189 protein-coding genes, 1 tRNA gene, 5 pseudogenes and 1 riboswitch (2 of these 196 only partly in view) are annotated in these 230,686 nt (G+C 71.6%); of the genes and pseudogenes, 101 read left to right on the top strand and 94 right to left on the bottom strand.

The window, feature by feature from the left end:
* The 3 genes from OG959_RS16980 to OG959_RS16970 form a co-directional block, all read left to right on the top strand.
* Nucleotides 1–344 carry the 3' portion of a helix-turn-helix domain-containing protein gene (locus OG959_RS16980; RefSeq protein WP_326659330.1) on the top strand. It extends 121 nt beyond the left edge of the window, so only the last 344 of its 465 coding nucleotides appear in the window; its start codon lies beyond the left edge, outside the window; it ends in the stop codon at nt 342–344.
* Nucleotides 345–387: 43 nt separating this feature from the next.
* Nucleotides 388–1,029 (top strand): hypothetical protein, encoded by a 642-nt coding sequence (locus OG959_RS16975; protein WP_326659329.1) that lies wholly within the window; start codon nt 388–390, stop codon nt 1,027–1,029.
* 117 nt (nt 1,030–1,146) lie between these two features.
* Nucleotides 1,147–1,482, top strand: coding sequence for a DUF2516 family protein (locus tag OG959_RS16970; RefSeq protein WP_148019441.1), 336 nt, complete (start codon nt 1,147–1,149; stop codon nt 1,480–1,482).
* Here the strand turns inward: OG959_RS16970 and OG959_RS16965 are convergent.
* The 3 genes from OG959_RS16965 to OG959_RS16955 form a co-directional block, all read right to left on the bottom strand.
* A complete protein-coding gene (locus OG959_RS16965; RefSeq protein WP_326659328.1) occupies nt 1,464–2,804 on the bottom strand; it encodes a PP2C family protein-serine/threonine phosphatase in 1,341 nt (446 codons plus the stop codon). The two genes, OG959_RS16970 and OG959_RS16965, sit on opposite strands and share 19 nt — an antisense overlap.
* A gap of 320 nt (nt 2,805–3,124) precedes the next feature.
* The gene (locus tag OG959_RS16960; protein WP_326659327.1) at nt 3,125–4,183 is read right to left on the bottom strand and encodes a C40 family peptidase; all 1,059 of its coding nucleotides are present in this window, start codon (nt 4,181–4,183) and stop codon (nt 3,125–3,127) included.
* Between the two features lie 261 nt (nt 4,184–4,444).
* Nucleotides 4,445–5,221: a class I SAM-dependent methyltransferase gene (locus OG959_RS16955; RefSeq protein WP_326659326.1), complete on the bottom strand. Its 777-nt coding sequence runs from the start codon at nt 5,219–5,221 to the stop codon at nt 4,445–4,447.
* Between the two features lie 221 nt (nt 5,222–5,442).
* Here OG959_RS16955 and mshA point away from each other — a divergent pair, with 221 nt between their 5' ends.
* From mshA to OG959_RS16940, 3 genes are all read left to right on the top strand, one after another.
* Nucleotides 5,443–6,807: a D-inositol-3-phosphate glycosyltransferase gene (gene mshA, locus OG959_RS16950; protein ID WP_326659325.1), complete on the top strand. Its 1,365-nt coding sequence runs from the start codon at nt 5,443–5,445 to the stop codon at nt 6,805–6,807.
* A 53-nt stretch (nt 6,808–6,860) separates the two neighbouring features.
* A complete protein-coding gene (locus OG959_RS16945) occupies nt 6,861–7,388 on the top strand; it encodes a YbjN domain-containing protein (RefSeq protein ID WP_326659324.1) in 528 nt (175 codons plus the stop codon).
* A 155-nt stretch (nt 7,389–7,543) separates the two neighbouring features.
* A complete protein-coding gene (locus OG959_RS16940) occupies nt 7,544–9,265 on the top strand; it encodes a glycosyl hydrolase family 28-related protein (RefSeq protein WP_326659322.1) in 1,722 nt (573 codons plus the stop codon).
* 28 nt (nt 9,266–9,293) lie between these two features.
* Here the strand turns inward: OG959_RS16940 and OG959_RS16935 are convergent, their stop codons facing one another.
* Nucleotides 9,294–10,301, bottom strand: a complete 1,008-nt coding sequence (locus OG959_RS16935) for a phosphotransferase family protein (RefSeq protein WP_326659320.1) — start codon at nt 10,299–10,301, stop codon at nt 9,294–9,296.
* 245 nt (nt 10,302–10,546) lie between these two features.
* Between OG959_RS16935 and OG959_RS16930 the strand changes: the two genes are divergently transcribed.
* The gene (locus tag OG959_RS16930) at nt 10,547–11,344 is read left to right on the top strand and encodes a hypothetical protein (RefSeq protein WP_326659319.1); all 798 of its coding nucleotides are present in this window, start codon (nt 10,547–10,549) and stop codon (nt 11,342–11,344) included.
* Between the two features lie 50 nt (nt 11,345–11,394).
* On the opposite strand, the gene OG959_RS16925 is transcribed toward OG959_RS16930, so the two are convergent.
* The 3 genes from OG959_RS16925 to OG959_RS16915 all read right to left on the bottom strand — a co-directional run bounded on the left by OG959_RS16925 (nt 11,395) and on the right by OG959_RS16915 (nt 12,789).
* Nucleotides 11,395–11,637, bottom strand: a complete 243-nt coding sequence (locus OG959_RS16925) for a hypothetical protein (protein ID WP_219570650.1) — start codon at nt 11,635–11,637, stop codon at nt 11,395–11,397.
* Nucleotides 11,634–11,882, bottom strand: coding sequence for a hypothetical protein (locus OG959_RS16920; RefSeq protein WP_148019431.1), 249 nt, complete (start codon nt 11,880–11,882; stop codon nt 11,634–11,636). The genes OG959_RS16925 and OG959_RS16920 overlap by 4 nt, the downstream gene beginning before the upstream one ends.
* Nucleotides 11,883–12,030: 148 nt before the next feature.
* The gene (locus OG959_RS16915) at nt 12,031–12,789 is read right to left on the bottom strand and encodes a phosphoglyceromutase (RefSeq protein ID WP_326659314.1); all 759 of its coding nucleotides are present in this window, start codon (nt 12,787–12,789) and stop codon (nt 12,031–12,033) included.
* A gap of 183 nt (nt 12,790–12,972) precedes the next feature.
* Here OG959_RS16915 and OG959_RS16910 point away from each other — a divergent pair, with 183 nt between their 5' ends.
* Nucleotides 12,973–14,307 carry an MDR family MFS transporter gene (locus OG959_RS16910; protein WP_326659312.1) on the top strand — a complete coding sequence of 445 codons (1,335 nt, stop codon included), beginning with the start codon at nt 12,973–12,975 and terminating at the stop codon, nt 14,305–14,307.
* 74 nt (nt 14,308–14,381) lie between these two features.
* Here OG959_RS16910 and OG959_RS16905 read toward each other — a convergent pair whose 3' ends face one another.
* Together OG959_RS16905 and phoU are read right to left on the bottom strand one after the other, a co-directional pair.
* Complete coding sequence (locus OG959_RS16905; protein ID WP_187285195.1) at nt 14,382–14,531, bottom strand: hypothetical protein; 150 nt, start codon at nt 14,529–14,531, stop codon at nt 14,382–14,384.
* 197 nt (nt 14,532–14,728) lie between these two features.
* Nucleotides 14,729–15,406, bottom strand: a complete 678-nt coding sequence (gene phoU / locus OG959_RS16900) for a phosphate signaling complex protein PhoU (RefSeq protein WP_148019406.1) — start codon at nt 15,404–15,406, stop codon at nt 14,729–14,731.
* A gap of 198 nt (nt 15,407–15,604) precedes the next feature.
* On the opposite strand from phoU, the gene OG959_RS16895 reads away from it, so the two are divergent.
* Together OG959_RS16895 and OG959_RS16890 are read left to right on the top strand one after the other, a co-directional pair.
* Nucleotides 15,605–16,879 (top strand): sensor histidine kinase, encoded by a 1,275-nt coding sequence (locus OG959_RS16895; RefSeq protein ID WP_326659309.1) that lies wholly within the window; start codon nt 15,605–15,607, stop codon nt 16,877–16,879.
* Nucleotides 16,876–17,556 (top strand): response regulator transcription factor, encoded by a 681-nt coding sequence (locus OG959_RS16890; RefSeq protein WP_073733027.1) that lies wholly within the window; start codon nt 16,876–16,878, stop codon nt 17,554–17,556. The genes OG959_RS16895 and OG959_RS16890 overlap by 4 nt, the downstream gene beginning before the upstream one ends.
* A gap of 108 nt (nt 17,557–17,664) precedes the next feature.
* On the opposite strand, the gene OG959_RS16885 is transcribed toward OG959_RS16890, so the two are convergent.
* Nucleotides 17,665–18,342, bottom strand: coding sequence for a DUF461 domain-containing protein (locus tag OG959_RS16885; RefSeq protein WP_326659307.1), 678 nt, complete (start codon nt 18,340–18,342; stop codon nt 17,665–17,667).
* A gap of 680 nt (nt 18,343–19,022) precedes the next feature.
* Between OG959_RS16885 and OG959_RS16880 the strand changes: the two genes are divergently transcribed.
* The 11 genes from OG959_RS16880 to OG959_RS16830 all read left to right on the top strand — a co-directional run bounded on the left by OG959_RS16880 (nt 19,023) and on the right by OG959_RS16830 (nt 31,289).
* On the top strand, nt 19,023–19,505 hold the full coding sequence (locus tag OG959_RS16880; RefSeq protein WP_006380568.1) for a CarD family transcriptional regulator: 483 nt from the start codon (nt 19,023–19,025) through the stop codon (nt 19,503–19,505).
* A 477-nt stretch (nt 19,506–19,982) separates the two neighbouring features.
* Entirely contained in the window at nt 19,983–20,729 is a 747-nt protein-coding gene (gene ispD / locus OG959_RS16875; RefSeq protein WP_326659305.1) for a 2-C-methyl-D-erythritol 4-phosphate cytidylyltransferase, read from the top strand.
* Complete coding sequence (gene ispF, locus OG959_RS16870) at nt 20,719–21,231, top strand: 2-C-methyl-D-erythritol 2,4-cyclodiphosphate synthase (protein ID WP_326659303.1); 513 nt, start codon at nt 20,719–20,721, stop codon at nt 21,229–21,231. Before ispD ends, ispF begins: the two co-directional genes overlap by 11 nt.
* A 125-nt stretch (nt 21,232–21,356) precedes the next feature.
* Nucleotides 21,357–21,950: a GNAT family N-acetyltransferase gene (locus OG959_RS16865; RefSeq protein ID WP_326659301.1), complete on the top strand. Its 594-nt coding sequence runs from the start codon at nt 21,357–21,359 to the stop codon at nt 21,948–21,950.
* Between the two features lie 27 nt (nt 21,951–21,977).
* The gene (locus OG959_RS16860) at nt 21,978–23,498 is read left to right on the top strand and encodes an ABC transporter substrate-binding protein (protein ID WP_326659299.1); all 1,521 of its coding nucleotides are present in this window, start codon (nt 21,978–21,980) and stop codon (nt 23,496–23,498) included.
* A gap of 4 nt (nt 23,499–23,502) precedes the next feature.
* Complete coding sequence (locus tag OG959_RS16855; RefSeq protein ID WP_326659297.1) at nt 23,503–25,227, top strand: ABC transporter permease subunit; 1,725 nt, start codon at nt 23,503–23,505, stop codon at nt 25,225–25,227.
* The gene (locus OG959_RS16850; RefSeq protein ID WP_326659295.1) at nt 25,224–26,489 is read left to right on the top strand and encodes an MFS transporter; all 1,266 of its coding nucleotides are present in this window, start codon (nt 25,224–25,226) and stop codon (nt 26,487–26,489) included. Before OG959_RS16855 ends, OG959_RS16850 begins: the two co-directional genes overlap by 4 nt.
* Nucleotides 26,486–26,890 (top strand): PPOX class F420-dependent oxidoreductase, encoded by a 405-nt coding sequence (locus tag OG959_RS16845; RefSeq protein ID WP_326659293.1) that lies wholly within the window; start codon nt 26,486–26,488, stop codon nt 26,888–26,890. Before OG959_RS16850 ends, OG959_RS16845 begins: the two co-directional genes overlap by 4 nt.
* A 114-nt stretch (nt 26,891–27,004) precedes the next feature.
* A complete protein-coding gene (gene cysS / locus OG959_RS16840) occupies nt 27,005–28,408 on the top strand; it encodes a cysteine--tRNA ligase (protein WP_326659291.1) in 1,404 nt (467 codons plus the stop codon).
* 82 nt (nt 28,409–28,490) lie between these two features.
* A complete protein-coding gene (gene rlmB, locus OG959_RS16835) occupies nt 28,491–29,447 on the top strand; it encodes a 23S rRNA (guanosine(2251)-2'-O)-methyltransferase RlmB (protein WP_326659289.1) in 957 nt (318 codons plus the stop codon).
* Between the two features lie 198 nt (nt 29,448–29,645).
* Nucleotides 29,646–31,289, top strand: coding sequence for a DoxX family membrane protein (locus OG959_RS16830; protein WP_326659287.1), 1,644 nt, complete (start codon nt 29,646–29,648; stop codon nt 31,287–31,289).
* Between the two features lie 93 nt (nt 31,290–31,382).
* On the opposite strand, the gene OG959_RS16825 is transcribed toward OG959_RS16830, so the two are convergent.
* The 4 genes from OG959_RS16825 to OG959_RS16810 form a co-directional block, all read right to left on the bottom strand.
* On the bottom strand, nt 31,383–32,093 hold the full coding sequence (locus OG959_RS16825) for a nucleotidyltransferase family protein (RefSeq protein ID WP_326659285.1): 711 nt from the start codon (nt 32,091–32,093) through the stop codon (nt 31,383–31,385).
* 34 nt (nt 32,094–32,127) lie between these two features.
* Nucleotides 32,128–32,541: a hypothetical protein gene (locus tag OG959_RS16820; RefSeq protein ID WP_326659283.1), complete on the bottom strand. Its 414-nt coding sequence runs from the start codon at nt 32,539–32,541 to the stop codon at nt 32,128–32,130.
* A gap of 207 nt (nt 32,542–32,748) precedes the next feature.
* The gene (locus OG959_RS16815; protein ID WP_219574298.1) at nt 32,749–33,885 is read right to left on the bottom strand and encodes an ABC transporter ATP-binding protein; all 1,137 of its coding nucleotides are present in this window, start codon (nt 33,883–33,885) and stop codon (nt 32,749–32,751) included.
* A 378-nt stretch (nt 33,886–34,263) separates the two neighbouring features.
* A complete protein-coding gene (locus OG959_RS16810; RefSeq protein ID WP_326659281.1) occupies nt 34,264–35,664 on the bottom strand; it encodes an RNA-guided endonuclease InsQ/TnpB family protein in 1,401 nt (466 codons plus the stop codon).
* Nucleotides 35,665–35,824: 160 nt separating this feature from the next.
* Between OG959_RS16810 and OG959_RS16805 the strand changes: the two genes are divergently transcribed.
* Nucleotides 35,825–35,898 (top strand) — tRNA-Thr (locus OG959_RS16805).
* A gap of 52 nt (nt 35,899–35,950) precedes the next feature.
* Here the strand turns inward: OG959_RS16805 and OG959_RS16800 are convergent.
* On the bottom strand, nt 35,951–36,958 hold the full coding sequence (locus OG959_RS16800) for a LysR family transcriptional regulator (protein WP_326659279.1): 1,008 nt from the start codon (nt 36,956–36,958) through the stop codon (nt 35,951–35,953).
* Between the two features lie 126 nt (nt 36,959–37,084).
* On the opposite strand from OG959_RS16800, the gene OG959_RS16795 reads away from it, so the two are divergent.
* The 3 genes from OG959_RS16795 to OG959_RS16785 all read left to right on the top strand — a co-directional run bounded on the left by OG959_RS16795 (nt 37,085) and on the right by OG959_RS16785 (nt 39,395).
* Entirely contained in the window at nt 37,085–37,480 is a 396-nt protein-coding gene (locus OG959_RS16795; protein ID WP_326659277.1) for a VOC family protein, read from the top strand.
* 119 nt (nt 37,481–37,599) lie between these two features.
* Complete coding sequence (locus tag OG959_RS16790; protein ID WP_442805583.1) at nt 37,600–38,607, top strand: ATP-binding cassette domain-containing protein; 1,008 nt, start codon at nt 37,600–37,602, stop codon at nt 38,605–38,607.
* On the top strand, nt 38,604–39,395 hold the full coding sequence (locus OG959_RS16785; RefSeq protein ID WP_326659274.1) for an ABC transporter permease: 792 nt from the start codon (nt 38,604–38,606) through the stop codon (nt 39,393–39,395). The genes OG959_RS16790 and OG959_RS16785 overlap by 4 nt, the downstream gene beginning before the upstream one ends.
* A gap of 42 nt (nt 39,396–39,437) precedes the next feature.
* On the opposite strand, the gene OG959_RS16780 is transcribed toward OG959_RS16785, so the two are convergent.
* Together OG959_RS16780 and OG959_RS16775 are read right to left on the bottom strand one after the other, a co-directional pair.
* Nucleotides 39,438–40,829 (bottom strand): NAD(P)/FAD-dependent oxidoreductase, encoded by a 1,392-nt coding sequence (locus OG959_RS16780; RefSeq protein ID WP_326659272.1) that lies wholly within the window; start codon nt 40,827–40,829, stop codon nt 39,438–39,440.
* Nucleotides 40,830–40,868: 39 nt separating this feature from the next.
* Complete coding sequence (locus OG959_RS16775; protein WP_326666430.1) at nt 40,869–41,543, bottom strand: rhomboid-like protein; 675 nt, start codon at nt 41,541–41,543, stop codon at nt 40,869–40,871.
* A gap of 33 nt (nt 41,544–41,576) precedes the next feature.
* Here OG959_RS16775 and OG959_RS16770 point away from each other — a divergent pair, with 33 nt between their 5' ends.
* Together OG959_RS16770 and OG959_RS16765 are read left to right on the top strand one after the other, a co-directional pair.
* The gene (locus OG959_RS16770) at nt 41,577–42,479 is read left to right on the top strand and encodes an aminoglycoside phosphotransferase family protein (protein WP_326659270.1); all 903 of its coding nucleotides are present in this window, start codon (nt 41,577–41,579) and stop codon (nt 42,477–42,479) included.
* Between the two features lie 31 nt (nt 42,480–42,510).
* On the top strand, nt 42,511–42,984 hold the full coding sequence (locus OG959_RS16765; RefSeq protein ID WP_326659268.1) for a GNAT family N-acetyltransferase: 474 nt from the start codon (nt 42,511–42,513) through the stop codon (nt 42,982–42,984).
* A gap of 12 nt (nt 42,985–42,996) precedes the next feature.
* Here OG959_RS16765 and OG959_RS16760 read toward each other — a convergent pair whose 3' ends face one another.
* On the bottom strand, nt 42,997–43,998 hold the full coding sequence (locus OG959_RS16760) for a zinc-binding dehydrogenase (RefSeq protein ID WP_326659265.1): 1,002 nt from the start codon (nt 43,996–43,998) through the stop codon (nt 42,997–42,999).
* Between the two features lie 140 nt (nt 43,999–44,138).
* On the opposite strand from OG959_RS16760, the gene OG959_RS16755 reads away from it, so the two are divergent.
* Entirely contained in the window at nt 44,139–44,849 is a 711-nt protein-coding gene (locus OG959_RS16755) for a pentapeptide repeat-containing protein (protein WP_326659264.1), read from the top strand.
* A gap of 21 nt (nt 44,850–44,870) precedes the next feature.
* On the opposite strand, the gene OG959_RS16750 is transcribed toward OG959_RS16755, so the two are convergent.
* The 3 genes from OG959_RS16750 to OG959_RS16740 all read right to left on the bottom strand — a co-directional run bounded on the left by OG959_RS16750 (nt 44,871) and on the right by OG959_RS16740 (nt 47,369).
* A complete protein-coding gene (locus tag OG959_RS16750; RefSeq protein WP_326659261.1) occupies nt 44,871–45,368 on the bottom strand; it encodes a hypothetical protein in 498 nt (165 codons plus the stop codon).
* Nucleotides 45,369–45,429: 61 nt separating this feature from the next.
* On the bottom strand, nt 45,430–46,068 hold the full coding sequence (locus tag OG959_RS16745) for a response regulator transcription factor (protein ID WP_326659259.1): 639 nt from the start codon (nt 46,066–46,068) through the stop codon (nt 45,430–45,432).
* Entirely contained in the window at nt 46,065–47,369 is a 1,305-nt protein-coding gene (locus OG959_RS16740; protein WP_326659257.1) for a sensor histidine kinase, read from the bottom strand. The genes OG959_RS16745 and OG959_RS16740 overlap by 4 nt, the downstream gene beginning before the upstream one ends.
* 165 nt (nt 47,370–47,534) lie before the next feature.
* Here OG959_RS16740 and OG959_RS16735 point away from each other — a divergent pair, with 165 nt between their 5' ends.
* The 4 genes from OG959_RS16735 to OG959_RS16720 all read left to right on the top strand — a co-directional run bounded on the left by OG959_RS16735 (nt 47,535) and on the right by OG959_RS16720 (nt 51,376).
* The gene (locus tag OG959_RS16735) at nt 47,535–48,092 is read left to right on the top strand and encodes a GlcG/HbpS family heme-binding protein (protein ID WP_326659255.1); all 558 of its coding nucleotides are present in this window, start codon (nt 47,535–47,537) and stop codon (nt 48,090–48,092) included.
* Between the two features lie 56 nt (nt 48,093–48,148).
* The gene (locus tag OG959_RS16730) at nt 48,149–48,763 is read left to right on the top strand and encodes an ankyrin repeat domain-containing protein (protein WP_326659252.1); all 615 of its coding nucleotides are present in this window, start codon (nt 48,149–48,151) and stop codon (nt 48,761–48,763) included.
* Between the two features lie 23 nt (nt 48,764–48,786).
* A complete protein-coding gene (locus OG959_RS16725; protein ID WP_326666427.1) occupies nt 48,787–49,866 on the top strand; it encodes a YncE family protein in 1,080 nt (359 codons plus the stop codon).
* A gap of 67 nt (nt 49,867–49,933) precedes the next feature.
* Nucleotides 49,934–51,376, top strand: a complete 1,443-nt coding sequence (locus tag OG959_RS16720) for a M1 family metallopeptidase (RefSeq protein WP_326659251.1) — start codon at nt 49,934–49,936, stop codon at nt 51,374–51,376.
* Nucleotides 51,377–51,447: 71 nt separating this feature from the next.
* On the opposite strand, the gene OG959_RS16715 is transcribed toward OG959_RS16720, so the two are convergent.
* On the bottom strand, nt 51,448–53,031 hold the full coding sequence (locus OG959_RS16715) for a M4 family metallopeptidase (RefSeq protein WP_326659250.1): 1,584 nt from the start codon (nt 53,029–53,031) through the stop codon (nt 51,448–51,450).
* Between the two features lie 277 nt (nt 53,032–53,308).
* Nucleotides 53,309–53,884: a TerD family protein gene (locus OG959_RS16710; RefSeq protein WP_148019381.1), complete on the bottom strand. Its 576-nt coding sequence runs from the start codon at nt 53,882–53,884 to the stop codon at nt 53,309–53,311.
* Nucleotides 53,885–54,086: 202 nt separating this feature from the next.
* On the opposite strand from OG959_RS16710, the gene arfB reads away from it, so the two are divergent.
* Nucleotides 54,087–54,512: an alternative ribosome rescue aminoacyl-tRNA hydrolase ArfB gene (arfB, locus tag OG959_RS16705; RefSeq protein ID WP_219571839.1), complete on the top strand. Its 426-nt coding sequence runs from the start codon at nt 54,087–54,089 to the stop codon at nt 54,510–54,512.
* Nucleotides 54,513–54,528: 16 nt separating this feature from the next.
* Here arfB and OG959_RS16700 read toward each other — a convergent pair whose 3' ends face one another.
* Complete coding sequence (locus OG959_RS16700; protein WP_219571841.1) at nt 54,529–55,035, bottom strand: flavin reductase family protein; 507 nt, start codon at nt 55,033–55,035, stop codon at nt 54,529–54,531.
* Nucleotides 55,036–55,408: 373 nt separating this feature from the next.
* On the opposite strand from OG959_RS16700, the gene cdgB reads away from it, so the two are divergent.
* Together cdgB and OG959_RS16690 are read left to right on the top strand one after the other, a co-directional pair.
* Nucleotides 55,409–57,058, top strand: coding sequence for a diguanylate cyclase CdgB (gene cdgB, locus OG959_RS16695; RefSeq protein WP_219571844.1), 1,650 nt, complete (start codon nt 55,409–55,411; stop codon nt 57,056–57,058).
* A 164-nt stretch (nt 57,059–57,222) separates the two neighbouring features.
* Complete coding sequence (locus tag OG959_RS16690) at nt 57,223–58,209, top strand: CBM35 domain-containing protein (protein ID WP_326659244.1); 987 nt, start codon at nt 57,223–57,225, stop codon at nt 58,207–58,209.
* Nucleotides 58,210–58,320: 111 nt separating this feature from the next.
* Here the strand turns inward: OG959_RS16690 and OG959_RS16685 are convergent, their stop codons facing one another.
* From OG959_RS16685 to OG959_RS16665, 5 genes are all read right to left on the bottom strand, one after another.
* Complete coding sequence (locus OG959_RS16685) at nt 58,321–59,184, bottom strand: class II fructose-bisphosphate aldolase (RefSeq protein WP_326659242.1); 864 nt, start codon at nt 59,182–59,184, stop codon at nt 58,321–58,323.
* 56 nt (nt 59,185–59,240) lie between these two features.
* Nucleotides 59,241–60,182, bottom strand: a complete 942-nt coding sequence (locus tag OG959_RS16680; protein WP_326666426.1) for a 1-phosphofructokinase family hexose kinase — start codon at nt 60,180–60,182, stop codon at nt 59,241–59,243.
* A 149-nt stretch (nt 60,183–60,331) separates the two neighbouring features.
* The gene (nagA, locus tag OG959_RS16675) at nt 60,332–61,495 is read right to left on the bottom strand and encodes an N-acetylglucosamine-6-phosphate deacetylase (RefSeq protein ID WP_326659240.1); all 1,164 of its coding nucleotides are present in this window, start codon (nt 61,493–61,495) and stop codon (nt 60,332–60,334) included.
* Nucleotides 61,495–62,427 carry an ROK family protein gene (locus OG959_RS16670; RefSeq protein WP_326659238.1) on the bottom strand — a complete coding sequence of 311 codons (933 nt, stop codon included), beginning with the start codon at nt 62,425–62,427 and terminating at the stop codon, nt 61,495–61,497. The genes nagA and OG959_RS16670 overlap by 1 nt, the downstream gene beginning before the upstream one ends.
* A 163-nt stretch (nt 62,428–62,590) precedes the next feature.
* On the bottom strand, nt 62,591–63,499 hold the full coding sequence (locus OG959_RS16665; protein WP_326659236.1) for an SIS domain-containing protein: 909 nt from the start codon (nt 63,497–63,499) through the stop codon (nt 62,591–62,593).
* A gap of 222 nt (nt 63,500–63,721) precedes the next feature.
* Between OG959_RS16665 and OG959_RS16660 the strand changes: the two genes are divergently transcribed.
* The 4 genes from OG959_RS16660 (at nt 63,722) to otsB (ending at nt 66,931) form a co-directional block, all read left to right on the top strand.
* Nucleotides 63,722–64,987 (top strand): extracellular solute-binding protein, encoded by a 1,266-nt coding sequence (locus OG959_RS16660; RefSeq protein ID WP_442805582.1) that lies wholly within the window; start codon nt 63,722–63,724, stop codon nt 64,985–64,987.
* A gap of 32 nt (nt 64,988–65,019) precedes the next feature.
* A complete protein-coding gene (locus tag OG959_RS16655) occupies nt 65,020–65,289 on the top strand; it encodes a DUF3263 domain-containing protein (RefSeq protein WP_326659234.1) in 270 nt (89 codons plus the stop codon).
* 83 nt (nt 65,290–65,372) lie between these two features.
* Nucleotides 65,373–66,026, top strand: coding sequence for a hypothetical protein (locus OG959_RS16650; protein ID WP_326659232.1), 654 nt, complete (start codon nt 65,373–65,375; stop codon nt 66,024–66,026).
* Nucleotides 66,027–66,073: 47 nt separating this feature from the next.
* Nucleotides 66,074–66,931, top strand: coding sequence for a trehalose-phosphatase (gene otsB / locus OG959_RS16645; protein ID WP_148019368.1), 858 nt, complete (start codon nt 66,074–66,076; stop codon nt 66,929–66,931).
* A gap of 49 nt (nt 66,932–66,980) precedes the next feature.
* Here the strand turns inward: otsB and OG959_RS16640 are convergent, their stop codons facing one another.
* Together OG959_RS16640 and OG959_RS16635 are read right to left on the bottom strand one after the other, a co-directional pair.
* The gene (locus OG959_RS16640) at nt 66,981–68,372 is read right to left on the bottom strand and encodes an alpha,alpha-trehalose-phosphate synthase (UDP-forming) (protein WP_326659229.1); all 1,392 of its coding nucleotides are present in this window, start codon (nt 68,370–68,372) and stop codon (nt 66,981–66,983) included.
* Between the two features lie 53 nt (nt 68,373–68,425).
* On the bottom strand, nt 68,426–69,373 hold the full coding sequence (locus tag OG959_RS16635) for a glucosyl-3-phosphoglycerate synthase (protein WP_326659227.1): 948 nt from the start codon (nt 69,371–69,373) through the stop codon (nt 68,426–68,428).
* A 153-nt stretch (nt 69,374–69,526) separates the two neighbouring features.
* Nucleotides 69,527–69,653, top strand: a riboswitch (SAM riboswitch).
* Between the two features lie 17 nt (nt 69,654–69,670).
* Between OG959_RS16635 and thrC the strand changes: the two genes are divergently transcribed.
* From thrC to groL, 4 genes are all read left to right on the top strand, one after another.
* Complete coding sequence (gene thrC, locus OG959_RS16630) at nt 69,671–70,966, top strand: threonine synthase (protein ID WP_326659225.1); 1,296 nt, start codon at nt 69,671–69,673, stop codon at nt 70,964–70,966.
* Nucleotides 70,967–71,007: 41 nt separating this feature from the next.
* A complete protein-coding gene (locus OG959_RS16625) occupies nt 71,008–71,286 on the top strand; it encodes a MoaD/ThiS family protein (protein WP_148019364.1) in 279 nt (92 codons plus the stop codon).
* Nucleotides 71,287–71,731: 445 nt separating this feature from the next.
* The gene (locus OG959_RS16620) at nt 71,732–71,938 is read left to right on the top strand and encodes a cold-shock protein (protein WP_003967346.1); all 207 of its coding nucleotides are present in this window, start codon (nt 71,732–71,734) and stop codon (nt 71,936–71,938) included.
* A 366-nt stretch (nt 71,939–72,304) separates the two neighbouring features.
* Entirely contained in the window at nt 72,305–73,930 is a 1,626-nt protein-coding gene (groL, locus tag OG959_RS16615; protein WP_123524516.1) for a chaperonin GroEL, read from the top strand.
* A gap of 153 nt (nt 73,931–74,083) precedes the next feature.
* Here groL and OG959_RS16610 read toward each other — a convergent pair whose 3' ends face one another.
* Complete coding sequence (locus OG959_RS16610; RefSeq protein WP_326659219.1) at nt 74,084–75,394, bottom strand: alpha/beta hydrolase family protein; 1,311 nt, start codon at nt 75,392–75,394, stop codon at nt 74,084–74,086.
* A 134-nt stretch (nt 75,395–75,528) separates the two neighbouring features.
* Nucleotides 75,529–76,251 (bottom strand): TetR/AcrR family transcriptional regulator, encoded by a 723-nt coding sequence (locus OG959_RS16605; protein WP_326659217.1) that lies wholly within the window; start codon nt 76,249–76,251, stop codon nt 75,529–75,531.
* Nucleotides 76,252–76,356: 105 nt separating this feature from the next.
* Between OG959_RS16605 and OG959_RS16600 the strand changes: the two genes are divergently transcribed.
* Entirely contained in the window at nt 76,357–78,039 is a 1,683-nt protein-coding gene (locus OG959_RS16600; RefSeq protein WP_326659215.1) for a CocE/NonD family hydrolase, read from the top strand.
* Between the two features lie 91 nt (nt 78,040–78,130).
* Here OG959_RS16600 and OG959_RS16595 read toward each other — a convergent pair whose 3' ends face one another.
* From OG959_RS16595 to OG959_RS16575, 5 genes and pseudogenes are all read right to left on the bottom strand, one after another.
* Nucleotides 78,131–78,862 carry a DUF4232 domain-containing protein gene (locus OG959_RS16595; RefSeq protein ID WP_326659213.1) on the bottom strand — a complete coding sequence of 244 codons (732 nt, stop codon included), beginning with the start codon at nt 78,860–78,862 and terminating at the stop codon, nt 78,131–78,133.
* Nucleotides 78,863–79,044: 182 nt separating this feature from the next.
* Nucleotides 79,045–79,482, bottom strand: coding sequence for a VOC family protein (locus OG959_RS16590; RefSeq protein ID WP_326659211.1), 438 nt, complete (start codon nt 79,480–79,482; stop codon nt 79,045–79,047).
* A gap of 121 nt (nt 79,483–79,603) precedes the next feature.
* Nucleotides 79,604–79,788 (bottom strand): annotated as a pseudogene (locus OG959_RS16585) (site-specific integrase); the annotation flags it as partial.
* Nucleotides 79,776–80,033: a Txe/YoeB family addiction module toxin gene (locus OG959_RS16580; RefSeq protein WP_326659209.1), complete on the bottom strand. Its 258-nt coding sequence runs from the start codon at nt 80,031–80,033 to the stop codon at nt 79,776–79,778. The gene OG959_RS16580 and the pseudogene OG959_RS16585, both read right to left, overlap by 13 nt.
* Complete coding sequence (locus tag OG959_RS16575; protein ID WP_032763654.1) at nt 80,030–80,287, bottom strand: type II toxin-antitoxin system Phd/YefM family antitoxin; 258 nt, start codon at nt 80,285–80,287, stop codon at nt 80,030–80,032. The genes OG959_RS16580 and OG959_RS16575 overlap by 4 nt, the downstream gene beginning before the upstream one ends.
* Before the next feature lie 620 nt (nt 80,288–80,907).
* Between OG959_RS16575 and OG959_RS16570 the strand changes: the two genes are divergently transcribed.
* Together OG959_RS16570 and OG959_RS16565 are read left to right on the top strand one after the other, a co-directional pair.
* Nucleotides 80,908–81,075, top strand: coding sequence for a hypothetical protein (locus tag OG959_RS16570; protein ID WP_326659206.1), 168 nt, complete (start codon nt 80,908–80,910; stop codon nt 81,073–81,075).
* A gap of 90 nt (nt 81,076–81,165) precedes the next feature.
* Complete coding sequence (locus OG959_RS16565; protein WP_326659204.1) at nt 81,166–81,627, top strand: hypothetical protein; 462 nt, start codon at nt 81,166–81,168, stop codon at nt 81,625–81,627.
* Nucleotides 81,628–81,644: 17 nt separating this feature from the next.
* On the opposite strand, the gene OG959_RS16560 is transcribed toward OG959_RS16565, so the two are convergent.
* Together OG959_RS16560 and OG959_RS16555 are read right to left on the bottom strand one after the other, a co-directional pair.
* Nucleotides 81,645–82,577 carry an alpha/beta fold hydrolase gene (locus tag OG959_RS16560; protein WP_326659202.1) on the bottom strand — a complete coding sequence of 311 codons (933 nt, stop codon included), beginning with the start codon at nt 82,575–82,577 and terminating at the stop codon, nt 81,645–81,647.
* Between the two features lie 208 nt (nt 82,578–82,785).
* Nucleotides 82,786–83,481 (bottom strand): alpha/beta fold hydrolase, encoded by a 696-nt coding sequence (locus OG959_RS16555; RefSeq protein ID WP_326659201.1) that lies wholly within the window; start codon nt 83,479–83,481, stop codon nt 82,786–82,788.
* Nucleotides 83,482–83,634: 153 nt separating this feature from the next.
* Here OG959_RS16555 and OG959_RS16550 point away from each other — a divergent pair, with 153 nt between their 5' ends.
* Both OG959_RS16550 and OG959_RS16545 read left to right on the top strand, forming a co-directional pair.
* The gene (locus OG959_RS16550; protein ID WP_442805581.1) at nt 83,635–84,450 is read left to right on the top strand and encodes an AraC family transcriptional regulator; all 816 of its coding nucleotides are present in this window, start codon (nt 83,635–83,637) and stop codon (nt 84,448–84,450) included.
* 203 nt (nt 84,451–84,653) lie between these two features.
* A complete protein-coding gene (locus OG959_RS16545) occupies nt 84,654–85,637 on the top strand; it encodes a helix-turn-helix domain-containing protein (RefSeq protein ID WP_326659198.1) in 984 nt (327 codons plus the stop codon).
* 37 nt (nt 85,638–85,674) lie between these two features.
* On the opposite strand, the gene OG959_RS16540 is transcribed toward OG959_RS16545, so the two are convergent.
* The 7 genes from OG959_RS16540 to OG959_RS16510 form a co-directional block, all read right to left on the bottom strand.
* Entirely contained in the window at nt 85,675–89,361 is a 3,687-nt protein-coding gene (locus OG959_RS16540; RefSeq protein ID WP_326659195.1) for a S8 family serine peptidase, read from the bottom strand.
* A 197-nt stretch (nt 89,362–89,558) separates the two neighbouring features.
* A complete protein-coding gene (locus tag OG959_RS16535; RefSeq protein ID WP_326659194.1) occupies nt 89,559–93,842 on the bottom strand; it encodes a S8 family serine peptidase in 4,284 nt (1,427 codons plus the stop codon).
* A 155-nt stretch (nt 93,843–93,997) separates the two neighbouring features.
* A complete protein-coding gene (locus OG959_RS16530; protein WP_326659192.1) occupies nt 93,998–94,813 on the bottom strand; it encodes a hypothetical protein in 816 nt (271 codons plus the stop codon).
* A gap of 1,303 nt (nt 94,814–96,116) precedes the next feature.
* Nucleotides 96,117–97,172 carry a CU044_5270 family protein gene (locus OG959_RS16525; protein ID WP_326659190.1) on the bottom strand — a complete coding sequence of 352 codons (1,056 nt, stop codon included), beginning with the start codon at nt 97,170–97,172 and terminating at the stop codon, nt 96,117–96,119.
* Complete coding sequence (locus OG959_RS16520; protein WP_326659188.1) at nt 97,169–97,744, bottom strand: RNA polymerase sigma factor; 576 nt, start codon at nt 97,742–97,744, stop codon at nt 97,169–97,171. Before OG959_RS16520 ends, OG959_RS16525 begins: the two co-directional genes overlap by 4 nt.
* Before the next feature lie 77 nt (nt 97,745–97,821).
* A complete protein-coding gene (locus OG959_RS16515; protein ID WP_326659186.1) occupies nt 97,822–98,079 on the bottom strand; it encodes a DUF397 domain-containing protein in 258 nt (85 codons plus the stop codon).
* Complete coding sequence (locus OG959_RS16510; protein ID WP_326659183.1) at nt 98,060–98,902, bottom strand: helix-turn-helix domain-containing protein; 843 nt, start codon at nt 98,900–98,902, stop codon at nt 98,060–98,062. The genes OG959_RS16515 and OG959_RS16510 overlap by 20 nt, the downstream gene beginning before the upstream one ends.
* 113 nt (nt 98,903–99,015) lie before the next feature.
* Here OG959_RS16510 and OG959_RS16505 point away from each other — a divergent pair, with 113 nt between their 5' ends.
* The 3 genes from OG959_RS16505 to OG959_RS16495 all read left to right on the top strand — a co-directional run bounded on the left by OG959_RS16505 (nt 99,016) and on the right by OG959_RS16495 (nt 101,725).
* Nucleotides 99,016–99,258 carry a hypothetical protein gene (locus OG959_RS16505; RefSeq protein ID WP_326659181.1) on the top strand — a complete coding sequence of 81 codons (243 nt, stop codon included), beginning with the start codon at nt 99,016–99,018 and terminating at the stop codon, nt 99,256–99,258.
* Nucleotides 99,248–99,490 (top strand): hypothetical protein, encoded by a 243-nt coding sequence (locus tag OG959_RS16500; protein ID WP_326659179.1) that lies wholly within the window; start codon nt 99,248–99,250, stop codon nt 99,488–99,490. The genes OG959_RS16505 and OG959_RS16500 overlap by 11 nt, the downstream gene beginning before the upstream one ends.
* 180 nt (nt 99,491–99,670) lie before the next feature.
* The gene (locus OG959_RS16495) at nt 99,671–101,725 is read left to right on the top strand and encodes a glycosyl hydrolase family 28-related protein (RefSeq protein ID WP_326659177.1); all 2,055 of its coding nucleotides are present in this window, start codon (nt 99,671–99,673) and stop codon (nt 101,723–101,725) included.
* Between the two features lie 71 nt (nt 101,726–101,796).
* On the opposite strand, the gene OG959_RS16490 is transcribed toward OG959_RS16495, so the two are convergent.
* Together OG959_RS16490 and OG959_RS16485 are read right to left on the bottom strand one after the other, a co-directional pair.
* Nucleotides 101,797–102,216, bottom strand: coding sequence for a PIN domain nuclease (locus OG959_RS16490; protein ID WP_326659175.1), 420 nt, complete (start codon nt 102,214–102,216; stop codon nt 101,797–101,799).
* The gene (locus tag OG959_RS16485) at nt 102,216–102,458 is read right to left on the bottom strand and encodes a type II toxin-antitoxin system VapB family antitoxin (RefSeq protein ID WP_326659173.1); all 243 of its coding nucleotides are present in this window, start codon (nt 102,456–102,458) and stop codon (nt 102,216–102,218) included. The genes OG959_RS16490 and OG959_RS16485 overlap by 1 nt, the downstream gene beginning before the upstream one ends.
* A 177-nt stretch (nt 102,459–102,635) precedes the next feature.
* Here OG959_RS16485 and OG959_RS16480 point away from each other — a divergent pair, with 177 nt between their 5' ends.
* The 4 genes from OG959_RS16480 (at nt 102,636) to OG959_RS16465 (ending at nt 106,750) form a co-directional block, all read left to right on the top strand.
* On the top strand, nt 102,636–103,097 hold the full coding sequence (locus OG959_RS16480) for a helix-turn-helix transcriptional regulator (protein WP_326659171.1): 462 nt from the start codon (nt 102,636–102,638) through the stop codon (nt 103,095–103,097).
* Between the two features lie 10 nt (nt 103,098–103,107).
* Nucleotides 103,108–103,518 (top strand): VOC family protein, encoded by a 411-nt coding sequence (locus OG959_RS16475; RefSeq protein WP_326659169.1) that lies wholly within the window; start codon nt 103,108–103,110, stop codon nt 103,516–103,518.
* Nucleotides 103,519–103,605: 87 nt separating this feature from the next.
* Nucleotides 103,606–105,999: an excinuclease ABC subunit UvrA gene (locus OG959_RS16470; protein WP_326659167.1), complete on the top strand. Its 2,394-nt coding sequence runs from the start codon at nt 103,606–103,608 to the stop codon at nt 105,997–105,999.
* Between the two features lie 277 nt (nt 106,000–106,276).
* Nucleotides 106,277–106,750: a hypothetical protein gene (locus OG959_RS16465; protein ID WP_326659165.1), complete on the top strand. Its 474-nt coding sequence runs from the start codon at nt 106,277–106,279 to the stop codon at nt 106,748–106,750.
* A 154-nt stretch (nt 106,751–106,904) separates the two neighbouring features.
* Here OG959_RS16465 and OG959_RS16460 read toward each other — a convergent pair whose 3' ends face one another.
* Nucleotides 106,905–107,261 carry a hypothetical protein gene (locus OG959_RS16460; protein ID WP_326659163.1) on the bottom strand — a complete coding sequence of 119 codons (357 nt, stop codon included), beginning with the start codon at nt 107,259–107,261 and terminating at the stop codon, nt 106,905–106,907.
* 327 nt (nt 107,262–107,588) lie between these two features.
* On the opposite strand from OG959_RS16460, the gene OG959_RS16455 reads away from it, so the two are divergent.
* The 3 genes from OG959_RS16455 (at nt 107,589) to OG959_RS16445 (ending at nt 109,675) form a co-directional block, all read left to right on the top strand.
* Nucleotides 107,589–107,834, top strand: coding sequence for a hypothetical protein (locus OG959_RS16455; protein ID WP_326659161.1), 246 nt, complete (start codon nt 107,589–107,591; stop codon nt 107,832–107,834).
* 104 nt (nt 107,835–107,938) lie between these two features.
* Nucleotides 107,939–108,754 (top strand): inositol monophosphatase family protein, encoded by an 816-nt coding sequence (locus OG959_RS16450; RefSeq protein WP_326659159.1) that lies wholly within the window; start codon nt 107,939–107,941, stop codon nt 108,752–108,754.
* A 36-nt stretch (nt 108,755–108,790) separates the two neighbouring features.
* Entirely contained in the window at nt 108,791–109,675 is an 885-nt protein-coding gene (locus OG959_RS16445) for an EamA family transporter (RefSeq protein WP_326659157.1), read from the top strand.
* A gap of 53 nt (nt 109,676–109,728) precedes the next feature.
* On the opposite strand, the gene OG959_RS16440 is transcribed toward OG959_RS16445, so the two are convergent.
* A complete protein-coding gene (locus OG959_RS16440) occupies nt 109,729–110,241 on the bottom strand; it encodes a BP74-related protein (RefSeq protein ID WP_326659155.1) in 513 nt (170 codons plus the stop codon).
* 178 nt (nt 110,242–110,419) lie between these two features.
* On the opposite strand from OG959_RS16440, the gene OG959_RS16435 reads away from it, so the two are divergent.
* Nucleotides 110,420–111,025 (top strand): Uma2 family endonuclease, encoded by a 606-nt coding sequence (locus OG959_RS16435; RefSeq protein ID WP_326659153.1) that lies wholly within the window; start codon nt 110,420–110,422, stop codon nt 111,023–111,025.
* Nucleotides 111,026–111,088: 63 nt separating this feature from the next.
* Here OG959_RS16435 and OG959_RS16430 read toward each other — a convergent pair whose 3' ends face one another.
* From OG959_RS16430 to OG959_RS16420, 3 genes are all read right to left on the bottom strand, one after another.
* Nucleotides 111,089–112,618: a PTS transporter subunit EIIC gene (locus OG959_RS16430; RefSeq protein WP_326659151.1), complete on the bottom strand. Its 1,530-nt coding sequence runs from the start codon at nt 112,616–112,618 to the stop codon at nt 111,089–111,091.
* 47 nt (nt 112,619–112,665) lie between these two features.
* Nucleotides 112,666–113,631: an N-acetylmuramic acid 6-phosphate etherase gene (gene murQ / locus OG959_RS16425; RefSeq protein WP_326659149.1), complete on the bottom strand. Its 966-nt coding sequence runs from the start codon at nt 113,629–113,631 to the stop codon at nt 112,666–112,668.
* 67 nt (nt 113,632–113,698) lie between these two features.
* Nucleotides 113,699–114,616 (bottom strand): MurR/RpiR family transcriptional regulator, encoded by a 918-nt coding sequence (locus OG959_RS16420; protein WP_148016620.1) that lies wholly within the window; start codon nt 114,614–114,616, stop codon nt 113,699–113,701.
* Between the two features lie 93 nt (nt 114,617–114,709).
* Between OG959_RS16420 and OG959_RS16415 the strand changes: the two genes are divergently transcribed.
* Both OG959_RS16415 and OG959_RS16410 read left to right on the top strand, forming a co-directional pair.
* Nucleotides 114,710–115,078 (top strand): hypothetical protein, encoded by a 369-nt coding sequence (locus tag OG959_RS16415; protein ID WP_326659145.1) that lies wholly within the window; start codon nt 114,710–114,712, stop codon nt 115,076–115,078.
* Nucleotides 115,075–115,347, top strand: coding sequence for a DUF4031 domain-containing protein (locus OG959_RS16410; protein ID WP_326659143.1), 273 nt, complete (start codon nt 115,075–115,077; stop codon nt 115,345–115,347). The genes OG959_RS16415 and OG959_RS16410 overlap by 4 nt, the downstream gene beginning before the upstream one ends.
* A 14-nt stretch (nt 115,348–115,361) precedes the next feature.
* Here OG959_RS16410 and OG959_RS16405 read toward each other — a convergent pair whose 3' ends face one another.
* Both OG959_RS16405 and OG959_RS16400 read right to left on the bottom strand, forming a co-directional pair.
* On the bottom strand, nt 115,362–116,603 hold the full coding sequence (locus OG959_RS16405; protein WP_326666424.1) for a Cmx/CmrA family chloramphenicol efflux MFS transporter: 1,242 nt from the start codon (nt 116,601–116,603) through the stop codon (nt 115,362–115,364).
* A 160-nt stretch (nt 116,604–116,763) separates the two neighbouring features.
* The gene (locus tag OG959_RS16400; RefSeq protein ID WP_326659140.1) at nt 116,764–117,435 is read right to left on the bottom strand and encodes an HD domain-containing protein; all 672 of its coding nucleotides are present in this window, start codon (nt 117,433–117,435) and stop codon (nt 116,764–116,766) included.
* Between the two features lie 93 nt (nt 117,436–117,528).
* Here OG959_RS16400 and OG959_RS16395 point away from each other — a divergent pair, with 93 nt between their 5' ends.
* From OG959_RS16395 to OG959_RS16380, 4 genes are all read left to right on the top strand, one after another.
* Nucleotides 117,529–118,185, top strand: a complete 657-nt coding sequence (locus OG959_RS16395; protein ID WP_326659138.1) for a maleylpyruvate isomerase family mycothiol-dependent enzyme — start codon at nt 117,529–117,531, stop codon at nt 118,183–118,185.
* A 130-nt stretch (nt 118,186–118,315) separates the two neighbouring features.
* The gene (locus OG959_RS16390; RefSeq protein ID WP_326666423.1) at nt 118,316–119,065 is read left to right on the top strand and encodes a LamB/YcsF family protein; all 750 of its coding nucleotides are present in this window, start codon (nt 118,316–118,318) and stop codon (nt 119,063–119,065) included.
* Nucleotides 119,062–119,718 carry a 5-oxoprolinase subunit B family protein gene (locus OG959_RS16385; RefSeq protein WP_326659137.1) on the top strand — a complete coding sequence of 219 codons (657 nt, stop codon included), beginning with the start codon at nt 119,062–119,064 and terminating at the stop codon, nt 119,716–119,718. The genes OG959_RS16390 and OG959_RS16385 overlap by 4 nt, the downstream gene beginning before the upstream one ends.
* Nucleotides 119,715–120,596, top strand: a complete 882-nt coding sequence (locus tag OG959_RS16380) for a biotin-dependent carboxyltransferase family protein (RefSeq protein ID WP_326659135.1) — start codon at nt 119,715–119,717, stop codon at nt 120,594–120,596. The genes OG959_RS16385 and OG959_RS16380 overlap by 4 nt, the downstream gene beginning before the upstream one ends.
* 10 nt (nt 120,597–120,606) lie before the next feature.
* Here OG959_RS16380 and OG959_RS16375 read toward each other — a convergent pair whose 3' ends face one another.
* On the bottom strand, nt 120,607–121,152 hold the full coding sequence (locus tag OG959_RS16375) for a hypothetical protein (RefSeq protein WP_326659133.1): 546 nt from the start codon (nt 121,150–121,152) through the stop codon (nt 120,607–120,609).
* Entirely contained in the window at nt 121,149–121,697 is a 549-nt protein-coding gene (locus tag OG959_RS16370) for a hypothetical protein (protein ID WP_326659131.1), read from the bottom strand. Before OG959_RS16370 ends, OG959_RS16375 begins: the two co-directional genes overlap by 4 nt.
* A 161-nt stretch (nt 121,698–121,858) precedes the next feature.
* Between OG959_RS16370 and OG959_RS16365 the strand changes: the two genes are divergently transcribed.
* Nucleotides 121,859–122,485, top strand: coding sequence for a GNAT family N-acetyltransferase (locus OG959_RS16365; RefSeq protein WP_326659129.1), 627 nt, complete (start codon nt 121,859–121,861; stop codon nt 122,483–122,485).
* Nucleotides 122,486–122,531: 46 nt separating this feature from the next.
* On the opposite strand, the gene OG959_RS16360 is transcribed toward OG959_RS16365, so the two are convergent.
* Nucleotides 122,532–124,832 (bottom strand): heavy metal translocating P-type ATPase, encoded by a 2,301-nt coding sequence (locus OG959_RS16360; protein ID WP_442805580.1) that lies wholly within the window; start codon nt 124,830–124,832, stop codon nt 122,532–122,534.
* 250 nt (nt 124,833–125,082) lie between these two features.
* On the opposite strand from OG959_RS16360, the gene OG959_RS16355 reads away from it, so the two are divergent.
* Nucleotides 125,083–125,772: a copper homeostasis protein CutC gene (locus OG959_RS16355; RefSeq protein WP_326659127.1), complete on the top strand. Its 690-nt coding sequence runs from the start codon at nt 125,083–125,085 to the stop codon at nt 125,770–125,772.
* Between the two features lie 256 nt (nt 125,773–126,028).
* Entirely contained in the window at nt 126,029–128,683 is a 2,655-nt protein-coding gene (locus OG959_RS16350; RefSeq protein ID WP_442805579.1) for a glycoside hydrolase family 9 protein, read from the top strand.
* A 49-nt stretch (nt 128,684–128,732) separates the two neighbouring features.
* Here OG959_RS16350 and OG959_RS16345 read toward each other — a convergent pair whose 3' ends face one another.
* Nucleotides 128,733–130,823 carry a HelD family protein gene (locus OG959_RS16345; protein WP_326659125.1) on the bottom strand — a complete coding sequence of 697 codons (2,091 nt, stop codon included), beginning with the start codon at nt 130,821–130,823 and terminating at the stop codon, nt 128,733–128,735.
* A gap of 346 nt (nt 130,824–131,169) precedes the next feature.
* On the opposite strand from OG959_RS16345, the gene OG959_RS16340 reads away from it, so the two are divergent.
* Nucleotides 131,170–131,358: a hypothetical protein gene (locus OG959_RS16340; RefSeq protein ID WP_326659123.1), complete on the top strand. Its 189-nt coding sequence runs from the start codon at nt 131,170–131,172 to the stop codon at nt 131,356–131,358.
* Nucleotides 131,359–131,392: 34 nt separating this feature from the next.
* Here the strand turns inward: OG959_RS16340 and OG959_RS16335 are convergent, their stop codons facing one another.
* Both OG959_RS16335 and OG959_RS16330 read right to left on the bottom strand, forming a co-directional pair.
* Nucleotides 131,393–133,036, bottom strand: a complete 1,644-nt coding sequence (locus tag OG959_RS16335; protein ID WP_326659121.1) for a DNA repair helicase XPB — start codon at nt 133,034–133,036, stop codon at nt 131,393–131,395.
* 279 nt (nt 133,037–133,315) lie between these two features.
* Entirely contained in the window at nt 133,316–135,769 is a 2,454-nt protein-coding gene (locus OG959_RS16330; protein WP_326659119.1) for a helicase C-terminal domain-containing protein, read from the bottom strand.
* A gap of 76 nt (nt 135,770–135,845) precedes the next feature.
* Here OG959_RS16330 and OG959_RS16325 point away from each other — a divergent pair, with 76 nt between their 5' ends.
* Nucleotides 135,846–136,922 carry a hypothetical protein gene (locus OG959_RS16325; RefSeq protein ID WP_326659117.1) on the top strand — a complete coding sequence of 359 codons (1,077 nt, stop codon included), beginning with the start codon at nt 135,846–135,848 and terminating at the stop codon, nt 136,920–136,922.
* A gap of 531 nt (nt 136,923–137,453) precedes the next feature.
* Here the strand turns inward: OG959_RS16325 and OG959_RS16320 are convergent.
* Genes OG959_RS16320 through OG959_RS16305 form a run of 4 tightly spaced genes read right to left on the bottom strand, consistent with a single transcriptional unit; the run spans nt 137,454 to nt 141,379 of the window.
* Nucleotides 137,454–138,431, bottom strand: a complete 978-nt coding sequence (locus OG959_RS16320) for an ABC transporter substrate-binding protein (protein WP_326659115.1) — start codon at nt 138,429–138,431, stop codon at nt 137,454–137,456.
* Between the two features lie 28 nt (nt 138,432–138,459).
* The gene (locus OG959_RS16315; protein ID WP_326659112.1) at nt 138,460–139,305 is read right to left on the bottom strand and encodes an ABC transporter ATP-binding protein; all 846 of its coding nucleotides are present in this window, start codon (nt 139,303–139,305) and stop codon (nt 138,460–138,462) included.
* Nucleotides 139,302–140,372, bottom strand: a complete 1,071-nt coding sequence (locus tag OG959_RS16310; RefSeq protein WP_326659111.1) for a FecCD family ABC transporter permease — start codon at nt 140,370–140,372, stop codon at nt 139,302–139,304. The genes OG959_RS16315 and OG959_RS16310 overlap by 4 nt, the downstream gene beginning before the upstream one ends.
* On the bottom strand, nt 140,369–141,379 hold the full coding sequence (locus OG959_RS16305) for a FecCD family ABC transporter permease (protein ID WP_326659109.1): 1,011 nt from the start codon (nt 141,377–141,379) through the stop codon (nt 140,369–140,371). The genes OG959_RS16310 and OG959_RS16305 overlap by 4 nt, the downstream gene beginning before the upstream one ends.
* A gap of 186 nt (nt 141,380–141,565) precedes the next feature.
* Here OG959_RS16305 and OG959_RS16300 point away from each other — a divergent pair, with 186 nt between their 5' ends.
* A complete protein-coding gene (locus OG959_RS16300; RefSeq protein WP_442805578.1) occupies nt 141,566–142,189 on the top strand; it encodes an HAD family hydrolase in 624 nt (207 codons plus the stop codon).
* A gap of 31 nt (nt 142,190–142,220) precedes the next feature.
* On the opposite strand, the gene OG959_RS16295 is transcribed toward OG959_RS16300, so the two are convergent.
* Nucleotides 142,221–142,658 (bottom strand): MerR family transcriptional regulator, encoded by a 438-nt coding sequence (locus OG959_RS16295; RefSeq protein ID WP_326659105.1) that lies wholly within the window; start codon nt 142,656–142,658, stop codon nt 142,221–142,223.
* A 47-nt stretch (nt 142,659–142,705) separates the two neighbouring features.
* On the opposite strand from OG959_RS16295, the gene OG959_RS16290 reads away from it, so the two are divergent.
* On the top strand, nt 142,706–143,530 hold the full coding sequence (locus tag OG959_RS16290) for an MBL fold metallo-hydrolase (protein ID WP_326659103.1): 825 nt from the start codon (nt 142,706–142,708) through the stop codon (nt 143,528–143,530).
* Nucleotides 143,531–143,541: 11 nt separating this feature from the next.
* Here OG959_RS16290 and OG959_RS16285 read toward each other — a convergent pair whose 3' ends face one another.
* Nucleotides 143,542–143,766, bottom strand: coding sequence for a hypothetical protein (locus OG959_RS16285; RefSeq protein WP_326659101.1), 225 nt, complete (start codon nt 143,764–143,766; stop codon nt 143,542–143,544).
* 200 nt (nt 143,767–143,966) lie between these two features.
* On the opposite strand from OG959_RS16285, the gene OG959_RS16280 reads away from it, so the two are divergent.
* Nucleotides 143,967–144,350 carry a cold-shock protein gene (locus OG959_RS16280; RefSeq protein ID WP_136328972.1) on the top strand — a complete coding sequence of 128 codons (384 nt, stop codon included), beginning with the start codon at nt 143,967–143,969 and terminating at the stop codon, nt 144,348–144,350.
* 16 nt (nt 144,351–144,366) lie between these two features.
* Here the strand turns inward: OG959_RS16280 and OG959_RS16275 are convergent, their stop codons facing one another.
* From OG959_RS16275 to OG959_RS16260, 4 genes are read right to left on the bottom strand one after another with little or no spacing between them, the layout of a single operon-like run.
* The gene (locus tag OG959_RS16275) at nt 144,367–145,224 is read right to left on the bottom strand and encodes a 1,4-dihydroxy-6-naphthoate synthase (protein ID WP_326659100.1); all 858 of its coding nucleotides are present in this window, start codon (nt 145,222–145,224) and stop codon (nt 144,367–144,369) included.
* The gene (locus OG959_RS16270) at nt 145,205–145,909 is read right to left on the bottom strand and encodes a futalosine hydrolase (RefSeq protein WP_326659099.1); all 705 of its coding nucleotides are present in this window, start codon (nt 145,907–145,909) and stop codon (nt 145,205–145,207) included. The genes OG959_RS16275 and OG959_RS16270 overlap by 20 nt, the downstream gene beginning before the upstream one ends.
* Before the next feature lie 29 nt (nt 145,910–145,938).
* Nucleotides 145,939–146,418: a DUF2771 domain-containing protein gene (locus tag OG959_RS16265; RefSeq protein ID WP_148019345.1), complete on the bottom strand. Its 480-nt coding sequence runs from the start codon at nt 146,416–146,418 to the stop codon at nt 145,939–145,941.
* 27 nt (nt 146,419–146,445) lie between these two features.
* Nucleotides 146,446–147,882, bottom strand: a complete 1,437-nt coding sequence (locus OG959_RS16260; protein WP_326659095.1) for an MFS transporter — start codon at nt 147,880–147,882, stop codon at nt 146,446–146,448.
* Between the two features lie 420 nt (nt 147,883–148,302).
* Here OG959_RS16260 and OG959_RS16255 point away from each other — a divergent pair, with 420 nt between their 5' ends.
* Together OG959_RS16255 and OG959_RS16250 are read left to right on the top strand one after the other, a co-directional pair.
* Nucleotides 148,303–149,229, top strand: coding sequence for a DUF3027 domain-containing protein (locus OG959_RS16255; RefSeq protein ID WP_326659092.1), 927 nt, complete (start codon nt 148,303–148,305; stop codon nt 149,227–149,229).
* A 380-nt stretch (nt 149,230–149,609) separates the two neighbouring features.
* Nucleotides 149,610–152,816, top strand: a complete 3,207-nt coding sequence (locus OG959_RS16250) for a sacsin N-terminal ATP-binding-like domain-containing protein (RefSeq protein WP_326666418.1) — start codon at nt 149,610–149,612, stop codon at nt 152,814–152,816.
* Nucleotides 152,817–152,840: 24 nt separating this feature from the next.
* On the opposite strand, the gene OG959_RS16245 is transcribed toward OG959_RS16250, so the two are convergent.
* Together OG959_RS16245 and OG959_RS16240 are read right to left on the bottom strand one after the other, a co-directional pair.
* A complete protein-coding gene (locus OG959_RS16245) occupies nt 152,841–155,327 on the bottom strand; it encodes an HAD-IC family P-type ATPase (protein ID WP_326659090.1) in 2,487 nt (828 codons plus the stop codon).
* A gap of 116 nt (nt 155,328–155,443) precedes the next feature.
* The gene (locus OG959_RS16240; RefSeq protein WP_326659088.1) at nt 155,444–155,737 is read right to left on the bottom strand and encodes a DUF2530 domain-containing protein; all 294 of its coding nucleotides are present in this window, start codon (nt 155,735–155,737) and stop codon (nt 155,444–155,446) included.
* Between the two features lie 187 nt (nt 155,738–155,924).
* Here OG959_RS16240 and OG959_RS16235 point away from each other — a divergent pair, with 187 nt between their 5' ends.
* A complete protein-coding gene (locus OG959_RS16235) occupies nt 155,925–157,379 on the top strand; it encodes an NCS2 family permease (protein ID WP_326659086.1) in 1,455 nt (484 codons plus the stop codon).
* A gap of 39 nt (nt 157,380–157,418) precedes the next feature.
* Here OG959_RS16235 and OG959_RS16230 read toward each other — a convergent pair whose 3' ends face one another.
* The gene (locus OG959_RS16230; RefSeq protein WP_326659084.1) at nt 157,419–157,625 is read right to left on the bottom strand and encodes a ribbon-helix-helix protein, CopG family; all 207 of its coding nucleotides are present in this window, start codon (nt 157,623–157,625) and stop codon (nt 157,419–157,421) included.
* Between the two features lie 145 nt (nt 157,626–157,770).
* Here OG959_RS16230 and OG959_RS16225 point away from each other — a divergent pair, with 145 nt between their 5' ends.
* From OG959_RS16225 to thpR, 3 genes are all read left to right on the top strand, one after another.
* Nucleotides 157,771–158,211, top strand: coding sequence for a MarR family winged helix-turn-helix transcriptional regulator (locus tag OG959_RS16225; RefSeq protein WP_219573152.1), 441 nt, complete (start codon nt 157,771–157,773; stop codon nt 158,209–158,211).
* Nucleotides 158,212–158,305: 94 nt separating this feature from the next.
* Nucleotides 158,306–159,640 (top strand): MFS transporter, encoded by a 1,335-nt coding sequence (locus OG959_RS16220; protein ID WP_326659080.1) that lies wholly within the window; start codon nt 158,306–158,308, stop codon nt 159,638–159,640.
* Between the two features lie 93 nt (nt 159,641–159,733).
* Entirely contained in the window at nt 159,734–160,297 is a 564-nt protein-coding gene (gene thpR, locus OG959_RS16215) for an RNA 2',3'-cyclic phosphodiesterase (RefSeq protein ID WP_326659078.1), read from the top strand.
* A 121-nt stretch (nt 160,298–160,418) separates the two neighbouring features.
* On the opposite strand, the gene OG959_RS16210 is transcribed toward thpR, so the two are convergent.
* Nucleotides 160,419–161,195 (bottom strand): alpha/beta fold hydrolase, encoded by a 777-nt coding sequence (locus tag OG959_RS16210; protein WP_326659076.1) that lies wholly within the window; start codon nt 161,193–161,195, stop codon nt 160,419–160,421.
* A gap of 98 nt (nt 161,196–161,293) precedes the next feature.
* Here OG959_RS16210 and OG959_RS16205 point away from each other — a divergent pair, with 98 nt between their 5' ends.
* Nucleotides 161,294–161,818: a PadR family transcriptional regulator gene (locus OG959_RS16205; RefSeq protein WP_326666417.1), complete on the top strand. Its 525-nt coding sequence runs from the start codon at nt 161,294–161,296 to the stop codon at nt 161,816–161,818.
* Between the two features lie 65 nt (nt 161,819–161,883).
* Nucleotides 161,884–162,879 (top strand): aldo/keto reductase, encoded by a 996-nt coding sequence (locus OG959_RS16200; RefSeq protein ID WP_326659074.1) that lies wholly within the window; start codon nt 161,884–161,886, stop codon nt 162,877–162,879.
* Between the two features lie 311 nt (nt 162,880–163,190).
* Here the strand turns inward: OG959_RS16200 and OG959_RS16195 are convergent, their stop codons facing one another.
* Both OG959_RS16195 and pip read right to left on the bottom strand, forming a co-directional pair.
* Nucleotides 163,191–164,582, bottom strand: coding sequence for a serine/threonine-protein kinase (locus tag OG959_RS16195; RefSeq protein WP_326659072.1), 1,392 nt, complete (start codon nt 164,580–164,582; stop codon nt 163,191–163,193).
* A 117-nt stretch (nt 164,583–164,699) separates the two neighbouring features.
* On the bottom strand, nt 164,700–165,674 hold the full coding sequence (pip, locus tag OG959_RS16190) for a prolyl aminopeptidase (protein ID WP_326659070.1): 975 nt from the start codon (nt 165,672–165,674) through the stop codon (nt 164,700–164,702).
* Nucleotides 165,675–165,774: 100 nt separating this feature from the next.
* Between pip and OG959_RS16185 the strand changes: the two genes are divergently transcribed.
* A complete protein-coding gene (locus tag OG959_RS16185) occupies nt 165,775–166,275 on the top strand; it encodes a hypothetical protein (RefSeq protein ID WP_326659068.1) in 501 nt (166 codons plus the stop codon).
* A gap of 15 nt (nt 166,276–166,290) precedes the next feature.
* Here the strand turns inward: OG959_RS16185 and OG959_RS16180 are convergent, their stop codons facing one another.
* Together OG959_RS16180 and OG959_RS16175 are read right to left on the bottom strand one after the other, a co-directional pair.
* On the bottom strand, nt 166,291–167,703 hold the full coding sequence (locus tag OG959_RS16180; RefSeq protein ID WP_326659066.1) for a choice-of-anchor A family protein: 1,413 nt from the start codon (nt 167,701–167,703) through the stop codon (nt 166,291–166,293).
* Nucleotides 167,704–167,833: 130 nt separating this feature from the next.
* Nucleotides 167,834–169,708 (bottom strand): serine/threonine-protein kinase, encoded by a 1,875-nt coding sequence (locus OG959_RS16175; RefSeq protein WP_326659064.1) that lies wholly within the window; start codon nt 169,706–169,708, stop codon nt 167,834–167,836.
* Between the two features lie 180 nt (nt 169,709–169,888).
* Here OG959_RS16175 and OG959_RS16170 point away from each other — a divergent pair.
* A pseudogene (locus tag OG959_RS16170) lies at nt 169,889–170,041 on the top strand (TetR family transcriptional regulator); the annotation flags it as partial.
* A 199-nt stretch (nt 170,042–170,240) separates the two neighbouring features.
* Nucleotides 170,241–171,293: an endonuclease/exonuclease/phosphatase family protein gene (locus OG959_RS16165; protein ID WP_442805576.1), complete on the top strand. Its 1,053-nt coding sequence runs from the start codon at nt 170,241–170,243 to the stop codon at nt 171,291–171,293.
* 138 nt (nt 171,294–171,431) lie between these two features.
* Here the strand turns inward: OG959_RS16165 and OG959_RS16160 are convergent, their stop codons facing one another.
* On the bottom strand, nt 171,432–172,091 hold the full coding sequence (locus OG959_RS16160; protein ID WP_326659060.1) for a GNAT family N-acetyltransferase: 660 nt from the start codon (nt 172,089–172,091) through the stop codon (nt 171,432–171,434).
* 106 nt (nt 172,092–172,197) lie between these two features.
* A pseudogene (locus tag OG959_RS16155) lies at nt 172,198–172,290 on the bottom strand (3-ketoacyl-ACP reductase); the annotation flags it as partial.
* Here OG959_RS16155 and OG959_RS16150 point away from each other — a divergent pair.
* The 4 genes from OG959_RS16150 (at nt 172,280) to OG959_RS16135 (ending at nt 174,398) form a co-directional block, all read left to right on the top strand.
* Nucleotides 172,280–172,513 carry a TetR-like C-terminal domain-containing protein gene (locus OG959_RS16150; protein ID WP_326666415.1) on the top strand — a complete coding sequence of 78 codons (234 nt, stop codon included), beginning with the start codon at nt 172,280–172,282 and terminating at the stop codon, nt 172,511–172,513. The pseudogene OG959_RS16155 and the gene OG959_RS16150 sit on opposite strands and share 11 nt — an antisense overlap.
* Nucleotides 172,514–172,609: 96 nt before the next feature.
* Entirely contained in the window at nt 172,610–173,188 is a 579-nt protein-coding gene (locus tag OG959_RS16145) for a dihydrofolate reductase family protein (protein WP_326659058.1), read from the top strand.
* A 50-nt stretch (nt 173,189–173,238) separates the two neighbouring features.
* Nucleotides 173,239–173,829, top strand: a complete 591-nt coding sequence (locus OG959_RS16140) for a hypothetical protein (RefSeq protein ID WP_326659056.1) — start codon at nt 173,239–173,241, stop codon at nt 173,827–173,829.
* A gap of 71 nt (nt 173,830–173,900) precedes the next feature.
* Nucleotides 173,901–174,398, top strand: coding sequence for a hypothetical protein (locus tag OG959_RS16135; protein WP_326659054.1), 498 nt, complete (start codon nt 173,901–173,903; stop codon nt 174,396–174,398).
* A 182-nt stretch (nt 174,399–174,580) separates the two neighbouring features.
* Here the strand turns inward: OG959_RS16135 and sigJ are convergent, their stop codons facing one another.
* Nucleotides 174,581–175,513 carry an RNA polymerase sigma factor SigJ gene (sigJ, locus tag OG959_RS16130; RefSeq protein ID WP_326659052.1) on the bottom strand — a complete coding sequence of 311 codons (933 nt, stop codon included), beginning with the start codon at nt 175,511–175,513 and terminating at the stop codon, nt 174,581–174,583.
* A 102-nt stretch (nt 175,514–175,615) separates the two neighbouring features.
* Between sigJ and OG959_RS16125 the strand changes: the two genes are divergently transcribed.
* Nucleotides 175,616–175,999: a hypothetical protein gene (locus OG959_RS16125; RefSeq protein WP_326659050.1), complete on the top strand. Its 384-nt coding sequence runs from the start codon at nt 175,616–175,618 to the stop codon at nt 175,997–175,999.
* A 74-nt stretch (nt 176,000–176,073) separates the two neighbouring features.
* On the opposite strand, the gene OG959_RS16120 is transcribed toward OG959_RS16125, so the two are convergent.
* A complete protein-coding gene (locus tag OG959_RS16120) occupies nt 176,074–176,622 on the bottom strand; it encodes a DUF1062 domain-containing protein (protein ID WP_326659048.1) in 549 nt (182 codons plus the stop codon).
* A gap of 211 nt (nt 176,623–176,833) precedes the next feature.
* Nucleotides 176,834–177,409, bottom strand: a complete 576-nt coding sequence (locus OG959_RS16115) for a hypothetical protein (RefSeq protein WP_326659046.1) — start codon at nt 177,407–177,409, stop codon at nt 176,834–176,836.
* A 238-nt stretch (nt 177,410–177,647) separates the two neighbouring features.
* Here OG959_RS16115 and OG959_RS38705 point away from each other — a divergent pair, with 238 nt between their 5' ends.
* Nucleotides 177,648–177,920, top strand: a complete 273-nt coding sequence (locus OG959_RS38705; RefSeq protein WP_442805747.1) for a transposase — start codon at nt 177,648–177,650, stop codon at nt 177,918–177,920.
* A 321-nt stretch (nt 177,921–178,241) separates the two neighbouring features.
* Here OG959_RS38705 and OG959_RS16105 read toward each other — a convergent pair whose 3' ends face one another.
* Nucleotides 178,242–179,096 carry an AfsR/SARP family transcriptional regulator gene (locus tag OG959_RS16105; RefSeq protein ID WP_326659044.1) on the bottom strand — a complete coding sequence of 285 codons (855 nt, stop codon included), beginning with the start codon at nt 179,094–179,096 and terminating at the stop codon, nt 178,242–178,244.
* Nucleotides 179,097–179,387: 291 nt separating this feature from the next.
* Between OG959_RS16105 and OG959_RS16100 the strand changes: the two genes are divergently transcribed.
* Both OG959_RS16100 and OG959_RS16095 read left to right on the top strand, forming a co-directional pair.
* The gene (locus tag OG959_RS16100) at nt 179,388–179,690 is read left to right on the top strand and encodes a hypothetical protein (RefSeq protein WP_326659042.1); all 303 of its coding nucleotides are present in this window, start codon (nt 179,388–179,390) and stop codon (nt 179,688–179,690) included.
* Nucleotides 179,691–179,702: 12 nt separating this feature from the next.
* The gene (locus OG959_RS16095) at nt 179,703–180,062 is read left to right on the top strand and encodes a hypothetical protein (protein ID WP_326659039.1); all 360 of its coding nucleotides are present in this window, start codon (nt 179,703–179,705) and stop codon (nt 180,060–180,062) included.
* A 1,239-nt stretch (nt 180,063–181,301) separates the two neighbouring features.
* Here the strand turns inward: OG959_RS16095 and OG959_RS16090 are convergent.
* From OG959_RS16090 to OG959_RS16065, 6 genes are all read right to left on the bottom strand, one after another.
* Nucleotides 181,302–181,928 (bottom strand): ScbR family autoregulator-binding transcription factor, encoded by a 627-nt coding sequence (locus OG959_RS16090; protein WP_326659037.1) that lies wholly within the window; start codon nt 181,926–181,928, stop codon nt 181,302–181,304.
* Nucleotides 181,929–182,473: 545 nt separating this feature from the next.
* Nucleotides 182,474–183,301 carry an ABC transporter gene (locus tag OG959_RS16085; RefSeq protein ID WP_326659035.1) on the bottom strand — a complete coding sequence of 276 codons (828 nt, stop codon included), beginning with the start codon at nt 183,299–183,301 and terminating at the stop codon, nt 182,474–182,476.
* Nucleotides 183,302–183,304: 3 nt separating this feature from the next.
* A complete protein-coding gene (locus OG959_RS16080; protein WP_326659033.1) occupies nt 183,305–184,270 on the bottom strand; it encodes an ABC transporter ATP-binding protein in 966 nt (321 codons plus the stop codon).
* A gap of 115 nt (nt 184,271–184,385) precedes the next feature.
* Nucleotides 184,386–206,336 (bottom strand): non-ribosomal peptide synthetase, encoded by a 21,951-nt coding sequence (locus OG959_RS16075; RefSeq protein WP_326659031.1) that lies wholly within the window; start codon nt 206,334–206,336, stop codon nt 184,386–184,388.
* A 142-nt stretch (nt 206,337–206,478) separates the two neighbouring features.
* On the bottom strand, nt 206,479–206,778 hold the full coding sequence (locus tag OG959_RS16070) for an acyl carrier protein (RefSeq protein ID WP_326659029.1): 300 nt from the start codon (nt 206,776–206,778) through the stop codon (nt 206,479–206,481).
* Between the two features lie 35 nt (nt 206,779–206,813).
* The gene (locus OG959_RS16065) at nt 206,814–208,553 is read right to left on the bottom strand and encodes a fatty acyl-AMP ligase (protein ID WP_326659027.1); all 1,740 of its coding nucleotides are present in this window, start codon (nt 208,551–208,553) and stop codon (nt 206,814–206,816) included.
* A gap of 358 nt (nt 208,554–208,911) precedes the next feature.
* On the opposite strand from OG959_RS16065, the gene OG959_RS16060 reads away from it, so the two are divergent.
* The 6 genes from OG959_RS16060 to OG959_RS16035 all read left to right on the top strand — a co-directional run bounded on the left by OG959_RS16060 (nt 208,912) and on the right by OG959_RS16035 (nt 221,978).
* On the top strand, nt 208,912–210,171 hold the full coding sequence (locus tag OG959_RS16060) for a cytochrome P450 (RefSeq protein WP_326659025.1): 1,260 nt from the start codon (nt 208,912–208,914) through the stop codon (nt 210,169–210,171).
* Between the two features lie 184 nt (nt 210,172–210,355).
* Nucleotides 210,356–210,583: an MbtH family protein gene (locus OG959_RS16055; RefSeq protein WP_326659023.1), complete on the top strand. Its 228-nt coding sequence runs from the start codon at nt 210,356–210,358 to the stop codon at nt 210,581–210,583.
* A complete protein-coding gene (locus tag OG959_RS16050; protein WP_326659021.1) occupies nt 210,580–211,545 on the top strand; it encodes an ATP-binding cassette domain-containing protein in 966 nt (321 codons plus the stop codon). The genes OG959_RS16055 and OG959_RS16050 overlap by 4 nt, the downstream gene beginning before the upstream one ends.
* Nucleotides 211,546–211,559: 14 nt before the next feature.
* On the top strand, nt 211,560–212,408 hold the full coding sequence (locus OG959_RS16045; RefSeq protein WP_326659018.1) for an ABC transporter permease: 849 nt from the start codon (nt 211,560–211,562) through the stop codon (nt 212,406–212,408).
* An 832-nt stretch (nt 212,409–213,240) separates the two neighbouring features.
* The gene (locus OG959_RS16040) at nt 213,241–214,170 is read left to right on the top strand and encodes an ArsR/SmtB family transcription factor (RefSeq protein ID WP_326659016.1); all 930 of its coding nucleotides are present in this window, start codon (nt 213,241–213,243) and stop codon (nt 214,168–214,170) included.
* Between the two features lie 575 nt (nt 214,171–214,745).
* Nucleotides 214,746–221,978 carry a non-ribosomal peptide synthetase gene (locus OG959_RS16035; protein WP_326659014.1) on the top strand — a complete coding sequence of 2,411 codons (7,233 nt, stop codon included), beginning with the start codon at nt 214,746–214,748 and terminating at the stop codon, nt 221,976–221,978.
* A 163-nt stretch (nt 221,979–222,141) separates the two neighbouring features.
* Here the strand turns inward: OG959_RS16035 and OG959_RS16030 are convergent, their stop codons facing one another.
* Nucleotides 222,142–222,807, bottom strand: coding sequence for a response regulator transcription factor (locus tag OG959_RS16030; protein ID WP_326659013.1), 666 nt, complete (start codon nt 222,805–222,807; stop codon nt 222,142–222,144).
* Between the two features lie 62 nt (nt 222,808–222,869).
* Between OG959_RS16030 and OG959_RS16025 the strand changes: the two genes are divergently transcribed.
* Nucleotides 222,870–224,483 carry a sensor histidine kinase gene (locus OG959_RS16025; protein ID WP_326659011.1) on the top strand — a complete coding sequence of 538 codons (1,614 nt, stop codon included), beginning with the start codon at nt 222,870–222,872 and terminating at the stop codon, nt 224,481–224,483.
* 86 nt (nt 224,484–224,569) lie between these two features.
* On the opposite strand, the gene gntA is transcribed toward OG959_RS16025, so the two are convergent.
* Complete coding sequence (gene gntA, locus OG959_RS16020) at nt 224,570–225,247, bottom strand: guanitoxin biosynthesis heme-dependent pre-guanitoxin N-hydroxylase GntA (protein WP_326659009.1); 678 nt, start codon at nt 225,245–225,247, stop codon at nt 224,570–224,572.
* A 261-nt stretch (nt 225,248–225,508) separates the two neighbouring features.
* Here gntA and OG959_RS38700 point away from each other — a divergent pair.
* A pseudogene (locus OG959_RS38700) lies at nt 225,509–226,858 on the top strand (condensation domain-containing protein); the annotation flags it as partial.
* A 9-nt stretch (nt 226,859–226,867) separates the two neighbouring features.
* Nucleotides 226,868–230,686: pseudogene (locus OG959_RS16015) on the top strand (amino acid adenylation domain-containing protein); its annotated part runs 10,179 nt beyond the window's last position; the annotation flags it as partial.

The raw sequence follows: 230,686 nt of genomic DNA, 5'->3' as shown, positions 1-230,686 counted from the left end.
TCGAGCGCGGGCTGCGCAAGCCCAGTGCCGAGGTCCTCCAGCAGGTCGCCAAGGCGCTGCGGATCTCTGCCGAGACCCTGTACGTACGGGCCGGGATCCTGGATGAGCGGGAGCGGGACGAGCTGGAGACGCGGGCGGTGATTCTCGCCGATCCGTCGATCAACGAGCGGCAGAAGAGCGTGCTGCTGCAGATCTACGCCTCCTTCCGCAAGGAGAACGGGTTCGAGGACGAGCCCGTGGACCCCGCGGACGGCGAGGGGCACCCATCCGGTGCGGATGAGCCCTTCAGTGCCGACGGCAGTGCTGCCGATACAGATTCAAAGCCTTCGAAACCCTCACAGTGAGTCACTGAGTCACTGAGTCTGATGATCCGGGAGGACCACAGTCATGGCCATCACCGATGACCTGCGCAAGACCCTCACCGACCCGACCCCCCTCTACTTCGCCGCCGGCACGGCGGACCTCGCCGTGCGGCAGGCCCGCAAGGTTCCGGCCCTGATCGAGCAGCTGCGCGCCGAGGCGCCGGAGCGCATCGAGGCGGTGCGCAACACCGACCCCAAGGCCGTGCAGGAGAAGGTGGCCGGGCAGGCCAAGGAGGCGCAGGCCACTTTCCAGGCCAAGGTCACCGAGGTGATCGGGGCGTTCGACACCGACCTGAAGAAGCTGGGCGAGAGCGCCCAGGACCTGGCGCTGCGCGGTGTCGGCGTGGCCGCGGAGTACGCGGTCAGGGCGCGGGAGACGTACGAGAAGGTCGCCGAGCGCGGCGAGCAGAGCGTGCGCACGTGGCGTGGTGAGACCGCCGAGGAGATCGTCGAGATCGCCGTCGTCGTCGAGCCGCGCAAGGAGTCGAAGCCGGAGGCGGCCAAGCCCGGGCCGAAGCCCGCCGCCAAGCCCGCGCCTGCCGCCAAGCCCGCGCCGAAGACCGTCAAGGCCGAGGCGGCCAAGCCGTCGCCCGCAGCCGCGCCCGCCAAGAAGGCGCCCGCGCGCAAGCCCGCCGCCAAGAAGACCACGCCGCCCACCACCAAGTAGCGCGGCGTTGCCCGGCAGGTGTGCCGGGGCGGCGGGCGGGCACTTTTTCACATGCCCCGGTCGTTGTCCCGGTACCTTGGCCGCGAGCGCTCATCCACTCACTAGGCGGTGCACCTCATGTTGCTCGAAGGCTTCAATTCAATCCTCGGGCTGATCTTCACGGTCATGACCGTTCTCGCCGTGGCGGCCTTCATCATGGCCGCGATCGCCCGCGAGGACGCCTACCGCGCCGCGGACAAGCAGAAGAAGTCGTTCTGGCTGATCATTCTCGGCATCGCGGTGGTGGTGAACCTCTGGGTGCCGATGCTCTTCCTGCAGATCGCCGGGCTGATCGCGTCCATCGTGTTCTTCGTGGACGTACGGCCCGCCATCAAGGCCGTGTCCGGCGGGGGCCGCCGGAACGGCGGCTCCAGCAGCGACGGGCCGTACGGGCCCTACAACGGCGGGCGTTGAACGCCTGCGGGTGACACCTGGCCGGGGCGGGGGCGCGGGATGCTCCGGCCCCGGCCGCCGTTCTGTGCCCGGTGGCGGGCGGTGTCGCGCGCGGTGTCCTGGTCACGGTCGAGCAGGAGGACCGCGACGTCGTCGGTCAGTTCGCCGCCGTTCAGCTCACGGACGTGCGTGACCGCCGCATCCAGCAGGTCCTCGCCGGCCAGGCCCTCGGCCAGCTGGCTGTTGATCATCGCGACCATGCCGTCCTGGCCGAGACGCTGTGTGCCGTTGCCGACGCGGCCCTCGATCAGCCCGTCCGTGTACATCATCAGGCTCCAGGAGCCGCCCAGTTCCACCTGCCGGCGCGGCCAGCGGGCGCGCGGCAGCAGACCGAGTGCCGGGCCGCCGTCCTCGTACGGAAGCAGGTGCGCGGCCCGTCCCTGCCGGGCGATCAGCGGTGCGGGATGGCCCGCCAGGCACAGGCCCGCGCGGCGGCCGTCGGGGGCGATGTCGACGGTGCAGAGCGTCGCGAAGATCTCCTCGCTCTCCCGTTCGTGCTCCAGGACCTGCTGGAGCGTGGAGAGCAGTTCGTCGCCGCAGAGTCCTGCCAGGGTCAAGGCCCTCCAGGCGATGCGCAGTTCGACGCCGAGTGCCGCCTCGTCCGGGCCGTGGCCGCAGACGTCGCCGATCATCGCGTGGACCGTGCCGTCAGGGGTGCGGACCGTGTCGTAGAAGTCGCCGCCCAGCAGGGCGCGGCTGCGGCCGGGGCGGTAGCGGGCCGCGAAGCGCAGATCGGAGCCGTCGAGCAGCGGGGTGGGCAGCAGGCCGCGCTCCAGCCGGGCGTTCTCCTGGGCGCGCAGCCGGGACTCGGTGAGTTTGTGCTGGGTGACGTCGGCGCGTTTGCGCTCGACGGCGTAACGGATGGCGCGGCTGAGCAGCCGGCCGTCGAGTTCGCCGCGGAAGAGGTAGTCCTGCGCCCCCACCCGTACGGCCTCGGCGGCCAGCTCCGCGTCGTCCTCGGCCGTGAGGGCGAGCACGGCGTGCCGGGGCGCGATCCGCAGCACGTGCTGGAGGGTCGCGAGCCCGTCGGCCTCCGCGCTCCGGTCGCCGGACGGCAGTGCCAGGTCCAGCAGGATGCAGTCCACGTCGTCGGTGAGGAGCCGGCCCGCCTCGGTCAGGTTGCGGGCGGCGCGGATCCGGACCCGGGCACCGGTCGCGGCGGAGAGTTCCGGGACGCTGAAGGTGCCCGCCGGGTCGTCCTCGATCACCAGGAGGGTGAGGTCGGTGCCGTTGCTGGCCTCCGCAGCGGGAACGGCACGCTGCTGCGGTACGGGTACGGGCATCGGTTCGGGTTTCCTTCCCTCCCCCCGAGGGCGCGGCGGAACGACGATCGACGATCCGCCAGACGGGGACGATAGCGGTACGGGATGCGGGAACGGAATGGTGCACAGCACTCGGCCTCCGGCATATGCACCGGCATAAGCCGCTTCAGGTCACGGATCCGGCGCGTTGTGCCGTTCCGAGGCGCCCGGAGCGGCATGACAAAGGTCACGCCGCCCTCCCGGGCCCAAGTGGCGCCGCTCACGCCGCTCCCCGCGCGGTGCGAACGCGGCGGGCCTCTCGCGCGGATCGGTCTGATCCGGCCTGATCGGGGCGGGCGGTCCTAGCGGTCCGGGCGGACGACGCCGAGGATCTCCATCGAGCCCGCTCCGGCGAGCGTGACGTCGCGGCCCGGGCGCGGGGCGTGGACGATCGCGCCGTCGCCGATGTACATGCCGACGTGGCTGGCGTCGCTGTGGTAGATGATCAGGTCGCCGGGGCGCATGTCCTCGATCGCGATGTGCGGCAGCTGCCGCCACTGCTCCTGCGAGGTGCGCGGGATCGGCCGGCCGGCCGACGCCCAGGCCTGCGAGGTCAGCCCGGAGCAGTCGTACGACCTGGGTCCCTCGGCCCCCCACACGTACGGCAGGCCGATCTTGGAGGTCGCGAAGGCCACCGCCTTCTTCCCGCTCGCGCTCGCCCCGCGGTTGATCTCCTTCAGCGCGCCGGAGCTCAGCCAGGCGGTCTGCGACTTGTACTCCGCCTCCTGTTCCAGCTGGAGGAGACGGGCGCGCTCCTTCTTCTCCAGCTGGGACTCCAGCTTCTTCGCCGCCGCGATCTGCTCGTTGATCTTCTTCTTGGCCTTGGCCTGCTTGACGCGGTTGGCTTCGAGCTTGGTCCAGTTGGTGCTCGCGTCCTGCGTGTACGTCTTCAAGTCCTCCTGGGTCCTGTTCAGTTCTCCCAGGAGTCCCTTGGCGGCCTTCTGGCCCTGCTGGGCCCGGCCGATCCCGTCCAGGAAGAGCTGCGGGTCCCCGCTGAGCATGAGCCGGGCGCCCGGGGGGAGTCCGGCGTTGCGGTACTCCTCGCGGGCCTGGGCGCCCGCTCTGCTCTTGAGCTCGGCGATCTTCGCCTGGCCCTCGACTATGGCCTGGGCCAGCTTGACGATCTCGCCGGACTGCTTCTTGGTCTTCTCCTCCGCGAGGTTGTACGCGTCCGTGGCCGATCCGGCGGCCCGGTAGAGGCCGTCGATCTCCTGGCGCACCTCCTCGAGGCTCTTCTTCACCGGCCGGTCCGCGGCGGGCGAGGGGGGCGCGGGTGCGGCGAAGGCCTGGACCGGCGAGGCCAGGACGGCCATCGCGCAGACCAGAGTGATCGCGGCAGCGGCACAGTGGCGTCGGTACACGAAGCTCCCCCTCCGAGCGGATCCCTGCGGATGCGGTACGGATCTGATTTACCGTCAGTAACTTATGGCGCCGACGAGATCGTGCCATGCCCTACCGAAAAGCAACAGAGGCAGACACATCTCCGCAGCTCGCGAACCCCTCGGCACTCCCCGGCCCCTGGTGTCCGCCCGTGTGGATCAGGCCTCCCTGTTCTGGGACGAACGATGCCGTGCCGACGTTCCCGGCGCCGGGAGAGTTCACCCTGTTCTCTGTGTGTTGGGCTACCGCTCGGGTTGGAGTGCCGCCCATTTCACCGTCACTTCGCCCTGGCGCCACCGCCGTACACCGTCCGTCAGCGGCCACGTGCCGGACAGCGCCCGCACGGCCGTGATCCAGCGCTGCCGGGCGCCCAGCGAGGCGTACGGTGCCGCCGCCGCCCAGGCCCGGTCGAAGTCGCGGAGGAAGGCGTGGACGGGCTCGCCCGGCACATTGCGGTGGATCAGCGCCTTGGGCAGCCGCTCCGCGAGGTCGGACGGGCGGCCGAGGGAGCCGAGCCGGGTCGCGAACGTGACCGTGCGGGGGCCCTCGGGTCCCAGCGCCACCCAGACGTGGCGGCGCCCGATCTCGTCGCAGGTGCCCTCCACCAGCAGGCCGCCCGGCGCGAGCCGGTCGCACAGCCGCTGCCAGACGGCGGTGACCTCGGCCTCGTCGTACTGGCGCAGCACGTTCGCCGCCCGGATCAGCGCGGGCCGCTCCGGCAGCGGGATCTCGAAGCCGCCGTGCCGGAAGGTCAGACCCTCGCGCTCGTACGGCCGCGCGGCCTCGACGCGTTCCGGGGAGATCTCGATGCCGACCACGCGGGTACGGGGCTCGGCGGTGCGCAGGCGCTCCAGCAGCTCGACGGCGGTCCAGGGCGCGGCGCCGTACCCGAGGTCGACCGCCACGGGGGCGTCGGCGCGGCGCAGGGCGGGGCCGTGCGTGGCGGCGATCCAGCGGTCCATGCGGCGCAGCCGGTTCGGGTTGGTGGTCCCGCGGGTGGCGGTGCCGATCGGGCGCATGACACAGAGCGTAACCACTCGCCCGGGTTCGGCGGCCGTGCACCGCGACGCGCCGGAGCCGTACCGTAATGATTTGGCAAAGCGGAAATGAAAGGAGGAGTTCCGCTGTTCCAGCCTTCCGAAAGGGTCCGTGCGCCTCCCGAGAGCGACCGTGTGCCCTTTCCGTGCCATGCCGTGAACGAAGTCGGTACCAGTGCCCTGAGCGAGGAGGACCGGACGACGTGAGTCAGTACGTCTCCCGGCTCGGCAGCAGCCGTGTCGCGCCGCGTCTCAGGTTCCCCGCAGGCCTCACCGGTTCCTTCCCCGGCGGCCATCGCAGGCCGCGCCGGATCGCGATGCTCTCCGTGCACACCTCGCCGCTGCACCAGCCGGGTACGGGTGACGCGGGCGGCATGAACGTGTACATCGTGGAGCTCGCCAAGCGCCTGGCCGCGATCAACATCGAGGTCGAGATCTTCACCCGCTCCACCACCGGGGCGCTGCCGCCGGCCGTCGAGATGGCGCCGGGCGTCCTGGTCCGGCACGTCGACGCGGGCCCGTACGAGGGTCTGGCCAAGGAGGAGCTGCCCGCCCAGCTCTGCGCCTTCACGCACGGCGTGATGCAGGCGTGGGCCGGTCAGCGCCCCGGCTACTACGACCTGGTGCACTCCCACTACTGGCTCTCCGGCCAGGTCGGCTGGCTCGCCGCGCAGCGCTGGGGCGTCCCGCTCGTCCACGCCATGCACACCATGGCCAAGGTCAAGAACGCCGCGCTCGCCGAGGGGGACACCCCCGAGCCCGCCGCCCGCGTCATCGGCGAGACCCAGATCGTGCACGCCTCCGACCGGCTGATCGCGAACACCGCCGAGGAGGCGGACGAGCTCGTCCGCTTCTACGACGCCGATCCCGGCGCCGTCGCCGTCGTCCACCCCGGCGTCAACCTGGACCGCTTCCGCCCCGCCGACGGCCGCGCCGCGGCCCGTGCGCGCCTCGGTCTGCCGCAGGACGCCCTGATCCCGCTGTTCGCGGGCCGCATCCAGCCGCTGAAGGCCCCGGACGTGCTGCTGCGCGCGGTCGCCGCGCTGCTGGACCGGGACCCGTCGCTGCGTTCGCGCATCGTCGTGCCGGTCGTCGGCGGCCCCAGCGGCAGCGGGCTCGCGAAGCCGGAGGGCCTGCAGAAGCTGGCCGCCCGCCTCGGTATCGCGGACGTCGTGCGGTTCCACCCGCCGGTCGGTCAGGACCAGCTCGCCGACTGGTTCCGGGCCGCGTCCGTGCTGGTCATGCCCTCGTACAGCGAGTCCTTCGGCCTGGTCGCCATCGAGGCCCAGGCGGCCGGCACCCCGGTCGTCGCGGCGGCCGTGGGCGGACTGCCGGTGGCGGTACGGGACGGGGTCAGCGGCTTCCTGATCCCCGGGCACGACCCGGAGGCGTACGCGGCGGTGCTTCAGCGCTTCGCGGCCGCGCCCGGGCTCGTCGACCGGATGGGCGGCGAGGCCGCCGCGCACGCGCAGCGCTTCGGCTGGGACACGGCGGCGGCGGCGACCGCGGACGTGTACGCCGGCGCGGTGCAGGACCACCGGCGCAGGGTCCGCGCGCACCACGGGTGAGGCCGGCGGGTTCCCGCCGGACGGGCGCCCGGCGCCTGACGTACGCTCGCCCCATGGCTGACGTACCCGAGGAAGCGGCGGCGCCGCAGGTCACACAGGTCGCCCAGGTCATCGAGGCGACGCTGAAGGATGCCGGGCTCGATTACGAGAACCCCGCGCCCGGCCATTACGTCGTCCAGCTGCCCGGCACCCGCAAGCTCGCCACCACCTGCTCGCTCATCGTCGGCACGCACGCGCTGTCCCTCAACGCCTTCGTCATCCGGCACCCCGACGAGAACGACGCGGCGGTGCACCGCTGGCTGCTGGAGCGCAACCTCCGCCTGTTCGGCGTGAGTTACGCGGTCGACTCGCTCGGGGACATCTACCTCGTCGGCAAGCTGCCGCTGTCCGTGGTGACGCCGGGGGAACTGGACCGGCTGCTCGGCGTGGTCCTGGAGGCTGCCGACGGCGCCTTCAACCCCCTGCTCGAACTCGGTTTCGCGACCGCGATCCGCAAGGAGTACGCGTGGCGGGTATCGCGCGGCGAGTCCACGCGGAACCTCGAAGCGTTCACACACCTGACCCAGCGCCCCACTGACTGACGGCTGCTGGCCGGTCGTTCTCTGCCGTTCCCTCGCCTGTCGTATTCCCCCGTGCGCGACTCTTTCGCTGCGCCCGGGGATCGTGGCATGCTCACCGCCGACGCAGATATGAACAGCGTTCACATCCGTGAAAATCATGGAAGGCGGACCGGCTCATGGCGCCCCAGGCGACGCAGAGGGAATTCAGCAGGCGCGGACTGCTCGGCAGCGCGGTGGCCGTCGCCGCGGCCGCGGCGGCAGGAACGCTCGGCGGCGGGACGGCCTTCGCCGTGAGCGGCGGCCCAAGCGCCCCGGCGGGCGGGCGGACACAGCCGGCCCCGCTCTGGCGGGAGTTCACCGCAGCGCCCTTCACCCACCCGCAGATCCCGTTCATCGGCCGGGCCGGCTACCGCGCCGGCTCCGCCCTGCCCCGCCCCCGTACCGGCCACGGCTTCACCGCCGACGTGCTGCACTACGGCGCCCGGCCGGACAACTCCGCCGACGCCGCCCCCGCGATCAACCGTGCCATCGCCGCCGCCGGAGAGCGCGGCGGCGGCACGGTGATCGTCCCCGAGGGTACGTACCGCATCGACGACATCATCCGCATCGGCCACAGCAACGTCGTGGTGCGCGGCGCGGGCAGCGGTCGCACCACGCTCATCGCCACGAAGAACCTCACCGAGCTCATCGGCGCGTACGGCAGCCGCTACGGCGGCGACAAGTCCAGCTGGTCCTGGGCCGGCGGCCTCATCTGGCTCTGCCCCGAAGCGCGTTGGGCCTCGCTCACCGACGCCATCAAGGCGCAGGCCTGGCCCTTCGAGGGCTGGACCGGCAACAAGCGGGACGAGTGGCGGACCCTGACCACCGTCGCCCCCGCCCGCCTCGGCGACCGCACGATCACCGTCGACGACACCCGGAAACTGAAGCGCGGAGCACTCGTCCTGCTCCGCCTCGCCGACGACTCCGCCCACACCCTCCTGGAGCACATGGCGGGCGGCGGCGCCGGACCGGAGGCGTACTACTGGGACGACAAGACCAAGCTGACCTCGTACGTCCCCTACGAGTGGCCGGTCCGCATCACCGCCGTCCACGGACGCCGGGTCACCCTGGAGCGGCCGCTCCCGCTCGACGTCCGCCCCGAATGGGACCCGCGCCTCACCACCCTCGCCGCCCCGCTCACCGGCTCCGGTGTCGAAGGCCTCACCCTCGAAGCGGTCGAGACCCCGCAGTCGCCGCACCTGCTCGACAAGGGCTACAACGGCGTCGCGTTCCAGTGCGCTTACGACTGCTGGGCCGACGACGTCACCGTCCGCCACGTCGACAACGGCTTCGGCCTCATCGGGGCCTCCGCCTGCACCCTGCGCCGTACGAAGGTCGCGGGGCGCGGCTCGCACCACCCGTACTACTGCCGTGAAGGCAGCCACGACAACCTGATCGAGGACTTCACCATCGAGCAGCGCACCGTCCCGGCACCCTCCGGGACCCAGCTGCACGGCATCAACGTCGAGGGCCTGTCCAGCCACAACGTCTGGTCGCGCGGCGTGATGGAGATGGGCACCTTCGACTCGCACCGGGGCATGCCGTTCGCCAACGTCCGCACCGACATCACCGTGAACAACAACGGGCGCCACGGCGGCGACGCGAGCGCCGGACCGCTGTTCGGCGCCCGCTTCACGCACTGGAACATCCGCGTCACCAACGGCCGGGCCGGCCTGATGCGGATCGACGGCCTCGCCCCGTACAGCGCGACGGTGGGGGTGAGCGAGGTGACGGAGTTCGACCAGATCGACGTCCCCGACTTCACCGGCGACCTGCACACCCGCCTGGAGGCGTACGGAGCCCCGGAGAGCGTCCGGCCGGCCAACCTCCACGACGCCCAACGGGCGCTGGGGCGCTGAGGGACACCTGCCGGCGCTGCGGCCGCCCTCAGGCCCGCAGCGCCGGCCCCACGTCGTCGAGCGCCGCTTCGAGCCGAGGCGCCACCTCGTTCCACGTCCACTCCAACTGCTCCCCGGACGCCTTCCGGGGCACGGTCTCCACCAGCATGATCAGGTAGAGGTACGCGCGGTACAGGGCGATCCGCGCCCGCAGCGAACCGTCGAACTCCACCGGCCCGCCCGGCGCCGACTCCCCGTACCCGGTCAGGAAGTCCTCGTCCTCCTCGATGTCCCCGAACAGGGCGAGCGACACGAAGTCGGCGGCCGGGTCGCCCCAGAACATCCGCTCCCCGTCGATGATCCCGCCGATCCGCCGCGCACCCGGCTCCCCGGCGACCAGGATGTTGCCCTGCCACAGGTCGAAGTGGACCAGGGCCGGCCGGGCGACGTCGTCCAGGACGGACGAAGCGGCGTCGAGCCGGCGGCGGATGACCGAAGGCGTACGCGGCAGCCGCGCCCCGTACCTCTCCGCGTCCGCCAGCACGGCGCCGGTCATCGCCGTGAAGGCGCCGCGCCAGGTGGGGGCCAACGGGCCCAGCGCCGCGGACGGGTAGCCGAAACCGCCCGGCCCCGGCACGGAGTGCAGCCGGCCGACGATCCGCCCGAGCTCCACGCGCAGCCGCCGCCCCTCGGCGTCGGCCAGAGCGCCGCCGACCTCGTGCCAGGGCTGCCCCGGACGCTCCGTCATGATCACGTACGCGCCTCCGGGCGCGGCCGGGTCGATGCCGCTGCGCACGACGCCGGGGACGGCGGTCTCCTCGGCGAGGCCGGCCGCCGCGGTGTAGAACGTCACCTCGTTGACCAGCAGATCGCGCTCGTACGCGAGATGACTCCCGCCCGGCGGAGGCGTCTTCACCACCCACCGCCGGCCGTCGGTGAGACCGACGCGGGTGACCGCGTTGTACGTACCTCCGGTCAGCGCATCGCACGAGGCGACCAGTTCCGCCGGCACGCCCACGGAACCCAGCACGGTGGACAGAGCGGAATCGAGCAACATCAGCGGACCCCCTTCGAACGGTCACCCCGCGACGTGTTGCTGCCATCTGTGGCAAATGCCCAGTTCAGAGCCTTCACGAGGTGATCACGACGTCGTCACGATCACGGGCGATGCCCGCATTGACGCATTGCCAAACCACAGCGTGCTCATAGAGTTGGCAAACCCCACGATTCCTCACTACCGCGCCGAACCCGGCGACGGCCGCTCTCGTGCGGGCGAAACACCTTGAGACAGAAGGACGGGCCATGCGACCCACTGCCATACGCCGTACCGCCGTTGCCGCCACCGTGATGTCCCTGGCCCTGCTCACCGCGGCCTGTGGTTCGGACGGGGACTCGGCCAAGGACAACGGCAAGGCGGCCGACTCCGCTTCCGCCAAGCCGGCGGACAAGGGCGCGGACTCCACCGCCAAGGCGCTGACCGCGGCCGAGCTGGAGAAGGTCTCGCTGGTCCAGGGCGACGTCAAGGACCACAAGATCTCCAAGGGCACTCCCGCCGACGCCATCGAGGGCGACGCCGTCACGGTCGACAAGGCGGCCTGCGACGCGTTCGCCGATGCCCTGATGGGCGCCAAGGCCGGAAAGCCCGCCGCGTCCACGCAGCGGAAGGTGGCCCGTCTGCCGAAGAAGAGCGACGACCCGAAGGCGAGCGAGGACCCGGCGAAGATGCTCGAGGCGATGATGAACGTCACGACGACGCTCACCACGCTCGCCGCGTACGACGGCAAGGGGGCCGACGAGGCGCTGGCCGGTCTGCGCAGCGCCGCGACCGAGTGCGCCTCCGGGTTCACTCTCACCGCCGCCGGATCGAAGCAGAAGGTCACCAAGATCACGGAGGTGCCGGTCAAGGGCGGCGAGGAAGCGGTCGCCTGGACGGTGACGGTCGAGGGGGAGGGCGAGAAGTACGCGATGAAGCTCATCCAGCTCCGCCAGGGCACCACGCTCGCCTCGTTGACCTCGCTCAACCTGGGTGCGGCTGCCGAGGGCGGCGACTTCGAGCTGCCGACCGCGGTCATCGACGCCCAGGCCGCCAAGCTCGCCTGAGCCGGGGTCAGGGAAGGGCAGGGGCAGCGCGGCCTGCGGGGCGCGGTGGCCTACGGAAGCGGGACGAGCCGCACCACGGTGACGGTCAGGACCGATCCGGAGACGTAGTAGAGCACGATCGCCCCGGCGACCGTCGCCTCCCGGCGATCGTGCTCACCCTTGACGGCGGACGAGCCGTGCCCGTACGGGTCGTGCCCCAGCGTGCGCGCCATCTCGTCCCGGAAGGTGTCGCCGTCCCGCATCTTGGCCAGGGTGTCGTCGGCGGGAGGCGCGTAGGAGATCCTGAGGCTCAAGCGACGCTCCGCCTCTCGGCCTCGTCCCGCGCCAGCCGGTCCAGGATCCGCTCCGCCTCCGGGTCGGGTACGGCCTCCAGCATCCAGTGCCGCATCACGGCCTGGATCTCGTGCACCCCGGCCTCGTTGATGGCGCGGTCGAACTCCTCGCGTCTCGCCTCGGGCAGGGCGTCGCGGATGGCCGGGATGCTGTTGGGCACCTCGACCTCGGCGCCGCCGACAAAGGTCTTCAGGGGTTCACTCATGGCTGCTCTCCCCGCTCTCCCCGCATGCGCCACAGGGTACGACGCCGAGTGAGCGCCGTCACAGGCGGCACGGCAGCGAAGAGCCCCCCGCTCGCGGATGATCCGCGTGCGGGGGGCTCTTCGCGTGGGCTGCTGGTGCTTCTCGCGCCTACTTCTTGCCCTGGTTCTTCACGGCCTCGATGGCGGCCTTCGCCGCGTCCGGGTCCAGGTACGTCCCGCCCGGCTTCAACGGGCGGAAGTTCTCGTCCAGTTCGTACGCGAGCGGGATGCCCGTCGGGATGTTCAGGCCCGCGATGGCCTCGTCCGAGACGCCGTCGAGGTGCTTGACCAGGGCCCGGAGGCTGTTTCCGTGCGCGGCGACCAGGACGGTCTTGCCGTCGAGCAGGTCCGGGACGATGCCGTCGTACCAGTACGGCAGCATGCGGACGACGACGTCCTTGAGGCACTCCGTGCGCGGGCGCAGCTCCGGCGGGATCGTCGCGTAGCGCGCGTCGTCGCTCTGGGAGAACTCGGTGCCGTCCTCGAGGGCGGGCGGCGGGGTGTCGTACGAGCGGCGCCAGAGCATGAACTGCTCCTCGCCGAACTCGGCGAGGGTCTGGGCCTTGTCCTTGCCCTGGAGGGCGCCGTAGTGGCGCTCGTTCAGGCGCCAGGAGCGGTGGACGGGGATCCAGTGGCGGTCCGCGGACTCCAGCGCGAGCTGGGCGGTGCGGATGGCGCGCTTCTGGAGCGAGGTGTGCAGTACATCGGGGAGCAGGCCGGCGTCCTTGAGCAGCTCACCGCCGCGGACCGCCTCCTTCTCGCCCTTCTCGGTGAGGTTGACGTCCACCCATCCGGTGAACAGGTTCTTCGCGTTCCATTCGCTCTCGCCGTGGCGGAGGAGGATCAGCTTGTACGGTGCGTCGGCCATGGGTCCGAGCGTAATCGAACCCGTACGGGCCGCGCGCGCCCGGCCACAGGGCGGACAGGGCTGCGCGGATTGACGCCGGCCGTCAATTGGGTGGCAGCGCCGAATCCAGAATTTGTAATGTTCGGACCGTCGGCGGACCGCTTACCGCCCGCATCCACATCCGTACGTCCTGGGGGAACCCGTATGTCTGTCGCCGGTCTCAGACGGGCCACCCGTGAATCCGTCTCCGGTCTCCCCAGGGAGTTCTGGTGGCTGTGGACCAGCACCCTGGTCAACCGCCTCGGGGCGTTCGTCGCCACCTTCATGGCCCTGTACCTGACCCTGGACCGGGGTTACTCCGCCTCGTACGCCGGTCTGGTCGCCGCGCTGCACGGGCTCGGCGGGGTCGTTTCCTCACTCGTGGCCGGTGTGATGACGGACCGTTTCGGGCGGCGGCCCACGATGCTCGTCGCGCAGCTGTCGACCGCCGTCTCGGTGGCCGTGCTCGGCTTCATGGCCCATCCGGTGGCGATCGCCGCCGTCGCCTTCTGTGTCGGCATGGCCAGCAGCGCCTCTCGCCCCGCGGTCCAGGCGATGATCGCCGACATCGTCCCGGCGAAGGACCGGGTGCGGGCCTTCTCGCTCAACTACTGGGCGATCAACCTGGGGTTCGCGGTCTCGTCCGCCGGGGCCGGGTTCGTCGCCGAGTACAGCTACCTCGCCGGTTTCGTCGGCGAGGCGGTGATGACGCTGTGCTGCGCGGTCGTCGTCTTCATGAAGGTGCCGGAGTCCCGGCCGCAGAAGACCCCGGCCGCGGCGACGGACGCGCGTGCCGCCGGCGACGGCATCCGGCTCGGCACGGTGCTGCGGGACGGACGGTTCATGGGCGTCGTCGGGCTGTCGTTCGTGATCGCCCTGATCTTCCAGCAGGGGTACGTGGGGCTGCCGGTGGCCATGGGGGCCGACGGGTTCAGCAGCTCCGACTTCGGCTCGGCGGTCGCCGTCAACGGCGTGCTGATCGTGGTGCTCCAGATCCCGGTCACCCGGTTCATCCAGAGCCGTGACCCGCGCCAACTGCTCATCGTGTCGTCGCTGCTCGCCGGGTACGGGTTCGGGCTGACGGCCTTCGCCGGTTCGGTGGCGGTCTACGCGCTGACCATCTGCGTCTGGACGGTAGCCGAGATCGTCAACGCGCCCGTGCAGAACGGTCTGGTCGTCCAGCTCTCACCTGCTCACGGCCGGGGCCGCTACCAGGGCATGTACGCCCTGTCCTGGTCGGCCGCGGCGCTCGTGGCCCCGCTGATGTCCGGTGTGGTGATCGACCACTTCGGGGCCGGGTGGCTGTGGGGGACGTGCGCGGTGCTGGGTACCGCGGCGGCGTTCGGCTACTGGCTGCTGATGCGGAACCTGCCGCAGGGCGGCGCGGTACCGGCGCCGGCACCCGCGGTCGTGAGCGGACCGGTCGGAGCGGCAGGACCGGTCGGAGCGGGTGCGGTCCAGGGCGCCGGTGCCGAGCCCGCTGTGGAGCGGACGGCCTGATCAGAGCACGGGGGCGGCCCCGCGCGGACGATGCGCGTCCGTGCGGGGGCGCCCTCCGTCGTTGCGCGCGCCCGTCAGCCGGAGCAGCCGCCGCACTGGCACGGCGCGCCGGACTGGCAGCCGCACCCGCAGCCCGATCCGCAGCCGCAGGCGCCGACGACGCCCCGGTGCGCCACGTCGGCGGGTGTCTCCTGCTGGGGTTCGGTCGTGGGGGAATCGGCCATGGTTCCTCCTCAAGGTGTACGACAGGGCCGTACGCCCGTCCGGGGCCCACGACCGGGGCGTACGGAAAGGTCGTGCCGCCCCATCCCATTGCATGCCCAGCCGGGCGGGCGCATCAACGGCGCACACGCGCAGGAACGCATGTGCGAGTCCCTGGCGCCGGCTGCGTCCGCGTGGCCGGCCGTGCGTGTCCGGCCGGCTACGCGCCCTCGACCGGCGTCGGCTGCTGGATCTCGTCCGCGTGCTCGCCCGTCACCAGGTAGACGACGCGCTTGGCCACCGACACCGCGTGGTCGGCGAACCGCTCGTAGTAGCGGCCGAGCAGTGTCACGTCGACGGCCGTCTCGATGCCGTGCTTCCAGCGGTCGTCCATCAGGTGCTGGAACAGCGTGCGGTGCAGCAGGTCCATCTCGTCGTCGTCCTGTTCCAGCTGGAGCGCCAGGTCGACGTCCTTGGTGATGATCACCTCGGCGGCCTTGGCCATCAGGCGCTGCGCGAGCTGGCCCATCTCCAGGATGGTGGCGTGCAGGTCGTCCGGGACCGCCTTCTGCGGGAAGCGCAGCCGGGCCAGCTTGGCGACGTGCTGGGCGAGGTCGCCCGAGCGCTCCAGGTCGGCGCTCATCCGCAGCGAGGTGACCACGATCCGCAGATCGGTCGCCACCGGCTGCTGGCGGGCCAGCAGCGCGATGGCCCGGGCCTCCAGGTCGTGCTGGAGGTCGTCGACCTTCTGGTCCGCGGCGATCACGGTCTCCGCGAGCTTGAGGTCGGCGTCGAGCATGGACGTCGTCGCCCGGCCGATCGCCGATCCGACGAGCCGGGCCATCTCGACCAGCCCCTCGCCGATCGAGTCGAGTTCCTCGTGGTACGCGTCACGCATGGGAAGTCCCTCTCCAGTCCTAAACCGAGGCCGGGGCCAGCTCTGAACCCCACGGTGCCACCGTGACGGCCGTACGCGTCGGGTTCCGACCGGCCAAGTGAACCGGTGCTTGCCCCTCGGTGAACTCTGGGCGACGAGTGTTCGGATAGGCACTCGGACGGCTGGGAGAGTGTCGGTGGAGCCGCATAACCTGGAGCCATGGACGTGAACGCGGCGGTCGCCGCAGCTGCAGCGATCGCCGGGGTGTGTACCGGCGTGATCGCGATGCTGGCGTTCCGCTGGAGCGAGCGCGACCAGAAGAAACCCACGCGTACGTCCCTGCGGCCCGACAGCGGTGCCCCCCTGCCCCCCGGCGTCGACACGGTCCTGTCCGTGCTCAGCTCCTCCGCGGTCGTGCTCGACGAGAGCGACAGCGTCGTCAAGGCCAGCTCCGCCGCGTACGCGCTGGGACTGGTCAGGGGAGGGCGTCTGGCCGTCGAGCCGATGCTGAACATGGCCAGGGACACCCGCCGTGACGGGGAGATACGACAGGTCGAGCTGGACCTGCCCCGGCGCGGTACGGGCCGGGGCGAGGCCCTCGCGGTCTCCGCCCGGGTCGCCCCGCTGGGCTCCCGCCTGGTGCTGCTGCTGGTCGAGGACCTCACCGAGGCCCGCCGCATCGAAGCGGTCCGGCGCGACTTCGTCGCCAACGTCAGCCATGAGCTCAAGACCCCGACCGGTGCACTGTCCCTGCTCTCGGAGGCCGTCATGGACGCCTCCGACGATCCGGAGGCGGTGGAGCGGTTCGCCGGCCGGATGCAGATAGAAGCGACCCGGCTCACCAACCTCGTCCAGGAGCTCATCGACCTCTCCCGGGTGCAGAACGACGACCCGCTGGAGGACGCCGAGCCGGTCCGGGTCGACGAACTGGTCGCCGAGGCCATCGACCGCTGCCGGCAGCAGGCCGGTTCCAAGCAGATCACCATGGCCTCGGGCGGCACCGCCGAGCTCCGCATATGGGGCAACCGCGGTCAGCTCGCCGCCGCGCTCGGCAACCTCGTCGAGAACGCCGTCAACTACAGCCCCGCCCGCACCCGCGTCGGCATCGCCGTCCGCCGGGTGGTCGTACCCGGCGGGGACGAGATCGAGATCGCCGTGACCGACCAGGGTTTCGGCATCTCGGAGAAGGACCGGGAACGGGTCTTCGAACGCTTCTACCGCGTCGACCCGGCCCGCTCGCGCGCCACCGGTGGCACCGGCCTCGGCCTCGCCATCGTCAAGCACGTGGCCGCCTCGCACGGCGGGGAGGTCACCGTCTGGAGCTCGGAGGGACAGGGCTCCACCTTCACCCTGCGGCTGCCCGAAGCGGGCTCCGTACGGGCCCGGGACCGCACATCGGGCGGTCCTCTCATCGTCAACGGCGACGAGGCGTCCCACCGGGGCGCCGCACCCGACACTTTTGATTCGTTCCCTGCCCCGGAGGCTCTTCCGTGACCCGAGTGCTTGTCGTCGAGGATGAGGAATCCTTCAGCGACGTCCTGTCCTACATGCTCCGCAAGGAAGGCTTCGAGGTCGCCATCGCGGCCACCGGCCCCGACGGCCTGGACGAGTTCGAGCGCAACGGCGCCGACCTCGTGCTCCTCGACCTGATGCTGCCCGGCCTGCCCGGCACGGAGGTCTGCCGGCAGCTGCGCAGCAAGTCCAACGTCCCCGTGATCATGGTCACCGCCAAGGACAGCGAGATCGACAAGGTCGTCGGCCTGGAAATAGGGGCCGACGACTATGTGACCAAGCCCTTCTCCTCGCGCGAGCTCGTCGCCCGCATCCGCGCGGTGCTGCGCCGCCGCGGTGAGCCGGAGGAGGTCACTCCGGCCGCGCTGGAGGCCGGCCCGGTGCGGATGGACGTGGACCGGCACGTCGTCACGGTCTCGGGCGGCAAGGTCGACCTGCCGCTGAAGGAGTTCGACCTGCTGGAGATGCTGCTGCGCAACGCCGGCCGGGTGCTGACCCGGATGCAGCTGATCGACCGGGTCTGGGGCGCGGACTACGTGGGTGACACCAAGACCCTCGACGTCCACGTGAAGCGGCTGCGCGCCAAGATCGAGCCGGATCCGGGCGCCCCGCGGTTCCTCGTGACGGTGCGGGGTCTCGGGTACAAGTTCGAGCCGTAAACCGGCCCGACGCCCCGGCCCCGGGGCGATACGACAAGCAGGTGTGGCTGAGGCGCCTCCCGGCCCGGGAGGCGCCTCAGCCACACCTGCTTGTCGTGCGGGATGCGGTCAGCCCGGCTGCTGGGAGTCGGACGCCGCGTCGCTCGGGGTGGTGGTGTCGCCTTCCGAGGCCGGGGCCGAGGGGCTCCCGGTCGAGGCGCCCGGCGTCTCGGACGCGGAACCGGTCGGCGTCGCCTCGGGCGAGTTCTCCGGCTTCTTAGGGGTCTCCGGCAGTGCGCTGGGGCCGAAGCCCTTGAAGTAGCCGGTGGCGGGCACGACGGAGGCGCCGAGCGGGATGTCGCCGGTCCGGCTGAACTTGAAGACCAGCGGCTGCACGTTGCCGTTCTGCGTGGCCTCGTGGCCGTTCTCGATCACGGCGGAGGCGTTGCCCTTGCCGCCGAGGACCACCCGGCCGCCGGCCGGTACGACGACCGGTCCCGAACCCTTGGCGGCGTGCAGCTCCACGGAGCCGCTGCCACCCGTCAGGGTGATGGCGTCGAGCGTCTCCGGCTCGGTGCCGTTGTTGAACAGCGTGGCGGTGACCGCGGCCGGGCCTTCGGCACCGTGCTCCGGCTGGGTGACCACGTTGGCGTTCTGGATCTTGATGTCGCCGGACGACGTGGCGGCGTTGTCAGGCCTGACTTCGAGCGTCTGCGCGTTCTTGCCGGCTCCGCATGCGGAGAGCGCGGCGATCGAGAACACGATGGCAGTGGCGGCGAGGGCGCCGTGTCGAAGGCTGCGGCTCACGGCGGCGGCAACTCCTTGAACGAGCGGACTTACGGACGGGGTCGGGCGAGCGGTGTAAAGCCGCCCTAAGGGTGTGTCAGCGGCCAGGTTACCGAGCCGCCGTCCCGGCCCCGCACCCGACCCGCCCCTGACGGCCCGGGGGATCCTGGCCCGACGGCCCCGCATGATCGCGGGCCGGCGTGCGCGAGATCATTCGCACGCCGTTCACATAACGCGCTTGATCAATTCCGCCACCTGTTCCGCCGCACGTTCCGCCGGGTGTTCCCCCTGCGCTTCGTGTCCCTGTTCAGCCGCTGTTCAAGGGGCTGTGGCGCATTCATTGCACATAATCCTCACGGCGTCCGGCGTTGATCAATTTCATTGCCCACCGGTACTGCCGTCGCCACTAACCGCCGTACGGGTGATCGATCTCCGAACGGAGTACGGAATGTTCATCATCCGGAACCCGGCAAAACGGGACGTCTCGTCACTTCCGAGCGGGTTCCGGTAGGTGTAACGTCCGCGTTTCTCCTCGCCCGCACAGCGGCTCCGACCTGCGAATACCGTCCTCCGCGAGCCTTCCGCAGCACGTCCGTGTTGCAGTTGTCAAGCCCCGAGATATGCCCTGACCTGCGAAAACGCCATTCAGGAGAAGCTGTTCTCGTGTTACTCTTGATAGCCACGGAAGGGGTACCTGTCACATGACGTTCAAGGTTGGCGACACCGTGGTCTATCCCCATCACGGGGCCGCGCTGATCGAGGCTATCGAAACTCGCCAGATCAAAGGCGTGGACAAGACCTACTTGGTGCTCAAGGTCGCTCAGGGCGACTTGACGGTGCGTGTACCGGCGGACAATGCGGAGTTCGTAGGTGTGCGCGACGTAGTCGGGCAGGAAGGGCTGGACCGGGTCTTCGAGGTGCTGCGCGCGCCGTATGCCGAGGAGCCGACGAACTGGTCCCGACGCTACAAGGCAAATCTCGAGAAGCTCGCATCCGGTGATGTCATCAAGGTCGCGGAAGTTGTTCGTGACCTGTGGCGTCGCGAGCGCGAGCGCGGACTCTCCGCAGGTGAGAAGCGCATGCTCGCCAAGGCTCGCCAGATCCTGGTGAGTGAGCTCGCTCTCGCGGAGAACACGAACGAGGACAAGGCCGAGGCTCTTCTTGACGAGGTCCTCGCGTCCTGAACCGGATCGCACCGGTCGTAAATAATGTGCCGCGGTGCCCGCTGACCAGCCGTTTTCACGGTGTGTCGTCGGGCGCTGCGGCATGTCCGGCTGTGTTCATGTCCGGGTCCCGCCCGGCGGCGTTGTTTCCAGCTGCGTCGTTTCCAGCTGTCACGTCCGGCCGCGGCACGGTGACGTCGTCCGGGCGGTGCATCCGGTCCGGCGGACGCCTGCGGATGGCGTGGCCGTGGCCTGATGAAACCGGATGTTCTCCCCGATGCGCCGATGCGTTGGCCTCATCGACGATCCCCCGGTACTTTGCTCGCGATCTTGTGAAGTCGACGTGTGAGGCCGATCCCGAGCGGCCGGGGTGGTACCCGTCTCGCCCGGGGTCACGGAAAGGGTCCCGGTCGAGTCATGGCGTAGCGCCCGGCTCGCTTGTGGCCATACCCACGTCGGCCGTGGAGACAAACATGCCGATGCTTCGGAGTGCAACCGATGTCTGATCAATCGCGTCCTTACCGCACCGCCGCCGTGATTCCCGCGGCCGGCCGCGGCGTACGGCTCGGCCCGGGCGCCCCCAAGGCGCTCCGCGCCCTGGGCGGGACGCCCATGCTCATCCACGCCGTACGGGCCATGGCGGCCTCCCGCCATGTGTCCCTGGTCGTGGTCGTCGCGCCGCCGGAGGGCGCGCCGGAGGTGCGGCATCTGCTCGACGAGCACGCCCTGCCCGAGCGCACCGACTTCCTGGTGGTGCCCGGCGGCGGGACCCGGCAGGAGTCGGTGAAGCTCGGACTCGACGCGCTGCCCGAGGACGTCGCCGTCGTCCTCGTCCACGACGCGGCCCGCCCGCTCGTGCCCGTCGACACGGTCGACGCGGTGATCGAGGCGGTACGGGACGGAGCGCCCGCCGTCGTCCCCGCGCTGCCGCTCGCCGACACCGTCAAGGAGGTCGAGCCCGGTGCGCCGGGGGAGTCCGAACCGGTGCTGTCCACCCCGGTACGGGCCCGGCTCCGCGCGGTGCAGACCCCGCAGGGTTTCGACCGCGACACGCTGATGCGGGCCCACGAGGAGGTCGCCGTCAGCGGCGAGGGCGCGACCGACGACGCGGGCATGGTCGAGCGGCTCGGGGCGCCCGTCGTGGTCGTTCCCGGCCACGAGGAGGCGTTCAAGGTGACCCGGCCGCTGGATCTGGTCCTGGCCGAGGCGGTTCTCGCACGCAGGAGGGCGAACGATGGCTTCTGAGGTTTCCGACGGGCGCACCGCACCCGTGATCCCGCTCGTGGGGATCGGCACCGACATCCACGCCTTCGAGGAGGGCCGCGAACTGTGGTGCGCGGGCCTGCTGTGGGAGGGCGAGGGCCCCGGCCTGGCCGGCCACTCCGACGCCGACGTCGTCGCGCACGCCGCCTGCAACGCGCTGTTCTCGGCCGCCGGTCTCGGTGACCTCGGGCAGCACTTCGGCACCGGGCGCCCCGAGTGGTCCGGCGCCGCGGGTGTCACGCTGCTGACCGAGGCGGCCAGGATCGTCCGGTCCGAGGGCTTCGAGATCGGCAACGTGGCCGTCCAGGTCGTCGGCGTACGCCCGAAGATCGGCAAGCGGCGCGACGAGGCGCAGAAGGTCCTGTCCGCCGCCGTGGGCGCACCGGTCTCGCTCTCCGCCGCCACCTCCGACGGGCTCGGCTTCACCGGCCGGGGCGAGGGCATCGCCGGTATCGCGACGGCCCTGGTCTACCGCATCGGCTGACCCGCCCGAGGTTGCTCCGGGGGCCTGACCTGGGCGTCCCCGGAGCCCGCAGCCTTGTTGCACATCACTTGCACGTACGCTGGTGCGGCAATGGTGTGGCGCGCAAGGGACGGTGAAGCTCCGGGATGAGTACGACGACGATCGCTCCGGTACGGGCCGAGGCCGGCGGGTACGTCGTGCGCACCGCCGGGCCGCCGGACATCGGCGGCGCGCGCGCCGTCATGCTCGACACCGTCTACCGCGACCTGCGCTCCGGCTACGTACCGCGCTGGCACGCCGACATCATCGACCCCGAGGCCGCCTATCTGCGCCCCGTGCGCTGCACGTTGCTGGTGGCCGAGCGCGACGGCGAGATCGTCGCGACGGGTGCCGTGCGGGACCGGGGTCCGCAGGCGCCGCCCAATCCGCGCTGGGTCGCCGACCGTTTCCCGTCCGGCACCACCGCCCAGCTCTGCCGCATCTACGTCGCGCCGGAGCATCGCAGGCACGGTCTCGCGCGCCGGATGGTGCGCGAGCTCTGCGACTTCGTCGCGCGGGCCGGCGGGTACGAGGCGATCTACCTGCACACCGATCCCGCCGTGCCGGGTGCCGAGCCGTTCTGGCGGTCGCTGGCGCGGGAGGTGTGCGACGAGCGCGCGCTGCCGGGCGGCGGCCAGGGCATCGTCCACTTCGAGCTGCCGCTGCCTCCGGAAGCGCCGAAGCCCGCCGCTTCCAAATGACAATCATTTTCATATAAGGTCGTTGCCATGCCCACGCCCCGACGCCGTCGCTCCGCGCTGCCGCTGACCCTGTCCGCGACCGCCCTCCTCGTCCCGTTCGCCACCGCCTGCTCCGGCGGCGCGTCCGACGGTGCCGCGGCCGGCGGACAACGCCTCCGGGTCGTCATGGCCTTCCCGCCCGCCCAGGCCATGTCCCCCTACGGCGACGACGCCGTCACCCTCAGCCGCCTCGCGGTCATCGAGGGCCTCACCACCCTCGGCCGCGACGGCACGGCGAAGCCCGCACTCGCCGCCTCCTGGAAGCGCGACAGCGCGAAGGAGTGGACCTTCACCCTGCGCGAGGCCACCTTCCACGACGGCACGAAGGTCGACCCGGCCGCCGTCGTCCGCTCACTGACCGCGGCGGGGAAGGCGTCGCCGAAGCCCCGCGTCCTGTCCGACACCGGCCTCACCGCCACGGCCCGGGGCGCCGACACCGTACGGATCGTCACCGACCAGGCCGACCCGCTGCTGCCCCAGCGCCTCGCCAACCCCTCCCTCACGATCCTGTCCGCCGCCGCCTACACCGGCGGCAAGGCCGACCCGGCCGGACACGCCACCGGGCCCTTCGCCCTCGCCACCGTCAAGGGCGCCGTCAGCGCCACCCTGGAACGCAACGACACCTACTGGGGCGCCAAGGCCGAGGCCCCCGGCGTCGACGTCACCTTCGTCGCCGACGGCACCGCCCGCGCCAACGCCCTGCGCACCAAGGCCGTCGACGTCGCCGAGTACGTACCGATCTCCCAGGCCTCCCTCCTCGGCGACGGGCTCGTCCACGAGTTCCCCTCCGCCCGCACCAACGGCCTCTCCCTCAACACCGAGCACGGCGTCTTCGCCGACCCCGCGATGCGCGCCGCGGCCCGCGAGGCCATCGACTCCGAAGCCCTCGTCAAGGCCGTCTACGAAGGCCGCGCCGACGCCGCACAGGGCCTCCTCGGCCCCGGCGTCCCCTGGGCCGCCGACGCCCGCACCACCCCCGTCGGCCGGACGAAGGCCGCCGGCGAGGCACAGGTCGCGCAGACGAAGGAGATCGTCCTCGCTACCTACACCAACCGGCCCGAACTCCCCGAGGTCGCCACCGTCGTCCAGCAGCAGCTCAGCAAGCGCGGCTTCACCGTCAAGCAGGTCGTCCGCGACTACGCCCAGCTGGAGGCGGACGCCCTCGCCGGGAAGTACGACGCCTTCATCCAGGCCCGCAACACCCTCCTGGACACCGCCGACCCGGTCTCCTACCTCGCCTCCGACTTCACCTGCGACGGCACCTTCAACATCTCCCAGCTCTGCGACGAGCACGTCGACGCCGACGTGGACAAGGCCGCCGCCACCACCGGGACCGATGCCCGCCACGCCGCCGCCGCGCGTGCCGAGGCCGACATCCTCGGCACCGACGCCCTCGTACCGCTGCTCCACGAACGCTTCGTCCAGGGCTACGACGACAGCCGCGTCCAGGGCGTCTCCCTCGACCCGCTGGAACGCACCCTCATCACCGCGGACACCCGCCTCGGATGACCCGGTGAAACACCTGGCCGGCCGGTTCGCCGCACTTCTAGCGGTCGTCGCCGTCATCGGGATGCTGCCCCGCCTGACCCGCACCGACCCCGCCCTCACGATCCTGCACGCCCGTTACGCCGACCGGCCGCCCACCCCCGAGACCCTCGCCGCCATCCGAGCCGAGACCGGCCTGGACGGCGGCCCCCTTCACCTCCTCGGCGACTGGTCGGCCGGACTGCTGCGGGGCGACCTCGGCACCTCCTGGGTCTCCGGGCAGCCCGTCGCCCCGGACGCGATACCCGCCCTCGGGGTCTCCCTCACCCTCATGGGCGCCTCGCTCCTGGTCGCCCTCCTGACCGCCGCGGCCCTCGCCGCGCGCACCCTGGGCCGCGGGGCACGCCACCGGAACGTCACCGCGGGGGCCGGCACCGGCGCCGCCGTCCTCGCCGCCCTCCCCGAGTTCCTCATCGCCGCCGTCCTCGCCGCGGTCGTCGCCGTCCGGCTGGACTGGCTCCCCGCTCTCGGCTGGGGCACCCCCGAACAGACCGTGCTGCCCGCCCTCGCCATGGGCATCCCCGCCGGCGCCCTCCTCGGCCGCCTCCTGGACGACGCACTGCCCGCCGCCTTCGCCGAACCCTGGGCCCGCGCCGCCACCGCGGCGGGCCTGCCCGGACACCGCACCGCCCGCCACGCCCTGCGCCGCACCCTGCCCGGCCTGCTGCCCCAGCTCGGCCTGGTCGTCGTCGGACTCACCGGCGGAGCCGTCGCCGTCGAGACCCTGTACGCCATCCCCGGCCTCGGGGGCACCGCCCTGGCCGCCGCACTCGCCCAGGACCTGCCCGTCCTCCAGGCCTGCGTCCTGCTCCTGCTGCTCCTCGGCACCGCCGCCGGACTCGCCACCCGCCTCACCGCACGCGCCCTCCTCGGCCCCGCCCTCGACGACGGCGCCCTGCCCGCCCTCGTCCCGCCGGCCGCCCGCGCACGCCGGTCCCTGATCACCGGCGCACTCCTTCTCGCCGCACTCTTCGCCGCCGTGACCCTCGCCGGCCTCCTGCGCGACCCGCTCCACATCGACGCCGCCGCCCGTCTCGCCGGACCCTCCGCCGCCCATCCCTTCGGCACGGACTCCCTCGGCCGCGACATCCTCGCCCGCCTCGGCCACGGAGCCGCCCGCACCGCCCTGACCGCCCTCGCCGTCTCCGCCGCCACCCTGCTCCTGGGCCTCGCGCTCGGCGCGGCGGGCGCCGGAGCACTCACCGAGACCGCCAACGCACTGCCCGCGATCCTCACCGGCCTCGTCGTCGCAGGCATCGCCGGCCCCGGCCCCTGGAGCGCCGCAGCCGCCGTCACCGCCGTCGCCTGGGCGCCCCTCGCCGCCCACACCGCCGCCCTGTACACCCAGGAACGCGCCGCCCCGCACCTCGCCGCCGCCCGGGTACTCGGTGCCGGACGGCTTCATCTGCTGCGCCGCCACCTCCTGCCCGGCGTCCTGCCCCCCGTCGCCCGCCACGCCGCCCTGCGTATCCCCGCCATCGCCCTGGCCCTCGCCTCGCTCGGCTTCCTCGGCCTCGGCACCGAGCCGCCCTCACCCGAATGGGGGCGCATGCTCTCCGAAAACCTTCCCTACGCCGAACGCGCCCCCTGGTCCGTCCTCGCCCCCGCCGCCGCCCTCGCCGTCCTCGGCGCGCTGGCCGCGCTCACCACAGCGGCGGTGCGGGGCCGTGGAACCCGGAAACATCCCGCATGAGCTCCACCCCCACCCCCTACCTCCGCCTCCTCACCACCACCCAGTTCGCCTTCAACACCGGCTTCTACGCCGTCCTGCCCTACCTCGCCACCCACCTCGGCACCGGCCTCGGCATGACCGGCTGGCTCATCGGCCTCGTCCTCGGTCTCCGCACCTTCAGCCAGCAAGGCCTCTTCGTCATCGGCGGCGCCCTCACCGACCGCTACGGCCCCAGGCCCGTCGTCCTCACCGGCTGCGCCCTGCGCATCGCCGGATTCGGCTGGCTCGCCTTCGCCGCGTCCACCGCCACCGTCATCGGCGCCGTCCTGCTCACCGGATTCGCCGCCGCGCTCTTCTCACCCGCCGTCGAATCCGAGACCGCCCGCGAAGCCGTCCGGCACGAACAGCGCACCGGCACCCCGCGCGCCCACGTACTCGCCCGGTTCTCCGCCGCCGGACAGGCCGGCGCCTTCCTCGGCCCCCTCCTCGGCTCGCTGCTCCTCCTCCTGGACGGCGGCTTCCGCGCCGCCTGCCTCACCGGCGTCCTCGTCTTCGTCGCCGTCCTCGCCGGACACGCCCGGTTCATGCCGCACCGCGACCCCGTCACCCGAACGGCCGCACACCGCGGCGCGGTGCGACAGGTCTTCACCAGCCGCCCGTTCCTGCTGCTCTGCCTCGCGTACAGCAGCTACCTCGTCGCGTACAACCAGCTCTACCTCTCGCTGCCCGCCGAGGTGCAGCGCACCACCGGATCGCAGGCCGCCCTCGGCTGGTTCTTCGCCCTCTCCTCCCTCCTCGTCGTTCTCGCCCAGCTGCCCCTGACCCGCTGGTCCGCCCGCCGGCTCGCCCCGCGCACCGCCCTCGTCACCGGGCTCGTCACCGTCGCCGCCGGATTCGCCGCCGTGCCCCTGACCCCGGCCGGCCCCTCCGGACTGCTGCCCCCGGCGGCCCTCGTCGTCCTCCTCACCCTCGGTCAGATGCTCCTCGTGCCCGCCGCCCGCGGCCTCGTACCCGATCTCGTCGACGACCGGCACCTGGGCCTCGCCACCGGAGCGCTCTCCTCCGTCTCCGGCCTCGCCGTCCTCGGCGGCAGCGCCGCCACCGGCGCCCTCCTCGACGCCCCCGCACCCGTCCGCTGGGCCGTCCTCGCCGCCGTCCCGCTGGCCGGCGCCGCCCTGGCACTGACCCTTCCGGTGGGCGCGGACGGGAAACAGGGACGGGCAAGCGGAGGCGGGGTAGGCGTAGAGACATCACCGACCCGCTCAGGAGGACGTACGCCATGACCGCCGCACTCTCCGAAGACCTCAAGGCGCTGCTCGACACCCCGGTCTTCGTCACCGTCGCCACCATCCAGCCCGACGGCAGCCCCCAGGTGTCCCCGGTCTGGGTGAAGCGGGACGGCGACGACGTCCTCATCTCCACCACCACCGGCCGCCGCAAGGAACAGAACCTCGCCCGCGACCCCCGCGTCTCCGTCGTCGTCCAGCCCTTCGACGCCCCGTACACCTACGCCGAGATCCGAGGCACCGCCACCCTCACCACCGAAGGCGGCCAGGCACTCATCGACGAGCTGTCACAGAAGTACACCGGCAAGAAGTACGCCGACTTCAACCCCGCCTCCGGCGACGACGACCCCCGTGTCGTCGTCCGGATCACGCCCCGCAAGGTCGTCGGACGCATCTGAGCCGTACCGGACGATCACCCCTTACGGCTCCGGCCCGCCCGGAGCCGTAACAACTGTCCACGCAATCCTCCAAGGGGTCGCAGGGCACTGGTGCGCGCCCACTACCCTTGAGGCGTGACTATTCGCCTGTACGACACCAGCGCCCGGCAGATCCGTGACTTCGTCCCGCTCACAGCGGGCTGTGTCTCGATCTACCTCTGTGGCGCGACTGTCCAGGCCGCCCCGCACATCGGGCACATCAGGTCCGGACTGAACTTCGACATCATGCGCCGCTGGTTCGCCTACCGCGGCTACGACGTGACGTTCGTCCGGAACGTCACCGACATCGACGACAAGATCATCAAGAAGTCGGCCGAACAGGGCCGCCCCTGGTGGGCCATCGGCTACGAGAACGAGCGCGCCTTCAACGACGGCTACGACGCGCTGGGCTGCCTGCCGCCCACCTACGAGCCCCGCGCCACCGGCCACATCACCGAGATGATCGAGATGATGCGCGGCCTCATCGAGCGCGGGCACGCCTACGCGGCCGACGGCAACGTCTACTTCGACGTCCGCTCGTTCCCCGGCTACCTGGAGCTCTCCAACCAGGACCTCGACGACCTGCGCCAGCCCTCCGGCGACGGCGAGACCGGCAAGCGCGACCAGCGAGACTTCGCCATGTGGAAGGCGTCCAGGCCCGGCGAGCCCAGCTGGGACACCCCGTGGGGCCGCGGCCGCCCCGGCTGGCACCTCGAGTGCTCCGCCATGGCGCACAAGTACCTCGGCACCGCCTTCGACATCCACGGCGGCGGCATCGACCTGATCTTCCCGCACCACGAGAACGAGATCGCCCAGGCCAAGGCCTACGGCGACGACTTCGCGAAGTACTGGGTGCACAACGGCTGGGTCACCATGTCCGGCGAGAAGATGTCCAAGTCGCTCGGCAACTCCGTCCTCGTCAGCGAGATGGTCAAGGCCTGGCGCCCCATCGTGCTGCGCTACTACCTCGGCACCCCGCACTACCGGTCGATGATCGAGTACAGCGAGGAGGCCCTGCGCGAGGCCGAGTCCGCGTTCGCCCGCATCGAGGGCTTCGTCCAGCGCGTCACCGAGAAGGCCGGCGAGACCGTCGCCCCCGCTGCCGAGGTGCCGCCGGCCTTCGCCGAGGCCATGGACGACGACCTGGGCGTCCCGCAGGCCCTCGCGATCATCCACACCACCGTCCGCCAGGGAAACTCCGCCCTCGCCGCCGACGACAAGGAAGCCGCGGTCGCACGCCTCGCCGAGGTCCGTGCCATGCTCGGTGTCCTCGGCCTCGACCCGCTCGACGAGCACTGGGCCGGCGAGAGCGACCGCGGAGACGACCTCCACGGCGTCGTCGACACCCTCGTACGCCTCGTCCTCGACCAGCGCCAGTCCGCACGGGCCCGCAAGGACTGGGCTTCGGCCGACGCCATTCGCGACCAGCTCAACCAGTCCGGGCTCGTCATCGAGGACAGCCCCACCGGACCACGGTGGACACTCGGCCCGCGCCAGTAGTCCTCCATGTGCCGCCCGGCCCGCCGGGCGGCACACTTTCACTTATACGTACGCACGTCTGAAGCAACGAAACAGGTAGGTCATGGCCGGGAACAGCCAGCGCAGGAACCGCCGCACGTCCAACAAGAAGGGCGCTACGGCCGGCAGCGGTGGCCAGCGACGCCGTGGCCTCGAAGGCAAGGGACCGACGCCGCCCGCCGAGGACCGCAAGAAGCACAAGAAGAACCGCATCGCCACCGCCAGGGCCAAGCAGGCAGCCAACCGCCGCCCCGCCCCCCGGCGCGGCGGCGTCAAGGGCACCTCCGAAATGGTCGTCGGCCGCAACCCCGTCTTCGAGGCCCTGCGCGACGGCGTGCCCGCCACCACGCTGTACGTCCAGCAGTACATCGACAACGACGAGCGCGTCCGCGAGGCCCTCCAGCTCGCCGGCGCACGCGGCAACATCAACCTGATGGAAGCCCCGCGCCCCGAGCTCGACCGCATGACGAACGGCCTCAACCACCAGGGCCTCGTCCTCCAGGTCCCGCCGTACCAGTACGCGGAGCCGCAGGACCTCACCGCCGCCGCGTACGACAACGGCGAGGACCCGCTGATCGTCGCCCTCGACGGCGTCACCGACCCGCGCAACCTCGGCGCGATCGTCCGCTCCGTCTCCGCCTTCGGCGGCCACGGCGTGGTCGTGCCCGAGCGCCGCGCCGCCGGCATGACCGCCGGAGCCTGGAAGTCCTCCGCCGGCACCGCCGCGCGTACGCCCGTCTCCCGCGTCACCAACCTGACCCGGGCACTGGAGGCGTACAAGAAGGAAGGCATCGCGATCGTCGGCCTCGCCGCCGACGGCGAGCACACCGTCGAGGACCTCGAAGCCCTCGGCGGCCCCGTCGTCATCGTCATCGGCAGCGAGGGCAAGGGCCTCGGCCGCCTCGTCGGCGAGACCTGCGACTACCGGGTCCGCATCTCCATGCCGGGCGGCGCCGAGTCCCTCAACGCCGGTGTCGCCGCCGGCATCGTGATGTACGAGGTCGCGCGCCGCCGCGCCTGATCAGCCGCCGGGACGGGCCGCACGGCCCGTCCCGCAGGACCACCCGCACAGGCGGCGGCCGACCGGGTCCGCGGGGGCCGCACCGGGGGCGCATCCGGGCACGCGCGCGCCCCGACGCACCCCACCACCCCCTGTTGACGGGCCTCGGACACTTCGACACCGTCAAGGCAGTGTCCTAAACACACATCACTCGGTTAGATGAGTGTGGACACCAGAACGCCTCGGTTCGACGAACAACCCGCCCTGAGCATGGCCAAGGTGGACTGCGACCCCGCGCAGGTCATCGTCAACCACGCCAGCTTCCGGGTGCAGCTCGCCCCCGGCCAGCGCGCACGGCTGCGCGGTGTGGCACCCGCCGGAGCACCCAGGATCCCCGCCATGAGCGGCACCGGAACCGGACGCGGCCGACGCGCCCCGGTCGTGTGGAGCGGCAGGTCCGCCCCCGGCGACCCCGGCGCCAGCGGACTCCTCCAGGCCGTACGGAACTCCACCGCGGGCCGGCCCGACACCGCCTACGACCCGTACGAGCCCTACGCCTCCTACGAGTTCGACAGCGGACACGGCGGCCCCGGCACCCAGGTCATCCCGCGCCTCGAAGAGACCCAGCCCAACCCCGTCATCACCGCACCGCACCAGCCACGCCGCCCCGGCGGCCCGCTGCTGCCCCCCATGCGCCAGGCCGTCGGCGCCTACGACCCCGTCGAGCCCGGCCCGTACGACACCGACGGACACGGCCGCGACGCCTTCGACGGCGACGACGTCACCGACACCCGCGACCGCCGCCACGGCAGCGACACCGTCCGGCACGCGTACTACCCCGGCCGCCGCATGAACCTCGGCGTCGTCCTGCTGCCGATGCGCGTGTTCCTCGGCTTCATCTCCATCTACGCCGGCATGGGCAAGCTCTGCGACCCCGTGTACTTCGACGGCGGCGACCGCGGCTCCATGGTCAAGTGGCTGACCTCGCTCCACCCCTGGGCCCTCGCCGAACCGCTGCGCGACTTCGCCCTCTCCCACCCCGTCGGCGCCGGCCTCACCATCGCCTTCCTCCAGGTCGTCGTCGGCGTCCTCACCGTCCTCGGCCTCTGGCAGCGCGTCGCCGCCTCCATCGGCGCCCTCCTGTCCGCCGCCCTCCTGGTCACCGTCAGCTGGCGCACCGTCGCCGTCTACGACGCACCCGACATCATCTACCTCGCCGCCTGGAGCCCCCTGGTCATCGCGGGCGCCCCCGTCTACTCCGTCGACGGACGCCTCGCCGGAGAAGCCTGGCGCAAGCTCGGCCCCCGCTCCGAGATCTGGGACCTCCGCCGCCGCGTCCTGCGCCGCGGCGCCGTCGTCGCCACCGTCGTCGTCGGCCTCACCCTCCTCATCGGCTCCATGCTCGGTGGCGCCGTGCGCTCCACCGAGGTCGTCACCGTCCCCGGCCCGAACGGCGTCCCCACCAACCAGCTCCCCGGCACCCCGCTCCCCGACAAGTCCCGCAGCGGCAAGGCCTCCCACACCCCCACCGGACAGCGCCCCACCCCCTCCCGCACCACCGCACCCCGCACCCCGTCCGCCAAGGCCTCCACACCCGCCACGGACAGCGTCCGCGAGTCCGGTCAGGCCGCCGGCGCCGGATCCGGCCGGCCCAGCCAGACCCAGGGCACCGGACAGACCACCCCGCAGCAGACCACCCCCCAACAGCAGCCCCCCTCCAGCAGCTCAGGGCCCAGCTCCTCCGGCCCCACCGGCGGCTCCGCCACCGGTGGCGGCACGGACCCCGGCACCGGCTCCACCGGCGGCGCCAGCGGCGGCGGTGGCGGCGGGGGCCGCAACCCCATCGGCGGCCTCCTCGGCTGAGGCCCACCACGCCACACAGAAGGGGCGGGCACCGGAATCGCTTCCGGTGCCCGCCCCTTCTGTGTGGCGACGCGATGCGGCCTGAGAGAGGACCTACTGCCCGTCCAGCTCCTTCGCCGCCTCCGTCAGATCCTTCGCCGTGTCGATGGCCCGCCAGTACGCCCCGTGCGGCAACGGATAACCGGCCAGCCTGCGCTCCCGCGCCAGCCTCGGGAACGTCGTCCGCTCGTGGTCGCCCCGGTCCGGCAGCATCCCCGTGAACGCGGGAGAGAACACGTACACACCCGCGTTGATCAGATACGGCGACGGCGGAGACTCGATGAAGTCCGTGATGTGCCCGAACGCATCCGTCTCCACCGCACCCCACGGAATGCGCGGACGGGCCAGCGCCAGCGTCGCGGTCGCATCACGCTCCGCATGGAACGCGGCCATCTCACGCAACGAGAAACGGGTCCAGATATCACCGTTGGTCGCGTACCAGGGCTGCTCCGGCTCGGGCAGCCGGGCCGCCGCGTACTTCAGTCCGCCACCGCGGCCCAGCGGCTCGGACTCCACCACGGTCGTCACCCGCAACGGCAGCACCGCCGCGTCCAGCCACTCCTGCAGCACCTCGGCGAGATGCCCGCACGACACCACGGCGTCGGTCACGCCCTCGGCGGCCAGCCAGGCAAGCTGATGGCCGATGATCGGCGTCCCGGTGCCCGGGATCTCGACCATCGGCTTGGGGCGGTCATCGGTGTACGGGCGCAGCCGTGACCCGTAGCCACCCGCCAGGATCACGGCCTGCGTCGGAAACGTATGCATGCCAGGCACGATATGCCGTGCCCGGCCGGGACGGTCAGTTGAACTGCGCGACACCCGAGGCGAACGACGTGTCACAGACGGGACGGGAGAAGCGGTGCGCGCGCGTCGGACCGTACTGCTCGACCGCGGCCTTGCCCAGCGCCTTCGCGATCGACATGCAGTGCCGCGCGAGCGACGGACGCCCCTCCACGGCCCGCTGGAGATCCGTCAACGCGACACCCGGGTCCTTCTCCTGGAGCTCCAGGAGAAGCTTGTCGCGCAGAATGTCCTGCGGCGCACGCGCCTTGGCGCGCTTGGAGACGGTCTGGGCCGACGCGGTGAGCAACGTCGACTCGGAGTTGTGAGCTGCCCACGGCACGGCGGTGACCGCGAGGGTCCCGGACAGGACCATGACGACAGGCAGTACGAAAGCGAGAGTTCGGCCGATACGGCGCGCGGTGTGGGTCACGCAGCGAGCGTAGCGGGCAGTGATGATTTGGCGACATTACGTCACTCGCGCGAGGGACGGTTCGAGTGTGCTTTTCGAATCCCGTGTTGACGGCCAGGAGTGAAATGACCGTTGTGCCGGGGAATTTGCCCCTGTCGCCCCAAACCCCCGAACGCGCGGTGGCCCCGCACGCGGAACGTGCGGGGCCACCGTACAGCGGGTGCGGGATCAGTCGGTGAGACGCTCACCGGTCGACGTCGCGAAGACGTGCAGCTCGTCCGGGCGCGGGACGACGTGGAGCTTGGTGCCCTTCTCCGGGACGGCACGGCCGCCGACACGGACGACCAGGTCCTTGTGCTCGCCACCGACCTCGGCGGCGCCGTAGACGAAGCCGTCGGCGCCGAGCTCCTCGACGACGTTGACCGAGACGGCCAGGCCGGCCGGGGCGTCGGAGGACGCCTTGGACAGGCCGGTCGCGGCGGCGCCGCCGTGCTCGACGATGTCGAAGTGCTCGGGGCGGATGCCGACCGTGACGGTGCGGTCACCGCGGTCCGCGGCGGCGGTGAGCGCCTCGCGGGAGACCGGGACGACGCTGTTGCCGAACTTCACGCCACCGTCGGTGATCGGGACCTCGACCAGGTTCATGGCGGGGGAGCCGATGAAGCCGGCCACGAAGAGGTTCGCCGGGCGGTCGTACATGTTGCGCGGCGAGTCGACCTGCTGCAGCAGACCGTCCTTGAGGACCGCGACACGGTCGCCCATGGTGAGGGCCTCGACCTGGTCGTGGGTGACGTACACGGTCGTGATGCCCAGACGGCGCTGGAGCGACGCGATCTGCGTACGGGTGGAGACGCGGAGCTTGGCGTCGAGGTTCGACAGCGGCTCGTCCATGAGGAAGACCTGCGGCTCACGCACGATCGCGCGGCCCATCGCCACACGCTGGCGCTGACCACCGGAGAGCGCCTTCGGCTTGCGGTCCAGGTAGTCGGTGAGGTCCAGCATCTTGGCGGCCTCTTCGACCTTCGCACGGATCTCGGTCTTGTTGATACCGGCGATCTTCAGCGCGAAGCCCATGTTGTCCGCGACGGACATGTGCGGGTAGAGCGCGTAGTTCTGGAACACCATGGCGATGTCCCGGTCCTTCGGCGGCAGGTGCGTGACGTCGCGGTCACCGATGCGGATGGCGCCACCGTTGACGTCCTCGAGACCCGCGAGCATGCGCAGGGAGGTCGACTTGCCACAACCGGAGGGGCCGACGAGGACGAGGAACTCGCCGTCCTCGATGTCGATCTCGAGCTGGTCCACGGCCGGCTTGGTGGAGCCGGGGTAGACGCGGGACGCCTTGTCGAACGTGACACTGGCCATGCTGAATCTTCTCCTCAACCGGCAGGAACGTGCCGGACGATCCGTTGTAAAGGGAGTGGTCTGGTCCAACTGGGTGAACCTTCAGCGACGCTACCTGGCGATTTCGGATCTGTCAGTAGTTCTCTGGGGAGGAATATCTCCCAGCTGAGCGGGAGGTGGACAACCCTTGAGCTCTGGGGCAGAGCGACGCACTTTTGACCCCGTGCGTGGGGTGGCAGAGCACCGGATTTTTGGCGTCATGCCACCTTCAGCGCTTCCTGCTTCAACACCCCTGCCGGTTGAACACGCCCCTGAAGAGCGTCCTCGACGGGTCTTACACGGGCTCCACAGGCATGACGGCCGACGGCCCGCCGGTCCGTACCGCAGTCCTTCACTTCTTCATGCAGCCAGCAGTACGTCCGCCAGCTCCGATGCCTTGATCACTGACGGCGGTGTCCGCCCCGGCGGGAGCGCGGAGGCCACCAGCCAGTACAGCCGCATGCCCTCCTCCCGGAGGTTCCGTGCCGCGTTTACATCTCGGTCGTGCTTCGCGCCGCACTCCGCGCATGTCCACTCCCGCACGGACACATCGAGTGACGGCCCCTCGGCGTGGCAGCCGGAACAACGACGCGTCGACGGGAAGAAGCGGTCCACGATCACCAGCGTCCGCCCGTACCAGGCGCACTTGTAGCGCAGCTGCCGGAGCAGCTCGCCCCAGGCCGCGTCGATGATGGAGCGGCTCAGCCGGGCCTTCCGCCTACGCCCCTTTCCGGCCTTCGGACGCAGCAGATTCACGATGGCCAGATCTTCCACCACGAGCACTTGGTTCTCGCGCACGAGGCGGGTGGTCAGCTGGTCCAGCATGTCTCTGCGCACGTCGCCGATCAGCGCGTACAGCCGGGCGATGCGCGCTCGGGCCTTCTCCCGGTTCTTGGATCCCTTCGTCTTGCGATGCAGCCCCCGCTGCAGCCGAGCCAGCTCCCTTTCGTACTTCTTCAGCAGTCGGGGGTGATCCACCTTCGTGCCGTCATCGAGAGTCACCAGCGCAGCCAGTCCCAGATCGATCCCCGCGGCTTTCGGTGCGCGCCCGCCCGGCACGAAGGCCGCGGGCAGGGGATTGATCCGCTCCTCGACCAGCAAGGCCACGAAATACCGGCCCGCCCGGTCCCGCGTCACTGACAACTTCACCGGCGTCACCCCGGCCGACAACGGCCGGGACCACCGGACGTCCAACGGCACTGTCTGCTTCGCCAGGGTCACCAGCCCGGTACCGGGCCGATCCGGATCCTCCACCCAACGGAAACCCGTTCGTACGTACGTCGCCGAGTCCCGCGACAGGTGCTTCCGTTTGCGCTGCGGGCACTTCGCCGACTGCTTGAAGAACCGCGTGAACGCACTGTCCAGGTGTCGCAACGACTGCTGCAACACCGTCGAGGACACCTCACGCAGCCACGACGTCTCCGACGCCTGCCGCCACCCCGTCAACGCCCGGCAGGTCTCGGCGAACCCCACCGAGACCCGGTGCTGTTCCCAGGCGCCCACCCGGAGCGCCAGCCCTTCGTTGTAGACCCAGCGGCATGCCCCGAAGGTCTTCTCCAACTGCTCGGCCTGCGACGTAGTCGGATAGAAGCGGTACCGGTAGACCCGCTGCTGCGTACCCGGCTCCTTGGCCCGGTTCTTCATGGCGGTCGCCGTCCGACCGTGGTGCTTCTTGCGGTCGGCGATGCCCAAGGCTTCCCGCTTGATGCGCTTGGCCTCGTCGCCCGTTACCCGTGCCGGCTGGTCTGCGGTGTCCGTCATGCCGCCCTCCCCGACTGTCCGATATCCGGATCAGTACGTCAGTGTTCTTAACGCACGGGTACTCGGACGGTCACGGGGCGGGAGGGACTTCCTGGATCGGCGGGTGGAGCGCTGTGTAGAGTGAGGGCTCGCGCGCATGCTTGCTTCAGCCGTGCGCGATGCCGCCTTAGCTCAGTTGGCTAGAGCAATTGATTTGTAATCAATAGGTCGTCGGTTCGAATCCGACAGGCGGCTCAAACCCCAGGTCAGCCTTGCTGGCCTGGAGTTTTTTTGTTTCCGACCCCACTCAGCCGCGCCCCGACAGCCGCGCCTGGGGTTCGAGCCCCCTATCCGATTCGAACCGATGACCTACGCTTCTGTTTTCCGGAGGCAGCTGGTGCCTCTCGCGGTGTCCCTCGGGCCGCGACTGTTCCAGGGCGGCCGTTTCCAGGACCGTTTCGACGAACGCGCGCACCCGCGGGGTGTTCCCGGTGGCCGGCCACAGGAGGCCGTAGTCCACCGGCGGCGCGTCGCTGAAGGGGACGTAGGCGATGTCGGGGCGGGAGTAGTACCGCGCCGCGCGGGCGCAGGTGGGCGAGACTCCTTTGCCCGCGCCGACCAGGGCGAGTACCTCCTGCCAGGCGGAGGTCGACGGGCCACGCGGGATGGGGAGGCCGCTCGGTGTGCGGTGGGGGTAGTGGTGGTCGAGGAAGTACTGGGGCTGTCCGGTGATGGTGATGAGCGGGGCCCGCGCGAGGTCCTCCATGGAGACGGTCTCCTGCCGGGCGAACGGGTGGCCGGCGGGGACGACGAGTGCGCGGGGTTCGGAGAAGAGCACCGGACCGTGGGCGATGTCGGGCTCGTCGATCGGCAGCTCGATCAGCGCGAGGTCGCATCTGCCCCGGCGCAGTGGTTCCAGGACGTCGCTCAGCTGGGAGTCCTGGATGTTGATCACGCAGTCGGGGTGGCGGGTACGGAAGGTGTCGGCGGCTGCCAGGACGAGGTGACCGCACCAGGCGGCGGAGTAGCTGATGTTGAGCTCACCGGTGATGCCGCGGCCGGCCGCGGCCGCGGCGGTCAGTGCGTCCTGGATCTGCTGATAGCCGATGCTGAGGCCGTCCCTCAGCTGTGCGCCGATGGGGGTCAGCTGCACGTTGCGGCTGGTGCGCTTGAACAGTTCGGCGCCGATGGCGCGTTCCTGTTTCTTGATGGCCTGACTGACGCGGGCTCTGGTGACATGCAGCCGGTCCGCGGTCCGGCCGAAGTGTAGCTCCTCCGCCAGCGTCAGGAAGATCTCTATCTCACGCAGTTCCACGCTTCCCGCCCCTGAATCGGTAATCCCTGGGTTAACCGCAGGTGCAAGATACGTCGTTGATCCGACTTTCCGCAGTGCCGATGCTTGGTCGTGACGGCAGTCCGCTGCGCGGAAGGAGCTCAGTGCATGAACATCATCGCGTCGGCGGTGTTGTTGACCGTCGGTGATCCGGCGGCGTCGAGCCGTTTCTTCACCGGGCATCTGGGATTTCGAGAGGTCTTGGTGACCGACGGGAGCGTCCACCTGTCGCGCGACGACGCGGCCGCCGATCTCGTCGTCCTGAAAGGCCGGCCCGGGGAACCTGCGGAGCGGGAGAGGTCCGCCCCTGCGGACGGTGCGGTGTCCTTCACGGTCACCGGTCTTGCCGCCGAACACGAGAGGCTGCGCCGGGAAGGTGCGCGGATCACGATGCCGCTGCGTCAGGAGCCGTGGGGTGAGTGGCTCATGCAGCTCACCGATCCCAACGGCGTGGTGGTCCAGCTCGTGGAGTGGATGCCTCCGGGCGGTGCCGGGGGTCTCTGAACCCCTGCGGACTCCGTCGTCGTGAGGTCCGTGTACGCCGCCGCGCCCTGATCGCCCCGCCTCGCCCCCTCCGATCCCTTCGCACCCCTCGCTCTTCACCCTTCACACAGGAGGACACCATGGCCATGTCTGTCATGCCCACATCCAAAACTGCGACGGTCGACGGCCGGTCGCCGGCCGCCGCCGTCTCGGCCGTCGGTCTGCGCAAGTCGTACGGCGACAAGACCGTTCTCGACGGCATCGATCTGCTGATTCCGGCCGGCTCGGTGTTCGCGCTCCTCGGGCCGAACGGCGCAGGCAAGACCACCACCGTGCAGATCCTGTCCACGCTCGTCCCCGCCGACGGCGGACAGGCACAGGTCGCGGGCTGCGACCTCGCCACGTCACCGCAGGCGGTACGCGCGGCGATCGGCGTCACCGGGCAGTTCTCCGCCGTCGACGGCCTGATCACGGGCGAGGAGAACATGTACCTCATGGCGGACCTGCACCACCTCCCCAAGCAGGAGGGACGACGGGTCGCCGCCGAACTGCTGGAACGCTTCGACCTGACCGACGCCGCGAGGAAGCCCGCCTCCACCTACTCCGGCGGCATGAAACGCCGCCTCGACATCGCGATGACGCTGGTCGGCAGCCCCCGGATCATCTTCCTCGACGAACCGACGACCGGGCTCGACCCCCGCTCCCGCCACACCATGTGGCGCATCATCCGCGAGCTGGTCACGGGCGGCGTCACCGTCTTCCTCACCACCCAGTACCTGGAGGAGGCCGACGAACTCGCCGACCGGATCGCCGTACTCAACGACGGGAAGATCGCCGCCGAGGGCACCGCCGACGAGCTGAAGCGCCTCGTCCCGGGCGGGCATGTCCGGCTCCGCTTCACCGACCCGGCCGCCTACCGCTCCGCCGCTCTGGCCCTCGGTGAGGCCACCGGGGACGACGAGGCGCTGGCGTTGCAGATCCCGAGCGACGGCAGCCAGCGCGAACTGCGCTCCATCCTCGACTGGCTGGACTCGGCGGGCATCGAGGCGGACGAACTCACCGTCCACACCCCCGACCTCGACGACGTGTTCTTCGCCCTCACCGCCGGCACCGGCACCCCCGATCAGCCCAAGGAGGCTGTCCGATGAGCTCTCTCTCCCTCGCGGCACGCGATTCGAGCACCATGCTGCGCCGTAACCTCCTGCATGCCCGCCGTTACCCGTCCCTCACGCTGAACCTGCTCCTCACCCCGGTGATGCTCCTGCTGCTCTTCGTGTACATCTTCGGCGACACGATGAGCGCGGGCATCGGTGACGGGGGTGGCGGCCGTTCCGCGTACATCGCCTACGTCGTTCCCGGCATCCTCCTGATGACGATCGGCAGCACCGTGGTCGGCACCGCGGTCTCCGTGTCCAACGACATGACGGAGGGCATCATCGCCCGCTTCCGCACCATGGCCATCCACCGCGGCTCGGTGCTCGTCGGGCACGTCGTCGGAAGCGTGCTCCAGTCGGTCGCCAGTGTGGTCCTCGTCGGTGCCGTCGGCGTGGCCGTCGGATTCCGGTCCGTCGACGCGACCGCCCTGGAGTGGCTGGCGGCGTTCGGACTGCTGGTGCTGTTCGCCCTCGCCCTCACCTGGATCGCGGTCGGGATGGGTCTGGTCAGCCCGAACGCCGAGGCGGCCGGCAACAACGCGATGCCGCTGATCCTTCTGCCGCTCCTGTCCAGCGCGTTCACCCCTCTCGACTCGATGCCCGCCTGGTTCCGGCCGGTCGCCGAGTACCAGCCCTTCACCCCGGCGATCGAAACCCTGCGCGGGCTCCTCCTCGGCACGGGCATCGGCCACAACGGCTGGATCGCCGTCGGCTGGTGCCTCGGGCTGACCGTGCTCGGCTACCTCTGGTCGACGGCGAGGTTCAACGGCGGCACGAAGTAGCCCCCGTGACCACGCGGTCCGTCCCGCCGGGCCCGGACCCGCTCACCCCCGCCCCGACAGCCGGTCCGCGATCTTCGCGATCGGGTCCGTGCCGGGGCGCGGGGACGTGAGTTCCCTGCGGTCGGCCGCGCGGTAGGCGGCGTACATGCCGTGGACGCCGAGCCAGCGCAGGGGTTCCGGTTCCCAGCGGCGGACACGGTGGTTGACCCAGGGGAGGGTGGTCAGTTCGGTGGGGCCGGACTGGCCGGAGTCCTGCTGGATGAGGTCGCGCAGGGTGCGGGCGGCGAGGTTGGTGGTGGCGACGCCCGAGCCGACGTAGCCGCCGGCCCAGCCGAGGCCGGTGGAGCGGTCGAGGGTGGCGGTGGCGCACCAGTCGCGGGGGACGCCGAGGACGCCGGACCAGGCGTGGGCGATCGGGGTGCCGGCGGTGGTGGGGAAGAGGCGGATCAGGAGTTCGCGCAGGGCCTCGATGGTGGCGGGTTGAGTACGTCCGTCGTTGTCGGTGGCCGAGCCGTAGCGGTAGGGGACGCCGCGGCCGCCCAGCGCGATGCGGTCGTCGGCGGTGCGCTGGGCGTACAGGTAGGCGTGGGCCATGTCGCCGAGGGTTTCGCGGCCGTCCCAGCCGATGGTGTCCCAGACGGAGGCGGGGAGGGGGTCGGTGACGATCATGGAGGAGTTCATCGGGAGCCAGGTGCGCTTCTGGCCCTTGATGCCTGCGGTGAAGCCTTCGGTGCAGCGCAGGACGTACGGGGCGCGGACGGTGCCGTAGGGGGTGACGGCGTGTTTGGGCCTGATCTCGGTGACGGGGGTCGACTCGTGGATCGTGACGCCGAGTGCCTCCACGGTGTCGGCGAGGCCGGTGACCAGTTTCGCGGGGTGCAGGCGGGCGCCGTGCGGGGTCCAGGTGGAGCCGACGGCGCCGTTGACGCGGATGCGTTCCGCGGTTTCGCGGGCGCCGTGCAGGGTGCGGTCGGTTTCGCCGAAGGCGAGCTCGACGCTGTGGAAGTCCTTGAGGCGGGCGAGTTGGGCGGGTGTGTACGCGACTTCGAGGACGCCGCCCCGGTGGATGTCGGCGTCGATCTTCTCTTCGGCAGCGACGCGGATGACTTCGTCGACGGTGTCGTTCATCGCCTGCTGGAGGCGGACGGCTGCGTCGTGGCCGTGGAGTTTCGCGTAGCGGTCACGGCCGGCGATGCCGTTGTAGAGCCAGCCGCCGTTGCGTCCGGAGGCGCCGTAGCCGCAGAACTTGGCTTCCAGGACGGTGATGTTGAGGAAGGGGACGGCCTTCTTGAGGTAGTACGCCGTCCAGAGTCCGGTGTATCCGCCGCCGACGATGCAGACGTCGGCGGTGCTGTCGCCGGGCAGGGGTTCGCGGGGGGTCGGGATGCCCTGGTCCGCGTACCAGAAGGATATGCCGCCGTTGACGGTGCTCATGTTTTCCCTGCTTGTCCGTGTGGCTGTTGTGGCGGGACGTTACTGGGCGGGGGTGGGTTTCGTCTCGGGGCGGGCGCGGGTCAGTGGGTAGCAGGCGAGGCCGATGAGAGCGGCGGTGAAGTGGCCGACGTCGGTGAAGGTGGCGCCGGTGACGAGGGGGACGCCGTAGATGACGAGGACGGCGAAGAGGTAGACGTACCGCCAGGGGCGTGCCACGTAGTAGGTGAGGACGGCGACGATCCCGGCGAGCGCGTAACTCACGCCGACGTCGAGGGTGTTGACGGCGGTCTCGGGGGCGTGGCCGTGCTGGATGGCCCAGGCGAGGACGCCTTCGCTGACGAGGGTGGCGAGGACGTGGGCGGTGGCGGCGACGGTGAGCCAGCGCAGGGTGCCGAGGCGGCGTTCGGCGGGGGCGTGGAAGACGGTGTAGAGGATGGCGTACGGGAGCCAGGTGCCGCCGTCGATCCAGAAGGCGCTGCTGATCAGGACGCGGACGGGGTTGCGGGAGAGTTCGTGGATGTTGGTGGACCGCTGGCGGAGGAAGTCCTCCTCGAAGGCGGGTGACATCTGGTGGACGATGACGGTGGTGACGAAGAGGACGGTCAGCCAGATGTACGTGCCGGGCGCGCTGCGGACCCATGAGCCGGCGCTGCGGATCCACGCGGCGGGTGCGGGGCGATGCCGTGTGGGTGGGGCGGGGCGGCTCGGGGTCATAGCCGATTGACGCACGCTCCTAGGATCGGTGGCGTGATTGACATTCCGGATGAGCTGATCGCCACTCAGACCAAGTACAACGGTGAGGTGGGGCGGGCGTTCGTGGCCGCGCTGCCGGGGATGGCGGCGGACTTCCTGGAGCGGTGGGGGCTGCGGCCGGACGGTGCGGCCATGTACGGGGTGTGTGCGCTGGTTCTTCCGGTGGTGCGGGTGGCGGACGGGCGGCGGGCGGCGTTGAAGTTGCAGCCGGTGGACGAGGAGACGGTGGGGGAGCCGGTCGCGCTGCGGTGGTGGGGTGAGGCGGGCGCGGGTGCGGTGGAGTTGCTGGAGCACGACGCGGTGACGGGGGCGATGCTGCTGGAGCGGTTGGACGGGCGGCGTGCGTTGTCGGGGGTGGCGGATGCGCGGGAGGCGGTGCGGGTCGTCGCGGGGCTGCTGGCGGGGCTGACGTCGGTACGCGTCGGGGAGGGGGCGGGGCTGCGGGGTCTGGGGGAGGCGGCGGCGCGGCTGGTGGAGGCGGCGCCGGTGGTGGCGGGGCGGTTGGCGGACGAGGAGGAGCGGCGGCTGGTGGCGGACTGCGCGGCGGCGGTGCGGGAGGTGGCGGGGGAGCCGGGGGACCGGTTGCTGCACTGGGATCTGCATTTCGGGAACGTGCTGGCGGGCCGGGGCGGGCGGTGGGTGGCGATCGATCCGAAGCCGTTGGTGGGTGATGCGGGGTTCGAGCTGTTTCCGGCGTTGGTGGACCGGTTCGACGCGGCGGACGCGGTGTGGCGGTTCGATCTGCTGACGGAGGCGCTGGGGCTGGAGCGGGGGCGGGCGCGGGCGTGGACGCTGGGGAGGGTGCTGCAGAACGCGTGCTGGGACACGGAGGAGGGCGGGCGTCGGCTGGTGCCGGAGCATGCCGAGGTGGCGCGGCGGTTGCTGGGGCGGGGGTAGGCGGAGCGCCGGGGGTGTTTACGCTGCCTCCATGATTCGTACCGCTACCGCTGCCGATGTCCCCGTGATTCACGCGATGGTCCGTGAGCTGGCCGACTACGAGAAGGCGCTGCACGAGGCGAACGCCACCGAGGAGCAGTTGCACGAGGCGTTGTTCGGTGAGCGGCCCGCCGCGTACGCGCACATCGCGGAGTCGGACGAGGACGGCGAGGTCGTCGGCTTCGCCCTGTGGTTCCTGAACTTCTCGACGTGGCGCGGGGTGCACGGCATCTACCTGGAGGACCTGTACGTGCGTCCCGAGCGGCGCGGCGGCGGGCACGGGAAGGCGCTGCTGACGGAGCTGGCGCGGATCTGCGTGGAGCGTGGTTACGAGCGGCTGGAGTGGTCGGTGCTGAACTGGAACGCCCCGTCCATCGCCTTCTACGAGTCCCTGGGTGCGCGGCCGCAGGACGAGTGGACGGTGTACCGGCTGACGGACGGGGCGCTGGCGGAGCTCGGGGGCTGAGGTTCGCCCGGTTCAGGGGATGAGGACGACCTTGCCGGTCGTGCCGCGGGTTTCGAGGTCGCGGTGGGCGGCGGCCGCTTCGGCGAGCGGGTAGCGCTGGACCGCGGGGCGCAGCCGGCCGGCCGCGGCCTCGGCGAGGGCGCGGGTTTCGAGGGCGCGCAGTCCGCCGCCGCGTTGGAGCATGGCGGGGCCGAGGACGGTCTCGGACGTGATGGCGCGGGCGGCGAGTTCGTCCTCGGTGAAGGTGAGCGGGCGCCCGTCGTGGAGTCCGCTGCCGGACCAGCCGTAGACGATGTGCTGTCCGCCCTTGCCGAGGAGGTCGACGGCGGCGCGGGCGGTGGTGGAGCCGACGGAGTCGTACACGACGGTGGCGGGGCGGCCGAGGGCGTCGAGGTGGGTGCGGACGTGGCGGGGCCAGTCGGGGAGCGTGTAGTCGACGGCGAGGTCGGCGCCGTTGGCGTGGGCGAGGGCGACCTTGGCGGGGCCGCCGGCGAGGGCGACGACGGTGGCTCCGGCGTTCTTGGCGTACTGGACGAGCAGGGTGCCGATGCCGCCCGCGGCCGCGGTGACGAGGGCGACGGAGTCAGGGCCGAGTGGGGTGAATCCGAGGATGCCGAGGGTGGTGCGGCCGGTGCCGATCATGGCGACGGCCGCGGCGTCGTCGAGTCCCTCGGGGACGGTGTGGAGCTTTCCCGTGCCGGTGACGGCGAGTTCGGCGTAGCCGCCGGGGACGGTGCCGAGGTGGGCGACGACGCGGCGGCCGAGCCAGTCGGGGTCGGTGCCTTCGCCGAGTGATTCGACGGTTCCGGCGACTTCCCGGCCGGGGACGGTGGGCAGTTCGGCGCGGGTGGGGAAGGGGCCGGTCATGCCCTGGCGCAGGGCGGTGTCGAGGAGGTGGACGCCGGCGGCGCGGACGGCGATGCGGACCTGGCCGGGGCCGGGGACGGGGTCGTCGGTGTGCTCGTAGACGAGGTTCTCGGCGGGGCCGAAGGTGTGGAGGCGGACGGCGTGCATGGTGGGCTCCCCGGTGTGTGGGTCTCGGTGCGCCCACCCTCCGACCTCAAGTGCCCTTGAGGTCAAGTGGTGCGCGGGTGCGGTGGTCTTCCCGGCCGGACCGGCGGGGCGTTGTCAGTGCGGTGCGTCACGATGGGGGGATGGTGCGCAGCAGCGGTAGTGGTGGCGGTACGGGCAGGGCCGGCCGGGGAGCGAAGGGCGGGATCGCCGAGGCCCGGCGCCCGGAGGTGCGGCTGCCTGTGCTGGTGGCGTACGAGGGCGGCGGGCTGGAGCCGGACGGGGATTACGACGGCGTGCGGTTCGACGCGGTGGATCTGGCGGACGAGTCGGGTCCGGGGGCCCGTTTCATGGACTGCGCGCTGGACGGCTGCGCCCTGGACCGTACGGAACTGGTCAGGGCCCGGTTCATCGACTCGGTGCTGACGTCGGTGCGGGGGGTGGGCACCGATCTCGCGGGGGTGGCGCTGCGGGATGTGGAGATTGTGGACGCGCGTCTGGGCGGGGTGCAGATGCACGGTGCGGTGCTGGAGCGGGTCCTGATCAGGGGCGGGAAGATCGATTACCTGAATCTGCGGAAGGCCCGGCTGAAGGACGTGGTGTTCGAGGGGTGTGTGCTGTCCGAGCCGGATTTCGGGGATGCGCAGCTGACCCGGGTGGAGTTCCGGGACTGTGTGCTGAAGCGGGCCGATTTCAGTGCGGCGCGGATGGAGTCGGTGGATCTGCGGACGGTCGCGGAGCTGGACATCGCGCGGGGTGTGGAGCGGCTGGCCGGTGCGGTGATCAGTCCGTCGCAGTTGCTGGAGCTGGCTCCGGCGTTCGCGGCGCAGATCGGGGTGCGGGTGGAGGCGTGACGGGGCCGCCCCGCTCCGCGGTCAGAGGCGGGGGAAGCGGGCCTGGAGGTCCCAGACGGTGGGGTTGTCGGCGAGGCCTTCGTGCATGTCGGCGAGGTCGGCGATCAGGTCGTGCAGGAAGTCGCGGGCCTCGCGGCGCAGCAGGGAGTGGCTGAAGGTGAGGGGGGCTTCCTCGGCGGGCATCCAGTCGGCCTCGACGTCGACCCAGCCGAAGCGGCGCTCGAAGAGCATGCGGTCGGAGGACTCGGTGAAGTCGAGTTCGGCGAACTGGCGGCGGTGCGAGCGGTTGCCGCGGGGGTCCTGGTCGATCTTCTCGACGATGTCGCACAGCGCCCAGGCGAAGTCGAGCACCGGTACCCATCCCCAGGCTGTGGATACTTCGCGGTCCTCTTTGGTGTCCGCGAGGTAGACGTCCCCGGAGAACAGATCGTGGCGCAGGGCGTGGACGTCCGCTCGGCGGTAGTCGGTCTGCGGGGGATCGGGGAAGCGTCGGGAGAGGGAGTAGCCGATGTCGAGCACGGTTCGATGGTGTCATGCCCGGCGGGCCGCTCCCGCATCAGTGGAGGCGGGACGGGATCGCTCAGGGCAGCAGCCGCTGTTCCTTGGCGACGGAGACCGCGCCGGCCCGGGTGTCGACGCCGAGTTTGTCGTAGATCCGGCCCAGGTGGGTTTTGACGGTGGCCTCGCTGATGAACAGGGCCCGCGCGATGTCGCGGTTGCCGAGGCCCTGGGAGAGCTGGCCCAGGATGTCGCGTTCGCGGTCGGTGAGGGTGGGCAGGGGGGCGCGCATCCGGGCCATGACGCGGCTGGCGACGGGCGGGGACAGGGTGGTGCGGCCCTGGGCGGCGGAGCGGATCGCGGCGAAGAGCTCCTCGGGCCGCTCGGCCTTCAGCAGGTAACCGGTGGCGCCCGCCTCGATGGCGCGGGTGATGTCGGCGTCGGTGTCGTACGTGGTCAGGACGAGGACGTGGGCGCCCGCGGTGCCGGCCACGATGCGGCGGGTCGTCTCGACGCCGTCGATGCCCTCGCCCAGCTGGAGGTCCATCAGGACGACGTCGGGGGTGAGCTTGGCGGTCAGGGCGACGGCCTCCTCGCCGCTGCCGGCCTCGCCGACGACCTCGATGTCGGGCTCGCTGCCGAGGAGGGCGAGGAGTCCGGCGCGTACGACGGCGTGGTCGTCGCAGAGCAGGATCCGGACGGGCGGGTGTGCGGCGGTCATGCGGGGTCCTGTGGGGTGAGGGGGCCGGCGGGTGCGTCGGTGAGGGGTACGGCGGCGGTCACCACGGTGCCTTCGCCGGGTGCGGACTCGATGGCCAGGGTGCCGCCGAGCTGCTGGAGCCGGGCGCGCATCGCGGGCAGCCCGTGTCCGCGCACCCCGTCCGGGGTTCCGGTGCGCGGGCCGGGCGTGAAGCCGTGGCCGTTGTCGGCGATGTCGAGGACGGTCCGGTCGTCGAGGTGGGTGAGGGTCAGGGCGGCCTCGGTGGCGCCCGCGTGTTCGGTGACGTTGGCCAGGGCGCCCTGGGCGATCCGCAGCAGGGCGGACTGCACGCGGTCGGGCAGAGGGGCGTGGGGTGTGCCCTCGACGTGGCAGCGGACGGTGAGCCGGCCCTGCGACTGCGCGGTCTCGCGGGTGGCGAGCGCGTGCAGCGCCGCCTCCAGGCCGCCGCCCTCGGCGAGGTCGGCGGGGGCCAGGTCGTGGACGAAGCGGCGGGCCTCGGCGAGGTTGCGTTCCGCGATGCCGGTGGCCGTACGGACGTGGCGGCGGGCGGTCGCCGGGTCGGCGTCCCAGGTGCGGTCGGCGGCCTGGAGCAGCATCTGCTGGCTGGACAGCCCCTGGGCCAGGGTGTCGTGGATCTCCATGGAGAGCCGCTGGCGTTCGGCGAGGGTGCCTTCGCGCCGTTCGGTGGCGGCCAGTTCGCGACGGGTGCGGAGCAGGTCGTCGATGAGCTCCGCCTGCGTGGCGGCCTGGCGCTGCATGTGGATGAAGACGGCGGTGGCGACGGCCGCGACGGCGGGCGGCGCGAGGACCAGGTTCGGGTCGAAGCCGTCGGCCAGCCGCAGTTGTGCGGCGACGACGAACAGGGTCAGCAGCGCGACGAGGACGAGCGCGGCACGCGGCGGCAGGATGCGCAGCCCGGTGTAGAAGAGCGGGACCGCGCACCAGGCGAAGCTCGGCGCGAGGACGACGAGCACCATCCACACGGCGACGAGCACCCCGAGCCAGACGAGGCGGCGCGGCGTCGGGCGGGAGCCGAGGACGGGGCCGAGTACGTACAGGACGGCGAGGGCGGCGGACAGGCCGATGATCCACGGGGTGCGCGTCTCACCGGGGTGCCGCAGCAGGAACCGGGTCAGCGAGGCGCCCAGCAGCAGGAAGAACGCGGCGTGCATGAGCAGCGCGAGCCCGCGGGTGCCGAGGTCGCCGGCCTGCCCGGTGCCGCGCGGCGACGAGCCCCGCCGCCTCACCTCGTACCCCTGATCCACCTCGTACCCCTGCTTCTGACCTGCGCGGACCTTCATCGTCACCCCGAACGGGCGGCCCCGCATCAACCGATCGGCCGATGGGGCCGTCAGCCGTTCCGCGCGCGGCGTCGAGCCGGTACGACGACCGTACGGCCCCGGAACCGGCCCAAGGATGGAACACAGAACGCAGAAGCCACGCACCACCCCGCTGAGGAGCCCACCATGAAGAAGATGTCGCTGCGCACCCGTGTCCTGACCGGTGCCGTCGCCGCCGCCGCCCTCGGGGCCGGCACCTTCGGCGCCATGTCCGCGAACGCCTCCGCCCCGGCCGCCGCGCCCGCCACCACCGTCAAGGCGGACACCGCGAACCGCAACCTCCAGCAGTCCACGCACCTGACCGTGGACGCCGCGTCGAAGGCCGCGCAGGCCGCCCTCGACGCCGCGGAGAAGGAGAACCAGCGGGTCGCCGTCTCCGTCGTCGACCGCAACGGCAACACCATCCTGACGCTGCGCGGTGACGGTTCGGGCCCGCAGGCCTACGAGTCCGCCGAGAAGAAGGCGTACACCGCGGTGTCCTGGAACGCCCCGACCTCGGAGCTGGCCGGCCGGCTCGCCCAGGCCCCGAACCTGAAGGACATCCCTGGCACCCTGTTCCTCGCGGGCGGCGCCCCGGTGCAGGTCAAGGGTGCTCCGGTGGCGGGCATCGGTGTGGCGGGGGCGCCCAGCGGCGACCTCGACGAGAAGTTCGCCCGGGCCGGCGTCGCCGCCCTCGCCAAGTAGTCGCACCCACGCACCGTCGTTGCACGCACGGTCGTTACCACCCACGGGAGACGGATATGAACGCCCTCGATCAGCAGCTGCTCGACGCCGCACGCGCCGGCGACACCGATGCCGTGCGGACCGCGGTCGAGGGCGGAGCCCGGGTGGACGCCCGGGACGAGGAGCTGCGCACCCCGCTGCTCCTGGCCGTCCACGGCGGCCATGCGGAGACCGCCCGGCTGCTCGTCGACGCGGGCGCCGACCCCGACGCGCAGGACAGCCGGGAGGAGAGCCCCTGGCTGGCCACCGGTGTGACGGGCAGCGTCGCCATGCTCCACGTGCTGCTGCCGGCCGGACCGGACCTGAAGCTCCGCAACCGGTTCGGCGGCATCGCGCTGATCCCGGCGAGCGAGCGGGGCCACGTCGCGTACGTACGGGAGCTGCTCCGGGTCACCGACATCGACGTCGACCACGTCAACCGGCTGGGCTGGACGGCCCTGCTGGAGGCGGTGATCCTCGGCGACGGAGGCCGCGCGCACCAGGAGATCGTCGAGCTGCTGCTGGCCGCCGGGGCGACGCCCGGGCTGCCGGACGGCGACGGCGTCACGGCCCTGGCGCACGCGGAACGCCGCGGCTTCGCGGAGATCGCGGCGCTGCTGCGGGACGCCTCGGGCGATCGGGAGCCCCGGTGAGCGCCCGCCGCGCGGTGTTTCTGATGGCCGCCGCGGCCGTGCTCGCCGGCTGCGCCACGGACGCCACGGGCACGCCGGACGCCCCGGCCGTGAAGAGCACTCCGTCGGCGGCTGCCCCGGCCGGGAGCACCCCCGACGGCACGCTGCTCGTCGCGGACTTCGGCGGTGACACGGTGACGTTCGTCGATCCGGAACGCGGTGCGTTCGACCGGGTCGAGGTCGGCACCGCTCCGTACGGGCTGGTGGTCGGGGCGGACGGCCGGGCCTGGGTGGCCACCGCCGAGGGCGTCGCGGTCGTCGACACGAGGACCCGCACCCGGCAGGCCCGTATCCCGTACGGGACGGAGACCGGACCCGTCACCACGGGCGAGTACCGCGGCGGCGGCATGGGCATCGCCCTCGCGCCCGACGGCCGCCACGTCTACGTCGGCGTCAACGTCCCGGACGCGGAAGGGGTCCTGGAGGTGATCGACACCGGGACCCGCGAGGTCACCGGCACCGTCCCGGTCGGCCGCCGCCCCTTCGACGTGGACGTCTCGCCCGACGGCGACGAGGTGTACGCCACCGGCCACGACTCCTTCGACGTGACGTCCGTGCGCACGGACACCCTGCGGACCCGGCGGATGGAGGTGGCCCCGTACGGCACGAAGGGCGGTCTCGGCTCCTGGTTGAAGCCGCACTACGCGGTCGTCCGCCCCGGCGACGGGAAGCTGCTCCTGCCGTTCGAGGGCGAGCGGCTGGCTGTCCTCGATCCGCGTACCGGCGTGGTGGCGGTCGAGCCGATGACGGCGAACACGCACCAGCACGGGGCGACGACGACCCCCGACGGCACGCTGCTCGTCGTCGGCACCGGACCGATCGCCTCCGACGACGAGGACGCGTCGCTGACCGTCCGGAAGCCGGACGGATCCGAGCGCGTCATCGGGCTGGACGGCCCGCACGAGGACGTGGCGGTGTCCGAGGACGGCCGCACGGCGTACGTCACCGGCGGCTTCACCCGGGACGGGTACTGGAACGGCATCACGGTCGTGGACCTCGCCGGAAAGAAGGACCCGGTCCGGCTGGCGGCGGGCGAACGGCCGCTGGGCATCGCGGTGCTCTGACGGACGCGGGGTGCGGGGGCGACCGGCAGCCTCCGTACCCCGACATTCCGCACATAGGATCACCGGCGTGGATCACCGACCTCCGGCACGCGACACGGCACGCACACCCCGCAGGGCAGCCGGCTCCGCCGCTCTGCTCCTCGCCCTCGCCGTCCTCGCCCCCGCCTGCACCGCCGGCAGCGGCGGGGTGGAGGGCAAGCCCGGCGCCTCCGGCCTGCGCGACCCGTACTTCCCGAAGCTCGGCAACGGCGGTTACGACGTCACGCACTACGACCTCACACTCGACGTCGACCCGGACGGGCAGACGCTGCGCGGGACCGCCGTGATCACCGCGCGGGCGACCCAGGACCTGAGTTCGTTCAACCTCGACCTCACCGGTCTGACCGTGGACTCGGCGACCGTGGAGGGGCGTCCGGCCGCGGTCAACCGGGCGGGCAACGAGCTGACGCTGCGTACGGACGCGAAGGTCGAGGACCGGCTCCGGCGGGGCGAGACGTTCCGTACCGTCGTCCGCTACTCCGGCTCCCCGCGCACGATCACCGATGCGGACGAATCCGAGGAGGGCTGGCTGCCGACCGACGACGGTGCGCTCGCCCTCGGGGAGCCGACGGGCTCGATGGCCTGGTTCCCCGGCAATCACCACCCGAGCGACAAGGCCTCGTACGACCTGACGGTCACCGTCCCCAAGGGGCTGACGGCGGTCTCCAATGGGGTGCCGGCCGGGCCGCCGACGACGGCGGGGGACCGCACCACCTACCGCTGGCACACCGCCGAACCGATGGCGAGCTACCTCGCGACCCTGGCCGTCGGCCGCTTCACGACGAAGACGTCGACGATGGCGGGCGGCATCACGGTGTTCACCGCCGTGGACCCGGAGTCGGCGAAGGCGAGCGCGGGAACGCTGGCCCGGCTCCCCGAGGTCGTGAAGTGGCAGGCCGGGCACTTCGGCCCGTACCCGTTCTCCGCGACGGGCGCGATCGTGGACCGCAAGGGGGACTCCGGCTACGCGCTGGAGACACAGAACCGGCCGTTCTTCCCCGGTCCGCCCAGCATCGGCCTGCTCGTCCACGAGATGGCGCACCAGTGGTTCGGCGACTCGGTGACACCCGCGACCTGGCGCGACATGTGGCTCAACGAGGGCCTGGCGACGTACGCGGAGTGGCTCTGGGAGGAGGAGAAGGAGGACGTCCCGGCCCAGGAGTCGTTCGACGAGGCGTACGAGGACGAGGACAGCTGGGCCTTCCCGCCCGCCGATCCGCCGAGCGCCGCGGACATCTCGGAGCAGCCGGTGTACGGGCGCGGGGCCATGGTGATCCACAAGATCCGCGAGGCGGTCGACGACGACGAGGAGTTCTTCGCGCTGCTCGCCGGCTGGACGAAGGCGCACCGGCACGGCAACGCCTCGACGGCGGACTTCACCGCGTATGTGGAGGAGGAGACGGGCGAGGACCTGTCGGAGCTGTGGGAGGACTGGCTGTACGGCAGGAGCCGGCCCGCCGCGGACGGCTGACCGGCTCCCGAGACGCAGGAGCCGGCCCGCCGCGGACGGCTGACCGGCTCCCTGGAGCCACGCGGAGAGCGTTACTTCACGTTGACGCCGGCCCAGGCGGCGCTGACCGAGGCAAGCTCGGCGCTGTCCGCCCCGTACAGGTCGGTCGCCGCCTTCTCGGTCGCGACGCGGGCGGCCGCGTAGTCGGTGGTGGAGGTCATGTACTCGGAGAGGGCCTTGTACCAGATCTGGACGGCCTTGTCCCGGCCGATGCCGGTGACGGTGGAGCCGTCGGAGGTCGGGGAGTCGTAGTCGACGCCGTTGATCGTCTTCGCGCCGCTGCCCTCGGCCAGCAGGTAGAAGAAGTGGTTGGCGACGCCGGACGAGTAGTGCACGTCCTGGTCGCCGACGCTGCTGTCCCAGTAGTCGGCCGAGCCGCCGTCCTTGCTGGGCTCGTCCATGTAACGCAGCGGGGTGCCGTCGCCGTTGATGTCGATCTTCTCGCCGATGAGGTAGTCGCCGACGTCGGTGGCGTTGTCGGCGAAGAACTCCACGGAGGTGCCGAAGATGTCGCTGGTCGCCTCGTTGAGACCGCCGGACTCTCCGGCGTAGTCGAGGTTGGCGGTGGCGGCGGTCAGGCCGTGGCTCATCTCGTGGCCGGCGACGTCGAGGCCGGTGAGGGCGCTCTTGTTGTCGGCTCCGTCGCCGTACGTCATGCAGAAGCAGCTGTCGTCCCAGAACGCGTTGACGTACGCGTCGCCGTAGTGGACGCGGGAGTAGGCGGCCTTGCCGTCACCGGCGATGCCGTCGCGGCCGAGCGCCGACTTGTAGAAGTCCCAGGTCTTCGCGGCGCCGTAGTGGGCGTCGACCGCGGCGGTCTGGCGGTCGTCGCCGGTGCCGTCGCCCCAGGTGTCGTCGTCGTCGGTGACGAGGTCGCCGGTACCGCTCTCGCCCTGGCCCAGGTCGTACGTCTTGTGGCCGCCGCGGTCGCCGTCGGTCAGTTCGAAGCCGGAGCCGGAGGCGGTGGTGGAGAGGTCGACCTTGCCGCTGTACTGGCTGTTGCCGACGCCGGCCGTCTCGATGGCCTCGTAGCTGTGCAGCTTCTTGCCGGTGACGGCGTCCGTGATGATGTGCAGCCGGCTCGGGGTGCCGTCCTTCTGCACGCCGGTCTTCACGGTCTCGAAGGCGAGGACGGGCGTGGTGCCGCGCGCCCAGATCACCTTGCGGGCACTTGCCGCCGTCTTGATCTTCGCCGTCGTGGACGGCACGGATATCCGGGCCTTCGTCGCCTTGGTGACACCCTTGAGCTTGCCGCTGCTCGCGGTGTGGGTGACGAGGTCGCCACCGAGGACGGGCAGCCCGGCGTAGGTGCGCTCGTAGCGGGTGTGGACGGTGCCGCCGGCGTCCTTGATCACGTCACGGGCGATCAGTTTCTCCTGGGTGCCGAGCCCGAGGGAGGCGGCGGCCGAAGCGGCTTCGGACTGGGCCGGCTTGATGGCGGTCGTCCGTGCGGAGGCGCTGTTGAAGGCGGGGGACGCGGTGCGGGGGGAGGCGGAGGAACCGCCGTCGGAGGCGCCCGGGGTGGCGTTCGCCGCACCGGTCTGCACTCCGACGACGACCATCGCGGCCACGGCGGCCAGGGCTGCGGCGCGACGGGTGTTCATGTGGGGGGTCATGCGTTCTCCGTTGCTCGTTCCGTGGGGGGTTACGAGCGGAGAGCGTGCCACCGAATGACCAATTTTGACGGTGTACCAACAATTACCTCACAATTCTTTGACCGTTTCTTGTCCGACTGGAATGCGTCTGTGTCCGCTATCCGGCGGACTCCCATCGATGGGACAACACCGCGTGTCGCGCGCCCCGTTGGGTGGGTTCAGTGGTATGCGGACATGCGGGAGCCCCCGGCCGCAGGACGTTCGGCCGGGGGCTCCCGTGAAGCGGTTGTGCCGAGCGTCAGAGGTTGACGCCGAAGTCCTGCGCGATGCCGCGCAGGCCCGAGGCGTAGCCCTGGCCCACGGCGCGGAACTTCCACTCGGCACCGTTGCGGTACAGCTCGCCGAAGACCATGGCGGTCTCGGTGGCGGCGTCCTCGCTCAGGTCGTAGCGCGCGATCTCGGCGCCGCCGGCCTGGTTGAGGATGCGGATGTAGGCGTTGCGCACCTGGCCGAAGTTCTGGCTGCGGGTCTCGGCGTCGTAGATCGACACCGGGAAGACGATCTTGTCGATGTCGGCCGGCAGGCCCGCCAGGTTGACGTTGATCTGCTCGTCGTCGCCCTCGCCCTCACCCGTGACGTTGTCACCGGTGTGCACGATGGTCTGGTCCGGCGTCGCCTTGTTGTTGAAGAAGACGAAGTGGCCGTCGGAGAAGACCTTCCCCGCGGTGTTGACCGCGATCGCGGACGCGTCGAGGTCGAAGTCGGTGCCGGTGGTGGTACGGACGTCCCAGCCGAGGCCGACCGTGACGGCGGTGAGGCCGGGGGCCTCCTTGGTGAGGGAGACGTTGCCGCCCTTGGACAGGCTTACTGCCATGGGAAGTCCCTTTCATCTGTCGTCTGCGGGCTTCGTGCCATCACGAAGCTACCGTCACAGTTCCTAACGCAGGCAGGGGACCGTGAGGTTCCTTCCGCCTTTACTTTCTTTACCGAACTGATGACGGGGCGCGGGCAGACGGAGGAAGGCGTGCGGCAAAAGAAGGTGACGAACCATGCGTGGGGCGGGGAACATGGGTGTCATGTCCGGGCCCTATTTCATCCGCGGTGCGGTCTCCCTGCCGGAGGCCGAGCTCATGTGGCGTTTCTCGCGGTCCTCCGGGCCCGGCGGGCAGCACGTCAACACCAGTGACTCCCAGGTGGAGCTGCGCTTCGACCTCGCGGCGACCGAGTCGCTGCCCGAGGTCTGGAAGGAGCGCGCGCTGGAACGGCTGGCGAGCCGGCTGGTCAACGGCGTCGTATCGGTCCGCTCCTCGGAGCACCGCTCGCAGTGGCGCAACCGGGAGACGGCCGTCGTGCGGCTCACGGCTCTGCTGGCCGAGGCCACGGCGCCGCCCCCCAAGCCGCGCGTCAAGCGGAAGATCCCGCGCGGGATCAACGAACGCCGGCTGCGCGAGAAGAAGCAGCGCGGCGACACCAAACGAGGCCGCTCCGGCCGCGACTGGTAGCACCGGCCCACGGCCGTCAGCCGAGCTGCCGGTAGCGCCCGCGGAAGTACGTCAGCGGGCCGCCGTCCCCGCTCGGCAGCTGCGCACCCAGCACCCGGCCGATCACCAGCGTGTGGTCACCCGCGGTGATCCGCTGCTCGGTGCGGCACTCCAGTGTCGCGAGCGCGCCCCCGACCAGAGGGGCGCCGGTGACGTCCCCCCGTACATAGGGGATGTCCTCGAACAGCAGCCGGTCGCTGATCCGGCCCTTCATGGCGAACCGTCCCGCGATGTGCCGCTGGCTCTCCGCCAGTACGGAGACGGCCCACAGCGGCTGCTCCGCCAGCAGGTCGTCCATCCGGGAGTCGTTGCGCAGGCTCACCATGACCAGTGGCGGATCGAGCGACACCGACATGAAGGCGGTCGCCGTCATCCCCACGTCCTCGCCGCGTCCGTGCTCGTCGAGGGGTGGCTCCTGCGCGGTGATCAGCACCACTCCGGCTGCCAGCCGGGCGAGGGCGCCGCGGAACTCGTCGTTGCTCACCCCCTCAGCATGGGGGACGGCTTCGGTACGCGGGGCGGGGGGCTTCGTCTGCAACACACCGGGAACGCTAGCCGCGTACGGTGGGCCCCCGCATCGGGCCAGGGGACCAGCCAGGTCCTAGGACCCGCCCGTTCCGGGCCCGCGGTGACAGGGATTTGCGTTGTGCGTTCAAGAAAAGGACGGACCGCTGACGGGTGGCGCACATGACCCTTCACCATCTGTTGTGACTTGAGTCACAGAGCGCAATATTTGTTGACCCTGTGTACCGGGTGCACAGCTCACTGTGATTCAGTGGCCGTGACACTGCAGTAAGTACGTCTAGTGCGTCGATATGAAATCTGGAGTGCTGTCGAGGTCTCGGGGAGTGCGAGCAATGGAGGCCGAGTCGGAGCCGTACGTCCGTCTTGCGACGATGCGGCAGTTGCACCAGGCCGTGGCCGATCTCAACACGGCGCGGAGCCTGGCCGACACACTGCAGACCGTCGCGGACGGAATCGTCGCCGGTCTCGGCTACGAGCTGGCCTGCGTCAACCTCGTCCGCCCCGACGGTGACCTCGTCGTCGCCGCCTTCGCCGGCAACAGCGCCGCCGAGGCACTGATCACCGGCCGCGTCGGCTCCCGTACCTCCTGGGAGCGCCGGCTGGCCATGGGCGAGATATGGGACGAGCTCCGCTTCATACCCCACACCGACGGCTGGGTCCTCCTCGACGACGACGTCCCGCAGTGGCACACCGAGGGCCCCGAGCCCCGCTTCGAGGACGAGTGGCACCCGCAGGACCGGCTCTACGCCCCGATGTACGCCTCGGGCGGCGGCAGCGACCTCCTCGGCGTCATATCCGTCGACCGCCCGCGCAACGGCCGCCGGCCCGGCGCCTGGGGCCGCGAGGCGCTCCAGATGTACGCGTCCCAGTCGGCGATCGCGATCAGTAACGCCCGGCTCCGGGCGAACATGCAGCGCGCCCTGGTCCGCCTGGAGCGTGAACAGCAGGCGCTGCGGGCCAGCGAGGAGTCCTTCCGCCAGGCCTTCGAGTACGCCCCCAGCGGCATGGCCATCGCGGAGATGGGCGGCGACCAGCACGGCAGGCTGCTGCGCACCAACGACGCACTGTGCCGGCTCCTGGGCCGTCCCGCCTCGGTGCTGCGCCGTTACTCCTTCGCCGATCTGGTCCACCCCGAGGACATCGGCACGCTGCTTCGCACCTCCGCCGAGGGCGGTCGTGCCGAACTGCGGCTGGGCCGCAGGGACGGCACCTATCTATGGGTGTCGCTGCGCAACTCCGTCGTCGCGGACACCGCGGACGGGCCGCGCTTCCTCCTCACCCACGTCGAGGACATAGAGGAGCGCAAGCGTCACGAGCTGAACCTCGCGCACCGCGCCTCGCACGACGCCCTGACCGGGCTGCCCAACAGCGCGGAGCTGCGGGCCCGGCTCAGTGCGCGGCTGTGCGAGCGCCCGCACTCCGTGGTGTCCACGGACGTGGAGGCGCTGGACGCGGCGTACGGCGACGTCGACGAGGCGCGGGCGCACGGTTTCCCCGCCGACGGGTTCGACGTCGGCCGGGGCGTCGGCCCGTACGACCACCATGTGCATTCCGTCGCACCCGACACGGGGAACGACGACGGGTCGAAGGGCCTCGCGGTCCTCTTCTGCGACCTGGACGGCTTCAAGTCGATCAACGACCGCTTCGGGCATCACACGGGTGACGCGGTTCTCATCGAGGTCGCCCGGCGGCTGACCACGTGTGTCCGCGACGGGGACACCGTCGCCCGGCTCGGGGGTGACGAATTCGTCGTTCTCGCGGACGGGCTGGGGTCCGCAGACGCCGCGGACCTGGCCGTACGCCTGCGTAACGCCATCATTCCGCCCATTCGGGTCGATGGCCGGGCGGTGCGGGTCGGGGCGAGTTTCGGCATCGGCTGGGCCGCCTGCGGGATGACGGCGGAAGAGGTGCTGCGCTCCGCCGACCAGCGGATGTACGTCGAGAAGCGGTCCCGCTCCAAGGTTCACCGCAGGGCCGGCTGACGTTTGCCGCCCCGTCGTTCCGGGGGTGCGTGGGCTGTCTCACGCCGGTCGCCGCCCCGCCTCCGGCAATTCTTGGTGAGGGCCGTTCGGGGTAGGCTCGGCCGGTCGGCGACGGCTGACTGCATACGGCGACGGCTGGCGACATGGTGAGGAGTGACCCAGGGATGGCCGGGAACAACGGCGCGAGCACACCCGAGGACGACGATCCGTTCGGCTACCTCTACGAGGACGGGCGGGCAGCCGGCGCACAGCCGCCGGGTGGTCAGGGCGGCTACGGCTACCCGGGTCCCGCCGCGCAGCCGGGCGTGCCCCGGACCTCGTACAACCAGGTGCGGACCGTCGGAGAGCGCCAGTACGGTCAGGTGCCGCCGCAGCAGGCGTACGGGCAGCCCCAGGCGCCCTACGGCCAGCAGAACGCGCAGTACGGCCAGCCGACCGCGCAGTACGCGGCCCCGGAGACGTACCCCGGTGGAACCACCGCGCAGGTGCCGCACCAGGGCGGCCGCGGCAGTGGCGGCGGCCCCGGCCGGAGCGGTCCGAACAACAAGGGCCTGCTGATCGGGGCGCTCGCGGTGGTCGCGGTCGTGCTCATCGGCATCGGCATCGCGCTGATGACGGACGACGACAAGGGCGGGAAGAAGGACGAGGCCACGTCCTCGGCCGGCACGTCCGGGGAGGTCGAGCAGTCCCCGACGCCGGAGCAGTCCAAGAGCGCCGAGGCCCCGGTCGAGCTTCCGAAGCAGGACGCGGCGTCGCTGAAGCTCGGCGGTACCGCGGCCGTGGACAAGACCGTCAAGGGAGCCGAGGGCCCCGACGGCTCCTACGTCTCCGGTTTCAACGCCGTCGGATCGTCGGTGACATGGCGGGCCGCCATGGAGCAGGCCGGTTCGTACCGTCTGACGGTGCGCTACGCGATCCCCGACAAGGACGCCAACGCGACGCTGACGGTCAACGGGAAGCCGAACTCGCAGCCGATCGGGCTCAAGGACTTCATCCAGTCCTCGGACCCGAACTGGGAGAAGAACTGGCAGACCACCTGGGCACCCGTCGACCTGGTCAAGGGTGAGAACGAGATCAGCATCTCGTGCCAGGACGGAAACCAGTGCGACGTGATCCTGGACTGGGTCGAGGTCACCCCCGCGAAGAGCTGACGCCTCCCGAGGTGTCCGTGTCCCGCCCTCCGCGGGGCGCGCGTGACGACCGGCGGGAAACGACACGGGCCCCGCCCCACGCCGAGCGCGTGGGGCGGGGCCCGTTCCGGATCAGCGTGCGGCGGCGGACACGAGTCCCAGGAAGTGACTGATCACGTCGGTCATCGCCGCGCGGCCCGGGGCGATGTACTTGCGCGGGTCCACGCCCGTGGTGTGCTCGGCCAGATGGGCGCGCACAGCTCCGGTGAACGCGGTGTTCAGGGCCGTACCGACGTTGATCTTGACCATGCCGGAGGCCGTGACGGCCCGGCGGATCTCCTCGTCCGGGACGCCGCTGGAGCCGTGCAGCACCAGCGGGACGGGCACGGCCTCACGCAGCCGGCCGATCAGCTCGTGGTCCAGGGCGGCGGTGCGCTCGGTCATGGCGTGCGAGGAGCCCACGGCGACGGCCAGGGCGTCGACACCGGTCGCGCGGACGTACGCGGCGGCCTCGTCCGGGTCGGTGCGGACGCCGGGGGCGTGGGCGTCGAGGGGCGCCTCACCCTCCTTGCCGCCGACCTTGCCGAGTTCGGCCTCGATCCAGACGCCGCGCTCGTGGCCCCAGGCGACCGCTGCGGCGGTGGCCCGTACGTTCTCCTCGTAGCTCAGCTTGGAGGCGTCGAACATCACCGAGCCGAAGCCCGTCTCGTGCGCCTGGTGCAGCAGTTCCACGGACTCGACGTGGTCGAGGTGGAGCGCGAGCGGGGCGCCGGAGGTGCGGGCGACGGCCGCGGCGGCGGCGGCGATGGGGGCGAGCCGGCCGCCGTGGAACTTCACGGCGTTCTCCGAGATCTGGAGGATGGCGGGGGCGCCGGCGCGCTCGGCCCCCGCGGCGATGGCCTCGGCGTGCTCCAGCGTGATGACGTTGAAGGCGGCGATCCCGTGTCCCCGGGCCTGGGCGGCGGAGACGAGTTCACCGGTGCTGACGAGCGGCATGCTGACCTCTGTGGTTTCCTCGGGCCCGGCGGGCGGGTCCGGTGGGGGCGCGGCGTTCAGGCCGCGTCTGCGTGTTCCTCGATACCGACGCGCGGCAGCAGCTCCTCGTACGCCGCACGGTCGAACTCACCGGCCGTGGGGGAGAGCACGGTCGCCGTCGACAGTGCCACCGCCCGTCGCAGCCGGTCCGGCCAGTCCAGTCCCTCCACCAGTCCGGACAGGAGCCCGGCCACCGCGGAGTCGCCGGCCCCGGTCGGATTGCCCCGGACGGGCGCGGGCGGGGCCGCCTGCCAGGTGCCGTCGGGGGAGACCGCCAGCATGCCGGCGGGTCCCAGCGAGGCGATCACCCCGTGTGCCCCGCGCCGGCGGGCGTCCCGGGCGCCGCGCAGGGGGTCGCGGGAGCCGGTGAGCTGGGCGAGCTCGTCGGCGTTCGGCTTGATCAGGTCGGGGCGGGCGGCGATGCCGCGCCGCAGCGGTTCGCCGCTGGTGTCCAGGAGGACGGGGACGCCCGCGGTACGGGCGAGACGGACCAGTTCTGCGTAGGCGCCGACATGGATGCCGGGCGGCAGGCTGCCGCACAGGGCGACGGCGTCGGCGGCGGCGAGCAGGTCGCCGTACGAGGCGAGGAACGCGGTCCACTCGTCGGCGGTGACGTGCGGTCCGGGTTCGTTGAACTGGGTGGTGTCCCCGGTGGCGCGGTCGACGACGGCCAGGGTGCGGCGGGTGTCGCCGGCCACGGGCACGAGTGCGTCGGTGACGGCCGCGGGGCCGGTGGGGAGCGCGGCGAGCATGGTGCGCAGGACGGCTCCGGTGGCGCCTCCGGCGAAGCCGGTGACGACGCTGTCGTGGCCGAGTGCGGTGAGGACCCGGGCGACGTTGACACCCTTGCCGCCGGGGCGCTCGGAGAGGGCGGTGACGCGGTGGGAGGCGTGCGGGACGAGGGCCGGGACGTCGTACGTCAGGTCGAGTGCCGTGTTCAGCGTGACCGTCAGGATCACCATCGGCCCCTCTCGATCCGTGGAGCGCGGATCTCTTTCCAGAACGCGCTTTCCCTGCTGGTTTCCTTCGCGATCATGCCAAAGAGACGGCGGTCGGCCCAGACGTCGGGACCAACCGCCGTCTCTTCGTTACGCGGAGGACGGCTCGGTCAGGCGGACCGGACGGCCTGCGGCTGAACGATCCACTCGCCCTGGCGCATGACGCCCTCGATCCGGAAGTCCTCGTCCAGGACGACGAGGTCGGCGTCCTTGCCGGGCTCCAGGGAGCCGACGCGGTCGTACACACCGAGGAGCCGGGCCGGGTTGGCGGAGATGGACTGCACCACGTCGCCGACCGGGATCCGGTCGATGGTGACGGCCCGGTGGAAGGCGGTGTCCAGGGTGAGGGTGGAGCCCGCGATGGAGCCGCCCTCGACGAGCCGGGCGACACCGTCCTTGACCTCGACGGCGAGCGGGCCGAGCTGGTACTGGCCGTCGCCGAACCCGGCCGCGTCCATGGCGTCGGTGATCAGCGCGACGCGGTGCGCGCCCGCGTGGTGGTAGGCGAGCTCCAGGGCGGCGGGGTGCAGATGCGTCCCGTCGTTGATGAGCTCGACGGTGATCCGCTCGTCCTCCAGGAGGGCGGCGATGGGGCCGGGCGCGCGGTGACCGAGGCCCGGCATGGCGTTGTACAGGTGCGTGGCGACGGTGGCGCCGGCGTCGATCGCCTCGACGGTCTGCTCGTACGTGGCGTCCGTGTGCCCGATCGCGGCGATGACGCCGTGCTCGGCGAGCAGCCGTACGGAGTCGATGCCGCCGGGCAGTTCGGTGGCGAGGGTGAACATCTTCGCGGTGCCGCGCGCCGCGTCCATGAGCTTGCGGACCTCGGCCGGGTCCGGGTGGCGCAGCAGGCTCTCGCTGTGGGCGCCCTTGCGGCACGGGGAGATGAACGGGCCCTCGAAGTGGATGCCGGCCAGGTCGCCCTGCTCGACCAGCTCGGAGAGGATGCCGGCGCGCTCGGCGAGGAAGTCCATCTCGCCGGTGACCGTGGAGGCGACCAGCGTGGTGGTGCCGTGTTCGCGGTGGGTGCGGACGCCGGTCAGGACGTCGTCCACGGTGCCGGAGGTGAAGGAGCCGCCGCCGCCGCCGTGGTTGTGCATGTCCACGAACCCGGGAACGATCCAGTGGCCGGACAGGTCGACGGCCGGGGCGTCCTCCGCCGAACTGCCGGCGATGCGGGTGCCCTCGACGATCACCCGGCCGTTCTCGACGGTCCCGGTGGGGAGTACCACCCGGGCACCTGCGAGAACGGTGCTGTCTGCGCGTCCGGCCATCAGGCGGATACCTCCGTGGAGAGAAGATCCCAGGCGAGCAGCCCTGCGCCCAGGCATCCGGCGGTGTCCCCGAGGGCCGCCGGGACGATGTGGGGCAGCTTCTGGAACGTGACGCGTTCCTCGACGGCCGCACGGAGTGGTGTGAACAAGGTTTCCCCGGCCTCGGCGAGACCGCCACCGATGATGAGCGTGCGGGGGTCGAGCAGGGTGAGCGCGGTGACGAGTCCGGCGGCGAGCGCGTCGACGGCGTCGATCCAGACCGCGACGGCCTTCGGGTCGCCCGATTCGACGGCCTTGGCGCAGTCGGCGGCATCGGCCTCCGGGTCGCCGGAGGCGGCCGCCCAGGCCCGGCTGACGGCGCCGGCGGAGGCCAGCGTCTCCAGGCAGCCGCGCTGGCCGCAGGGGCAGTCCGGGCCGTCCGGCCGGATCACGATGTGGCCGATCTCGCCCGCGTAGCCGTGGGCGCCCGCCTCGATGGTGCCGGCGATGCCGATGGCGCCGGCGATCCCGGTGCCCAGCGGCACGAACAGGAAGCGGTCGGCCCCCTTGCCCGCGCCGATCCGGCCCTCGGCGAGCCCGCCGGTCCTGACGTCGTGGCCGAGGGCCACGGGTACACCGCCGAGCCGTTCGCCGAGCAGCCGGCGCATGGGTACGTCGCGCCAGCCGAGGTTCGCCGCGTAGACGGCGACCCCGTTCTCGGCGTCGACGATGCCGGGCACCGCGACGCCGGCCGCGAGGGCGCTCTCGCCGAGGTGCTCCTCGCCGTACGCGCGCAGATCCGCCGCGAAGGCGAGGACCGACTCCACGACGGCGTCGGCCCCCCGCTCTCTGCCGGTCGCGCGCCGTGCCTCGTAGAGCAGGGTGCCGTCGGCCCCGACCAGTGCGGCCTTCATTCCGGTGCCGCCCACATCGAGGGCGATGACGTGTTTCACGGGAAACAGTTTCGCCCGACGACCCCCAAAAGGTCTAGTCCACTATCGCTGTTTGTTGCGCATCCATACAAAATCGGGGCCGCAACCCGGCGGCAACCGGCCGCAACCCGGACGCAACCTGTCGGCAACCGGCCGCAACCTGTCAACGAGGGAGCCGTCCGGCCTATCCGGGAAGGATCACGCTGCGCGACAGATTGCGCGGATGGTCCGGGTCGTAGCCCTTCGACTCCGCGAGGACGACCGCGAGCCGCTGCGCCCGGATCAGGTCGGCCATCGGGTCCGCCGACCGGTGCGCCACGAGCGTCCCGCCGACCGCCGCGACCTCACCGGCGAGCCCCTCGGGCAACGGGCCGAAGACCCAGGCCACCCGGTTCGGACCGGTGATCGCGATCGGGCCGTGCCGGTACTCCATCGCGGGGTACGACTCGGTCCAGGCGCCCGCCGCCTCGCGCATCTTCAGCCCGGCCTCCTGGGCGAGCCCATAGGTCCAGCCGCGCCCCAGGAACGTCCACTGCTCGGCCGCGACCACCGTCTCGTCCAGCGGCTCGGTCACCGCGAGCTCCGCGTCGACGGCGGCCTCGGCGACCGTCTTCACCCCGGCGGGCAACGGGCCCGCCGCCTCCAGACCGGCCCGCAGGAAAGCGAGCGCCGTGGTGGCGAACCGGGTCTGGACGACCGACTCCTCGTCCGCCCAGTCCAGCACGGCCACCGTGTCGGCGGCGTCCATGACGGGCGTCTTCGGGTCGGCGGTCAGCGCGACGGTGGCCACCTTGCCGCGCAGCTCGCCCAGCAGCGCCAGCACCTCGCTCGTCGTACCGGAGCGGGTGATCGCCACGACCCGGTCGTACGCCCGCCCGGCGGGGAACTCCGAGGAGGCGTACGCGTCCGTCTCGCCCTGCCCCGCGGCCTCCCGCAGCGCCGCGTAGGCGATGGCCATGAACCAGGAGGTGCCGCAGCCGGTCACGGCGACCCGCTCGCCCGGACGCGGCAGCCCGTCGAAGGCCGCACCCGCCTCTGCGGCACGACGCCAGCAGCTGGGCTGGGTGGCAATTTCTGATGCGGTACGGGACATGCTCGACGGCTCCTCGCGGCTGGGCGGTGGCCGGGTCGGGCCCGGCCGAGACCTCCTTAGCAGTCGCTCCGCGTCCCGTGCAATGCTGCTGTGTTGCGGAAGCGATACCCCGGTGGTGTAGACCTCCTTCTCGGGCGTGGTGCAAAATCGCAGCTCATCCGGAGGGCACCCATGCCGACGTGGGTGCCGCGGGTGGGGCAATCAACGAGGACGGACTGGGCTGTGCAGCGGCGTTACTTGGGACTGACGGCGGCTGTCGCCGCACTGGGGATGACGGTCGCGCTGGCGGGCTGCGGAGGTGACGGGAGCTCGGGCGACGTCACGCTGAAACTGGTCGCGGCCGACTACGGCACCGGCGAGGGCAACAAGTCGCAGACGTACTGGGACGGGGTCGCCCGGAGCTTCGAGGCGTCCCACCCCGGCATCAAGGTGGACGTGACCGTCTATCCGTGGACGGACGTCGACCGCAAGGTCGCCGAGATGGTGAAGGACGGAAAGGCCCCCGACATCGCGCAGATCGGCGCGTACGCGGACTACGCCAAGGCCGGCAAGCTCTACTCGGCCGACGAGATGCTCAGCATCCCGACCCAGGCCAACTTCCTGCCGAAGCTCGCGGACGCCGGCCGCGTCAGCCGTATCCAGTACGGGCTGCCGTTCGTGGCCAGCACCCGGCTGCTCTTCTACAACAAGGACCTCTTCTCCCAGGCGGGCCTCAAGGCCCCGCGGACCTGGGACGACATAGCCTCCGACGCCGCGGCGCTCAAGCAGCGCGGCGTGACGTACCCGTTCGCGCTGCCGCTGGGCCAGGAGGAGTCCCAGGCCGAGACCATGATGTGGCTGCTCAGCGGCGGCGGTGGCTACACCGACGACGTCGGCTCGTACGACATCGACTCGCAGGAGAACATCCAGACCTTCGACTGGCTGAAGTCGAACCTCGTCGACAAGGGCCTCGTCGGACCCGTCGCCCCCGGCAAGCTCGACCGGGCGAAGGCCTTCGCGGCGTTCACCAAGGGCGAGGTCGGCATGCTCAACGGCCACCCCACCCTGATGGAGGAGGCCCAGAAGCAGGGCGTGAACTTCGGCATGGTGCAGCTGCCCGGCGCCGACGGGCCCACCAAGACGTCGATGGGCGTCGCCGACTGGATCATGGGGTTCAAGCAGAACGGCCATCGTGTGGAGATGGGCAAGTTCTTCGACTTCATGTTCAACGACAAGAACGTGATCGCGTTCGCCGACAAGTACGACCTGCTGCCGGTCACGGACAGTGCGTCGGCTTCGATGGAGGACACCGCCAAGTACAAGCCGCTGCACCAGTTCCTGGCCGCGCTGACCGAGGCGGAGTTCTATCCGTTCGGCAAGACGTCCTGGGCCCAGGCCAGTGAGTCGATCAAGGAGAACATCGGCAAGGCGGTCGAACCGGGCGCGAACCCCGAGAGCGTGCTCCAGCACATCGCGCAGGAGTCCTCGGCGGCCGAGAACGCGGAGTAGCGGTCCGCGGCCCGCGCAATATATTGGCTGATATGACCGCCCTCCCCCCGAACGGCCCCGACGAGCCCGCCCCTCCTGCCGGACTCTCCGAGCGCGACCGTGCGGTCCTCGCGGTCGAGCGTCAGTCGTGGGCGGGGCCGGGCGCGAAGGAGCGGGCGATCAGGGAACAGCTCGGCATCTCCCCGACCCGCTACTACCAGTTACTGAACGCCCTGCTGGACGACCGGCGGGCACTGGAGGAGGACCCGGTGACGGTGAACCGCCTGCGCCGGGTCCGGGAGGCGCGGCGGGGCCGGCGGTGACCTCCGGACCCGGGCCGGCCGGAGAACCTCCGGACCGCTGGACGCCCGAACGGATGCGGGCGGCCCGGCCGCTGCCTCTCCCGATGCGGCGAGGGCCATGGCCCGGCAGACGGGTTGCCGCCTCCGCGCTCGACCTCACCGCACCGCCCGAGCGGCCCGGCCCTCCCGCCGAGGGGGCGGAGCGGGCTGACCTGTGGACCCTGCTGCTGACGGAACAGGGCCCGGCCGCGGAGGCCGCCGGAGCCGCCGCGCTCGCGGCGGCGGAACACGGGGTGTACACCGCGCTCGAACCGGGCGCGGTACGACGCCGGTTCGCCGTGGTCCGCGGCGGACTGCGCCTGCTCGCCGCTGCCCGCCTGGGGTGCCCGCCGGGCCGGATCGCCGTCCTGGACGGGGCCTGTCCGCTGTGCGCTCGGCCGCACGACAGCGTGGCGGCCGTGGCGGGAGCGGAGCCGGTGCACTTCTCCTGGGACCGGTGCGGCGATCTCATCGTCTACGCACTGTCCGGAACGACGGTGGGAGCGGGCGCCTCCCCGCTCGCCGACCACGGTGATCCGGACGCGGCGGCGGCCGCGCGACGCACGGCCCGCCTGACGGCCGGAGGCCGCGCGGTGATGCGCGGCGGATGCACGGGGCCGGGGATCATCGCGGACCGGTCCGTGGACATGGTGGCCGTTCCGCACGGCTACGCCGCCGCGGTGGTACGCCACACCGGCACGGCCGGTCAGCCGGCCTGACCCGAACCGGCCCCCCGCGGACGGGCCACCGCCTATAGGCTCGGCGTATGGGCAGCACTCCGCACACCCCGCCCCTGCCGGCCCCGGTCACCCCCGCCGGACAGGAGGGCCTCGCCGCGCTCCTCGCCCGGCCCGACCGCGCCGTCATCGCACTCGATTTCGACGGCACGCTCGCCGACATCGTCCCGGATCCCGAACAGGCCCGCGCCCACCCCGGCGCCGTCGAGGCACTGGCCGCGCTGGCGCCCAAGGTCGCGTCGATCGCCGTGATCACCGGCCGCCCGGCCGGCGTCGCGGTCCGCTACGGCGGCTTCGCCGGGGTCGCGGGACTGGACCGGCTCGTCGTCCTCGGTCACTACGGCGCCGAACGCTGGGACGCCGTCTCCGGCACCGTCCACGCCCCCGCCCCGCACCCCGGCGTCGCCGCCGTGCGGGCCGAACTCCCAGGCGTACTCGACCGGTTCGACTCCTGGCACGGCACGTGGATAGAGGAGAAGGGGCAGGCGCTCGCCGTCCACACCCGCCGCGCCGCCGACCCGCAGGCCGCCTTCGAGGCCCTGCGCGGCCCCCTGGGCGAGCTCGCCGCCCGCCACGGTCTGATCGTCGAACCGGGGCGGCTGGTACTGGAGTTGCGGCCCTCCGGCATGGACAAGGGCGTGGCCCTCACGCAGTACGTGCACGAGACGGGCGCGGGCTCCGTGCTCTACGCCGGTGACGACCTGGGCGACCTCGCCGCGTACGCCGCCGTGGACAAGCTCCGCACCGAGGGCCCCGAAGGCACCCCCGGCCTGCTGATCTGCAGCGGCAGCGCGGAAGTGCCCGAACTGGCCGAACGCGCCGACCTGTCGCTGCCGGGCCCCGGAGCCGTCGTCGCGTTCCTGTCGGCACTGGCCGAGCGCCTCTGAGGGCTGTCCCGGCCGAGGGCTTCGGCCGAGCGCGCCTCCACCCGGTCCGTCAGCCCTGGCCGAGGGCCTCCAGCTGGTCCAGGAACCACTGCTGCGGCGGCAGCGCGGTGGCCGCCGCGGCCAGCCGCTTCGTGCGGGCCGTCCGCTCGTCGTCCGCCATCGTCAGCGCCTCGTGGAGGGCCGCGGCGGTGGCGGACACGTCGTACGGGTTCACCGTGATCGCGTCGGCGCCCAGCTCCTCGTACGCCCCCGCCTCCCGCGACAGCACCAGCGCGCAGCCGTCGTCGGAGACGACGGGGACCTCCTTGGCGACCAGGTTCATGCCGTCCCGGATCGGGTTGACGAGCGCGACGTCCGCCAGCCGGTACGCCGCCAGCGAGCGGGCGAAGTCGTCCTTCACGTGGAGGACGACCGGGGTCCAGTCCGCCGTCCCGTACGCCTCGTTGATCCCGTCGGCGACGCGCTGCACCTCGGCCGTGTACTCCCGGTAGACCGCCAGGTCCTGGCGCGAGGGGTAGGCGAACGCGATGTGGACGACGCGCCCGCGCCACTCGGGCCGCTCGTCGAGCAGGGCGCGGTAGGCGAGCATCCCGCGGACGATGTTCTTGGACAGTTCCGTACGGTCCACCCGCACGATCGTCTTCCGGCCGGGGCCCACCTGCTCCCGCAGCGCCGCCATCCGCTCGTCCACATCCGCCTCATGGGCGCGGCGGCGCAGGAAGTCCGCGTCGGCGCCCAGGCCGTGCACCCCGATCCGGGTGTGCCCGGTGCCCCCGAGGATCTCCGCACAGCAGCCGATGAACGCGTCCGCCCAGCGGCGGGTCAGGAACGCCGCCCGGTCCGCGCCGAGGATGCCGCGCAGCAGCTGCTCGGCGATGTCGTCGGGCAGCAGCCGGAAGTAGTCGACGGGTGCCCACGGGGTGTGCGAGAAGTGGCCGATCCGCAGGTCGGGCCGGAGCTCGCGGAGCATCCCGGGCACCAGCGCCAGGTGGTAGTCCTGCACGAGGACCGCGGCGCCCTCGCCCGCCTCCTCGGCGAGCGCGACGGCGAAGGCCCGGTTGTAGGTCTCGAAGGAGGCCCACTGCCGGCGGAACTCCGCGTCGAAGACCGGCTCGACGGGGGTCTGGTAGAGCAGGTGGTGGACGAACCAGAGCACCGAGTTGGCGATGCCGTTGTACGCGTCGGCGTGCACGTCCGCGTCGATGTCGAGCATCCGTACGCCAGGTTCGCCGACCCCGCGCCGCACCGCCTCCCGGTCACCGTCCCCGAGGGCGGCGCAGACCCACATCTTGTCGTCCACGGCGCTCAGGCCGGAGACGAGTCCGCCTCCGCCGCGCTTGGCGTCGAGGGTGCCGTCCTCGCGCAGCGCGTACGAGACCGGGCCGCGGTTGGACGCGACGAGTACCTGGGCAGCGGGCTGAGGGGCTTGCTCGGAGACCATGGGCGAAATCTAGCCCGATCATGAACCGCCCAAACGTGCGAAAGCAGGCCACGTCACGCCGCGCGGCGTGAAACGTACTCCTCGATCTCGCGCATCGGCGGCCGTTCCTCGGTGTCCACCGGGTAGGTGCGCGGGACGAACCCGTGCTCACCGCGCTCGAACTGGGTCAGTGACGGGCGGACCAGATGCCCCCTGGAAAGGCGGAGTTGAGCGGTCCGGTAGATGGCGGCCGCCATCCGGCCGAGCGCCTGGCCGTCCTGGTGGCGGTGCTTCCTGACACCGACGTCGACCTGGGCGAGCGCGTCCAGGCCGACCGTGTGCAGGGCGTCGACGAGCAGGCCCAGCTCCACTCCGTAACCGACCGGGAACGGCAGCCGCTCCAGCAGCGAGCGGCGCACGGCGTACTCGCCGCCCAGCGGCTGGACGAACCCGGCCAGCTGGGGCCAGTGCAGATTGAGCAGCGGGCGTGCCACCATTTCGGTGACCCGGCCGCCCTGACCGGTGGTGTCGCCGAACGGGCGGTCGTACATGGCCTTGACGAACTGCACCGAGGGATCGGTCAGCAGCGGGCCGACGATGCCGGAGACGAAGTCCGCCGAGAAGTCCTTCAGGTCCGCGTCGATGAAGCAGACGATGTCGCCACCGGTCACCAGGAGTGACCGCCAGAGCACCTCGCCCTTGCCGGGGACGGCCGGAACGCGGGGCAGGATCGCGTCGCGGTGGACGACGCGGGCGCCGGCCCGGCGGGCGACCTCGGTGGTGGCGTCCGTCGAACCGGAGTCGATCACCACGAGCTCGTCGACCAGCCGGACCTTCTCCATGAGCTCGCGCCGGATCGTCGTGACGATGTCCCCGACCGTCTCCGCCTCGTTCAGCGCGGGCAGCACCACACTCACGCTCGCACCGTTCGCGCCGTTCCTGGCGTCGAGCAGACGGTCCATCGGACGGTCGGCGGCTGACCAGGAACGCCTGGTCAGCCAGCGTTCGACCTCTTCCAGCACGGTCGATACTCCCTGTATGTGATCCATCTCGCGGTACGGACGACTATCTCAACAGTCCGGTGCTTCGGTTACAGTCTTGAACAACGCAGATGGCCGTCGCATGCCGGGGTCCATCCGCCGATAAACGCCTGGATCCATGGTCCAGTGCCACAGCGCTCATCCAGAGGGACTGAGGGAACGGCCCGTTGAAGTCCCGGCAACCCTCCCGCCGACCGCGAGGTCAGGTGGGGAAGGTGCCAATTCCGTCTCGTGACGAAATGCGTCGCGAGGAAGATGAGGAGAAAGGGCCTCGCCATCATGGCTATCGAGACTGTTGCAGCACCCACCGAGACTTCCGTGGACCTTGGTCCCGCCGCGGCGCTTTCCTGCCGCGAATGCGGAGAGCGATTCGCACTCGGCCCCCTTTTCGCCTGCGCGTCCTGTTTCGGGCCGCTCGAAGTGGCGTACGACCTGCCGAGCGGCTCCCCGGACGAGCTGAAGAAGCGCATCGAGGCCGGACCCAACAACATCTGGCGCTACGCGCCGCTGCTGCCGGTCCCCTCCGATGTCGCGGACAAGCCCAACATCAACCCCGGCTTCACCAAGCTGGTCAAGGCCGACAACCTCGCCCGCGAGCTGGGCGTCACCGGCGGTCTGTACGTCAAGGACGACTCCGGCAACCCGACGCACTCCTTCAAGGACCGCGTCGTCGCGATCGCCGTCGAGGCCGCCCGCGCTTTCGGATTCACCACGCTGTCCTGCTCCTCCACCGGTAACCTCGCCGGCGCCGTGGGCGCCGCCGCCGCCCGGGCCGGTCTGCGCTCGTGCGTGTTCATCCCGCACGACCTGGAGCAGGGCAAGGTCGTCATGGCCGCGGTGTACGGCGGTGAGCTGGTCGGCATCGAGGGCAACTACGACGACGTCAACCGCTTCTGCTCCGAGCTCATCGGCGACCCGCTCGGCGAGGGCTGGGGATTCGTCAACGTCAACCTGCGCCCGTACTACGGCGAGGGCTCCAAGACGCTGGCCTACGAGATCTGCGAGCAGCTCGGCTGGCAGCTGCCCGACCAACTCGTCATCCCGATCGCGTCCGGCTCGCAGCTCACGAAGATCGACAAGGGTCTCCAGGAGCTGATCAAGCTCGGGCTGGTCGAGGACAAGCCGTACAAGATCTTCGGCGCCCAGGCCGAGGGCTGCTCCCCGGTCTCCACCGCCTTCAAGGCCGGTCACGACGTCGTACGGCCGCAGAAGCCGAACACGATCGCCAAGTCCCTGGCGATCGGCAACCCGGCCGACGGCCCGTACGTCCTGGACATCGCCCGCCGCACCGGCGGCGCCGTCGAGGACGTCAACGACGAGCAGGTCGTCGACGCGATCAAGCTGCTGGCCCGCACCGAGGGCATCTTCGCCGAGACGGCGGGCGGCGTGACGGTCGGCGTGACGAAGAAGCTGATCGACGCCGGTCTGCTCGACCCGTCGCTCACCACCGTCGTCCTGAACACCGGTGACGGCCTCAAGACGCTGGACGCCGTGGCCGCCACCTCGCAGGTGAGCGCCACGATCCGCCCGAGCCTGGACGCCTTCCGCGCCGCGGGCCTCGCTGCCACCAGCTGAGAAGCTTCCGACCACCCGAGACTTCAGGAAGGGCACCCACCATGAGCGTCAAGGTCCGTATCCCCACCATCCTCCGCACCTACACGGGCGGCCAGGCCGAGGTCCCGGCCGAGGGCGCGACCCTCTCCCAGGTCATCGAGTCCCTGGAGAAGGACCACCCGGGCATCGCCGCCCGCGTCCTGGACGACCAGGGCAAGCTGCGCCGCTTCGTGAACGTGTACGTCAACGACGACGACGTGCGCTTCGAGGGCGGCCTGGACGCGGTCACCCCGGACGGCGCGGGCATCTCCATCATCCCGGCCGTCGCCGGCGGCTGCTGAGCCACGGCCCGGGCCTTTCGCGGCCACCGGGCCGACTTCACAGCGTGACCATGATTGCCCCCTCCGCAAGAGAAGCGGAGGGGGCAATTCTGCATGGTTGAGCGGGGTACAGTGAGGGAAGTCCCCTCCGCTGCCCGTGCCCCCCGCATATGAGAATGCGCCTGGCCACGACAAGAAGCAGCCAAAGTGTTCGAGCTCCTTGCGCCATAAGTCGCCTTTGCCTGGCCCGACTTGCCCTGGAATCTCATGAATTCCTCATATTCGGGCGATCGGTTCTGCTCAGAATTCTCGTCCGATTGACCTGTTGCAGAGGGCAGTTGGGCAGATACATTCGGCCGCGGTCGACGCGTTCCGGCGCACCCACCCTCTCCTGTCGGAGGGTGAGTTCTGACCCGGGCCCGCGAAGTGCGGTCCTGTGCAAGGGCCAGTAATAGGGGAGTTAGGCATGGCTCAGGGCACCGTCAAGTGGTTCAACGCGGAGAAGGGGTACGGCTTCATCGCGGTCGACGGTGGTGCGGATGTTTTCGTCCACTACAGCGCGATCCAGATGGACGGGTACCGCACCCTCGAAGAGGGTCAGCGAGTTGAATTCGAGATCTCGCAGGGCCAGAAGGGGCCGCAGGCGGACATGGTCAAGCTCGCCGTCGGCTGAGCCCGGCCGGGTTCGACGCAGTCGGTCGACGACACTACTCACGCACGGAGGGCCCGTACCCCACAGGTACGGGCCCTCCGCGCGTCCCGGGCCGCTCGTACCCACAGGTACGGGCCTTCGTGCGTCCCGGGCCGCTCGCGCCGTGCCCCTCGCCGCTGTCCACATCCCGAGGGGGAAGCTTGCACTCCCGGGGGTCGAGTGCTAATTATTGGCTTAGCACTCTCTGGGTGAGAGTGACAGAAACTTGGACCGGGCCGGTGAGGCCCGCAGGCCTCCGGGGCAAGGAACCGGCAGGCACGCAGGCCGTCCGTCGCGGGCGCCACTCGGTCCGGAGAAATCCACCCCTGTCCGGGAGGACCACTTCATATGGCCAAGATCATCGCCTTCGACGAGGAGGCCCGGCGCGGTCTTGAGCGCGGCATGAACCAGCTCGCCGACGCCGTCAAGGTCACCCTCGGCCCCAAGGGCCGCAACGTCGTCCTTGAGAAGAAGTGGGGCGCCCCCACGATCACCAACGATGGTGTTTCCATCGCCAAGGAGATCGAGCTGGAGGACCCGTACGAGAAGATCGGTGCGGAGCTGGTCAAGGAGGTCGCCAAGAAGACGGACGACGTCGCCGGCGACGGTACGACCACCGCCACCGTTCTCGCTCAGGCACTCGTCCGCGAGGGCCTTCGCAACGTGGCCGCGGGTGCGAACCCGATGGCTCTCAAGCGGGGCATCGAGAAGGCCGTCGAGGCCGTCTCCGCCGCCCTCCTGGAGCAGGCCAAGGACGTGGAGACCAAGGAGCAGATCGCTTCGACGGCCTCCATCTCCGCTGCCGACACCCAGATCGGCGAGCTCATCGCCGAGGCCATGGACAAGGTCGGCAAGGAAGGCGTCATCACCGTCGAGGAGTCCCAGACCTTCGGTCTGGAGCTCGAGCTCACGGAGGGCATGCGCTTCGACAAGGGCTACATCTCGGCGTACTTCGCCACGGACATGGAGCGCATGGAGTCGTCCCTGGACGACCCGTACATCCTGATCGTGAACTCGAAGATCAGCAACGTGAAGGACCTCCTTCCGCTGCTCGAGAAGGTCATGCAGTCCGGCAAGCCGCTGCTGATCATCGCCGAGGACGTCGAGGGCGAGGCCCTGTCGACCCTGGTCGTCAACAAGATCCGTGGCACCTTCAAGTCCGTCGCCGTCAAGGCTCCGGGCTTCGGTGACCGCCGCAAGGCCATGCTCGGCGACATCGCCATCCTCACCGGTGGCACCGTCATCTCCGAGGAGGTCGGCCTCAAGCTGGAGAACGCCGGTCTCGACCTGCTCGGCCGCGCCCGCAAGGTCGTCATCACCAAGGACGAGACGACGATCGTCGACGGCGCCGGTGACAGCGACCAGGTTCAGGGTCGCGTCAACCAGATCCGTGCCGAGATCGAGAACTCCGACTCGGACTACGACCGCGAGAAGCTCCAGGAGCGCCTCGCGAAGCTGGCCGGCGGCGTGGCCGTCATCAAGGCCGGTGCCGCGACCGAGGTCGAGCTCAAGGAGCGCAAGCACCGCATCGAGGACGCGGTGCGCAACGCCAAGGCCGCCGTCGAGGAGGGCATCGTCGCCGGTGGTGGCGTGGCTCTGCTCCAGGCCTCGGCCGTCTTCGAGAAGCTCGAGCTCTCGGGTGACGAGGCGACCGGCGCCAACGCCGTCAAGCTGGCGCTGGAGGCTCCGCTCAAGCAGATCGCCGTCAACGGTGGTCTCGAGGGTGGCGTCGTCGTCGAGAAGGTGCGCAACCTGCCGATCGGTCACGGCCTCAACGCCGCGACCGGCGAGTACGTCGACATGATCGCCGAGGGCATTCTCGACCCGGCGAAGGTCACGCGCTCCGCTCTGCAGAACGCCGCGTCCATCGCCGCGCTCTTCCTCACCACCGAGGCCGTCATCGCCGACAAGCCGGAGAAGGCCGCTGCCGGCGGCGCTCCGGGCGGCATGCCGGGCGGTGACATGGACTTCTGATCCTGACGGATCGGTAGCTCCCGCACAGCAGTACATGACACCGGCCCCCGGGGATTCGTCCCCGGGGGCCGGTGTCATGTCTGTGCTGGTCTAGGGCCTCTCGTTTGGATCAGGCCGGACCCCGCGAGCCCGGCATGATCCAGACGAAAGGCCCTAACTGCTGAACACCATCTCCGGGAACCGGTCCGACGGACCGTCCAGCAGGTGGTCGTCGTGGCCCCGCAGCCATCGCCCGAAGAACGACGTGACATACGCCCGCCCCGCAGCCGCCGCCCGGTCCGGCCGTACGGTCCCGACCGCCGCCGCCAGCCCGTCCCCGGGTTCCGCGCCCTGCCGTGCGAGCTGCGGCAGCAGCACCTGCGCGTCCGTGTACGAGGCGTGGCGCGAGCCGGTCAGCGTGACGTTCGCCTTCCAGCCGCGGGTGTTGCGCCAGAACGCCGCCCACGACGGCTGCTGCCGGTAGTCGCCCGACCCCTCGCTCTCCGTCCCCATCAGCAGCAGCGGCCGGTCGAGCCCCTCCAGCGCCACCGTGCTCAGCCGGCTGCCGTCCGGCAGCGCCCCGCCGACGTAGTCCATCTGCCCGTCCATGTTGATGCCCGCCCGGATCCGGCGGTCGTCGTGCATGGCCTGGGCCGCGGTGAAGCCGCCCGCGGAGTGGCCGAACATCCCGACACTCCGCAGATCGAGTACGTCCCCGAAGCGCGTCCGGTTCAGCTCCGGCAGCCGGTCGAGCACGAACCGCGTATCGGCCACCCGTACCGCCACGACCTTCCGCAGCAGGGCGCTGAGCGCGTCCGGGTCGGAGGGCGGGGCGCCGTCGAAGATCCGCATGGTGGCGAGCCGGCCGCCGGGGAACTCCACCTCGGTGGCCTCGTAGGTGTGGTCGACGGTGACGACGGCGTATCCGTGGCTCGCGAGGTCGTCCACCAGCGCGGTGTTCCAGGTGCGCGGGTCCCCGAGCCCGGGGGAGTAGAGGACGACGGGCAGCCGCCCGGCCCGGGGGTGCACGGGCGCGTCCTGCCGGGCATGGCTCAGCGTGGCGCCCCAGTCGACCGTCCCCGGCGCCATCCCCAGGTTCAGCGCGGCGGCGCCCTCCGGTCCGCCGAAGTGGGCGGCCGCGGCCGCCGGCATCTGGGGCACGCGGGGCGCGGAACCACCGGCCGCGGCCGGGTAGCGGACGCTGACCATGAGCTCGCGGTACGGGGAGGAGTCCGGCGCCCACGGGTCGGTCCGGCTGCGGTCGACGAGGCGGAGGGTGGTGGAGCCGACGCCGAACGGGCCGGTGGGGCGCGGGAGTCGCGCGGTCGGCAGATCGGCGCCGACGTGCCGCCCGCTCCCGGCCGCGACGGACGGTACGGCGGACGCGGCAAGCGCGGCTGTCGCGGCCAGCCCGGTCAGCAGCACCTGCCGACGGCCGTGGGTGCGTGTACGCGTGCGGGTGCTGGTGCGCGGGACTGCGGTCACTGGGACTCCCCGTTCGGGCGGCGCGGTGCTGCGGACGCCCCCACCATGCCCCGGCCGCGCCCACGGGCGCGTGATACCCGGGTGCTCAGTCGGCGGGTCGCACCCGCTACCCGGGTATGACGTGGGACCGCCGGTCAGCCCGCGTCGAGGCCGTCGACCAGGCGGTTCAGGAAGCGGGCGAACGTGGCGTCGGGGGTGACGGGGCGTCCGGCCGAGGCGAGGGCCTCGGCCAGTTCCGGGTGGTGGCCGTCCGCGGCGACGGCGGTGAGGTAGAGCACCTCCGCCGCGGCCCGGTCCGGCGACAGCGCGGCCTCGGCCTGCGCCACTTCATGGGCCACGTGCCCGGCCACGAACGCGGTGAGCTGGGCGAAGACCTCCAGCCGGGCGCCGCCGTCGAGGCCGCTGGGGCGCAGGGCGGCCAGGGCGTGTTCCAGGAACGAGAGGGTGCGGGGGCCGAGCGTCCGGCGGGCGGGCACGGCGGTGGACAGCCAGGGGTGGCGGAGCATGTGGTCGCGCTGGAGGTGCCCGATGGCCTTGAGGTCGGCGCGCCAGTCACCGGTGAGTGGCTCGGCCCCGGACAGTTCACCGTTGACGTGGTCGATCATCAGGTCCAGCAGCGTCTCCTTGTCGGGGGCGTAGCTGTAGAGCGACATGACGCCGGCGCCCACCTCCGCGGCGACCCGTCGCATGGTGACCGCGTCGATTCCCTCGGCGTCGGCCAGGGCGACGGCCGCCACCGTGATCGCCTCGCGGCTGAAGGCGGGCCGGCGTCCCCGGCGGGGCCGGTCCGGGTCGGGGGTCAGCCAGAGTTCTCGGGGGTCGACACCGGCGGCGCCGGGTCCCTCGGCACGGGTCACGATCCTGCTGTTCCCTTCCTCACTGCTGCGGCTCCTGTCTCGTTCATCCAAGCATCGTCTATTCTCGTACACAGTACGAGAATGAGTGAGCGACGGAGGCGAACGATGACATCACCCACGCACGACGCCCGGCCGAGGCATGCCTGGACGCCGTCGGCCGCGAAGCCGCCGCTGTCCGCGCGCATGATGCGCGCCACCTGGCGGGGGCTCCCGCCGAAGCGCCACCGGATCGGCTGGGAGCCGGGCCTCACCGTCCCCGCAGCCGACGGCAGTCCGCTGATCACGGACCACTACTTCCCCCGCGACGAGGGCGACTTCCCCACCCTCCTCGTGCGCTCGCCCTACGGGCGGGGCGTGCCCTGGTCCCCCCTGTACGGGATGCTCTTCGCCGAACAGGGCTTCCATGTGATCCTGCAGAGCTGCCGCGGCACGGGCGGCTCCGGCGGCACCTTCGACCTCTGGCGCAACGAGGCCGCCGACGGCCTCGCCGCGGTGAACTGGCTGCGCGAACAGCCCTGGTTCAACGGCACCCTGGGCACGGTCGGACCCAGCTACCTCGGCTACGTCCAGTGGGCCCTGGCCCTGGACCCGCCGCCGGAGCTGAAGGCCATGGTGGTCCAGGTCGGCCTGCACGACCCGTACGGCCTCTTCCACGCGGACGGCGCGCTGAAGCTGGAGAACGCGCTCCTCGTCGGCGCCGGAATGACGTACCAGCACCGCGGCATGGGCCCGTTCATCAAGGCGACCCTGCGGCTGAAGCGCCACCTGAAGGGCATCGTCGACGCCCGCCCGCTCAAGGGCGCCTACACGGCCGCGCTCGGCCAGGAGGTGCCCTGGCTGGACGACGTGATGACACACCCGGACGCGGACGACCCGTACTGGAAGGGCGCGTCGGCGGCCGAGGCCGCCGACCGTCCCGGCATCCCCACCGCCCTCATCACCGGCTGGCACGACGCCCTCGTCGACCAGACCTTCGCGCAGTACGCCCGGCTGCGCGCGTCGGGCGCCGAGACCGCCCTGCTCGCCGGCCCCTGGACCCACGCCTCCGCCCTGCAGCAGGGCTGGCCCGACGTGTTCGCCGAAAGCCTGGCCTGGCTCCGCGCCCACCTGTGCGACGACGCCTCGGAGCTGCGCCCCACCCCCGTACGCGTCCACACGGGCGGCGCGGACGCGGCGTGGCAGGACCTCGACACGTGGCCGCTCGACCCCGCCACCACCTCCTGGTTCCCGACCTCCGACGGCCACCTCACCCGGCAGCCGCCCACGGACACCGCCGCCCTGGCCACCTTCCGCCACGACCCCGACGACCCCACCCCCTCCCTCGGAGGCCCACTGCTCTCCCTTCCGGCCGGGGCCCGGGACAACAGCACGCTGGAGTCCCGCGACGACGTCCTCACGTTCACCGGCCCGGTCCTGACCGAGCCCGTCACGGTGCTGGGCGCGGTCTCCGCGCGGATCTCCGCATCCACGGACACCGGCCACGGGGACGTCTTCACCCGCCTGTGCGACGTGGACGCGGCGGGGCGCTCCACCAACATCTGTGACGGTTATGCCCAGTTGCGTACGGCGGGCGACGAACCGGCCCACTTCACGGTCCCGATGAGCTCCACGGCGTACCGCTTCGCCGCAGGCCACCGGATGCGCTGGCAGATCAGCGCGGGGGCGCACCCGCGCTATGCGAAGAACCCCGGGACGGGCGAATCCCGGGTGGAGGCACGGGAGTTCGTGCCGGTGCGGGTCACGGTCCACGCGGACTCCGCGCTGCTGCTCCCGCAGGGTGAGGAGTGAGAAGAGGAGTGCCGCGTTCGGCCCTCGACGCGGCGAAGGGCCGGCAGCCGACGGAGCTGCCGACCCCTTGCCGAGCCGTCGTTCGGAACGGTCAGAGCTGGTTGATCGGCCGCATGGCCAGGCCCTCGGTGCCGGCCCAGCCGTTCACCCGCGCCGCGTCGTCGTAGGAGACGGTGTGCAGACCGTCGGGCAGGTCGAAGGCGAGCTTCCCGCTGAGTTCGGTGCCCTCACCGGCGACCAGAGTGGCGTTGAACCGGGCGGACTGGTCGTACTCCGCCTCGCCGCCCTCGTCGTTGCCGAAGACGTACAGGCCGGCGTACGCCTTGCCGCCTGCCTCGACGACGAGGGGCTCGGTGTCCGGCTCTTCGAGCGTCTCGACGATCGAAGCGTCGTCGCCGGTTCCGAGCCGCACCAGCGGGGCTTCGTTGAGGACACACGGCGACGCGCTGCCGTTGGTGACCGTCAGCAGGAAGTGGCGGGGCGTCTCCCCGGCCGCGTCCTGAAGCTCGACCGTGGGGCGGAGATCGGTGACCGCGCAGTCCTGGTGGTCGGTGCCGTTGCCACCGCCGGTCTCGCCACTGTCCCCGGTCGAGTCGTCCCCGGCGCTGCTGCCGGACCCGGTCCCGGAGTCACTGGACGATGCGGTGCTCTTCGACGGGCCCTTCCCCGCCGAGGCGGAGCCCGACGGGCCGGCGCCCTTGTCGTCACCCCCGGACGGCTGGCAGGCGGTGGCCGCCAGCAGGGCCGCGACCACACCCGCCCCCAGGAGGGTGCTGCGCAGGGCCTGACGTACTGAACCGACTCCGGCTGTCCTCGCGTTCATGCTGCATCCCGATTCCCCCGAGACCGGTCCGCGGACCGGCCCTGTGTACAAGCGACACAGCCGAGTGTGACCGGGGCCGACCCGTCAACTCATAGGAGATCAGGGTTTGTTACCACCCACGCATGAACCACCGACCGCGGCGTGACGATGTCCGCGGCGAGCGCGTGAGCGCCACCGTCCGCTCAGTCGAGGCAGAACTCGTTGCCCTCGATGTCCTGCATCAGCTGGCACGACTCGTTCTCCTCATCGGCCAGCAGCAGCTTCCCGCGTACGGCCCCGAGCGGAATCAGCCGGGCGCATTCGGCCTCAAGCGCGGCGAGCCGCTCCTCCCCCACGAGCCCGGTGCCGGCCCGCACGTCGAGATGCACGCGATTCTTGACGACCTTGCTCTCGGGAACGCGCTGGAAGTACAGGCGCGGGCCCGCGCCGGTGGGATCGGAACAGGCGAAACCCGACAGCGGCAGATCCTCGGCCGGCAGGGAGTTCTTGTACGCCTCCCAGCTGTCGAACCCCTCCGGCGGCTCCGGCACGACGTACCCGAGCGCCGCGCACCAGAAGCGGGCGACGCGCTCGGGGTCCGCGCAGTCGAAGGTGATCTGGACCTGTTTGATCTTTGTCATCGGGCCAAGATAGTCGGTGGTGCGTGCGGGGTCACGGGATATTTCGGGGCTCGACCCGCGCCGGGTCGGCAGCTGTCGGCGTAGTGGATCGCAACTGCTCTGCTGGTCAACCGAGTTTGATCAGCGGGGAGAGCGGCTTGTAGCAGCACTGGCCGACGCGCAGTAGCGGGGCTGGTCGCGCCGGGCGTCGATGCCGCGCGAGCAACACTGGCAGGTGGTGTTGCAGAGCTGGTTGAGCCGGGTGCGGACGTCCTTGGCGGAGAGCTTGCTGGGCTTCTTCCTGCCCAGGCCGGTCAGTAGTGGTCGCGGGCCTGGATGATCTCCAGGCCGTCGGAGTCGGTGACGCGGTAGACCAGTCGGTGCTCCTGCGTGATACGACGGGACCACCAGCCGGACAGGTTCCCTTTCAGAGGCTCGGGCTTGCCCCTGCCTTCGAAAGGGGTCCGTTTGATCTCCTTGATGAGGTCATTGACCCTGCGGAGCGTCTTGCGGTCGGTGTCGGCCCAGTGGGTGTAGTCCTCCCACCCGTCGTCCGAGAACGACGTCTTCACGCGTCCTCCGTGTCGATCAGATCTCGTACGGTGCCGCGTCCGGCGTCCATCTGCTCGATGGAGCGCATGAGGCGGGCGGCGTTGCGGGGGGAGCGCATCAGGTACATCGTCTCCTCCCAGGCGTTGTAGTCCTCCTCGGACATGATCACGACGGTGCCCGCCTTCGACGTGACGCGCTCCGGCGCGTGGTCTTCGGTGACGCGACGGATCAGACCGAAGAAGTCCTTCCGCGCTTCGCTTGCGTTGATGGTCATGGGTTCCTCCTGCGGATGTCGCCAGCCCTCTACAGGCGTACTTAAAACAGTACCAGACATGTACGTGATTCGGTACGAAGAAAGTAGCGGCCTTGCGTCTGTCTGAGCTGTTCAGAGTTTCTTTACTTGATCAAGGCGGCCCGCTGGCGCGGCCCGCGCGCTCCGGCCCGGTGGGGCCGCCGCCCGCTCCTGTCTCCGCCCCACGAGCGACGGCCCCGCCGGTCCGGGCGCGCAACAGCCAGCACAGCAAGCCACCTGGGGCGCTGCTCCAGACCCCGGCCCTCTCTCTGAGGGGCGGGGGCGAGTGCAGGTGCGGCTTCGTCGTGGTGTGGGGTCGTGGGGCGCGGGAGGGGTCCCTCGCCGCCCGGTCACCGGAGGCGTACCAGGAATCCCCGGGGGCCGCCAAGGCTCACTCCGTGACGCGTGCGCTCGGCCCTGGCGGCCCCCGGGGAACCCTGGCACGGCGAAGCTGCCCGACCGACGAGGGACCCCACCCGCTCAGGCCCCGATTCTGCCGGAGTTCCGGCCCGCCACGTGGCGGGGCACCCCTGCGGTGGGTGTCTGTCGGAACCCCCGACTGATGTGCCGGCCGGGCGTACCGTGGAGTGGGAGGTGGTGAGTTGCTGCTTACTGAGCTGGCCGACAACGTCCGCAAGCACAGGCGTCGCGCGGGCATGAGCCAGGAGGAACTGGCCCATGCCGCAGGCGTACTGCCCTACCTGGGTGAGGTAGGCGCCGGCCAGCCGCAGCGCGTCGGTGCCTGGGGATCGCCGCTGAGCGGCAGTTGAAGGACGGGCGGCCGGGTTGATGCTTGGACTTGATCGGCCGGCTCCGTTCCGGCAGCGGGCATGGCGCAACGCGCATGGAAGCCTGTCCCCATGGACACGTTCGCGGAGCGCCTCGACTACGGGTGGAAGTGGTGGGAGGCCGCCATCGACGAAGCGCAGGAAGGGCGCTGGGTCCGTGACGCCGTGGAGCGGCAAGTGATCAAGGACATCGGCTGCGCCACCAACGCCCTCCACGGTGGGCGGTTGGCCCCGTTCACCGAGGACACCTGGCACGTACGCGTCGGGAGGATCGCGAACTGGGCCGGGGTGCTGCGGCTCGCCGCCGGGTCGGGCGGCTGGGTCCTCCAACCGGTCGTCGGGCGCCTCCCGCCGAGCCCTGCCCGTATGGCGGAGCTGCTGTCCGGCATCTACGCGGCCGGCGAGCAGGGCGAGATCTGGATGAAGCGGCTCCTGAAGGGCGAACTGCCTCCGGAGGGCGAAATCGCTCAGGCCGAGGGCTTCTTCACCGGCCCGGGGTCCATCGAGGACCTTGAGCTCTTCCTCTACGACTGACAGTGATGGTGTGTTCGTCAGCCCTGCGCGCCCACCATGCCCTCGATCTCCTTGAGTACGAGGTCGGGGCTGTCCTTCGGGACGTCGTGGGAGCTGCCCTCGGCGGTGACGAGTGTGCGGCCGGGCCCGTCGTGGACGAACGTGGCTGCGGCGTTCCGCCAGCGCTGGGCGTCCTCGGGGGAGCCGTCGAACGGGGTCTTCTCCGAAACGATGACCGTCGCCGGGACCGCCTCCGGCCATGTGGCCTTGTGGAAGGCCTTGCTCGTCGAGACGAAGCTCTCCGAGGTCGAGATGAGCTGGCGGTTCTGCGGGTCGTCCGGGTCCTTCTTCGCCGCGTCGACCTGGGGCCGGCTGAAGGCTACGAGGCGGGCGATCTGTGCCTCCGTGAAGAGCGGGGGCAGGTTGGCGTCGACCAGGACCGCGCCGGAGAGCATCTTCTGGTTCTCCTTCGCGAAGTACGTCGCTATCTCACCGGCCTGGGAGTGGGAGACGAGGGTGACGTTCTCGGTGACGCCCAGCTGCTTGAGCCCCGCTTCGAGGTCGCCGACGGCACTCTCGACCTTCCAGGGGCCGGGCACCACGTCACTCTTGCCGAGTCCGGCCCGGTCGTACGTGACGACGGTGGCGCCGGTGGCCGCGTGGAGCCGGGGGACGAGGGCGTCCCAGTAGGAGGAGTCCTCGCCGCCGCCGGAGTCCAGGACGATCGTGGAGCCGTGGCCCTGCGTGACGTGGAAGGCCAGTCGATGGCCGCCGTTGTCGATCATGCGCAGCTTCGCCTCGGCCGCTTGCCCGGCCGTCTGCCCGGCCTCCGGCGAGGCGGAGTGCCTGGACTCGGATGCGTTGCTGTCGCCGCACGCCGTGACCGCGCCGGCGGTCAGCGCCAGCAGGGCGAGGGCCGACAGGGCCCGGTTGACGGACCGGCGGTGGGGCGTGGTGCGGGGCAGGGACATGGCTGGCTGGTCCTCAGTGCTCGGGTGATGGTGCGGCTGCGTTCTCCATCCTTCGGTGAATCGGGTGACGGCAGAATCCGGCTGGCACGCGTGTCGATGGTGCGCCTGAGGCGCGTGCGCGAGGTGGGGATATCCCCCCTGCGCGGCTCGCTGACCTCGTGGGGCACCGGGGACGAACTGGGCTCGCCCGGTCCCACCGGCAGGCCCGTCATGTGTGCGGCGGTGCATCCGGCGCGCCTTCGGCGAGCAGGAGTGCAGCGACCGCATCCGGCGCCTCGTGCATGGCGTCGTGGCCGGTGGGGAGGTCGTGGACCTGCCACCCGGGATCGGCTCGGAGCCGGTTGCGGAGTTCGGTGAACGGCGTCCGGTCCTCCCACCCCGAGCAGTAGACGAACTCCCGGCGGGGGATCTGGGCGTGTGCGCCTGTGAGCCGGATCGTCTGGAGGAACGAGGCGAGGGGATGATCGCGACGGCGGGGATCGCCGGCGCCCGGGGGCCGGACGGAGTAGCCGGTGCTCGCTGCGCCGGCGGCGAACACGTGCCGGAAGTAGTCGTTCGTCGACGACCAGCACGACGCGCCGTCCTGCGGTACGTAGGCGTCGAGATGCACCAGCCGGGAGATCCGGCCTCCGGCGCGGTCAGCGGCTGCGGCGATCACCATGCCGCCGTAGCTGTGGCCGACCAACGTCGCGCCGGTGATCCGCGCGCGGTCGAGGAGCCGCACCACGTCGTCGGCGTGCGTGTCGAGGTTGGTGGTCGCGACCGTCGCGATGTCGTCGTCCGGCCACAGGCCGGTCAGGGTCAGGGCGTGAACGGTATGACCGGCACGCTCCAGCAGTGGAACCACCGCCTCGTAGGACCAGGAGCCCTTCCAGCCGCCGGGTACAAGAACGAACGTCGCCATGCGATTTCTCCTCTTCCCTCAAGCCGAGGCATCGAGGCGCGCTGCCGCGATGCGATGCGGTTCGGCCGGGCGCTTCACGCGACCGCAGACCGCTCCGCACGGAAAAGCTTCGCCGGAACAGGGCGTGGCTCGCTATCGATACGATGCCGACTTATGCCCGTTCACCGCCAACCTCCCAGGAGTGCCGGCGTGACCTCACACATATGGCCGTCCGGTGGGCGCCACCTCTGGCCGTCCGGCGGAACGAGCGAAGCGCGGTCGCACGCACACGGACACCTGGTGTACGCGGCCGGCGGCGTCCTGGCGGTTCACACGGAGCGCGGTACGTCGATCGTTCCCGCCGACCGCGTCGCCTGGACCCCCGCCGGATTCACGCACTACCACCGCGCCCACGGCGACACCGATATGCGGATCGTCTTCCTCGCGCCGTCCCTCACCCGGCTCGTACCGGATCGCCCCGCCGTGTTCCTGGCCTCCGGCCTCGCCCGAGAAGTCCTGCTCGCCCTGACCGGCCCCCGCAACTACGACGACGCCGTACCCGGCTACAGCCCCGCCGCGCGCACCCGCCTCCTCCGCGTCCTGGTCGACGAACTCCGCGAAGCGCACGAACAGCCACTGCACCTGCCGGAGCCGCAGGACGACCGCCTGCGGGCCATTGCCCGGAGGCTGTACGAGACGCCGTCGGACAACTCCACGCTGGCCGAACTCGGCAAGGCGATCGGAGCCGGCAGCCGCACCCTCAGCCGGCTGTTCCGCAGCGAACTCGGCATGACCTTCTACGAGTGGCGCACACAGCTGCGCGTCTACCACGCGCTCGTGCTCCTCGCCGACGGCCACGACACCACCCGAACCGCCTACGCCTGCGGATGGGCCAATCCCAGCAGCTTCATCACAGCGTTCACCGGCATCATCGGAACGACCCCGGGCCGCTACCGGAACAGTCGCCCGAACAGCGACGGTCCCTCATAACTCCCTCAGGGCACAGCCGTCGGGATGAGGCCCACGCGCACTCCGGCGGGGTGTCACCGATGGGTACGCTCCGCCCGGGGTATTCCCATCGCCGGGGGACCGAGTGCGACGACACGACGACGCATCCGGACGCCGACCGTACAGCTGATCCCGCGATGATCCGGCACCGCGTGGCCGACACGCTCGGGCTTACCATGCACTCGGTGCCCGACGGCCACCGGACAGCAAAGGGCGGGGGCATGGAACTCGACGAGCTCGGCCTCGCGCCGGACGAAGCGACCGTCTACCGGATGCTCATCGCCCGGACGTCGGTCCGCGCGGAAGAGATCGGCGACGCGGCCGGCCTGCCCGCCGATCGGGCCGACGCCGCACTGCACTCGCTGGCGGCCCGTGGCCTCGTGGTCCGCGCCGCCGACGGCCGGCGGTATTCCGCGGCGCCCCCGGCCGTCGCGCTGGGCGCCGAGCTCGCGGCGCACCGCGAGCGGCTGCAGCGCGCCGAGGTGACGGTGGCGCGGCTCGCGGAGACGTACCGCATGGCGACCGCGGACCGTGCCCAGCGCGAACTCGTGGAGATCGTCGAGGGCAGCGAGGCCATCGGTACCCGCTACCGACAGTTGCAGCTGTCCGCACGCCGCACCATCGACATCTTCTCGGCGGGCAGGCCCCAGGCGGTCACCCCGGCGGACAGCGAGGAGGTGACGGCCATGGCCCGTGATGTGCGGGTGCGCGCCGTCATCGACCAGGGCTTCCTGCGCGAACCGGGCGCCGCGGAGAACGTCGCGCAGTCCCTGGCCGACGGGGTCCAGGTCCGGACCGTCACCGAAGTGCCGTACAAGCTGATCCTCTGCGACGAATCCGTGGCGATGCTGCCGCTGCACGGACGGGACGCCGACGTCGACCCGGCGGTCGTGCTGCGCGGCGGCCTTGCCCACATGGCCCGGGAACTGTTCGAGCAGGTGTGGGAGCGCGGCAGCCCCTACCAGGAGGCGGCGGGCGTCGGCATCGACCCGGTCGACGTGCACATCCTGCGACTGCTGCTCGCCGGGCTCACCGACACCGCCGTGGCCACGCAGGTGGGTCTCTCGGCACGGACCGTGCAGCGCCGTATCCAGCTGATGATGTCCCACGCCGGTGCGACCTCGCGGCTCCAGCTGGGCTGGTACGCCGGACAGCACGGGTGGGTGTGACCTCCTCCGGCCACACCCACCCTGGTCTCGGCCCTGCCTACTTCAGCGTGATCGCCCGGATCACGTCCTGGCCGATCGTCAGCCCGCCCGGCGCCCCGGCCGCGGCCCGCAGCGACACCGACTTCGCGGCGCGCGGTGTGTCCAGGACCGTCGTCCAGCGGCCGTCACCGGCCCGCTTGAGCTTGGCGTCCCGCCACGTCGCCCCGTCGTCGTACGAGACCTGAAGGGTGGCCGACGTGGCGGCGGTCGCCCCGTCGTACGTTGCCGAGCGCAGGCCCAGGGTGAGGCGCTTGCCCGCCCTGGCCGTGCCCTGCAGATCCGTGGCGACGTCGTACGTGAGGTTCAGCATCGGCACATTGGCACGGGCCGTGCCCGTCGGCAGCGGCTTGTAGTCGAAGCCCCACGTGGTGCTCGTGCTCGTGGTGCCGGGCCAGGCGGCGGTGGTGCGCTGCCCGGTCGCGACGAGCTTGTACGAGCCCGCCGTCATGTTGGAGGCACGGCCCGACTGGGCCTTGGACGTGGCCAGCTGGGTGTCGCCGCGGTAGAGCGTGGTCTGCTTGGTGCCGCCGCCGGCCCCGACATGGCCGTCGTCACCGCCGGACCACATCGCGACGTTCCAGTTCAGGGCGTTGCTGCTCGTCTGGTACGGGACGTACGTGTCGCCCAGGCGCGCGCCCTGGACCGGCTTGAACCAGCCGCCGTCGTAGCGGCGGCCACCGGCGTACGAGTCCGTCGAACCCCGCTCGAAGTAGCCGTCCGCCGCGTCGAGTCCGGTGTGCTGCTCGTACCAGGACCCGACGGCGGTGGTGTCGCCGGTGACGTACTCCGTCGTCGTCCGCGACCACTTCTCGTAGGCGTCACCGCCCAGACCCGCGCCCCACGCCGGGATGAAGTAGCGCCCGCCGTAGCCGAGGGTGCCCGGCGCCGCGTACACGCTGTTGTTCACGCGGGCCAGATCGTGGTCGTCCGGCTTGTACGCCAGGGACTTGTCCGGGATGACGTCCTTGAACTGCTGCACCAGGTCGTAGCTGTAGTCCGGGTACTGCTGCTGCTTCACGTGCAGCCGGCCCTTCCCCGACTTCGCCTCCGAGACCAGGCGTGCGCCGTCGCCCTGCCGCACGGAGGCGACGGTGAGCCCGCCGGCGACGCCGTAGCTCTGGTACAGGCGCCCCGGGGCGTCGTTGACGACGACGAGCAGCGTCGCGCCCGCGTCGGCGGCGGCCTGCGCACGCTCGGCCGGGGTGACGTCGGCGGTCCGGTCGATGATCACGGCCTTGCCGCGGACGTCGAGGCCGGTGTAGTCGGCCGCCGTGCCCCGGCCCGCGTACACGGTGCGCAGGGTCGACGAGCCGTCGTGGTAGGTGGTGTTCGGCTGGGACGTCAGCTCGATGTCCCGCCCGGTGCCGGTCTCGGCGTCGAGGGCCTTCTGCCGCAGCCGCCAGTGCAGGAACGCGCGCATCGAACCGTCCGACACCTTCTTCGTCGGCGCCAGATACAGCGAGTCGTACTTGGCGGCCAGAATCCAGGAGGTGGACCAGTTGATGCCCGCGCCGGCGTCGTAGGTGCGCTGGAGGTTGAAGACGGCCTGCGTCTCCTCGCTCTCCCGCTCCGGGACCGCGTACGCCTTCCGCAACTTCGTCGCGTCCAGGTCGGCCGTGCCGGCCGCGTGGCCGTCGCCGAGCGTGGCCTCGTCGGAGATCAGCAGCGCCTGGCCGAGCGAGTCGGCGGTGTCGCCGGGCACCTCGGCGTAAGACGTGGTGGTGTAGCGGCCGGGCGGCAGACGCAGCGTCTTCGTACCGTCGACGGCGATGACCGCGGCGTCGGTGGAGTCCGCGGCGTGCAGTGTGACGTTGCCGGACTGCGGCTTCCCGTCCCGGCCCGTCAGCTTGATGGTGTAGTCGTACATCTCCGCCTCCTTGAAGAGGGCGAAGCCGGTGTGCGCGACCGCCTGGCCGGTCGCGGTGTCCGTCGCGACGACATGGCCGGAGAACGTGGTGCCCGCGGGGACCTTCGACGGGTCGAGGGTCAGGGTCACCGTGGCGGTGCCGTGCGCGGGGACGGTCACCGAGGACTGCGACAGCGTGTACGCGTCGGCGTCCGTGTCGAGGGCGAGGGCCAGCGTGACGTCCGCGTCGCCGTCATTGCGGTAGGCGACCGTGCGGGTCTCCGTCTTCGCGTCGGCGTTCGGCCAGTCGTAGGCGGCGGCCTCCACGGAGCCCGTCGCCTCGATGGTGGAGCTGATGGCCGAGGCCACGTTCACCCGGCCGGTGCCCGCCGCGTACGGCGTCTCGGCGGTCTTGTCCGACGTCGACATCAGCGCGTTCTTGATGCGCTCGCCGGTCCAGTCGGGGTGCCGTTGCTTGAGGATCGCGGCCGATCCCGCGACGAGCGGCGTCGCCATCGACGTACCGCTCATCGTCCGGTACAGGCCACCCGTCCAGCCCGGCACCGACTGCGAGGCGGCGGCGGACACGTCCGTGCCGGGCGCGGAGACGTCCGGCTTGAGGCTGTGCGTGCGGATCAGCGGGCCCTGGCTGGAGAACTCGGCGCGGTCGTCGTTCCTGTCGACCGCGGCCACCGTCAGCGCGGAGGCGGCGGCGCCCGGGGAGCCGATGGTGCCCGGGTCGTAGGCGTTGCCCGCCGCGATGACGAACAGCGGACCGCCGTCCGCGGAGAGCTCGTTCACGGCCTGCGACGTCGGGTCCGTGCCGTCGGACCCGCTAGGGGTGCCGAGGCTCATCGACACGATGTCCGCGCCCTGCGCCTTGGCCCACTCCATGCCCGCGATCGAGTACGACTCCTCGCCGGTGCCCTCGTTGCCGAGCACCTTGCCGACCAGGAGGCGGGCCCCCGGGGCCGCGCCCTTCTCCTTGGCGCCGGAGGCGGCTCCGGTACCGGCGATGGTGGAGGCGGTGTGCGTGCCGTGGCCGTTGCCGTCGTCGACGCTCTGGCCGGGCACGAAGCTCGCGGTGGCGTCGACCTGCCCGACGAGGTCCGGGTGGTCGAGGTCGGCGCCGGTGTCGAGCACGGCGACCTTGACGCCCGTGCCGTCCAGGCCCTGCTGCCATGCGTCCGTGGCCTTGATCTGCGCGGTCTCGGTGGCGAGCGAGGCCTCGACCTTGCCGTCGAGCCACAGCTTGCCGATGCCGCCCGACAGGGACTTCGGGTCGGAGCCGGGCGCGATGCCCTTCCAGAACGACGTGGCCCGGCCCTTGTCGGCGCGCAGCGCGTTCGCGTGGATCGAGGAGAGCGTACGGACCGACTCGGCGTCCTTGGGCGTGGCCGGGGCCTTCGCCGTACGGGCGGCGGCCGGGGCGGTCGCGATCACCGGGACGGTGTCCGTGTGCGCGTCGTCATAGCCCATCGCCACCAGTCCGGTGACGTTGAACAGCCGCTCGTCGAGCTTTCCGGCGGCGAGCAGCGACATGGCCTGGCGCGGGATGACATACGTGTCGTCGCCGCGGGTCTGCACCTCGACGCCGGCGGAGCCGTCCTCGGCCGGGTCCACGGTCACCACGTCGTGGTTGCCGGGCAGGTCGGTGTAGTGCACGAGGTCACCGGTGACAAGGGTGATCGCGTAGGACTTGCCGGCCGGCGCAGTGGTACCGGTCCCGGCGGCCGGATCGGCGGCGGCCGCCGGGACCGTGACCGATCCCCACCCGATGAGCGCCATGGTGAGCGCGGTGGCGGCGGGGAGGCATCGGCGTCTGGGTATGGATCGCATGGGAACGGTTTATCCGGTCCGGAACACCTGGCGCACCGGCGGAGGGTGTCGAGTTCCCGCCATGGCGAAGACCAGACACCGAGGTCCCCCGGCTGACGGACGCCGGCCGGCGTCCGACGGAACCCGTCAGCCGCCGGCCGGGTGAGGCGCAGGTGCCTTCCCGGCTGTCCGCGAGCGGGCAGCCGGGAGGGACACGGTCAGGACGGCAGCTTGGCGATGACGATCTTCGTCGATCCCTGGGCCGTCACGTCGGTGGCGTAGAACGCCACCTCACCCCGGTTGTTGATGCCGAGGCCCTCCAGGGCCACCCAGTGCTTGCGGTCCACCATGGAGCCGATGTCGTACATCCGGCCCTGCGGGTCCCACAGCACCGCCGTCTCGACATCGGGCTCGAACTCGGCGGTGCCGGCGATCCAGCCGGCTTCGTTCACCGCCAGCGCCTGGGCGTCGAAGCCCATGTCGGGCAGCCGGGTCATGGTGCCGCCCGGCTTCAGGACGAACGCGTCGTCGCCGCTCTTGCCGACGATCACACCGGACGCGTTGACGCCCTCGGCGGTGCTGTCGGTCATGCCGGGCAGCGTGCCCAGGTCGGTGACCGAACCGTCCATGCTCCACTTCACCGCGTGGCGGACGCCCGCCTTGTACGAGTGGCCGACGATGACGCCCGACTCGTTGATCGCGAGCGGCTCGGTCAGGGTGCGCTGGTCGGTCAGGTGCTGCAGCCTGCGGAACCCGTCCTTCGCGGACCAGATGAACGGGTCGTTGACCTGGAGGCTGCCGCCGGTCGCCGGGTTCTTGATGTACCCCGTGGCGTTGCCGACGACGTTACCGGCGTTGTCGACCGCGAAGCCGCGGTCGAAGCTGTACGCCTCCCAGTCCGGCAGCGGCAGCGTGGTGAGCTTGCCGTCCGCGTCCCACACGGCGCCGCGGGTGCCGCCGGCCGTCAGCGTCACCTGACCCGTGGTGTACGCGCCGGACCTGCTCAGGCCCAGGGCGCTGCCGTTGCGCACCCCGGTGTTGTCGAGCAGCGTGACGCCGTGCTCGGCGTCCCAGCGGACCGGCCGGGTGACCGCGGAGACCTGCGCCGAACCGGCCACCTGCCCCTGGTCGTTGAAGCCGAAGCCGCTGGCCGGGCCGAAGGACCCGGTGACGTCGAGGGACGGCACGGTGACGTTGCCGAGCAGCACGTCCGCGCTGCCCAGGGGCGTACCCGCGTCGTTCGCCATCGAGAACCGGCCGACCAGACGGCGGCCGGCCGGGGGCACGGTCTCCGCGACGAGGCGCCCGGCGATCTTCATGGACTGTCCCGTGGCCAGCTTCACCGGCTTCTCGTCGTCCACCGTCACCGCACCCAGCGACTTCGAGAACATCGTGTCCTGGATGTCGAACTCGGTGGAGCCGGAGGGCACGTCGGTGCCCGCGATGTACAGGTAGTAGTAGCCGGGCTTCGGGTTGTTGATGGTCAGCGACTCACGCGAGCCGCCGTGGGTGGACGAGGCGACCAGGGCACCGGACTGGGCGACCAGGTACAGGTCGAGGTCGGCGTCCTTGTCGGAGGCGTTGCCCAGCACGACCTCCAGGCGGGTCGCGTCGCGCGGCACCGTGATCTGCTTGCCGGTCGTCGCCTGGGAGGCGACGGTGGGCCGGGCCTGGGCCAGGGCGCCGAGCGAGCCGCCGGTCGCGTGCGCGGTCACCGGCGCGAACCGGTTGACGGCGGTGAAGGCCTGCTCGGTGGGCGCGTGCAGGGCGGCCTCGGCGACCACGGACGACGCCGGGTCGAACGCGGCACCCTGAACGGACGCGCTCAGCCGGTACGGGTTCTCCATGACGGGCGACGTGCGCCGCGCCTCCACCTCGAACTCCCAGATGCCGGGCATCGGCTGCTCGTAGGTGCGCGAGGCAGGGTCGCAGGTCCCGGCGTCCGAGAAGTTCGTGTAGCAGAGGCTGACGGCGGTCTCGTCCACGGGCATGCCCTGCGGGTCGATGGCGAGGAACCGGGTCTGGCTGTCGCCCGCGATCCCGCTCAGGTCCACCTTCAGCGCCGAGGCGCCCTCGGCCACGGACACGAACACGGAACGCGTCTGGTTGCGGTCCACCGAACCCTTGGCGCTGATCGTGTACGAGGACTTCGCCGGGTCGGCGGCGGCCACGACGGTGACCGGGACGAGCTTGTCGACACCGGGGGTCGTCGGGTCGTCGACGCGCAGCAGCGCCGAGTGCGCACCGGTGGAGCCGGTACGCGCGCGGACGGTGACGGTGGTCGCCCTGCCCTTGCCGAGCAGCACGACGGGCGGGGCGCTGAACGTCCCGTCATTGCCCAGCCACGACAGCAGTGCGACACCGCTGCCGGAGCCGGTACGGGTCAGCCGGACGTCGTACGCCTTGGTGCTGCCGGTGGTCTGGCCGCCGTCGCCGGGGGAGCACCGGTTGTACACGCCGGTGCCGGACTTCGGGGTGGCGAGCATTCCGGCGAGCGCCCCGCACACGGGGGCGTCGACGGTGTACGACGTCGGCTCGGCGCCCTTGGCGAGCAGCTTCCACGCCTTCGGAACGTTGATGAGTCCCGCGCCCTGCGCATACGCGGGCTGGTCGGCGAGGAACGTCGCCGAGCTCGTCAGCGCGGAGCGCAGCGCGGCCGGCGTCACCTTCGTACCGGAGCGCCGAGCGGCCGACAGGAGCAGCGCGACATCGCCCGCGGCCTGCGGGGACGCCATCGACGTACCGTTGAACATGCCGTATCCGGCGGGCAGTTCATAGCCGGCGTCGGGCACGCTCTCGCCGGGCATCCAGGTGGGTATGGACGACACGGCGGCGCCCGGGGCGACGACCTCCGGCTTCATGCCGCCGTCCTCGCGCGGTCCGCGCGCGGAGAACGGGAACAGGGACTGGGAGGCGCGCACCCGGGAGCCGTAATCGGCCCACCAGGTGTCCTTGCTGACGGACGCGCCGACCGCGAGCACCTTGTCGGAGACGGCGGGGTCGGAGACGGTGTTCATGCCGGGCCCGTCGTTGCCGGCCGACGACACGATCTGGACGCCGTAGTCGTCGATGAGCCGGTTGTAGAGCACGGACCGTACGTTGTTGCCGTCGTTGAGGGCGGGCAGTCCGCCGATCGACAGGTTGACGACGTCGACGTGCTGGTTCACGACCACGTCGATCATGCCCTCGGCGAGTGCGTACGCCGTGCAGCCGGACGCGAACAGGCACACGCGCTCGGAGACGATCTTCGCGCCGGGCGCGGCGCCGTTCATCTTCCCGCCGAACAGGCTGTTGCCCGCGCTGATCCCGGCGACGTGCGTGGCGTGCGCGCCCGAGACGATGCCGATGTTCACGTAGTCGGCACTCTTGCCGGCGTTGGTGCCGCCCAGCGGCGACAGGTCCACGTCGTCGCGGTACTCGACGGTGAACGGCATCGACTCGGCGACGGGGGTGCTCGGGTCGTCCGTGCCGAACGAGGCGAACTTCCCGCTCTGCGCGTACGGTTCGACGACGTCGCCGTCGCCGAAGGTGTGGTCCAGGTCGGCGTCGACCCACACGCGGTGGTCGGCGGGCCGGTAGAGGACGGCGAAGGTGTCCTTGTAGTCGCCGTCGCGGTTCACGTCGCCGCCCAGCTCGCCGCCGTACGTCGTGCTCTCGGCGAAGGTCTGGAACTCGTACGCACCGTCCGGCGCCTTGTAGTCCACGCTGCCGACGCGGAACGCGCCGCCGGTGGCGGTGACGTTGCGGCTCATCTGGAGCCACGTCGGGTCGCCGTCGGTGAGCGGGTCGGTCGCCGTGAGCCAGTTCTTGATCTTCGGCTCGCCGGTCGTGGTCTTCTGCAGCGCCGGATGCGCGGCGTCCACGCCGGTGTCCAGGATGCCGATGGTCACGCCGCGCCCGTCCCAGTCGCGGTGGGCGGACGTGAAGTCGGTGGCGCCCGTCTCGCCGGTGGGCAGATACGGGTTGTCGGCTGGGGTCCCCTTGCCGGGCGCGGCGGGAGTGCTGCCGCTCTCCGTGCCGGACGAGTGGTCCTGCTTCCGGTCCTCACCGGTGACCGGTGACGGGTCGGGGATCTTGAACGTCTCGTTCAGGTCGACGGCGCGGACCGAGGACAGTGCGGCCAGCTCGGAGACCTTGCCGGTGGGCACGGTGGCGCGCACGTACCCGAGCTTGTCGGTGACCTCGCCGACGGTGCCGCCGAGCTGGGTGATGCGGCGGCGCACGTCGGCCGTGTCACCGCGATCGGTGGCCAGCAGCAGGGTGACCGTGGCGGCCTTCTTGCTCTCGGCCTTCTGGAGCAGGGTGCGGTCGTGCGAACCGAGCTTGTCCCGCTCGGACTTGAGGGCCTGCTTCGGCACATCGGGTACGGCGGCGCCCAGTGGGCGCGGCACAGGAGCCGCTTGGGCGGGAAGAGCGGACAGGCCCAACAGGGGACCGGTCAGCCCGGCTGCGAGGACGGCGGCGGTGAGCCGTCGTCTGGCAGGGGTTGTTTTGCGGGACATGGTTGTCCTGCTCCTTCCGGGGTGTGTGTGCTCCCCGGGTCTACAGAGTCGGACGGGCGCGGCGCACCAGATGGAGGTGGCGACAATTCGACATGTCGTAGAGCCGCCATGGAACGGGGCAGGGCGCTACCGGTGAGGGCGGTTCCGCCCGGGTGTCACCTGCGGGTGCGGTCCGCTCGCGGGACCAGCCCCGCCCGCACCGCGCTCATCCTGGCCCGCACGCCCTGTACGGGAACGGCCCCCGCCGGACCGCCGGTTACTTCGGCGGGCTTGCCCCGGCACGCGCCGCAGATGCCGCCGCGCAGAGCCTCGGGACTTCCGGGGGCCCGGCACTCGCGGCACTCCAGGGTCCGCAGGACGACCTGGCGTGCGGGGGCGATGCGTGCGGGCGGCAGCTTTTCGAGCAGCCTCCGGTCGACGAACGCGACCGGACTGTAGATCTCCACGGGCAGCCCCTGGGTCAGGGCGCACATGATCTCCGCCTCGGTGGCGCCCCGCTCGAACCACTCGCTGACCTGCGGTTCCAGCCGCACGCAGTGCGCTTCGGACAGCGACAGCGAAGGCGCGGCCTTTCCGAGCGCGGCCAGCAGGATGAACGCCCGGGAGCGGGTGGGCCGTTGCTGCTCCTGCGGTACGTCGCCCCGGGTGTACGCCGCCCACCACTCGTCGCCGCGGGAGGTACGGGAGAAGAACGTACGCGTCACCCAGATCAGCGCCTCCTCGGTCGCGACGCACTCACTGCCACGGCGCAGGTGACCCGCCTCCTGGAGCCGGTTCAGCGTGGTCCGCAGCGCGCACTGCCCGTACGGCAGCACCTTGGCGAGCATCTTCACGGAGATGTCGGCGCCGTCGCACAGCCCGTCGATGTACGCGGCGATGGCGGCGTCACGGGGGAGGAGGTGTGAGAAGTCGTGGCCGGTGCGCGGGCGTTGATCCGGGGCCGAACGCTTGCCGTATCCGGGGTTCGCCATCGGATGGCCGAGCGTGGGCGCGGGGCCGGGCGCGGGAAAAGGGGCAGCACTAAGCTGGCTGGCAGCCATGAGATCGCTCTTTCGATCGTCCTGGTCAGGCCCCTGCTCGGTGTTTGCGCACCGGCGGGGGCCGTCGTGTCCCGGCTGACGCTAGAGCGTCGCTACCCTCCGTCGCGAGTCGATCGCGGAAAGTCAACCCGCCAGGCAGGGAGGGTGGGTGGGAATCAATCCCGCCACCCATTCCGCTGAAAGAGCGCTCGGATCTCGGGGCTTGAGCCCCGAGCCGGGAAGCGGCGCAGGGCCCCTGAGCGCGGCTCGTGGCTGTCGGGAGCGTAACCGGGGGCGGGATCGGGGCGAGACGATTCCTGAGGGCGGGTGTGGCGTGGTCCGAGCATGTGGCGGTGCACGACGGGGTTCGGCTTGTCTGCCGGGACCGGAGCGGGCCCCGGGGGAGCCGGTCGTGCTGCTGCACGGCTTGGCCCGTCATGTGGGTGAGTGGGAGGTGGTGGCCCCGCGGCTGGATGCCCGATACCGAGTCGTCGCGGTCGGTCTGCGCGGGCACGGTGCGCGGGAGGGGCGTCCGTACGCACGGACATCCACTTCGGGCCGCTCCAACTCGCCGTCAGCTGGGTCTGCTTGAGGTGACTCCGAACGTCATTCTGAAATGATCGCTCATCATCAGTCGATCTCGGCAACTCGACGGCAGTCGCCACCACTCCCTCGGCCCCTGGTGGATGCTGCTCTCAACGGCGGTCGTTGCCGCCGCCACCCCCACGGCCTCCGGTGAACGCGGAGATGATCCAGATCACCAGCATGACGAGGAAGAACACGACGATGATCGTCGGGAGCGCGGAAGCCATCCTGGTCCTCCAGGGAGTATGAGCGCCCAGGTCCGAAGTAGGCGCGCGAATGCGAGGGTTGAGGGTATGTGGAGGTGCTCGGGGTGGAGGTCCCCGAGCACTCGTCCTGCACCGGATCTTCACTCCGGGACGTACTCGCCGCATGGGTGCGGGAAGCCCGGGGCGTTGTCAGTGGCCCGGATATCGCCGTCAGAGCCATCGGCGCGAACGCCGGACCAGCCCTGCGGGGCACCCGCCGTGACGGGCCCGTCCACCTGAGGCGTCACGCGCTGACCGCCCTGGCCCTCGTCGGTGGCACGGACCAGTTCGACCGGCGTGACCGACAGGCCGGCTGATCGCCATCCGGAGCCGTGCCCGCAGCACTCTCCCCACCGAACCGCGCGCCCTGATCTCCCCGAGCGTGCACGTGATCGACCGCTGGTGAGGACGGCACGGCCGGGGATTCAGCGTGTCTTCGGAGAAGGAGTCACCACCGGCGGCTGCTCCTGCACGATGCCCGAGGAGTCCGGGGCGGAGCCACCGGGCACCTGGCCGGGACGGTCGACGATGCCGGTCGCCACACGGGCGTAGGAGGTGAACATGCGGCGGCCATTCGGTCCTGGATAGCTGGAGCCGTGGTACGCGTAGGTGCGGGGGGCCAGGAAGAGGTAGCGCCCGGTGCGCGAGCCGTCCGGGGACTCAAGCGTGAGAGTGACCCCTGACCGGCCGGCGGCGTCTCGCATCGGTGGGCTGACCAGCTTGGTTCCGGGGATCAGCGCCAGTGCGCGGTAAAGCGCGGCGTTGACCCGGGGAGGGATGTTCGATGCCTTCTCCAGAATGTTGACGATCCTGTCGAACCGCGCTGCCGGGGTGACGGCCAGCGTCTCGGCCTGGAAGCCATGGACGGTTGCCACGTTGCCGCCGGAGACGAAGAGGGGTTCCGGCCCGTCGGCGAAGAAAGCGTCGGCACTCACCCGCTCAAGGAGCTTGCGTGGGTCGGTGGGCATCCGGGACAGGACCTCGCGGGTCTCCCGTGGGCTGCTCCCGACCTTCCCCGGCTTCGGAACCTGAGTGGTCACCCAGACGACATCGCGGTCGCCCTTGGGGGTTGTCATCGCTCTCCTGCCCCCGTCGTACCGCACCCAGGAAGGGGAGTGCAGGCAGGGCTTTCCGCAGACCACATTGTCGGTGTATACCCACTGGTCGGGCCTGGGTTCCTTGTCCGAGCCCTTCGCGGCGTTGACCGCAGCCGCGTTCAGCACCTGGGCCACCGTCATGGCGCGCACCGGCTCCGTCGGCGCGCCCTGTCCGGCTGAGGTGGCAACGATGGCGGCGGCCGCCGCGCCCGCGGCCAGGCTCACCCACGCGGTCCGTCGTACGCCCGGACGCGCGAGGAGCCGTGGGGCGGCCACCGGCGTGTCATTCCCGGACGCCTCCGCTGCGGCCTGCTCGGCCCGCGCCTTTTCCAGGAGGGCCAGTTCCGTACCGAGTCGCTGCTTGAATCCGACCGGGGTGTTCATCGGGTGACCTCCGCAAGTGGGGCGCTGAAAGCGTCGGAAGGGGTGGTGCGCCCGGCACGCAGCGCGGCCCGGGCACGGTGCAGGCGGACACGGGCGGTCGCCTGGGAGATCCGGAGTGCCTTCGCGGCCTCCTTGGTGGTCAGGCCGTCGACCGCGACCAGGTCGATCACCGCGCGCAGCGGCTCGGACAGCACGGCGTGCTGGGCCAGCAGGTCCCGGGCCTCCCGCTCGGCGTCGATGCGCTCCTCGAAGCGCTGTACGTCCTGCTCGTCCAGCAGCCGGTGCCCCTGCAACGCGGCCACCGCCTTCCGCTCGCGGGCCGCGTTGCGGGCATACGACGCCACCGTGTTGCGAGCGATGCCGTAGAGCCACACCAGATGCGTACCGCGCCTGGAGTCGTAGCCCTCGAAGGCCTCCAGCGCGGTGACGAAGACGTCGGCGGTGAGGTCGGCAGCCAGGTGCCGGTCGGCGGTTCTGCGGGTGATGAAGCCGAGAATGGCATCGAAATGAGCCTCATAGACCTCGCCGAACGGTGTCCGGCTCCGTCCGGGCTCGTGCGTGGGTATCTGCACGCGGGACCTCCAGTGAGGATCGGCAGTCTGTCACCCATCCATTGGCACGCAGGCCGCGAAGCGTTACTTCACGCAGGTCAGAGGCTCGCCACGAAGGCCGCCCAGGCCGCCGGTCGGAACATCAGCGCGGGGCCGTCGGTCACCTTGGAGTCGCGGACGGGGACGATCTCGGGGACACCGTCGAGGACTTCGAGGCAGTCGCCGCCGTCGCCACCGCTGTACGTGGACTTGCGCCAGGTGGCTACCTCCAGGCAGTCCCCGCCACTTCCGCCGCTGTACGAGGACTTGTGCCAGGTCGCCGTGGACAGGTCGTAGTCAGAACCGCTGAGCTTCATGCTCGTAATCCTCCGCCACCGACTCGATCAAGGCCAGGGACGCTGCCGGTGAGATCGCGCTGGCCACCACCAGATCGTAGGTCAGTTCGTACTGGTGGACCGAAGCTGGATCGTCCTGCAACTGCCCAGTTCCCAGGCCCTGTAGATAGGCAAGCGGCGGTGCATCGGAGAAGGTCATCAGCTTGAGCGAGCCTTCGAGTGCCCTATGAGCGCCGGCCGAGTAGGGCAGCACTTGCGCGATGATCCGATGGTGCCGGATCAGCCCGGCGATATGCCGAAGAGCGTCCGCCATGACCGCGGGATCGCCCACCACCCGGCGTAACACCGCCTCGTCCAGCACCACCCACAACAGCGGGGATGTTGGATCGGCGAGGATCTCGGCGCGCTCCAGCCGAGTCGTCACCAGCTCGTCGATGACGCTCTCCACCGCCGTCGGCCGGTACGCCCGGAACACCGCCCGCGCATACGCCTCCGTCTGCAACAGCCCGGGCACGAGCTGAGGCGCGTACTCCCGGATCGCCTCCGCGCGGGCCTCCGCCTCCGCGGCCTCCGCGAAGTGTTCCGGGTACTTCGACCTCTTCAGCGCCGCGCAGTTCCGTACGAAGAACCCGGCCGCGCCCAGTACCTCGTCGAACTTCTCCGCCTGATCCATCTGCATTCGCCGCACCCCGGACTCCAGCTGCCCGATGAAGGAGCCGCTGACGAAGAGCGGGGCGCCGAGGTCGGTCTGGGAGAGGCCCGCGTCCTCTCTTCGGTGGCGGAGTTCTGCGCCGAGAAGGGCGCGTGGCGAGGAGGAGGGGTCGAGCTTTCTGGGACCTGGCATGACAACTCCCTGTGGCACACGTGTGGTTGTTGGAACCGCACCTCTTCCAGGCTAACGAGTGATTGGACACGCTGGGTATGCATCAGAACTACTCAGAGTGGAAGGAATGGATCATGACGACTACGGAACGGCGCGAAGCGGCAGTGGGCAGGGTGCGGGAGGCCGAGGAAGTGGTGGCGCGGTTGCGTGGGGGGTTCGCGGGGGTCGGGATCGTGCTGCCGTCACTGCGGATCGACCCGCTCTCCTACGCGGGTGACGGGCCCGTCGCGCTCGTCGACCTGGGGCGCTGCAACCTCGACACGGCGTTGCGGCTGTCGCGGGTGCTGGAGGGGCAGGGGGCAGGTCATGGCGGCTGAGGCCGGCGACCTGGAGGCGTGTACGCCGGAGCCCGGGGCGTTCGCGGTCGATGCGCGGGACGGGCGGGTCGGCCGGGTGATGGGGCGGGTCGGCCCGTATGTGCAGCTGCGTCCTCCCGGCGGCGGGGCGGAGTGGGACTGCCCGCCCGGCTGTGTCCGGTCGGCGCCGCCGGGGCTCGTACTGCGGGCGCGGGTGGCGGAGGTCAACCGGGAGGGGCAGTTGCCTCGGTGAGGGAGGGGGCTTGGGGTGCCCGCAACGTTGCGGCTCGGCCACGCAAAAAGACGACTGTGCGGCGCAGCTGAACGTCAGGGTAGAGAAATCTCCTCGCAGGAGTCTTGTGGGGCGGGGTGTGCGGGTCCTACTGTCGCCCCACCCCCCGGACGCACCCCTCCCAAGAGAAACGGGCCTGCGATGTCACGGAAGTTCACCGGTTTCGGAACGCGGGCGCGAAGACCGCAACGCCCAACAGGCCTGTACGCGGCCACCGTTGCCTCGTTGACCGCAGTCGCGCTCGGCCTGGGCGTGCTGGCCGGTACGCCCGCGGGCGCGAACCCCGCCGCCGACCCGGCCCCCGTCGTCACCCGGGCCGCCCTCGACCCCGCGCTCGTCGCGGGGCGGGGCGCGAAGGTGGCGTTCGCCGAGCAGGAGGCGGAGAACGCCTCCACCACCGGCACCGTCATCGGGCCCGACCGCACCGCGTACACGCTCCCGGCCGAGGCGTCCGGCCGTAAGGCGGTCAGGCTGACCCCGGGCGAGCACGTCGAGTTCACGCTCCCGGCCGCGGCCAATGCGATCACCGTGCGCTACAGCATCCCGGACGCGCCGGGCGGCGGCGGGATCACGGCGCCGCTGGACGTCGCGGTGAACGGCAAGAAGCGCGCCGGCATGACGCTGACCTCGCAGTACTCCTGGCTGTACAACCAGTACCCGTTCTCCAACGATCCCGGCGCCGGGCTGCTCCACCCCGACTGGTGGATCACCGAGTGCTCCTGCGTGCCCGCTGCCACGACCCCGGCCCCGGTCATCGAGAAGCCGTTCCGGCCCAGTCACTTCTACGACGAGCAGCGCCTCCTGCTCGGCCGTACGTACCGCGCGGGCGACACCGTGCGGCTCACCGTGCCGGCCGGGAGCCGGGCCGCGTGGACGGTCGTCGACCTGCTGGACTCGGAGCTCGTCGGCCGGCCGCACATCGAACTCCTCGCCGCCAACGTCCTTGCCTTCGGGGCCGATCCGACCGGCCGGCGCGACGCGGCGGGCGCCATCGAGAAGGCCATCGCCTTCGCCCGGCGCACCCACCTCAAGGTGTACATCCCGCCGGGCACGTACCGCGTCGACCGGCACGTCGTCGTCGACGACGTCACGATCACCGGCGCCGGCAACTGGTACACGAAGATCAAGGGGCGCGAGGTCGCACTCGACGAGCCCGCCGCCGACGGCTCGACCCACACCGGCGTCGGGTTCTACGGCAAGGACGCGGCCGACGGCGGCAGCCGCAACGTCCACCTGTCCGGCTTCGCCATCGAGGGCGACGTACGCAGCCGCATCGACACCGACCAGGTCAACGGCATCGGCGGCGCGATGAGCGACTCGACCGTCGAGGGCCTGCACATCAGCCACACCAAGGTCGGCATGTGGTTCGACGGGCCGATGAAGAACCTGCGGATCAGCGGCAACATCATCGTCGACCAGATCGCCGACGCCATCAACTTCCACACCGGCGTGACCGATTCACGGGTGACACAGACCTTCGTACGCAACTCCGGCGACGACGGCCTGGCGATGTGGAGCGAGAAGACCGCCAACGCCCGTAACACCTTCGACCACAACACCGTCCAGAGCCCGGTCCTGGCCAACGGCATCGCGATCTACGGCGGCACCGACACCACCGTCTCGGACAACCTGGTCGCCGACCCGGTCCGCGAGGGCAGCGCCCTCCACATCGGCTCCCGCTTCGGCGCCGAACCGTTCGCCGGGAAGCTGAACCTCACGGACAACACGACGGTCCGGGCCGGCACGTACGAGCTGAACTGGAACATCGGGCTCGGCGCGCTCTGGATCTTCGCCCTGGACAAGAGCATCGACGCCGACATCCGGGTCACCGGTGACCACTACCTCGACAGCACCTACAACGCGATCATGCTCGTCTCCGACTGGGCCGTGAAGGACCAGTACGACATCGAGGGCGTCCATTTCAAGGACATCCGGGTCGACGGCACGGGCACCTCGGTGCTGAGCGCCCGCGCGGCGGGTGGCGCGAGTTTCGAGAACGTGGACGCGCGCAACGTGGGAGCGGTCGGCGTCAACAACTGCGGCTCGTTCAACTTCCCCGCGACCGGTTCGGAGTTCTCCCTCAGGGACGTGGGAGGCAACGACGGCGGCTGGCTCGCTCCCTGGCTGCTGCCCAACACGATCACCTGCGACGACCGGCCGGCGGTCGTCCCGCCGCCGGCGCCGGGGGCGTGGTGACGACGGCCTGACGGTTTGCCGCCCCCCACTCCCGGTCGCGGAAGGCCGCGGCCGGGAGTGGGGGGGCGACGTCACCGGTCGGCGCTGCCCGGAGGGACGACCCACTCGGCAGGCTGGCCGGTGACGGAGGAGATCATGTCGAAGTCGCCGTCGTAGTGAAGGACCGTCAGCCGGTTCAGTTCCGCCGTCGCGGCGATCAGCAGGTCCGGGAGCGACAGCGCGCGGTGGAAGCCCGCGTTGAGCGCGTGGCGCTGGACCTCCAGCGCACGGCTGACGATGTCGTCAGTCAGGTGCAGATAGTCGAAGGCATGGAGCCAGGTGCTGATCCGGGTCGCTTCGGCGGTGACCCGGGCGGAGTGGATCATCTCGTACTCGGTCGGCGGGCAGACGGCAAGCAGATAGCGCTCGTGCAGCGGCTTGAGCACCTGCTTGACGGCGGGCTTCGTCCAGCGCGCGAGCGCGGACTTGTCGATCAGGAAGCGGTCCTGCATCAGGCAGCCCGGCCCCCGCCACGCTTGAGGCTTCCGTCGGCGTGGCGGGGTCCGGTGTTCTCGACGATCTCGCTGAAGTCGAGCTCGCCGGCGTCCATGGCGTCGAAGCCCTCCTGCCGCAGATGGCGCTTGACCGCGTCCTCCATGGCGAGGCGCACGGCCTGGGCCTTGGTCTTGGTGCCGAATATGCGCATGGCCTCGGTCACCATGGCCTCGTCGAGATCGATGACCGTCCTGGCCATGTCGGCCACCTCCCGGGTTGTCCGCGTCTCCCCAAACGATATCGCGTGTTCGGGATGGGCGATATCGTTTCGGTGCTTCTGGTCGCTTACCTGCCCGGCAGCCGACAGGTGGGGCGACGCCGGACGGCGTGACGCGTACGCCGGACATTCGGCCGCCCTGCGTGCCACGATTCCAGGGTGACCAGCAGAACCGATCCCGCACAGCACCTGAGCGACCTCGCACGGCTCCGCCGCGTCCGGGACCGTATCGACAGGGAGTACGCGCAGCCGCTGGACGTCGAGGCGCTCGCCCGTGGCGTGCACATGTCGGCCGGGCATCTCAGCCGGGAGTTCCGGCGGGCCTACGGCGAGCCTCCGTACGGCTACCTCATGACCCGGCGCATCGAACGGGCGATGGCCCTGCTGCGCCGCGGTGACCTCAGCGTCACCGAGATCTGCTTCGAGGTCGGCTGCTCGTCCCTGGGTACGTTCAGCACCCGCTTCACCGAACTGGTCGGGGTTCCGCCCAGCGTCTACCGGCGTCAGGCGCAGGAGGCGGAGCGGGCCGAGCAGGCCGGTTCGGGAGTGCCGTCGTGTCTGGAGAAGCAGGTGACGCGACCGGTCAGGAATCGAGAAGCGCCCGCCCGTAAGCCGGATTAGCGTGACGGACATGGACATCAACATTCACTCCACCTTCCTTCCGCACGACGACCCGGACGCCTCGGTGGCCTTCTACCGTGACGTCCTCGGCTTCGAGGTACGGGGCGACGTCGGCCAGGGCGCGATGCGCTGGATCACGGTCGGACCCGTCGGGCAGCCCGGCACGTCGATCGTTCTGGAGCCGCCGTACGCGGACCCCTCCGTCACCGACGAGGAGCGCGCCACCGTCGTCGGGATGATGGCCAAGGGCACGTTCGCCCGTGTCCTGCTGGCCACGCCCGACCTCGACGGCACGTTCGAGAAGGTGCAGGCCGGTACCTCCGAGATCGTCCAGGAGCCGACCGAGCAGCCCTACGGCGTCCGCGACTTCGCCGTCCGGGATCCCGCGGGCAACCTGATCCGCGTCCAGGAACGGCGCTGATCCGTCCAGGCAACGACCACAGCCGTAAGCCGTACGAAGCAAGCCGACGGGACCGCGCGGGCGGTCCCGCCAACGGATGGAGACACGATGACCAGGGCCAAGAGGGCGGACACGGCGTCGGCCGTGCCGCACGTGGGCGACAGCCACGATCTGATCCGTGTGCACGGCGCGCGCGTGAACAACCTCAAGGACGTCAGCGTCGAGCTCCCGAAGCGCCGGCTGACGGTGTTCACCGGGGTCTCCGGCTCCGGCAAGAGCTCCCTGGTGTTCGGGACCATCGCCGCCGAGTCGCAGCGGCTCATCAACGAGACGTACAGCGCCTTCGTGCAGGGCTTCATGCCCACGCTGGCGCGGCCCGAGGTCGACGTACTCGAAGGGCTGACCACCGCGATCAGCGTCGACCAGCAGCGGATGGGCTCCGACCCCCGCTCCACGGTCGGCACCGCCACCGACGCCAACGCGATGCTCCGCATCCTGTTCAGCCGGCTCGGCAAGCCGCACATCGGGCCGCCGAGCGCGTACTCCTTCAACACCGCGTCGGTCCGGGCGACCGGCGCGATCACCGTCGAGCGCGGCAACAGGACCAAGGCGGAGAAGGCGACCTTCCAGCGCACCGGCGGGATGTGTGTGCGCTGCGAGGGCCGGGGCTCGGTCTCCGACATCGACCTCACCCAGCTCTACGACGACAGCAAGTCGCTCGCCGAGGGCGCGTTCACCATTCCCGGCTGGAAGTCGGACAGCCAGTGGACCGTGCAGGTCTACGCCCAGTCCGGCTTCGTCGACCCGGACAAGCCGATCGCCAAGTACACCAAGAAGGAGCTGCGGGACTTCCTTTACGGGGAAGCGGTCAAGGTCAAGGTCAACGGCGTCAACCTCACGTACGAGGGGCTGATCCCCAAGATCCAGAAGTCGTTCCTGTCCAAGGACAAGGAGGCGATGCAGCCGCACATCCGCGCCTTCGTGGAGCGCGCGGTCACCTTCACCACCTGTCCGGAGTGCGACGGTACGCGGCTGAGCGAGGGCGCCCGTTCCTCGAAGATCAAGCGGATCAGCATCGCCGACGCGTGCGCGATGGAGATCAGGGACCTCGCCGAATGGGTGCGCGGCGTCAACGACGCGTCGGTGGCGCCGCTGCTCGACGCGCTGCAGCAGACGCTCGACTCGTTCGTGGAGATCGGCCTCGGCTACCTCTCGCTCGACCGTCCCGCGGGCACGCTGTCGGGCGGCGAGGCGCAGCGCGTCAAGATGATCCGCCATCTCGGATCGTCGCTCACCGATGTCACCTACGTCTTCGACGAGCCCACGATCGGTCTGCACCCGCACGACATCGAGCGGATGAACAACCTGCTGCTGCGGCTGCGCGACAAGGGCAACACGGTGCTCGTCGTCGAGCACAAGCCGGAGACGATCGTGATCGCCGACCACGTCGTCGACCTCGGCCCGGGCGCCGGTTCGGGCGGCGGCACCATCTGCTTCGAGGGCACGGTCGAGGGGCTGCGGGCCAGCGACACGATCACCGGCCGGCACTTCGACGACCGGGCCGCCGTCAAGGAGACGGTGCGCGAGGCCACCGGTGCGATGGAGATCCGCGGGGCGACGGCGAACAACCTGCGCAAGGTCGACGTCGACATCCCGCTCGGGGTGCTGGTCGTCGTCACCGGTGTGGCCGGTTCCGGCAAGAGCTCGCTCGTGCACGGCTCGATTCCGGCGGGTGAGGGTGCCGTCTCGATCGACCAGAGCCCGATCCGTGGTTCGCGGCGCAGCAACCCGGCGACGTACACCGGACTGCTCGACCCGATCCGCAAGGCGTTCGCCAAGGAGAACGGCGTGAAGCCGGCGCTGTTCAGTGCCAACTCCGAGGGTGCCTGCCCCACCTGCAACGGTGCCGGCGTCATCTACATGGACCTGGCGATGATGGCCGGGGTCGCCACGCCGTGCGAGGACTGCGAGGGCAAGCGGTTCCAGGCGGCGGTCCTGGAGTACAAGCTCGGCGGCCGTGACATCAGCGAGGTCCTCGCGATGTCGGTGGCCGAGGCCGAGGAGTTCTTCGGCGCGGGCGAGGCGCACCTGCCGGCCGCACACCGCATCCTCGACCGGCTCGCCGACGTCGGCCTCGGCTACCTCAGCCTCGGCCAGCCGCTCACCACGCTGTCCGGGGGCGAGCGCCAACGCCTCAAGCTGGCGACCCACATGGGCGACAAGGGCGGGGTCTACGTCCTCGACGAGCCGACCACCGGACTCCATCTCGCCGACGTCGAGCAGCTGCTCGGTCTGCTGGACCGGCTCGTCGACTCCGGCAAGTCCGTCATCGTCGTCGAGCACCACCAGGCCGTGATGGCGCACGCCGACTGGATCATCGACCTCGGCCCCGGGGCCGGTCACGACGGCGGCAAGGTCGTCTTCGAGGGCACGCCCGCGGACCTCGTCGCCGCCCGCTCCACCCTCACGGGTGAGCACCTGGCGGCGTACGTGGGCGGCTGACGCCGCGCCGCAGTGGCGACTGGAGGGGCCCGGGGCTCAAGCCCCGGGCCCCTCCACCCGTTTCGGCACGGGGCTCAAGCCCTTGGCCCCTTCGCCCGTTCGGCACGGGGGCGTACGGGCCGGCCGGTGTGCGCCGCTCTGCTGCGAGTGCGCCCCGGCCGATGGTGTGGTGGTGGCGGGGTGGGGAACCGATTGTTTGTGATCTTGGGCAGGGCGGGCCGCGCGTCCGGCCCGAACCTCTTTCCTTCCCTTCCCTCACACCTGTACGAGGAGTCCCGTGCGTATCCGTTCGACCCTTTCCCTCGCCGCGTCCGCCGCGGCGGTCATGGCCCTCGCCACCCCGTCCCAGGCCGCCGACAACGGTTCGTACTTCATCCAGGACGCCCGCACCGGTGCGTGCCTGCTGACCAACGAGGGCTTGGTGGGCGGTCAGCTCGGAGCCTGCGGCAACGACGCGGTCTGGCAGGTCCGCAACCTGCCGAACGGTTCGGTGCAGCTGGCCAGTGGCCGGGAGGAGTCGCGCTGTCTGGGGCTGTCGCCGGTGAAGCTCCTCCCGCCGCCGGTGTTCCTGAGCCCGTGCGGTTCCTCGCCGGACCAGTGGACGATCGCGGGCCCGGACGAGGACGGAGCGCCGGTCGCCGTCCGGCTCACCGAGATCCCGCGCGCGGGCACGCTCACCCCGCGTGACGGCGACCGGGCGACGCTCGGCGGCAACGGCGCGCCCGAGTGGACGTTCACCCGGGTCGGCTAGGCAGCGGCCGTCCGCTTCCGGGGGCGGACGCGGACGCGGACGCGGATACGGATACGGATACGGATGCGGGCGGGGCACGGGCGTGGTGGGTCGACGCCCGGTGCTCCGCCCGTGGTCTGTGCGGGGGCGGGCGTTGCCCGGGTTCGTGTGTGCGTCAGAAGGTGATGACCGTGGCGCCTTCCAGGGTGAAGCGCAGGAACTCGTCCCGGGCCACCCGCAGGTGCAGCCCCCGCGCGGCGAGTCCCGCCTCGGTCCCGTCGGCCCGCGCCGCGTTGACGCAGGCGCCCACGGTCACGCCCTCGGCTATCAGTTCGTCGACCTGGCGGTTGAAGACCGCGCTCGCCCCGGAGGGCTCGGGGTCGCCGAGGAGGCGCTGGGCCGGCCCGAAGCACAGCACCTCGACGGTGGTGTCGTTCTCGGCCGCGACCTCCTGGATCCGCTGAGCGACGCGGGTCCCCGTCGTGATCGAGGCGTCGTCGTCGTGGAACACGTGAATGACCGTCTTCGGCATCTGTCGCAACCTTCCGCTCGGGTACCTGGCTGGGCAGGCGGAGCCCGAACGTATCAATCGTCTTGAGGGGTGGGACGTTTCGTCTCGCTTGTTGATACGGGTGGGAGATGCGGGCCGACATGCGGCGCCGGTGCGCCCGGAGCGTCCGGGCGGGCCGGTCCGGTGCGGCGAGCTCCGGTTCGGTATGCGGAGTGCCTGACCTGTGTCGATTTCGGGTTCGCGGAAGAATAGGCACGCTGAGTATGCATTTCGGTTACTCAGCGTGGAATGAATGGATCATGGAGATGAAGGAGCGGCACTGGCCGCTGTGCGGGAAGGCGGCCGGTCATGGCGGGTGACGGTGGCAGGAGCCCGGATGTCTCCGTGCCGGAGCGGGGGGCGTTCGCCGTCGACGAGCGGGACGGCCGGGTGGGCCGGGTGATGGGGTGGGTCGGGCCCTATGTGCAACTGCGCCCGCCCGGAGGCGGCGCGGAGTGGGACTGCCCGCCCGACTCCGTCCGTCCGGCCCCGCCGGGGCTCGCGCTGCGCGCGCGGGTCACCGAGATCAACCGCGAGGGGCAGCTGCCGAGATGAGGAGGCGGGGCGGTCCGGAGGTGCGCCGGGGTGTCTGCGGGCCGCCGATAGCCGGCGGCGGAGCCCGGGGTCGTGGGGGCAGGAGCCGCCGATAGCCTGCGGGCATGGTGAGCATGGGCACGGCAAGCGATGCGCAACTGGCCGTCGAAGCAGCGCAGGCGGGAGCGGTGGTGGTTCGTGGCATGTACGGGACGGTGCTGTCGCGCACGGAGAAGTCCGGCGGTGACTTCGCGACGGCCGCCGATCTCGCGGCCGAGCAGGCCATCCTCGACGCGCTGCGGACGGCCCGGCCCGAGGACGCCGTGACGGGCGAGGAGAGCGGGGACACCGGTGCGGCCGGTGCGGAGCGAAGGTGGCTGGTCGATCCGCTGTGCGGCACGCTGAACTACGCCGTGCGGAACATGCTGGTCGCGGTGAACGTCGCGCTGCGGGTCGGGTCCACCGTCACCGCGGCCGCGTCGGCCGACCCCTTCAGTGGCGAGGTGTTCTGGACCGACGGCACACACGCCCGTGTCCGGAGGGACGGTACGGACGAGGCGTTGTCGCCCTCGTCCGGCTCCCGGCTGGTCGACGTCAATCTGGACGCCCCCTTCCCGAGCGCACCGGACTTCCAGGCCGTACACCTGCTCGCCGCCCCGGAGTTCGCCGAGCGGTTCCGGCCGCGTGTCGTCTCCACCACGCTGGCCGTGGCCTGGGTCGCCGCCGGTCGCAGGGCCGCGTACGTCACCGACGGCGACCTGCGCGACAGCGTGCACTTCGCCGCCGGGATCGCGCTCTGCGAGGCCGCCGGCTGTGTGGTGACGGACCTCCACGGCCGGCCGGTGAACACCGGCGCGAACGGACTGATCGCGGGGGCCGACCCCGAGACGCACCAGGCGCTGCTGGAGATGGTGAAGGCGCAGGCTCCGGCCGGACGCTGACCCGTTCGTCCCCCCCTTCCGGAAAGGCGGCCCGCGATGCCGGTCGTTCTCGTGCTGCTGCTCGCCGGGACCTGGCTGCTCTCCGGCGCCCTGGTCACCGGCACGGAACCGCTGACCGTGGCGGTGGGCCGTACCGCCGTGTGCTGTCTGGTCCTGACCGCCGTCGCCGCGTCGTCCGCGAGCGGCCGGGCCGATCTGCGGCGGGCCGCCGCGCGGCCGGGGACCGTGTGGCTGCTCGGTCTGCTCGGCTTCGCCGGGTACGCGGCCGGCACGCTCCTCGCCATCCCGCGCATCGGCACCTCGCTCACCAACCTCGTCGTCGCGCTGATGCCGTGCGCCTCGGTGGCGGTCGGCGCGCTGTTCTTCGGTGAGCGGTCGGGGCTCCGCAAGGCGGCGGGCGCGGCCCTGGCCTGCGTAGCAGCCGCCGGATACGCGGCGCTGGGGGCGGATGCCGGGGACCTCGACGCGGTGGGGCTGCTGCTCGTGGCGGCCGCGACCGTCGCCTTCGCGGTGTACGGATTCCTGTACCGGGACCGGCTGTCCGGGCTGCCGCCGCTCGCCGTGCTGCCGGTGCTGCTCGCCGCCGCCACCTGTCTGCTGCTCCCGATGTCCCTGCCCGCGCTGATCGCGCACCCGCCCACCCCTGCGGCGACCGGCGGCATCGTGCTGCTGGGCGCCGCGGTCTACGCGCCCGCCTACCTCGTGCAGCACCGGCTCATCCTGCTCCGCGGCCCGGTCTTCACGGCCGCCGTGCAACTGGCCGTCCCCTTCACCGTCCGCCTCGGTGACTGGGCCCTGGGCACGGCACCCGCCCCGTCGCCCGCCGAACTGCTGCTGCTGACGGTGTGCTGCGCCGGTATCGCGCTCGTCACCGTCGGGACGGGGAGCCGGTCCGTCGAGCCGGCCCCCTCCGGCCGGTGAGCGCAGGGAGGGCGGCGCCCCTGTCGGGGTGCCGCCCTCCCGTGAAGCCGGTGCTACGGGGCCGGGACTTCCCGGACGAGCGTCGAGGTCCAGGGGCAGAAGACGTTACCGGGCAGGAAGGGGCCGCCCGCCTCGTCGAGGTGGTCCTCGACGTACGGCACCGTCGCGTCGCAGATCTCGATGGCGTAGTCGAAGAAGCTCACGGTCTGCGGGTCGTAGTGGAAGCTCCACTGCGGGTTGTAGCCGGCCGGGCGCTTCACGATGCGGCCGACGACGTGCGGCCGCTCCGTGGTCTCACCGTTGACCAGGTCCCTGGCGTGGTTGATCTCGCGCTCCTCGACCAGCTTCACGATGAACGTGCTCCGCGTGATGTCGGTCATCTCGAAGTACGCGGGCGCGACCGCCGCGTCACGCGCCCCCTCCCGGCTCTGGGTGGCCTGGGCGGGCTGGGCCGCGGTGAAGGCGAGCACGGCCACGGCGGCGAGGCTCGCGGTCTTGGTGAAGAGGTGTCGCATGACGATCTCCAGGGGTGCGGGGCGGCCATGATGATCATGGTCGCTCGTCACGGAAGGTAGCGAAACAATTACGGAAAGTGAAATCAACGCGCTGCCGAATGGCCCGTCCTGGAGTGCGGGGTGTTCGGTGCGCCGGTCACACGATCGTGGGACGCTGAGAAAAGCGGCCCGGCGCCGCTGAATCGTCGATCTACGCTCCCCGGACAGGCTTCAGGAGAAGGGACCCGCGATGACCGCCGCGATGGTCGAGCACCAGCAGGACTCTGAAGGCCGCCCGTGGGACTACCTGCTGCGCACCTGGCAGGAACTGGACGTGCCCGAGGGGTGGCGCGCCGAGATCGACGAAGGGCAGATCGTCTTGGTACCGCCGCCACACGCGCATCACAACGGCATCGCCGACAAGGTGCAGCGCCGGCTCTACACGCACTTGCCCGACGAGCTGGGGATCTACCAGACACTGGGGGTTCACGTGGCGCCCCTCGACAAGTTGTACGTTCCCGACCTCGTGGTCATGCCGGCCGAGTTGATCGATGCGGCCGACCCCGAGACCAGCGACCCGATAGACGCGTCGGAGGCGCTTCTCGTCGTCGAGATCACCTCGAAGGGCAACGCCCGCGACGACCGCACCAAGAAGTACCGCGCCTACGCCCGCGTCGGTGTGCCGATGTACCTGCTGATCGACCGGTTCGACACCCGGGGGCCCATGGCGACGCTGTTCACGGAGCCCAACGAGGACGGTACGTACAAGCGCTCCGACCCCGTGCCGTTCGGTAAGCCGCTCGCGCTGCCGGCGCCCTTCGACGTCACGCTGGCCACGGACGCCTTTCCGGTCTGAGGCGGACAGCGGAACGGCGGCACCCCACCGGGGTGCCGCCGTTCTCGTGGTTTCCGTGGTCCGTCAGACCCCCGCAGGTTCCTTCGCGGGAGCCTCCGGGCCGGCGCCGACCGTGGCCGGGCCGGTGGCCGCGATCGTGGAGGCGGCCGGTTCCTGGGAGACGTTGAACTCCGCCAGCAGGTCCTTGCTGAAGCCGAAGAAGTACGTGGCGACGAAGCCCGCCAGGTAACCGACGACCAGGCCGCCCGCGTAGATCGCGATCGTCGCACCCAGGCCGTGGTTGCCGTCCAGCAGCGGGAACAGCGCCCAGCCGGACGGGCCGATCGCGGTGGAGCCCACCGCGTCGCCGAGCTGGTTGAAGAAGCCGACGAACGCGCCGCCGAACGCACCGCCCACGCACGCCGTGATGAACGGGCGGCCCAGCGGCAGCGAGACACCGTAGATCAGCGGCTCACCGACGCCCAGGAAGCCCGCGGGCAGGGCGGACTTGATGGTCCGGCGGATCGACTCGTTGCGCGGGAGGCGGAAGAAGACCGCGATGGCCGCACCGACCTGGCCGGCACCGGCCATGGCGAGGATCGGGAGCAGGACCGTGTAGCCCTGCTGCTCGATGAGCGTGGTGTGGATCGGGATCAGCGCCTGGTGCAGGCCCAGCATGACCAGCGGCAGGAAGAAGCCGCCGAGGACGAGACCCGCTCCCGCACCGCCGTTGGACAGCAGCCAGTCGGCGAACGTGCCGATGGCGGTGGAGACCTCACCCGCCACGTACATCAGGCCGAAGATTGTCACCAGCCCGGAGACCAGGACCGTCAGGGTCGGGGTGACCAGGACGTCCAGCGCCTCCGGCACCCAGCGCCGGCACCACTTCTCCACGTACACCGCGAGGACCGCCGCGCCCAGGGCGCCGAGGACACCGCCCTGGCCGGGGGAGAGCTTCTGGCCGAACGCCTCGATGTTCGCGACGCCCGGGAAGACGATGATGGCCGCGACCGCACCGCCGAGGATCGGCGTGCCGCCGAACTCCTTCGCCGTGTTGTAGCCGACGAAGACCGCGATCAGGGCCATGAAGCCGGACGCCATCGCCGCCAGGGCCGGGGTGACCGAGGGCAGCCACTCCAGGTTGACCAGCAGGCCGTTGAGGCCCGCGATGATGCCGCAGCCGATCAGGGCCGGGATCAGCGGGACGAAGATGTTGGCGATCTTGCGCAGGAACAGTTTGAACGGGGTGGCGTTCTTCGCCTTCCGGGCCGCCTTCATCTCGGCACCCTGCGCGGCCAGTTCCTCCGCGGTGAGCGGGGTGGCTGCCGGGTCGTCGGCCGGGGCCGATTCCTGACCCTCCTTGACGAGCTTCTCGAACTCGGGGGTGACGCGGGCGACCGTACCGGGACCGAGAACGATCTGGTACGTGTCGTCCTCGACCACGCCCATGACGGCGGGCACGGCCTTCAGTGCCTCGTCCTGGACGAGCGAACGATCGTGCAGACCCAGCCGGAGCCGGGTCATGCAGTGGACAACGGAGCTGACGTTCGCGGCGCCACCGACGAGCGGAAGGATCGCGGCGGCAGTGGCGCGGTTCTTGTCTTCTGTAGCCATGGTGCGTGGTGCCTTGCTGTGCGGGGGAGCGGAGGTGGAGCAGGAAGTCAGGTGGTGCGGGGGGCTGCGGCGAGGGCGGCGCGGAGGTGGCCGTCGGACGCGGACAGCAGCGTGGCCGCGGTGGGACCGTCGACCTGGCCGAGGATGGTCAGGATGGCGTTCTTCACCTCGCCGTCGGTGGCGGCCAGCGCGGCCTCGATCTCGGCGTCCGACGCGCCGGTGGCCAGCGAGACGATCCGCCGGGAACGGGCGCGGAGCTTCTCGTTGGAGGCGCGCACGTCGACCATGAGGTTTCCGTACGTCTTGCCGAGCCGGATCATCGTGATCGTCGAGAGCATGTTGAGGACGAGCTTCTGTGCCGTGCCCGCCTTGAGCCGGGTGGATCCGGTGAGCAGCTCGGGGCCGACGACGACCTCCAGGGGGTGCTCGGCGGCGGCGCCCAGCGCGGAGTCCGCGTTGCAGGACAGGCCGATGGTCAGGGCGCCCTCGGCGCGAGCGTGCTCCACGGCCCCGATCGCGTACGGAGTGCGGCCGGAGGCGGAGATGCCGACCACCGTGTCGTCGGCGGTCAGGCCCAGCGCGTCGAGGTCGGCGGCGGCCAGCTCCTTGCTGTCCTCCGCTCCTTCGACGGCGGTGACCATCGCGGACGGGCCGCCCGCGATCAGACCGATCACGTCGGCCGGGTCGGTGTTGAAGGTGGGCGGGCACTCGCTGGCGTCCAGGACACCGAGCCGGCCGGCGGTGCCGGCGCCCGCGTAGATCAGCCGGCCGCCGCGGGCCATGCGCGCCGCGATGGCGTCGATCGCCGCGGAGATCTCGGGCAGCAGCTCGGCGACGGAGGCCGGCACGGTGCGGTCCTCGTCGTTCATGATCCGGGCGATCTCCGAGGTGGCCAGCCGGTCGATCTCGGCGAGCTCGGGGCGGAACGCCTCGGTGGTGAGGGTGGCGAGCTGGGCGCGCAGTTCGCCGTAACCGTCGGGGGTGGTGGCGTCGGCGTCGGTGAGGGAGGTCATGGAGAGCGGCTCTGCTTTCTTGAACTCGTGCGGTTCTGCGGGTGCGGGTGCGGGGTGGTGCCGCTGGTCAGCGGGTGCGGGGGGTGTGGCGGTGGGCCAGCGCCTCGTAGGACGCGGCAAGCGCGGGGGCGGCCGTCTCGTACGTACGCTGCGCGACCCCGATGAACAGGCAGTCGACGACCAGCAGCTGGCTCGTACGGCTCGACATGGCGGCCGGGCGCAGCTCGCTCTCGCGGGCCGTGGACGTGGTCAGCACGACGTCGGCGTACTGCGTGACCGGGCCGTCGGGACGGCCGGTGATCGCGATCGTCGTGGCGCCGCGGTCGAAGGCGACGCGCAGCGGCTCGATGACGTCGCCCGTCGACCCGGAGTGCGTGATCGCGATGGCCACGTCGCCGGAGCGCAGCTGCACGGCGTTGGTCACCGCGAGGTGCGGGTCCATGTTGGCGTGCGCGATCAGGCCGATACGGGCCAGCTTCTGCGCCAGGTCCTGGCCGACGAGCGAGGAGGCGCCCACGCCGTAGATGTCGATCCGGCGGGCGGTGGCGGCCGCGGCCACGGCGGCACCGAGCTGTACGGTGTCGAGCCCGGCGGCGGTGTCGGCGAGTGTCTGCTGCTCGTCGTAGGCGAGCTTCGCGACCACGTCGGCGATCGGGTCGTCGACCGCTATGTCCGCGGTGACGGCGGGTGCCCGGCCGGACTCCTGGTGGGCGGCGAGACCGGCCAGCGCGAGGCGCAGGTCGCGGTAGCCGGGGTAGCCGAGGAGGCGAGCGGTGCGGACCACGGTCGCCTCGCTGGTCCCGGTGAGCTCGGCGAGACCGGTGACCGTCAGGGCGGCGCAGCCGGCCGGGTCGCCCGCGACGGCCTCGGCGACCCGCTGCATGGAGCGGGTCATGGACGGCGCGAGCGTCCGCACCTTCGCCGCGAGGGCTGCCGGGGCGGGCGGCGATTCGGCGCTGAAACTTTCCTTCAGGTCATTGGTCACCTTTGAAAGATATTTTCAACCCCGGTGTCCGTCAACCCCCCTTTGGTCCCGACCTCTGGCAGGACGTTCCGCGCGCAGGTGGACAATGGCTGCATGGAGCTGAACCCCCTGGAGCAGGCACTGCACACCGCCCGCGCACTGGTCATGGCCGATCTCGCCGCCGGAGACGTCGCGGAGGCGCAGATCGTCTCGCTGGTCGAGGACGCGGTCACGCACCGCCGCTGGTGGGTCGAGCAGTGGCCGGACGGGGTGGAGTTCGTCGTCGGTCTCGTCGCCCAGGACGTCCAGGACGCGCTGCTGGAACGGTTCGGCCGCTGGCCGCTGTGCCCGGTGTGCGACGCGGGTGACCCGCACGCCCTGGACGTCGAGCCTGAGCTCGGGCCCGATCCGCACTGGGTCTGCACGAAGGCGGCCGTGGCCGTCGCTCCGGTCGGCTCGCTCACCGGGATACTGCGGCCATGACCGTCTACATCGACCCGCCGGACTGGCCGGGCCACGGGCGCTTCTGGTCGCACCTGGTCAGCGACGTGTCCTTCGAGGAACTGCACTCCTTCGCGGCGTCCATCGGCTGCCCGGCCCGCGCCTTCGAGCGGGACCACTACGACGTACCGGCAGCACGGTACGAGGACGCGGTACGGGCCGGAGCCCGGCAGATCGGCTCCAAGGAACTGGTCCGCCGCATCACCGAAGCGGGCCTGCGCCGCCCCAAGGGCCGCCCCGCACCGGGCTGAGGTCCCGGCCCCGGTCAGCCGGCCGACGAGGGCGCGCACACCGCCGCGTCCTGCGCCGCCTCCCGCGACACCGCGGCCGGGGCGCCCGCCACCAGCCGGGACGCGGCGTTGCGGCTGCGCTGCAACCGCAGCGAGAGGACCACCGTCACCAGCGCCAGCACGGTCATCGCCGCCCCCGCCCACGCGGTGGCCTCGAAACCGAAGTCCAGGTCGATCACCGTGCCGCCCAGCCAGGGCCCGCCGGTGTTGCCCAGGTTGAACGCGGCGGTGGTCGTCGCGCCCGCCAGGGTCGGGGCGGCGCCCGCGACGTTGAACATGCGGGCGTTCAGTGCCGGAGCCGTATAGAACGCCGACAGGCCCAGCAGGAACGACAGCACGATCACGGCGGCCTGGTTCGACGCGAACAGCGCCAGCGCGGCCAGGAACACCGTCGAGGCCGCGATCCCGCTCAGCAGCACCCCGAACAGGTGCGCGTCCGCGACCCGGCCGCCGATGATCGTGCCGATCAGCGCACCGATCCCGAAGAGCGCGAGCACGGTCGGCACCCAGCCCGAGTCCAGCCCGGCGACGTCCGTCAGCAGGGGTGCGAGATAGCTGAACGCGCAGAACACGCCGCCCGCCGCGAGCGCGGTGAGCACGATGGAGAGCCATACCTGCCGGTCGCGGTAGATGGTCAGCTCCCGCTTGAGCTTCGGCTTCTCGTCCGGCAGCGGGATACGGGGGATCAGCGTCGCCACTCCGGCCAGCGCCACGGCGGAAGCCGCCCCGACCGCCCAGAACGCCGACCGCCAGCCCAGGTTCTCGCCCAGGAAGGCGCCCAGCGGCACCCCCAGCACGTTCGCGATGGACAGTCCGCCGATCATCACGGCCATCGCGCGGGCCCGCTGGTTCACCGGCACCATCGCGATGGCGACGGCCGCCCCGACCGCCCAGAAACCGGCGCACGCGAACGCGCTGATCACCCGGGACGCGAAGAGCACCTCGTACGTCGGCGCGAGCGCGCCCGCGACCTGGCCGAGGCCGAAGACGGAGATCAGCGCGATGAGTGTGGTGCGGCGCGGCAGCCGGAGCGTGGCCACGGCCAGCAGCGGGGCTCCGACCACCATGCCGATCGCGAAGGCGGATATGAGGAGCCCGGCCTTGGGGATCGACACGTTCATGTCATCGGCGATGGGTGGCAGCAACCCGGAGAGCATGAACTCGCTGGTACCGAGTGCGAAGACCGAGAGGCCGAGGATGTACACGGCCAGGGGCATGCGGGAGCGGCGAGCGGCAGAGTCGGGCATGTCAGGTGCCAACAGCGAAACGGTCCTGCACATTCCCCGCCCCGCTCCGGCGCGTTCCCGGCCCTGCTCGGGCGCACCCCCCCGCCCTGTTCCGGTGCATGCCCCGCCCCGCTCCGGCGAGGGGCCGCGCTCAGTGCGTGAGCAGCTCCAGCTCCGTGGCCAGATTGTGCCGGGCCCGCGCCTCCCACTCGGCCGCCCCGTGCGGCGTACGGAACAGCCGAGGCAGCTCCAGAAGCTGCCGCAGCACCGCCGCCCGGCCCTCCCGGAACGCCTCGTCGGGAACGAAGCCGTACTCCTCGCGCACCCGGGCCGCGTACTCCGCGTACTCCTTCGGCGGCGCCGCGAGGATCGCGAGGTCCGCGTCGCACAGGGCCTCGCCGTTCGTGTCGCCGGCGGCCGGGTCGTGCGTGACGGTGAGCCGGACCAGGCGGGCGACCTCGGCGGTGGTCGCGTCGGGCACCCCCGCCTCGGGCAGGGCGCGCTCGGCGAGGACGGCGCTGCGCTCCTCGTTCTCGGAACGGTCGGGCCGGTAGACCGCGTCGTGGAACCACGCGGCCAGCCGCACCGCGTCCGCGTCCGCGGCATGGCCGGCGAGCGTGTCGAGGTGGCCGAGGACCGCGGCCAGGTGAGCGGTGGTGTGGTAGCGCCGCTGGGGCTCGGCCCACCGTTCCAGGAGGTTGTCGGCGTACGGCGACGGGTCGGGGCCCTCGTCGCCGCCCCGGGCCGCGACGAGGCACTCGTGCCAGCGGTCGCGGAGCGTGTCGGCCTCACCGCTGCCGGGGGACCGGTCGATGTCGTCCATGCCCCCGAGGTTAGAGCGTCCGGCCACCGGATGATGGTGCTCCGGTTCGCCGAAGACCAAGTCCGGTGCCGGCCGGGATGGTTGGCTGGTCCCATGGCTGACGAACGTGATCCCGAGCTTCCCGGTCTCCTCCTGCGCACGGAGCGGGACGCCCTTCTCCCGCTGCTGCGGTCCGCCGCGGACGGCGACTTCGCCGTGCGCACCGCGTGCCCCGGCTGGACGGTCCGGGATGTGGTCGCGCACTGCGGATCCGTGCTGAGCCGGGTGGTGGAGAGCCGCTTCGGACCCGATGTGTTCAGCCCCGAGTGCAACGACCGGGACATCGCCGAACGCGCCGACTGGACGCACACGCAGGTCGTGGACGAGCTGGAGCGGGGCATGACCGACGCCGGCCCGGCGATCGCGGCGGCGGGCGGGATCCTGGACGCGGTGGCGCTGGGGGAGTGGGTGCACGCGGGGGACGTACGCGAGGCATGGGGGCTGCCCGGGGCCTACGAGGGCCCGGGGTTCCCGCACGCGCTCGGCCTCCTCGTCCCGCGCGCCCTGCGCCGCAAGGTGCCGCTGTTCGTCGCGGAGCTCACGGACAGCGGGCGGGAAGTGACCATCGGCGTCGAGCAGGAGGGCCGGGCCCCCGGGCGGTACCGGGGCGACGGGGCGACCCTGATCAGGCTGTGCGCGGGCCGCCCGCTGGTCGGGACGCGGTACGAGCTGGAGGGCGTACGGGAGCGCGAGCTCGGCCTCTTCGACTGAGACGGACCGGCGCACGGGGCCGGGCGGGCGCTACGGTGCGGCCGTGACGAATCTGACGAACCCGCCCGGCGGGGCGGAGGGGCCGGGCCTGTGCGGTGAGCCGGTGCCGGCGGACGTGCCGGTCGCGGTCATGGACCTCAACGCGGACCTGGGCGAGGGCTTCGGACGCTGGACGCTCACCGACGACGAGGCCCTCCTCGCCTGTGTGACCAGCGCCAACGTGGCCTGCGGCTTCCACGCGGGGGACGCCTCCGTGATGCGGCGGGTCTGCGACTCGGCGGCCGCCCGGGGCGTACGGATCGGCGCGCAGGTCTCGTACCGCGACCTGGCAGGCTTCGGGCGCCGGGCCATGGACGTACCGGCCGCCGAACTGGCAGCCGAGGTCGCGTACCAGATCGGGGCGTTGCGGGTGTTCGCCGAGGCGGCCGGTTCCCGCGTCTCGTACGTGAAACCGCACGGCGCCCTCTACAACCGCACCGTCCGCGACGACGAGCAGGCCGCCGCCGTCATCGAAGGCGTCCGGCTGGCGGGCGGGGACCCGGCCGTCCTCGGCCTGCCCGGCTCCCGGCTGCTCGCCCACGCCGAGGAGGCGGGTCTGACCGCCGTCGAGGAGGCCTTCGCCGACCGGGCGTACACCCCGCAGGGCACCCTCGTGCCGCGCGGCGAGCCCGGCGCGGTGGTGCACGACGCGGACGAGGTCGTACGCCGCAGCGTGGGCTTCGCCGTCGACCGCGGCGTGACCGGGGCCGACGGTGGCCGGATATCCGTCGTCGCCCGGTCCCTGTGCGTCCACGGCGACACCCCGGGCGCCGCCGCACTCGCCCGGCGGGTGCGGGCGGCGCTGGAAGAGGCGGGCGTCGCGGTGCGGGCGTTCGCGTGAGTGCGGGGGGACGGTCCGGCCGGCCGCTCGTCGTGCTGCCCGCCGGGCCCCGGGCGCTGCTGGTCGAGCTGGACGGCCGGGAGGCCACGGAGGCGTTCCACGCGGAGGTGCTGCGGCGCCGCGCGGCGGGCGAACTGCCCGACGTGCGCGACATCGTGCCCGGCGAGCGGACGGTGCTGCTCGACGGCATCGCGCGGGACGCCGCCGCGCTCGCCCGGGCGCTGCCGACCTGGCACATACCGCCGCCGCGCCCCGGCACGGCCGCGGCGGTGGAGCTCCCCGTCGTGTACGACGGCCCGGACCTCGCCGACGTCGCCGAGGCCTGGGGGGTGGCCGTCGCCGAGGTGCCCCGCATCCACGCCGGAACCGAGTTCCGGGTCGCCTTCTGCGGGTTCGCCCCCGGCTTCGGCTACCTGACCGGCCTGCCGGACCGCCTCCACCTGCCGCGCCGGGCGACACCGCGCACCCGGGTCCCGGCGGGCGCGGTCGCGCTGGCCGGCCCGTACACCGGGGTGTACCCGCGCCCGTCGCCCGGCGGCTGGCAGCTCATCGGCCGGCTACCGGACCCCGGTCCGCTGTGGGACCCGCACCGCGAACCGGCCGCGCTGCTGGGTCCGGGCGCGCGGGTGCGGTTCGTGGAGGCGGCACGGTGACGGCGTCCGTGCGGCCCGGGGCCTTCGAGGTCGTCCGCGCCGGGGCCCTGACCACCGTGCAGGACGAGGGCCGCGCCGGACTGGCCCACCTGGGCGTCGGACGGGCGGGCTCCCTCGACGCACCCGCCGCCGCGCTCGCCAACCGGCTCGCCGGCAACCCGGTGACCGCGGCCGTCCTGGAGACGACCGCCACCGGCTGCGCCGTCCGCCCGGACCGTGCGGTGCGGGTGGTCGTCGGCGGTGCGCCGTGCCGGGTGACGGTGGACGGGCGGCCGGTGGCGTGGGGCGCCGCGGTACGGGTGCCGGCGGGTGCGGTGCTGGACGCGGGGCCCGCGGTGCACGGACTGCGCAGCTATCTGGCGTTCGCGGGCGGCGTGGCGGCGGAGCCGGTGCTCGGCAGCAGATCCGCCGACCTGCTCTCCGGGCTGGGCCCGGCACCCCTGCGCGACGGGGACGTACTGCCGCTGGGCCCGCCCCCGCAGGCCGGCGCCCCGCCCGCCGACACGGTGCCGTGGTCGGGCGCGCCCGGCGGACTCGTGCTCCCGGTGCACCTCGGGCCCCGCCACGCCTGGTTCACGCCCGCCGCTCTCCGTACGCTCACCACCGCCGCGTACCGCGTCTCGGCGCAGAGCAACCGCATCGGCCTGCGCACCGACGGCCCGCCGCTGGAGCGGACCCGCACCGGAGAGCTGCCCAGCGAGGGCATGGTGCTCGGAGCCGTCCAGGTGCCGCCGGACGGGCGCCCGGTGGTGTTCCTCAACGACCATCCGACGACGGGCGGTTACCCGGTGGTGGGCGTCGTCCCCGAACCGGCGCTGGCGGCCGCCGCCCAGGCGGGGGCGGGGTCGGTGGTGCGGTTCGTACGCGCCGGGGGGTGAGCAGGGGCGGTCACGTCGTGGCGGGCAGCCCGAAGTGGTCGGCGATGATCCGCATCGTGACGGCGCCGTCGGCGTTGAAGTCGGGATCGGCGTCGTACGCGGGGGTCTCCCGGCCGACGATCCCGGCGTCCAGCAACTCCCGTACCAGCAGGTCTCCGCTGCGAAGGGACTCGCGGCGGCGCCCGACGTTGAAGTACACCCGCTCGAAACCGCCCCGGCTGTGGAGGAAGTGGAACGGGTGGTCGTCGCAGTGCGCAATCGCGTAGTTCTGCCCGTGCGGGCACGCGCATGCCGGTGTGGAGGCCAGGAACACCGTCTCCACGCGCCCGGGCCCGCCGAAGCGTTCGTCGTAGCGGAATCCGGTCAGGTCGCGCGCCAGGTCCATGACTCCCCGGCCGTGCGCGGCGGTCGCGTCGTAGGTCACCCAGGCCCAGCCGTCCGACTCACCCGCCGTGCGGGCGGGATACCCGGCTTCGGCGCACACGGAGGTGAGGGTGGCCCGGTCGATTCCCCTGGCGTGGAGGGCATACGTGTCAGGGGCGAGGAGCGGGTTCACGCCGCCGCCTCCTGCGGACCGAGCGGGAGCGGGGGCAGACCGAAACAGTCCTGGATCGCCCTCACGACGCGGTCCTCGTCACCGTCGTGGTGGTCGAAGCAGTCATGGCCTTCGTCCGTCTCCCACGTGTCGCACTCGGCCCCGGGGCCTATGAGGTTCGCCGCGAGCAGCTCGGCCGACATGTAGTCCGGGTTCTCGCCCACCCGCTGCTCCAGATCCTCGAAGGAGAAGAAGAGGATCGTGCGTCCGTCGCGCAGGTACAGGACCTGGGGTGCGTGCGCCTTCGCGCTGCATGGTTCGGTCACCAGCACCACGAGCTCCGTGCCCTCCGGGCAGACACGCCCGTAGTCCACATCGCCGTAGTCGTCCGACTCCTCGTCGAACATCTCGTGGACCGCCCAGGCCCACCCGCCCGCCTCGCCGTGCGCCAGCGGTTCGCGGTGCAGTTCGCGCAGGCCCGTGGCCAGTGCGGTGGCGGAAAGACCCCGCGAGAACACGAGGTTCACCTCGTAGCCGGGGATCGATGCGTGGGTCCATTGGGTCATACGGAGAGCGTAGGTTCCGCCACTGACAACGCGGCCGCGCGGGCGTCGCGTTGGGCGGCGCGCGCGATATTCGCACGACACGGCCGGGCGCCTCTGGAACGCTCCGTACGCGGGCCCGTGCCCGCGTACGGAGCGTTCCCGGACGACTGAATGGACGAGTGATGGCTTTCGCGCTGCATGGGCCGGTTCTGGAGGGCACGCGCGTGCGCCTGGAGCCGCTGGGGCACCGTCATGCGTCGGATCTCGCGGTGGCCGCGGAGGAGGACCGGAGTTCGTACGGGTTCACGTGGGTGCCCCGCGCCCACGAGGTCGAGGAGTACTTCGAATCCCAGTTCGCCCGTGTCGTGAGCGGGAAGCTGTTCCCGTACGCGCAGATCGACCGGGCGTCCGGCCGCGCGGTCGGCGTCACGGCGTACTGGGAGCCCCGGTACTGGCTGGACGAGGACACGCTGAGCGCGATCGAGGTCGGCTTCACCTGGCTCGCCGCCTCCGCCCAGGGCTCGGGGATCAACGCCGAGGCCAAGTACCTCCTGTTCCGGCACGCGTTCGAGGTGTGGGACGTGGCACGCGTCGACCTCAAGACGGATGCCCGCAACAGCCGCTCCCGTGCCGCGATCGAAGCGGCGGGCGCGACCTTCGAGGGTGTGCTGCGGAACTGGTCCCGGTCGTGGGCGCCGGGCGAGGACGGGAGCCTGCGGGATTCGGCGATCTTCTCGATCACGGCGGACGAGTGGCCGGCGCGCCGGAAAGCGCTCGAAGAGCGCATCGCACGCGCCCGTGGGGCCTGATCCACCGGACCGGCCCCACAGGCGCCTGCCGCGTACGGCGGGTTCCCTACGCTCCCGCCCGGAACCCGCGCAGCCGCAGCGAGTTGCCGACCACGAACACCGAGGAGAACGCCATGGCGGCCCCCGCGATCATCGGGTTCAGCAGGCCCATCGCGGCCAGGGGCAGCGCCGCCACGTTGTAGGCGAAGGCCCAGAACAGGTTCGTACGGATGGTGCCGAGCGTCCGGCGCGACAGCCGGATCGCGTCCGCGGCGGCCCGCAGGTCCCCGCGGACGAGGGTCAGGTCGCCGGCCTCGATCGCCGCGTCCGTGCCCGTGCCCATGGCGAGGCCCAGATCGGCCTGGGCGAGCGCGGCGGCGTCGTTGACCCCGTCGCCGACCATGGCGACCGAACGCCCCTCGCCCTGGAGGCGCTTGACGACGTCGACCTTGTCCTGCGGCATGACCTCCGCGTACACCTCCTCGATGCCGACCTCGGCCGCGACCGACTCCGCGACCGCCCGGTTGTCGCCGGTCAGCAGGATCGGCTTCAGGCCGAGTCGGCGCAGCCGCCGGATCGCCTCCGCGCTGGTGTCCTTCACCGCGTCGGCCACCTCCAGGACCGCACGCGCCTCACCGTCCCAGGCGACCGCGATCGCGGTACGGCCGGCGGCCTCCGCCTCGGCCTTGCGGTGGGCCAGCTCCACGGGCAGGTGGATCTCCCACTCGGCCAGCAGCTGCTCGCGGCCGACGAGGACGGCGTGGCCCTCGACGATGCCCTGGACGCCGAGTCCGGGGATGTTGGCGAAGTCCTCGGGGGTGGGGAGTGCGGCGCCGGTGCGGTCGGTGGCTCCGGTGGCGACGGCTTGGGCGATGGGGTGTTCGGAGGCGTGTTCCAGGGCTCCGGCCAGGCGCAGGACGTCGGTCTCGTCGACGCCGTGTGCGGTGTGGACGGTCTGGAGGGTCATCTTTCCGGTGGTGACGGTGCCGGTCTTGTCGAGGACGATGGTGTCGACGCGGCGGGTGGTCTCCAGGACTTCGGGGCCCTTGATGAGGATGCCGAGCTGGGCGCCGCGTCCGGTGCCGACCATGAGGGCGGTCGGGGTGGCGAGGCCCAGGGCGCACGGGCAGGCGATGATCAGTACGGCGACGGCGGCCGTGAACGCGGCCGTCAGGCCCTCCCCGCTGCCCAGCCAGAAGCCGAGCGTGCCGAGCGCGAGCGCGATCACGACGGGGACGAACACCGCCGAGATCCGGTCGGCCAGCCGCTGGGCCGCGGCCTTGCCGTTCTGCGCGTCCTCGACCAGCTTCGCCATCCGCGCCAGCTGGGTGTCGGCGCCGACCCGGGTCGCCTCGACGACGAGCCGTCCGCCCGCGTTCAGCGTCGCGCCGGTCACCGTGTCGCCGGCCGTGACCTCGACGGGCACGGACTCACCGGTGAGCATCGACGCGTCCACCGCCGAACTGCCCTCCACCACGGTGCCGTCGGTCGCGATCTTCTCGCCCGGGCGGACCAGGAACCGGTCGCCGACCCGGAGATCCTCCGTGGCCACGGTGACCTCACGGCCGTCACGCAGGACGGTGACCTCCTTCGCGCCCAGTTCGAGCAGCGCCTTCAGTGCGGCGCCCGCCTTCCGCTTGGAACGGGCCTCGAAGTAGCGCCCGGCCAGGATGAACGCGGTGACGCCCGCGGCGGCCTCCAGATAGATGTTCCCGGAGCCGTCGCCGCGGCCGATGGTGAGCTCGAAGGGGTGCGTCATGCCGGTCATCCCGGCGGTGCCGAAGAACAGCGCCCACAGCGACCACAGGAACGCGGCCGAGGTGCCGACCGAGATCAGGGTGTCCATGGTGGCCGCGCCGTGCCGGGCGTTGGTCCACGCGGCGCGGTGGAAGGGCCAGGCGGCGTAGGTGACGACGGGGGCGGTGAGGGTGAGGGAGAGCCACTGCCAGTTGTCGAACTGGAGCGCCGGGACCATCGACATCGCGATCACCGGCACCGCGAGCAGGACCGCGGTGATCAGCCGCTGCCGCAGCGGGCGGAGCTCGTCCGCCTCCGCCGCCTCGGCGGGGGCGTCGCCGCCGCGTACCGGCGGGGCGGGCTCGTGCGCGGTGTAGCCGGTCTTCTCGACCGTGGCGATCAGGTCCTGTACGGAGACGTCCTCGCCCCGGTAGCTGACCTTGGCCTTCTCGGTGGCGTAGTTGACGGTGGCCTCGACCCCGTCCATCCGGTTGAGCTTCCTCTCGATACGGGCCGCGCACGAGGCACAGGTCATGCCGCCGATGGCGAGCTCGACCTCTGCGGCGACGCCGGTACCGGCGGCACCACTGGGGGCAGTGGTGCCGGTGGTGGCTGCGGTCTGCGCGGACACGGGGCCTCCTTCGGTCGGTTCATTTATACCCCTAGGGGGTATGCGGTGATGACCCCAGGTATACCCCCTACCCCTATGTGAACGCAAGGGTGATCTGTGACGGAACCGCGGACCGCGCGCCTCCGGTCGGCAGTCGCGCCGCCGGCCTCGCGTATCTTCACGTTCACGGTGAGGCTGCGCCCCCGGCCTACCGCCCCGTAGGCTGGCATTGGACTAGACCTATAGATGGTTTCTGGAGGATTGGGTTCCCATGAGCAACCGTGCAGTCCTGGAGGTGATCGCTCTCGACGCGGAGGACGCGGTCGCTGCCCAGGCGGGTGGTGCGGACCGGCTTGAGCTGGTCACCGACATGGCGGCGGACGGCCTCACCCCGTCCTGCGCGACGTTCGCGGCGATCCGCGCAGCGGTGGACATCCCGCTGCGGGTGATGCTCAGGGTGGCGGACGGCTTCGCGGCCGGCGACGTCGACGTGCTCGTCCGCAAGGCGCGCGAACTCCGGGCGGAGGGGGCGGACGAGTTCGTGCTCGGCTTCCTGGACGCGGACGGCCACCCCGACCTCGTCGCGGTCGAGCGGATCGTCGCCGAGCTGGACGGCTGCAGCTGGACGTTCCACCGTGCGATCGACCGCGCCGCCGACCGGGACGCGCTGCGCAAGTCGCTCGCCGACCTGCCGGGCCTGGACACCTACCTCACCGCGGGTTCGCCCGCCGGGGTGGACGACGGCATTCCCACGCTGATCGTCGAGGCGGCGCGCAAGGGCGAGCCGGGGTACGAGCCGCAGATCCTCGTGGGCGGCGGCCTGCGGCTGGAGCACCTGCCGGAGCTGCTGGGTGCGGGCATCGACGCCGTCCACATCGGCGGAGCGGCCCGGCCGGGCGGCTGGGCGGGTCCGGTGGACGTGGCGGCGGTACGGGAGTGGCGGGACGTGCTCGACGCGTAGGGCCCTGCGCGGCAGGGAGGTGGTGGGGCGGGATGCCGGGACGCGGCAGCCCGCCCCTCATTCGTTTCCGAGGGCGTCCGCAGGCTCGTGCTGTCACGACCCTGGCGCAACAAACACCCCGGGCTTCACAATGACGACACGGCGGTGTGGGAACGCTCCCACGGTGCCTCCCCGGCATTTCTTACTGCTCATGGGAGCGTTCCCACCGCTCATCCGTCGCGTGATGCACCACCAGCCCCCTACCGAAAGGCCCCCGGTGAACGCCTCTCCGCCCCCGTCCCCCACCGACCGCGCCCCCCGCGCCCGGCGCGGGCGCCGCGTACTCGGCACGTTAGCCCTCACCGCCCTGTTCGGCGGTGTCCTCACCGCACCGGGCGCCGCCGCCGAGGACGCCGACCCGGCCCCGGAGCAGATCACCAACGGCGACTTCGCCGCCGGAACCGCGCCCTGGTGGTGGACCGCCAACACCGCCGCCGCCGTCACGGACGGCAGGCTCTGCACCGACGTACCGGCCGGAACGGCCAACCCGTGGGACGTGATCGTCGGCCAGAACGACATCCCGCTCGTCGCGGGGGAGACGTACAGCCTCACGTACACCGCCAGCTCCACCACCCCGCTGTCCATCCACACCAATGTGCAGCTGGCCGTCGACCCGTGGACCACGGACCTCTCCTCGACCGACCAGATCGGCACCGAGGCGGTCCCCGTCACGCACGTCTTCACCGCGACGGCGGACCGCGACGCCGCCCAGCTCGCCTTCCAGATAGGCGGCAGCGACGAGGCGGCCACCTTCTGCCTCGACGACGTGTCCCTGCGCGGCGGCGCCGAACCGCCCGTGTACGTGCCCGACACCGGCTCGCGCGTCCGCGTCAACCAGGTCGGCTACCTTCCGCAGGGCCCCAAGGAAGGCACCCTGGTCACCGACGCGACCGAGCCCCTGCCCTGGACGCTCAGGGCCGCCGACGGATCGGCCGCCGCCACCGGCACCACCGTCCCGGGCGGCGTCGACCCGACCTCCCGCCAGAACGTCCACACCTTCGACTTCGGCGACGTCACGACCGCCGGCGACGGGTACACCGTCGAGGCGGACGGGCAGGTCAGCGAGCCCTTCTCCATCGGGGCCGACCTCTACGACGCGCTGCGCGGCGACTCGCTCGCGTACTTCTACCAGAACCGCAGCGGCATCGAGATCGACGCGGACCTCGTCGGCGAGCAGTACGCGCGCCCCGCCGGACACCTCGACGTCGCCCCCAACAAGGGCGACACGGACGTGCCCTGCCAGCCGGGCGTCTGCGACTACCGGCTCGATGTGCGGGGCGGCTGGTACGACGCCGGTGACCACGGCAAGTACGTCGTCAACGGCGGCATCGCGGTCGCCGAGCTGATGGACACGTACGAGCGGACGCTGACGGCCGACGGTGCCGAGGCCGCCGAACTCGGCGACGGCGCGCTGCGGGTGCCCGAGCACGGCAACGACGTGCCGGACATCCTCGACGAGGCGCGCTGGGAACTCGACTTCATGATGCGCATGCAGGTTCCGGCCGGGCAGCCGCTCGCGGGAATGGTCCACCACAAGATGCACGACGCCCAGTGGACCGGTCTGCCGCTGCTGCCCCATCTCGACCCCCAGCAGCGCGAGTTGCACCCGCCGTCCACCGCCGCGACCCTCAACCTGGCCGCCGCGGCGGCCCAGTGCGCCCGGCTCTACGCCCCGTACGACGCGGACTTCGCCGGCCGGTGCCGTACCGCCGCCGAGACGGCGTGGGCCGCGGCGAAGGCGCACCCGGACGTGCTCGCCGACCCCGACGACGGTACGGGCGGCGGCACCTACAGCGACAACGACGTCTCCGACGAGTTCTACTGGGCCGCAGCCGAACTCTTCACCACCACCGGCGACGACACCTACCGCCAGGCGCTCCTCGGCTCGCCGCTGCACGGCGACACCGACAAGGTCTTCCCGGCCGACGGCGGCATGTGGTGGGGCGGAACCGCCGGGCTCGGCGTCCTGACCCTCGCCACCGTCCCCAACGACCTCACCGCCGGCCAGCTGGCACAGGTCCGCACCGTGGTGACCACGGCCGCCGACCGCTACGCCGCCCAGACCCAGGACCAGCTGTACGGCGTCCCGTACGCCCCGGCCGGCCAGAACTACGCCTGGGGATCCAACAGCCAGGTGCTCAACAACATGATCGTGCTCGCCACCGCGGCCGACCTCACCGGGAAGGCCGGGTACCGCGACGCCGTGCTGCGCGGCGCCGACTACCTCTTCGGGCGCAACCCGCTGAACCAGTCCTACGTCACCGGGTACGGCGAGCGCAGCTCGCAGAACCAGCACCACCGCACGTGGGCGCACCAGAGCGACCCCGACCTGCCCCACCCGCCGGCCGGATCCCTGGCGGGCGGACCGAACCTCACCGCCCCCACCTCCGGCGACCCGGAGGCCGCGGCCAGGCTCACGGGCTGCGCGGCGGCGATGTGCTACCTCGACGACATCGGCTCGTACGCCACCAACGAGGTCGCCATCAACTGGAACGCACCGCTGGCCTTCGTCGCCTCCTACCTGGACGACGCCGGTGACGGGGCGGGCCCGGCCCGCGCCTGCCGCGTCACGTACTCCTCGCACCCGTGGAGCACCGGCTCGACCACCACGGTCACGGTGAAGAACACCGGAACCGAGGCGCTCACCCCCTGGTCCCTGACCTGGCTGCTGCCGGGCGACCAGAAGCTCAGCCACACCTGGAGCGCCGAACTCGCCCAGTACGGGCGTACGGTCACCGCCGCACCGCTGTCCTGGAACCGGACCCTCGCACCGGGTGCGGAGATCGACTTCGGGTTCAACAGCAGCGTCCTGGGCGCGGCCGCGGACCCGGGCACGGTCAAGCTGAACGGGAGGGCCTGCACGGCCGGCTGACCGGACGCGGGGGCGGGGGCGGGCCGGGCCGCCCCCGCCCCCGCGCGCGTCAGGCCAGCTCCTCCGGCAGCGGCGCCGCGTGAAGGACGATCAGCCCCGACACGGCACGGGTCAGCGCGACGTACAGCCGGCGCAGCCCCGTCCGCTGGTCGGGCTCGCCGTCGACCACGGCGGCCGGTTCGTCCAGCACCACGTAGTCGTACTCCAGGCCCTTCGCCAGCGATGCCGGGACCAGCGTCAGCCGGGACTCGGCGGTCGTCTCCTGGCCGGGGGAGAGGTAGCTGTGGCCCGCCGCGGTCAGCGCCTCGGCCAGGGCCGGAACGCGCGCGTCGGCGGCGATCAGACCGGTCGAGCCCTCCTGCTCCAGGGACTCCGCGCACGCCGCGACCACCGCCGCGTCCAGCGCGTCCGCACCCGTCACCTCCCGCACCGACAGCGAACCGGGCGACTCACGCACCGACTCCACCGCCGCGAGCCCGGGCGAGATCACCGGCAGCAGCCGGGAGGCGTACGCGATCACCTCGCGCGGCACACGGAAGCCCGCAGTCAGCTCCTCCACCAACGCGTCCGACTTCCCCAGATGGTGCAGCGCCTGCTCCCAGCTCTGCGTCGACCACGGCGTCGTGCCCTGCGCCAGGTCCCCGAGCACGGTCGCCGAACCGGTCGAGCAGCGCCGGCCCACGGCCCGGTACTGCATGGGGGACAGATCCTGGGCCTCGTCGATGACGACATGGCCGAGCGAATGCGTACGCGCCACCAGATCGTTCGCCTCGTCGATCAGCACCGCGTCCGCCGCCGACCACTTCGCCGCCTTCACGCTGCGGGCCGCCCTTTTACCGGATCCGGGCAGCGTCCACAGGATCGTCTTCTGCTCGTCCTCGCTGAGCAGCCCGTCCGCGTGCGCGGCCAGGAACTCCGGGTCCGACAGCAGCCGCAGCACCAGCTTCGACGGGTCGACCGCCGGCCAGACCGCCTTCACCGCGGCCTTCACCGCCGGGGTGCGGGCCACCGCGTTCTGGACCCGGTCGTCGGGCGCCTCGCCGGCCTCCTCCATCCGCACCAGCACGGCGTGCGCGATGCGCTGCGGAAGGGCCTCGTGCGCGGCCCCGTACCGCATGTCGCGGGACAGCAGCTCCTTGACCATCTCCTCGATCTCGTACGCCGGGACCCGCCAGCGCCGCGACCCGCGCACCACCATGACCGGCTCGACGGGCATCGTCACGTGCGACCGGATCGCCCTCCGCAACACCTCCGCCATCCGGGCGTCGCCCTTCACCACGGCGGCCCGCGCATCGTCCGTGGACCGGACCTCGACCTGCGCCGTCACCAGGTCGTCGACCGTCGCCTGCTTCACCTCCAGCTCACCGAGAGCCGGCAGCACCTGCTCGATGTAGTGCAGGAACGACTTGTTCGGCCCGATGACGAGCGTCCCGGTACGGGCGAGGCGCTCGCGGTGCGCGTACAGCAGGTACGCGACCCGGTGCAGGCCGACGGCCGTCTTCCCGGTGCCCGGCCCGCCCTGCACACACACGGTGCCGCCGAGCTCGCTGCGGACGATCTCGTCCTGCTCGGGCTGGATCGTCGCGACGATGTCACGCATCGGGCCGACACGGGGCCGCTCGATCTCCGCCTGGAGGAGCTTGCTCGTCTGCGCCGCCTCGGAGGGGTCGGTGAGGTGCTCGTCCTCGTACGCGGTCAGCTCGCCGCCCGTGTAGCCGAAGCGGCGCCGCTGACCGACGTCGAGCGGGTCCTTCCGGGACGCCCGGTAGAACGGCTGGGAGACCGGAGCACGCCAGTCGATGACCATCGGATCACCGTCGGCGTCATGGACGTGGCGGCGCCCGATGTAGAACTGCTCGCCCTCCGCGCCCTCGGCCTGCGCCGCACCCACCACATGGAGGTAGTCCAGCCGCCCGAAGAACAGCGGGGTGTGGGAGAGGTCGGCGAGCGACTTGATGCGGTCGGCGATCTGGGCCTGGAGTACCGCGGCGTTCACCCAGTTCGCCGTGACATCGCGGATGTTCAGGGCCTGGGCGTCCTCGCGCATGGCGCGCAGGGCCGCGCGCGAGGCGGCGAGATGGGCGCGTTCGTGGGCGAGGGGATCGGTGGTGGTGTCGCTTTCGTGTTCGTGCGCGGGCACGGTGTTGCCTCCGGCATTCAACGCAGGACGGCGGACCGCATCGCCCCGGTGACTGCTCGGGGGCGATGCGGTCCACTCGGGGATCGATCACTGGCTGTCGGCCGGTTTCCGTCCGGTCGGCGGCGCTCCCCCGGCTGCCGGCGCACGTCCCTGAGGACGGCCGGTACCACGGTGCGGGAGGCGGGCAGACCGGCGATTGTATCGACCGTCCCCGCCCGACGCGAACGAATATCGCGCCGTCCACCCCGTAGGGGATGGCATGCGACCCCAGAGGTAGACGCGCCACCGCGGGCTTCAGCCTCCGGACCGACGCGGCGGCGCACCCGTCCGGAGCACCATGGAGGACATGAGCACCGTCACCCTGAACCCGCAGAGGACCGGCCCCGCGCACGGCGCGACCGCGGCCACCGGTCACCACCACAGCCACCGCGCCGGAGACGCGCTGCGCGCCGTCAAGGTCTACGCACGGGCCGCGTTCGGCGTCGTCGTCCTCGGCGAGTACGCGGAGGAGGCGGGCGTCCGCCGCACGCGCTGAGCGCGCGACGGCCCGCCCCTGCGCGGCCCGTCCGTCAGTTGTCCGACAGCAGCTCGTCCGCGTCCACGATCCGGTAGGCGTAGCCCTGCTCCGCCAGGAACCGCTGGCGGTGTGCCGCGAAGTCCTGGTCGATCGTGTCGCGCGCGACCACCGAGTAGAACCGCGCCTCGTGCCCGTCCGCCTTCGGCCGCAGCACCCGGCCCAGCCGCTGGGCCTCCTCCTGACGCGAACCGAACGTGCCCGACACCTGAATGGCGACGGTGGCCTCCGGCAGGTCGATCGAGAAGTTCGCCACCTTCGACACGACCAGCACGCTGATCTCGCCCTCCCGGAAGGCGCCGAACAGCTTCTCGCGCTGGGCGTTGCTGGTCTCGCCCTTGATCACCGGGGCGTCCAGATGCTCACCCAGCTCGTCGAGCTGGTCGATGTACTGCCCGATGACCAGCGTCTGCTCACCCTGGTGCTTGCGCACCAGCGCCTCGGTGACCTTGCGCTTCGTCGCGGTCGTCGCGCAGAACCGGTACTTCTCCTCCGCCTCGGCGGTCGCGTACGCGAGCCGCTCGCTGTCCGTGAGGTTGACCCGTACCTCGACGCAGTCGGCGGGCGCGATGTAGCCCTGCGCCTCGATCTCCTTCCACGGGGCGTCGAACCGCTTGGGCCCGATCAGCGAGAAGACGTCCGACTCGCGTCCGTCCTCCCGGACGAGCGTCGCCGTGAGCCCGAGCCGGCGCCGCGCCTGGAGATCCGCGGTGAACTTGAAGACGGGCGCGGGCAGCAGATGCACCTCGTCGTAGATCACGAGCCCCCAGTCGCGGGAGTCGAACAGCTCCAGGTGCGGGTAGACGCCCTTCCTGCGGGTCGTCAGCACCTGGTACGTGGCGATGGTGACCGGGCGGATCTCCTTGCGCGTACCGCTGTACTCGCCGATCTCCTCCTCGGTCAGCGACGTCCGCTTCACCAGCTCGTGCTTCCACTGCCGGGCCGAGACGGTGTTCGTGACCAGGATCAGCGTGGTCGCCTTGGCCTGCGCCATCGCGCCCGCCCCGACCAGCGTCTTCCCTGCCCCGCACGGCAGCACGACGACCCCGGACCCGCCGTGCCAGAACCCCTCGACGGCCTGCTGCTGATAGGGCCGCAGCGCCCAGCCGTTCTCGTCCAGGTCGATCGGGTGCGCCTCGCCGTCCACGTACCCGGCGAGGTCCTCGGCGGGCCAGCCCAGCTTCAGCAGCGTCTGCTTGACCTGCCCGCGCTCGGACGGGTGCACGGCCACGGTGTCCGGGTCGATCCGGGCGCCGACCAGCGGCTGGACCTTCTTCGACCGGAGGATCTCCTCCAGGACCGGCCGGTCCGTGGAGGTCAGCACGAGTCCGTGGACCGGGTGCTTGGAGAGAGTGAGGCGGCCGTAGCGGTCCATCGTCTCGGCGATGTCGACGAGCAGCGCGTGCGGTACGGGGTAACGCGAGTACTTCACGAGCGCGTCGACGACCTGCTCGGCGTCGTGCCCCGCGGCGCGGGCGTTCCACAGCCCGAGCGGGGTCAGCCGGTAGGTGTGGATGTGCTCGGGCGCACGCTCCAGCTCCGCGAAGGGGGCGATCACACGACGGCAGGCGTCGGCCTGCTCGTGGTCGACTTCGAGGAGCAGCGTCTTGTCGCTCTGGACGATGAGGGGTCCGGTCACGCGCTTCGGCCCTTTCTGCGGGGCCGCCCGGAGGCGGCGGGTTGGCCAAACCTCCAGTGTGCCGTATGTCGGGGCGGGGTGGTGTTGCCCCTGTCCGGGGCTGAGGGTTCCGTCCTCAATCGCCGGACGGGCTCGGGGTGGCGGGTGCTCCGCCGGGAGCGGGGTGCGCGTCATGTCTGCACATCGGCCCTGCGACTGCCGCAGACGCGGGACGGGCCGCACCACATCAAGCCCGTCCGGCGATTGAGGACGGAACCCGGCGGACGGAACGGGGCGACGTCACGTCTGGTCGTCGGCCAGTTCCGCCACGCCCGTGATCCGGTGGAGGGGGTACGTGCGGACCTCGTCCGCGGTGTGGTCGTACGCGGTGACGTAGCCGCCCTCGACGCGGACCGGGGCGATCACGCGCTGGCTGGCCGCGCCCTCCGCGTTGACGTAGCCGATCCAGATCGCCGATCCCGTCATCGCCGCGGCCTGGACGGTGACCAGGGTCTCGGCGGAGGTCGTACGGGGCAGGGCGCCCGCCGCGGACGCGGAGGGGCCGGTCTCCTTGTGGATGACCGTCGCCGCCGTGTCCCCGGCCCGGATCGCCCGGACCGCCGCCCCGAGCAGGGTCGGGTCGGGCAGCGGCGGCCCCTCGGGTACGGGGACGGGGGCCGTGCGCGGCGGTGTGCGGACGGCGCCGGCGCGGGTGATCAGGACGTCGCCCTCGGCGGACTCCGCGGCGGGCGCGTACCCCATCTCGCGCAGGCCGTCGAGGAGCGACGCCGGGTCGATCTGGGCGGCCAGGGCCGTCGGGGCGAGCCGGCGCAGCCGCAGGGTCGCGGAGCGCTTGTCGGCGAGGATCTCGTTGAGGACGGCCTCGTCGTCGCAGCGCACGTACGAGGAGGCGGCGCCGATCCGCAGATGGCCGTGGCGGCGGGACACGTCGTCGATGAGGTAGCTGAGCGGCTGCGGCACCGGCGTGCGGCTGTGCGCGGCGAGGAAGGCGTGCAGGTCGGCGGCGGACTGCCCGGCGTCCAGCGCGCGGCGTACGGAGCCGGGGGTGAAGCGGTAGACCGTCGCGCCGCCCTTCGACTCGATGTCCGCGAGGGCGGAGAGCATGTCGGCGAGGGGGCGTTCCAGCGGGCCGGGGGCGACGGCGGTCAGGTCGGCCTGGAGCAGGACGTGGTCGAGCGGCTCCGGGATGAGCGGGGCGAGCCGGGCGGCGGCCTCGGCGCGTCCGCCGGAGAGCAGGCCACGGGTCTGCGAGGCGAGGGCGCCGCGGCCGGTGATGCCGAGGAGCTCCGACTCGTTCAGCGTCCACAGGGCGATCCGGGACCGGAGGTCGGTGGTGTCCCCGGCGGACGCGGAGGCGCCGCGCAGCGGCCGTTCCCAGCGGAGCCGGGCGAGCAGGGACTCGGGATCAGGCGCGGTGCCGGGCGGCAGCGCGGCGAGCAGGGCCAGGACCCGGTGGCGGACCTCGGGTGCGGCGGAGCGGTCCAGCTCGGGCCCGAGGGTGGACAGGGCACGGCCCTTGGCGTCCTGGCCGCCGACCAGGCCCGAGGTGCGGGTGGCGGCGAGCCAGGCGGAGGCGAGGTCCACCCAGCGGTCCTGGGCGGACAGTTCCGTCCACTCGTCGTACGCGGGAGTCGGCGCGTACCGTTCGTCCGCCTCGCCGTCGGAGGCCAGCAGCCCGGCCGCGTAGGCGAGTTCGATCCAGAACGCGGCGACGGGTTCCGAGACGTCCAGGGTGGCGGCGGTCTTCTTCAGCTCGCGGACACTGAGGCCGCCGGCCCGCAGTATCGCGGGGCCGCCGCCGTTCCAGCTCTTGAGCAGTTCCTCGACGGTGGACACCGCGAGGAACGCCTGGCCGGCCGCGGCGCTGTCCACAGCCTGTGGATCGCGTTCGGCGACGGTGGCGAGGGCGGGCGGCCGGGGTTCCGGCACGCGATGGGCGCGCCCCGCGCGCAGATGCAGTGCGGCCTCGCGCGGCAGGACGACGGTGCGGGTCGACACGGGCAGCAGGAGCCCGCGGTCGCGCAGCCACTTCACGGGCGGGGTGGGGTTCGGGGTGACCTCGCCGTACGGCGGTCCCCAGACCAGCCGGTCCAGCACCGACAGGGCCTCCACCGGGGCGGTGTCGAGGAGTTCGCCCATCCGGGTGCGGTCGGTGAACAGTGCGGAGAGGGCGCCGACCGCGGAGACCGGGTCATGGGTGGCGGGCAGCCCCGCCTCGTTGAGGATCTCCTGGAGCCGGCCGGGCGACATGCCGGCGGTGGCCTCGGAGACGGTCGGCCCGAGACCGGTGGGAGAGGGGTGCTGCGGAGACGGCGACAGCAGTTCACGGGCGGTGCGCACCAGGCGCAGCCGGTCGTTCTCGCCCCAGACGAGGGCCTGTTCGCGCAGCGTGCCGAGGGCGCCGGGCAGCGCCGCGACGATCGCGGCGCCCGCGTCGTCCCGGTGCTCCCCGTCGTCCCGGCCGTCGCCCGTGAGCAGGCCCAGCAGGATGTCGTACGGCGCCGGGTCGGGTGCGACGGCCAGGGCCTCGGCGGTCTGCAGGGCGAAGCGGTCGAGGTGCTCCAGGGCGCGGACGACGGAGGCACGGGTGCCGGCGCGTGTCGCGAGCTGGGTGATGTCGCCGGGCACGGGGGTGAGGAGATCCGGCCGGGCGCGCAGCAGCCCGGCCAGTGACTCGTCGTCCCGGGCGCGCAGAGCCTCGGCGAGCGTCCGCGGTGGTGTGGTCATCCCCATCCGTCCCACGGTAGTCGCTCCGGACAGGCCCGAGGACGCTACCGTCGGTGCAGGGCGGTAAGAGGGGAACGATCGCGTGGGGATCGAGAGCGACCAGCTGGTCTACGACTACTTGAGCCGGGTCGGCGACCTGGCGCAGCAGCAACAGCTGTCCTCGGGCACCCGGATGAGACTCGTGTCGGAGTTGCGGGGCGAGATCGACCGGCAGCGGGTGGCGCAGGCCGCGGACACCCCGGGAGCGGTGCGCCGCATCATCGGGAAGCTCGGCACCCCCGACGAACTGGTCGCGGCGGCGGCCTCGTCGGGCGACGGCACCCCGTTGCTGCCGCAGGAGCCGGACACGGGCGGCGCGCAGCCGTCGGGGATCCCGCGCCCGCGCCGGGCGAGGCTCCGGAAAGACAGTTCGCGCAAGGGCGCGTCGGAAGCGCGGGAGGCCGCTTCGAGGCCGTCGCCCCGCCCGGCGCCGTCCCCGCCGCACCGGGCGGGGTCGGACGAACTCGGCCCGTCGGGGGACGACACGGACTGGTGGAGCGTGGCCCCGGGCCGGTTCGGAGACGCCGGTGAGTTCGGCGCGGGAACCGATGTGCCGGGCTTCCGGGGCGGGGTGGAGATCCCGGAGGTGCTGAGGCCGCCGGTGGCGGCGGAGGACGACGAGGACGACGAGGAGTTCGAGGAGTTCGAGGAGGAGGCGGAGGAGGACGAGGAGTTCGAGGAGGAGGCGGAGGCCGGGACGCCGCGCCGGAGGCGGTTGCCGCGGCTGCGCCGCGCCCGTGACCGCGAGACCGCCGCGCCCCGCGGCTTCTCGCACCCCCTGCTCCTGGTGGCCGCCGCGCTGCTGGTGGCCGGTGCGGTGATGGACGCTCCGCAGGCCCTGCTGGCCCTGGCGGGCGGCTGGCTGCTCGCGTACAGCTCCCGCAAGCTGTCGCGCGCGGAGGCGAAGTGGGCGGTGATGGGGCTGCCCGGGATCGTCGCGGTGGGCGCCCTCGTCTGGCTGTGGGGCCGGATGGACGGCCGGTGGGGCGCGCCCATCGCGGAGGGGCAGATGACCCCGGCGATCGGCGACACGTGGCCGTGGGTGCTGCGGGGCGCGGCCGTGGCCTCCGCGCTCTACCTGGTCTGGCGGGCACGGGGCCCTCGGCCGGGCGGGCGGTGAGGGGCCCTTGGGCGGGCGGTGAGGGTGCCCGGTCCCCGTGCTCGGGGTTCCGTCCTCAATCGCCGGACGGGCTTGAGATGCGCGGGTGCTCCGCCAGGTGCTGGGTGCGCCCTGTTCGGTGGGTGGGGGTGGGGGCCCTCCGGGGAGATCTCCTCGGAACTGGCGTGTTCACCCGGGTCCGTGAGGGACCCGGGTCGTACGCCATTTCCTGCGGGGACTCCCCTGCACGCCCCCACCCGGCATCAGTCGCGTGTGCACACCGGCGTGACGACTGTCGCAGACGCAAGACGGGCCGGTCCGGGGCCGTGCAGGGGAGTCCCCGCAGGACGACGCACATCGACCCGGGTCGTTCGCGTACCGGCGGAACGTGCGGCGTCCGAGGAGATCTCCCCGGAGGGGCCCCGGACCCCCACCACCGGAGCAGGCGTCCCGCACCCGGCGGGGCACCCGCACTACCCAAGCCCGTCCGGCGATTGAGGACGGAACCCCGCGCCCCGGAAAGGGGCAGCCCGGACGCACAGGCCCCCGGCGTCAGCCGGCCAGCTTCGTCTGGAACTCGTCGAGGATCTGGTCCGCCGCCGTGTAGCCGATGCCGGCGATCCACAGGCGGTCGTCGACCTTGAAGACCTTGCCGTTCTTCGAGGCGGTCAGGCCCTTCCACAGGCCGCTCTTCATCGTCTTGGTCGCCCCCGCCTTGTCCGGGTCGCCGTACGTGGACGTGAAGACGACGTCCGCGTCCGCGAGGTCGATCTTCTCGGGGGAGACGTCGTAGGAGAAGCCGTCCTTGGCCTTGTCCGTGATGGCGGGCCGGCCCATGCCGAGGTCGGCGAGGATCGAGCCGATGTAGTTCTGCTTGCCGTAGATGCGGATGTCGGCGCCCTCGACGAAGCGGACGAAGTTGACGTCGGTGGCCGCCGCCTTGTCCTTGCCGCCGATCGCCTCGGTCACCTTCGCGACATGGGCGTCGTACGCGGCGACGATCTTCTTCGCCTCGGCCTGCTTGCCGAGCGCCTCGGCGTGGACCTGGAAGTTCTCCTTCCAGGCGGTGCCGGTGGACTCCGTCATCACGGTGGGGGCGATGGCACTGAGCTGCTCGTAGCGGTCGCCGTCACGGACCTTGCTGGTGAGGATCAGGTCCGGCTTCAGGGAGGCGACGGTCTCCATGTTGGGGTTGGCGATCTCGCCGACCTCCGTGAGCTTCTTCGTCTTCTCCGCCGGCAGGTAGGCGGGGAAGCCGTCCTCCGTGGCGGAGTGCGTCGCGCCGACGGGCTGCACGCCCAGGGTGAGGGCGGAGTCCAGCTCGCCGGTGTCCAGGACCACGACGCGCTTGGGCGCCACGGGGACCTTCACGTCGCCCATGGCGGTCTTGACGGTGTGGGTCGTGGCGGCGTCGGTCCTGTCGCCCCCGTCGGAGTCCGAGTCGGACGAACCACAGGCGGTGAGCGCGAGCGCGCCGGTCAGGGCGAGGGCGCCGAGGGTGATTCCGCGGCGGCGGAGGGCAAAGGACATGCGATGCCTTTCGTGGGTGGGTGCGGTGTCACGACGAAGGTGTGGGCTGCCAGGGCGCACCCGGCACGACGAGCGGGGAGCCCGTCACCGGGTCCGGGACGATCACGGCTTCGAGGCCGAAGACCTCGCGTACGAGTTCGGCGGTGACGACGTCCTGCGGGTGGCCCTCGGCGACGATCCGGCCCGCCTTCATGGCGACCAGGTGGTCGGCGTAGCGGGCGGCCTGGTTGAGGTCGTGCAGCACCGTCACCACGGTCCGGCCGCGGGTCCCGTCGGCGGCGGGGGCGGCCAGCCGGCGCACCAGGTCGAGGACCTCCACCTGGTGGGCGATGTCGAGGTACGTGGTCGGCTCGTCGAGCAGCAGCAGGTCCGTGTCCTGGGCGAGGGCCATCGCGATCCAGACGCGCTGGCGCTGTCCGCCGGAGAGTTCGTCCACCGACCGGGAGCCGAGTGCGGTGATGTCGGTACGTTCCATGGCCTCGGTCACCGCCCGTTCGTCCTCCTGGGACCACTGCTGCCACCAGTGCTGGTGGGGCTGGCGGCCGCGGGCGACGAGGTCGGAGACGGTGATCGCCTCGGGGGCCACGGGGGTCTGCGGGAGCAGCCCGATCGACTGGGCGATCTTCTTCGTGGGGATCTTCGACAGCTCGGTGCCGTCCAGCAGCACCGCCCCGCCGCGCGGCTTGAGGAGCCGGCCGAGCGCGCGCAGCGTCGTCGACTTGCCGCAGGCGTTCGGCCCGACGATGACGGTGACCTTCCCGTCGGGAACGGCGAGGTCCAGCTCGTGGACGACCGTGCGGTCCTCGTACGCGAGGGTCAGCTCGCGCACCGTCAGACGGCTGGTCGCGGCGTCCTGCTTCCGGAGCGTGGTCATGCGTTGCCTCCCGAGCGGCCACCGTGACCGCGGATGATCAGCCAGATCAGATACGGGGCGCCGACCGCCGCCGTCAGGACGCCCACCGGAAGTTCGGTGGGGGAGAAGAGCCTGCGGGCCAGCAGGTCCGCGAAGACGACGATCACCGCGCCGAGCAGCGCCGAGCAGAGCAGCGGGATCTGTGCGGTGCGGGTCATGCGGCGGGCGATCTGCGGGGCGAGCAGGGCGACGAAGTCGACCGGTCCGGCCGTCCCCGTGGCCACGGACGCCAGGATCACGCCGAGTGCGACGAGTCCCAGACGTACCCGCCCCAGCCGGACCCCCAGCGCGGTCGCCGTGTCGTCGTCCATGGACACGGACCGCTGGGCGCGGGCGGCCCACAGGACGGCGGGCAGCAGGATGAGGAGGGTCCAGCCGATGGGCGCGGCCTCGTCGTAGCCGCGGCCGTTGAGCGATCCGGTCATCCAGATCTGGGCCTGCTGGGCGACGAGGTAGTCGCCCTTGGTCAGGAACAGGGTGGTGACCGAGCGCAGCGCGATGGCGAAACCGATACCGATGAGGACGAAGCGGGTGGCGTGCAGCCCGCCGCGCCACGCGAAGGCGTAGACGAGCGCCGCGGCCGCGACCCCGCCGATCACCGACAGGTACGGCAGGACGGTGTACGAGGTGATGCCGAACGTCATCGCGCCGACCGTGAGCGCGCTCGCGCCCTGGCTGATGCCGATGATGTCGGGGCTGGCGAGGGGGTTGCGGGCCACGGTCTGGATCAGCGCGCCCGCGATGCCGAAGGCGAGGCCGACGAGCAGCCCGACGACCATGCGGGGCAGCCGCAGCGTGCCGACGACGAGTTCGTCGGGGGAGGGACGGCCCAGGATCACGTTCAGGACTTCGGACGGCGCGACGAAGCTCTCGCCGACGCAGAGGTACGCGACGCAGACGACGGCCAGCAGGACGACGAGGCAGGCGGCGACGACCGTGGCCCGGCGGTGCAGGAGGAACCGCCCGCGGTTCCCGATCCGTACGAGGCTGTACCCGGCGGGCCGCACCGCGGCCGTGGTGGCGCTCATGCGGGCACCGCCTTCCGGCGCACCAGCGTGACCAGGAACGGCACCCCGATCAGGGCCGTCATGACCCCGGCGGGCACCTCGCTCGGCGGGAAGACGATCCGGCCGATCACATCGGAGACGAGCAGCATCACGGGTCCGATCAGGGCGGCCATCGGGAGCACCCAGCGGTGGTCGCTGCCGACGATCGCCCGGGCGATGTGGGGAACGGCGAGGCCGATGAACGCGATCGGGCCGGCCGCGGCGACCCCGGCGCCGGTGAGCACGGTGGCACCGATGCCGCCCACGATGCGTACGGTCGCGATCTTCTGCCCGAGGCCCTTAGCCATGTCCTCGCCGAGGGCGAGCGCGTCGAGCCCACGGGCGACGCAGAGCACGAGCACGGTGCCGAGCAGCAGGAACGGCCAGATCTGCTGGGCGACCTCGGCCTCGCGGCCGGCGATCGAGCCGACCTGCCAGAACCGGAACTCGTCCAGCGCGGACGCCTTGGTGGTCAGCACGGCCATGGTGACGGACACCAGCAGCGCGTTGATCGCCGCGCCGCCGAGCGCGAGCTTCACGGGGGTGGCGCCGCCGCGCCCGCTGGAGGCGATGGCGTAGACGGCGACGGAGGCGATGGCAGCCCCCGCGAAGGCGAACCAGACGTATCCGGTGAGCGTGTGGATCCCCGCGTACGCGATGGCCAGCACGACGCCGACCGAGGCGCCCTGGCTGATGCCGAGGATGCCGGGGTCGGCGATGGGGTTACGGGTGATGCCCTGGAGGACCGTGCCGGCGAGGGCGAGCGAGGCACCGACCATCAGACCGATGAGGGTGCGGGGCACCCGCATGTTCCGGATGACCTCGGCGGCGTCGGAGTGCCCGCCGTGGAGCAGGACGTCGAGCACCTCCGACGGGGGTATGGAGCGCGCCCCGACGGCGAGGCTGAGGAGTACCGCTGTCAGCAGCGCCACAACGGCCGCCGCCGTCGCGAGAGCGCGTCTGGAGCGGCGTGGTGCGGCGGTTGGCATCGAACCCCATAGACAGGTGAGACAGGCGAGACAGGTGGGACAGACGAGACAGACGAGGCGGGCGAGGCGGGCGAGACAAGCGAGACATAGCGAAGCAAAGTAAGGCTTGGCTAAGTCTATGCGGCGCCTGTGCGGGGCCTTCCGGCGGTGTACCGGGTCCGGCGAGGGCTCGGCACAATGGAGAACATGGCTTCCCACACGCTGACGGTCGGCTTCGACCTGGACATGACGCTCATCGACTCACGGCCCGGTATCGCGGCCGCCTTCGTCGCGCTCTCCGCCGAGACGGGGGCGTTCATCGACACGGATCTGGTGGTGAGCCGCCTCGGCCCGCCGCTGGAGCAGGAGATCGCGCACTGGTTCCCGGCCGCGGACGTGGCCGCGATCGCCGACCGCTACCGCGAGATCTACCCCACGTACGCGATCGGCCCGTCGCTCGCGATGCCCGGGGCACGGGAGTCGGTCGACGCGATACGCGCACTCGGCGGCCGGACGATGGTCGTCACCGCGAAGTACGAACCGAACGCGAAGCTCCACCTCGCCCACCTCGGCATCGAACCCGACGTGATCGTGGGCGGCCTGTGGGCCGAGGCGAAGGCGGAGGCGCTGCGCGAGCACGGAGCGGGCGTCTACGTGGGCGACCACACGGGCGACGTACGTGGCGCGCAGGCGGCGAACGCCGTCTCGGTGGGCGTGACGACGGGCCCGTGCGACGAGGCGGAGCTGCGCGCGGCGGGCGCGGACGTCGTCCTCACGTCGCTGACGGAGTTCCCGGCGTGGCTGGCGGCGTACACGACGTCACAGGCCTGACAGGGCGCGGCCGGCGGGGCCTCGGTGGCCGTCAGGGCTGCCGGGGGCTGTCGGGGCCGGCGGCGGCGAACGCCGGTGGGGCGACCTCGCCGATGGCCCGTTTGAAGTCGGGGCAGTCGACGATCGGCTCGTGGTCGCAGACGGCCGCGTGGCGAAGGCTGTCACGAAGACGTGTGAGGCGGCCGAGCTGCTCGTCGAGGTCCTGGGCCCGGGCGGCCATGCGCGTACGCAGGTCCGGATCCGACGGCTGTGCCGACAGGAACCGTCCGATCTCGGCGACCGAGAGCCCCGCGCCGCGCGCGCACGTGATCAGGGCCAGGCGGGCCAGCACATCCGGGTGGTACGTACGCCGCAGGCCGTTGCGGCCCGCGGGAGCGATGAGGCCCTTCTTCTCGTAGAACCTCAGCGCCGAGGGCGCCAGCCCGGATGACCGGGCGACGTCGGCGATGTCCAGCAACAGCTCGGTCATCAAAGCCCCTTGACTTGAATCGCGGTTCAAGTCGCAGCCTAGTCGGCATGAAGATTCATCATCTGAACTGTGGCTCCGTCCGGACGATCGAGCCCACCTACGCCGGGCCGCAGCCCGCTCCCGCCGTGAACCACTGCCTGCTGATCGAGACCCGCGCCGACGGCCTGGTCCTGGTCGAGACCGGACTCGGGCTCGGTGACGTCCGGGATCCGGCGGGCACGCTCGGCACGGAGTGGGTCGAGATGGCCGGCCCCGTGCTGGACGAGGAAGAGACGGCCCTGCGGCAGGTGGCCCGGCTGGGCTACGCACCGTCGGACGTGCGCCACATCCTCCTCACGCACCTGGACGTGGACCACAGCGGCGGCCTGCCCGACTTCCCGGACGCCCATGTCCACGTCCTCGCGTCCGAACTCGACGCGGCACGCGCCGAGGCGCCCAGCTTCCGCTACCGGCCTGCCCACTGGGCGCACGAGCCCCGCTGGATCACCTACGGTTCCGAGTCCGACGAGGAGTGGTTCGGGTTCACCGCGCTGCGGCCGAAAGGGCTGGGGCCCGAGATCAGACTCGTCCCGCTCGGCGGTCACACCGCCGGCCACACGGGGATCGCCGTACAGGACGGCGACCGGTGGCTCCTCCATTGCGGCGACGCCTACTACTACCACCGCGAGGTCGGACCGCTGAAGGAAACCCATCCGCTGCTCGACTTCGTCCAGACCACCGCACAGGTCCACCGTGAGCTGCGCCTCGGAACCCGGGCCCGGCTCCGCGAACTGCTCCGCGACCACGGGGACGAGGTCGAGATCTTCTCCGCGCACGACCCCTGGGAACTGGCCCGCTACACGGGCGGCACGGCGGCGGGGGCAGAGGGCTAGGACGCGGGCCGCTACCGCTCGGCCGACCCCGCCCGAGCCGAACGGACCACGCCCGCCGCGGCGATCAGGAAGCCGACGCCCATCAGCATGCACAGCGACCAGAAGACGGACGGGAGCGGGTCGGTGCCGAGGAAGAGCGGGGCCATGGTGGCGAGGGTCGACAGGGCGCCGAGGAGGAAGACGATCGCGCCGATGCGGACCAGCCGGTCGCCTGCGCCGGAAGGGGGAGTACTCACCCCGTCAGGGTAGTTCCCGGCGGCGGCGGGCCGCTCCCGGGTGGGGCAGGTGCCGTTTCCGGACAGAGTCCGGATGACCAGGCTTGACGAGGGGTACTTCACCTGTGGAGGCTTCTGCCAGCAGGGGAAGCACGACCACAGGACGGCCTGACCTGCTGAGGGCTTTGTTCCGGCATACGGGTTGAGATGGGGTGCGTGCTTTGCCGACTGGCAAGGTCAAGTGGTTCAACAGTGAGAAGGGCTTCGGCTTCCTCTCCCGCGACGACGGCAGCGACGTCTTCGTGCACTCGTCCGTGCTTCCCGACGGAGTCGACGCACTCAAGCCCGGACAGCGCGTCGAGTTCGGCGTGGTCGCCGGACAACGTGGTGACCAGGCACTTTCCGTGGCGATCCTCGACCCCACCCCGTCCGTGGCGGCCGCCCAGCGGCGCAAGCCGGACGAGCTGGCGTCGATCGTGCAGGATCTGACGACAGTGCTGGAGAACATCACGCCGATGCTGGAGCGCGGCCGCTACCCCGACAAGGCGTCCGGCGCCAAGATCGCCGGCCTGCTGCGGGCGGTCGCGGACCAGCTCGACGTATAGGCGCCCTGACAGGCACTCAGACGAACGACAGCGCGTCCGGGCCGAGGGGCGGCACCAGCCCCTCGGCCGCGGCGCGCGTCAGCAGGCCCCGGATCGCCGCGTAGCCGTCCTCGCCGAGGTCGGCGGTGAACTCGTTCACGTACAGACCGATGTGCTGGTCGGCGACGGAGGGGTCCATCTCCTGCGCGTGCTCCAGGACGTAGGGGCGCGAGGTCTCCGGGTCGTCCCACGCCATCCGGACCGAGGTGCGCACCGAGTCGGCGAGGAGCTTCAGCGTGTCCGCGCCCAGGGAGCGCTTGGCGATGATCGCGCCGAGCGGGATCGGCAGCCCGGTCGTGTCCTCCCAGTGCCGGCCCATGTCGGCCGCGTTGTGCAGACCGTAGTTCTGGTACGTGAAGCGCGCCTCGTGGATGACGAGACCGGCGTCGACCTTGCCGTCCCGCACCGCCGGCATGATCTCGTCGAACGGCATGACGACGATCTCGCCGACCCCGCCGGGTACGACCTCCGCCGCCCAGAGGCGGAAGAGCAGGTACGCGGTGGAGCGCTCGCTCGGCACGGCGACGGTCTTCCCCGTCAGGTCCGTGCCCGCCTCCCTCGTGAGGACGAGCGGCCCGCAGCCCCGCCCCAGCGCCCCGCCGCACGGCAGGAGCGCGTACTCGTCGAGGACCCAGGGCAGCACCGCGTACGACACCTTGAGGACGTCCAGCTCGCCGCGCTCGGCCATGCCGTTGGTGAGGTCGATGTCCGCGAACGTGACGTCGAGCGCGGGCGCGTCGGGCACCCTGCCGTGGGCCCAGGCGTCGAAGACGAACGTGTCGTTCGGGCACGGCGAGAAGGCGATCCGCAGCGGGTCAGGAGTCGTTTCGGTCATGGTGGATCCAGCCTTCCAGTACGGGGGTGAGCTTCCCGAACGCCTCGGTGAGCGCGGCCAGCGCGTCGCCGATGCGCCAGGCGTCGCGGTCGCGCGGGCCGACGGCGTTGGAGACGGCCCTGATCTCCAGGACGGGGACACCGGCCAGGGCGGCCGCCTCGGCGACCCCGAAGCCCTCCATGGCCTCGGCCACGGCGCCGGGATGTGCGGTGCGGAGCGCGGCGGCGCGTCCGGCGCTGCCGGTCACCGTGGAGACGGTGAGGACGTCGCCGGTCACCGCGCGGGTCGCGGCGACCGCCGCCCTCACCAGGGAGCGGGGCGGGAAGTGCCAGACCCGGCCGAAGCCCAGCTCGGTGACGGGCACGAAGCCCCCCGGGGTCTCGGCGCCCAGGTCCGCCGCGCCGATGCGCCCGGCCACGACGAGCGAACCGACCGGGGCCACACCGGCGAACCCGCCGCCGATGCCGGCCGAGATCACCAGGTCGTAGCGGTCCGAGGCCAGGGCGAACGCGGCGGAGGCCGCCGCCGCTGCCGGTCCCGCGCCGCCCGCCAGGACGTCGTAGGGGCCCGCGCGATGGATCTCGGCGCCCGGCACCGTATGGACGGAGACCTCGCCGTCGGGCCCGGACGCACGCGTGACCGCGTCCCGTTCCACCGGGACAGCGGTCACGACAAGCACACGCACGGGGGAAGCCCTCCGGGGTCAGGAGGGGATCAGTCGGACTTCTCGAGCTTGAAGTGCCAGATGCCGGTCAGCTTCTTGCCGTCGGTCTCCACGATGCTGATCTGGGTCGACTTCGTGGTCTCGCCGGTCTGGCTGGAGAAGAAGGCGCTGCCCGGGATGGACCGGTAGGTCTTCTTGTACGGCTCCTGCTCGGCCTGCTGGCCGTTGATGAAGAGGGTCCAGCCGTTGTCCGCGACCTCGGGGTCGACGCCGAAGCGGACCTTGTCGTCCATCGCGGCCTTGACGGTCTTCTCCGCCTTCTTGTTGAGGCAGCCCTGGATATCGGACTCCTTGAGCGCCTTGCCATCGTTGTAGCAGGACGCCTCGGCACTCACCGAGTTGTCGCCGACCGTCACGGTGGCGAGCGGCGTCGGCTTGTCGCAGGCGGAGAGGACAAGGAGTCCCGCGGACACGGCACCAAGAGCGACGCCGATTCGACGGCCCTTACCGGAGAAGAACGCAACGGTCATGGGCCGAAGGCTATCGGTCGCCCCGGCTCACGCCACGCGGGGGTGCGGCGAGCCGCGCCGCGCGGCGCCGAGCAGACCCCGTACGGACGTGGCGGCACCGAGTGCGAGGATGCCCGCGGCGACCGACATGCCCAGTACTCCGTTGAGGGGGAGGGCGATCCCGACGGCCCCGCCGGCCACCCAGGCCATCTGGAGCAGCGTCTCCGAGCGGGCGAACGCGGACGTCCGCACCTCCTCCGGTACGTCGCGCTGGATCATCGCGTCCAGCGACAGCTTCGACAGCGCCTGGGTGAAGCCCGCCATGGCCGCGAGCGCGGCGACCATGACCGTGCTGAAGAAGATGGCGGCCAGCACGGCGACGCCCAGTGCCAGGCCCAGCACCGAGGCGACGATGATCTCCGGACCGCGCGCCCGGAGCCAGGAGCCGACCGCGGTACCCAGCGCGTTCCCCACCCCGGCGGCCACACCGACGATGCCGAGCGAGATCGCGGCGCTCTGCCCGGCCAGCGGGTGCTCGCGCAGCAGGAACGCCAGGAAGAAGATCAGGAAGCCGGAGAGTGCCCGGTGGGAGGCGTTGGCCTGGAGCCCGTGCAGGACGGACGGGCCGACGGAGCGCAGCCCGGGCCGCTTCTCGCCGTTCTTCTCCTTGGCCCGGGCCGGCTTCTTCCCGTTCCTGGGCGTGCCGTTCTTCCGGAGCGGTTCGGGCCGGGCGGCACCCTCGCCGTGCGGCGGCACCAGATGCGCCTTCCGCTCCCCCTTCGCCGAGTCCACCTTGTGCGGCAGCGTGAAGGCGAGCACGGCGCCGCCGACGAAGATCGCGCACGCCCCGTACAGCGGCCACGGCGGCCCGATGGTCTGGAGCCCCGCCCCGATGGGCGCGGCGACGCCGGTCGCCAGGAGGCCGGCGAGGGTGACCCGTGAGTTGGCCTTCACGAGCGAGAAACGGGGTGGCAGCAGACGCGGTACGACGGCGCTGCGCACCACTCCGTACGCCTTCGAGCACACCAGTACGCCCAGAGCGGCCGGATACAGCTCCAGGCCGCCGGTGGCGACCGCGCCCGACATGGTGAGCGCCAGGACGGCCCGGGCCAGCATGGAGCCCGCCATGGCGGCGCGACGGCCGTGCGGCAGGCGGTCCAGGAGCGGGCCGATGACGGGGGCGAGGAGGATGAACGGCGCCATGGTGACGGCGAGGTACAGCGCGACCCGGCCGCGGGCCTGGTCCGTCGGTACGGAGAAGAACACGGTCGACGCGAGCGCGACGGTGATCATCACGTCGCCCGCGCCGTTCACCGCGTGCAGCTCGATCAGCTTGCCGAGGCCCGACTCACCGGCCCCGTGGGCGTGGGTCGCCTTCCGGATGCCGCGGGCGGTTCCGGTGAACGGGGTGTGGAGGGCATGACCGATCGACCGGCCCGTTCTGCGGAGCGGGCCGGATGCGTCGTGCGACCTGGCAGAAGCCACTTGGTCATAGTGCCCCAGTCCCCGGCGTCACGAACCGAGATCGGCGCGGGGCGCGATGTGTACCGCCCCGTCGGGTCAGTGATCGGCCAGGTCGCAGGGGGTGCGGAGGGCCGGACAGAGAGGACCGGAGAGCGTTCTTCAGCGGGGACACGGCGTCGGATACGACGTCGTTTGGGACGGGCAGGTGGGCGAGGAGCGGCGGAGAGGGTAGCGTGCGTAGCGCGCCACCGGCGGTTGTTCTTGGCCGCGCGCCTCTCGGCGATCCCGCAGAATGGATCGCAGAAGGTGCGCCCGAGGCAGGCACAAACGGGTGTGGACGTCGACGCGGCCCCCAGGTCCGCTCCGCCCGCAACCGTATGGCCGAAATCGATGGATGTGCTGGCGCGCTCGTGAGACTGGCGTAGGAGAGAAGCGAGACCTGTGAGTGCTGCGACGACGAGAAGCCGTACGGCCCGTACCCCCGTTCCCGACCGTCTGTGCGCAGAGGCCGTAGACCTCGCCCGCGCGGCGGCCGAGGAAGCGGCCGCGCCGGGAGTGGTGGGTGAGCATGTGGCCGTGGTCCCCGAGGGGGACCGCGTCGTCACGCACTACTTCGAGTGCAAGGACCCGGCCTACCGGGGCTGGCGCTGGGCGGTGACGGTCGCCAGGGCGTCCCGCGCGAAGAACGTCACGCTGGACGAGACGGTCCTGCTGCCGGGCACCGACGCGCTGCTCGCGCCGGAGTGGGTGCCGTGGAGCGAGCGGCTGCGGCCGGGCGACATGGGGCCGGGCGACCTGCTGCCCACCGAGGCGGACGACCTGCGCCTGGAGCCGGGCTACACCGGTGAGGACGAGCTCCCGCCGAACTCCGTGGTCTCGGGCGAGCTGGCCGACCTCGTCGAGTCCGAGGACGCGGAACTGACGACGCGCCCGGAGCCGCCGCGCCGCGGTTCGATCGCGGCGGTCGCGGACGAGCTGGGCATGCGGCGTGCGCGGGTGCTGTCCCGGTACGGGCTCCATGCGGCGGCCGACCGCTGGGACGAGGGGTTCGGCGCGAAGACGCCGATGGCGCAGGCGGCCCCGGCGACGTGTGTGTCGTGCGCCTTCCTGGTGCCGCTCGCGGGTTCGCTGAAGCAGGCCTTCGGGGTCTGCGCGAACGAGTTCGGTCCGGCGGACGGGCACGTGGTGTCCCTGTCGTACGGGTGCGGCGGGCATTCGGAGGCCGCGGTCATGCCGAAGCCGCCGAAGCCGGCGCCGCACGCGCTGGACACGATGCAGGTGGACGAGTACCCGCTGCGTCCGGCGCGGGATTCCGGCTCCGTACCGGTGGAGACGGATGCGCCGACGGAGGACCTCGGCCACTCGTAGGCGGTGGCCCGGGGGCGGGTTCCCGCGGAGCGCGGTTGCTCCGTCGTGCCGGGTCCGTCCCCAAACGCTGGACGGGCTGGTTTCGTGCGGGTTGCTCCGGCGTACGGCTTTGTCCTCAAACGCCGGACGGGCTTGTTTGTGCGGCTGGACGGGCCTGATCGGGCTCGGCCCGGTGGATCCAGCTCGTCCGGCGTTTGAGGACGGAACCCGGGGCGTGGAGAGCGGTACCGGTGATTTCGGGCCGTCCAGGGGTACCCCCAGCCCTTCCGGCGCTTGAGGACAACGCGTGGACCGGTCCGGACCCGGTAGCTTCGGGCGCACACTTGGCGACACGGGCATGCGCCAGCGGAAGAGCCGGAAGAGGGAGTCACAGCGTGAGCATCATGGCGACCGAGGGGGCCGACCCATTCGGAACCGCGCGGCTGCGACGCGGCGTGCTCGACGCATGGGGCGCCGGCCCCGCCCGCTTCCGTGAGGACGCCAACGCCGAGGAGGACCTCGCGCTCGGCGGCTACCGCGACCGCCTCGTCGTCGAACTGGCCCAGAACGCCGCCGACGCCGCAGCCCGCGCCCATGTGCCCGGCCGGCTCCGGCTGACCCTGCACCCCGCGACCGCGACCGCCCCCGCGGTCCTCGCCGCCGCGAACACCGGCGCACCCCTGGACGCCACCGGCGTGGAGTCGCTGTCCACCCTGCGGGCCTCCGCCAAGCGCGAGGGTCACGACGGGGCCGTCGGCAGGTTCGGCGTCGGGTTCGCCGCCGTGCTCGCGGTGAGCGACGAGCCGGCCGTCGTCGGCCGGCACGGAGGTGTGCGCTGGTCCCTCGCCGAGGCCCGTGACCTCGCCCGTGAGGCGGCCGTCGGCAGCCCCGGCCTCGGCGACGAACTGCGCCGCCGCGACGGACACGTACCGCTGCTGCGCCTGCCGCTGCCGGCCGAGGGCACCGCACCCGACGGCTACGACACCGTCGTCGTCCTGCCGCTGCGCGACGGCGTCGCCGAGGACCTGGTCGGCCGGCTGCTCGGCGCGATCGACGACGCGCTGCTCCTGACCCTGTCCGGCCTGGACGAGATCGTCGTCGAAACCCCGGACACCGTACGGACGTTGCGCCGCTCGCAGCACGGCCCGTACACGCACGTCGAGGACTCGGGGCACGGCACGAACCGCTGGCGGACCGTCACCCGCCAGGGCCCCGTCGAGCCCGCCCTGCTCGTCGACCGTCCGCTGGAGGAACGGCTGCGCCCGCACTGGTCGGTGACCTGGGCCGTCCCCGTGGACGCGGAGGGCGCCCCGGTCCACCCCCGTACCGCCCCCGTGGTGCACGCCCCGACGCCCACCGACGAACCGCTCGGCTTTCCCGCGCTGCTCATCGCCTCGCTGCCGCTGGACACCACCCGCCGGCACCCCGCGCCCGGCCCGCTCACCGACTTCCTGGTGCAGCGCGCGGCCGACGCGTACGCGGAACTGCTCGCCGACTGGCAGCCGGTGACCGTCGCGACGATCGGGCTCGTGCCCGGACCGCTCGGCAAGGGCGAACTGGACGGCGCGCTGCGGGGAGCCGTGCTGGAGCGGCTGCCCCGGGTCGCGTTCCTCGAACCGGCCGCCCCGCGCGACCCCGCCGCCGAACCCGACCGGTGGGACAGCTGGGACTCCGGGACGGAGAGCGCCCGCAAGGCCACCACCGCGCTGCGGCCGATCGAGGCCGAGGTGCTGGAGGGGGTCGGCGCCGAGACCGTCGCGGTGCTGGCCGAGGTGCTGCCGTGCCTGCTGCCCGCGGGACTCGAGCGCCGCGTCGAACTGCGGACACTCGGTGTCGCCCGGGTGCCGCTGACCGAGGCGATCGACCGGCTCGCGGGTCTGGAGCGCGACCCGGGCTGGTGGCGGCGGCTGTACGACAGCCTGGCCGGTGTCGAGCCGGACCGGCTCTCCGGGCTTCCGGTGCCGCTCGCCGGTACGGAGTCCCAGGGCCCGGACCCCGACGCGCCGGCCGTCCCGCGGACGACGATCGGGCCCCGGCAGATCCTGCTCCCGCTGCCCGACGCGCTGACCGGTCCCGTCCTGGACCGGCTCGGCCGGCTCGGGCTGAAGGTCGCGCATCCGGACGCCGCGCACCCGCTCCTGGAGAAGCTGGGCGCCCTTCCCGCCACGCCGCGCGCCGTGCTGACGACCCCGCAGGTGCGGGCCGCCGTCGCCGGTTCGCTGGACGCGGGCGAGATCTGGGACGAGGACGCGCTCGACGGCGACGAGCTCGTGGAGACCGTCCTCACCCTGGTCCGGGACGCCGACCTGGCACCCGGCGACGAGCCCTGGCTCGGTGCGCTCGCCCTGCCCGACGAGGACGGCGAGCTCGCACCGGCCGGTGAACTGGTGCTGCCCGGCAGCCCGTTCGCCGCGATCATGCGCGAGGGTGAACTCGCCCTGTGCGACGAGGAGCTGGCCGGCCGCTGGGGCGAACAGCCGCTCACCGCCTGCGGGGTGCTGGCCACGTTCGCGCTCGTCCGGGCCACCGACGTGGTCCTGGACCCGGACGAACTGGAGCCCCGCGACGGCGACTACGCCGAACCCGACGACGCCGGGCTGCTCGACGCCGTCGACGTGTGGTGCGAGGACATCCTCGACCAGCTCCCCGACACCCCCGTGCCGCCGGTCGCCACCGAGATCGTCGCCGTCCGCGACCTCGACCTCGTCGACGACGACGCCTGGCCCCAGGCGCTCGCCCTGCTCGCCAGGCCGCCGCTGCGGGACGCGCTGACCCAGCCGGTGCGCGTGCTGCTCCCGGACGGCACGACGCAGTCCGTGCGCCCGTACACCGCCTGGTGGCTGCGCGACCATCCGGTGCTGGACGGCCGTCGCCCGGCCGGTCTGCGCGCCCACGGCGGCGACCCCCGGCTCGCGGGCCTGTACGACTCCGCCGACGCGACCGGCTTCGACGACGCGCAGGTGCTGCGCGCCCTCGGGGTGAGGACCTCGGTCGCCGCGCTGCTGGACGAGCCCGGCGGTGCGGCCGAACTTCTCGGGCGGCTCGCGGACGAGGACCGTCCGGTCGGCCCCGTACAGCTGCACTCCCTGTACACGGCGCTCGCCGAACTCGACCCGGAGCAGGTCACGCTGCCGGACGAGCTGCGGGCCGTCGTCGACGGCGAGGTGCGGGTCGTCGACGCGGCGGACGCGATGATCGCGGACGCCCCGGACCTGCTGCCGCTGAGCGGGGGAGTGGCGCTGCTGCCGGTCGCCCCGGCGAGTGCGGCGGAGCTGGCCGAGCTGTTCCAGGTGCGGCGGCTCGGCGAGAGCGTCGAGGCGGAGGTGACGTCCGAGGGCGAGGAGCACCAGGTCCCGGACCCGGTCAGGATCCTGCTCGGCGCCGGCACCCCGGACACGTACGTCGAGCACGGCGAACTGCGGGCGGGCGGCACCGAACTGGACTGGCGCCGCACCCCGGACGGCGTCGTCCACGCAGCGACCCTGGAAGGTGTCGCGGCGGGCCTGGCCTGGGCGGCGGGCCAGTGGCCGCGCCGCTTCGAGGTCGCGGCCCTGCTGGAGGACCCGTCCCGCACGGACGAGCTGGCCCGGGACCGCTGGTTCGACTGAGCTCGGGGCGGCCCCGGGTCGCCGCTACGCCGGGAAGCGGCGGCCCACCAGACGCCAGGCGTACTCCAGGGCCACCGAGGCCACCACGGCGATGCCCACCGCCGTCCACGGCATCGTCGTGCCCACCAGCTTCAGGGCGAAGAAGTCCTGGAGCCACGGCACCACGAGCACGATCAGGAACGCCAGGCCCATCGCCGCCACCAGACAGATCCGCCACCAGGTGTAGGGGCGCGCGATGATCGCCAGGACCCACATCGAGACCAGGAACAGCGTGAGCGTGGCCGCGCTCGTCTCCGCGTCCAGCGCGCCCGTGCCGGAGTAGTGGTTCCGGGCGATCAGGTACATCGTGAAGGTGGCGGCGGCCGCGATGGTGCCCGACGGGATCGCGTACCGCATGACGCGGCGCACGAAGTGCGGATGGGCCCGTTCCTTGTTCGGCGCCAGGGCCAGGAAGAACGCGGGGACGCCGATCGTCAGCGTCGACAACAGGGTCAGATGGCGGGGCAGGAACGGGTACTCGACCTGGAAGCAGACGACCAGGACGGCCAGCAGCACCGAGTAGACGGTCTTCGTGAGGAACAGCGTGGCGACCCGCGTGATGTTGCCGATGACCCGGCGGCCCTCGGCGACGACGGACGGCAGCGTCGCGAAGCTGTTGTTGAGCAGCACGATCTGGGCGACCGCCCGGGTCGCCTCCGAACCCGAGCCCATCGAGACGCCGATGTCGGCGTCCTTGAGGGCCAGGACGTCGTTGACGCCGTCGCCCGTCATCGCGACGGTGTGGCCGCGGGACTGGAGGGCGGCGACCATGTCCCGCTTCTGCTGCGGGGTGACGCGGCCGAAGACCGCGTTCTCCTCCATGGCGGTGGCCATCGCGTCGGGATCGGTCGGCAGTTTGCGGGCGTCCAGGGTGTGCTCGGCGCCCGGCAGCCCGAGCTTCGCGGCGACGGCTCCGACGGAGACGGCGTTGTCCCCGGAGATCACCTTCGTGGCGACGCGCTGTTCGGCGAAGTAGGCGAGGGTCTCTCCGGCGTCGGGCCGCAGCCGCTGTTCCAGGACGACCAGCGCGCTCGGGACGGCCCCGTCGGCGCTGTCCGGGGCGTCGAGTTCGCCCCGCGCCCGGGCCAGCAGCAGGACCCGCAGGCCCTGCTCGTTGAGCTGCTCGATCTCGGTGAGCGCGGGGTCCGCCTCGGGCAGCAGCACGTCGGGGGCGCCGAGCAGCCAGGACGACGCCCGGCCCCCGCCCTCGTCGAACGCGGCGCCGCTGTACTTGCGGGCCGAGGAGAACGGCAGCGCCTGGGTGACGGTCCACGCCTGGTCCTCGGAGACCGGGTAGGTGTCGATGATGGCCTGGAGGCTGGCGTTGGGCCGCGGGTCGGAGGCGCCGAAGGCGGCGAGGACGCGGCGCAGGTACGGATCGTCCGTCCCGTTCAGCGCGCGGACCTCGGTGACGTCCATGCCGCCCTCGGTGAGGGTGCCGGTCTTGTCCAGGCAGACGACGTCGACCCGGGCCAGCCCCTCGATGGCGGGAAGCTCCTGGACCAGGCACTGCTTGCGTCCCAGCCGTACGACACCGATCGCGAAGGCTACCGAGGTGAGCAGGACGAGACCCTCGGGGATCATCGGGACGATGCCGCCGACGGTCCGGGCGACCGACTCCTTGAAGTTGTTGTCCTTGACGACGAGCTGGCTGATGATCAGGCCGATCGCGGTCGGGATCATCATCCAGGTGACGTACTTGAGGATGGTGGAGATGCCGCTGCGCAGCTCCGACTGGACGAGTGTGAAGCGGGAGGCCTCCTCGGCGAGCTGCGCGGCGTAGGCCTCGCGGCCGACCTTGGTCGCGGTGAAGGCGCCGCCGCCGGCGACGACGAAGCTGCCGGACATGACGGGGTCCCCGGCCCGTTTCAGCACCGGGTCGGCCTCGCCGGTGAGCAGGGACTCGTCGATCTCCAGGCTGTCGGCCTCGGCCACGGTGCCGTCCACGACGGCCTTGTCGCCGGGCCCGAGCTCGACGAGATCGCCGAGGACGATCTCGGAGGTGGAGATCTCGGCCGCCACCCCGTCCCGTCGGACCGTGGGTTTCGCCTCGCCGATGACGGCGAGGCTGTCCAGGGTCTTCTTGGCCCGCCACTCCTGCACGATGCCGATGCCGGTGTTGGCGATGATCACGAAGCCGAAGAGGCTGTCCTGGATCGGCGCGACGAACAGCATGATCACCCAGAGCACGCCGATGATCAGGTTGAACCGGGTGAGGACGTTGGCGCGGACGATCTCGGTCACGGACCGGGAGGAGCGCACCGGTACGTCGTTGACCTCACCGCGGGCGATCCGCTCGGCGACCTCGGCCGCGGTCAGTCCGCGGGCGGCGGAGGCCGGTGCGGGCGGGTCCACCGGGTGGACCGGATCGAGTTCGGAACCGGCGTCGATCTTCACCGGCCGGCCGGTGCCGGGAGGTCCGGAGGAACCTGTCGGCTGTTCCCCGGAGGGATCGAGTGCCCGCTGAGTCATGGTTCCGACGGTACGGGCGGAACGTCTGGTTCACCCACCGAGCAGTCGGAAGATCAGACCGGGGGAGGAGGCGAATGGTCCCGTGGTCGTACGGGAGCGGTGGAGGCGGTCCGCGCTCAGGCGGTGGCGGGCGGGGTGTCGCCGGAAGCGTCCTGCGACGCGGCGGACGCGGCGGCCCGCTTGAGTGCCGCGTCGCGGCCTCGTACGTACCAGATGCCGATCAGTCCGAGGCCGGCACCGGCCAGGCAGGTCCACACCCACCACAGGTGCCCGTGGTCGTCGAACCAGCCGTAGAACGGGAGCTGGACCAGGAAGAGGACGAACCAGAGGATCGTGCCGCCGGTGATGGTCGCGACGACCGGCCCCTCCAGGGGCTCGGGTGCCTCGTGCTTCGGTGTCCACTTCGCCATGCGGCCAGTGTATGCGCGGCGTACTCAAAGCCGGTCAGCCCAGTCGGCGCAAGGGTCTACGCGCGGAGATAGCGATCTTTGCCTTATGTATTCATACTGAATCTGCTTACGACTGTCTCGAATTATTCGTGTGAAAGTCCAAAGCTGACCAGATTTAGCCCCCCTCTACGCACGACTGAGGTCATACATGTCCCCCTCGGCCACCGCTCCGGTCGACCCCACTCCGCCTCCGTCGCCCCGGCCCACCGGTGGTCTGGACGGCTTCTTCAAGATCTCCGAGCGGGGGTCGTCGGTCGCGCGTGAGATCCGCGGTGGCTTCGCCACGTTCTTCGCGATGGCGTACATCATCGTGCTGAACCCGATCATCCTCGGCAGCGCGAAGGACATGTACGGCCACCAGCTCGACAGTGGCCAGCTGGTCACCGCGACGGTGCTGACCGCGGCGTTCTCCACCCTGCTCATGGGTGTCATCGGCAACGTGCCGATCGCGCTCGCCGCGGGCCTCGGCGTCAACACCGTCGTCGCCCTCCAGCTCGCTCCCCGGATGAGCTGGCCCGACGCGATGGGCATGGTCGTCCTCGCGGGCGTCGTGGTCATGCTGCTGGTCGCGACCGGCCTGCGGGAACGCGTGATGAACGCCGTACCGACCTCGCTCCGCAAGGGCATCGCGATCGGTATCGGTCTCTTCATCCTGCTGATCGGCCTGGTCGACTCGGGCTTCGTCTCCCGCATCCCGGACCTCGCGCACACCACGGTGCCGCTCCAGCTGGGCAACGACGGTCACCTCAACGGCTGGCCGGTCCTGGTCTTCATCCTCGGCGCGCTGCTCACGCTCTCGCTGATCGTCCGCAAGGTGCCGGGCGCGATCCTGATCTCCATCGTGGCGATGACCGGCGTCGCGCTGATCATCGACGCGGTCACCGACCTGCCGGCCGCGGCCTGGGGCCTGACCGTGCCGGAGTGGCCGGGCAACCCGGTCGCCTCGCCCGACTTCGGGCTGATCGGTGATGTCAGCCTGTTCGGCGGCTTCGACAAGGTCGGTGTCCTCACCGGCATCCTGTTCGTGTTCACCGTGCTGCTGTCCTGCTTCTTCGACGCGATGGGCACCATCCTCGGCGTCGGTGACGAGGCCAGGCTGACCGACAAGGACGGCAACTTCCCGGGCATCAACAAGGTGCTGTTCGTCGACGGCATCGCGGTCGCCGCGGGCGGTGCGAGCTCCGCGTCGGCGGGCACCTGCTTCGTGGAGTCCACGGCGGGCGTCGGCGAGGGGGCCCGCACCGGTTTCGCGAGCATCGTCACGGGTCTGCTGTTCACGGCGGCGCTGTTCCTCACACCGCTGGCGACCATGGTCCCCTCGCAGGCGGCCACTCCGGCCCTGCTGGCGGTGGGCTTCCTGATCATCGCCGGCTCGGTGCGGGACATCGACTGGAGCGACTACACGCTCGCCATCCCGGCCTTCCTGGCCATGGTCATGATGCCGTTCACGTACTCGATCACCAATGGCATCGGGATCGGCTTCATCACGTTCTGCGTGCTGCGGCTGGCCGTCGGACGGGGGCGTGAGGTGCCGGTGGCCATGTATGTGGTGTCGGCGGTCTTCGTCTTCTACTACGCGATGCCGGCGCTCGGCCTCACGTGATCCCCTACGGGCGTGGGCCCACGGCCCGGAAGGTCTCCGTCAGGTGACCTCCTCGGCCGTGACCCCCTCCGCTCCGTAGAACTTCTCCGTCTCGTCGACGGCCGCCTGGAAGCGCTCGTCGAAATCGTTGCGAATGAGCGTCCGGACCACATAGTCCTGGACGCTCATTCCGCGTTTGGCGGCGTGCTGCTTGAGCCGGTCGAGCAGCTCACCGTCTATCCGCAGGCTGAGCACTGTCGATCCCATGGCAAGCAGGGTTACGTCCCGCGAGCCCGACGCGCGTGACTTTCCGGAATCGACTCACTCGTTTGGGTGATCGATTGGTGATCTGGGCCTCGCGCGTGTACCACCGAGTGGTCTTTAGGGTAGGTAATGAGTTACGCTAACAAACATGCCTGACCTGATCCACGACAGCGACAGTGCCGCCGCCGTGAGCTCCCTTCGTTCCGCCGTCATGCTGCTCGGCCGGCGCCTCAAGCACCAGCGCGTCGACGAGTCGCTGAGCCCCACCGAGATGTCGGTGCTCGGCACACTCGCGCGTTGCGGTTCGGCCACCCCCGGTGAGCTGGCCCGCAAGGAGCATGTGCAGCCGCCGTCGATGACCCGCATCGTCGCGCTGCTGGAAGCCAAGGGACTGGTCAGACTGGAACCGCACCCCGATGACCGTCGTCAGAAGATGGTCAGCCAGACCGAGCAGGCCGAAGCCATGCTCGCCGAGAGCCGCTCCAAGCGGAACGCCTGGCTGACCACCCTCGCCGAAGGCCTGGACGAGGACGAGTGGGAGACGCTGCGCAACGCGGCGCCCGTGCTGGAGAAGCTCGCCCACCTGTAGCGGAGCGGGCCGCGCCGGACAGAACCGGCGCACCGCCCCACCGCCGCATCCCCGTCAGTCAGCGCAATGTCCACGCCCGAGGAGGCGAACCCTTTTGAGTACGGGATCCGGAGCAGACTCCGCCCCCGCACCGACTTCCACCCACGAGAGCAAGCCCGGCGGGACCTTCTCGTCGCTGAAGATCCGCAACTACCGCCTGTTCGCAACCGGCGCCGTGATCTCCAACACCGGTACCTGGATGTCCCGCATCACGCAGGACTGGCTCGTTCTGAGCCTCACCGGGTCCGCCACCGCCGTCGGTATCACCACGGCACTCCAGTTCCTCCCGATGCTGCTCTTCGGCCTGTACGGCGGCGTCATCGCCGACCGGCTCCCGAAGCGCAAGCTCCTCCTCGTCAGCCAGGCGGCACTCGGCCTGTGCGGGATCGCGCTCGCCGTCCTCACGCTCTCCGGTGTGGTCCAGGTGTGGCACGTCTACCTGATCGCCTTCCTGCTCGGCATGGTCACGGTCGTGGACAACCCGGCCCGCCAGGCGTTCGTCTCCGAGATGGTCGGCCCCGCCCAGCTGCGGAACGCCGTCAGTCTGAACTCGGCGAACTTCCAGTCCGCCCGGCTCATCGGTCCGGCGGTCGCGGGTGTGCTGATCACCTCGGTCGGCAGCGGCTGGGCCTTCATGTTCAACGGCCTGTCGTTCCTCGCACCGCTCGTCGGCCTGCTGATGATGCGTACGAGCGAACTGCACAAGGCCGTCGTCATCCCACGCGCCAAGGGGCAGCTCCGCGAAGGGCTCCGTTACGTCTCGGGGCGTCCCGAGCTGATCTGGCCAATCGTCCTCGTGGGCTTCGTCGGCACGTTCGGCTTCAACTTCCCGATCTGGCTGACGGCCTTCGCGGACGAGATCTTCCACGGCGGCGCCGGGATGTACTCGTTCTTCAACATCCTGATGGCGGCCGGCTCCCTGGCCGGCGCTCTCCTCGCCGCCCGCCGCCGCTCCTCGCGGCTGCGGATGCTGATGGCCGCCGGTACGGTCTTCGGCGTGCTGGAGATCATCGCCTCCATGGCACCGTCCGTCTGGCTCTTCGCGATCCTGCTCGTCCCGATCGGGATGATCGGGCTGACGACCAACATCAGCGCGAACACCAGCGTGCAGATGGCGGCGGACCCGGCCATGCGCGGCCGGGTGATGAGCCTGTACATGATGGTCTTCGCCGGTGGTACGCCGGTGGGCGCCCCGATCGTCGGCTGGATCAGTGACGCGTACGGCGTCCGCACCGGCATGGCGGTCGGCGGGGTGTTCTCCCTGGTGGCCGCGCTCGGCGTCGGCTTCATGCTGGCCCGCGTCGGCGGCCTGCGCCTCAAGGTCGACCTGCGCCCGGGCCGCCCGCACGTGCGGTTCGTCCCGCGCGAGCAGCTGGCGACGGCGGCCTGAGAGCCGCCTGCACGGACGCGATACGGCCCCGCCCGGGGAATCGGGCGGGGCCGTACGCGTGGGCGGCGCGCCGGGTCCTGCCAGACTCCCCGCATGAGACTCTTCGCCGCCGTCCTGCCGCCGGCCTCCGCGGTCGAGGAGCTGCGCCGCGCCGTGGTCCCGCTGCGCTCCCTGCCCGGCGCCGACACCCTGCGCTGGACCGGGACCCCGGGCTGGCACTACACGCTGGCCTTCCTCGGGGAGGTCGACGAGGAGCTGCTGCCGGACCTGTACAGCCGGCTGGAGCGGGCCGCGCACCGGACCGAGGCGTTCGGGATGCGTGTCCACGGCAGCGGCCGGTTCGACGGCCGGGCGCTGTGGGCGGGGGCCGCCGGTGCTCTCGACACCCTGCGGCTGCTGGCCGAGCGCGCCCACGCCGCCGCGCGCCGGGCCGGGGTGCCGATGGAGGAGCACCGCCGCTACACCCCGCACCTGACCCTGGCCCGCAGCCGCGTCCCGGCGGACCTGACCCCGTTCGCCGCTGCCCTGGAGGGCTTCGAGGGCCTGCACTGGGAGGCAGGCGAGCTCAGTCTCGTACGCAGCCGTCTGCCCGTGGACGGGGTGCCGGGGGAGCAGCCGCGGTACGAGGTGGTGCGGGCCTGGCCGCTGGGACGGTGAGGCGGGCGGTTACGCTCGACGGGTGGACCCGAAGACCAGAAACCGCATTATGGCGGCCGTGCTCGTGCTGATGTTCGCCGTCGTCGCCGTGGCGGCAGCGGTCGGCTGATGACGGCCCGCCTCAGCTGAACCCCCGCGCCGTCTCCTTCGCGAACGCCCCGGGGTTGTCGAGCATGATGTTGTGCCCGCAGTCCGGGACCGCGACCACGCGTACCCCGCCCGCCGTGAGCACGTCCTCGCCGGGCAGTGGACCGTCGCTCTCCGGGCACAGGTACGTCACCGGGACCGGCAGCCCCAGCAGGAGCTCCCGCATCGTCGGCGTCGTCCCGCGCGCCAGGTGGACCGCGCTGCGGTGCAGGGCCTCGGGCCCGGCGAGCCGCATGGTCGACCACCAGTGCGCGCCCACCCGCTCGCGGACCTCGTCCCGGCCGTGGGCCAGGAACTCCTCCTCCGTGTACGCGGCGATGCCGCTGCTGCCCGCCGGCGGCACCGGCGACGGGATGACCGGGTCGAGGTTCGCGTCCACCAGCACCAGCCGTGCCACCAGATGCGGGTGGCGGGCCGCGAGGACGATCGCCACCGCGCCGCCCATGCTGTGCGCGACGACCTCCGCTTCCCGGACCCCGGCCGTCTCCAGCGCGACCGCGACGGCGTCCGCGTGGTCCTCCAGGGTGTAGCCGAAGTCCGTAGGCCGGTCGCTGATGCCGAAGCCGAGCAGGTCCATCAGCAGGGCGCGGCCGCCGGCGAGTAGCGGGTGGGTGGCGCTCGCGGTGAAGTAGGGGCCGCTGGAAGCGCCGAGTCCGTGCAGATAAAGCCGGGGTGGTGCGGCGGCGTCGTGGCCCGCGATCTCCGCCCACCGGATTCGCGCGCCGCCGGGCGTCACCTGTGCGTCCTGCATGTCTCCTCCTCGGATTCGGCTGTCCCGCTGTCCTGCCTGAGCATCGGTGGGACTATACATCGACACCGAGGTATAACGACATGGGGGAAGATACGGGAATGCTGGAACTGGCCATCCTGGGATTTCTGTACGAGCAGCCGCTGCACGGGTACGAACTGAAGCGTCGGGTCGCCCACCTCACCGGCCATGTGCGCCCGATCGCCGACGGCACCCTCTACCCCGCGATCAAGCGGCTGGAGCGCGCCGGCCTGCTCGACCGCCGCACCGAACCCGGCAGCAGAGCCGCGCCCCGGCACACCCTCACCCTCACCGACGGGGGCCGCGACGAGCTGCTCCGCCGGCTGCGTGAGGCCGGTGACCTGGACGTCAGCGACGAGAACCGCTGGTTCACCGTCCTCGCCTTCCTGCGCCACCTCACGGACCCGGCCGAGCAGGCTGCCGTGCTGCGCAGGCGGCTGACGTTCCTGGAGGAGCCCAGCAGCTTCTTCTACGAGGGGGAGCGACCGCTCGGCGCCGAGGCGTTCGACGACCCCTTCCGCCGGGGCGTGCTGAGGATCGCCCGCGCGACCAGTGAGGCGGAGCTGGGCTGGCTGGCCGAGACGCTGGCCGGGCTGGAGGGCTGACCCCTGCGCGCGGATGTGGACGGGTGCTTGCTTCGAGCGGACTCGAAGGAGTTGGCTTGGGTCTCATGAAGTACACACATCTGGGACGCACGGGACTCGAAGTCAGCCGCCTGGTACTGGGCACCATGAACTTCGGTCCGCAGACCAATGAGTCCGACAGCCACACCATCATGGACGCCGCACTCGACGCGGGCGTCAACTTCTTCGACACCGCGAACGTCTATGGCTGGGGCGAGAACAAGGGCCGCACCGAGGAGATCCTCGGCACCTGGTTCGCCCAGGGCGGCGAGCGCCGGGACAAGGTCGTCCTGGCGACGAAGGTGTACGGGAACATGGCCGCCGACGGCGACGCCTGGCCCAACCACCACAAGCTCTCCGCGCTGAACATCCGGCGTGCCGTCGACGCCAGCCTCAAGCGGCTGCAGACGGACCACATCGACCTGTACCAGTTCCACCACATCGACCGGGACACCCCGGTCGACGAGATCTGGCAGGCCGTCGACGTCCTGATCCAGCAGGGCAAGATCCTCTACGCGGGCTCGTCCAACTTCGCCGGCTGGAAGATCGCGCAGACCAACGAGACGGCGCAGCGCCGGGGTTCGTTCGGTCTGGTCAGCGAGCAGTGCCTCTACAACCTCGCGGAGCGCCGCGCGGAGATGGAGGTCATCCCGGCCGCGCAGGAGTACGGCCTCGGCGTCATTCCGTGGTCGCCGCTGCACGGCGGACTGCTCGGCGGCGCGATCCGCAAGGAGAGCGCGGGTGGCTCCGCCCGGTCGGCCACCGGCCGGTCCGCCGAGGTGCTCGCCGACCCCGTGGCGCGGGCGCAGATCCAGGCGTACGAGGACCTCCTCGACAAGCACGGCCTGGAGCCGGGCGAGGTGGGCCTGGCCTGGCTGCTGACCCGTCCCGGTGTCACGGGCCCGATCAGCGGTCCGCGCACCCTGGAGCAACTGGAGTCCGCGGTGCGCGCGGTCGACCTGGAGCTCTCGGACGAGGTGCTGGCCGGCCTCGACGAGATCTTCCCGGGCCCGGGCCCGTCGCCGGAGGCCTTCGCCTGGTAACCCCGGCCCGGCCGGGGCGGCCCGGGGTGCTGCGCGCACTCAGGCCGTCCGGCCGCCCCGGTGCGCGGAGGGGGCCAGGATCCGGCCCAGCAGCGCGGCGGTGACCAGCCATACGCCGAAGGCGACCGGCACCGCGCCGACGGTTTCGAGCGGGGAGCGGTAGGCGAGTACCGCCCAGGCGGCGACGCCGTTGATCCAGCCACTCATGGAGAGGATCAGCGCCGCGCGCGGTGACAGGCGGAGGCGGGTGATGAGCTGGTCCGCGATCAGTACCCCCACCGTCAGCGCGGCGACGCAGGCCGCGAACGCGATCACGAGGTAGCGCCCGGAGAGCTCGTCCGTGGCGGCGTTGTCGATGGCCGCGCCGCCCACGCCGAGGGGGACGGCGAGCAGGAGTGCGGAGACGAGCCGGGTGAAGAGCGACTTGTCCTGCGGGTCGAACATGTTGGTGAAGCCCTGGGCTCCCGCCATGCCCAGCAGGCAGCCGAGTACGGCCCCGGCGAGCGCCCCCTCCGTACCGGCCGGGGAGCAGAACGCCACCAGGAGGGCCGTGACCAGCGCCGTACCCCGCCGGCGAGCCAGGTGGCCGCCACGGTCCGGGTGGAGACCACTCCGTCGCGCGACGCCCGCCCGGCGATGCGCAGCCGCTGGGACGTGGCCGGGGGCTGCGGGCCGCCCGGGAGCGGGAACGGGTAGGCCGGCATCGACGGCTGGAAGGGCAGGGTGGACGGAACCGGCGGATGCGGGACCGGAGCGGCGGGGGCGGGCTCGGCCGGGGCCGCGGAGTGGGGGACCGATCCCAGGGCGGTGGGGGCGCGCTCCGGCGGGGAGGGGCGGGGCGGGGCCTGCCCGGAAGCGATCGCGGCCCGCAGGAGGGCAGCCGTCCGCGCCGCGTCCTCGGGCCGCTCGCCCGGCTCCTTGGCGAGTAATCGCAGGACGATCGCGTCGAGTTCACCGAACCCGGCAAGGTCCGCGCGCCGAGCGCTCGGCGGCTCGGGTATGTCGCCGAGGTGCTGTGCCAGGACGGCCGTACCGGCTCCGGTGAACGGTGGTCCGCCGGTGAGCAGCGTGTGGAGCAGACAGCCGAGGGAGTACAGGTCGCTGCGGCTGTCCAGGACGTCGGGCGCCCGTATCTGCTCCGGCGACATGTACAGCGGGGTGCCGATGACGAAGCCGGCGGCGGTCAGGTCGGTGCGCGTCATCGCGGCGGCCGTCGACAGCATGCGCGCGATCCCGAAGTCGAGGATCTTGATGGTGCCGTCCGCGGTGAGCAGGATGTTGGCCGGTTTGATGTCGCGGTGCACGATGCCTGCCCGGTGGGCCGTCTCCAGCCCCGCGCAGATCTCGACGCCCCAGCCCATCACCTCGGCGGGGGAGGGGAGTCCGGGTCTCCTGCTCTCCAGCACAGCCCCGAGGTCCCGCCCCTGGAGGTGTTCCATGACGAGGTACAGCACGCGTTCCCCGGCCACCTGGGCCTCGCCGAAGTCGTGCAGGGTGACGATGTGCGGGCTCGACAGCCCGCCGACGACGCGGGCCTCACGGGCGAAGCGGGTGGCCGAGGTGTCCTCGTCGATGCGGGAGAGGACCTTGACCGCGACCTTTCGCCCGATGCGCTCGTCCTCGGCCACCCAGACCCGGCCCATTCCACCGGACCCCATCGGTTCCGTCAGCCGGTACCGTCCGTCGAGAACCTCGCCACGCATAGGTCGCCCCCGCTCATCTCGCCCTGCCTGCCCCGTACATGATGACCCGACAGGTGGCGCGCGGCCCAGCGCATCCCGGTACCGGCCGGGATCGCGGCCCGTCTCCCGGCCGTCCCGCTACCCCGAGAACCCGTCCAGCGCCGCCAGGACCGCCCGGGTCGTCGCCGCCCCGCCCAGGTGCCCCGCGTCCTCGATCACCGTCAGTTCCGCGTCCGGCCACGCCTTGGCCAGCTCCCACGCGGTGGTCAGCGGACCGCCCATGTCGAGGCGCCCGTGCACCAGCGCGCCCGGGATGCCGGCCAGCCTCCCCGCGTCCCGGATCAGCCGGCCCTCCTCCAGCCAGGCGCCGCGGGAGAAGTAGCGCGCGCAGATCCGCACCAGTGCCAGCTGCGCCCGGCCGGGGCGGCCGCTGTACGGGGGCGGTCCGGTGTACGCCTCCAGGGAGAGCACCGCGTCCTCCCAGGCGCACCAGTCGGCCGTGGCCCGGGCCCGTACCTCCGGATCGGGGCTCTCCGTCCGCCGGGCGTACGCGGCGAGCACGTCCGGGGTCGCGTCGCTCGCGGCCTCCGGTACGCCGGCCCGGAAGGCGTCCCACGCGTCGGGGAAGAACTGGCTCGCCCCGCGGTACAGCCAGTCGATCTCGGAGCGGCGGGTCGTGGTGACGGAGTCGATCACCATCGCGCCGACCCGCTCCGGGTGCCGCTCGGCGTACGCCAGGGCCAGCGTCGAGCCCCAGGACCAGCCGAACAGCAGCCACGTGTCGACGCCGAGGTGGACGCGCAGGCGCTCCATGTCGGCGATCAGGTGGTCCGTCGTGTTGTGCCGCAGGTCGGCGGCCGGGTCGCTCGCGTGCGGGGTCGAGCGGCCGCAGTTGCGCTGGTCGAAGAGGACGACGCGGTAGCGGTCCGGGTCGAAGTACCGGCGGGGCCATTCCGGGCAGCCGGAACCCGGTCCCCCGTGCACGACCAGGGCGGGCTTGCCGGCCGGGTTGCCGCACGCCTCCCAGTACACGAGGTTGCCGTCGCCCACATCGAGCACGCCGTGCTCGTACGGCTCGATCGGCGGGTACTTGTCGTCGGGATGACGGTCCATGCGCCGGCCCTCCTTGTCTCCTGGCCGCGACGTGGACGCGGAAGCGCACCACCCTACGGCGGGGGCAGGGGGCGGCACCCCGCGGCGTAGCCTGGGAGCCGTGAACGCCACTCCCGAGGTACTGACCGTACTCAGCGGCCTGCTCGCCGCGGCAGCTCCCGGCGACCGCGGAGCGCTCTGGCAACTCGACCGGCAGGGGCGCGAGTTGGATGCCAACCTGGTCCGTCTTCCTGCGGGTGGCGCGGTGGGGGAGCATCAGGAGGACGTCCTGGACGTTCTTCTCGTGGTCGTCGAGGGCGACGGCCGCCTCACCCCGGGCGACGGCGGCGAACCCCTCGTTCTCGGCCCCACCACGGTCATGTGGCTCCCGCGCACCTCGCGCCGCTCCCTGACCGCGGGCCCGGACGGCCTCGCCTATCTCACGGTGCACCGCCGCCGCCCGGGCCTCGCGATCAAGAGCGCCCCGGCTTCCGCGGTGACGTACGAGGGCGGCGAGGCGCCCTGTTCCCTGGACCGGGTCTGCCCCGCGTGCGGGCGCATGTCGCAGGAGTCCGCACCGAAGTACTGCGGCGAGTGCGGGGAACGTTTCCCCGGCCGCTGACCCCGGCGGGCCGCGTCAGTGCTGCGGCCGGCGGCGGCGTCCCAGGAGGAGGATGCCGGCGGCGACGAGGAGAAGGCTGCCGCTCGCCGCGAAGAGCGTCGTGGACGCACCGGTGTCGGCGAGCCCGCCGCCCGGCTTGTGGTGGTGGCCGCCGTGGTCCGGCGGGGGCGGGGGCGGGGTCGGACGTCCGTGCGTGTGCGTCGGCGTCGGCTCGGTCGGGGTGGGGGTCGGCTCGGTGGGCGTCGGCGTCGGCTCCGTCGGGGTGGGCGTGGGCTCGGTGGGCGACGGTGTCATGCCGGTCGGGGACGGGGAGGGGGACTCGTCGCCGACGCAGTCGATCTCGGCGGCGAACGGGAACTGGTGGATCTCGCCCGCGTCGACGGACGAGGAACCGTCCTCCGTCAGGGGCCCGGCCGTCAGTTCCCGGACCACGATCGTGCCCTCGATGTTCGACGCGTCGAGGTCGGTGAGGTGGGCGCGGGGCGCGAAGACGGTGCCTTCGAGGGAGTCGCCGTCCGCCATCGTGATGTCGGTGGCGTCGGGGAAGTTCCACAGCATGTACGGGGCCTGCTCGCCGGAGACCCCGGCGAGGGTCGGCATGTGCCAGACGTACGTACCGTCCGTCCCGGTCGTGTCGACGTCGACGACGAACGGTGTCGTCTCCGTCGGGGGTGTGTTGAAGGTGATCTGGGAGAGGTTGTTCAGCTGCTCACCGGTCAGCCGGAGCACGTTCGTCTCACCCTCGGTGAGGGTGACGTAGGCGTTCGTCCCGGCCGGGAACCCGGTCTGGTCGGGCAGCGGGTTTCCGGCGGCGTCGCGCAGGATGACGTTCGTGTCGCAGGTGTCGATCGCGTCGGAGCGGTCGCGGTACGTCGAGAAGAGCGCGTCGAGGTCGGGCAGCCCCGTGGTGTCGGTGACCGACTCGACGGGCTGGCGGACGGTCGTCTCGATCCGCGGCGTCGAGTTGTAGGCGGCACCGGCGGCGACGACCTGGGTGTTGACCTCGGCGTTGTTGGCGTCCGTGTCCAGGACGGACGACCCCGTTCCGTCCCCGATCTTCACGTAGCCGTCGCTGAGGACCTTCAGTACGCCCTGGGGGGAGCTGCTCGCGTGGTCGGCCCTGCCGCCCACGAGCAGGGCCGTCGGGTTGTCGTCACCGGGTGCGGTGAAGGTGCCGGGGGTGTGCAGCGCGACGTTGTACCCGGGGCCGTACGTGAGGTTCCCGCCGATGGCCACCGAGCCCTCCGTCTCCGTGCTGCCCAGGGTGGCGTCGTCCTGGACGAGCACGCCGAAGCCGTTGTCCCCGGCCAGCGGATTGCCCGAGTAGTCGGCCGCGGCGGGGGCGGCGGAAGTCAGGCACAGGGCACAGACCGTGGTGACGGCGGCTGTGGTGGCGGCTGCTGCCGCGGCGAGCTTGGTGCGTTTCATGCCGGGGACCGTAGGTGTGATGGCCCGGCCGTACGGAACGACGAGGCCGCAGGGTCACTCGCACGGTGGCCGCACTCCCACGACTGGCGGCCGGTCGGGGGCCGCGTCGCCACGTATGGACCACCTGGGTTCAGGACGCGGCGATGTCGGACCAGAGCTGGGAGCTGTCCTGGGCGTTGCAGGTGACGGTCGTCAGGGCGCTGTAGGGGGTCACGCCCAGACACGCTCCCAGGCGCACGTTGGTGAAGGTGCGGCCCTTGCCGGATGTGGCGCCGATCTTCCACGTCTGGTTGGAGGAGCCGGTGCAGTCCTTGATCGCGTACCCCTGGAACTGCTGCGGCTCCAGGCACTTCCCGGTCTCCTTGTTGCGGAGCGCGAAGGAGCCGCCCGAACCGGACGTGTACGACCACGCGAAGTCCATCGTGGTCCCGTTGCCCGACGAGTCGCCGCACGTCGTGGTCGTCACGGTCGCGCTGCCCGAGAACCGGTTGACGGACGCGGCCAGGCACCGCCCGTTGCCCGCGTTCTCGATCCAGCGCGTCCCCGCGGGCGCGGGTTTGACGGGGGTCTGCGCGCCCCCGTCGGAGCCGCCCGCCCCGCCTGCCGTCCCCGCCGGAGCGGTGGCACCGCCCGTACCGCCGCTCCCGTCCGCGCCCTCGCCGGCCGCTCCACCCGCGACGCCGCCGCCCTCGGCCTCCTTGGACGCCGAGGCGCTCGGCTTCTTCGTGGAACCCGAGGGCTCGGCCGACGGCTTCGCGGACTTCGTCGGCCCGCCGCCCGTCGCCGACGCGGACGGGGTACCGGGGGTCTGCGGGCCCGACGCCCCGGGGCGCGCGTCCGCGTCAGGGATCTCGAAGGGCGCGAGCTTGAACGTCAGGCCGCCGCCCACCACCACGACGACGGGCAGCGCGATCAGCAGCACCCGCCGCCGACGGGAGCGCCGTTCGGGTTGCGCGCCGTCCGGCCCGGTGCCGGGCCTCGCGATCTGTACGGGTTCGGCGTCCGCGCCGGCGCCCTCGGTACTGTCCGCGACGCCGCGGGAGTCGGGGGCCTCCGCCTCGGGCGGGGGCGGCTTCGCGGCGAACGCCTCGCGCTCGGTGATCCGGTCCGTGACGGCCGGCGGCCACGGCGAGGAGACCGCGGCGGGAACGCGGTCGGCGGCCAGGGCGAAGAGCTCGTCGGTCGTGGGCCGGTCCGCGGCCTCCTTGGCCAGGCAGGACCTCAGGAGACCGGCCAGCTCCGGATCGTTGTCCGGCAACCGCCCGAAGTCGGGCGCCTCATGGACGATGCGGTAGAGCAGGTCGAGCCCGGAGCCGTCCCCGAACGGTGGCCGCCCGTTGGCCGCGTACAGCAGCAGGCTGCCGAGCGCGAAGACATCGGCGGCGCCGGTCAACGTCTGGTTGGCGATGGCCTGTTCGGGGGCCATGTAGGCGGGGGTGCCGACGACCATGCCGGTCTTGGTGAGCCGGCTCTGGTCGGCGGCCCGTGCCACTCCGAAGTCGATCAGGGTGACACCGTCGAGCGTCAGCATGACGTTGGACGGCTTGAGGTCGCGGTGCACGATGCCGGCGGCGTGCACCGCACGCAGCCCGGCGGCGGCGTCGCGCAGCAGCCGCCACAGGGAGTCCGCGGGCAGCGGGTCGTTGTGCAGCCGCATGGCGTCGCTGAGCGTGATGCCGGGGATGTACGCGGTGGCGAACCACGGCGGCCGGTGGGTCCGGTCGCTCGCCAGCAGCCGTGCGCTCGTGCCGTCGGGCAGCTTGCCGAGGTTGTCGAGTTCGTGTCCGAAGTGCCCCAGGAAGGCGGTGTCCTCGGCCAGTGCGGGGAGCACCTGCTTCACGGCGGCGTAGTGCCCGGCGCCCCGCCCCGCCCGCTTCGAGTCCTCCGGCGTGACGCCGAGATAGACCCGGCCCATGCCTCCGGAGCCGAGCACCCCGAGCAGCCGGAACGAGCCGATACGCCGTGGATCCCGCGCCTCCAGCGGCCGGGCACCGCTGCCGCTCAAGCCAGAGTCTTCTTCAGTTCCCCCGTGCATGGCCACAGGTTAGCGGAGGCCCGGACGGGGCCGAGCCGACCCCCAAACGCCAGTGATTACAGCTCTGCTGACGTACCGTCGTGCGGTGGGGCGGGGCCCGCTTCGCGGCGTACGCGCGGACCTGCGGCCGGTCCGCGAGGAGGCACGGGCATGAGCGAGGACACGCGCACGAAACTACTCGCGGGCGCCCTGACCACCCTCACCGAGCAGGGCAACGCCAAGACCTCCGCACGTGCCGTCGCGGCAGCGGCCGGCGCCAATCAGGCGCTGGTCTTCTACCACTTCGGCACCGTTGACGAACTGCGGCCCGGTCGCCGCGCTGGAGGGCCTCGGCCCGGTCGCGCAGCGCGCCGTACGCTCCCGGCTGCGCCGCTCGGCCACCGCCTGACACGGGGCGACCGGCGCGGCCTGCCGCGCCGCCGGGAACTGTCCGGCCCGGCAGCCCGTCCTGGAAAGCAAGGTCAACAAGAGGTCGACGAGCGGACGGGACCAGCGGAACATCATGGTGGAGCGGACGGACAGCGGTGCGACGGCCCCGGCGGCTTCGGCGGCTTCGGCGGGGAGGACGGACAGCGGGACGGCCCCGACGCCGCGGACCGGTGGGTCCCGGTGGGCGTGGGAGCGGCCGGGGCGGTGGACGCGGGGCCGGGTGATCGCCGGAATCGCCCTCCTCACGGCACTCCTGCTCGCCTTCCCGCAGGTGCTGCCCAACCGGCCCGGCCACCTGGGAAGCCTGCTGGAGGCGTTCCTGCCCTGGCTCGGCCTCATGACCGTCGTCCTGCTCGCCTGCGCCCTGCTGCGCCGCTCGGTCACCGCGCTCCTGTCCCTGCTCCTGCCCGTGGCGGCCTGGGCGTACGCGTTCGGTGGTCTCTTCCTCGCCGCGCCGGAGCCCGGTGAGCGCGATCTGGTCGTGGTGCAGCACAACGTGAGCGACGTGAACACGGACCCGGCAGGCACGGCCCGTACGCTCGCCGAGGCGGGACCCGACCTCATCGCGCTGGAGGAACTGGTCCCGGCCGCCCTGCCGGCGTACGAGAAGGCCCTCGCACCGGACTTCCGGTTCCACGAGGTGCGGGGGACGGTCGGGATCTGGTCGAAGCACCCGCTCACCGGCACCCGCGTGGTGGACATCAAGCCCAAGGAGATCGAGGAGGGCTGGAGCCGCGGGCTGCGTACCGTGGTCCACACCCCGCAGGGCGAAGTGGCCGCCTACGTGGCCCACTTGCCGTCGATCCGCGTCGGCACGAGCGGATTCGCCTCTTCCCGGCGGGACGAGAGCGCCCATCTGCTGGGCCGGGCCGTCGCCGCCGAGACGGTGGGCAGGGTGATCGTGCTGGGCGACCTCAACAGCACGGTCGACGACCGCGGTCTGTCCCCGCTGACCTCCCAGCTGAACGTGTCGGAACGCGGCTTCGCCTTCAGCTTCCCCGCGTCCTTCCCGCTGGCCCGGATCGACCAGGTCCTGGCCCGCTCCGCGACGGTCGGCCGCATCCGCACCCTGCCCGCGACCGGCAGCGACCATCTGCCGATCACCGCCCGGGTCACGCTGGGCTGAGGCACCGGCGGACAGCTCGCCGTACCCCGCTCGTGTGACTGACCGGAGCACGTCGATGGAGGCACCCGTACCGGACGGCGTCCAAGGGGATGCGGACTCGCCACGCGGTGTGTGTGCGGCGTGGGTCAGCCCCGGTCCTCAGCCCAGTTTCCCGCCCCGGTCCTGAAGCCTCATGCCCAGGGTGAACGAGCTCGGCTCCTCCACGAGCACCTCGAACCCTAGGTGCCGGTAGAAGCCGACCGCACCGGTGTTCGCCTTGCCCACGCCGAGGTGAACGCCCCCGACGCCACGGCTCCGCAACGCCCCGAGCAGGGTGTGGATCAGCCGGGACCCGTTGCCGCCGCCCTGCGCCTCGGGGAGGAGGTCGATGTGCAGATGGGCGGGGTACGACGCTGCCACCTCGGCCGGAGCGGTGGGTGGACGGTCGATCCACCTCCGGGCGAAGGCGTCGGGGGAACCCTCACGGAACGGCACTCCCGCGCGCCGGGCCCGGAGCGTGGGCCACCACTCCCGCTCCAGGGTCCGCTCGAAGGAGGCGGTGTCGGCGACGCCGAGGACGTACCCGGAAGCGGGCCGGTCCGGGCGGGCGAGGACCCAGGCGAGGTCGGGGGCGTAGCGGAGGTAGGGGGCGAGGAAGATGTCGCCGGGGAGGCGCGGGTCCTCGAAGGAGCCCGTCGCGTCCTTGCCCGATGCGGCGGTGCGCAGGCAGATGTCGTAGAGCCGGTCGGTCTCCGCCGGGTCGTCCGTGCGGGCGGCGCGAATCCCGAACTCTGCGGTCGGGTGCGGTCGGTCGTTCACGGGCGCCTTTCGGGGAGCGGGCATGCGGGGCGGTCGCCCCGTGCGCCCCAAATCTCTCTCAACCCGGCTCCGCACGCCACCGCCTCGTGCCGGGCCCGCCGCGGGGTCAGGCGATCCCGCCGTTCGCGTACAGGACCTGCCCGTTGATCCAGCGTCCGGGGCCCGCGAGGAACGTGACGGCTTCGGCGATGTCGTCCGGCGCCCTCGCGAAGCACTACGTCCACCCGCGCCGCCGCCTCGCGGCCGACCGGCTCACCCGCGCCCAGCACGTGGGCCGGATCCGCGCCGAGGTCGACCCCCAGGTGGTCGTCGACCAGCTCTGGGGCGCCTGCTACCACCGCCTGATGATGCCGGACGAGCCGCTCGACACGGCCTTCGCCGATGCCTTGATCGACCACCTTCTGCGCGGCATTCGGGGGTGAGACGGCGCGGCTGCCGATGAGTCCCGCCGCGGTGGCCAGTCTCTACTTACGGCGCGCCCTCGCAGCGCGCGACCAGCCGCACGTGAGGAGAGCACCATGACCGCCACCTACACCTTCGACGTCTTCTCCAGCCTCGACGGCTTCGGCGGCGCCGGAGGCGACTGGACCGGCTACTGGGGCAAGCAGGGCCCGGAGCTCCTCGACCACCGCCTCGGCCTGTACCGGGACGAGCAGCGGATGGTCTTCGGTGCCCACACGTACCAGCTGTTCGCGCAGATGCTGGCGGAAAGCACCGAGGATTCCGACGTACGCGACCCCTGGGTGACCCGGATGAGGGCCCTGCCGACCACGGTGGTGTCGTCCACGCTCGAAGGCCCTCTCGACTGGCCGGACGCCACCATCGCGCACGGCGACGCCGTCGATGTCGTCGCCCGGCTCAAGAAGGAGTCCGACGTCCCGCTGCGCTCGCACGGCAGCCTGTCGATGAACCGCGCGCTGATGGCGGCCGGTCTGGTGGACCGCGTTCAGGTGACGCTGTTCCCCGTGATCACCGGCCGTACCGGGCTGGCCCCGGTCTTCAAGGGCGCGGCCGACTTCGACCTGGAGCTGACCGGCCACCGCACGCTCGACGGCGACATCCAGGAACTCACCTACCGGCCCACGCTGCACGCCTGAACCGGGCCGGCCGCGTCGGGACTGTCAGTGGTGGGGCATACGTTGCGGTCATGGGCGTATACCTGATCAGCGTCGGCGCGGAGGAGTGGTTCGGTGAGGAGACAGGCTGGGGCGAGATCGCTACGGCGCTCAACGACGACCTGCGGCAACGAGGCCTGCCACCCTACGAGTCCGTACCGGACGAGCCGGACTTCGTCGTCCGCGGCTCAGGGCAGGCCTTCGAGGAGAAGCTGATCTCCTCGGTGGACGGGTTCGACGCGCTGTGCGAGGCGCACCTCTCGCAAGGGGAGACGGAGACCCTCTCCCACTGGTCGGTGCTGGTGCCGTTCTCGCTCGGCGAGGTGATCAGGCTGCCCATCGGCTCCGCCTACACCGAGTCATCGACCGTGGTCGCCGGTGCTCCGCAGGTCCTGGCCGTCGCCCAACGGCTGGCGACAGCCATCGAGCTGCCGGCGGAGACCCCGCGCATGTGCGACAACCTCGACCTGACCATGTGGTTCCGGGAAGGAGCAGCGAAGGAACTGGCCGCCGCCCGGCCGGGGCCGTGGGCCGACGACCTGGACGCGGCGTTCTACGCCGCGCTCTATCTGCGCGCTGCCGAGCATGCGGTGCGACGGGGGTGCCCGATCGTCTACTCCTGAGCCGAGCGGACCGCGGCGGCAGCTCTCGGATCCGTTGGACTGCTGGTCAGGACACATGCCAGGCTCCGCTTGTGCAGATTCTCGATGTCCTGGCCACGATGGCGAAGACGGGCCGTCTGGGCCCGGTGTTCAGCGGAGCCGACTGGCGTGACGTGACCGAGGCTTTCGGCGAGCCGTGGGAAATCGGAACCATGAGCCGAAGGCGGAAGTGGCCGCGGCTCTTCGGCTACGGGGATCTTGAGCTGAGTGTCTGCCGTTGCCGCAAGGTGTGTCTCATCTGCGTCCAGACCTGGCGTGACGTGGTGGAGCTCCCCCCGTCCGTTGCCGCGGGAACGGACACCTTTCCCTCAGGGCTCACCTATGCGGACGTGGTGTCGGCCCTGGACAGGGCCGGCTGTTCCTGGGAGATCTGTCCGTCACTCACCTTCGGCGACCAGCGCACGCTCGTGGTGACGCCGACGGGAGCGAGCCTCACCTTCGAGATCCCCGAGGGCGAGGAGCCGGTGTTGAACGGCGTGGGCCTGCCGGGGGACGGTCACGACTGTTCCGCACCGGCCGAGGGCCCCTGAGCCGCGGCCCTTCGGGGCGCGTGCCCATGGCCCTCTACATCCTTGCCGCCCCCGAGGCCCACCTCGACGAGCGTGCGTCACAAGCTCCCCGGACGTTGCGCCCGCAGTGCTTCCTCGACGGCGCTCACGAAGTCATGCTGCACGTGACGCTGCCACCACGTGAACAGAATGGTGTTCTGCGCTCACCCGGACGTCGGCTCGTCACCGTCCCGCTCGTCACCGTCCCCCAGCCACGGCCGCAGCTTCTCCGGGTTGCGGACCACCCAGATCCGGGTGACGCGGCCGTCGGCGATCTCGAACGAGGCCACGGTCATGACGGCGCCGTCCCGCTGGGCCACCAGCCCCGGTGCACCGTTGACCGACCGCTTCAGGAGTTCGAGGCCCGGGGCCTTGTCGGCGATGGCGACCATGTACTGGGCGATGAGCGCGCCGCCCTCGATCGGGCGCAGCGCGGTGCCGACCAGGCCGCCGCCGTCGGCGGTCATCACGGCGGCCGGGTCCAGAAGGCCGACGAGGGCCGCGACGTTCTTGGTCTCCCAGGCCTCCTTGACGTGCCGCACCGCCTCCGCCTGTCCCGACCCCGTCACCGGAGCCTCGGCGGCACGCACCCGGCGCCGTGCGGAGGCCGCGAGCTGCTTGCAGGCGGCGGAGGTCCGGCCGAGGACGTCGGCGATCTCGGCGAAGGGGTACCGGAAGACGTCGTGCAGGACGAACGCGACCCGCTCGGCGGGCGTCATCGACTCCAGGACGACGAGGAAGGCCATCGTCACCGATTCGTCCAGGACCATCTGGTCGGCGGGATCGGTGCCCCGGCCGCGGTCCCACTCGGTACGGTCCGGCAACGGCTCGGGCAGCCATGAGCCGACGTACCGTTCGCGCCGGGCCCGCGCCGAGCCGAGTGCGTCCAGGCAGATGCGACCGGTCACCGTCGACAGCCAGGCGCCGGGAGAGACGATCTCCTCCCGCCGGGCCCGTGGCAGCGCGTACCAGCGCGCGTACGCCTCCTGGACGGCGTCCTCCGCCTCGGCCAGTGAGCCGAGCAACCGGTAAGCGACATTGAGCAGTTGGCGCCGCTCGCCGGCTATGTCACCGATGGCCGTCCTCGCCGTCCCCACGTCCCGAACGCCCCCTCGCCTTACCTTTCGCGGGCCCGCGTCGTCGGGCTGGTGAAGACCCTATCGATCTACTGCCCAGCGGGCGGAAAAGGGGACCGCGACATGACCACCCACGCAGGGCCGGGCCGGGCGACGACGACGGCACAGCGGCAGTTCTCGTTCCCGCAGATCGCGATCGCCCTGCAGACGCTGACCATCTTCCTCCAGGCGATCTCCGCCGGACTGCTCCTGACCTCGTCCTACGGCGAGACCCTGCACAGCGTCGGCGCACGCGTCATGTACGGGGCCTCGATGCTGTACGTACTGGCCGCGGTCCTGGCCTGGAAGCCGGGCGGCGGTCCGGCCCGGCCCATCTGGTACGCCTCGGGCTTCCTGGTCCTCGCCTCGGTCCAGGTGGTCCTCGGGATCGCACACGTACCGTCGGTCCATCTGCCCCTGGGCGTCCTGATGTTCGGACTGAGCCTGGTGGCGCTGGTGCGGCGCTGAAGCCCGGTACGGGGGTCCGGGGGGCGGGCCTGTCCGGCGGATCGTGCCGGACAGGCCCTGGACCCGGAGGCGTGTCAGCGCTTCAGCCTGAAGGTGAAGTCACCGGACAGCCTGCCGCTCAGCCGGACGGCCGAGACGAGCTTGCCCTCCGTGATCAGTCTCCCGACTTCGCCCCGTGAGAGCCCGCACCCCTCGGCGACCAGCCGCGCCGGCCTGACCGGTATCCGGGCCGCGAAGCGGACCGCGACATCGATCACCTCGCGGTCCAGGTGATCCGTTCCGCCGGTGTCGAGACGCCAGGCGCCGTTCCAGTCGAGGGCGACGTGATTGCGGCGACGCACGACGGGGTCCTGAAGCAACTCCGCTGCCAGGACCGGGTCGTTGTCGTGCATGCGGTCCAGCAGCTCAGGTCGTACGGAGCGCACGTGCGTCCGCTCGAAGACCGTGAGCTTGGTGGTCTCCCCGCAGGCGACGCAGAGAGCGAGGAGCCAGGCGTCGAGCAGCTTGTGGTTCGCGTTGACGCGGAACTTTCCGTTCGCCCGGAAGCGTTCGGACGCGCACGTGTGGCAGCGACGGATGACGAGTGGCAGGCAAGTGGGCATGACGAACCAGTTGTTGAGCACAGAGGGACACCGGTTTCGGGTGAGAAGTCCGCAGCAGAAAACAGCGCGGCGCACAGGCGCGACGCGCGACAGATCAGCAGTGGGGAGGTCTCACGCGGTGTACAACGGAACGCCCTTACCTGGACGACATGGCGGTTCGGCAGCACGGTAGAGGAGCGCGGCAACGGAGTTCCACCCGTTTTCGCGCTCCTCTGCCGTGCTGCCGGGGCGATCAGGACGCGCTCACGGGCGCGCGCAGGCCTCCGGCACGCGTACGGACCAGAGGCGCGAGGCCCGCCATGAGGGCAAGGGCGGCGACCGGGATCAGATCGAGGTTCACGGCGATGAGGGCGAAGGCGACGAAGACGAGCACCGGGCTCCATGCGGGAAGCTGCCGGGGCTTGGACGCGACCAGCATGACCAGCAGGGTGAGGATGCCGGCCTGGAAGGCCAGGGGCCCCACGAGCTCCAGCGGCCCGGGCAGCGGGGCGGCGTCGTCGAAGCGCGGGAACAGGTCGCCGAGGATCACCCACAGGAAGCACCCGGCGCCGAACACCCCGGCGACCATGGCCGCGCCGGCGGCCGCCGCTCTTCGCGCCGTATCGACGTGGACCAGGCTGCGCAGCTCCACGACGAGCGCGCCGAGCAGGAGGAAGGCGGCGAAGAAGAAGGAGTGCCCGATGTTCCAGGCGAGCCCGGGCCCGTGGTCGCCGTCCCTGCCGTCGATGAGGCGGAACACCCCGTAGAGGAACATGAACAGCGGAACGAGCAGGGCGAACAGGCGAGTCGTGCGTGTGGTTTCGGTCATGGGACCACGGTCGCGGAGGCCGGGGGCGCGGTCTATCGGGGCGATCCCCGGTTGAGCCCGGAGGTGTTCCCCCTAGGGCGTGTCGTCACGGATTCGGCCGCCCGCTCAGCTTCGTCGTGACGAGCGGGAACACCAACGACTGCCCCTAGTTCACCACGGTGATGGAAGCGATCCGGGTGCCCCGCATCGGGGCCGGGCGGTCTCGGGTTAGGCCCGCTCACGTCCTGGGCGACAAGGGCTGCAGCTCGAAGGCGATTCGCACCTGGCTCCGCCGCAAGAACATCCCGCTCACCACTCCCGAGCGGGCCGGTCAGACCCGGAACCGGGCCCGGCGCGGCAGCCGGGGTGGCCGGCGCCGGTCTTCGACCGCACTGTCTACAAGCAGCGCAACGTCGTGGAGCGGTGCTTCAACCGTTGGAAACAGTGGCGTGGCATCGCCACCCGCTATGACAAGACCACCGAGTCCTACGAAGCAGCGGTCACCCTCGCATCACTCCTGATGTGGGCGTGACATTTGACGACAGAACCTAGTACTCCAGCAGGACATACGCCGAAATCCGGCTGGAGTACTAGGACTGCTCAGGCACCTTGGCACCACACTCGGCGCACAGTACGGTGTCAGCCCGCGACGTCGGTCAGCGCGTCCCGCAGCCGTACTTCCACGGAAGCCCTCTCCGTCCGTCGTGACCGAGCACCGCTGATGCCGTCGGGCGCGCGCAGGCAGCCGAGGCCCGGCACGTGCCGGCAGGGGCCGGCGTACCGTTCGAGGAAGGTGCCGAGGCCGGTTGGTGTCGAGGACTGCCGTGCGCGGGGCCGATGCGTCCCGGCCGGTTCAGCACACGCGGGCGGACTTCGGTCCCGATGCCGTGCCCCGCACCCCGGCGGCGCTGCTGACCGTGCCGTCCACCTCGAAGGCGTCCGACTGGGTCCTTATGGACCGCTGGAGGCGCTGCAGAGGCAGCGAGGGCTCCAGACCCAACTCGCTGTCGAGTGCGGCGTGCAGCCGCTGATACGCGCGCAGAGCCTCGCCGCGCCGCCCCGAGCGGTGCAGCGCCAGCATGAACTGGGCGTGCAGTCCCTCGTGCGTACGGTGGCGGTGGACGAGGAACGTCAGTTCCGACACCAGCTCACGGTGGCGGCCGAGGCGGAGGTCGGCCTCGATGCGCTGATCGAGGGCGAACAGGCGGGCCTCTTCGAGCCGTTCGACCTCCATGGTGATCAGGCTGCCCGCCTGGATGTCGGCGAGCGCGCCCTCGCCGGACCACAGGTCGAGGGCCTCGCGCAGCTTGCGGGTCGCGCCCTGGTAGTCCTCGGTGTCCATGGCGCGGAACCCGGCGGCGGCGCGGCGTTCGAAGGTCCGGAAGTCGACGCTGCCGCCTCCCGTCTCGAGCCGGTACCCCCCGGGCAGGGTGACGAGGATGTCCTTGGCGCCCTCGCGACCGCTGCCCTCGCGGGCGAGCGCCTCACCGATGAGGTCGCGCAGCTGCAGTACGTACGTCTGCAGCGTTGTACGGGCGCTGCGCGGCGGTTTGTGGCCCCACAACTCCTCCGCCAGCGTCGACACGGGGACCATCTGGTCGGCGTGCAGCGCGAGTAGAGCGAGAACCTGTCTTGGCTTCGGCGCGGAAGGGGCGGCGGAGTGTCCGCCTACGCGCACTGACATCGAACCCAGAACCTGGATGTCCATATTCTGCTCCCCGTTGACTGGTACTTTGCGGCTCGTTCAATCGGATGGTGAGGGCTCGGGACGGGTGTCCTGAGCAGGCTTGGTGGCGTTGGACCGGGTGTGTGGGTGACTGCCCGGTCCCCGCGGCCACGGGCTGATCGCCGGCGTCCTGAGTGCGTGGTGACGCCCGTGGTGGGCAGGCGTCGGGGCGCTCTGCCTGTCGCTGACGAGTCTCCGCGCCGGCTGGACGGGGCCGCGATCGTCGATGGGCTGTGCCCTTCCGCCGCGCGGGCGCACCTGACGCATGGCCGGGTGGCGGAGGCGCTCGTCGCGAACCGGCTCACCTCGCCGATGCCGATGCCGGTGCTGCTGTTCCGGGCCGGGGACCGGGCCCGCACCCGAGTCGTGGAGGAGGCGTTCGGCACGGAGCCGGCCCTGCTCGACTACGACCGCCCGGACCACGCGTACGCGCCGTTGCCGGCCATCACGTGCGGGCACCCCAAGGGCCGGCGCACGGAACTGAAGCAGGTCCGAGCGGGCCTCGCGGTCACCGGCGGCTGCGGAATCCCGGTCCGCGCGCGTGTCTTCGACGGCGGGGCCGCCGAGATCTTCTAAGTTGCCGACGCGATGAAGGACCAGGTCGCGGGCGCGGCGGGCGGGAGCCGCTGTCTGACCGCCGAGAAGGTCGCCGCAGAGGGCTGCGTGACCGCCTGCCTGCGCCGGTATCTCGCGTTGCTGGGCTTCTGCCCGGCCGGGCGTCAGGCCGGACGCGCTCCCGGCCCGGAGCGGAACCCGGCCGGGCTCCACCCGGACAACCGCAGAGTGCGGCGCACCGGCCGGATGGTCCTCCTCCACCTCGGCGAACTCCGCCCGAGGATCGGGAACATGACCGATCCGCCGACCGTCCGGATCACCCGCGGTGTCCAATTCCACCCCCTCGAACTCCTCGGCATCGAAGTCACACAAACCCGCTGGCCACAGACCTGAATCGGTGACCTGCGCAGTACGGACCCGGACGAGCACCAGGCGGGTTGCCCGTGCTCATCGTGCTGTCGACGCCGTGCATTGCGGCAGGCCTCCACCGAACCCTTTCATAAAAAACCCGCTCGGTCGGCTTTGTCAATGCAAATGATCTGAACCATAGCGACCTTTTCCCCAATTAGCCCGGAGAATCCATCGCGAAACACCTGACAAGTGCTCCAAACACCCTCTAGGTCGCCTTGATTTGCCCTCGTGAAGCGCTCGCGAGGAAGAAGAACAAGGAAGAGGAAGATGGCTGCCGGGTCTCATATAGAGGAAGGGCGGGCATTCCGTGGCTGCCGGGTGAAGGCGGCGCACCGCTTGCGCCTGTTCCGTGTGCAGCGAGAGGCGCTGGTCGGCGGGGTGCGAGTCGCCGATGGTGTACTCGACCGCCGCGGAGAGAGCCTCACCGTCGAACAGGGCGCCCCGCAGGGCGCCCTGGACCCGGGTCGGGTCCCCAGGGGGGCGCGGGTCGGCCACACGCCGCCCTGCCCGCCCGGGCCGAGGGCGCCGGTGAACTTCTGCCGCACGGTGACGTCGAGGCCGTGGCGAGAAAGTTCATCGGGCGTTCACCGGCGCCCGGGCGCCGCCGAAGATCCCGACGGATCACGCAGACATCGTCGGGCGGGCGACGGAAGCGCTCCAGCGCCTGCCGGCATCGGACGTGGTTCCGGGAGCCCTCGTCCGCGTGGGCTTCCCCCGGGCCGGGGGGTGCGCGTGCGTAAGGCCGCGACGCAGCGTGACCAGGAACGGGATGAGCTCGTGCCCGCGGGCATCGGGTGAGTCCGGCCGGCGGGCCGTCAGCCGTCGGGGGGAGAACCCGCTCGCGCCCGGCGGCGACCTGACGTCCTCGCTGATCGCTCCCCTCCGAGCAGGGTGAACGCCCGGGCGAGCAGGGGCTCCTGGGTGCGCCTTACCTCATGGTCGCGGCCGGGCAGGGCACCACCGGCTCGCTCATCACCCACGCCGTGCGGCAGTCGCACCCACATCAACGGCTACGCGGAGCAGCCGGTGCTGCTCGACACGCCGGCGGCCTGGCCGCCCGGGGCCCGGCCGCGCCCGCGCCGACGGGGCGGCGCGGCGCCGAGGACACCCGCTCCGGGCCGGCGTCCCGCAAGGCCGCGGCCACGGTGTGCCGCGGCCCTTCGGGGCGCCGTCCGCCCCGGTCGTGCCGGTCCCGTCCGCCGTGTCGGCGCGGCCCGTTCCCTACGCCGCGTCGGCGCGGTCCCGCGCCGGGGCATCCAGGGTGGCGAGCGCCTCGGCCGTGACCAGGGACGGCAGCAGCAGACGCCAGAACCGGTCGAGCCCCTCGGCCGCGAGCCAGCGCGGATCGGTACGGCCGAGCACCTCGAAACCGGTGGTCGCGGCCACGATCGAGGTCACCGCCTCCTGTTCGGAGACGTTCTCGGCGAGCAGGCGCTCGGCGGCCGTCTCGGTGATCATCCGCTGGACGCAGCGGTACCACTCGCCGCGCAGATCCAGACCGGTGCCGTCGCTCGCCTCGCAGCTCAGGTGGTATCCGGCGCGGGCCACCACGTCATCGGAGAGCTGCTCGGCCATCGCCCGCGAGGTGCCGATGAGCCGCTGCAGCGCGTTGTCGCCCGACTGGCGTGCCTCGGTCGCCGTCCGGCGCAGCGTCGCGGCCGCCGTGGCCTCCACCGTGCCGGCCACCACGGCCTTGTTCTCGAAGTGGAAGTGCAGCGCGCCACGGCTGACCCCGGCGTTGGAACTGATCTCCGTCAGTTTCGTCCGGGTATAGCCGCACCGCTCGAAGGCCTCGGCGGCCGATAGGATGAGCGCCTGACGAGTCCGGACGGCGCGCTCCTGCTTCATTCCCGATAACTCCCTATTGGCTCCCTCTAGGGCTGATGTATGGGGACGGTAATAAACCGTCTTAGCGGTTTGCAATGGCGGCATGGGTTTACGCTCCTCCCTCATTCGTGGCACGGCCGAAGAGCCCGACATTCGTGGCGCGGCCAAAGAGCCCGACGGCTCCGAGGCGGCCCGCTCCCCGGCCGGAAAGCTGACCCGGGCCGGGCGCGGCACATCGGCTCCGGCAGCCTGTGCCCTGGTTCGCGGGCACGGATTCAGCGGGGGCAACGCCAAGGCCGTAGGGGGCACGCAGCACCCGGACGGCGGCGTCCGGTCCGGTACGTCGACGGCCGGGCCGGAAAGCGTCGGGCGGACGGCCGGCCGGCGGTCAGCGCGGACACGGAAAGAAGGAAGTCGGGAGTCGGGGCGGCCACACCGTGCGTCCGGCAGGACCACCACCGCACCGGGCAGGCGGGACTTTCACCACACGCCCAAGCCCTCCGACAGGAAAAGACAGGAAAAGAGATGGCGGCGGCCGCCGGGGGAGGACAACCGCCGCCATCCGCTCAGGCGTCCCGCTTGCTCAGGACGATGTATCCGACCACCTGGGCCGCCGCCACCCACACGAGGAGAATGAGCAGCGCCGCCGACCTTCCGTACGGGTCGGTGCCGCCGTCCATCAGGTGCTGGCCGGCGGTGGACGGGAGATAGTCGAGGATCTTCTGGGTGATGTCGTTGTTGGACACCGCCAGGGCGCCCGGCAGGCCCGCGAGGACCATGAAGACGGTCGTCAGCGTGCCCACCGCGCTGCGCATCGCGGCTCCCACCCCGATGGCGAAGACGCCGACGAGGGCGACGTAGACGCCGGCGGTCAGGATGGTCGGGACGGCCTTGCCCATGTCGGTGTCCGCGTACTCGAACAGCAGCGGCGTGGTGGTGAGGGTTCCGACCACCGCCAGGGCGATCCCGACGACGAACATGACCGGCGCGATGATCGCGGACTTCGCGAAGAGCATCCGGCCGCGCACCGGCACGCACTGGAGCGTCGTACGGATGCTGCCCGTGGAGTACTCGGTGGTCATCGACAGCATGGCGAGTGCCACGATGGCGAACTGCACCAGGTTCATCGCCATCACGGACGAGTGGGCGATGGGAACGTCCGTGTCGACACCGTCGGTGCGGTAGTTGTTCGCCATGCTGCCGCCGAGGGCGGGCGCGAAGAGGCCCATCAATACGACGGAGCCCGCCAGGCACCACCAGGTCGCCCGCACGGACCACAGCTTGGTCCACTCCGCCGCCACCGCGCCGGCGGTACGGCCGCGGCCGTAGGAGGAGGTGTTCGCGAGGACGGACTCGCGGCCGGTGCCGGTCGGATTCGTGATCGCACTCGACATGGCTCAGGCCTCGACTTTCTGCTGGGCGTCGGGCCGGGGTGTGCCCGCGCCCGCGGGCTTCGGCGACTTGTACTCGATGCTGTCTGCGGTCATCTCCATGTAGGCCTCCTCCAGCGAGGCCTCCACCACCCGTAGTTCGTGCAGCCTCACGCCGAGGTTGAAGGCGAGGTCGCCGATGACCTCCACCGTCGCGCCGGAGACCATGATCTCGTGCTCGGAGTTCCGCTGGATCTCGACGTCGGGCATCGCCAGACCGGCCGTCAGGTTGTTGAGGCCGTGGCTGTCGGGCGTGCGCACCCTGACGGCGGTCAGCGAACTGCGCGCGATGACCTCCTCGATGGCGTCATCGGCGAGGAGGCGCCCCTTGCCGATGACGACCAGGTGGTCGGCGGTCAGCTGCATCTCGCTCATGAGGTGGCTCGACACGAAGACCGTGCGGCCCTCGGCGGCCAGTGAGCGCATCAGCTCCCGGACCCAGCGGACCCCGTCCGGGTCCAGGCCGTTGACCGGCTCGTCGAAGAGCAGCACCTGGGGATCGCCGAGGAGGGCGCTGGCGATGCCGAGGCGCTGCCCCATGCCCAGTGAGAAGGAGCCGGCGCGCTTCTTGGCCACCTTCTCCAGGCCCACGATCTCCAGCACCTCACTGACGCGCTTGCGCGGGATGCCGTTCGTCTGGGCCATGGCCAGCAAGTGGCTCTGGGCGCTGCGGCCTGGGTGGAGCGCCTTGGCCTCAAGGAGTGCCCCGACCTCGCGCAGCGGGTACTTCATCGCCGAGTAGGGCTTGCCGTGGATCAGCGCCTCACCGGAGGTCGGCCGGTCCAACCCCATGATCATCCGCATGGTGGTCGACTTGCCGGCGCCGTTGGGGCCCAGGAAGCCGGTCACCCGGCCGGCCGGGATCTCCAGGTTCAGGTTGTCCACGGCAACGGTCGACTCGTATCGCTTGGTCACTTCGCGCAACGTGATCATCGTCGCCACATCCTCAGGTCTCTCGTCATGGGGGAGACGCTATGGAATCTCCCCCTGTCGGGTCATCGGCCGTTCGACAGAGCGGCTCTATGACTTTCGGCAGAGTCGGCCGCGGTCAGTCGTCCCACTCGTCCTGGAACTCCTCCTCGAACGCGTCGATCTCGCTCTGGCTGATGGAGTCGAGCGCCACGTCGAACGGCGTGAGGTCCATGGCGTCGGGCTGCTGCGCGTGCGTGACGAGGGCACGCAGCGCGTCGAACCATCGCTCGGCCAGATCCGTCACCTGCTGCTCCGTCAGAAGACCGGGTGCCCAGGTCCAGTTGGCGATGAGTTCGGATCCCGCGGGCCCGTCCTGCGTGAGCGCGTTCACTTCGACGGCGTGCGCGAGCGGGGTACGCGGGTCGTAACCGCCGCCGGCTCCAGCGAGTTCGGCCACCACGCCCCACTGCGCGTCCCGGCCCGGCTCGGCCGTGCTGAAGCGGCCCAGGTAGTTGAACCCGAGCTGGGGTGCCGGGACGTCCGCGAGGCGCTTCCAGGTCCGCGGGTTGAGGTACCGCAGCAGGCCGTAGCCGATGCCGCCGTTCCGCACCGCCCGCAGCCGCTCCTTCGTCCGGCGCAGGACCTGCCCGGCGGCCGCGCCGCCCGCCAGGGCCTCGGTGACGTCGGCGTCGCCGAGGTCCAGGCGCAACGGGTGCAGGCTGGTGAACCAGCCCACCGTGCGGGAGAGGTCGACACCGGGCAGCAGATCCTGCTGCCGGCCGTGCCCCTCGACGGTCACCAGCGGTGCGCCGCCGGTGCGCCCGGTCTCGCGCTGCCATGCCGCCACCGCGAGGCCGAAGGCGGACAGCAGCACTTCGTCGACGGCCGCCCGGGTCACCGTGGGCACGGTGGTCAGCAGGTCCTTCGTGATGGCGTGCGGCAGCCGCAGGCTGAGGTGCCCCGCGGTGGCGTGCTGATCGCGGGCCGGGTCGAGGGGACGGGAGCCGAGCGGCCGCTCGTCCGCGGCCGCGGTCAGCATGTCCTCCCACAGCGGGAGCTCGTCCTCGTGTTCCGCGGTCGCCGCGTGGTCGGAGAGCTTTCGCGCCCAGCCCCGCAGGGACGTCAGGACCGGGTCGAGCCGCACCCCGCGGCCCTGCCGTACCTGGTCCCAGGCCTGTGCCAGGTCGGGTACGAGGATCCGCCAGGACACGCCGTCCACCGCCAGGTGATGGACGACGAGCAGCAGCCAGCCCGGCACCCGCGGCCCGCGGTCCATCCAGACAGCCCGGAACACGGCACCGTCGGCGGCGGCCAGCCACCGCCGGGCGGCGTCGGCCTCCTCGCGTGCGACGGCCCGCGCGGACTCCTCGTCGAGCTCCGAGACGTCCACCCGGGACAGGCAGGCCCCGGCGTCCACCGCGCCGGGCGCCTGGATGACGGGTGTCCAGGCGCCGGAGGGGTCCACGTCGAGCCGCAGGCGCAGCGCGTCGTGGTGGTCGAGCAGGCCCTGCAGGGTCGCGGTGAGCCGGCCCCGGTCGAGGCCTGCCGGTACGTGCAGGGCCATGGACTGGGCGAAGCCGTCCACGGGGCCGCCGCGTTCGCGCATCCACGCCATGACCGGGGTGAGCGGGAACTCGCCGAGCGCGGTCTCGGGGGTGTCGGCCAGGACGGTGGTCCCGCCCTCCGCGATCTCGGCGAGCCGGGCGACCGTGCGGCGCTCGAACACGTCCCTCGTCGTCAGGACGAGGCCCGCCTTGCGGGCGCGGGAGACCAGCTGGATCGACTGGATGCTGTCGCCGCCCAGGTCGAAGAAGGCCGCGTCGATGTCGACCCGTTCGACGCCGAGCACCTCGGCGAACAGGTCGCACAGCACCTGCTCGCGCCGGTTGCGCGGCTCGCGGCCGGCCGCGGCGGGCCCCGACCGGGGTGCGGGCAGGGCCCGGCGGTCCACCTTCCCGTTGGGGGTCAGCGGCAGCGTGTCCAGGACGATCAGCGCGGACGGCACCATATAGGCGGGCAGCCGCTCGGCCAGCTCGGCACGGAGTTCCTCGGGCACGGGCGCCGAGCCCGCCGCGGGCACCGCGTAGCCGACCAGGCGCTTCTCGCCGGGCCGGTCCTCGCGCAGGACGACGGTGGCCTCACCCACCGCGGGGAGCGCGGCGAGGGCGGCCTCGATCTCGCCCGGTTCGATACGGAAGCCGCGCAGCTTCACCTGGTCGTCGGCGCGGCCGAGGTACTCGACGGTTCCGTCGGACCGCCAGCGGGCGAGGTCGCCGGTGCGGTACATGCGGGCTCCGGGCGGGCCGTAGGGGTCGGCGACGAACCGCTCCGCCGTCAGCCCCGGACGCCTCCAGTAACCGCGGGCGAGACCCGCTCCGGCGATGTACAGCTCGCCCGGGGCGCCGGTGGGCACGGGGCCGAGTCCGGCGTCGAGGATCCGGACGCGGGTGCCGTCCAGGGGACGGCCGATCGGGATCCGGTCCGGGACGGGGAGGTCCGCCTCGATCCGGTGGCTGGTGGCGAACGTCGTGGTCTCGGTCGGCCCGTAGCCGTCCACGACGGTCAGGCCGGGGCAGGCCTCGAAGACGCGGCGTACCGCGTGGGCCGGCACGACGTCGCCCCCGGTCCACACCTCGCGCACGCCGCGCAGCGCCTCGGGCGCCTCGTCGGCGATGAGCCGGAAGAGCCCCGCGGTCAGCCACAGCGCCGTGACCCGCTGGTGCGCGACGGTCTCCGCAAGCACCGCGGGCGTGAGGTCGCCGGCGGGCGCGACGACGACCTGGCCGCCCGAGAGGAGGGGCGCCCACAGCTCGTAGGTGGCGGCGTCGAACGCGTGCGGCGAGTGCAGGAGCACCCGCTCGTGCGCGGCACTCGCGAACCTGTGGTCCCGGGCCAGTTCGAGGACGTCGCGGTGGGTGACGGCGACGCCCTTGGGGACGCCGGTCGAGCCGGAGGTGTACATCACGTACGCCAGCCGGTCGGCGGACACGGCCGGGCCGGCGGGCGGTACGGCGGCGGTGTCGTCGCCGGTGACGACGAGGACCGGCGGGCCCGCGGCCGCGGCCCTGTCGGCCATGGCCTCGTCGGTGAGGACGGCCACGGCGCCGCTCTCCGCCGCGACCTCCCTGACCCGGGAGTCCGGGTGGGCGGCGTGCACGGGGACGTACATCCCGCCGGCCTTCAGGACGGCCAGCGTCGCCACGACGAGGTCGGCCGAACGCTCCATCACCAGCAGCACGGGCGACTCGGCCCCGACCCCCGCGGCCCTGAGGCGGTGCGCCAGGGCGTTCGCGCGGGCGTCGAGGGCGGCGTAGGTCAGCAGTTCGTCCCCGGCCCGCAGCGCCACGGCGTCGGGGGTGCGGGCCGCCTGCCGGGCGAAGTGCTCGTGTACCGGTCCTTCGACCGGTGCCGGCCCGGTGGTCGCGCCCGACCAGAGGCCGAGGACGCGCTCCCGCTCAGCGGTGTCGAGCACGTCGATGCCGCCGACCGGGCGGTCGGGCCGGCCCACGACGGCTTCGAGCACCCGAAGGAAGCGTGCCGCGAGGGTGTCGGCCGTGCCGGCGTCGAACAGGTCCTGGCTGTACTCGATGCGGCCCTTGCGGCCGGCGAGGCCGAAGGTCAGGTCGAACTTGGCCACCCCGGTCTCCACCGGGTAGGGGCGCGCGGCGAGGCCGGGCAGTTCCCGCAGCCGTTCCAGGGAGGCCTGACCGTCCTCGTTCTCGACGGTCAGCATGACCTGGAAGAGGGGGTGGCGTGCGGTGGAGCGGGGTGGGTTGAGGGCGTCGACGAGGCGTTCGAAGGAGATGTCCTGGTTGTCGTAGGCGGCGAGGTCCGATTCCCTGACGCGGTTGAGGAGTTCGCGGAAGGTCGGGTCGCCCGATACGTCCGTGCGGAGCACCAGGGTGTTGACGAAGAAGCCGACGAGGTCTTCCAGTTCTTCGTCGGTGCGTCCTGCTATGGGTGTGCCGACGGGGATGTCGTTGCCCGCTCCCAGTCGTGACAGGAGTACGGCCAGTGCGGCCTGCACGATCATGAACACGCTGGCGCCGCACTCGCGTGCGAGTGCTGTCATGTCGGTGTGCAGGGCGGCGGGCACGTCGAAGGTCACGGCCCCGCCCTGGTACGAGGGTGTCGCGCCGCGTGGCCGGTCCACCGGCAGTGCCAGCTCGGCGGGGAGGTCGGCCAGGGCGGTGACCCAGTGGGCCAGCTGGCGTGCTGCGGCGCTGTCCGGGTCGGTTTCCGAACCCAGCACCTCGCGTTGCCACAGGGTGTAGTCCGCGTACTGCACCGGCAGCGGCTCCCAGTCCGGGGCCTCGCCCGCACAGCGTGCCCCGTACGCCACCGTCAGATCACCCGCGAACACCTCCAACGAGGCGCCGTCAGCGGCGATGTGATGAACCACCAGCAACAGAACGTGATCGCCGTCGGGGAGTTCGGCGAGTGTGGCGCGGAGCGGGGGCTCGGCCGCCAGGTCGAAGGCGTGCCGTGCGGTCTCGCGGAGCTGTTCCGCGTCGACGGGGCCCCGGAGGAGATGCAGGGCGGGCCGCGCGTCCTTCAGGACCACCTGGTGGCCGCCCTCGTCGTCCTCCGCGAAGACGGTGCGCAGGGACTCGTGGCGCCGCACGACGTCGGCGAGCGCGTCCTCCAGTGCCTCCTGGTCCACGGTGCCCGTGAGGCGCAGGCCGAGGGGGATGTTGTAGGTGGCGCTCGGCCCCTCGAGCTGGTGCAGCACCCACAGGCGCTGCTGAGGGTGGGACAGCGGTAGCCGTTCCGGGCGCGGGCCTGCGACGAGGCCCGCACGCGCGATGCCGACGCCGTCGCCGTCGAGGACCGCTGAGAGCCCGGCGACCGTCGGCGCGTCGAAGAGCTGCCGCACCGAGAACTCCACCCCCAGCACGGCACGGATGCGGCTGACGAGGCGGGTGGCGGTGAGGGAGTGGCCGCCGAGTTCGAAGAAGTTGTCGTCGAGGGTGATGGCGGGGATGTTGAGGGTGTGTGCGAAGAGGGTGCAGAGGATCTCTTCTTGGGGGGTGCGGGGGTGGCGGCCGTTGGTGGTGGGGGTGTGGTCGGGGGCGGGGAGTGCTTTGTGGTCGAGTTTGCCGTTGGGGGTGAGCGGGAGGGTGTCCAGGGTGATGTAGGTGCTGGGGATCATGTAGTCGGGGAGGGTCTGGGTGAGGTGGGTGCGCAGGGTGGCGGGGTCCGGGGTGTCGCCGGTGATGTAGGCGGTGAGGCGCTGGTCGCCGGGCTGGTCCTCGCGGACGATGACGGTGGCCTGGGCGATGGCCGGGTGGGTGGCGAGTGCGGTCTCGATTTCGCCGAGTTCGATGCGGAAGCCGCGCAGTTTGATCTGGTGGTCGGTGCGGCCGAGGTATTCCAGGCGGTGTTGGGGTGTCCAGCGGGCGAGGTCGCCGGTGCGGTACATGCGTTGGCCGGGGGTGCGGCTGTGGGGGTCGGCGACGAAGCGGGTGGCGGTGAGGTCGGGGCGGTTGAGGTAGCCGCGGGCGAGGCCGTCGCCGGTGACGTAGAGCTCGCCGGCGGTGCCTGGGGGGACGGGGCGCAGGGCGTCGTCCAGGACGTAGAGGCCGAGGTCGGGGATGGGTTCGCCGATGATGCTGCCGGGCTGGGTGGTGGCGGTGGTGGGGCTGAGGGGTTGGTGGGTGACGTGGACGGTGGTTTCGGTGATGCCGTACATGTTGATGAGTTGGGGTGCGTGTTCGTTGTGGTGGCGTGTGTACCAGTCGGTGAGGCGCCCGGGGTCGAGTGCTTCGCCGCCGAAGACGATGGTGCGCAGGGTCAGGCGGTGGCTGGTGTGGGGGTCTGCGGCGTCCGCCTGGATGAGTTGGTAGAAGGCGGAGGGTGTCTGGTTGAGGACGGTGACGCCCTGGTCGGCCAGGAGGCGGAGGAAGTCGGCGGGTGAGCGGCTGGTGGTGTGGGGGACGACGACGAGGCGGCCGCCGTGCAGGAGGGGGCCCCACAGTTCCCATACGGAGAAGTCGAAGGCGTAGGAGTGGAAGAGGGTCCACACGTCGTGGTTGTCGAAGTGGAACCAGGGGCGGGTGGCGTCGAAGAGGCGGGTGACGTTGTGGTGCGGGATGACGGCGCCCTTGGGGGTGCCGGTGGATCCCGAGGTGTAGATGACATACGCCGCGTGCTGCGGCATCAGGGCCGTGAGGCTGAGGTCGCTGTCGTCGATGGTGGCGAGCAGGCGGGCGGTTTCGGGGGTGTCGAGGGCCAGGGCGGGGGTGTTGCCGGGGAGTTGGCCGGCGAGGCCGGTGTGGGTGATCAGGAGGAGGGGGTCGGCGTCGGTGAGCATGAAGGAGATGCGGTCGGCGGGGTAGTCGGGGTCGATGGGGAGGTAGGCGGCGCCGGCTTTGATCACGGCGAGGAGCGCGATGACGAGTTCGGTGGAGCGGGGCAGGGCGACCGCGATGAGCTGGTCGGGGCCCGCGCCGCGTTCGGTCAGGAGCCGGGCGAGCTGGTTGGCGCGGGCGTTGAGGTCGGCGTAGGTGGTGTGTTCGCTCTCGAAGACCACGGCGGTGGCGTCCGGGGTGCGTGCGGCCTGTGCCTGGAACAGTTCGGGCAGGACGGGCCCGGGCCTACCGGCCGGAGTCGGCGGTGCCAGCAGCCGTGCCCGCTCGTCCCCGGTCAGCACGTCGATCTGACCGACCGGCCGATCCGGAACGGCCAGCAGCCCCTCAAGCACACACACCAACCGTGTGGCGATCGACGCGGCCGTGTCGGCGTCGAACAGGTCCTTGCTGTATTCGAGGGCGCCTTCGATGCCGTGCGGTCCGCCGTCGGCGGTGCGGCGCTCGGAGATGTTGAAGACGAGGTCGAACTTCGAGGTGGCGCCACCGCTGCTCTCAGCGGTGGCGGTCAGACCGGGCAGTCCCGCGAAGTGGCCGAGCACGCCGTCGCGTACGGAGTCGTCGGCGGCGAGCATGACCTGGAAGAGGGGGTGGCGTGCGGTGGAGCGGGGTGGGTTGAGGGCGTCGACGAGGCGTTCGAAGGGGATGTCCTGGTTGTCGTAGGCGGCGAGGTCCGATTCCCTGACGCGGTTGAGGAGTTCGCGGAAGGTCGGGTCGCCCGATACGTCTGTGCGGAGCACCAGGGTGTTGACGAAGAAGCCGACGAGGTCTTCCAGTTCTTCGTCGGTGCGTCCTGCTATGGGTGTGCCGACGGGGATGTCGTTGCCTGCGCCCAGTCGTGACAGGAGTACGGCCAGTGCGGCCTGCACGATCATGAACACGCTGGCGCCGCACTCGCGTGCGAGTGCTGTCATGTCGGTGTGCAGGGCGGCGGGCACGTCGAAGGTCACGGCCCCGCCCTGGTACGAGGGTGTCGCGCCGCGTGGCCGGTCCACCGGCAGTGCCAGCTCGGCGGGGAGGTCGGCCAGGGCGGTGACCCAGTGGGCCAGCTGGCGTGCTGCGGCGCTGTCCGGGTCGGTTTCCGAACCCAGCACCTCGCGTTGCCACAGGGTGTAGTCCGCGTACTGCACCGGCAGCGGCTCCCAGTCCGGGGCCTCGCCCGCACAGCGTGTCCCGTACGCCACCGTCAGATCACCCGCGAACACCTCCAACGAGGCGCCGTCAGCGGCGATGTGATGAACCACCAGCAACAGAACGTGATCGTCGGGAGCCGTTTCGACGAGTACGGCGCGCAGGGGGAGCCCGCCGGTGAGGTCGAAGCCTTCCGCGACCGCGGCGGCCATCCGGTCGGCCGGCGTTCCCGGGCCGGTGCTGAGGACGAGGTCCGGTCGCGCGCCGGCCAGGACGACCTGGTGGGCTCCGTGTTCGTCCTCCCGGAAGACGGTACGGAGAGCTTCGTGGCGGCCCACGACGTCGGCGAGCGCCTGCTCCAGGGCGTCCCGGTCCAGGATGCCGGTGAGCCGCACGGCCATGGGCATGTTGTAGACCGGGTTGGCGCCCTCGAACTGGTGCAGGAACCACAGGCGCTGCTGGGCGAAGGACAGCGGCAGTCGCTCCGGGCGCGGGCCTGCGACGAGGCCCGCACGCGCGATGCCGACGCCGTCGCCGTCGAGGACCGCTGAGAGCCCGGCGACCGTCGGCGCGTCGAAGAGCTGCCGCACCGAGAGCTCCACCCCCAGCACGGCACGGATCCGGCTGACGAGCCGCGTCGCGAGCAGCGAATGGCCGCCCAGGTCGAAGAAGCTGTCGTCGATGCCCACGCGAGCGGCGCCGAGGATGCCGGCGAAGATCCCGCACAGGATCTCCTCGCGGGGCGTGCGGGGTCCGCGCGCCCCGTCCGACGAGCTGTAGTCGGGTGCGGGCAGAGCCTTGCGGTCGACCTTTCCGCTGGCGGTCAGCGGCAGTGCGTCGAGCACGACGAACGCGGACGGCACCATGTAGTCGGGCAGCCGGGCGGCGGCGGCCGCGCGCAGGGCCGCGGGGCCGACCGGCGCGGCGGGCACGACGTAGGCCGTGAGGCGTTTGTCGCCGGGCTGGTCCTCGCGGACGATGACCGCGCACTGGCCGACGGAGTCGTGCGCGCCCAGGACGGTCTCGATCTCGCCGAGTTCGATGCGGAAGCCGCGGAGTTTGACCTGGTCGTCGGCGCGGCCGAGGTACTCCAGGCGGTCCTGGGAGCTCCAGCGCACGATGTCGCCGGTGCGGTACATCCGTTCCCCCGCCCCGCCGAAGGGGCTGGCCACGAACCGTTCGGCGGTGAGTCCGGGGCGGTTGAGGTAGCCGCGGGCCAGGCCGTCACCGGCCACGTACAGCTCACCCGCGACGCCCAGGGGGACCGGGCGCAACGCGCCGTCCAGGACGTGGACGCGGGTGTTGGGGAGTGGTCGGCCCATGGGGGGCGTGACGAAACCGGACAGGGGCTCGCCGGCCGTGGCGCACACCGTGGTCTCGGTCGGGCCGTAGGCGTTGATCATCCGGTGCCCGCGCGACCAGGTCTCCACCAGGGCGGGCGGGCAGGCCTCACCCGCGACGACGAGCGTCGCGCCCGCGGGCAGGACGTCGGGGGAGAGCTGGGGCAGGACGGCGGGCGGCAGGGTCACATGGGTGATCCGCTGCCTGGTGAGGGTCGCGGCCAGCGGTTCGCCCGGCAACAGCGCGTCGGCGGGTTCGAGGACCAGGCAGGCCCCGGCGAGCAGGGCGGTCCACAGCTCCGACACGGCGGCGTCGAAGCTGACGGAGGCGAACTGGAGCAGCCGGCTCGACGCGTCGATGGCGAACGACTCGATCTGGGCGTACGCCAGGTTCGGGATGCCCCGGTGCGAGACGACGACGCCCTTGGGCACGCCGGTGGAGCCCGAGGTGTGGATGACGTACGCGGCGCTGTCGGGGACGACGACGGGCAGGGCGCCCGCCGGCTCCGCTTCCCCGACGGACGGGCCGGGGACACCGTCGGCGTCGAGCAGCAGCAGCGGCGGGCACGGTGCGGGGAGCGAGCCGGCTGTCGCGGAGTCCGTCACCAGGAGTACGGGGCGGGTGTCGGCGAGGACGAACGCGATGCGTTCCGCCGGGTAGGCGGGATCGACCGGCACGTAGGCCGTGCCCGCCTTCTGTACGGCCAGGAGCGCGGTCACCAGGTCGGCCGAGCGCGGCAGCGCGACGGCGACGTAGCGCCCGGGCCCGGCGCCCCGCGCGACGAGCCGGTGGGCGAGGCGGTCCGACGCCGCGTCGAGTTCGGCGTACGACATCGTCCGGGCACCGAAAGCGAGGGCCGTGGCGTCCGGGGTGCGGGCGGCCACCTCCCGGAACTGCTCGACGGCGGTGCCGGCCGGCAGGGTGCGCGCGGTGCGGTTGACGTCGGCGAGGAACCGCCGCTCGGCGTCCCCGAGCAGGTCGAGGCGCCCGATCGGTGTCTCGGGGGCGCGCACCACGAGGTCGAGGACGCGCAGCAGGCGTTCACCCAGGGCCCGGGCCTCGTCGGCCGTGCAGACGCCGGGCCGGTAGTCCAGGCGGAAGTCCAGGCCGGTTCCGGTCTGGACGACGAGACCGAGGGCGTAGTGGGTCGCGTCGTGGCCGTCCACAGCCGTGACGGTGAGGCCGCCGCTCGCCGCGAAGCCGCCGAGGCCCGCCGTGTCGACGGGATAGTTCTCGAAGACCATGGAGGTGTCGAAGAGCTCACCGAGTCCGGCGCGCTGCTGGATGTCGGCGAGGCCGAGGTGCTGGTGTTCCAGGAGCTCCGCCTGGGCGCGCTGGACGCGTCCCAGGAGGTGGATGAGCTGCTCCCGCGGGCTGAGGCGGACGCGTGCGGGCACGGTGTTGATGAAGAGACCCACCATGTCCTGTACGCCGGCGAGTTCGGCGGGGCGCCCGGAGACGGTGACGCCGAAGACGACGTCCTCGCGGCCGGTGAACCCTCCGACGACCAGCGCCCAGGCGGCCTGGACGGCGGTGTTGAGGGTGAGACCGTGCGCCCGCAGTCGCCTGGTCAGCTCCGCGGTGCCGGCGCCGGTGAGGCCGAAGGTCACCCGGTGCGGCACCACGGCCGCCTCGGCGTGGCCGGCCGGGGCGGCCAGCGTCGGCTCGGTCAGGCCTTCGAGGTGCGCGGACCAGGCGGCGCGCGCGGCCGCGCGGTCCTGCCGGGCGAGCCAGGACAGGTAGTCGCGGTAGGGGCGCGGGCGCGGCAGCGGCGTCCCGGCGGCGTACAGCGTCAGCAGCTCGCGCAGCACGAGCGGCATCGACCACCCGTCGAGGACGAGGTGATGGCTCGTCACGATCAGCCGGTGGTGGCCTTCGGCGAGCCGGGCCAGGGCCAGACGCAGCAGGGGCGGCGCCGTCAGGTCGAAGCGTTCCGCACGGTCGGACTCGGCCAGCGCGGTGCTGCGCCGGTCCTGTTCGGCGTCGTCGAGAGCCGAGAGGTCGACCGTCTGCCAGCGCACGGCTGCCGTGGCGTGGACGGCGGCGACCGGCCGGGAGATGCCCGCGTGGTGGAATCCGGCCCTGAGGTGGGGGTGACGGTCGAGGACGGCTTGTGCGGCCGCGCGCAGGCGGTCGGCGTCGAGCGGCCCGGCGAGGTCCACGGCCAGCTGGGCCGTGTAGACGTCCGGCCCGTCCTCGTCGAGGACGTGGTGGAAGAGCAGACCCTCCTGGAGCGAGGTCGGCGGCAGGACGTCGGTGAGGTCGGGTACGCGCTCGGCCAGGGTGTCGATGTCGCTCTGGCCCAGCGAGACCAGCGAAAGGTCGCACGGCGTGAAACCGCCCGCGTCCGGCTGTCCGGCGGCGGCTACGAGACCGGCGAGGGCGGCGGTCCACAGCTGGGCGATGCGGTGGACCTCGGCCTCGGGGAGCAGCTCGGCGGCCCAGGTGAACGCGGCGTTGAGCTCCGGCCCCGCGGCACCGTCGACGACGGCCACGTCCAGGTCGAGGGCGTGCGCGAGCGGGAGCTCGGCGTCGGCGGCGCCGGCCGCGTTCGCGAGGTCGGCGATGATCGACCAGTCGGCGTGGTCCGGCCCGGTCCCCGCCGGTGCGCCGACGGCGACGCGGCCCAGGTAGTTGAAGCCGATCTGCGGGCGCCCGAGCGCCGCTACCGCGTCCCTGGTACGGGGGTTGAGGTGGCGCAGCAGCCCGTAGCCGAGGCCGTGGCCCGGCACGGCGCGGAGCTGTTCCTTGACGCGCTTGAGCGCGGCGCCACTGTCGCGGCCGGAACCCGGAGCGAGCCGCGCGGGGTACTGGGTGGTGAACCAGCCGACGGTCCGGGACAGGTCCGTGCCGGGGATCGCGTCGTCGTGCCTGCCGTGGCCCTCGATGTCGACGAGGAGGCCGGTGCCGCCGTCGCGGGAGCCGCCGCGCCAGGCGTCGACGGCGAGTGCGAGCGCGGTCAGCAGGATCTCGTCGACGCCGGCCCGGAAGGTCGGCGCGACCTCCGTGAGCAGGGCGCGGGTGACGTCGTCCGCGATCCGGGGTGTGAGCCGGCCCGCGGTGCCGTAGGTGTCGCGGGCGGCGTCGAGAGGACGGTCGCCGAGGAGCGCGTCCGGCTGCTCGAACGCCGCCTCCCACCAGGGGAGTTCGTCGACGACGGCGGGGGTGACGGCGGCTTCGTGGAGCAGCTGGGCCCACTGCCGGAAGGGGGTGCCGACCGGGTCGAGGGCCGGAGTTCCGCCCGCGTCGACTTCCTGCCAGGCCTGCGCGAGGTCGGGCAGCAGCACGCGCCAGGACACTCCGTCGACGACCAGGTGGTGGGCCACGAGCATCAGCAGGCCCGGCTCGTCGGGGCCGCGGTCGAACCACACGGCGCGCAGGACGGCACCGGCGGCGGGCGCCAGCTCCCCGCGGGCCCGGCCGGCCCGCTCCCGTACCAGCGCGTCGAAGGAGTCCGCGTCGAGCCCGGCCGCGGAGACCCGGGTCACGCACGGCCCGGCGGCCACGGCGCCGGCCTCGGCGATCTCGAACGACCACTCCTGGCCGGGCAGCAGCCGCAGCCGCAGGACGTCGTGGTGGTCGATGAGCGCCTGCACGGCGGCGACCAGTGACTCGCGGGTCAGGGCGGCGGGCACGGACACCGCCATCGACTGCGCGAATCCGGGGGCGGAGCCCCGCTCGGAGAGCCAGGCGGCGATCGGCGTCACCGGCACGGCCCCCGATCCGGAGACGGGCTCCCCGACGGATCCCGCCGTACCGGCGGCGCTCACCGCCGCCTCCGCGAGCGCCTCAGGGGTCTGCCGCTCGAAGACGTCACGCGGCGACAGGACGAGGCCGGAGCGGCGGGCCCGGCTCACCAGCTGAATGGACAGGATGCTGTCGCCGCCGAGGGCGAAGAAGCCGGAGTCCGCGAAGACCCGCTCGACACCGAGGAGTTCGGCGAACAGCTCGCACAGCAGACGTTCCTGGGTGGTGCCCGGCTCCCGGCCCGCGGCCCGGTCCTCGGCGGGTCCGGGCGCGGGCAGGGCCTTGCGGTCGAGCTTGCCGTTGGGCGTCAGCGGCAGCGTGTCCAGCACGACCACGGCGGACGGCACCATGTACTCGGGCAGGCTCCGCCCCATGTGGGCGCGCAGCGCTTCGGCGTCGGCGGCGGGCGCTTCGGGCGCCGGCACGACGTAGGCGACCAGGCGCTGGGCACCCGGCGTGTCCTCGCGCACCACGACGGATCCGTGGGCGACGGAGGGGTGCCCGGCGAGCACGGCCTCGATCTCGCCCAGCTCGATCCGCTGGCCGCGCAGCTTCACCTGGTCGTCGGTGCGGCCCAGGTACTCCAAGGCTCCGTCGTCGCGCCGGCGGGCCAGGTCGCCGCTGCGGTACATGCGTGCGCCGGGCGCCGTCGCGAACGGGTCGGCGACGAACCGTCCGGCGGTGAGCCCGGGCCGGTCGAAGTAGCCGCGGGCCAGCTGGGCCCCGGCCAGGTACAGCTCGCCCGGGGTGCCGTCGGGCACCGGGAGCAGGTTGCCGTCGAGGACGTACAGCCGGGTGTTCCAGACCGGGTGGCCGATGGGCACGACCGTGGTTCCACGCCCGGGCGCGCAGGCCCAGTGGCTGACGTCGACGGCGGCCTCGGTGGGGCCGTACAGGTTGTGCAGCTCCGCGTCGAGCAGCGAATGGAAACGCTCGACGAGATCGGCGGGGAGCGCCTCGCCGCTGCAGATGACGCGGCGCAGCCCGCCGCAGCGTTCGGCCGCGCCGGACTCCACGAAGGCGCGCAGCATCGACGGCACGAAGTGCACCGTGGTGATCCGTCGCGTTCGGATCAACTCGGCCAGGTACTCCGGGTCGCGGTGCCCCTCGGGCTTGGCCACCACGAGGACGGAGCCGGTCATGAGCGGCCAGAAGAACTCCCAGACCGACACGTCGAAGCCGGACGGCGTCTTCTGCAGCACCCGGTCGCCCGCGTCGAGCCCGTACTGGTCCTGCATCCACAGCAGCCGGTTGACGATCGCCTCGTGCGACACGACCACGCCCTTGGGGCGGCCGGTCGAACCCGACGTGTAGATCATGTACGCCGGGCCGGCGGGCCGTGGAACCCGCCCGCGCGGGCGGCTGTCCGGGAGGTCCGCGAGCGCCCGCGCCGTGTCCTCGGCGTCCAGGAGCAGCAGCGGCGCCCCGGACGAGGGCAGGCGCGGCGCGAGCGCCTCGGAGGTGATGAGCATCGCGGGCCGCGAGTCGCCCAGCAGATACGCGATCCGGTCGGCCGGATAGTCCGGGTCCACGGGGACGTACGCCGCACCGGTCTTGAGCACCGCGAGGAGCGCCACGACCAGGTCCTCGGAACGGGGCAGGGCGACGGCGACGAAACGCTCAGGGCCCGCGCCGTCCTCGATCAGCCGGTGCGCGAGGCGGTTGGCCCGTGCGTCGAGCTGTGCGTAGGACAGAGTCGTCCCCTCGAACATGACAGCGGGCCGGTCCGGGCTCAGGTCGGCCTGGGTGTGGAGGAGTTCGACGAGAGTCGTGTCCGGCACCTCGCGCGCCGTGTCGTTCCGGGCACCGAGACTCCGCTGCCGCTCCCCGTCGGAGAGCAGGTCGAGCTGCCCCAGCGGGCGGTCAGGCGTCCGGGCCACCGCCTCCAGGGCGGCGAGGAAGCGGTCGGCGAGCGCCGCGGCCTGACCGGCGGTGAACAGGTCGGGCCGGTAGTCGAGCCGGAAGCGCATCCGGTCCTCTCCGGGCAGCGCGATCAGGCTCAGCGGGTAGTGGGTGCCGTCGCGGCCCTCGGCGGACAGAACCCGCAGGCCGGCGCTGTGTGCCACCGCGTCGATGGCGGAGCGGTCCAGCGGGAAGTTCTCGAAGACCAGCGCGGTGTCGAAGAGCTTCTCCACACCCGCGATGCGCTGGAGGTCGGCGAGGCCGACGTGGTGGTGCGCAAGAAGTGCGGCCTGCCGGCCCTGCACCCGGGCGAGAAACCGGACCAGCGACTCCGCGGGCCGCAGCGTCACCGGAAGCGGCAGCGTGTTGATGAACAGCCCCACCATGCGCTCGACACCGTCGAGCTCCGGCGGCCTGCCCGACACGGTCACCCCGAAGGTGACGTCCTGCGCGCCGGTCAGCCGGGCGAGCAGCACCGCCCAGGCGCCCTGCACCACCGTGTTGAGGGTGAGCCCGTGAGCCCGTGCGCCGTCCGCCAGATCCCGCGACAGCGCCGCGGGCAGCTCGATGTCCAGCCGTTCCGGGGCCGCGCTCACGGCGGCGCTGTCCTCCGGAGCGACCAGCGTCGGCGCGGTGACCTCGGCGAGCGCCTCGCCCCACGCCTCGTGCGCCGCCGCGTCGTCCTGGACGGCCAGCCACTCCAGGTGGTCCCGGTACTGGCGTACGGCGGGCAGTTCGGTGCCCGCGTACGCGGACAGCAGCTCCTGCACGACGACCGGGATCGACCAGCCGTCGAGCAGGATGTGATGTGCCGTCAGAAGCAGTTGGTGCCGGTCCGTGCCGAGCCGGAGCAGCGAGAACCGCAGCAGCGGCGGCGCCGCGAGGTCGAACCGCCGTGTCCGGTCCCGCTCCGCGGCAGCCGCGGCGGCTGCCGCACGCTTGGCCTCGCCGAGCCCGGAGAGGTCGCTCTCGCTCCACGGTACGGAGACGGTGTGCGGGATCACCTGGACGGGCCGGCTGAGCCCCTCGTGCCGGAAACCCGCACGCAGACTCGTGTGCCGGTCGGCCAGGGTCTGCGCGGCAGCCCGCAACAGCGCGGCGTCCAGCGGGCCTTCGAGGTCCAGGGTCACCTGGGTCGTGTAGACGTCGGGCGCCTGCTCGTCGTAGATGTGGTGGAAGAGCAGGCCCTCCTGCAAGGGCGAAAGCGGCAGCACGTCGGCGACGTCTCCGTCGCCCGCGAGCAGCGCTTCGAGCTCTGCGGCGGGCAGCGGCGCCAGCTCGGCCCCGTCGGCCGGACCCGCCGCACCGGTGTCTGTTTCGGTGTGGATCTGGGCGAGGGCGGCGACGGTTTTGTGGTCGAAGATGTCGCGGACGGTGAGGGTGAGTCCGGTGGTGCGGGCTTGGGTGATGAGTTGGAGGGAGCGGATGCTGTCGCCGCCGAGGGTGAAGAAGTCGTCGTCGATGGTGACGTGGTCGAGGCGGAGGGTGTCTGCGAAGAGGCGGCAGAGGGTTTCTTCTTGTGGGGTGCGGGGGGCGCGGCCTTGGGGTGTGGGGGTGTAGTGCGGGGCGGGGAGTGCGTTGCGGTCGAGTTTGCCGTTGGGGGTGAGGGGGAGGGCGTCGAGGGTGATGTAGGTGGTGGGGAGCATGTAGTCGGGGAGGGTGTGGGCGAGGTGGGTGCGCAGGGTGGCACTGTCCGGGGTGTGGGGGGTGTCGCCGGTGGTGTAGGCGACGAGGCGTTTGTCGCCGGGCTGGTCTTCGCGGACGATGACGGCGCATTGGCTGACGGAGTCGTGGGTGCCCAGGACGGTTTCGATTTCGCCGAGTTCGATGCGGAAGCCGCGGAGTTTGATCTGGTGGTCGGCGCGGCCGAGGTAGTGGAGGTGGCCGTCGTGGGTCCAGCGGGCGAGGTCTCCGGTGCGGTAGAGACGGGAGCCGGCCGGGCCGTGGGGGTTGGCGGTGAAGCGTTCCGCGGTGAGGTCGGGGCGGTCGAGGTAGCCCCGGGCCAAGCCGTGACCGGCGATGTAGAGCTCGCCGGTGGTGCCGGGCGGGACGGGCTGGAGGCGGGAGTCCAGGACGTAGATCTGGGTGTTGCTCAGGGGCTGCCCGATGGTGATAGGGGTGTGGGCGGTGATGGAGGCGGTGGTCGACCAGATCGTCGTCTCCGTCGGCCCGTAGACATTGAGCAGGGGCCGGCCGGTGACGGACGCGAGCTGGGTGGCCAGGTCCGGGGGGAGGGCTTCGCCACCGATCAGGACACGGACACCACGCAGACTCTGCGCACTGTCCGCGCCGCCGGTGGGGGTGAGGGTGCGCCAGAGGCTGGGGGTGGCCTGGACGACGGTGATGGCGTGTTCGGTGATTGTGGCGTGCAGTCGGGCGGGGTCGTGGGTGAGGTCGGATCCGGCGAGGTGGAGGGTGGCTCCGCAGGTCAGGGGTGCGAAGAGTTCCAGTCCCGCGATGTCGAACCCGATCGTGGTCACCGCGAGCAGCCGGTCCTCCGGGGTGAGGGGGATACGGGTGTGCATGTCGGTCAGGAGGTTGGTGAGGCTGGCCCGGGAGATGACCACACCCTTGGGACGTCCTGTGGAGCCGGACGTGAACAGGACGTAGGCGGCACTGTCCCCACGCACCGGCTGGAGCGGAACGGTGCGGGCATCGGGCTGGTGGGTGTGGAGTTCGGCCAGGAGTGGCGGGTCGAGGGTCAGGACGGGGCGGGTGGCGTCGAGCATGTGCTGGATGCGGTCGGCCGGATAGTCCAGATCGATGGGCAGATAGGCACTGCCGGTCTTCAGGACGGCCAGCAGTGCCACGACCAGGTCGGCCGAGCGGGGCAGGGCCACCGCCACGAACCGCTCCGGCCCCGCACCCCGCTCCAGCAGGGCACCCGCCAGACGGTCGACCCGCCCGGCCAGCTGGGCATAGGTGAGACGGGTGTCGGCGAAGGCCACCGCGACAGCATCCGGAGTCGCGGCCGCCCGGGCCTCGAACAACCCCACGACATCGCTGTCCCCCAGATCACGGCCGGTGTCGTTCCACTCCCCCAACACCCGCTGCCGCTCGACCGCGTCGAGCACAGGTACCTGACCGATCCGGGTCCCCGGATCCGCGGTCACCGCCTCCAGCACCCGCACGAACCGCGCACACAACAACTCCGCGGACCCCTCATCAAACAGATCCGCACTGAACTCGAGCGAGCCCGTGGCACCCCCGAAGCTGAACAGCAGGTCGAACTTCGACGTGCCGGTGTGGAACGCCTCGGTCTGGACCGAGAGCCCCGGCAGCCGGTCGAACGCGTCGAACGCGCTGGACTGCCGCGTCGTTGTCAGCATCACCTGGAACAGCGGATGCCGCGCCACCGACCGTTCCGGGCTCAGCGCGTCGACGAGCCGCTCGAAGGGGACGTCCTGGTTGCTGTAGGCGGCCAGGTCGGTGTGCCGGACACGGGCGAGGAGCTCGCCGAAGGTGGGGTCGCCGGAGAGGTCGGTGCGGAGGACGAGGGTGTTGAGGAAGTAGCCGACGAGGTCCTCGACGGCGTCGTCCGTGCGGCCTGCGATGGGCGTGCCGATGGGGATGTCGGTGCCCGCGCCGAGCCGGCTGAGGAGCACGGCCAGCGCGGCCTGGAGCACCATGAACTCGCTCACGCCGTTCTCGCGCGCCACCCGGGCCAGGCCCTCAAGGGTCTCGTCCGGCACCGTGAACTCCAACAAGCCGCCCCGGTAGGAGGCGGTGGCCGGTCGTGTCCGGTCCAGGGGGAGTTCCAGCTCTTGCGGGATACCGGCCAGCGCCTCGCGCCAGTAAGCGAGTTGTGCGGACAGTCGGCTGTCCGGGTCGTCCTCGGAGCCGGTCACCCCACGCTGCCAGAGGGTGTAGTCGGCGTACTGCACCGGCAGCGGCTCCCAGTCCGGCGCCGCACCCTGATGACGAGCGGTGTACGCCTCCGTCAGGTCGCGGGCCAGCGGTGCGAGCGACCACTCGTCGGCCGCGATGTGGTGCAGCAGAATCAGCAGGAGGTGCTCGTTCTCGGCGACCTCGCACACGGTCGCCCGTACCGGGATCTCGGCCGCCAGGTCGAAGGCGTACAGCGCCGCCCCGCGCAGCTCTTCCTCGTCGGCCGCGACGCCCAGCGTGACATGGGGGGCCTCCAGCACGATCTGGTGTGCGCCGTCGACGTCGTCGGCGAAGACGGTACGCAGCGACTCGTGCCGGTCGACCACATCACCGAGCGCGGCCTCCAGGGCGTCCCGGTGCAGAGCGCCCTTCAGCCGCAGCACGATCGGGATGTTGTAGGTGGCGCTCGGCCCCTCGAACCGGTGCAGGAACCAGAGGCGGCGCTGCGCGTGGGAGAGGGGTGTGCGGGAGGAACGCGGGGTGGGGGTGAGCGGGGTGTGCGGCGGGTGGCTGACGGTGTGGAGGACGGGGGCGAGGGCGGCGACGGTTGGTGTTTCGAAGAGTTGGCGGACGGAGAGTTCGGCGTTGAGGGTGGTGCGGATGCGGGAGGTGAGGCGGGTGGCGGTCAGGGAGTGGCCGCCCAGGTCGAAGAAGTTGTCGTCGAGGGTGATGGAGGGGAGGTTGAGGACGTCGGCGAAGAGGGTGCAGAGGATTTCTTCTTGGGGGGTGCGGGGGGCGCGGCCGGTGGAGGTGGTGTGGGCGGGGGTGGGGAGGCTGGTGCGGTCGAGTTTGCCGTTGGCTGTCAGCGGGAGGGTGTCGAGGTGGGTGAACGCGGACGGGATCATGTAGGTGGGCAGGGTGGTGGCCAGGTGCTCGCGCAGGGCGTCGGTGTCGGGGGTGTCGCCGAGGGTGTAGGCGAGGAGTCGTTCGTCGCGGACGATGACGACGGCCTGGTCGACCCCGTCGAAGCCGGTGAGGGCGGCTTCGATCTCGGCGGGCTCGATGCGGAAGCCGCGGAGTTTGACCTGCTGGTCGGTGCGTCCCAGGAAGGTGAGGGTGCCGTCCGCGCTCCGGCGGGCGAGGTCTCCGGTGCGGTAGAGGCGGGAGCCGGCCGGGCCGTGGGGGTTGGCGATGAAGCGTTCGGCGGTGAGGTCGGGGCGGTCGAGGTATCCGCGGGCCAGACCCGTCCCGGCGATGTAGAGCTCGCCGGGGGTTCCCTGCGGGGCGAGACGGAGCCGGGAGTCGAGGACGTAGCAGGCCATGCCGTCCAGCGGGCGGCCCACCGGCACACTGTCGGGGACCTGTCCGGGGGCGGTGAGCCGGTGGTGGAGGGCGAAGGTGGTGGTCTCGGTGGGACCGTAGCCGTTGACGACCTGGATGCCCGGCGCGGCGGCGAGCACGCGGCGTACCGCGTGGGCGGGCACCACGTCGCCGCCGGCCCACACCTCACGGACCCCGGCCAGTGCGGCGGGGTCCTCCTCGGCGACGAGCTGGAACAGGCCCGCGGTCAGCCAGACCCCGCTGACCCGGTGCTCGGCGACCATCCGCGCAAGGACGGCGGCACCGACGTCACCCGGCGGAGCGATCACGACACGCCCGCCGTTGAGTAACGGCACCCACATCTCGTAGGTGGAGGCGTCGAAAGCGTGCGGGGAGTGCAGCAGCATCGACTCCCGCCCGCCCCCGGCGAAACACGACGCCGCCGCGAGCCCGGCCACGTCCTCATGCGTGACCGCGACCCCCTTGGGCACCCCCGTAGAACCCGACGTGTACATCACATACGCCAACTGACCCGGCAACACGACCGGCAACCCAACACCAACACCAGCACCAGCACCAGCACCCGCACCAGCACCGGCACCGGCACCAACACCAGCACCCGCACCGGCACCAGCACCGGCACCGGCACCGTTGCCCTCCGCGGGCATGCCACCGGTGTCGACGCCGGTGTCGTCGCCGGTGTCGTAGCCGGTGTCGTCCACGACCAGGACCGTGACTCCCAGCCGTTCCGCGGCTTCCACCCCGGCCCGATCAGTGATCACCACCCGCGCACCCGTCCGGGCCACCACCCCCGCGACCCGCTCCCACGGAGCGGACTCATGCACCGGCACGTACACCCCACCGGCCTTCACCACACCCAGCGAAGCCGCCACCACCCCCGCACTCCGCGGAAGCAACAGCACCACCGGCGACTCCGGACCCACCCCCGACGCCCTCAGCCGACCGGCCACCCGGTCCGACCACGCACCCAACTCGCCATACGTCCAACGACGCCGACCCCACTCCAACGCCACCGCACCCGGCAACCGCTCCACCTGCACACCGAACAACTCACCCAACGACACACCACCACCACGGAGCCCAGGCCCCTCAGCCCCCACAAGAAGACGCTCACGCTCGGCATCATCAAGCAGACCGATCTCGTCGAGCGGGCGCTGCGGATCGCGGACGGCCCGGTCGAGGAAGGCGACGAACCGGGCCAGGTGCGCGGCGAGTTCGTCCTCGTCGTAGACGCCGGGGTTGGCGTCGAAGGAGATACGCACGCCACCGGTGCTGCCGGGTGCGCCGGAGACGTTGACGGCGAGGCCGGCGACCGGCGGTATGGACAGCTGGTGGGCGCGAGCGGGGTGTCCGCCGAAGTCCGGGTCGAGGTCGTAGCCGATGACGTTGACCAGGACGTCGCCGCGCGGCGCCTCGTCGCCGAGTTCACGCGTCAGTTCCTCGCCGCGGTAGCGCTGGTGGCGGAGCGCCAGGCCGATCTGCTGCGTGGCGTGTGCGGCGAGTGCGGCGAGCCCGTCGGTGCCGTCGGTCCGCAGGCGTACCGGCAACTCGTTGGCGAGCATGCCGGGGGTGGACAGGGACGTGGGGGTGAGGCGGCCGGTGAACGGCATGGCGAGGACGAGGTCCCGGTCCCCGGACAGCCCGTGGACGTAGGCGGCGACCGCGGCGACGACCAGGGAGGACCACCGGGCGCGGGAGGCGTCGGCGGCCCCGGCGAGGCGGGCGGCCTCGGCGTCGGTGAGCCGTACGGTGCGGCGCAGTCCGTGCGGTGACGGGGCGGCGGTGCGGCCGGCCGGGCCGGTGGTCGTGGGGGCCCCGGCGAGGCTGCCGAGCCAGTGGGCGCGGTCACGGGTGTGGGCCTGGGACGCGCGGTAGCCGGTGTCTTCCGCGAGCAGTTCCGCGAGGGTGCCGAAGTCGCGGGGGAGGGGTTCCCGTCCCGCGGCCAGGGCGGTGTAGAGCTCCGCGAGGCGGCGCCAGTACAGGGCCTGCCCGAAGCCGTCGAGGGAGATGTGGTGGCAGCGGAGGTAGAAGAGGTACTGCTCGTCGGCGACCTTGAAGAGGGTGTGGGCGAACACGGGGCCCGTGGTCAGGTCGACGGGGACGGCGAGGTCCGCGCGCATCTCGGCCACGGCGTGGGCGCGCGGGTCGGACCGGTCCGTGGCGTCGACGAACAGCACGGGTGCGTCATGGTCGGGGTCGACGACCTGGTGCACGCCCTGCGCGTCCTCGGTGAACCGGACGCGCAGGGCCTCCGTCTCCGCGACGGCTCGGGCCACGGCGAGCCGGAAGACCGCGACATCGACCGGGCCGTCGATGTCGAGGTAGGCACCGATGTTGTACTGCGCGCTGCCGGGGTCGAGCTGCTGCGCCATCCACATCTCTGCCTGAGCGGCTGTTACCGAACGGTGGACCATGCGGGAGTCGGACATCGTCCACCCACACCCTTCTCTTCGCGGGAGCCTTGCGAACAACAGGAAGAACAACAGGAAATGGAGGCACGGCGGGGCGGATCGGGGGCACGGGAAAAGGACCCGTCGTGCCGACGGGTCCCCAATCCCTGCGGTGTGTGCCTCAGGCCGCGGAGAGCAGCCGGCCGCTGAGCATCTCGGCGAGGGCGTCCACCGTGGGGTGGTCCCACATGGCGTTCGCGTCGAGCGTGATGGCGAAGTGGTCCTCGATCCGGATGGATATGGACACGGCGGTGATGGAGTCCAGGCCGTAGGCGGCCAACGGGGTCTCCGGGGCGATCTCCTCGGCGGGCAGCCGTACGTGTTCCGCCACGCAGTCGATGAGCCACGCGCGGACTTCGTCGGGCGACGAGCCGGCGGTCCGGGGTACCGGACTGCCGTGGTCGAGGTCAGAGGCGGTCACGTCGATCTCCTTGGTGGTAGTGGCCTGTGGGGTGGTCACCTGCGGTTCCCGGCGGTCTTGAGTTCGCCTGCCAGGTACAGGGAGCGCATCTCGGCGCGCTGGATCTTGCCGCTGGTGGTACGCCGGACGGTGCCGGGGCGCAGCAGCAGGACGTCGTCGACCCGCACGCCGAACTCCCGGCTGACCGTGATCTGTATCCGGCCCGCCAGGGCAGCCAGTTCGTCGGCGGGGACGCCGCGGACCTCATGAGTGATGACGAGGCTCTCGGTGGCCGCGCCGGGCGCGTCGTCCCGCTCGGGTGCGGTGAACACGGCGCCGAAGGTGCCGAGTTCGGGATGCTGGGAGCGCAACTCGTGCTCGATGTCGTGCGGGTAGAGGTTGCGGCCGTTGACGATGACCATCTCCTTGATGCGGCCGTTGATGTAGAGCTCGCCCTCGTACACCGTGCCGAGGTCGCCGCTGCGCAGATAGCCGGTGTCACCGTCGGCGGTCGTGCCCCGGAACGTCTCCCGGGTCGCCTCCTCGCGGCCCCAGTAGCCGACGGCGACGCTGGCGCCCCTGATCCAGATCTCACCGATGCGCCCCTCGGGCAGCACCTCGTGGGTGACCGGGTCCACGACCCGGATGTCGAAGGCGGGGGCCGGGCCGTTGCTGACGAGATGGCGGGCCGGGCGGCCCGGCTCGGCGAGGACGAACTCTCCCTGCCCGAGCCGTTCCGCGTCGACCGAGCGCACCAGCGGAGGCTGGTGCCCCCGGGTGGTCACATAGACGGTGACCTCCGCCATGCCGTAGCTCGGGGCGAACGCCTCCTCGCGGAAGCCGGCGGCGGCGAACCGCTTGGTGAAGGCGGTGAGGACATCCGGCTGTACGGGCTCGGAGCCGTTGGCCGCGTAGGTCCAGTGCGACAGGTCGAGCTGGGCGACCTCGGCATCGGTGACCCGGCGGGTGCACAGGTCGTAGGCGAAGTTGGGCGCGAAGGAGACGTTGATCCCGCAGGTGCCGATGGCGCGCAGCCAGCGGACCGGCCTGCGGGCGAACGCCATGGGGTCCATCAGGACGCAACTGCCGCCGCGCAGCAGGGCGGGCAGCAACTGGGCGCTCAGACCCATGTCGTGGTAGAGCGGCACCCAGCCGCCGCTGCGGGTCTCCTCGGTCCAGCGGACGGCTCTGGCGAACGCCTCGACGTTGTGCAGCGCATTGCCGTGGGTGATCATCACGCCCTTGGCGTCGCCGGTGGAACCGGACGTGTACTGGAGCAGCGCCAGCGTGTCCTGGTCGAGGGGAACGGGGGTCCAGGCGTCCGGGTCGGCGAGCCGCCGGCCCTCGGGGCGGGTCACGACGGATTCCACGTCGGTGAGCTGGACGGCGTCCGCCCATTCCCGGCAGTCGTCGGCGCTCGCTCCGTCGGTGAGGACGACCGTGACGCCCGCGTCGAGGGCGATGTTGCGCAACCTCGTGCGGTGGTGACGGAACTGGCTGGGCAGCGGTGCGGGTACGGCGATGACCCCGGCGTAGAGACAGCCGAGAAACGCGGCGACGAATTCGGTACCGACCGGATAGAGGAGGAGGGCCCGGCTGCCCGGCCGGTGCCCCTGCTCCTGGAGCCAGGCGGCGATGCCGCGGGCTTCGCGGTCCAACTCGGCGTAGGTCAGGGGGGAGGTGAGGTCGGGCCGGTCGGGGTCGGCCAGGAAGGCGACCGCGTCCTGGTCAGGCCGCGTGGAGACGTTGCGGCGAAATGCCTCAACGACACTGGCGGATTGCGTGATGTCGTACATTGCCCATTCGACCTTCCGACGGCTGTGCGCTGGCCATGAGTCTCAGAACCGGAAAGAGGCCGGAAAGAGACCGGTAATTTGGGTGGTATCTGAATTACCTGCCGGATCTCACCTCAGCTGGGAGATCAAGCTACGCCATCGTGGCCAGATCGTGTCAAGGATTTCCGAACGGACGTTCACGCTCACCTTAAATACCCCCGTAGGAGCCGAAAGGGCCGGTCGGTCGTCCTTTAGTTTCGGCTTAATGATGCAGGGGGAAAGCGGTGCAGTGTTAGTGTCGCGCTGCCCTTGTCCCGGCAGATCGCAAACTTCACGGCCGGCAGATCGCAAACCGCACGGCGGAAAAGGAGCTCCACGCATGACGGGTGGCATACCTGAGATTTCCGACCGTGCGCCCGGCCGCGGAGCGGGCCTGAGCGCCGACCTCGAAGCCCTCGTCGATCCCGCCGGCCGCCCGGACCCCTACCCGGTGCTGCGCCGCCTGCGCGAGGCGTCCGCGCACACCGCATCGGACGGCCTGGTCGTGGTGGCCGGGCATGGCGACTGCTCGAAGGTCCTGCGCGACCCCGCCATGAGCAGCGAACGTGACCTCTTCCGGCTCTCCCCGACTGCGCGGGGCCCCCGCACCCGCAACTTCATCCACCTGGACCCGCCGGACCACACCCGGCTGCGCCGCCTGGTGACCAAGGCGTTCTCGCCGCGGGTGGTCGCCGCCCTGGAGCCGCGGATCCGGACGCTCACGGAGGACCTGTTCCGCGCCGCGGCCGAGCGCGGCCGCTTCGAGATCGTCTCCGACCTGGCCTATCCGCTGCCGCTCCAGGTGATCTGCGAACTGCTGGGCGTGCCGGCCGCCGACCACCACCTGTTCCAGGCGTGGTCGGCGAAGCTCTCGGAGGCCCTGGAGCCACCGCTGCCCGGCCTCGTCGCGCCACGGGCCACGGGCGAAGCGGCGCGGGCCCGCGCCGAGTTCATCCGATACTTCAGCGAGGTCATCGCCGAGCGCAGGACCTCCCCCCGCGACGACCTCGTCTCCCAACTGATCCAGGTCAACGAGAACGGTGACCAGCTCACCGACAGCGAACTCCTCGCCACCTGCATCCTGCTCATCAACGCGGGCCACGAGACCACCGTCAACCTCATCGCCAACGGTGTCCTGGCGCTGCTGCGAGACCCCGACGCGCTCCGCCTGCTGCGCGCCGAGCCCGAGTTGGCCGGCAACACCGTCGAAGAGGTGCTGCGGTACGACGCCCCGGTGCAGCTGACCACGCGCGTGGCCCGGCAGGACACCGCCGTCGGCGGCACGGTGGCACGCGCCGGCGACATGCTGCTCGTCCTGATCGGCGCGGCCAACCGCGATCCGCAGGTCTTCGAGGACCCGGACAGGTTCGACATCCGCCGCCCGCGCGCCTCGCAGCATCTGTCCTTCTCCGCCGGTGCGCACTTCTGCCTGGGCGCCGCGCTCGCCCGACTCGAAGTCCGTATCGCTTTCGAACTGTTCGCGACGCATGTGATAGACCCCCGGCTGACCGGCGAGAAAATCCCGTACAAGCCGAATCTGAGTCTGCGCGGCCCCGATCGACTGGATGTGGATTTCCACGACATCAAGCTGCCCGATTGAGTCAGGGCTTAATTCAGTGACAGATCGCTGATGCTCGGCTTGAATACACGCGCTCAATTACTGCGGGACACGCGGGAGGAACGCAGGGAGGACTCCTCTTCCACCGGCCACTCGCACCACCTGCGTCAGTAACGCCACCTGTACCAGTCCCACCCATCACCAGCAGCAAGAGGGAGAACCGGACATGAGTAACCCGTTCGAGGACGAGGAAGCCACGTACGTCGTACTGATCAACGACGAGGCGCAGTACTCGCTGTGGCCGTCCTTCGCCGAAGTGCCCGCGGGCTGGACCGTCGCTCTGGCGGAGACCGGCCGCTCGGCGTGCCTGGAGTACATCAACGAGAACTGGACCGACATGCGTCCCAAGAGCCTCGTCGATGCGATGGACGCGTCCGCGCGGGACGCGGCTTGAGCGAGGTCGTGATCGAGGCGGTCGGCGTCTGCAAGACCTTCGGCGAGGTCCGGGCGTTGAGCGACGTGGACATCGAGGTCACCCGGGGCAAGGTCCTCGGACTGCTCGGTCACAACGGCGCGGGCAAGACGACGCTGGTGAACATCCTCTCCACGGTGTCACCCGCGACGTCGGGCAGGGCCGCGGTCGCCGGCTTCGACGTGGCCCGCCAGGGCGCCCAGGTGCGGGCACGGATCGGTGTCACCGGTCAGTTCGCCTCGGTGGACGAGCACTTGTCCGGGTACGACAACCTCGTGCTGATCGCCCGTCTCCTGGGCGCCGGCCGGCGCGACGCGGCGGCGCGGGCCGGAGAGCTCCTGGAGCTGTTCGACCTCGCCGGCGCCGGCGCCAAGCCGTCCCGGACGTACTCGGGCGGCATGCGCCGGCGCCTCGACCTCGCCGCCAGTCTCGTCGGCCGTCCCGATGTGCTGTTCCTGGACGAGCCGACGACCGGGCTCGACCCCGCCACCCGCATCTCCTTGTGGGAGACGGTCGAGTCCCTGGTGGCGCGTGGCACGACCGTGCTGCTCACCACGCAGTACCTGGACGAGGCCGACCGGCTCGCCGACTGGATCACCGTCCTGTCGAAGGGCCGGGTCATCGCCTCGGACACGGCGGGTCGGCTCAAGGCCGACCTGGGCAGCCGCTCCGTACGCGCCGTCCTCACACCCGGGTCCGTGCTGTCCACGGCGTCCGGGGCGCTGGCCGCCGCGGGATTCCAGCCCCACACCGAGCCGGCCACCCACACGCTGACGATCCCCGTCGACACCTCGGCCGAGGTCGCGACCGTCGTACGGGCACTGGACACCGTGGATGCCGAGCTCGTCGAACTCACCGTCAAGGAACCGTCCTTGGACGACGTGTACCTGGCGCTCACCCAATCGCCCGACCCCTCGCCGGCGGCCCTCGGCGGCGCGGCCTGACCACAGGAGTTCCGGTGGCCCTCCAGGAACGCACCCCGGCCGTCTCGGCAGCCGCCGCGCACGACGACCGAGCGGCGTGGTGCGGCAGCAGTGCGACCACCCAGCTGTGGGTGCTCACCGCGCGGCAGGTCCGTTCGATGTACGGCGACAAACGCCTGGCCTTCTTCAGCCTGGCCCAGCCCTTGATCATGCTCCTGCTGCTCAACGAGGTCTTCGGGAGCATGGCGAACACCGACGACTTCCCGCACGGGGTGCGCTACATCGACTATCTGATACCCGCGCTCCTGGTCACCACGGGCATCGGCTCGGCGCAGGCCGCGGGGGTGGGACTGGTGAGGGACATGGACAACGGCATCGTGGCGCGCTTCCGTGTGCTGCCGACCCGGCTGTTCCTGGTCCTTGTGGCGCGCTCGCTGGCGGACCTGCTGCGCGTCTTCGCCGAGCTGGTCGCCCTGCTGCTCTCCGGCTTCCTCATCTTCGACTTCCGCCCCTCGGGGGGGTTCCTGGGAACCGGCGCGGCGCTGCTGCTCACCCTTTTCGTCATCTGGTCCCTGATCTGGGGCTTCATCGCACTGGCCGCCTGGCTGCGCAGCGTGGAGGTGATGTCGAGCATCGCGGTGCTCGTGATGTTCCCGCTGATGTTCGCCTCCAGTGCCTTCGTCCCGCTCGAAGTGCTGCCACGGTGGCTGCGGGTCGTCGCCGAGGCCAATCCGGTGACGTACGCGGTCGACGGCGCCAGGGACCTGGCGCTCGGCTGGGATCCGGGGCTCGGTGTGCTCAGCGCACTCGCGACGAGTGCCGGGCTCATGACGGTCGCGATGTTCGTCGCCGCGAAGTGCTTCCGCAGGGCGCCCAACGCGTGAGACGGGCCGGATGAGACCGGCACCCGCCTGAGCGCGGTGGAGTACGCGGATGCCGGCCGCCCCGACGTGTGAGTCGGGCCTTCGGTCCGCCCCCGTCCCGAGAGACCCCACGCCCCAGACACAACGTCCCCGTCAGCGAGCTGACGGGGACTCACACGTGTTCGAGGCCAGGGCACCTCAAGGAGGGCCTGAAAACCGCTCAAGACCGCACAGGGAAACTTCAAATTGAGGTCGGAGAACGCTCAAGACTGCACAAGAATACTTTGACTGGCCTGAACCGAAGGGGTAGCGTCGGCCATGTCAGTCGAATTCATGTGCGAATTGGAGTTAATGGCCGATTCGCATTCCTGATTCCGAGGGTGACCGGGGAGGGCGGGAATGTGTTGAGCGCACCATGAGTCGGCCGGTCGGCTGGATCACCGCTGGGGCACAGCTCACGCGGTTGCTTTCGGCTGTGGTCTCGCATGGTGTTCCGGGGCGGGGTCGATGTCATCTCAATCCAGGCTTGAATTTCCGGAGGCATCGAGTGTGCCCGGTTCATTGACACTCCTCTTTGATGCTCGACTCGCTGGAGCGTCAGTGCGTGAATAGTGCCCGCCGACGCCGCCGAGGTTCTGACGCGGACACAAGTCGATGCGGTCGGTCGGCAGGCGTGTGCGGTTTCTATAAGACGTGACAAGTCCGGACGGGGGTCCCGGCAAGGGATTTCCCTTCTGGTTTCGGGGATGGGGCTGGCGTGTTGCGCATTGATCTGAAAAGTACGGGAGCCGACCGGGTCCATATGATGGCGACCCTGGGTCCCGTGTCCGAGGGGGTGTTCTCCGTTCGGTATATGGCGAATAGAGTCGCGCCTGCCTTCCAGGAGTGGAGAAAGCAGCTCGATGTCCGCCTGGGAACGAGTGCGACGGTCCCTGAGGTGCTGCGGACGCTCTCCAGGGCATCCGACCTCACCTGGCTTCTCGCTCCCATCGAGAACGCTCCCGCAGGCAGTCGACTGCGAGCATTGAGCCTCGGCTGGTCCGAAGGCCGGGCGGCTGTGGAGGAATTCACGAAGCTGTCCATAATGCCGTACTGGCAGTCGATGCTCGCCTATCTGGCGGAGCAGCGGGAGGGGCGGCTCAGGGCCTGCTTGAACGGCGGCGGGAACCTGCTCAACCATTTGCATCCCGACATTAGACTGAATGGTCAAGTGCTCGAGGTGCAGGGCGGCGACGACAGGGAGATCGAGTCCGACGGCAACGGCCTTCTCGTGGCCCCTTCCATTTTTCTCGGTGACCGGCCCGCCGTGCTGCTTCGCCATGTGGCAGGCACCAACGGCAGGCCCGTCCTGGTCTTCTCGGCCCAACTGACATCCACCGCGGCCCGCACTCTGTGGGGCTCCCCGGTGAAGGACGGCGAGGCGCTGGGCGCACTCATGGGACGCACCAGGGCCCAGCTCCTGCGCCTCACTCAGACCGGTGGAACCACCAGCGAACTCGCCCGCAGGGTCGGCACGTCCGCCGCCGCCGTCAGTCAGCACACCAGCGTCCTGCGCCGTGCGGGGCTGATCCAGTCGGAGCGCCACCACAACACCGTGAACCACCGGATCACCGCTCTGGGCAGCGCGGTGCTCGACGGCATCTCCCTTGCCGCGGACACCCTGACCGTGCCCGAGGCAAGCCGGCGCGGGAGCACACCGCAACCCAGGCGCCTGACTCCGGTGGGCGGGGTGCCGATCCCCTCGAACTGTGGAGTCGTCCCCATGCAGCCGACTCGATGGTGAGACCGGCCCCGTACCCGCGTTCGTAGCCGATCGCAGGTGTGCGGCGTGGCCGGTCGAGGGGTGCTCAAGGTCGTATCGAGGGGCGGCCGAGGTATTTCGGAGAACCGCCGTACAACGCGTGCAGAAATTTCCGGTCGAGGTCGGAGAGTGCTTGAATCCGCCCGCATTCTTTTTGACCTGCCGACAGCGGCCGGGTAGTTTCGATCGAGTCGGTCGAAAATATGTGCCATGTCAAGGTCGTTCGTTGGCTTGTTTCGCTGCCCCGAATGTGGACGTGAGAAGGGGAAATACTTCCCCAGCCGCATGCGGACGAGCGCATCCCCTACGGGATCGCATTTCAGGGGAGGGCGTTATCAGCCATGCCCACGCTTGATTCCACTGTGACGACGTCATGAGACCTGGGGCGCCCCCGCGGCGGCGCCGCGACGACGAGGTGGAGCGAATCCTGCTCCAGGCCCGCACGTCGGCAGGGCCCGGCCCACGGACGGCCGGTTCCTGGGCGCGGGCGGGCTGACCGTCTCCGACATGTCGCTGAACCCGCTCAGCCAGAACGACATCGACTTGCCGGAAAACGTGTGGAGGACGCTGTGACGACGCCCCGGTCCGGACTGCAGGACATCCTGCCCTTGACCTCACTGCAGGAGGGCTTGCTCTTCCACAGTCTGTACGACCTGGACGCACCCGACGTCTATGTGTCGCAGCACATCCTCGACATCGAGGGCCCGCTCGACACCGGGCTGCTCCGGACCGCCGTCGAGACCCTGCTCGTACGGCACGCCACGCTGCGGGTCGGTTTTCGGCACGACGGCCTGAGCACCCCCGTGCAGATCGTGCCGCGCTCCGTGCCCGCCCCGTGGTCGGAGCTCGACCTCACCGAGGTGGTGGACGACGCCACTCGTACGGCCCGGGCCGAAGAGCGGATACGCGCCGACCGGGAGACGCGGTTCGATCCCGCCGCGCCTCCCCTGCTGCGCTTCACCCTGGTCCGGACCGGGGCGCAGCGCTACCGCTTCGCCCTGACGTTCCATCATTTGCTGTTTGACGGCTGGTCGCTGTCCGTCCTGCTCAACGAGTTGTTCGCCCTCTACGCCAACGGCTGTGACGCCGCCGCGCTGCCGCCGGTGGCGCCGTACCGCGCCTTCTTCGGCTGGCTGGCCGCGCAGAACCGGGACGAGGCGCGCGCCGAGTGGTCCGCCGCCCTGGCCGGCCTGGACGAACCGTCGTTGTTCGCACCGGCGGGGCAGCGGGCCGACGCGGAGCCCGGCCTGCCCGAGCGCATCGACTTCGGCCTGACCGAGGAGGCGACCGCGGCCCTCACCGCCCGGGCCCGGGCCCACGGGCTGACCGTGAACACCGTGGTCCAGGGCGCCTGGTCGCTTCTCGTCGCCCAGCTCCTCGGCCGCGACGACGTGGCCTTCGGCGTCACCGTGTCCGGCCGGCCACCGGAGATCCCGGGCGTCGAGAACATGGTCGGGCTCTTCATCAACACGGTGCCGCTGCGCCTGGCCCTGCGCCCGGCGGAGACCGCCGCGGACATGCTGACCCGCCTGCAGCGCACCCAGGCCGGACTGCTCCCGCACCAGTACCTGGGCCTCACCGACATCCAGGACGCGTCCGGGCACGCCGAACTCTTCGACACCGTACTGGTCTTCGAGAACTACCCGCACGACGCGGGCCGACTGACCCAAGCGGACTCCGGGCCGGCGGATCCGGGTGCCGTCCGGGTCGTCGCACAGCGCACCACGGACCACTCGCACTACCCGCTCACGCTGGTCGCCATCCCGGGCCCCGCGCTGCGCTTCCGGCTCGACCACCGCCCCGACGTCTTCGACCACGCCGCAGCCAAGACCCTGGGTGAACGGTTGGTGCGTGTGCTTGAGGGGTTGTTGGCCGTGCCGGATCGGCCGGTCGGCCAGATCGGTCTGCTTGATGATGCCGAGCGTGAGCGTCTTCTTGTGGGGGCTGAGGGGCCTGGGCTTCGTGGTGGTGGTGTGTCGTTGGGTGAGTTGTTCGGTGTGCAGGTGGAGCGGTTGCCGGGTGCGGTGGCGTTGGAGTGGGGTCGGCGTCGTTGGACGTATGGCGAGTTGGGTGCGTGGTCGGACCGGGTGGCCGGTCGGCTGAGGGCGTCGGGGGTGGGTCCGGAGTCGCCGGTGGTGCTGTTGCTTCCGCGGAGTGCGGGGGTGGTGGCGGCTTCGCTGGGTGTGGTGAAGGCCGGTGGGGTGTACGTGCCGGTGCATGAGTCCGCTCCGTGGGAGCGGGTCGCGGGGGTGGTGGCCCGGACGGGTGCGCGGGTGGTGATCACTGATCGGGCCGGGGTGGAAGCCGCGGAACGGCTGGGAGTCACGGTCCTGGTCGTGGACGACACCGGCGACAACACCGGCGACGACACCGGTGGCATGCCCGCGGAGGGCAACGGTGTTGGCACCGGTGTTGGTGTTGGGTTGCCGGTCGTGTTGCCGGGTCAGTTGGCGTATGTGATGTACACGTCGGGTTCTACGGGGGTGCCCAAGGGGGTCGCGGTCACGCATGAGGACGTGGCCGGGCTCGCGGCGGCGTCGTGTTTCGCCGGGGGCGGGCGGGAGTCGATGCTGCTGCACTCCCCGCACGCTTTCGACGCCTCCACCTACGAGATGTGGGTGCCGTTACTCAACGGCGGGCGTGTCGTGATCGCTCCGCCGGGTGACGTCGGTGCCGCCGTCCTTGCGCGGATGGTCGCCGAGCACCGGGTCAGCGGGGTCTGGCTGACCGCGGGCCTGTTCCAGCTCGTCGCCGAGGAGGACCCCGCCGCACTGGCCGGGGTCCGTGAGGTGTGGGCCGGCGGCGACGTGGTGCCCGCCCACGCGGTACGCCGCGTGCTCGCCGCCGCGCCGGGCATCCAGGTCGTCAACGGCTACGGTCCCACCGAGACCACCACCTTCGCCCTCCACCACCGGCTCACCGCCCCCGGACAGGTCCCCGACAGTGTGCCGGTGGGCCGCCCGCTGGACGGCATGGCCTGCTACGTCCTCGACTCCCGGCTCCGTCTCGCCCCGCAGGGAACCCCCGGCGAGCTCTACATCGCCGGGACGGGTCTGGCCCGCGGATACCTCGACCGCCCCGACCTCACCGCCGAACGCTTCATCGCCAACCCCCACGGCCCGGCCGGCTCCCGCCTCTACCGCACCGGAGACCTCGCCCGCCGGAGCGCGGACGGCACCCTCACCTTCCTGGGACGCACCGACCAGCAGGTCAAACTCCGCGGCTTCCGCATCGAGCCCGCCGAGATCGAAGCCGCCCTCACCGGCTTCGACGGGGTCGACCAGGCCGTCGTCATCGTCCGCGACGAACGACTCCTCGCCTACACCCTCGGCGACACCCCCGACACCGACGCCCTGCGCGAGCACCTGGCCACCACCCTGCCCACCTACATGATCCCGTCCGCGTTCACCCACCTCGACACCCTCCCGCTGACAGCCAACGGCAAACTCGACCGCACCAGCCTCCCCACCCCCGCCCACACCACCTCCACCGGCCGCGCCCCCCGCACCCCCCAAGAAGAAATCCTCTGCACCCTCTTCGCCGACGTCCTCAACCTCCCCTCCATCACCCTCGACGACAACTTCTTCGACCTGGGCGGCCACTCCCTGACCGCCACCCGCCTCACCTCCCGCATCCGCACCACCCTCAACGCCGAACTCTCCGTCCGCCAACTCTTCGAAACACCAACCGTCGCCGCCCTCGCCCGGCTCCTCGACGGGGCCAACGGTGCCCGCCGCAGGGTGATGCCCGTCGTGCCGCGGCCCGAACGGGTGCCGGTGTCCTTCGCGCAGCGCCGCCTCTGGTTCCTGCACCGGTTCGAGGGGCCGAGCGCCACCTACAACATCCCCCTCGGCCTGCGCCTGACCGGCGCCCTCGACCATGACGCGTTGCGCGCCGCGCTCGCGGACCTCTCCGAGCGCCACGAGTCGCTGCGCACCGTCTTCGCCGAGGACGCCGAAGGCCCGTACCAGACCGTCCTCGACGGCGACCGGGCCCGGCCCGTGCTGGACGTGCGGCGCGTGTCCGAGGAGCCGCTCGCCGACGAGGTGGCGGCCGCGGCGGCGTACGCGTTCGACCTGAGCACCGAAGTGCCGCTGCGCGCCACGCTGTTCGCGGGCGGCGAGGACAGCCACGTGCTGCTGCTGCTCCTGCACCACATCGCGGGTGACGAATGGTCGATGCCGCTGCTCGCCCGCGACCTGACGGCCGCGTACACGGCCCGGGCGCGGGGTGAGGCGCCCGCCTGGTCGCCACTGCCCGTGAGTTACGCCGACTACAGCCTCTGGCAGTACGAGACGCTCGGCGACGAGAGCGACACCGACAGCCGGGCCGCCAGTCAGCTCGCCTACTGGAAGGAGACCCTCGCCGGGGCCCCCGACGAGCTGGCGCTGCCCACCGACCGGCCCAGGCCCGCCACCGAGTCCCACCGCGGCGACCGGGTGCGCTACGAGGTGCCCAAGGACCTTCACGAGCGGATCGTGGCGCTGTCCCGCTCCGCCCAGGCCAGCCCGTTCATGGTGCTCCAGGCCGCCCTCGCCGCCCTGTTGACGCGGCTCGGGGCGGGCGACGACATCCCGCTCGGCACTCCGGTCGCCGGGCGTACCGACGACGCCCTGGACGACCTCGTCGGGTTCTTCGTCAACACCCTCGTCCTGCGCACCGACACCTCGGGCAACCCCACCTTCGGCGAGCTCCTCGCGGGGGTGCGGGAGGCGGACCTGGCCGCCTACACACACCAGGACCTGCCGTTCGAGCGCCTCGTGGAGGAGATGCGGCCGAACCGGTCACCGTCGCGGCACCCGCTGTTCCAGACGATGCTGACGTACAGCAACGCCGATCAGGAAGCGGCTGCGCTGCCCGGGTCCGGGCAGCTCGCGGGCCTGACCGTCGCGCCGGTGCGGGCCGACTCGGGCACCGCCAAGTTCGACCTGTTCTTCGCGTTCATCGAGCGGCGCGACGCCGACGGCGCCCCGGCCGGGCTCGGTGCGGTCCTGGAGTTCAGCACCGACCTGTTCGACCGGAGCACGGCCGAGTCGTTCGTGGCCAGGCTGCTGCGCCTGCTTCAGGCGGCGACCGCCGACCCGCGGAGCCGGATCGGGGACATCGAGATCCTCTCGGACGCCGAGCGCCGCCGGGTCCTCGCCGAGTGGGACGGGCCCGCGCTCGCCGTGGGCGGCGCCTCGCTGCCCGAGCGGTTCGAGGAGCAGGCGGCCCGCCACCCCGACGCCGTCGCGGTGGAGCACCCCGGTGGCGCGGTCGGCTACGCGGAACTCAACGCGCGCGCCAACCGTGTCGCCCGTGCGCTGATCGCCGGCGGTGTGGGCCCGGAGAGCCTGGTCGCGGTCGCCATGCCCCGCTCGGCAGAACTGGTCACCGCGCTGCTCGCCGTCCTCAAGGCGGGCGCGGGCTATATGCCGCTCGACCCGGAGTACCCGGCGGAGCGGATCGCGTACATGCTGGGCGACGCGCGCCCCGCCTGCGTCCTGACCACCGCCGCCCACGCGCACGTGCTGCCGCCGGAGGTGGCCGATGCGACGGTGACCGTCGACGCGGCCCCCACGGCGGCCATGCTCGCCGCGCTGCCCGCCACGGACGTCACCGACGCCGAGCGGCGCGCGCCGCTCGACGGGGCACACCCGGCGTACGTGATCTACACGTCGGGGTCGACGGGCCGCCCCAAGGGCGTCGTGATGCCCGCCGCTTCGACCGCCAACCTGCTGGAGTGGCACGAGGGCGCGCTGCCCGGCGGCCCCGGCACTCGCGTCGCCCAGTTCACCGCGGTCAGCTTCGACGTGTCGGTGCAGGAGACCCTGTCCGCGCTGCTGTCCGGCAAGACGCTCGTGGTGTGCGACGAGGACACCCGGCGGGACCCGGTGGCGCTCGCCGCGTGGCTGGAGCACGCCGCGATCCAGGAGCTGTACGCGCCCAACCTGGTCCTCGACGCGGTGGCCGAGGCGGCCGTGGCGCACGGCCAGGAACTGCCCCGGCTGACCGACCTGGTGCAGGCCGGGGAGGCGCTGACCCCGCACGGGGCGCTGCGCTCCCTGCTCGCCGCCCGCCCGGGCCTGCGCCTGCACAACCACTACGGGCCCGCCGAGACCCACGTGGTGACGGGATATCAGCTTCCGGCGGACACGGACCGCTGGCCCGTGGCGGTGCCGATCGGCACCCCCGTCGCCAACACCGCCATCCGGATCCTCGACGCGCAGCTGCGCCCGCTGCCCGCGGGCGTGCCGGGAGAGCTGTACATCGCGGGTCCGAGCCTGGCCCGCGGCTACGGCGGGCGGCCCGCGCTGACCGCCGGCCGGTTCGTCGCCGACCCGTACGGGACCGCGGGCGCGCGCATGTACCGCACGGGCGACCTGGCCCGGTGGACCGACGACGGACAGCTCCTCTACCTGGGCAGGACCGACGGGCAGGTGAAGATCCGCGGATTCCGGATCGAGCCGGGCGAGGTGGAGAAGGTCCTCACCGGCCACCCGGACATCGCGCAGGCCGCCGTCGTCGTGCGCGAGGACCGGCCCGGTGACAGGCGCCTCGTCGCCTACCTCGTGACCTCCGGCGGAGCGGCGCCCGACCGCGGAGGCCTGCGTGGCCACTGCGCCGGGCTGCTGCCCGATCACATGGTGCCGTCGGCGTTCGTCGTGCTGGACGCGCTGCCGCTGACCGCCAACGGCAAGCTGGACCGGGCGGTGCTGCCCGCGCCCGAGCAGTCGGCGGGTGCCGTCTCGCGGGAGCCGCAGACCGCCTTGGAGCGGGCGCTGTGTGAACTGTTCGGCGGCGTGCTCGGCCTGGACGGCGTCGGTGTCGAGGACGACTTCTTCGAGCTGGGCGGCCACTCGTTCCTCGCTGCGCGCCTCGTCGGACGGATCCATGCGGAGCTCGGCACCCATGTGCCGGTGCGCCGGGTCTTCGAGGCGCCCACCGTCGCGGCCCTGGCCGCCTCGCTCGCCGGCGGCGGGGGAGCGGGCGCGCGGGACGCCGCGGCCGTGCTGCTGCCGCTGCAGGCGCGTGGCTCGTCCGCCCCGCTGTTCTGCCTGCACCCGGGCAGCGGCTACGGCTGGTGCTACGCGGGTCTGGTGCGGCATCTCGGTCCGGACGTCCCCCTGTACGGCATCCAGTCGCGCGGTCTCGACGGTGGCGGGGCGCTCCCGGCGGACATGGACGAGATGATCGAGGACTACCTCGCCCGGATCCGTTCCGTGCAGCCCCAGGGCCCCTACCGCATCGCGGGCTGGTCCTTCGGCGGGCTCACCGCGCACGCCCTGGCGGTCCGGCTGCGCGCCGAGGGGGAGCGCGTCGAGCTGCTCGCGCTGCTCGACGCCTATCCGCCGACCGACGACGCCAAGGACCGGGAGGTCGTCGACCACGAGATCGTCGCGCAGAATCTGCGGGCGATGGGCTTCGAATTCGACGAGGCGGAGCTCAGGGCGGACCAGGACGCGGTGCTGATGCGTCTCCCGGACTTCCTGAAGAACACGGATGAGCCCCTCGCCCACCTGGAGGCCGCGGGCATCGTGGCCCTGAAGGACGTCTTCGTGAACAACATCAGGATCATGCGGAAGTTCCAGCCGGGGTTCTTCGACGGCGACGTGCTCTTCTTCTCCGCGAACCAGATGCCGGAGGAGGACCGTGAACGCCTCGACGTCGGCTCCTGGCAACCGTTCATCGGAGGCCACGTCGACGTGCACACGATCGAGTCGACGCACGGAGACCTGATGACGGAGGCGAAGCACGTCGCCCGCGTCGGCCGTGTCCTCGCGGACAGGCTGCGCACCCCCACTGGTTGAGGGCGGTGTCGTCCGGGATGGCCATTGCGGCCCCGGGTTCCCGGACGGTGTCGTGCCCGGTCGTCACGGGCAGAACCCCGGCTTCGGTCGCCGGGGCCGGCCACGAGCCGGCTCCGGGGGTGAGCCGGGCATCGGGGCGGCCCGGGGGCCGAAGGGGCGGTTCCTACCGCCCCTTGGCCTCTTCGATGAGTCCCGCCTCATGGGCGATGATGGCTGCCTGCACCCGGTTTCCCACCGCCAGTCTCGTGAAGATGGAGCTGACATGCGTCTTGACCGTTCCCTCGACCAGGTGCAGACGGCGGGCGATCTGGGCGTTCGACAGACCCGCGCCGAGGAGGCCGAGCACCTCCTGCTCGCGTCCGCTGAGCTTGCTGATCTGCTCACGCGCGGCCTGCTGGCCCGCCGTACGGCTCGAAGGCAGGCCACGGATGACCCGCCGTGCGGCTTCGGGCGACAGATAGGCCGCGCCGTCGGCGACCGCGCGTACTCCCGCGATCAGTTCGCGCGGGTCGCCGGACTTCAGCAGGAATCCGCTCGCACCGTCGCTCAGCGCCCGCGAGATGTAGTCGTCGTTGCTGAACGTCGTGAGGATGATCACCGCGGTGGGCGTGTCGGACCGCAGGATCGCCGACGCCGCGTCCAGCCCGTTCAGGTGAGGCATCTGGACGTCGAGGAGCGCCACGTCCGGCCGGTGACGGTGCACGAGTTCCACGGCCTGCCGACCGTCGGCGGCCTCCGCTACCACTTCGATCTCCGGGTCGGCCGACAGGATGGCGCGGGCGCCCGCCCGCATCATCACCTCGTCGTCCGCCAGCAGAACTCGAATCACAGGATTCTCTCTCTTTCCTTCGGCACGGCATCCTTTGCGCCGCTTTCCCACCAGGACTCACAGTGACAGACTCCCGGCAGGCCTCCGTGCCTGAGCGGCGGGGCGACCGGCTGCGCACTCTGATGGAATCCCTGGCCCGGCGCAAACCCGTCAGCACGGCGGCCCTGTGGGCGGCCCTCACGTTCCCGCCCCTGTTCGCCTCCCCCGCCGAGCTGACCTCGACGTCCATCTGGTGGAGGCTCGCCGGGGTGGCCCTTCTGCTGCCGGCCATCGCGTTCCGCAACCGCTATCTGCCGCTGTCCTGGTGCGTCAGTACGGTACTCGCCCTGATCAACGCGTGGTTCTCACCGGCGATGTTCGCGATGAGCTATCTGATCGGCCGCCGCAATGTGCGGGGGCGGCCGGCGCAGGTGACACTCGCGGTGAGCCTGGTGGCCCTGGCCCTTGTGGGCACGGGCATCAGGGCTGGGCAGTTGACGGCCGTGCTCAACAACGCACCCCTCCTCGTGTGCGCGGTCACCGCCGGCCTGGCCGGGCGCCACCGGTACCAGCGGCGTGAACTGGAACTCGCGGGCTGGCAGCACGCCCAGAACCTGGAGCGTGAGCAGGTGCTCGCGGCGGACCGCGTCCGCATCCGCGAACGGGCCCGTATCGCCCAGGACATGCACGACCAGCTCGGCCACGACCTCACGCTCATCGCCATGCAGGCCGGTGCCCTGGAGATCAACCCGAAACTCGACGCGTCGGCGCGGGCGTCGGCGGGTGATCTACGGCTGAGTTCGGCCCGCGCCATCGAGCGGCTCAGCGACATCATCGGCGTGCTGCGCGTGGACGGCGGCCAGGACGTCGCCGGCAGGCCACGTGAGGACGTCCTGAGCACGGTGGACCGGGCCCGCAAGGCGGGGATGCTGGTCGAACTGCGGCCCGTCGGCCTCGACGCCACGTCACCTCCCATGGTGGAGGAGACGGTGCAGCGCGTGGTGCAGGAAGCCCTCACCAATGCCGCCAAGCACGCGCCGGGTGCCGAGGTCCGGGTGCATCTGGAGAGGTGGACGGACCGGACGAGCGTCACGGTCACCAACGAGGCCCCCGACTGTCCCCCCGGGGACAGCAGCGGCACCGGCATGGGCCTGGTCGGCCTCGCCGAACGTGTCAGGGTCCTCGGGGGCTCACTGATCACACATGGGCGAAAGGACGGCGGGTTCGAAGTGACCGCGCGGCTGCCGCACTCCGGCCCCGCGCACGGCACCGAACCGGCGCCCCCGGCCGGGCATGTGGAGGCCCCCGTGTCGCTCGGCGCCCGGCAGCAGGCCCAGCGGCGCGTCCGCCGCAGCCTGGTGACGGCGGTGGCGGTCCCGGCCCTGGCGACAGTGGCGGTGGGGGTGCTCATGGTGAGCTACTCCTCCCGGAACCTCGACCGCATGACGCTGGACGCCGAGACCTACGACGGCCTGCGCAACGGCCAGACCTGGGAGCGCCTGCGGGACCAACTGCCGTCCCAGCAGGTGCGGGTGGGCGCCGATACCGAGCAGCCTCCCAAGCCCGCGCGAGCCTCCTGCACGTTCTACCGTGCCGAGAGCAGCGGGTACTTCTCGCTGCGGTCCGAGGTGTACCGGCTCTGCTTCACCGACGGAAAGCTCGTGGCGAAGGCGTTGCTGCGTGAGGACGCCGACTGATCGGGCCGGGAGGCCACGGGCGATCACGCCCGCAGGGCCATCGGCCGCCTGGACGCTCCGACGGCGGACCGGACGGAAGAGCCGGGTCAGCCGACCGGAGCCGACACCTGTGGCCCGGCCCGGAACGGGCACTGCCAGTCCTGCGGTACGGCCCGGCCCGAGTACTGCCGGGCCTCCGACGACACCCCGTGGTCGGTCAGCATCGGATTGACGCTGCCCTGGAGCTTCATCTCCTTCGCGCGGATCGTGCGCTGGAGCCCGTAGTACGTCCCGTCGGCCTTCAGCCGCCGGAACTGCTCGTGCGCATTGAACACGAGGGCCGGCCGGGAGAACCTCCGGGATATCCGGGAGGACCCCGGATTGAGCCCGGCCACGAAGAAGGGCCTGCCCCCGACGCTGAAGGCGAAATCCGCCGCGTTCACGTCGCTGGATACGCCGGCACTCCATGAATACTCCGTGGAGTCGATGTCGTGCAGTCGGGCAAGCTGCCCCCAGAGTCCCTCTTCGAACTCCTCCTCGGAGAGCTCGTACGGCATGCGGAATATGGCCACGAAGGATGCGAAGTCGCTTTCGTCCTTCAGCTGCTTATCGATGAAATCGACCAGATCCCGATGTAACTCCTGGCTGTACTTGTCCGAGTTCAGTTCCTCGTAGACATGCATGAACAGCGTATTCTGTCGAAGCGCTGCACGCGCGCCCAGGCAACTGAATGAATCGCTGCCCACCCAGGAGATGAATTCCTCCTCGAGCCCCTGCTGCGTCATGGCACCTCCCGTTCCGACATAAGAGCAGCGACGGTAACACTGCGGGGAAGCGGACGGCCGGACGCCAACTTGTTTAAGGCAGGGTTTAGTATGCCCCGGCTGCCTCCGGTGGATCCTGCGCCGTATTTTAAGCTGGGGGTTAATAACCGCCGGAGTTTGCTTGCGTGATGTCCGGTCAACTTCATAGGCTGCGGTCTGCTATTGCTGCCAGCCTTATTCTCGAAGCTGGCTTCTCAGGCTAAATGTGGTCCGGTGGGAGACATGTCAGTGAAGCGTCAGCCGCGTAAGATCGAGGACATCTACCCGCTGTCTCCCCTCCAGGAAGGCCTGCTCTTCCACCATGTCCTCGAAGAGGCGGACGCGGAGGGGCCGGACGGCACGGACGTCTACGTGGCACAGGTGGCGACGGACTTCGAGGGACCGCTCGACGGCGACGCGCTCCGCGCTGCCGGAGAATCGCTCCTCACCCGTTATCCGAACCTGCGTGTCGCTTTCCGTCAGCGCAAGTCGGGGGAGTGGGCCCAGCTCGTCCTGCGCGATGTCACGCTCCCCTGGCGGACCGTCGACCTCCGCCCGGTCCCGGACGCGGAACGCGAGCCGCAGGCCGAACGCGAGGCCGCCGAGGACCGCGACCGGCGATTCGACCTGGGGCAGGCTCCCCTGGTCCGCTTCACCCTCATCCGCCTGGGCGACGAGCGCTACCGCTTCATCCTCACCAACCACCACATCCTGCTCGACGGCTGGTCCATGCAGGTCCTGATGAAGGACCTGTTCGCCCTCTATCTCGCGAAGGGCGACGCCACGGGCCTCCCGCCGGTGCGTCCGTACCGCGCGTTCCTCACCTGGCTGTCCGAAGCCGACACCGCCGGCGCGCGCGCCGCGTGGGCCGATGCGCTGGCCGGCCTCGAAGAGCCCACGCTGGTCGCCGCTCTTCCTCCCGGCCGGCCTCCCGTGGTCCCCGAGCGTGTCCTGTTCGGGCTCGACGAGCGGGAGAGCGAGGAACTGACCGCGTTCGCCCGCGAGTACGGCCTGACGCCCAGCACCATCGTGCAGGGCGCCTGGTCGCTGCTGCTCTCCGGCATGACAGGGCTTGACGACGTCGTGTTCGGCATCACCGTCTCCGGCCGGCCGCCTGAGCTCGACGGGGTCGAGGAGATGGTCGGCCTCTTCATCAACACCCTGCCCCTGCGGGTACGGCTGCGTCCGCAGGAGCCCTTCGCCGCGCTGCTCACCCGCATCCAGGACGAGCAGGCACGCCTCCTCGCCCACCAGCACCTGGGGCTCGCGGAGATCCAGCAGCTCACCGACGTCGGTGAACTCTTCGACACGTCCGTGGTGTTCGAGAACTATCCACTGGACGCCGACGACCTGAACCAGTCGTCCGGCGCCCTGAAGATACTGCGCTCCGTCGGCTATGACGCCACGCACTACCCCCTCGGTCTCGTGGCCATGCCGGACCGCACGCTGCGCTTCCAGCTCGACTACCGCCCCGACGTATTCGAGCACGACCAGGCCGAGGAGCTGGCCGAGCGGCTGCTGCGGACGCTGCGACTGCTGATCACCGCCCCGCGGACGCCGGTCGGCCGGATCGACACCCTCGACGCGGGGCAGCGCCGGCGCATGCTCGTCGACTGGAACCGCACGGACCGGGCGGTGCCGGGCGAGATCCTCCCGCGGCTCTTCGAGGCACAGGTGGCGCGCACCCCGGACGAGACGGCGGTGGTCTTCCGGGACACCGCGGTCACCTACCGGGAACTCGACGACCGCGTGAACCGGCTGGCCCAGCTGCTCGTCCACCACGGAGTCGGTCCTGAGGACGTCGTGGCCGTGGTCCTGCCGCGCTCCGTGGAGTCCGTCGTCGCGCTCCTGGCCGCCATGAAGGCCGGTGCGGTCTATCTGCCGGTCGACCCCGAGTACCCCGAAGAGCGCACCTCGTTCATGCTCACCGACTCGGCCCCGGCCCTCGTGGTGACCGCCGGTGCCGCCGCCGGGCGCGCCGACGTCCTGGACGGCACGGGTGTTCCCGTGCTGCGCCTCGACGACCCGCAGCTCGTGGCCGACCTCGACGCGCTGCCCTCCACCGCCCCGGCGGGCGAGCGCGCGACCCCGGACAACGGCGCGTACATCCTCTACACCTCCGGGTCGACGGGCCGGCCGAAGGCCGCCCTGATCCACCACTCCAGCCTGACCAATCTGCTCCACCACCACCAGGCCGAGGTCCTGGCCCCCGTCGTGGACTCCGTCGGCGGGCGGCGGCTGCGCATGGCGCACACCGCGTCGTTCTCCTTCGACGCCTCCTGGGGACTGTTCCTGTGGATGGCGGCCCACGGGCACGAGATGCACCTGGTCGACGACGACACCCGGCACGACCCCGAGGCCTTCGCCCGCCAGGTCGACGCCCAGCGCATCGACGTCGTCGACATGACACCCTCCGAGTGCCAGCACCTCATAGCGGCGGGACTGCTGGCGCCCGAGCGACACCGTCCCGCCCTCGTGGTGCTCGGCGGCGAGGCCATCGGCGAGGCCCTGCGCCGGGACCTGGCAGCCGTCGACGGCCTGACGAGCTTCAACTTCTACGGTCCGACCGAGTGCACGGCCGACAGCGTCACCGGCCCCGTACGCGACGGCAGCCCCGCCGAACTGGGCACTCCTGTCTCCAACGCGCAGGTGTACGTGCTGGACGGTGCGCTGCGGCCCGCGCCCGTAGGCATCTCGGGAGAGCTCTACGTGGCGGGCGCCGGCCTGGCGCGCGGCTACCTGAAGCGCCCGAAGGTCACCTCCGAGCGCTTCGTCGCCAACCCCTTCGGCCCGGCGGGCTCCCGCATGTACCGCACCGGGGATGTGGTGCGGTGGACGGCCGACGGCGTCCTCGAATTCATCGGCCGCGCCGACCACCAGGTCAAACTGCGCGGCTTCCGCATCGAAGTCGGCGAGATCGAATCGGTCCTGGGCGCGCACGACTCCGTCGGCCAGTGCGCCGTCATCGTGCGCGAGGACCAGCCCGGCGACAAACGCCTCGTCGCCTACGTCACGTCGGCGAACGGCACCACGGTCGACCCGGCGGAGCTCCGCCGTCACCTGGCCGAGCGCCTCCCCAACCACATGGTTCCGGCGGCCGTCGCCGTGCTGGCGACCCTGCCCCTGACCCCCACCGGCAAGCTGGACCGCCGGTCGCTGCCCGCTCCCGATTACGGTGTGGGGGCGGAGGTGTCGCGCCGGGCGCGTACTCCGCAGGAGGAGATCCTGTGCGGGCTGTTCGCCGATGTCCTCGGGCTGGAGCGGGTCGGTGTCGATGACAGTTTCTTCGAGTTGGGTGGGCACTCGCTGCTGGCTACGCGTCTGGTTTCCCGTATTCGTTCGGGGCTGGGGGTTGAGCTTTCGGTTCGTCGTCTTTTCGAGGCGCCTACGGTCGCTGGTATCGCGGCGGGGCTGGCCGGGGCTTCGGTGGCGCGTGCCGGTCTGGTGGCCGGGGTGCGTCCGGAGCGGGTGCCGTTGTCGTTCGCGCAGCGGCGGTTGTGGTTCCTTCAGCAGTACGAGCCCGGCAACTCCCTGTACAACATTCCGGTCGCACTGCGCCTGAACGGAGATCTCGACCAGGAGGCCCTGCGACTGGCGCTCGCGGACGTGGTGGACCGGCACGAGTCGCTGCGCACGGTCATCGCGGAGGATGACGAGGGTGCTCACCAAGTCGTCCTCGACGGCGACCGGGCCCGTCCCCGCCTGGCCGTGGCAGCCACCAGCGAGAGCGCCCTGGAAGGTGATCTGGCCCGGGCGGTTGCCCATGGTTTCGACCTCGCCGCCGAGACTCCTCTGCGTACTACCTTGTTCGGGCTGGCACCTGATGAGCACGTGCTGCTCGTCGTCGTGCATCACATCGCGGCCGACGGATGGTCACTCGCACCCCTGGCCCGCGACCTGACGGAGGCCTACACGGCTCGTTGCGAGGGTGCGGCCCCGGTCTGGGAGCCGTTGGCGGTGCAGTATGCCGACTACACCCTGTGGCAGCGTGAGGTGCTGGGTTCGGAGGAGGACCCGGAGAGTGCCATCGCGCGTCAGTTGGCGTACTGGGGTGAGGCGTTGGCTGATCTGCCTGCCGAGCTGGATCTGCCGACCGATCGTCCTCGTCCGGCTACGGCGTCCTACCGTGGTGGCACGGTCACGTTCGATATTCCTCAGGGGTTGCACGCGGGCGTCGCCCGGGTGGCTCGTGAGCACCAGGCGAGTACGTTCATGGTGCTCCAGGCGGCGCTGGCCGTGCTCCTCAGTCGGCTCGGTGCGGGCACCGACATTCCCATCGGGACGCCGATCGCGGGTCGTACGGATGATGCTGTCGAGGACCTCGTCGGGTTCTTCGTCAACACGTTGGTCTTGCGCAGTGATCTCTCGGGTGATCCTTCGTTCGGCGAGCTCGTGGGCCGTGTCCGGCACAGTGACCTGGCCGCGTACAGCAACCAGGACGTGCCTTTCGAGCGTCTCGTGGAGATCCTCAATCCCCAGCGCTCCACCGCCCGTCACCCCCTCTTCCAAACCATGCTCACCCTGCACAACTTGGGCCTTCAGGACGCCGCGGAGTCGCTCACCAGTTGGCCCGGCATCGAGGCCTCCGACCAGCCCATCGGCTCGGACGTCGCAAGGTTCGACCTCTCCTTCAACCTGGGCGAACGGCACAGCGACGACGGCACCACTGCCGGTATGCATGCGGTGCTCGAGTTCAGTGTGGATCTGTTTGATGAGGGGTCCGCGGAGTTGTTGTGTGCGCGGTTCGTGCGGGTGCTGGAGGCGGTGACCGCGGATCCGGGGACCCGGATCGGTCAGGTGCCTGTGCTCGACGCGGTCGAGCGGCAGCGGGTGTTGGGGGAGTGGAACGACACCGGCCGTGATCTGGGGGACAGCGATGTCGTGGGGTTGTTCGAGGCCCGGGCGGCCGCGACTCCGGATGCTGTCGCGGTGGCCTTCGCCGATACCCGTCTCACCTATGCCCAGCTGGCCGGGCGGGTCGACCGTCTGGCGGGTGCCCTGCTGGAGCGGGGTGCGGGGCCGGAGCGGTTCGTGGCGGTGGCCCTGCCCCGCTCGGCCGACCTGGTCGTGGCACTGCTGGCCGTCCTGAAGACGGGCAGTGCCTATCTGCCCATCGATCTGGACTATCCGGCCGACCGTATCCAGCACATGCTCGACGCCACCCGCCCCGTCCTGACCCTCGACCCGCCACTCCTGGCCGAACTCCACACCGCGGCCCACGCCACTGCTCCCACCGCTCCGGCCCGGGCGGTGCGTGGGGACAGTGCCGCCTACGTCCTGTTCACGTCCGGCTCCACAGGACGTCCCAAGGGTGTGGTCATCTCCCGGGCCAGCCTCACCAACCTCCTGACCGACATGCATACCCGTATCCCCCTCACCCCGGAGGACCGGCTGCTCGCGGTGACGACGATCGGGTTCGAC

The sequence above is a fragment of the Streptomyces sp. NBC_00385 genome (genome assembly GCF_035917155.1).
Lineage (GTDB): Bacteria > Actinomycetota > Actinomycetes > Streptomycetales > Streptomycetaceae > Streptomyces > Streptomyces poriferorum.
Note: the sequence above shows the minus strand (reverse complement) of the source record. Positions and strands in the feature narration are given on the sequence as shown.

Coding starts and splice junctions, on each gene's coding strand:
- OG959_RS16975 (WP_326659329.1), top strand. CDS start 388: ATGGCCATCACCGATGACCTGCGCAAGACCCTCACCGACCCGACCCCC.
- OG959_RS16970 (WP_148019441.1), top strand. CDS start 1,147: ATGTTGCTCGAAGGCTTCAATTCAATCCTCGGGCTGATCTTCACGGTC.
- OG959_RS16965 (WP_326659328.1), bottom strand. CDS start 2,804: ATGCCCGTACCCGTACCGCAGCAGCGTGCCGTTCCCGCTGCGGAGGCC.
- OG959_RS16955 (WP_326659326.1), bottom strand. CDS start 5,221: ATGCGCCCGATCGGCACCGCCACCCGCGGGACCACCAACCCGAACCGG.
- OG959_RS16945 (WP_326659324.1), top strand. CDS start 6,861: ATGGCTGACGTACCCGAGGAAGCGGCGGCGCCGCAGGTCACACAGGTC.
- OG959_RS16940 (WP_326659322.1), top strand. CDS start 7,544: ATGGCGCCCCAGGCGACGCAGAGGGAATTCAGCAGGCGCGGACTGCTC.
- OG959_RS16935 (WP_326659320.1), bottom strand. CDS start 10,301: ATGTTGCTCGATTCCGCTCTGTCCACCGTGCTGGGTTCCGTGGGCGTG.
- OG959_RS16930 (WP_326659319.1), top strand. CDS start 10,547: ATGCGACCCACTGCCATACGCCGTACCGCCGTTGCCGCCACCGTGATG.
- OG959_RS16920 (WP_148019431.1), bottom strand. CDS start 11,882: ATGAGTGAACCCCTGAAGACCTTTGTCGGCGGCGCCGAGGTCGAGGTG.
- OG959_RS16915 (WP_326659314.1), bottom strand. CDS start 12,789: ATGGCCGACGCACCGTACAAGCTGATCCTCCTCCGCCACGGCGAGAGC.
- OG959_RS16910 (WP_326659312.1), top strand. CDS start 12,973: ATGTCTGTCGCCGGTCTCAGACGGGCCACCCGTGAATCCGTCTCCGGT.
- OG959_RS16905 (WP_187285195.1), bottom strand. CDS start 14,531: ATGGCCGATTCCCCCACGACCGAACCCCAGCAGGAGACACCCGCCGAC.
- phoU (WP_148019406.1), bottom strand. CDS start 15,406: ATGCGTGACGCGTACCACGAGGAACTCGACTCGATCGGCGAGGGGCTG.
- OG959_RS16895 (WP_326659309.1), top strand. CDS start 15,605: ATGGACGTGAACGCGGCGGTCGCCGCAGCTGCAGCGATCGCCGGGGTG.
- OG959_RS16880 (WP_006380568.1), top strand. CDS start 19,023: ATGACGTTCAAGGTTGGCGACACCGTGGTCTATCCCCATCACGGGGCC.
- ispD (WP_326659305.1), top strand. CDS start 19,983: ATGTCTGATCAATCGCGTCCTTACCGCACCGCCGCCGTGATTCCCGCG.
- ispF (WP_326659303.1), top strand. CDS start 20,719: ATGGCTTCTGAGGTTTCCGACGGGCGCACCGCACCCGTGATCCCGCTC.
- OG959_RS16865 (WP_326659301.1), top strand. CDS start 21,357: ATGAGTACGACGACGATCGCTCCGGTACGGGCCGAGGCCGGCGGGTAC.
- OG959_RS16860 (WP_326659299.1), top strand. CDS start 21,978: ATGCCCACGCCCCGACGCCGTCGCTCCGCGCTGCCGCTGACCCTGTCC.
- OG959_RS16850 (WP_326659295.1), top strand. CDS start 25,224: ATGAGCTCCACCCCCACCCCCTACCTCCGCCTCCTCACCACCACCCAG.
- OG959_RS16845 (WP_326659293.1), top strand. CDS start 26,486: ATGACCGCCGCACTCTCCGAAGACCTCAAGGCGCTGCTCGACACCCCG.
- rlmB (WP_326659289.1), top strand. CDS start 28,491: ATGGCCGGGAACAGCCAGCGCAGGAACCGCCGCACGTCCAACAAGAAG.
- OG959_RS16830 (WP_326659287.1), top strand. CDS start 29,646: ATGAGTGTGGACACCAGAACGCCTCGGTTCGACGAACAACCCGCCCTG.
- OG959_RS16825 (WP_326659285.1), bottom strand. CDS start 32,093: ATGCATACGTTTCCGACGCAGGCCGTGATCCTGGCGGGTGGCTACGGG.
- OG959_RS16815 (WP_219574298.1), bottom strand. CDS start 33,885: ATGGCCAGTGTCACGTTCGACAAGGCGTCCCGCGTCTACCCCGGCTCC.
- OG959_RS16810 (WP_326659281.1), bottom strand. CDS start 35,664: ATGACGGACACCGCAGACCAGCCGGCACGGGTAACGGGCGACGAGGCC.
- OG959_RS16795 (WP_326659277.1), top strand. CDS start 37,085: ATGAACATCATCGCGTCGGCGGTGTTGTTGACCGTCGGTGATCCGGCG.
- OG959_RS16790 (WP_442805583.1), top strand. CDS start 37,600: ATGGCCATGTCTGTCATGCCCACATCCAAAACTGCGACGGTCGACGGC.
- OG959_RS16785 (WP_326659274.1), top strand. CDS start 38,604: ATGAGCTCTCTCTCCCTCGCGGCACGCGATTCGAGCACCATGCTGCGC.
- OG959_RS16780 (WP_326659272.1), bottom strand. CDS start 40,829: ATGAGCACCGTCAACGGCGGCATATCCTTCTGGTACGCGGACCAGGGC.
- OG959_RS16775 (WP_326666430.1), bottom strand. CDS start 41,543: ATGACCCCGAGCCGCCCCGCCCCACCCACACGGCATCGCCCCGCACCC.
- OG959_RS16765 (WP_326659268.1), top strand. CDS start 42,511: ATGATTCGTACCGCTACCGCTGCCGATGTCCCCGTGATTCACGCGATG.
- OG959_RS16760 (WP_326659265.1), bottom strand. CDS start 43,998: ATGCACGCCGTCCGCCTCCACACCTTCGGCCCCGCCGAGAACCTCGTC.
- OG959_RS16755 (WP_326659264.1), top strand. CDS start 44,139: ATGGTGCGCAGCAGCGGTAGTGGTGGCGGTACGGGCAGGGCCGGCCGG.
- OG959_RS16745 (WP_326659259.1), bottom strand. CDS start 46,068: ATGACCGCCGCACACCCGCCCGTCCGGATCCTGCTCTGCGACGACCAC.
- OG959_RS16740 (WP_326659257.1), bottom strand. CDS start 47,369: ATGAAGGTCCGCGCAGGTCAGAAGCAGGGGTACGAGGTGGATCAGGGG.
- OG959_RS16735 (WP_326659255.1), top strand. CDS start 47,535: ATGAAGAAGATGTCGCTGCGCACCCGTGTCCTGACCGGTGCCGTCGCC.
- OG959_RS16730 (WP_326659252.1), top strand. CDS start 48,149: ATGAACGCCCTCGATCAGCAGCTGCTCGACGCCGCACGCGCCGGCGAC.
- OG959_RS16725 (WP_326666427.1), top strand. CDS start 48,787: ATGGCCGCCGCGGCCGTGCTCGCCGGCTGCGCCACGGACGCCACGGGC.
- OG959_RS16715 (WP_326659250.1), bottom strand. CDS start 53,031: ATGACCCCCCACATGAACACCCGTCGCGCCGCAGCCCTGGCCGCCGTG.
- OG959_RS16710 (WP_148019381.1), bottom strand. CDS start 53,884: ATGGCAGTAAGCCTGTCCAAGGGCGGCAACGTCTCCCTCACCAAGGAG.
- arfB (WP_219571839.1), top strand. CDS start 54,087: ATGTCCGGGCCCTATTTCATCCGCGGTGCGGTCTCCCTGCCGGAGGCC.
- cdgB (WP_219571844.1), top strand. CDS start 55,409: ATGGAGGCCGAGTCGGAGCCGTACGTCCGTCTTGCGACGATGCGGCAG.
- OG959_RS16690 (WP_326659244.1), top strand. CDS start 57,223: ATGGCCGGGAACAACGGCGCGAGCACACCCGAGGACGACGATCCGTTC.
- OG959_RS16685 (WP_326659242.1), bottom strand. CDS start 59,184: ATGCCGCTCGTCAGCACCGGTGAACTCGTCTCCGCCGCCCAGGCCCGG.
- nagA (WP_326659240.1), bottom strand. CDS start 61,495: ATGGCCGGACGCGCAGACAGCACCGTTCTCGCAGGTGCCCGGGTGGTA.
- OG959_RS16665 (WP_326659236.1), bottom strand. CDS start 63,499: ATGTCCCGTACCGCATCAGAAATTGCCACCCAGCCCAGCTGCTGGCGT.
- OG959_RS16655 (WP_326659234.1), top strand. CDS start 65,020: ATGACCGCCCTCCCCCCGAACGGCCCCGACGAGCCCGCCCCTCCTGCC.
- OG959_RS16650 (WP_326659232.1), top strand. CDS start 65,373: ATGCGGCGAGGGCCATGGCCCGGCAGACGGGTTGCCGCCTCCGCGCTC.
- otsB (WP_148019368.1), top strand. CDS start 66,074: ATGGGCAGCACTCCGCACACCCCGCCCCTGCCGGCCCCGGTCACCCCC.
- OG959_RS16640 (WP_326659229.1), bottom strand. CDS start 68,372: ATGGTCTCCGAGCAAGCCCCTCAGCCCGCTGCCCAGGTACTCGTCGCG.
- thrC (WP_326659225.1), top strand. CDS start 69,671: ATGGCTATCGAGACTGTTGCAGCACCCACCGAGACTTCCGTGGACCTT.
- OG959_RS16625 (WP_148019364.1), top strand. CDS start 71,008: ATGAGCGTCAAGGTCCGTATCCCCACCATCCTCCGCACCTACACGGGC.
- OG959_RS16620 (WP_003967346.1), top strand. CDS start 71,732: ATGGCTCAGGGCACCGTCAAGTGGTTCAACGCGGAGAAGGGGTACGGC.
- groL (WP_123524516.1), top strand. CDS start 72,305: ATGGCCAAGATCATCGCCTTCGACGAGGAGGCCCGGCGCGGTCTTGAG.
- OG959_RS16600 (WP_326659215.1), top strand. CDS start 76,357: ATGACATCACCCACGCACGACGCCCGGCCGAGGCATGCCTGGACGCCG.
- OG959_RS16595 (WP_326659213.1), bottom strand. CDS start 78,862: ATGAACGCGAGGACAGCCGGAGTCGGTTCAGTACGTCAGGCCCTGCGC.
- OG959_RS16590 (WP_326659211.1), bottom strand. CDS start 79,482: ATGACAAAGATCAAACAGGTCCAGATCACCTTCGACTGCGCGGACCCC.
- OG959_RS16575 (WP_032763654.1), bottom strand. CDS start 80,287: ATGACCATCAACGCAAGCGAAGCGCGGAAGGACTTCTTCGGTCTGATC.
- OG959_RS16565 (WP_326659204.1), top strand. CDS start 81,166: ATGGACACGTTCGCGGAGCGCCTCGACTACGGGTGGAAGTGGTGGGAG.
- OG959_RS16560 (WP_326659202.1), bottom strand. CDS start 82,577: ATGTCCCTGCCCCGCACCACGCCCCACCGCCGGTCCGTCAACCGGGCC.
- OG959_RS16555 (WP_326659201.1), bottom strand. CDS start 83,481: ATGGCGACGTTCGTTCTTGTACCCGGCGGCTGGAAGGGCTCCTGGTCC.
- OG959_RS16550 (WP_442805581.1), top strand. CDS start 83,635: ATGCCCGTTCACCGCCAACCTCCCAGGAGTGCCGGCGTGACCTCACAC.
- OG959_RS16540 (WP_326659195.1), bottom strand. CDS start 89,361: ATGCGATCCATACCCAGACGCCGATGCCTCCCCGCCGCCACCGCGCTC.
- OG959_RS16535 (WP_326659194.1), bottom strand. CDS start 93,842: ATGTCCCGCAAAACAACCCCTGCCAGACGACGGCTCACCGCCGCCGTC.
- OG959_RS16530 (WP_326659192.1), bottom strand. CDS start 94,813: ATGGCGAACCCCGGATACGGCAAGCGTTCGGCCCCGGATCAACGCCCG.
- OG959_RS16525 (WP_326659190.1), bottom strand. CDS start 97,172: ATGAACACCCCGGTCGGATTCAAGCAGCGACTCGGTACGGAACTGGCC.
- OG959_RS16515 (WP_326659186.1), bottom strand. CDS start 98,079: ATGAAGCTCAGCGGTTCTGACTACGACCTGTCCACGGCGACCTGGCAC.
- OG959_RS16510 (WP_326659183.1), bottom strand. CDS start 98,902: ATGCCAGGTCCCAGAAAGCTCGACCCCTCCTCCTCGCCACGCGCCCTT.
- OG959_RS16505 (WP_326659181.1), top strand. CDS start 99,016: ATGACGACTACGGAACGGCGCGAAGCGGCAGTGGGCAGGGTGCGGGAG.
- OG959_RS16500 (WP_326659179.1), top strand. CDS start 99,248: ATGGCGGCTGAGGCCGGCGACCTGGAGGCGTGTACGCCGGAGCCCGGG.
- OG959_RS16495 (WP_326659177.1), top strand. CDS start 99,671: ATGTCACGGAAGTTCACCGGTTTCGGAACGCGGGCGCGAAGACCGCAA.
- OG959_RS16490 (WP_326659175.1), bottom strand. CDS start 102,216: ATGCAGGACCGCTTCCTGATCGACAAGTCCGCGCTCGCGCGCTGGACG.
- OG959_RS16485 (WP_326659173.1), bottom strand. CDS start 102,458: ATGGCCAGGACGGTCATCGATCTCGACGAGGCCATGGTGACCGAGGCC.
- OG959_RS16475 (WP_326659169.1), top strand. CDS start 103,108: ATGGACATCAACATTCACTCCACCTTCCTTCCGCACGACGACCCGGAC.
- OG959_RS16470 (WP_326659167.1), top strand. CDS start 103,606: ATGACCAGGGCCAAGAGGGCGGACACGGCGTCGGCCGTGCCGCACGTG.
- OG959_RS16460 (WP_326659163.1), bottom strand. CDS start 107,261: ATGCCGAAGACGGTCATTCACGTGTTCCACGACGACGACGCCTCGATC.
- OG959_RS16455 (WP_326659161.1), top strand. CDS start 107,589: ATGGCGGGTGACGGTGGCAGGAGCCCGGATGTCTCCGTGCCGGAGCGG.
- OG959_RS16450 (WP_326659159.1), top strand. CDS start 107,939: ATGGTGAGCATGGGCACGGCAAGCGATGCGCAACTGGCCGTCGAAGCA.
- OG959_RS16445 (WP_326659157.1), top strand. CDS start 108,791: ATGCCGGTCGTTCTCGTGCTGCTGCTCGCCGGGACCTGGCTGCTCTCC.
- OG959_RS16435 (WP_326659153.1), top strand. CDS start 110,420: ATGACCGCCGCGATGGTCGAGCACCAGCAGGACTCTGAAGGCCGCCCG.
- OG959_RS16430 (WP_326659151.1), bottom strand. CDS start 112,618: ATGGCTACAGAAGACAAGAACCGCGCCACTGCCGCCGCGATCCTTCCG.
- murQ (WP_326659149.1), bottom strand. CDS start 113,631: ATGACCTCCCTCACCGACGCCGACGCCACCACCCCCGACGGTTACGGC.
- OG959_RS16415 (WP_326659145.1), top strand. CDS start 114,710: ATGGAGCTGAACCCCCTGGAGCAGGCACTGCACACCGCCCGCGCACTG.
- OG959_RS16410 (WP_326659143.1), top strand. CDS start 115,075: ATGACCGTCTACATCGACCCGCCGGACTGGCCGGGCCACGGGCGCTTC.
- OG959_RS16405 (WP_326666424.1), bottom strand. CDS start 116,603: ATGCCCCTGGCCGTGTACATCCTCGGCCTCTCGGTCTTCGCACTCGGT.
- OG959_RS16400 (WP_326659140.1), bottom strand. CDS start 117,435: ATGGACGACATCGACCGGTCCCCCGGCAGCGGTGAGGCCGACACGCTC.
- OG959_RS16395 (WP_326659138.1), top strand. CDS start 117,529: ATGGCTGACGAACGTGATCCCGAGCTTCCCGGTCTCCTCCTGCGCACG.
- OG959_RS16390 (WP_326666423.1), top strand. CDS start 118,316: ATGGACCTCAACGCGGACCTGGGCGAGGGCTTCGGACGCTGGACGCTC.
- OG959_RS16370 (WP_326659131.1), bottom strand. CDS start 121,697: ATGACCCAATGGACCCACGCATCGATCCCCGGCTACGAGGTGAACCTC.
- OG959_RS16365 (WP_326659129.1), top strand. CDS start 121,859: ATGGCTTTCGCGCTGCATGGGCCGGTTCTGGAGGGCACGCGCGTGCGC.
- OG959_RS16355 (WP_326659127.1), top strand. CDS start 125,083: ATGAGCAACCGTGCAGTCCTGGAGGTGATCGCTCTCGACGCGGAGGAC.
- OG959_RS16340 (WP_326659123.1), top strand. CDS start 131,170: ATGAGCACCGTCACCCTGAACCCGCAGAGGACCGGCCCCGCGCACGGC.
- OG959_RS16330 (WP_326659119.1), bottom strand. CDS start 135,769: ATGGGGATGACCACACCACCGCGGACGCTCGCCGAGGCTCTGCGCGCC.
- OG959_RS16320 (WP_326659115.1), bottom strand. CDS start 138,431: ATGTCCTTTGCCCTCCGCCGCCGCGGAATCACCCTCGGCGCCCTCGCC.
- OG959_RS16315 (WP_326659112.1), bottom strand. CDS start 139,305: ATGACCACGCTCCGGAAGCAGGACGCCGCGACCAGCCGTCTGACGGTG.
- OG959_RS16310 (WP_326659111.1), bottom strand. CDS start 140,372: ATGAGCGCCACCACGGCCGCGGTGCGGCCCGCCGGGTACAGCCTCGTA.
- OG959_RS16305 (WP_326659109.1), bottom strand. CDS start 141,379: ATGCCAACCGCCGCACCACGCCGCTCCAGACGCGCTCTCGCGACGGCG.
- OG959_RS16300 (WP_442805578.1), top strand. CDS start 141,566: ATGGCTTCCCACACGCTGACGGTCGGCTTCGACCTGGACATGACGCTC.
- OG959_RS16295 (WP_326659105.1), bottom strand. CDS start 142,658: ATGACCGAGCTGTTGCTGGACATCGCCGACGTCGCCCGGTCATCCGGG.
- OG959_RS16290 (WP_326659103.1), top strand. CDS start 142,706: ATGAAGATTCATCATCTGAACTGTGGCTCCGTCCGGACGATCGAGCCC.
- OG959_RS16275 (WP_326659100.1), bottom strand. CDS start 145,224: ATGACCGAAACGACTCCTGACCCGCTGCGGATCGCCTTCTCGCCGTGC.
- OG959_RS16265 (WP_148019345.1), bottom strand. CDS start 146,418: ATGACCGTTGCGTTCTTCTCCGGTAAGGGCCGTCGAATCGGCGTCGCT.
- OG959_RS16245 (WP_326659090.1), bottom strand. CDS start 155,327: ATGACTCAGCGGGCACTCGATCCCTCCGGGGAACAGCCGACAGGTTCC.
- OG959_RS16240 (WP_326659088.1), bottom strand. CDS start 155,737: ATGGCGAAGTGGACACCGAAGCACGAGGCACCCGAGCCCCTGGAGGGG.
- OG959_RS16235 (WP_326659086.1), top strand. CDS start 155,925: ATGTCCCCCTCGGCCACCGCTCCGGTCGACCCCACTCCGCCTCCGTCG.
- OG959_RS16230 (WP_326659084.1), bottom strand. CDS start 157,625: ATGGGATCGACAGTGCTCAGCCTGCGGATAGACGGTGAGCTGCTCGAC.
- OG959_RS16225 (WP_219573152.1), top strand. CDS start 157,771: ATGCCTGACCTGATCCACGACAGCGACAGTGCCGCCGCCGTGAGCTCC.
- thpR (WP_326659078.1), top strand. CDS start 159,734: ATGAGACTCTTCGCCGCCGTCCTGCCGCCGGCCTCCGCGGTCGAGGAG.
- OG959_RS16210 (WP_326659076.1), bottom strand. CDS start 161,195: ATGCAGGACGCACAGGTGACGCCCGGCGGCGCGCGAATCCGGTGGGCG.
- OG959_RS16205 (WP_326666417.1), top strand. CDS start 161,294: ATGCTGGAACTGGCCATCCTGGGATTTCTGTACGAGCAGCCGCTGCAC.
- OG959_RS16200 (WP_326659074.1), top strand. CDS start 161,884: ATGAAGTACACACATCTGGGACGCACGGGACTCGAAGTCAGCCGCCTG.
- OG959_RS16195 (WP_326659072.1), bottom strand. CDS start 164,582: ATGCGTGGCGAGGTTCTCGACGGACGGTACCGGCTGACGGAACCGATG.
- pip (WP_326659070.1), bottom strand. CDS start 165,674: ATGGACCGTCATCCCGACGACAAGTACCCGCCGATCGAGCCGTACGAG.
- OG959_RS16180 (WP_326659066.1), bottom strand. CDS start 167,703: ATGAAACGCACCAAGCTCGCCGCGGCAGCAGCCGCCACCACAGCCGCC.
- OG959_RS16165 (WP_442805576.1), top strand. CDS start 170,241: ATGGTGGAGCGGACGGACAGCGGTGCGACGGCCCCGGCGGCTTCGGCG.
- OG959_RS16150 (WP_326666415.1), top strand. CDS start 172,280: ATGTCGTCCGGCGCCCTCGCGAAGCACTACGTCCACCCGCGCCGCCGC.
- OG959_RS16145 (WP_326659058.1), top strand. CDS start 172,610: ATGACCGCCACCTACACCTTCGACGTCTTCTCCAGCCTCGACGGCTTC.
- OG959_RS16140 (WP_326659056.1), top strand. CDS start 173,239: ATGGGCGTATACCTGATCAGCGTCGGCGCGGAGGAGTGGTTCGGTGAG.
- OG959_RS16125 (WP_326659050.1), top strand. CDS start 175,616: ATGACCACCCACGCAGGGCCGGGCCGGGCGACGACGACGGCACAGCGG.
- OG959_RS16115 (WP_326659046.1), bottom strand. CDS start 177,409: ATGACCGAAACCACACGCACGACTCGCCTGTTCGCCCTGCTCGTTCCG.
- OG959_RS16105 (WP_326659044.1), bottom strand. CDS start 179,096: ATGGACATCCAGGTTCTGGGTTCGATGTCAGTGCGCGTAGGCGGACAC.
- OG959_RS16095 (WP_326659039.1), top strand. CDS start 179,703: ATGAAGGACCAGGTCGCGGGCGCGGCGGGCGGGAGCCGCTGTCTGACC.
- OG959_RS16090 (WP_326659037.1), bottom strand. CDS start 181,928: ATGAAGCAGGAGCGCGCCGTCCGGACTCGTCAGGCGCTCATCCTATCG.
- OG959_RS16085 (WP_326659035.1), bottom strand. CDS start 183,301: ATGTCGAGTGCGATCACGAATCCGACCGGCACCGGCCGCGAGTCCGTC.
- OG959_RS16080 (WP_326659033.1), bottom strand. CDS start 184,270: ATGATCACGTTGCGCGAAGTGACCAAGCGATACGAGTCGACCGTTGCC.
- OG959_RS16075 (WP_326659031.1), bottom strand. CDS start 206,336: ATGTCCGACTCCCGCATGGTCCACCGTTCGGTAACAGCCGCTCAGGCA.
- OG959_RS16065 (WP_326659027.1), bottom strand. CDS start 208,553: ATGTACGACATCACGCAATCCGCCAGTGTCGTTGAGGCATTTCGCCGC.
- OG959_RS16060 (WP_326659025.1), top strand. CDS start 208,912: ATGACGGGTGGCATACCTGAGATTTCCGACCGTGCGCCCGGCCGCGGA.
- OG959_RS16055 (WP_326659023.1), top strand. CDS start 210,356: ATGAGTAACCCGTTCGAGGACGAGGAAGCCACGTACGTCGTACTGATC.
- OG959_RS16040 (WP_326659016.1), top strand. CDS start 213,241: ATGGCGAATAGAGTCGCGCCTGCCTTCCAGGAGTGGAGAAAGCAGCTC.
- gntA (WP_326659009.1), bottom strand. CDS start 225,247: ATGACGCAGCAGGGGCTCGAGGAGGAATTCATCTCCTGGGTGGGCAGC.